This window comes from Hydrogenophaga sp., assembly GCF_965657535.1.
Lineage (GTDB): Bacteria > Pseudomonadota > Gammaproteobacteria > Burkholderiales > Burkholderiaceae_C > Hydrogenophaga.
The window spans coordinates 68814-293997 of the sequence record NZ_CBFHOP010000006.1; the positions used below are offsets into that span (position 1 = coordinate 68814).

A 225184-nucleotide genomic window follows, 5' to 3' on the forward strand; every position below is an offset into this window, starting at 1 on the left:
AGTGCGCGCCGGTGGCCGCATCAACCTGATCATTGGCCGCAGCCTGACCGCCAAGGCCCGCGAGTTCCTGGGCCTGCCAGCCTCCACGCTGTTCCGTCTGCCGAGCACCCCAGCGGCCACCAACGCTGGCTTCACGCTGGCCCAAAAAATGGTCGGCCGTGCGGTCGGCCTGCCAGAAGGCCAGGGCGTGCGCCCGGGCACCTACTGCGAGCCTAAGATGACCACCGTGGGTTCACAAGACACCACCGGCCCGATGACCCGCGACGAGCTGAAAGACCTGGCCTGCCTGGGCTTCAGCGCCGACCTGGTGATGCAGTCCTTCTGCCACACCGCCGCCTATCCCAAGCCAGTGGACGTGAAAACCCACCGCGAACTGCCCAAGTTCATCAGCAGCCGTGGCGGCGTGGCCCTGCGCCCCGGCGACGGCGTGATCCACAGCTGGCTCAACCGCCTGCTGTTGCCCGACACCGTGGGCACCGGTGGTGACAGCCACACCCGTTTCCCCATCGGCATTTCCTTCCCCGCCGGTTCCGGCCTTGTGGCTTTCGGTGCCGCCACCGGCGTGATGCCGCTGGACATGCCCGAGTCGGTGCTGGTGCGTTTCAAAGGTGAAATGCAGCCCGGCGTGACCCTGCGCGACCTGGTGCATGCGATTCCTCTGTACGCCATCAAGCAAGGTTTGCTGACGGTGGCCAAGGCCGGCAAGATCAATGAATTTTCCGGCCGCATTCTGGAAATCGAAGGCCTGCCCAACCTCAAGGTCGAGCAAGCGTTTGAACTGTCCGACGCCTCCGCCGAGCGTTCCGCTGCCGGTTGCACGATCAAGCTCAACCCCGAGCCGATCAAGGAATACCTCACCAGCAACATCGTGCTGATGAAGAACATGATCGCCGACGGCTACGAAGACAAGCGCACCTTGCAGCGCCGCATCGAAAAGGTCGAAGCCTGGCTGGCCAACCCCAACCTGCTCGAAGCCGACAAAGACGCCGAATACGCACACGTCATCGAGATCGACCTGGCCGACATCAAGGAACCCATCCTGTGCTGCCCCAACGACCCGGACGACGCCAAGTTCCTGAGCGATGTGGCCGGCACCAAAATCGATGAAGCCTTCATCGGCAGCTGCATGACCAACATTGGTCACTTCCGCGCAGCGGCCAAGCTGCTCGGCGGCCAGCGCGACATTCCCGTCAAGCTCTGGGTGGCACCGCCCACCAAGATGGACGAGAGCGAGCTGATCAAGGAAGGCCACTACGCCAGCTTCGGCGCCGCCGGCGCACGCACTGAAATGCCCGGCTGCTCGCTGTGCATGGGCAACCAGGCGCAGGTGCGCGAAGGCGCCACCGTGGTGTCCACCAGCACCCGCAACTTCCCCAACCGCCTGGGCAAGAACACCAACGTGTATCTGGCCTCTGCCGAACTGGCCGCCATCGCGTCCAAGCTGGGCCACATCCCCACCGTGGCCGAGTACCACGCCGCCATGGGCATCGTGAACAAGGACGGTGCAGCGATCTACAAGTACCTGAACTTCGACCAGATCGAAGAGTACGTGGTGAACGCGAAGGAAGCAACGGCTTGAGCGGCTTCTCGCTGCGTACTGAAAGCAGCCCTTCGGGCTAATGCCAGTCAGTTCAGACCGTAGGGAATCTGATCGAGTGAAAGGGGGACATGTTCAACATGTTCCCCTTTTTGTTTGATGAACCTGCTGCAAAGCGCGCTGCGCGAGACCCTACCCCGCGAAGCCGATCGACTCGACGAGCTCAGCCCGCTATGGGTCCGGCTCTATGAGGTGTGAAGTTCAGTGTGCCGATGCACGGTGGGCAGTGGGGGAAAAAGTAAAGACTTCACCGGGCAGGATAAATAATTGACCCCAGCTGGATGGGCAGACGCTGCCCGCATCCAGCGTGAGCGTGCCGGCACGACAGCGCCTGGGTGAAGAACCGTTAGCTCTGCTGTTTGGCCTGCTCAGCCAAGCCTGTAGCCGCAGCAAGCTGAGAACGAAGCACCAACCCTTGAAGGTACGGCGTGGTGTGGGCGGCCGCGTACACGCCCGAGAATTGCCAGCATCTGGGCAGTTCTAGCACCCAGCACAGGCCCTTGCCCTGGCCGCCGATCAGAGCCACCTGCCTGATGGACAGGCAAAGCCACGAACTGCACGATGCCCAACTCGGTGGCATGGACTGCGGGGAACTGAGCCTGGCCACCAAGCTGCAAGGAGAGGACCGCTCGCTCGCGCTGTTTGACCGGGCCTACTTCTCGGCCGCGTTCTTGCTGGGCTGGCAGGCCGCAGGCGAACAGCGTCACCGGTTGATGTGTGCCACGGAAAATCTGCACCACGAGCTCATTGAACAGCTCAGCCCCAGCGATACATTGATCCGCATGCCGTTGTCGCAGCGCACACGCCAGTTGCAAGCTGAGCTACAGAGCCAATGGCCGGTGCGGTTGATCGACGTCGCGGTGGGGGCTCGGCGGCGACGCTTCATCACCTCACTGCATGATCACCGCGCATATCCGGCCCGAGCACTGGCCGAGCGGCACCGTCAGTGCATTGAGATCGAGTTGGGGTTTCGGGAGATCAAGGGTAAGCGTTCCGAAAACAACACCCTCAGCGCGGCTGAAGACGGCATGGTGAGGGCGAAGCTACGCGGCGGCGGGCGCTGCATTCGGCTTGCCGATATCACTGGCGGGGTGCCAGTTGTGCGGCAGCAGCTGCGCTAGGTCGCGCTGCTTGAGCGTGGGCAGACGCTCGAACACATTCTTGAGATAAGCCTAGGGCTACGCTGAATAAGTCGAAAACGCCACCATTGAGCCCCAGTAAATCAATGACTTACGCGAGCCATTTCCACAAATCAGGCACTTGTTCAGCGCATCCCTAGGGATCGTGGCCATTGAGTTTTGCTGACTCGATCAGGCTCATAACCACGGCCACGCGCTCACCAGCCTGCTGCGAGCCCACAAAAAGCCAATGCTTGTGACCAATCCACAGCGTGCGGATCGCGTTTTCCGCCGCGTTGTTGTCAATGGGCACATGGCCGTCTTGCAGGTCGTGCGTGAGGGTCCGCCATTTGCTCGGCGAGTAATCGATCGCCTTGGCCGTCACGTGCGTGCGGGCCAGCTTCTGGCGTTGCGTCGTGAGTCAGCTGTGCAGGGCATCAGCCACCGGCCTGGCGCGTTGCTGGCGCAGCAGCAGTCTTTCCCGGGGTTCGAGCTCGCACGCCTCGCGCTCAATCTTGTTGCGCTTGGCGATCAGCGCCACCGCCTGAAATTCTTTACGCCGGCACTTGATCCAGGTACCGCTGTATCTGCTGTCGATCCATGTCCACCTCGTCTCGTTCATTGATTGGGAAGACCCGAGGTTCGTAGCTTCAAGGGCGCGAAGAAAGATGGGTTTTCGGAACGCTTACGGTGGAGTTGCATGTGCGGGTGGCGGGGCGCAAATCCTTCACGTAACTTGGGCGCCCAACTGCGGTTCCAGTGCTTGTCATGGGATGGCTGCGTCTGGGGTAGGAGCCACCGCATCTTTCTTTTGACTCGTGCAACAAAGTTGAGCTGGAGCCACATTCAGGGGCGCTCTGGTTGTTCACTGGCTCGCGCTTGGGTCGGTGTTGGCACTCAAGAGTGTTTCAGATTCAGTCGGCGTCAAGGATTGAAATTTCTGCATATTGCTAATAGCTTCCAGGAGGTCTCTTGCTACGGATTCGCTATTTGCCAATCCTTCAACTAGAGCAACTGCCGCGTGAAAATCCTTGCCATTTGGGAGAGCGTATTCGGTAGTTTCCACTTGAGGGCCAAGAACATCCATCAAATAGTACTTCGCGGAATCGGTATCGCCGTTGCGAATTCGGTTTGATAACTCTGTGCGGTATTCTTCGGCAACAGCCAGCAATTTTATGCAATCAGGGGTATTAAAGCTGGTCTGCAACTGTTGGCATTGAATTTTGAGTCCATGGTAAATTCTGGCTTCATTGAAGCTGCGGTTTTTAACTTGACTGACAGCCTCGTCTACATTTAGTGTCAGATTCGCTTCGATAATATCGACTTGCCCCATTAATTGAAATTCTAAGATCTCATCGTGTTTATCTGGTGCTTCATCGACCGCCGTCGTTGTGGAGCATAGGGGATTGTAATAACTTGCAAAAGGATTGATTTGAGCTTCGGAACACGTATTTTCAGTCGAGCCTATGTTATTCCATTGAGAATTAACTGATTGCAGGTTTCTTGACTGAAAACCAGCATGCTTCAGTGCAATCGGTGGTTCATGGTTAAATTCATCGATCCCACCACCATTTAAAAAAAATAGTGTGCAGAGTATGCCCGCTGCCAGTAAGGTGAATACAATTGAACGCATATTAAACGCCGTTACGGATGGCTTGGGGGATGGGATCGATGAATTATCAGCTTGGTGAGTTGCGTGCCGCACCGTCTGCGTCCCACAACCTGACGACACGCCTTTTCCGACGATTGCCTTTTTACGTGGGCTTCGTATAAATTACTTTTCCGAATTCATCGTCGAGCCAGGTTTTGGTTATGAGGTTCAGTACGAAGGATGTTTTGTTTTCCGTCAGGCAGCGTTGACCAAAACCGTTGCTTTTGCAGGTGCCTTTGTGGTAGGTGTTGTCAACGACCGAGACGCTTGCTAGTGCACCCATGCGGCCCGACGGTCTTAAGTCATTAAAGGTCGCACTGTCAAAGGTGAATGTTCCTTTGTACAGCTGATGATCGGCGGCTGTAACTGCCAGCAACTTGTAGTCTGGAGTTTTCGGATAGACGAAAGATACATTCCAAATGGCAACGCCGGCTTTTTTGGTTGCAGTGATTTTTTTCAGATAGTGTTTGAAGAGTCCAAACTCTTTATCGAGTTCCGTCGGTTTAAGGCGACGCAATTTATTCCCGTTGTGTCCTTTTTCTTTTTCATGCACTTCCAGGCTTTTGCACAATGCATTTGTGATCCAGGTGCTGGATAATGTCACAAGTCCACTGGTCATCAATGAAGCCATGTACCGTGCAGGTTGATCCCAGACGCCTAATCTAACCAGAGCCAAGTAAATCATGAACTCCAGCGCAGTCAGTAGATAAGAAGACAGCACCCTGGCTGCAAATGATGCGAAGGTTTCGCGCGTCATTGGCTTTGTCATCACCTTACCTTCTTTCAGGTAAGTTTCAAAGTTGTCGCTGGCCGCCTTCGCCCACATTGCACGTGAAATAAAATCACGCAGACGTGGTCCAGACCAACGGTAGCCGCCGTTGGGATTGAGTTCTCTGAAAATTAGAAACTTAAACTCGTCCGAAATATAGGTATCGAATGCATCTACTAACGGACCAAGCATCTCGTCATAAATGTAGTAAAGGCCTAATCCAATGGGATTTTGTCCATTGCCATCGGTTATCCAAAAGGTTGGTAATATGGGGGCTGCTGCTACGTTTGGGCTCACCGCAGCAACGCTGAGTGCCGTGGTTGTTGAAAGCCACTGCCGTCGACTCATGGATCCCAATGAAAGTGTTTTTTGATCTTGATTGATCAGCTTCATTGTTGGGCTTAAATGAAAAGGATGGGTTGTCATTTTTTTCCTCATTGGTGCTGTTGATTGCGTATTTCTAATGGGTTGTATTGTGATTTGCTGGTGATAACTTGGCCTTTTCTTTGATTAAATATTTTTAGCTCTGTGGAGTTGCATTGGTTGATTAATTTGTTGATATTAATTTCAGATGCCGCTGAAAAAAATTTTGGTTTTCAGGATTGGGAATTTAAAATCAAATTTTGATTTGATGAAATGTATTAAAATTGTAACTGTAAGAAAAACTTGTTCAAGGTGTTTTTGCAGTCGGTTTATCGTGATTTGTACTTAGTACGTTAGGGATGGGTGGCCGTGCGCTGTAGGTTTTTGCGCCATTCCGAATGGCCAGCGTGGTGTTGTGCCACGCTCCGATGTTTGATGTGTTCGCGCATTGGGATGTGAGACAAGAGCGTCTTCCAGATGTAAGCCATGTCCCGCGGCTTCGCCATATGGTCAAAGCCCACAACCCCAACGGTAAAATCTTGGCCATGGTTAATGCCGCAGCTGTCCTTACGCGACATCAGCCAGGCAAGCGAATGGCTGCGATGACAAGAAACCGATGCCTTCTGCCGCTCAGGCTCCTAGCGCCAAATAGAGCAGCTTGGTCAGCAGCTTCGCTGCTGGTGAATGGGACCCTGTGCTGGGTCAATTTTCTTAGGCTGGTATTCTCCGATGCGGTAACGTTACTGGGAGGGGACCTTTCGAATGCCGGCGGATAGTCAAAGAAGAAGAATCAAACTGCACCCGTGTCGGTGTCGGTGTCGGTGCCGGTGCCGGTGCCGGTGCAAGGAAAGCGCCAAAGGGCAAGTAGCCGGCAATGCTGGGCGGTGCGGAACTCAAGATGATTGCGTTGTTGTGTTCTATGCGCATCCCGAGCGAGTCCAATTTGAGTGGCGCTTTGCCGTGCGATTGGCAAACATTGCCGTCTCTACGCGGGCCGTGATGCAGCAGCTATTGGCCGCTTTGCGCAGTGCAATTCAGGGCTTGCGCCCGCAGCCACAACAGCAAGCCCGGCGGGCGCACCGGCTTGCTCGCGAAATGCCAACCTTGGGCTTGAATCTGTTGGCGTGTGGCACTTGTGATGTCACCGGTGAACACCGCCACCATCGGCTCAGGCATTTTCAGTGCTTGCATGTGCTCCTTGATCAGGCGTGCCGAGCTGAACGCGTCGTGCCCGCCGCCGAGCCGGTGGTCGGTGATCAGTACTTGGGGTGTGAAGCCCTCGCGAACCTGCTCGCAAGCCTGTTCGGGTGTGGCAACTGTGCGCACCTCAATCTGCCAGCTGTGCAGCAGGGTTTCGAAGGCCTCTCGCGCGTTTGGGTCATCGTCGACCAGCAGCACGCGCAGGCCGGTGACCTTGCCCTGTGCACGGTCCGGGTCAGCCTCGGCCGGTGAGTCCAGCCCCGTATGCGCCAGGGTGCTGCACCGCAGCGTCACTGAAAACACCGAACCCATGCCAGGCTTTGAGCGAAGCATCAGCTCTGCACCCATCAGGTGCGACATGCGCTGCGCCATCGACAGGCCCAGGCCTAGCCCTTGTTGACTCTTGCGCTGTTCGTTGGCTATCTGGAAAAATTCTTCAAACACATTCGCCTGCAGTGCGGGCGCGATACCAGGGCCGCTGTCGCGTACCTCAATGCGCCAGGCGCTGCAGCGGGCCCCGGGCCGGTTTGCGTGCAACTTACCTGCCGGCCGTACGGCGATCAAGACGGCGCCACTTTCGGTGTAGCGCAGGGCATTGCTTACCAGGTTGGCCAGCACGCGCCAGAGCAGGGCAGGATCTGCCATCACGCAGGCGTCCCGGTTGCAAGGCATGCGCGTGAACAGTGCGAGGTGCTTGGCTAGTGCAATTTCACGAAACGTGGCGTCGATGCGTTCGATCAAGGGACTGAGCGCTACGCTTTGTATTTCCAAGGGCACCTGGCCGGCGTCGAGCCGGGCCACGTCCAGTATCTCGTCGATGACGTCGGAGAAGTTCAACAGGCCGGCCTGCATTTTGTGCACCAAATTTTTGTGGTCAGGTTCTTTGGTGCGGCCCTCCAGGGCGGCGGCCAGAAGGCCAACAGCGTGCACCGGCTGGCGCAGGTCGTGGCTGGCGGCGGCCAGGAATCGGCTCTTGGTTTCGTTGGCCCTCTGCAGTTGCACGGTCTGTGTTTTGAGTTCGGCCACCAGATCGGTGTTCTCGTATTTCAGTTCGATGGCTTGTCGTACCACCTTGCTCAGGTGGCGCCCAAACACCAGCAGGTAGGCGCTCATGAGCAGCATGCCGGTGCCAACGTAAGCGTGGTGCAGATCCAGCTGCAGGTAGCAGCGCACGATAAAAGGCAGGTTGACAGTGAGCACGAACCATCGCATTACGCCTGGGTTGTAGGCGTGAACGCCCAGGCTCACCAGCGAGACTCCGCCCAGCGCGTGCGCCACCACCAGCTGCACCTCGGCCCGCTGTGCATCAAAGAACCAGAGCGCCGTAGCGCCCCAGTACAGGGCGAGAAAAAACGAGTCCGCTTCAAAACGCCTGGCCGAGATGCCGTTGTGCGCAGAGCGTGTCTGGGGCTGCGGCGCGTCGGTCCTGGGTGAAAAGAGCTTGAGCAGGCGCCGGTGGCGCTGCACCAGCAGCAGGCCGCACAGCCAGGCCAGTACAGCGCTCCAGGGGTACAGCGCGAGCAGCACAGCCGACAGAAGAAGCCCCACGGCGAGGTTGGAGCGGAACGACGAATCCAGTGCGACCTTGAGCGCCTTGATGCGGTCAAGTTCCATCAGCGCTTCGCGCCCGTCAATCCCGGTCGTGTCTGCAATTGTCATCGGGCGGTCCAGAGCAATGAAGGTGAAACGCGCCGACTGCCAGGGGCTCGCAGGCGCCTAGCGCAGGCGCAAAGCGAGTTGGGTGCGGTTGGTGACGCCGAGGCGCACAAACACGTCCTTGAGGTGGTTCTTGACTGTGCCCTCCTGCATCTCCAGCTCCAGGCCGATCTCGCGGTTGGTCAGTCCCAAGCAGACCAGGTGCACCACGGCGGCCTGCTTGGGGGTGAGTTTGGGCAGCGGTGTGGCAGTTTGGGGCGTTGGTTGCGTTGCCACGGCCGAACCGGTCCACTGTGTCTGGCCCGCCAGCGCAAGATCGATCGCCGTGCTTAGCTCGTTCGTGCCCCGGCTTTTGGATACCAGACCGAGCACATTGCTGCAGTGGCCAAATCTGGCCCTCAACTCGCCTTCCATGAGACCCGAAAACAGCAGCACGGGTAGGGCGCTGTGCTGCTCGCAGAACAACACAGTCCAGTTTGGACCATCTAGACCAGGCATGACGACATCGAGCAGAACCAACCCGATCCCGGACATGGTGGTCACGGCTTTCTGTAGCGAGACCTGGTCCCATGCTTCAAAAATATGCCGGTAGCCCAGCTGTGTGAGTTGGGCGGTCAAACCCAAACGGATCAGTGGATGGTCATCGGCGACAACGATCTTGATATCCATGGTGCTTGTCTCTTTGCTTGTTCTGGGGGGCAAACAACGTTCGGGCATGGATTGCTTTATGCCGTTAGCCGTGAAGCATGGCTTTGAAACACCGTCTGAATATTAAAAGTTAATTTTAAAACACTACACAAATGCAATTTTATTCTAAAAATAAATTAATAATAACTCAAAAACGAATATGTTTCGTATGCAGCTCTTCACTTAATCGTGCAAGGTTTTTGTCGGGGTTGGCCTTGCCTGTTGTTGGCGCGTTGCATGCCCAGCCTATTGATCCGGCCCTGTGAAGTCACTGCTTTTTTGACCAACCTTTCACTTTGCGACCCTGGAGGTGGTGGATTCAAATTTCACAGGGCCGGATCAATAACTGCCTGCTGCCATTGCTGTTGCCATTGCCACGTGAAAGCCCGTGCAGCGATTGCTGTGTCCATCGAAGTGAGAGCCGTTTTTGGTTGGTTTCTTGTGTGGGTAGGGGGTGCTGTCGGTGGCGCCGGGCCGGCTGAGGCCTCAAAGTGAAAGGGAAGGACTCAACGAGAGTGCACGAGAGAGGACACAAGGATGACAAAGGGAGGATGTCAATGGCAAGGCGTCAGCCGCGGTGTGCTGGGATGGCAGACCTTCTGTGGTCTGGCGAAAACGCCAGGCGGGTGCTGGACGAACAGCTGCGCCACCGATTGCGGGCGATTCAACCTAGGCACTGCAAAAGGCCCAACACGACTGACCGTGCATTGCAGGGGGTTGTTGGATGCATTGGACGATGTGGCCAGGAAGGTGGTGCTCAACACCGCCGCTGGTGGCGCAACAGTGACCGGCTCCCGAAGAGCACACCGATGATGGTGGACTTTGACCCGCCGGGCGTGCCCAAGCGGTCGTGGCTCAAGCGCTGGAACCGCTCGTTGCAGGCCCGCAAGCCGGGTGGTGTGGCAGGTAGCTGCGGTGTTGGGAGCCTCTACGCCGATGGGTCATTTCAAAGCCCGGTCAAGCCGCGCCAGCCCGGCCAGGTGTCGCGTGCAATGGCAAATTTGCGCGTGGCCTGGCTCCAGGATTCGCCCAAGCCCATGGCTTCACGAAATCCCTTTGCGTCGACCACCTGCGTGCCCCCGAGCAAGGTGACGCCGCGCTCGAACAGCGCGTCGGGCCAGAGCCCGGCCGAAGGGCCAATCACGGCGAAACGTGTCGCCTGGGGCGCGGCAGCGAGCATGTCGTCCAGCGTGTCGTTGAGCAGCATGGTGGAAGTACCGACCACCAGGTTGCACGGGGCCAGCATCGCCCGGTCCAGACCGATGTGGACGTCGGGGTAGCGCTCGCGCTGGCGAGCCACCATGGCCTGGTCCATCTCCACCACCGACAGACGGCCACCGGCCTCGGCCACGCGCCTGACGAGCGGTGGGAAAAATCCGATCATGCCCAGGTGGTCCTGGGGCGTGAGCCGAATGTCGCCCAGCGAGTTGCCGGCTGGCGGTGGTTCGTAGCCCACTTGGCGCCAGACCGAATCGGTGAGGGCGTTGATGGCGGCCAGCGCAAGGGCGCGCTGGACGGCGCTGCCATGCGGCAACGCCTGTGCCAGTGCCAATGGGTTGGCACCGGCCAGCGGCCGGGTGCCAGCGCCGTGGCTGGCCGAGAGTGCATTCAGCGTGTCGCCCAGCAGCACGTAAGAGAGGCCAAATGCGCCGTCTTCCAGCTCAATGGCACAGAATTCGGCATCGTGTTCACCGGGCGTGTCCGGGCGCTGCGGCACGTGCAGCTGGGCCACACGGGGCGGAGCAAAGCGCTGCGCCAGCAGGGTGAGTTGATCCAGCAACGACTGGGCAATGGTGTGTGTGGGCATGACGGCGCCATTGTCCCGCACGCTTGATCGCCCAGGGCGCCTGTCGTGCTGATGCTTGTGGCCACTGCGGTCCGATCAGCGCAGGGCCATGGGTTGGGTTGTGTTGCTGTGCTCAGTGTCTGCACCTGGCTCACCCACCAGCGCCATCGCCTGGCGTTCGGCGTCGTTGAGCACGTCCATGGACTCGGCGCTTGCGGGGTTGACGGTGATCACGCCCAGGCCCAACCGCGGCACGAACGCATGGTAGGCCTCTGCCTCGTCCATCACGGCCACGGCTTGTGTGGCCATGGACCTCAGGCGGGCCACCGTTTCGCTGGCCGGCGCGGCGTGTTTGTCGGTTGACAGCACCACCACGAAGCAACGCGGGTGGTAGAGCCCCACCACACAGCGAAACCCCGCCGCGCGGCGAATGCGGGCGGCCATGGTGGCCAGAATCTGGTGCTCGGCGCCATGGCCGGAGGGCTCGGCCATTTCGTACAGGTTGCTGAGGTAGAGGCACACCACCGTGCACTCGCCTTGGCGGCGTGCCGTGCGCCAAAACACGTGTTCCACCTGCGAAAGCAAGGCCGAACCCGTGATCAGGCCCGTGGCGGGCTCTGCTCCAGCTTGCAGGCGCGAGAGGCGGGCAAGCTGCCGGTTTTTCTGGTTTCGCACCAGCACCAGCACCGTGGACACCAGGAAAAACGCGACCGTGAACACGGCTGTGAGCACCCAGGTGAACAGACCAAAGCCGGGCACCTGCAGGCCACGCAGGTAAATGCCGCACACCGTGGCCGCCAGGCAGGCCACGGCCAGCCCCATCCAGCGCGCCAGCGGGTCGCCCAGCTGGGCCGCGCGCCACACCGCCAGCGCCGCCAGCAGCACCGGCACCATGTTGACCACCGCAGCCACCCGCAGCAGCGAAACGAAATGGGCTGCTGCTGTCTGGCTGGCCACCACGGCCAGCACCAACGCGGCCAGACACACCAGCGCACCGCCCCAGGCCGTGAGCCGGTGCACCAGGGCGTCTTCACGCACACCGCCCAACCAGTTGCCCAAAAAGTACAAGGCCATGGCGCCCGCCAAGGGGCCCAGGCTGGCTTTCAGCACCAGCAGCAAGTGCGCCGGCAGGTCCGGGAAGAGCACCTCGGGCAGACCTGTGACCAAGACACAGCTGGCCCCCGTGACCAGCACAAACCACAGGTTGCGCACCGAGCCTACGGTGCGGTTTACAAGGGCATCCACCAACGACAGAGCCAGCAGCGTCAGCAAGCCGCCCAACATGGCCGACCAGACCGCGAGTTCAGAAATAAGCATGCGGCGATTATGGTTGGGCTAATGCAACGTACTTGAGGCGTAAATCACATGCAGAGCAGGTGGTTTGCATCCAAATGTTGCAAGCGGGTGGTGCGTGCCCAAAGACGCGGGAACACAGCACCAGGCATGCCGGCCTATCATGGCCGCATGTGGACACAACGCCCCTGGCGAGCCCTGCGCAGCCAACCGATCCTGGTTCAGGTGATCTGGGCGGTGCTGCTGGTCGAATGCTGCGTGGCGCTGTGGGAACGGCAGTGGCCCCTGGCCGGTGTGGCCGCCGCCACTTTTTTGCTCACGCTGGTGCCCTTGCTGCTGGTCAAGCGCATGGACATTCGATTGCCCACGCCTTTTCTGGTGGGCATCACGTTTTTTGTTTTTGCCACCATTTTTCTGGGCGAGGCGTTTGACTTCTACAACCGCTACTGGTGGTGGGACATGGTGCTGCACGCCGGCTCGGCCATGGCGTTTGGTTTGCTCGGCTTCCTGTTTGTGTTCATGCTGTTTGAGGGTGACCGCTACGCTGCGCCTGCCTGGGCTTTGGCGCTCATTGCTTTCAGCTTTGCCATCACCATCGGCGCTCTATGGGAAATTTTTGAGTTCGGCATGGACCAGATTTTTGGCATGAACATGCAGAAGTCCGGCTTGGTGGACACCATGTTTGACCTGATCGTGGATGTGATCGGCGCCAGCGTGGGTGCGCTGGCGGGGTACCTGTACCTTACGGGGCGCAACATGGGTGGTTTCACCGGTGTGCTGCACGACTTTGTGGACCGCAACCGCAAGCACTTTGGCAAGCGCGACCGCTGAGGTCTGCGCGGGCTGCCAGGCTCACGGCACAGCCACGCCCAGGCGCCACAACGAAGTGACTTCGGCTGCACGCGCGCTGTGCAGGGGGTCGCTGGCGTTGCTCGCTTTGCTGTGGCGCGGTTTGGCGTCCAGCCGGCCCAGCACCACCAGGCCCGCTTGCTCCACCCAGTCCATCAGCTCGGCGCGGCTGCGCAGGCCCAGGTGCTCGGCCAGGTCGGACAAGATGAGCCAGCCCTCGCCGCCAGGCGCCAGGTGCTCGGCCAGACCGTTCAAATAACCCTTCAGCATGCGGCTGCCTTCGTCGTACACCGCGTGCTCCACCGGCGAGCTGGCGCGGGCCGGTAGCCACGGCGGGTTGCACACCACCAGCAAGGCCTGGCCGGGTGGAAACAGGTCGGTTTGCAGCAGCGTCACGCGCTCGCTCACGCCCAGTTGCGCCAGGTTTTCCTGGGCGCAGGCCAGAGCACGCGGGTCCAGGTCGGTGGCGGTGATCGGGCCAACGCCACGCCGCGCCAGCACGGCCGACAGCACACCCGTGCCGGTGCCAATGTCAAACACCGGCAGGGCGGCGCCCTCGGGTGCCACGGGCAGCGGCGCCTTCGCGACCAGGTCAATGTATTCCCCCCGTGCTGGCGAAAACACGCCGTAGTGCGGGAACACGCGGTTGTGGGGCGGTGCGCCCAGGGCGGGCACTTCCACCCCCACACGGCGCCATTCCTGGGCGCTGGTCAGCCCCAGCAGTTCGCGCAAAGAGGCCACCGAGTCGCCACCTTCTGCCGTCGGTGGTCCCCAGGCGTGGGTACAGGCCAGTTGCACGTCGGGCGCGCGGCGCAGGGTGAGCGTGTGGTCGGGCTCAAAGCGCAACAGCACCATGCCCAAAATGCGCGCCCGCTGCGCCTGCGCTTGGCGGTGCTTGTGAAACGCTTCGGCGCCGGCTGGCGCGTTGCTGTTGTCCGGTGCAGGTTTGGCGGCTTTGCGTTGTTTGCGGGCGGGTGTGGCGTCGCAGCGGCGTGCCATGGCCTGCAACAGCTGTCGGGCATTGTGAAAGTCGCCACACCACAGCATGGCGGTGCCGGCGCAGGCCAGCCGGTACGCCGCGTCGGCGGTGGTGGTGTCGTCGGCCGTCACCACCCGCTGCGGGGCCGGGGCACCGCGTTCCGAACGCCAGCGCGCCGAAGCCGCCCTGCCGTCGGGCGTGGTCCAGTGAATCTGGGGGAAGGCGGCAGGCAGGCTGGGCGATTCAACGCACGCAGGAGCGGGGAGCAGCGGCATGGTGAGCGGCCAGAGTGGAAACCGAGATTGTCCACCATCGCCTTGTAAACACGCTTGAGCCACCCATTCAAAGAATGCCCGCCGCAGGCTCCCGGCCCCGGTGCTGCCCGCGCTGCGCATACATTCAACGCATGCGCCCTTGCACCTCAACCTGTTTCTTCCTCACCGGCAAGGCCGCATGAACCACGCTGTTTCGCGTTTGCGCCGCGAGCGCCTGGCCGCCAGCACCAAGCCCTTTCTGGCCCGTGGCTCGGGCGGGGGCCGGTGCCCCAGCTGCCGCCTGGCCGCCAGCCACTGCGTGTGCGTGCTGCGCCCGCAGGTGGCGGTGCGGGCGGGCGTGTGTCTCATCATGGGCGACATTGAAGCGCTCAAGCCCAGCAACACCGGCTGGCTCATCGCCGATCTGGTGGCCGACACCTTTGCCTTCGGCTGGTCGCGCACCGCGGTAGACCCCGCGCTCACCGCGCTGCTGGCCGACCCGCAATGGCAGCCCTATCTGGTGTTTCCCGGGGAATATGTCGAGCCACAGCGCGTGGTGACCCACCTGGACGAACAGCCCAATGCGCAAGAGGCATCGCGAGTGCCCAAGCGCCCGCTCTTTGTGTTGCTGGACGGCACCTGGTCTGAAGCGCGCAAGATGTTTCGCAAAAGCCCCTACCTGGACGCCTTGCCCGTGCTCAGCCTGCACCCAGGCCAAGCATCCAGCTACCGCTTGCGCCGGTCGTCGCGCGAAGACCAGTTTTGCACCGCCGAAGTGGCCGCCCTGTGTCTGGCCATGGCCGGCGAAGTGCCGGCGGCCCACACGCTCACCGCCTGGCTCGACGTGTTCAGCGCCCACTACCTCAGCGCCAAGCGCAACCTGCCGCTGGACCGGGCGAGCGAGGCCCACCAGCGTTTGCAGGCGCTGGCGGCTGGGCCGGCCTGAGCGCCAGCGCGAACACTCAGCCCGGTACTTCGGCTTCCACCAGCAGCGCCAGCAGTTGCAGCGACTGCTGCCAGCCCAGGTAGCAGGCCTCCACCGGGATCATGGCGGGAATGCCTTCTTGCACCGCTGTCAGCTCGGTGCCGATGGACACCGCTTTGAGCGTGACCGTGGTGCGCATTTCGCCGGGCAGGTTGGTGTCGTCAAACACATCGGTATTCACAATGCGCTCGTTGGGCACCAGCTCCAGGTAGATGCCGCCAAATGCATGGCTCTGGCCATTGCCCAGGTGGGTGAATTGCATGCGGTAGCGCCCGCCCACCCGCGCATCCATTTCCAGCACCCGGCCGGTAAAGCCGTGTGGCGGGAGCCACTTGGCCATGGCGTCCGGGTCCAGAAAGGCGCGGTAAATGCGATCGGGCGGGGCGGTAAAAACGCGGTGCAGCGTGACGGTGCCGGTTGTCATGGTGGGGCCTCTCAGGGGACTCAGCGGGAACACATCATGGCGCAGTCGGTGGGGCCGTGTCCACCCGCGCCACGGCCTCCACCTCAATCGCGCCCTCAAACAAATCCATGGCGGTGGCCGCCACCTTCGCTGTGTCCATGTAAGCGTAGGCACCCACGCCCACCGCACCCACGATCGGCAGCCAGCGGGCCATGCTTTTGCCCAGCGTGCGCTGCGCCAGTTTCGCGCCCACGCGGCGTGAAATGGCGCCCACCAGCCGGGGCGATGCGCGGCGCACCAGCGTGCGCTGGCCCACGCGCACCACCAGGTCGCGCACGCCCTGCGCGGCGGTGTGTTGAAACAGGCAATACACCACCTGCTCGGGGGTCAGCGTGGCCTGTTTGCCATACAGCGCGGCCAGGTCGGCCACCAGCTGGCGCTGGATCTTCCACACGCCCACCATCTCGGGCAGCAGCGTGAGCCAGCCCAGCGGGCCCGGTGGCAGCGCCAAAGCGCCGGCGGCCAGCGCCGCTTTGGCCGCGGCCGCTTGCGCTTTTTTGCGCGCGTCGATCGCGGGTGTCAGGCTCACGCGCTCTTTGGACGCGGGGATTTTTGCCATGAACGGCAAAAGCGCCTGTGCAAAGGCATTGCCCGCGGTGGATTGCGTGGCGGCTTGGGTTGGTTCTTTCGGCCTGCGTGGCATGGTGGCTCCATGGGGCTGCCTCATCGGCGGTTCAGTCTACCGCCCAAACTGCACGCTCAGCAGGGCCGGTGGCGCCCGGTTTGCTCATAATCCCTGGCATGTCAGGCAGCCTGGCGCTGCCGAAGTTTCCCACCAGCCTTTGCCCCATGACCGCAACAACCGCTTACCCCATTGGCACCCCCGGCCAGGCCTGGAACCCCGCCGACGTGGCCGCCTGGCGCACCCGCCAAGTGCCCCAGCGCAGTTACGCTGACGACGTGTTGTGTGCGCTCCAGCTGCTGCGCCCGCGTTTTGAGGTGTTGCCTTATGGCGAAGTGGTGTACGGCGATGAGCGCTACCCGCTGTTTGCCGTCTGCCCCGAACCCTGGCTGGCGGGCTTGCCCGGCGTGCTGGTCACGGGCGGTGTGCACGGGTACGAGACCAGTGGCGTGCACGGTGCGCTGCAGTTTCTGGCGCAGCACGCCCAAGCCTATGCGGGCCGGGTCAACCTGCTGGTGGCGCCCTGCGTGAGCCCGTGGGCCTACGAGCGCATCCACCGATGGAACTTTGACGCCGTGGACCCCAACCGGTCCTTCAAAGACCCCAGCCCGGCCCAGGAAGCCGCCGCGTTGATGCGCTTGGTGCAGCCGCTGCGCGGCCAGTTTGCCGCCCACATGGACCTGCACGAAACCACCGACACCGACGAGAGCGAGTACCGCCCCGCCAAGGCGGCGCGCGACGGCGAGCCCTTTGTGCCCGGCACCATCCCCGACGGTTTCTACCTGGTGGACGACACCGACAACCCGCAGCCCGCGTTTCAGCAGGCCATCATCAGCGCGGTCGAGCGCGTCACCCACATTGCGCCCACCGACGACCAAGGCGAAATCATTGGCTCGCCCGCCGTGGACCGGGGCGTGATCCGCTACGCGCTGCGCGAGCTGGGCCTGTGCGCCAGCATCACCGGCGCGCGCTTCACCACCACCACCGAGGTCTACCCCGACAGCCCGCGTGCCACCCCTGCGCAGTGCAACACCGCCCAGGCCACCGCCGTGTGCGCCGCGCTCGACTACGTGCTCGCGCAGCCCTGAAGCCAGGCCCACCAACTGCGCCGCATGTGCACCAACTTTCGCCCACCCAACAGCCGCGTCGTGCAAGACATGGTGGCAGGCGGCGCGCCCATGCCCAGCGAAGACTGGCCAAGCGAAACCTTTCCCGGCTACGCGGCGCCCATCGTCACCCGGGGCGCGAGCGGGCAGGGCACCGCGCCCTGGGTGTGCTCGGTGGCGCGTTTTGGGCTGGTGCCACGCTGGAGCCGCAACACCCAGCAGGGCAACGAACTGAGCCGCCGCACCTACAACGCTCGCAGCGAAACCGTGGCGCAAAAGCCCAGCTACCGCGCGCCGTGGCGCGAGCGGCAATACGCGCTCGTGCCTATGCTGTCCTTTTTTGAACCCTGCTGGGAAAGCGGGCGCGCGCTGCGCTGGCGCATCGCACCGGCCAGCGGGGAGCCCTTTGCCGTGGCCGGCCTCTACGAACGCTTCACCGACCCCGGTACCGGCGAAAGCCTGCACAGCTTCACCCTGCTCACCGTCAACGCCGACCACCACCCGCTCATGCGCCGCATGCACCGCCCTGGTGACGAAAAGCGCACGCTGGTGATCGTGCCCCCCGAGCACCACGCCCAATGGCTGCATGCCACGCCCGAACAGGCCGCGCGGCTGCTGCTTCACCCTTGGGACGTGCCCCTGTGCGGTGAACCCGAGCCCCGCTCGGTGCAGCCCACCAGCGTGCGGCCTGCGCCTGTGCAGGGTGCACTGGATTTTTGAGTTGCCGATGCCCACCACCCCAGCCCGTCGCGCACCCGGTGCACCACCGAAAACCCCGCTCAGGCCGCGTGTGCTGCTCACCGGGTTTGACGCCTTCGGTGGCGCCACGCTGAACCCCAGCGGGCTCGCGGTGCAGGCGCTGCATGGCCGTCAGGTGCTGGGCCACACGGTGGTGGCGGCGCAGTTGCCCACTGTGTTTGGGGCCTCGCTGCGCGCATTGCAGGCGCTGCTGGACCAACACCAGCCGGCGCTGGTGCTGTGCGTGGGACAAGCCGGTGGGCGTGGCGCCATGTCGCTGGAGCGCGTCGCCATCAATGTGGACGACGCACCCATCCCCGACAACACGGGCGCCCAGCCCATTGACGCACCGGTGGTGCCCGGTGGTCCGGTCGCTTACCTCAGCACCCTGCCCATCAAGGCCATGCTGGGTGCGCTGCAGCGCGAAGGGCTGCGGGCCGAGGTGTCGCAAACCGCCGGCACCTTTGTGTGCAACCACGTTTTTTACGGCCTCATGCACGCGCTGGCCACCCAGCCCGCGCTGCGCCACGCGCGCGGTGGCTTTGTGCATGTGCCCTGGCTGCCCGAGCAAGGCAGCCCACACATGGCGTTGGCCGACGTGGTGCAGGGCCTGCGGGTGGCGCTGCGCTGTGCGCTGGTCAACCCGCCGTACACGGGCCAGCCAGGGGCGGGCGCCACGCATTGAGCGTCTTTGGCGACCGCTCAGAGGGCCGACGCGTATCTTTCAAACGGGCGGTTGGCGCGCTTCGGGGCTGCTCTCGGGCTTGTCGCCTTCACAGCCCCCGGCCCGGTTCAGCTGGCCAGCACCGTGCCGTCTTTGGCTCGGTCGCGTGCCAGCGCCTCACGCACGCTCATGCGGCGGAAGAACACCGTCACGATGCTGGACGTGATCACGATGAACAGCGAGTACAGCACCGGAATCAGCAGCACCTCTTGCTGCATGGGACCGGTAAAGGTCAGCGTCACGATCAGCACCGCCAGCGGGCCGTTTTGAATGCCCGTCTCCATCGCAATGGTGCGGCTGCGGTTGGGGTCTTGCTTGAGCAGGCGGGCCAACAGGTAGCCCATGCCCATGCCGAAGATGCCCAGGCCAATGGCCGCGAAGAACACGTACCACGGCGTACTGGCCAGCAGCGTGTGGTTGCGCGGAATCCAGGTGAACACCAGGAACAGAATCACCGCCACCCCCAGCATGCCGCCCAGCAGTTCGATGGTGGCCCCGATGTTGGGGTTGAGCTTGCGCAGCACCATGCCGATGACGGTGGGCACCAGCAGCACAAACAGCACCTGCGCCACATTGCCCGCTGGAATTTTGAAGTCACCGCTCAGCCCGGCCAGCTGCGAATAAAACTCCAGCAGCGCGGGCACCATGCCCAGCGCCACCAGGGAAGACACCGACGTCATCATGATGGAGAGCGCCAGCACCGCCTTGCTGAAGTAGGTGAAGATGTTGGACGTGGTGCCGCCCGGCATGCAGGCCATGAGGATCAGGCCCACCGTGAGGCCTGGCGACAGGTCCAGCGCCTGCGCCAGCAAAAAGCCCAGCAGCGGCATGATGCCGTACTGGCACAGCAGGCCCACCAGCACGCCCTTGGGCTTGCGAAAGGCAATGCGGAAGTCGCGCCAGGTGAGCGACGCGCCCATGCCGAGCATGATGACGATCATCATGATGCCCAGCAGCTTGGTCTCGAATTCAGAGATCATGTTGAAGTTCTCTTGTTAGGGTGAAGGGGTGAAGCTCAACCGCGGTTCAGTTCTTGGGCCACGTCCTGGCGCAGGTCTTTGCGCAGCACCTTGCCAATGGGGCTCTTGGGCAGGTCGTCGCGCACCACCACCAGCCGGGGCACCTTGTACGCCGCCAAGTGCTGTTTGCAGTGGGCGATCACGTCGGCCGGCATCACCTCTTGGGTGTGCTCGGGGTTTTGCACCACATAGGCCCGCACCGCCTCGCCCGTCTTTTCATCGGGCACGCCAATCACAGCCACTTCCAGCACATGCTCCATATCGGCGATCACGTCCTCCACCTCGTTGGGGTACACGTTGAAGCCCGACACCAGAATCATGTCTTTCTTGCGGTCCACGATGCGCATGAACCCGGTCTCGTCCATCACCGCCACGTCGCCGGTGGCAAACCAGCCGTTGTTCATCACCTGGGCGGTTTCTTTTTCGGCGTTCCAGTAGCCCCGCATCACCTGCGGGCCTCGCACCCGGATTTCGCCCGGTGTGCCGGGTGCCACGTCCTGCCCATCGTCGTTCACCAGGCGCACATCGGTGCCCGGCGCCGGAATGCCGATGCTGCCGTCGCGCGGCGTGCCGGTCAGCGGGTTGAAGCTCACCACCGGTGCGGTTTCGGTCAACCCGTAACCCTCGGCAATGGGGGTTTTGGTCAACTCGCGCCAGCGCTGCGCCACTGCGGTGTGCAGCGCCGTGCCACCCGAAATGGAGGCCTTGAGCGTTTTCGGCGGGAAGGCCACAAACCACTCTTCGTTCAGCAAGCCGTTGAAGAGTGTGTTGACGCCTGTCATCCAGGTGATGGGGAAGTTTTCCATCGCCCGCTGCAGGTTTTGCACCGGGCGCGGGTTGGGGATCAGCACGTTGTGCCCGCCAATGGCCAGGAAGCCCAGCAGGTTGGTCGTAAACGCGAAGATGTGGTACAGCGGCAGGGCTGTGAGCACGCACTCTTGCCCCGGCGCCATGTGGCTCTGGCCCATGGCGCGGGTCTGCTGGATGTTGTTCAGCAGGTTGCCGTGCGTCAGCATGGCGCCCTTGCTCACGCCGGTGGTGCCACCGGTGTATTGCAGCAAGGCCAGGTCGTCTCGGCCCACGTCTTGCCAATAAGTGCGCGCCGGTGTGTTGGCCAGCGTGGCGCGGCCCTGGGCCAGCGCGTCTTTCAGGCGCACATGGGGCGCCGTCACCGGCGGCAGCACGCGGTTCCAGTAGCGCTGCACGCCGCGCACAATGGCGCCTGCAATGGCTGGGAAAAATTCTGAAACCGACGCCAGCACCACCTGCTGGATGCCCGTTTTGGCCAGCACACCCGGCAGCTTGTCGGCAAACATGTCCACCATCACCAGCACCTGCACGCCGGCGTTGTTGAACTGGTGCACCATTTCTGTTTCGGTGTAGAGCGGGTTGGTGTTCACCAGCACGCAACCGGCCTTGAACACGCCCAGCGCCGCCACCGGGTAGCCCAGGCTGTTGGGCAGTTGCACTGCCACACGCGCGCCGGCTTCCAGCTTCAACACCGCCCGCAAGTAGCCTGCGAAAGCGTCGGACAGCTCGTCCACTTGCGCAAAGCTCAGCCGGCCGTTCATGCCGTTGGGCACCACGCAGCTGAAAGCGGCCTTCACCTGGCTTTCCGTTTGCCACTTCTTGCAGCTCTCAAAGGCCAGCTCGGCCAGATTGCGGTGGGGCAAAGGCGCCAGTTCAGCGGCAATGCCGACCTGCTGGTACGACGTGTGCCAGGGGCGTGCAGTGGAATCGGTCATGGGCGGTTGCGAAAGAAGTTAAATAAAAGAACGGTCGTTCGATTTTTGCTGCGCCGATCTTAGTCGGTCAAAGCCATTTTTTGAGGGGGCCAACCCCTTCGGGCGTGAGGGTATACGCTGGGTTGGTGTGGGGCCGTGCGGGTCTTTCACCCGTGCCGCCGTGTGCTGAGGAGCAGCGGCTCGTGGGTGCCTTGCGGCCCGGCTCAGCCGCCTTGGCGAGAAGGCAGCGTGTCCAGCACCGTGGGCAGGTCCACCATCACCGGTTGCCCCGGCACCGTGCAGCCGGTGTCGCAGCATTTGCCGGGCTGGCGGTTTTTCGTGATGGCGCGCGCCGGGTCGTGCGGCGCTGCGGCCGGGCTGCCGTCAGCGGCAATCCCCCGTTCCAGCAAGCGCTCCACCAGCTCCACCTTGCTGCCCACGGGGTAGTTGCGCCATATCTCTTGTTTCATGGCCGCGGGCGAGCCACCGCCGTGCAGGCTGATCACGCTGTACCAGCCGCCCTGGTAGCCTGCGGTCAGGTCTTCGATGAAGCGGGCCGTCTGTATCCGCTGCTCATACGGCACATCGGGGTTGGCGCGCAGCACCTCGCTCAGCTTGGCGCCAGTTTCGGGGTTGTGGTCTTCGTCCGGGCCGGGCAGGGTGACGATCAGGCCGCCGCTCACGTAGTGCGCAATGCGGTGCATGTCGTAAATTTTTGTGGCCAGCAGCAGCTTGCCGATGTTGGCAAACACCGGGTCGGGCATGAAGATCTGGCTGTGTTCGTCGGCCTTGCCATACACGCTGGCAGCCACGCCGCAGGCATAAAAGCCCTCGGTGATGGTGATCAGCTCCACCATCTGCTCGCGCAGGTGGGTTTCTTGCCCGGGGTCAAAGCCATTGGCTTCGCACATCAGCGCGCCCGCGCCAATCAGCAGGTCGCCAAAGCCGGCGCGCGCGCCGATGCAGGTTTGGCGGTGGTGCGTGGCGTAGCTGTAGGTCAGGTGCCCGGAGTGTTCCCACTCGCCCGCAAAAAACACGCTGTCCCACGGCACAAACACCCGGTCAAACATGCAGACCCCCGTGCTCTGGCCGTATTTGCGGCTGAACAGCGCGTCGCCGTGCTCCAGTTTTTCGCCAGGGCGCCCCGCCGGGCGCGCCACGATGGTCAGGCCCGGCGCGTCAATGGGCACCGCGCAGCAGACCGCAAAGTCGGCGTCTTCCTGGCCCATGTTGCGGCAGGGCATCACCAGCAGTTCGTGCATATAGGGCGCGCCCGTCACGATGGCTTTGGTGCCGCTGATGACGATGCCGCGCACGCCGTTGTGCACCGCGTTGCGATCCACCACATGCACATAGCTGTCCACGTTGGCCTGCTCGTGCGGGCGGCGGCTGCGGTCGCCTTTGGCGTCGGTCATGGCCACCCCCAGCGTCAGGTCCTGGTCCTGAATCCGGTGCAGGTAGTTCAGAAAACGCGCGGTGTGCTCGGTGGTGCCGCGTGCGTCGTCAATGCGCGCGCTCACCTGCGCAATCGCGTTCACCGCGTCGTGCGTCAGGTAGCGCTGGGCGCAACCCGTTTCCTGGCAAATCAGGCGCACGGCTTCCAGCTTGTTGAGCAGGTCGCCGCTGCTGGTGTTCAAGTGGCTGAGCCGGTTGACCGTGCGGCCGCTGGTGTGCTGCACCGCCGTCATCAGCGGCGCGTAGGCGGGCTTCAGGGCGAAGTCGTAGGTCAGGGCCACGGCATTGATGCCGGGCTGAAACGCGCGCTCGTCCGCCACACGCTCAACCCGGCGCCCGTCCACGAAAACCCGGGGTTGGTAGCGGCGCAGCGACTCGCGGTAGTCCTGCCCGCTCATGAGCGTGGGGGTGTTGGTTGTGGCGTTCATGGTTGGGGCCTCGCGTGGTGGGGTGGCGTGGTTTCAAAAACGGTTGCGCGTGCCATTGGAGCACCATTCAAACGCACTTGCACCCACCTGAGCGACAACCCGCGCCATGCGTCACCAGCGCTGCGCCAGCCGTTCCAAAAGCGGGCTCGGCGTTGCCGCAGGGTTTGCATGCAGCGGTGCGAAAAAGCGATACTGGCGCCCGTTGCCCAGTGTCTGGCCGCGTGTGTTACCCGATGGGTTGACCCATGGTTTGTACCGCCCGCTGCAGCCAGCCCGCACCCACCCTCCCCAGGAAAACCACCATGAAATTCAAGACCGTGGCCCTTGCCGGGCTTGTCGCCCTTGCCGCCGCGGGCACCGCAGGCTGGCTCAGCCTTGACAAGGAAACCCGCGGTTTCCTGGCCCATTTCCCGACCGACCGCGACGTGCTCTTTTGGAAGCAGCCGCAGCGCGACGCCGCTTTCCGCGCGCTCGACCGGCTGCCGTTTCTGGCCAAGCACCGCGTCGTGCCCGCGGGTGGCACACCGTCCCCGTTGCCGCCGGGTCCACCGCTGGCGCTGCCGCTGGACGTGGACGCCTACATGCAAGGCCAGCGCAGTGCTGCGCTCATGGTGCTGCACAACGGCCAGGTGCGCCTGGAGCGTTACGGGCTCGACTTTGACAGCCAAGGCCGCTGGACCAGCTTTTCTGTGGCCAAGTCCTTCACCTCCACCTTGCTGGGGGCTGCCGTGCGCGACGGCCACATCAAAAGCATGGACGACAAAGTCAGCGACTACATCGACGAGATGAAAGGCTCCGCCTACGACGACGTCAGCATCCGCCAGCTGCTCACCATGACCTCGGGCGTTCAGTGGAACGAAGACTACGACGACCCGAACTCCGATGTGGCGCGGTTCAACAACCACCAGCCCGAACCGGGCGTGGATGCCCTGGTGAGCTACCTGCGCCAACTGCCCCGCGCCGCGCCAGCGGGCACGCGCTGGCTCTACAGCACCGGCGAAACCAACCTGGTGGGCGTTCTGCTGGCGCGCGCCACCGGCAAGCCGCTGTCCAGCTACCTGTCTGAAAAAATCTGGGTGCCCGCTGGCATGGAACAGCAAGCCACCTGGATTCTCAGCAAAACCGGGCAGGAAATCAGCGGCTGCTGCCTGCAGGCCGCCACGCGCGATTACGCCCGCTTTGGGCAGTTCATCTTGAACGGCGCCCAGGCCAACGGCCAGCGCATAGTGCCCGACGACTGGCTGGCCCGGGCCACCACCACCCGCGCCGACACAGGCCAGCCCGGCCGCGGCTACGGCTACCAGTGGTGGACCTACGACGACGGCAGCTTCGCCGCCCGCGGCATCTTTGGCCAGGGCATCTTCATCGACCCGGCGCGCAAGCTGGTGATTGCGTCCAACGCCAACTGGGGCCGCAACGCCACCGACCCGCAGGCCAGCGCTGCCCGGGAAGCGTTTTACGTGGCGGTGCAGCAGGCCGTGGATGCCGAGACGGCGGCCAAGCGCTAGGTGCCAGAGCGGCTTTTGCAGCGCAGCGGTGGCGCCCGTTTGAAGCCTGCGAGCCACCAAACTGTGCGTAACCGGCCATTTGTGCGGTCTTTGTTCGGCTTATGTGCGCTTAGACGAGGCGTCTTGGCTCCTATGCTGGGTTCACCATCCACACGGAGCACAGCCACATGAGCACCTCGTTGCACGACGCCGACGAACGCACCAACCTTACGGGCAGCAACAAGTTTGAGCTGCTGTTGTTTCGACTGGGAGAGGCGCCCGGCACCGACCGCCGCGAGCTGTTTGGCATCAACGTCTTCAAGGTGCGCGAAATTCTGGTCATGCCCACCGTGACTGCCATGGCCAACGCACCGGCCCATGTGCTGGGTGTGGCCAACATTCGCGGGCAAATCATCCCGGTGATCGACCTGCCTGCCGTGGTGGGCTGTGTGCCCAAACGCGGCCTCACCATTTTGATGGTGACCGAGTTTGCCCGCACCACCCAGGCCTTTGCTGTGGAAGAGGTGGACGAAATCGTGCGGCTGGAATGGAACAGTGTGCTGGCCGCCGAGGGCCATGGCGGCAACCTGGTGACCAGCATTGCCAAGCTTGACGGCGACGCCGAAAAGAGCCGCCTGGCCCAGGTGCTCGACGTGGAGCAGATCTTGCGCAACGTGATGCCGCCGACCCAGGAAGACATCACGCCCAAGTCGGTGGGCGCTGTCGTAAACCTGCCCGAAGGCGCCATCATCCTGGCCGCCGACGACTCGCCGGTGGCGCGCATGATGATCGAACAAGGGCTCGCCGCCATGGGCACGCCCTACGTCATGACCAAGACCGGCAAGGAAGCCTGGGAGCGCCTGCAGACCATTGAGACCGAGGCGCGGGCCGAAGGAAAAACCGCGCAAGACAAAGTGGCGCTGGTGCTGACCGACCTGGAAATGCCGGAAATGGACGGCTTCACGCTCACGCGAAACATCAAGCAAGACCAGCGGTTCAAGTCGATCCCGGTGGTCATCCATTCGTCGCTCACCGGTACCGCCAACGAAGCCCATGTGAGCTCCGTGGGGGCCGACGGCTACGTGGCCAAATTTGTGGCCGCTGAACTGGCCGCCACCATTCGGCAGGTGCTGCGGCACTGAGGACCCACAGCGCTTGCACCGGGCCGGTGTCAATCAGACTCGGGTTTTCGGGTTTCCTGCGCCCTGGGCAGCTTGCGCGAGGGCCTTGGCTTGAGGGCCTTCGGCCTTCAAAGGCCTGCGCCAACCAAACACCAGCGCCACACCCACCGAGCCACCCCAGGCCGGCGCGGTGGCCCGCCGCGCTGCAAACATGGGCAACTCGGCTTACGATCCGGGTTCTGCTTTGCGCGCCGCCTTGCTTGGCGCCGCAGGTCTTCTTTCATCCGCTGCCTTCAGCGCACCAACCCTTTCACCCATGAGCGACAAAACCCCCTACACCCCACCCGCCGTCTGGATCTGGGACCAGGCCAGCGGAGGCAAATTTGCCAACATCAACCGCCCCATTGCCGGCCCCACGCACGACAAAGCCCTGCCCGTGGGCCAGCACCCGCTGCAGCTGTATTCGCTTGCCACGCCCAACGGCGTGAAGGTGACCGTGATGCTGGAAGAGCTGCTGGCCCTGGGCCACAGCGGCGCCGAATACGACGCCTGGCTCATCAAAATCAGCGACGGCGACCAGTTCTCCAGCGGCTTCGTCGAAGTCAACCCCAACTCCAAAATTCCGGCCCTGCTCGACCGCAGCACCGAGCCGCCCACGCGCGTGTTCGAGTCCGGTTCCATCCTGCTGTACCTGGCTGAAAAGTTTGGCGTCCTGCTGCCCAAGGCCCACGCCGCGCGCACCGAAGCGCTCAACTGGCTGTTCTGGCAAATGGGCTCAGCGCCCTACCTGGGTGGCGGCTTCGGGCACTTTTACGCTTACGCGCCCGAAAAGTTTGAATACCCCATCAACCGCTTCGCCATGGAGATCAAGCGCCAGCTCGACGTGCTCGACCGCCACTTGGCCACCCACACCTACATGGCGGGCGACGAATACAGCATCGCCGACATCGCCATCTACCCCTGGTATGGCGCCCTGGTGGAAGGCAAGCTGTACGAGGCCGGCGAATTTTTGTCGGTGCACGAATACACCCATGTGCAGCGCTGGGCCGCGGCTGTGGGCGAGCGCCCGGCCGTGCAGCGCGGGCGCCGCATCAACCGCGTGTGGGGCGACGAAGCGGGGCAGGTACCTGAGCGGCATTGAGGCGGTGCCTGGGAGCGGCCCAGCTCAGTCATTCAGGCCGCCGGTGACAGCTTGCGCAGCGAACGAATCCTTTGCCAGAGCACGGCCTTGGGCATGTTCATAGCCATGGCTTGCATGCACCGCTCCAGCCATCCTGCCCGTTCTTGCATACGGTTGATCGCCTTGGCCAAATCGCGTGCCACGGCGGCTCCGTAAGCTTGCTCGGCTTTCGCCAGAGCCTTGCGAAGCAGGGGCAAGCTCAGGTCCATCATCGCCAAGTCAATCACGTCGCGGCTGAACACGCCATCGTCCGCCTGCCGGTCTGAGTTGGCCAACAGCTTCGACGCTGCCAGGTCGAGCGGCGTAAGCGTACTGATGCCGCACACAACATCGTCCTTGCCCGGCGCCTCCAACACCATGCGCGCCTCACGAGCAATTTCGAACTTGATCGCCTGCCCGTCCATCTGCACCGCTGTCCGCAGGCCGTACTGATCGGCGCGCACCTCCCGCACCATGGTCAGCGGCTGCGTTCCCTCTCGAATCAGCGCATTGAGCCCTTCGGCGCCTGTTAGCAACTGGCGCAGCTCCCGGTAGCCGATGGCGTCCGACACCAAAAAGTCGATGTCTATCGATTCCCGGTACTCGCCATAGCGCAGGGCAATGCAGGTACCGCCGCCAAACAGGCAGCCGTGCTGCCGCAGCGCATCGCCGTTTAGCGCGCCCAGCACATGTGCAATGCGTTGGTGGTGAGGTCGCTCAAACATGGCGCTCGTCCAACGCCAAACTGCCGTCACCCAGACCGGCGTCCAAAGCCCGCAGCAGCGCTTGTTCGGCGGGTGACATGGCTGCCTTCTCCAGATGCCGCGCATTGCGCTCGTAAATGCTCAAAGCCTCCAGGGGCGAAATCGTGTCGGTGCCATGCACCTGCCACGCCAGGGCCTTCAACTGCGGGTAGTCAGCCAAGCGAACGCGCACCGGTATCCATTCGGCCAGATCGGGTGGGCTAGCGCTTGCGCCAGCGGGTTCGGTTCCTTCAGCGTTGTGCGCAAGCAGTGTCATGCCCAGCGCCGCCATGGCATGGGCCCAGGCGCCGCCAGCCACCGAAGGCTCGCCTTTTTCTATGCGGTGCAGCGTGACCCGCGACATGCCCGCTGCTTCGGCCGCCGCCGTGCTGCTTACCCGCAGTGCTTTGCGGCGCGCGCGCAGTTGCTGGCCCAATGCTTTCAGCTGGGTTGTGCCTGGGTCCAGTTCGGGTGGTATTTCGGCTTTCATGTGTTTCTCATCATGATCAAAATGTCAATTTTGTCAAGTTTGAGAAACACATATTGCGTATCGGCCCCTGCACCGCCGCAGCGGTTTGCGCCGCTCGTTACAGCCACATGCGCCCCGGCGCCGGGCTGGTTTCGATGGTGAATTCGGGCGATCCGCCCAACACGAAAGCCCCCAGCACCAGGCTCAGCAGCGCAATGAACATGCTCGCCCACAGCGCCGTCCAGAAACCATCAACCTTGAATCCGTCCACCAGCTTCGCCACCAGCATCAGCATCAGCGCGTTGATCACCAGCAAAAACAGGCCAAACGTGACCAGGGTCAGCGGCAGCGTCAGCAACACCAGCAGCGGCCGCACCACCGCATTGGCCAGGCCCAGCAACAGAGCCGACAAAACCAGCGCGCCCGTGCTGCCAAAGCGGATGCCCTTGAACAAGTGGCTGGCCAGCCAAAGAGCAAAGGACGTGATCGCCCAGTGCAGCAAAAAGGGGGTGAGGTTGGTGAGCATGTCAGCAGAATGTTAAGGCGTGGGGAGGGTGTGGACTGGGGCTTGGGCCGCAGGCTCCAAACACCGTTTTCAGCAGCGGTTGGGGCTGATAACCGGGTCCGGTACCCCGTGGCACCGTTCGGTATTCCACCCCTGCAACGCCCCCGGTGCGGGCGGTTGCGGCACACTTGGCCACATGAAAAAAGTTATTGCCGTCTTGGTGCTGGTCAGTATGGCATGGGGTGCGTCGGCTCAAAACCTGTGGCGCGACGCGCCCATGCAGGCCAGCCCGGCACAAATTCGCGCTCTCATGCCCGAAGCCCGCGAAACGTCAGCCGCCCAGCGCGCAGCAGACCCCAGCGCCTTGCTCGAAATCCCCAGCACACCCATTGCGGGCGAAACCTTCTCGGCCACCTACCACTTTGAAGCCGAGCGCCTGCAGCGCGTCCACCTGCGCACCCAGCCCGCCACGTCCGAGCGCACCCAGGCCCTGCTGAAAGCCCTGCAGGCCTCGCTGCGCACCAGCTACGGCCTGCCCGTCAGCACCCCGTCGCGCCCGGTCGCCACGTTGGGCACGGTTGACGTGCTGTGGTCCTTCCGCCGCATGACGGTGCAGCTGCTCATGGTGGACGGCAAAACCGTAGAGCTCATCTACAGCGCCAACCTGCCACCCCAGCGGTTGAGCCTGTGAGGGAAGGGCGCTGCCGAGCGGCGGCGATTGGGTGATCGTCCCTGCCGGGGCTTTGCATTAAGGGTGGGAGTGCTTTGGCGTAGGTCACAAATGGCCCGGGTCCGGCGGCTAATTGGAATCTGACCCCGAATAGTCTGACCCCGAATAGTCTGACCCCGGATAGTCTGGTGACCAATATTCAGTAGACAGCCTCGCTTCAAGTAGCACCCATCGGGCAAGCTGACAGTGTGTTTCCCGTAGCCCTCTGAATATTGGGGCATCATCGGCTTCAGGGATGCAAAAAGAAACAAGATGGCCACACTGATACCAGCAATCGGGAGCTGCGTCGCGCGCATGACGTCTGGCGAGCGCCGTACCGCCGAGCGCCTTGAACAAAAGCTGGACGACGACTACCTGCTCTGGTACGACGTGGCCGTGGGTCCGCGCCACCAGCACCCGGACTTTGTTGTAATGCACCCGCGCCGGGGCATCTTGGTGCTGGAGGTGAAGGACTTCCGGCTTTCCACCCTCATCCAAGCCAACAAACAGACCTGGGACATCCACGGCGACGCTGGCCCCAAGACCATTCCCAACCCGTTGGAGCAGGCCCGGCAGTACGCGCACCAGGTGGTGAACGCGCTGGAGCGCGACCCCCAGCTGGTGCAGTCCGAAGGGCGCCACCAGGGCAAGCTGGCCTTTCCGTGGAGCTACGGCGTGGTGCTGCCCAACATCACCCGCGCGCAGTTCGACAAAGCCGAACTCGGCCACGCCATCGAGCCGCACCGCGTGGTCTGCCAAGACGAAATGCTTGAGACGGTGGAGCCCGAGGCGCTGCAAAGCCGCCTGTGGGATATGTTCCCCTTCATGATGGGCGGCGTGATGTCGCTGCCGCAGATGGACCGGGTGCGCTGGATCATGTTCCCCGAGGTGCGGGTGGCTGTGCACGGCACCGGCGATCTGTTTGCCGACAGCGACGAAGCGGCCGACCTGCCCAGCATCATGCGGGTGATGGACATCCAGCAAGAACAACTTGCAAGGAGCCTGGGCGACGGGCACCGCGTCATCCACGGCGTGGCTGGCTCCGGCAAAACCATGCTGCTGGGCTACCGCGCCGAACACCTGGCCAAAGCCCACACCGCGACCAGCAAGCCCATCCTCATCCTCTGCTACAACGAACCGCTGGCCCGGCAGCTCGCCCGCGTAATGGGCGCCAAAGGCATTGCCGACCGTGTCCACGCCGTGCACTTCCACAAATGGTGCCGCGATCAGCTCGTGGCCTATGGCCAAAGCCTGCCCGCCGCCAACCAGTCCGTCACCGACAAGATGGCCGACATGGTCCAGCGCGTCATCACCGGCGTAGACCGCAAGCAAATACCCAGCGGGCAATACCAGGCCGTGCTGATTGACGAAGGCCACGACTTCGCGCCCGAATGGCTCAAGCTCGTCACCCAGATGGTGGACCCGGCCACCAACAGCCTGCTGGTGTTGTACGACGACGCGCAGAGCATTTACGAGCGCAGCAAAACGCCAGCGGGCGGCAAACCGTTCAGCTTCAAGAGCGTGGGCATCCAGGCGCAGGGGCGCACCACCATCCTCAAGATCAACTACCGCAACACGCGGCAGATCCTTCAAACCGCCAGCCTGGTGGCCGCCGACCTGTTGACGGCCGACGACAAAGACGAAGACGGCATCCCCATGCTCAAGCCCGTGAGCTGTGGGCGCGACGGCGAAGCGCCGCTCATCATCCGCCTGCCCACCCTGCGCGAAGAGGTGGCCCAGGTGGCCGAGCTGCTGGCCAGCGCTCACCGCGAAGGCCACGCCTGGGGCGATATGGCGATCCTCTGCCGCCACCACAGCGAAATGGACATGTGCGCCGAATTCCTGCGCAAACGCAAGCTGCCGCACCAGCTGCGCCGCAACTCGTCCAGCGTGTTCGACCCCGCGCACGACAGCATCAAGGTGATGACGCTGCACGTCAGCAAAGGGCTGGAGTTCCCGGTGGTGGCGCTGGTGGGCGCCGGGCGCATGCCCGCCGAGGGCGAAGACGAGCGCGAGGAAGCGCGGCTGTTCTACGTGGGGGCTACGCGGGCAACGCAGCGGTTGGTGATTGGGGCGAGTGGGGGCGGGCGGTTTACTCAGCGTTTCGTCGTCTGAGACATTGAACATTCAAACCGAAAAGGGAACGGACTATGGCAACGAAGCAAGGCAATGATCGATTGGCTGTTTTGATCGACGCTGATCAAGGCCAACACGGCGTGCTGCAAGAGCTCATGTCGGAGATCTCCCGATACGGCACAGGAACCATCAAGCGCGCATACGGGGATTGGACCGAGCAGAACATGTCCAAGTGGAAGGGCTTGCTGCAAGCCAATGCCATCCAGCCGGTACAGCAGTTCCGTTACACCAAGGGGAAGAACGCCACCGATTCCGCACTCATCATCGACGCCATGGACGTGCTGCACTCAGGCGTTGTGGACGGCTTCTGTCTCGTTTCGTCAGACAGCGACTTCACCCGCCTTGCCACGCGTATCCGTGAAGCGGGTTTGGCGGTCTACGGTTTTGGGGAGCGCAAGACGCCTGCCCCCTTTGTGGCGGCTTGCGACAAGTTCATCTATCTGGAAATTCTTAAGCCGGAGGTTGAGGTCCAAAAGGTCAGTGCACAGATTGACGGAAAAGAAACCACTGCGGTGGACGAGGTAGATGAGTCGGCCATTGCTGAACTACCCGAGCTTGAGCCCTTAGTCTTGAGCGCTCTGGAAAAGACCGCAAGAGACGATGGATGGTGCTCGCTTGCAGCGCTGGGCGGTCAGATCAGTCGCGACCACCCGTCTTTTGACTCCCGGAACTATGGCTTTTCAAGGCTTGGGGACCTAGTTCGAACACAGGGCTACCTGCAAACCAAGGAGGTCGCGTCCGGTGAGAACGGTCAGCATATTCACCTGCACGTACGGCGAAAGCCAGCGCAGTGAGCTTGCGGCTGTTCTCCAGGTAAGTCACGTCTGCAATGACCCACGGCTTGTCCTCCAAATCGTCGGGGGTTGCATTGGTGAAGTTTCGGTCAGTTTGATCAGGTAGGCGTGGCGAAGCAGCCACTTTGATTGGTTGAAATCTGACGCTGAATGCTCCGAATGCCAATTTTCTTGAGGCTATGGTGTGTGCTTTTGAAAAATATGAGATAAGATGTTCAGGCCTTATCAAAGGTCATCGGGCGTAACGTCCGATTCGCTGTTCTTTGAAAATTTGTTGTGCTTGAACGAGAAAATCAAGGGTGCTCTTATGAGCATCGTTCTGTAATTTAACTCAGAACTTTACCGGCTCCTTGGCATGTGCGATCGCCGCAACCCGTCTAACAACGGGGCGTGTGAGAGCTCTGTCGATGAGACACGGTTGTTGAGCAAGATATACAGGCACTTGAGCCAACGGATGGTTGTTGTTTCTCGTTTTCAATTGGGGAAGTTGAGCGGCAGCGTGGTGCAAGCATACGGTTTGCACATGACTGTCATTAACCTCAATTGGAGAATTTTATGAAGAAAAAGCGTAAAACAAGCGCAACAAAAATCAGTAGAAATACTGAAAGAGAACCCCTTGTTGTGAAGCGTGAGCTTCCTGCTTGGGCGAGCGATGCCATCCGTTGGTTCGCTATTCGTTTTGCGACTCAGTCGCTTTTCGAGTGGGCTAAATCTTTGCTAGATCTTTATGATCAAAGTTAAGTAAGTGCCTGTTTTTTTATGTTGATGAAACCGAAATACCTCGCAAATCCGATCGGGACAGTTGAGCTTCTTGCGACTGTCTTGGGCGTAGACTTGCACGCTCTCCAAAAGTTGGCTGAAGCGGCCTCCGGTCGCTATCATGAGTTTGAGATTGATAAGAAGACTGGTGGAACAAGAAAAATCACTGCTCCAGATTTCGACTTGAAGCTTGTTCAGAAGCGGATTAATCGGTTCATTTTCTCTAATGTTCAGTATCCTGAATATCTATTCGGTGGTATCGCTGAAAAAGATTATCTGAAAAACGCCCAAGTTCATGTGGGTGCAAAAGTTTTGATTGCCGTTGATGTGGAAAGCTTTTATCCGAACATTAAAGCTCCAACGGTAAGGAAAATATTCCAATATTTCTGCAAATTTTCCCCTGAGGTTGCAGATATCTTGACGCGACTTACAACGCTTAATGGTTCCGTACCGCAAGGCGCTTGTACTAGCTCGCATTTGGCGAACTTGGTTTTCTACGAAACTGAGCATGCACTCGTACATGAGTTTCGACAAAAGGGGTTGAAATACAGTCGACTCTTGGATGACATTACTGTTTCATCCAGATCTGATCTGGGTGCTTCTAAGGTTACTGGGAACATTGATCGCATTGCTGCAATGCTCAAAACAGTAAACTGTCGAATTAAAAAATCTAAAACAAAAATCTCATCTGAATCGAACCCTAGTGATCTCATGTTTGTTACAGGACTTTGGCTTAATCGTGGTAAGCCAAGAGTTGCGCGCTTTGATAGAGATCTGATTCGGAGTGAAGTGTATAACTGCTTGAAACTTGCCACTGTGTCTCGCCATGTATCTGACTATCACACCAAGCATGATCGGGTATCAGGCAGAGTCGCCAAACTTGCCTATATTGGTCACAAAGAGGCAGTGATATTTCGACGGCAGCTTTCGGCAGTCTTGCCCTTGTTTGACAAGAATGACGAGACAAAAACAAAAATCTTGGCGAGAGTGCTTTCTAGGAGTAGTTCTGAGGCTAGGTCAAAAATCTCCTACTTTGAACGCTTTCACCAAGTAATGCACAGAGCAAACATCCATGTTCGGAATAATCCAAAATTTGCTGCGGAAATTAGAGATATTCTAAAAAGCGTGGCTCCTTTGATTAATAAAGAGACCATAGAATATGGAGAATATTGAGTTTGAAATTGGCGTTGTAAAGGTTTATTTCCCCTTGAAGGGTTATGGTTTTATTACGAGGGATAAAGGGCGTGATGTTTTTTTCCATCGTAAAGATATTGGCGATGAGGCTTGGGCTTTGGAGGGGGTCCGAGTGCGTTTCGTTATTGAAAAGACGGGCAGTGTGTTGAAGGCTCTCAATGTGCAGAAGATTGGTTGAGGCATTCCTTTTGTTAAAGCCATCCGCAATCTTCCGACAGCACCTTTCTATTTTCCCCAACTATCCTTCAACCCCGTCACCCGGTTGAACACCACTTTCCCGCCCACACCATGGTCCGCCCGGTCGGCCACAAAGTAGCCGTGCCGCTCAAACTGGAATTTCTGGTCCGGCTTGGCGGCGGCCAGTGACGGCTCCACGTAGGCGGTCACCACCTTCAGGCTGTTGGGGTTCAGCGCTTCAATGAAGTCTTTGCCGCCCGCGTCGGGGTTGGGGTCGCTGAACAGGCGGTCATACAGGCGCACTTCGGCTTGCACGCCATCGGCCACGCCCACCCAGGTTATGGCGGCTTTGGCTTTCACGCTGTCGGCGCCGGGGGTGCCGCTCTTGGTGCCGGCGATCACTTTGGCTTGCACTTCGCTCACGTTCCCCGCCGCGTCGCGGGTGCAGCCGGTGCATTCGATGACGTAGCCGCCTTTTAGCCGGACGACGTTTCCTGGGAACAGGCGCTTGTAGCCCTTGGGCGGCACTTCTTCAAAGTCTTCGCGCTCGATCCATACGTGGTTGCCGATCTTGAACACGCGGTCGGGCGGTGGGGTCTGGCCTTCCGCAATGGCGCTGTGGGGCAGGGCGGGCTGGGTGCAGTCCTCAAGGTAGCCGTCTGCGCCAAACACCTCCGCCCAGTTGGTGAGCACCAACTTGACGGGGTCGAGCACGGCCATGCCGCGGTGGGCCTTGTTTTCCAGGTCTTCGCGCAGGCAGCCCTCGAGCGTGCTGTAGTCGATCCACGAATCGCTCTTGGTCACGCCGATGCGTTCGGCAAAGAGCTGGATGCTTTCGGGCGTGTAGCCGCGGCGGCGCAGGCCGACGATGGTTGGCATGCGCGGGTCGTCCCAGCCGCTGACTTTGTGGTCGTACACGAGCTGGGCGAGCTTGCGTTTGCTGGTGATGACGTAGGTGAGGTTGAGGCGGGCAAATTCGTACTGGCGCGGGGGCGGGCTGCTCAGCAACTGGCCTTCGCACAGGCGTTCCATCAGCCAGTCGTAAAACGGGCGCTGGTCTTCAAATTCCAGGGTGCAGATGCTGTGGGTGATCTGCTCCAGCGCGTCTTCAATGGGGTGCGCAAAGGTGTACATCGGGTAGATGCACCACTTGTCGCCGGTGTTGTGGTGCGTGGCGCGGCGGATGCGGTAAATGGCCGGGTCGCGCAGGTTGATGTTGGGCGAGGCCATGTCGATCTTGGCGCGCAGCACCATGCTGCCGTCTTCGTGCGCGCCGTTGCGCATTTCTCGAAAGCGGGCCAGGTTCTGCTCGGGCGTGCGGCTGCGAAACGGGCTGTCCACGCCGGGTTTGCCGAAGTCGCCGCGGTTGGCACGCATTTGTTCGGCGGTCTGTTCGTCCACATAGGCAAAGCCGGCGGTGATCAGGTATTCGGCCGCGCGGTACATGAAGTCGAAGTAGTCGCTGGCCTGAAACAGGTGGCTCTGGCCGTTGGCCTCCCAGTTAAAGCCGAGCCACTGCACCGCGTCCAGGATGGAGTTGACGTATTCCGTGTCTTCCTTCTCGGGGTTGGTGTCGTCAAAGCGCATGTGGCACACGCCGCCGTAGTCGCGTGCCAGGCCAAAGTTGAGGCAGATGCTCTTGGCGTGGCCCACGTGCAGGTAGCCGTTGGGCTCGGGCGGGAAGCGGGTGCGGATCTTGGCCGGGTCGGGCTGGCCGGCGGCGTGGTGGGCGGCGTCGCCCGGGGTGCCGGCCCAGCGGCGCTGGCTGTAGGTGCCTTGCTCCAGGTCTTTTTCAATGATCTGGCGCAGGAAGTTGCTCACTTTGTGCTCGCCGGCCGCTTCGCTGGCGGGGGCTGCGGGGTTGTTTTTGGGGGCGTTTGGGGTGGTGTTCGAACTCATTCAAGCATTCTAGGGCCGCAGGCTGTGGCGGCTGCCCCCAGCCCCAGCCGACGAGGGGCGGGGCGCGGGGTTTGAGCGGTGGGGTGTTTCAAGTATCTTTAAACCCGCTCCCAGCGTCGGGTGCCGGGCATGGGCGGTAGCCCTGCGGCTGCGGGCGTTGGCGTCGGCGTGGCCACAGTGGGCCAACACCCATCCAACAGGCAGCCGATCCCAACAAAAACAAGACACAGAACAAGAAAGCGCCGCAGCATGAAAAAAGACAACCCGGACACCGTGTCTATGGAAGAGCCAACCCGCTGGGAAGACACCCACGCAGAAGATGTGTTTTTGCCGTCGGTGCGGGTGCAGCTGGGCTGGCACGACATTGAAGCGGCGGTAGAGGCGGGCGCTGTGGTGCCTTCAGAGGCGCACGCGCTCTGGGCCACATGGGCCATGCCGGGCAGCCCCACGCGGGTGGCGGCGAGCAAGCCGGTGCCTGCCGCGGACTTTGAGCCCACGGAGACCGAGTCGCCGTGGGCGGCGCAGCGGGCTCTGGCGCCGGTGGCCAGCGGGCCGCGCTTTTCATTCACCAACACGCTGTATTACTTTGGCGGCATGCTGGCCATTGGGGCCATGACGCTGTTCATGACGCTGGGCTGGGAGCTGTTGGGCGCCTGGGGTGTGCTGGCGCTGGCGCTGGGCTACCTGGTGGGCGCGCTGCTGGTGGCGGGCAACCTGATGAAGAAGGGCCTGCACACGCCGGCCGGCATTTTGGCCACACTGGCGGTGTGCCTGGTGCCGCTGGCGGTGTGGGCGCTGCAAAAAGGCCTGGGCGCCTGGCCCGACACCGGCGCTGACAGCTACCGCGACTACCACCGCTATGTGCACTGGCGCTGGGTCACGCTGGAGCTGGCCACCCTGGCGGCGGCCGTGGTCATGCTGTGGCGCTACAAGCTGCCGTTCATGGTGATGCCGGTGGCCGTGACGCTCTGGTACATGAGCATGGACGTGGCCCGCTTTTTGATGCAGACCAACGGCTTTGACTGGCAGTTTCGGCTGGACGTGACGCTGGTGTTTGGCCTGTTCACCTGCGCCGTGGCGGTGTGGGTCGACCTGCGCACACGCCGCGCCCTGCTGCCCGAAGACCGGCAAGACTTTGCGTTTTGGCTCTACCTGTTTGGCGCCATCATGTTTTGGGCGGGCATGAGCTTGAAAAACAGCGACGCCGAGGTGAGCAAGTTCATTTACGCGCTGATCAACGTGGGCCTGGTGTTTTTGGGCGCCACCATTGGCCGGCGTGTGTTCACGGTGCTGGGCGCGCTGGGCGTGGCGGGCTACCTGGGCTATTTGTCTCACCGCGTGTTTGAAGACAGCCTGCTGTTCCCGTTTGCCCTCACGCTGCTGGGCCTGGCGGTGGTGGGGCTGGGCATTTGGTGGCAAAAGCACGAGGCCGGCTTGCGCATCCGGCTGGCTAGCTGGCTGCCGGCGGCTTTGCGGCCACTGGCCAACAGCTACCGGTAACCTCCGTTCGCCCGGTGGCTGCCTTTAGAGCTGAGGCCACCGTTTGGCTGAGCTTGTCGAAGGACGCACCACCGGGGCAGCGTGGGCTTGGACAGGCTCAGGGCGAACGGAATTGACGACTTCACCGGGCTGGATGCGCGGTTACGCGGTTGCGCGGTTGCGCGGTTGCGCGGGGGAAGGCCCGCGCTACCCACCCATCAATACGTCAGGTTGAGCTGCATCACCACGGTGGTGCCGCTCACTTCGTTGCCCACAATCAGCAGCGGCTTGCCGTTGGGCGATTGGGCAGCGGGTACAAACACCAGGCCTTCGGGGCCCAGGTCGCCAATGGCGGCGAGGTCGCCGGTGGCGGGGTTGGTCAGCCACTCGTTGCGGGTGTTGAGGTAGTCCACGCGGGCGGGTGCAGCGGGGTTGGTGATGTCGTACACCAGCACGCCGCCCATGCGCTCCAGGCCAATGAAGGCAAAGGTTTTGCTGCCGATGGTGCCGACCGCCACGCCCTCGGGCTCAGGTCCTTTGGCGTCGCTGCGGTCATCGAAGGCATCGCCTTTGTCGTGGCCGCTGTTGAAGAAGTCCGCACACGGAATGGTGCGGGCGGTGCCGAGCTTGCAGTCGCCGCTGGCCAGAAACTTTTCAATCTCTGCGCCCGAGTCCCACACCAGTGCGCCGTCTTCGCCCCAGATGCTGAACGAGCGCGCGCCGTAGCTGTAGAGCCTGTCGTACATCAGGCGGTCGCCCGCCGCGTCCTCCACACCCGCAGACGTGAACTTCTTGGGCGAGCCGTCGGCGTGGGTCTGGTAGCCCATGGTCCAGCTGATGTTCAGGCGGCCCAGCTGGGCGTCGTCGCGGCAGGCGCCGGGGTTGCCTGCTATGGCGCCACAGTAGCCAAACACGGCTGGGTTAAGCAAGCCACCAGCGCCCAGTGCGTTGAGCTGCGGGGGCAGGTCATTAGCGGCGCGGCCTGCCCAGCCGTTGCGGTTGATCAGGTGTTTGACGCGGAACTCTTCAACAAAGCCTTTGCTGGCGTCGCCGGCCCAGTAGGCGGTGTTGTCTTCACCCCAAGCACGGGCGTCGCCTTCGTTGGCGGTCACCAGGTAGGTTTTGCCTCCCGCGCTGTACGAGGCCATGCTGTCGGGCAGGTACATGCCGCGCACGCCGGGCCACGCCTGGATCTTGACTTCTTTCGGGTTTTCGTCGGAAACATCCATTTCGTTGCCCGGGGCGCCATGGTCTTTGAAGCCCAGCGCCAAGATGTCGGTCACGCGTGCAGAGGCGATGTCCACCTTGGCCAAGGCGTTGTTTTCCTGCAGCGTGACCCAGGCGGTTTTGCCGTCGGCCGAGACGGCGATGTATTCAGGCTCCAGGTCTTGTGCCGCGTTGGCGCGGGGGCCATAGATGCGAACGCCTTTGGTGCGCAGCGCGGCCTCTTGGCCGATGAACTGGGCGAAATCGGCAGTCCGGGCAATGGGTGCCGCCGGGTTGCTGATGTCAATGACGCTGATGCTGCCCTCGGGGTCGGTCTGGTAGTCGTCGCTGGGCTCGCCCTCGTTGGCCACCAGCACGGTTTTGCCGTCGGGGGTGAAGGTGACCATGTCGGGCAGGGCACCAATGGTGACCGAGCTGATCAGGCTCAGGTCGCTCGCGCGGTACAGCGCCATGCGGCCTCGATCGGTTTTCACTGGGGCCTGAATGGCCACCGCCACGAGGCCATTGAACACGGCCACGCTGTTGATCTCGGCGCCGGGCAGCATGGTGGTGGCGTCTATCTGGTCGAGCTTGACGGGGTTGGTCGGGTCGCTGAGGTCGAGCACGTCCACCGCGCCGTCCTGGGCGTTCACCACGAAGAGGCGTTGGCTGGCGGCGTCAAAGGCGGGGATTTCTGCGGCGCTCACACCAAACTGGCCGGTGCTGTAGCCGCCAATCTTCTCCAGCGTCAGCCCAGCGGGCGTGGCTTCCACCACCGGGGCGGGGCTGGCTGGTTCGTCGCTGCCGCCACAGGCGGCGAGCACGGCCACCATCACGAGGGAGGCGGCAAAGCGGTGCGCCGTCAGGCGGACAGGGGCTTGGGCGGTGGGTGCCTTCATGGCGTGCCTTGTGGTTAAAAGCACGTTTGTAAAGACGCCGTGTGACCGCTGGGTGACGGTGTGGTGACGCCCGCGTGACGCGGCTTTGGGGTGCCTTGAAGGGGCGGCTCGGTAGCGGGTGGCTGGGCTATTGCCCGAAGCGCGGGCCGTTTTTCAAAAACTCGGTTTCAGCGGGCGTGCTTTCGCGCCCGAGCGCGGCGTTGCGGTAAGGGAAGCGGCCGTATTGCGCCACGATGTCGCGGTGCTGCTGGGCAAAGCGCAGGTTGCTGGCCAGGGCCTCGCGGCGCTCAGGGGTGGCTGTGTTGCACAGGTGGGTGAAGCGCGCCACGCATTCGTCTTGCAGGGCCAGGTCTTCGGCGTGCATGAGCGGCATGTACAGAAACACGCGCCCCACGCGGGGGAGCAGCGTGTTTTGCCCCAGGGTGAGCGTTTGCAACACCAGTTGCTGCGCGCGGGCGTCGCCAGCAAAGGCGCGGGCCTGGCCGCGGTAAACGTTGCGGGTGAACTGGTCGAGCACGATGATGAGAGCCAGCCGGGTGTTGACGTTGGCTTCCCAGTCGGTCAGACCGCCTTTCAGGGCTTCGTCCACCAGGGCGCCAAAGCGCAGGCGTATTTGCTCGTCTTGCGAGGCGCCGCCGCCAAACCAGAGGGTGTTGTGGTCGGTGCTGGGCCAGTCGTACAGCAGGCCGTCACCCAGCCAGAAATGGAGCACGTCTTGTGCGGTGGCATTGGCGGTGGCGGGGCTTTGTGGGGTGTTGTTGCTCATGGCGTGACCTCGGTGGGCACCGGGTGGGTGCTGTGCAGCAGATGCCAGGGGCGCGGGGCCGGTTACGTCTGGCAACGACTTTGACTGTGCGTGCGGTACAGGTTACAGCGATTTTTTCTGTAATGCACCTACAAGGCGTCAACAGCTTTGCAACCAGGAGCAACCCATGAAAACCTTGTCTTTGAATACGTACTGGAAACGCACCTCGGCCCTGGCCCGGGGGCTCACGCTGGCTGCCCTGGCGGCAGGTGCGTGGGCGCTGTCGGCTGGCCTGACGCAGGCACACGCCAGCGATGTGTATTGGTCGGTGGGCATTCAGCAGCCCGGTGTGTCGGTGGGCGTGTCCAACGCGCCACCGGTGGTGGTGCACCCGTACCCCGGGGTGCGGCACCGCCCGGTGGTGGTTCACCAGCCTTACCCGTATGTGCGCCCGGTGGTGGTGGTGCCGCAGCCGGTGTATTACCAAAACTGGGGCCATGCACCGCGCTGGGATGACCGCCGCGACCGCCACCACAAAAAATGGCACAAACGCCATGACCGCCATGACCGCGGTGATGACGACCGCCGCGGCCACGGCCGCCGCTGAGCGGCTTGTGCCTGCCGGGTGCGTGGTGTTGAGCCAGCGGGCGCCGTGTCAGCCGAGTTGCTGCACGGTGCCGTGGTTGGCCTGAGCCACGGCCCGAAAGTCGCCGGAAATGCGTGGGTCTTCGGCGGCGGCTTGCCAGAAGCGCAGCGCCAGGGCGCGGGCTTGGGGCCATTCGGCCAGGGTGTTGGCGGTGGGGCGCAGGGCGCGTTCACCAAATTCGCGCGGCACCAGTTCACCGTTGATGGGTGCGTACAGCATGGGCAGCATGTCGTAGGTGGGTGACAGGCGCCAGTCGTCGTGTTCGAGCAGCAGCGAAATGTTGCCGTAGTGGCGGTCGGTGTTGGCAATCAGCACGCCGTAGGCTTCCAGCAGGCGCAGGTGGCTGGCGTCTTGTTCGGTGAGCAGGCGGCGCTGGGCCATGCGCCGCGCGGTGGCGGCCCAGTCGTCTATCTGGCCCACGTATTCCGAGTCGTACACCAGCAGCGACACCATACCGATGCGGCCTGTCGCCGTGCGGTCAAAGCGCTGGGCTTCCAGAAAGACGCGGCCACCGGCCACGACGATGCGCGTTTGCGCCGCTGGCAAGCCGGCTTGCGACAGCGTGTGCAGGGCCAGGTGTTCACACACCAGCAGGTCGCGCAGGCGCTGGTCGGCCGGGGCGCTGCCTGCGGGCGAAAACTTCACGATCACCGGCTGCCCGCCCAGCACGGTACAAAACTTGGGCTGTTCTCCCCCGGCTGACGAGCCAGGCAGGGTGCCTTGCATGGCCTGGTCGGCCAGGGCGGGGTATTCGGTTTCGGGCTCGCTCACGCGCACCGCGCGCTGCGCCAGCGTGTGCAGGCGCTCCAGCGCGGGCTGGCCCACCACCAGGTTGCCGGGCAGGTCGTCACCGGCTTGCACCAGGGCTTTCAACACGTCGTCGTCGCTCCAGTAGCGCAGGTCGGGGGGCAGGCGCAGCTGGGGGTGGGCGTGGGCAAAGGTGCGGCCCATGAAGCCTTGGGGGCGCATGTCGTTCAGAAACCAGGGCAGGCCGTCGTGCAGCTGGCTCAGGCCATCGGCTTCGTCTACCCAGAAGCGCCCGCCGGGCAGCGGCACCATGCGCCCAAACGGGCTCACGCGGCCTTGCGCGTCGACCCGCATCATGGGCACTTCGGTGCCCACGCCGTCAATGTGGCGGGGCAGCAGGTAGCGCTGCGAGCGCGCCGCACCCACCTTGAGCACCTGCCCGCTGCGCACCAGCGGCGCCAGCAGCCTTGAAACGGTGGGCTGGCTCACGCCCAGGCGGGCTTGCAGCTCGGCACTGGTGGCCACGCCACCGAGCTGGCGCAGGGCAGCCAGGGCCGGTGTTTCAGGTGGGGTCGGTTGGTTCACTGAATGAAAATATGAATAGATATTTATTCATCATATTTCATTCTTGACCAAGGCGTATTTTTGCCATTTCTTGAATGGAAAAAATTGAACAATCACATGGCTTTGAAGTGATGCGCATAGAGCCGGCTTACCGCTTGCACTTCGGGCCGCCCGCGCAGGCTCAGGTGCAGCTGGCCAGCTTCGTTGCGCGTGACGGTGTGGATGGCGCTGGCGCGCACCACGGAGCCGCGGTGGATTTGCCAGAACACGGTGTCGTCAAGCTGCGGCAGCAGGTCTTTGAGCGGGGTTCGAATCAGCAGCTCTTCGCTGGCGGTGAGCACGCGCACGTATTTGTCGGCCGCTTCAAACACCAGCACCTCGTCTACCGGCACCAGGCGCAGGGTGTTGCCCACGCTGGCCTGGATCACCCGCAGCGGTTCGCGGGGCTGGGCGGGCGCTGCGGGGGCAAGCAGGGCGCGCAGTTGGGTCAGGGCGTGTTCCAGCGGCTCGCTGGCGCGGGCCGGGCTGCGCTGGGCCAGCACCTGTTGCAAGCGCAGCACGGTGCGCGCCAGGCGCTCGGGCATCACGGGTTTTAAGAGGTAGTCCACCGCCTGGGCTTCAAAGGCTTGCAGGGCGTATTGGTCGTAGGCGGTCACAAACACGGTGGCGGGAAACGGCGGTGCGCCAGGGCCTTGGGGCCAGGCGTCGGCCAGCTCGGCAGCGGCTTCCAGGCCGCTCAGGCCGGGCATGCGGATGTCTAGAAACAACACGTCGGGCCGGCGCTGCACGGCTTCGCGCACAGCGCTGGCGCCGTCGCCCACCACGGCGCCCACCTGCAGCGCAGGCCAGGCGAGGGCCAGCTCGGCTTGCAGCGCGGCCGCCAGCAGGGGTTCGTCTTCGGCAATGAGGGCGGTGGGGATCATGGGCTGGCGGTTTGGGCGGCGCTGGGTTTAATGAACGGCAGGTGCAGCCGAACGGTGGTGCCGCCGCCGGGTGGGCTGCTGAGCTCAACCCGGCCCGTGCCCGGCAGACTGGCCACACGCTCGCGCACCTGCGCGAGGCCAAAGCCGCTGCCGTTCGCTGGGTTGTTTGGGGTGGTCGGGTTGGGTGGGCTGTGGTCCATGCCCACACCGGTGTCGGTCACTTCAATCAGCAGGCCGCTGGCGCCGTGCTGGCTGGCATGAACCGAAATGCGGCCACCTTCGACCTGCGGCTCAAGTCCGTGGCGTATGGCGTTTTCTACCAGCGGCTGCAGCAGCAGCGGCGGCACCGCGTGGCGTTGCAGTTCAGCGGGCAGGTTCAAGGTGTAGGCCAGGCGCGGCCCCATGCGCACGGCCATGAGCTCAAGGTAGTCGCGCAGGCGGGCAAACTCATCGGCCAGGGTGTGTGCGCCGCTGTGGGCGTCGGTGCGCGAGGCCTTGAGCGTGGCGCGCAGGTAGTCGTTGAGCCGGTCGAGCATGTGAATGGCGCGCGGCGGGTCGGTGGCGATCAGGGCGCGCAGGTTGGCCAGGGTGTTGAACAGCATGTGCGGTTCCAGCTGCGTTTCCAGCAGCTTCAGGCGCGCTTCGGTGGCCTGGCGCTCCAGGTCCAGGCCTTTTTCCCGGTGGTAAAAATAAAACAGGAAACCGAAGCTGATGCCGAGCGAAGAAAGCCAGAAACCCCAGAAGCGCTGCGGTGACAGGCTGAGCAGCGCCCAGGTGGAGCGGCCCGAGAAGGCGTCGCCCACTGCGGTGCCCAGGGCGTAGCCCAGCACGATGCTGGCCAGCATGTAAGCGCCTGTGCGGGGCGTGAACGCCCAGAAGTGCGGGGGCTCGGTACGCAGCCAGCGGTGCAGCGCAATGCGCAGGGGGTCGGAAAAAAACCAGATGCTGGTGCTGATGGCGTAGCTGTAAACGAGCGAGTACACCAGCGGGTGCTCTTGCGGGGTGGCGAGCCACTGAAAGACCGCGATGAGCAGCGCCATGCCCCAGACGATCAGCCCCCGCCGAGCCACGCCGGGGCGGCCGTCGCGCGGCAGCCAGCGCAGCAGGGTGTGCGCGATGGATGGGGTCATGGGGAGGTGGTCAGGTGCTGGCGGTGGAATGCGGCGATTTTTGCATGGGCGGCGTCGCGTTGCCCCGCATCGAACCCTGGCACAGGCAGGCCGCCACGCACCTGCAGCGCCGCCACATGGCGGGCCGTGGCGGCGGGCCAGGGCCAGAGCAGGTCAAAGTGGCCTGCGCCGGGCAGGTCGGCCAGCAGGGTGCAGGTTTTGGCATGGTCGGCGAGGGCGCTGCCGCCAGCGCCGTGCGAGACGACGATCAGCCGCTGGCGCTGTGGCATTGGCATTGCGTTGAGCGCCACGTCGATGCTGAAGGGGCCAAGGCTGTGCGGCCTGGCGCTGGCCTGTGTTGGGTAGACCAGGGTCACCGGCAGGGTGCCCGCGCGCCATTCGTTCATGCCGACCTGGGCTTGTGCAGGGGCGCTGGCGCCGAGCGCGATGACCAGGGTGGCCAGGGCTTTGGAAAGTGTCTTGGTGTGCATAGGGGGGTGCCCGGTTTCAGCGGTTTTGAAGGCGCTGACGCTCTTTGTTCAGCAGGTGCTCGCGCAGGCCGTGGCCCAGCGGTTGCAGCCACACCACCGAACCGTGCACCAGCAGGCCGATGACCCAGCCGCCTGTGGGCAGCCCGATCCAGCCGCCGGGTTTGCCAGCCAGCCAAAGGCCTAGGTTGACGAGCACGAAAACCGAGGCGTGGATCAGCCAGCCCAGGCGCATGGCCACGTTGCGGCGGGCCCGGCGTTCGAGTTCGGGTGAGAGCGTGATGGCGATGTGGTTCATGGGGGGCCTTTGAAGGGGTGGTGTTCAGATCAGACCCAGCCACTGGCCCCAGACCAGCTGGCCCAGGAAGCGGTTGGGTAGCAGGGTGAAGGCACCAGCGACGATGCAGCCGCCAACGTAGAGAGCGAGCATGTTTTTGCGATGGCCGGCGATGTTGCCGCGCAGCAGGTGCCGAAAAGCCAGAAACAAGGTGCCCAGCGTGACAGGCACGAGAAGGTGGATGGGTGTGTAGCCGCCTAGGTTGGGTAGGTTGAAGTCGCGAATGAACAGGGCCGAAACAGCGGTGATCAGCATGAGCGTGACCCACGCATAGCCGGCGGCGCGGTGCAGGCGTGGACGCTGGGCTTGGCTGCTGCGGGCCCACAGGGCCATTGGGCCGATGCACAGCGCGGCCAGCGCGGCGCTGAGGTGAATGGCGATGACGGGTGTGAATAACATGGGGTGGCTTTGCTGTGTGGTGTGCCCGCACTGTGCCGCGCCGGTGGCTGCGTGCCCAGCGGCATGCGACGGATCGACGCCAGCGAGCGCGAAATGCCGGGTGGGTGGCGCGAAAGGCGCCAGGTTGTTGCAAGCACGTTGCGGGCTGGCCGGGGCTGTATCTGCCGGTGGCTACACCACCGGCCTGAACCGGCTGGGCGACTTGCTGGCCCAAGGGCTGTTGTGGGACGGGGGCGCTGAGCCCTGAGGCCACGTTCCGGGTGGGGCAGGGGGTACGATCAAGCCCTCTGCACCCTGCCCGTCGCGGCCGGGTTTCTTGTCTGTTCTGAAAACTGCCCCTGTGGCGACCGATTCATGGATTTTGCGTTGTTGATCAAGGCCGCCATCATGGGCGTGGTGGAAGGCCTGACCGAGTTTTTGCCAATTTCATCCACTGGGCACCTCATCCTCGCAGCGGCGCTGCTGGACATGCCGGGCGAAAAAATCAAGCTATTCGAGGTGGTGATCCAGACCGGCGCGATCATGGCCATCGTCTCGCTGTATGCGGCCAAGCTGTGGGAAACGCTGGTGGGCTTGCCCACCGAGCAGCAGGCGCAGCGCTTCACTTTCAATGTATTGATTGGCTTTTTTCCAGCGGCGCTGGCCGGCGTGCTGTTCATTGACTTCATCAAGGGCGTGCTGTTCAACCCGGTGGTGGTGGCGCTGGGCTTCATCGTGGGCGGTCTGGTCATTTTGTGGGCCGAACACCTGCAAAAGCGCGGCACGCGGGCGCACGTGGACGACGTGGACACCGTGCGCTGGCAAGACGCTTTGAAGGTGGGACTGATTCAGTGCACCGCGCTGGTGCCGGGCGTGAGCCGCTCGGGTGCCACCATCATTGGCGCCATGTTGTTGGGCTTCAACCGCAAGGCTGCCACCGAGTTCAGCTTTTTCCTGGCCATTCCCATGCTGTTTGGCGCAGCGGCTTACGACATTTTCAAAAACCGCGACCTGCTGAGCACGGCAGACATTCCGCTGTTTGCCGTGGGGCTGGTGGTGTCGTGGTTGTCGGCCTGGGTGTGTGTAAAGTGGCTGCTGCGCTTTGTGGGCCAGCACACCTTTGTGCCGTTCGCCTGGTACCGCATTGCTTTTGGCGGCCTCATCTTGTTGACAGCCTCTCAAGGCTGGGTGGACTGGGTTTCTTGAGCATGTCCAAGGACGCCCCATGAGCGCGCCCTCGGGTATGGGGCCGCTGCTGCTGCGCCTGTCCACGTTGCTCAGCGGTGTGGGTTTGCTGGTGGTGGGTGTAGGGCTGCTGTTTTCGGTGCTGGGGCTGCGCGCAGGGGTGGCGCAGTTTTCCAGCGTCACGCTGGGGCTGGTCACGTCGGCCTACTTTGTGGGTTTTGTGGTGGGCACTTACCTGTGCCCGGCGGTGATCCGCCGGGTGGGCCACATCCGCGCCTTCGCTGCCATGGCGTCGCTGGCCTCCACCATGCCCATCTTGCACGCCCTGTGGGTAGACCCTTGGTTCTGGGGCGTGCTGCGGCTGGTCACCGGTATGTGCCTGGTGGGCCTGTACATCGTGGTCGAAAGCTGGCTCAACGCGCTGGCCCCAAGCGAGCACCGGGGCAAGCTGTTTGCGGTGTACATGTCGGTCAACTTCGTGGCGCTGGCGCTGGGCCAATGGCTGATTCTGGTGGGCGACCGCCTGGGTTTTGTGCCGTTTGCGCTGGTGTCGGTGATGTTCTCGTTTGCCCTGCTGCCCATCACCCTGACGCCGGTGGACGAGCCCGAACCGGTGCAGGCGCCGCGCCTGAGCCTGCGCAAGCTCTACGAAGCCTCGCCCATGGGCATGGCGGCGGCGCTGGCTTCGGGCCTGATCACCGGTGCCTTTTACGGCATGGGCGCGCTGTTTGCCAAAGGGGTTGGGTTTTCCGACGCCGGTGTGGCCTCGTTTCTGGCGGCGGCCATTTTGGGCGGTGCTTTGTTTCAGTGGCCTGTGGGCCATTATTCAGACAGCCACGACCGCCGCCTGGTGCTGGCCTGGGTGTGTGTGCTGGGTGCGGGCGTGTCGGCTGCAGCCTACGTGCTATCGCAGTTTTCGGACGGCGCACTGATTCCGCTGGCGCTGCTGTTTGGTGGGCTTATGTTTGCCATTTATGGCCTGGCGGTGGCCCACGTCAACGACGTGATCGACTCCACCCAGCTGGTGGAATTTGCCGGCGGCCTGCTGCTGATTCACGGTGTGGGTGCCGCCATTGGCCCCACCTTGGCGGGTGTGGTCATGGACCAGTTTGGCCCTGCCAGCCTGATGCTGTATTTTGCCGCCGTGCTGGGTGTGCTGGCGCTTTACACGCTGCACCGGTTGCGTGCGGCGGCTGCCGTGCCTAGCGAAGAAAAGTCCAGCTTCGTGGTGATGGGTGGCGGCTCACAGGCGGTGCTGCACATGGACCCGCGCAGCCTGAGTGAGCCCGGCGCTGCGGCCGACGCACCCAGCGACGAACCGTCTAAACCCTGAACCCAGCAACGGCTGCTGGCCGCGCTCAGGCGCGCAGCGGCACCGTTGCTTCGGGTGGCAAGGTGAAGCAAAACGTGGCGCCTTCACCGGGGAATGAATGGGCTTGTAGCTCGCCACCATGGCGCTGCACAATGCGCCGGGCGGTGGCCAGGCCAATGCCCAAGCCGCTGAATTCGTGTGGCATGTGCAGGCGCTGAAAGGGCTGAAACAGCTTGTCGGCGCGTGCCATGTCAAAGCCCGCGCCGTTGTCGCTCACACAAAAGTGGCGCGTGCCGTCCAGTTCTCGCGGGTACACCCTGATCTCGGCTTGGGACGTGTTGGCGGTGTATTTCCAGGCGTTGTGCAGCAGGTTTTGCAGCAAGGCTTCCATCAGCGCCGGATCGGCCTGTGCCTGGAGTCCGGGCGCTACCGACCAAGCCACTGAGCGCTCGGGCTGGTCGTGCGCCAGCTCTTCCAGCAGGCGCGTGGCCATGGCGCTCAGGTTGACCGGCTGGCGCTGCATGTCGCCACGGGCAAATTTGGACAGGTGCAGCAGGCCGTCAATCAGCTCGCCCATCTTTTTGCTGGCGGCCAGGATGCGCTGCAGGTGCTGGCGGGCGTGGGCCTCCAGCGTGGGCGCGTCCTCTTGCAGGGCCTGGGCAAAGCCGTTGATGATGCGCAGCGGTGAGCGCAGGTCGTGCGCCACCGCGTACGAATAGCTTTCCAGTTCGTCGTAAGCGCCTTTGAGCGCTTGTGTGCGGGCCTGGATGCGCTGCTCCAGCGAGGCGTTGAGCTGCTGAATTTCCAGCTCGGCGCGCTTGCGCTCGGTCACGTCGTGTGTGACCCCCAGCGCCCGCACCGCACGGCCCTGCGCGTCGCGCTCAAATTCTGCCTGCACCGAAAACCAGCGCACGTCCCCGTTGAGCACCACGCGGTATTCGTGGTCGTACACGCTCTCGCCCTTGACCGCCTGGCTCCAGTGCGCCTGCATGCGGGCCCGGTCGTCGGGGTGGGTGAGGGTCATCAGTTCGTCGCCCGAAAACGCGGCAAAAGGCAGGCCCAGCAGGCGGTGCGAGCCCGAGAGCGTGTTGAAGTGTTTTTTGGCCACGTCGGCTTGCCAGGTGGCCATGCCCGCCATCGTCTGGGCCTGGCGCAGCAGCATTTCGCTGGTGCGCAGGGCCATTTCGGTCATTTTTCGCGGGCTGATGTCTTGCACCACGGCGATCAGGTAGTCGGGCACCCCTTCGGCGGTGCGGATCAACGACAGCGTGAGCTGGACCCACACCGTGTGGCCCTGTTGGTGGATGTAGCGCTTTTCAAAGCTGTAGTGGGTGAGCTCGCCCGACAAGGTGCGCGCCAGAAAATCCACGTCGAGATCCAGATCGTCGGGGTGGGTGAAATCCCGAAAGTGCATGCGCAGCACTTCATCGTGCGTGTAGCCGATCAGGTCGCAATAGGTCTGGTTGACGCGTATCCAGCGACCGTCCAGGTGGCTGTGCGCCATGCCGGTGGCACTGTGTTCAAAGGTGTCGTTGAGCTGCTGGTTGCTCAAGCGGCTGCGCTCGGTGGCTTCACGCAGCGCGTGGTTTTGCCATTGCATCAGGGAAATGGCCCCCACCACCACGAACTGGGTGAGCAGGTGCCATAGGTTGAGCCAAAAGGCCTCAACGGGGTTGGCAAAAGCAAGGGAAAAATACGGTTTGACCAGCAAGAAATTGACGATCACCGTGCCCAGCAGCGTGCTGACCATGCCTGCGCCAAAACCGCCATACAAAGCGGCCAGAGCGGCTGCGAGCGACAGCGTGATGAAGCGCCCGCCCGATTCGGCCGGCGCCAGCGCCATACGCAGCCAAGCCGCCAGCAGCGTGATGAGCACGGCCACCGCGTAGCGCTTCCAACGGCTCTGGCTGTCGGGCTGCCAGGTCACCACCCGCTGCCACACGTCGTGGACCGAGCGGGCGCCCGGGGGCGGGGTGGGGGGTGGCATGACCTTGGGGCTGGTGGAGGGGCGGTTAATTTTTAAGTTTATACCCCGTGCACGGCATCGGCCAGCCCGCGAAAAAGCCCCGCTTCAGGGTCCAGATGGCGGCGTTGCCATGCTGCGCAGCAGCTTTTCAATGCCGGCGGCGGTTTGCTGGGGCTGTTCCATGGGAAACAGATGGCTGCCTTCGATCATGAGCAGGCGCTCGGGGTGTTGCTTGCCTACCAGCCGGTGCGTCATGTTCATGCCAACCTGCTTCATCTCTTGCGACTCGGTGCCCCCCAGGAAGGCAATGGGGCATTGCAGCGGGTGGCGCCGCAGCAGCCGGTCGAGGTTGTGGGGCAGGGTGTTGTAGATCGCGGTTTCGATGTCGCGGTCAAAGCTGAGCACCCGCTGGTGGCCCGTGCCGTGCGCCGCGTCGTGCGTGCCTTGGGCAATGTAGTCGCGCAGCACCTGCGGCTCCCAGCGGGCAAAGGCTTTTTTGCTGGCAAAGTGCTCAAAGGCAGCGGCAGCGTCGGGCCAGCTGTTGCGCCGGCGCCGGCTCACCTTGCCGGGTGACACCGAACCCACCAGCTGGGTGCGCTTGACGAGTTCCAGCGTGCGCGCGCGCCAGCCGCCCAGCACGGGCGAGTCGATCAGGAGCACGCCCTTGACTGGGTGGCCCCCCAGCACGGGGTGGCGCGCCGCACACATGACGCTCAAAAAACCGCCCAGTGAGTGCCCCACCAGCCAAGCGCCCTGGCCGTGGCGCTCCACTTCCGGGGCTGCAAAGTCGGCCAGCTGCTGCACCAGGTGCGGCCAGTTGCTGGTGACGGGGTAGCTTGGGTCGTGGCCAAACTTCTCCACCGCCCGTACCGCAAACCCGCGCGCACGCAACGACTTGAACAGCACCCCATAGGTGCTGGCCGGAAAGCTGTTGGCGTGGGAAAAGATGATCAAAGACATGCTGGAGAGGTGCTCATTGCCGTTTAACCGGCTCGAAGTGTCTAACCCAGGACACCGCCGGGCCGGCTTTGCCGGACGGCCAGTGTCGCCCCCTGGCAGGGGGTGACGCCGAAGGCGGCGCGGGGGTCAGATCAATTTCTCTTTCGCGTTGGTGATTTTTTTCAGCGGCTGGCTGCGCGGGCTGCCGCACAGCAAGGGCACTTCGGTGTGGGCGCCGTCCCAGGTGGGGTGTTCGATGCTGTCAAACACCTCGCGCAGCTTTTGCCCCCAGGTGTTGTGCACCATGCGGAAGTAGGGGTTGTTGTCGTCAATGCAGGTGATCTTGTCTGAGGCCAGGCGGTCCACCTCGTAAACCGCCAGGTCCAGCGGCAGGCCCACCGACAGGTTGGACTTGAGGGTCGAGTCCATCGACACCAGCACGCACTTGGCCGCTTCGTTCAGTGGTGTGTCGGGCGTGATCACGCGGTCCAGCACCGGCTTGCCGTATTTGGACTCACCGATCTGGAAAAACGGGGTTTCTGACGTGGCTTCAATGAAGTTGCCGGCCGAATAGACCTGAAACAGCCGCATGCCTTCGCCGGCGATTTGACCGCCGAAGATGATGGACACGTTGAAGTCCACCCCGGCGCGCTGCAGCGACTCGCCGTCGCGCTCGTACACATGGCGCACCGCAGCGCCCAGCACGCGGGCGGCGTCAAACATGCTCTTGGCATTCCAGATCGTGATGGGGTCGCCGCCCTCGTGGTCCACGAGTTGCTCCACCTGCAGGATTTCGCGGATGGATTGCGAGATGGAGAGGTTGCCAGCCGACAGCAGGCACATGAAGCGCTCGCCGGGCTTCTCGTAGACGATCATTTTGCGAAAGGTGCTGATCTGGTCCAGGCCGGCGTTGGTGCGGGAGTCGGAAAGGAACACCAGTCCGGCGTTGAGTTTGACGGCGACGCAGTAGGTCATGATTTGTCGGCTAATTGCTTGAGTTGGTAGAGCTGTTCCAGCGCTTCGCGCGGGCTCAGGGCGTCGGGGTTGATGCCCTGCAAAGCGGCTTGCAGGGGGTGTGTTTCGGGCTCGGCGCTCGCCGGTGGGGGTGCAAACAGGTCCACCTGGCTGTGGCTTGCTTCGCTTTGGGCTTCCAGCGCGGCCAGGGCGTGGCGGGCGTGCTGCACCACGGCGGTGGGCACGCCGGCCAGGCGGGCCACCTGAATGCCGTAGCTGCGGCTGGCCGGGCCGGGCTCGATTTGGTGCAAAAACACAATGCCGCCTTTGCCGCTGCTTTCCACCGCGCTCACATGCACGTTCACGGCCGCGTGGTGGCTGGCCGGGAATTGGGTGAGTTCGAAATAGTGGGTCGCAAACAAGGTGAAAGCCCGCGCTTTGTCGTGCAGGTGGGTGGCAATGCCGCCAGCCAGGGCCAGGCCGTCAAAGGTGGAGGTGCCGCGGCCAATCTCGTCCATCAGCACCAGGCTGTTGGGTGTGGCGGCATGCAATATCTGCGCGGCTTCGGTCATTTCCACCATGAAGGTGGACTGCGCGTTGGCCAGGTCGTCGGCCGCGCCAATGCGGGTATGAATGGCGTCAATGGGCCCCAGGCGGCAGCTTTGCGCCGGCACGTAGCTGCCCATGCTGGCCAGCAGCACGATCACCGCCACCTGGCGCATGTAAGTGCTTTTGCCGCCCATGTTGGGGCCGGTGATGACCTGCATGCGCTGTTTGGGGCCCATGACCGTGTCGTTGGCGATGAAGCTGCCACCGCTGGTTTCGTTCAGGCGTGCTTCCACCACCGGGTGGCGCCCGCCGCGTATGTCAATGCAGGGCTCGGGCACAAACTGCGGTTCGGTCCAGCCCAGCGTGAGCGAGCGCTCGGCCAGCGCACACAGCGCGTCCAGCGCGGCCATGGCACGGGCCAGCTGGCTGAGTGGCTCGACGAAGTTTTGCAGTTGTTCCAGCAGCTGTTCGTACAGCCACTTTTCGCGTGCCAGTGCGCGGTCTTGCGCGCTCAAGGCCTTGTCTTCAAAGGCTTTGAGCTCGGGCGTGATGAAGCGCTCGGCGTTTTTCAGCGTCTGGCGGCGGCGGTAGTCGTCGGGCACCTTGTCCACCTGGCTTTGCGTCACTTCAATGTAGAAGCCGTGCACCCGGTTGAACTGCACCCGCAGGTTGGAAATGCCGGTGCGGGCGCGTTCGCGGGTTTCCAGTTCAATCAGGAAACCGTCGCAGTTGTTCTGGATGCCGCGCAGTTCGTCCAGGTCGGCGTCAAAGCCGTCGTTGATCACGCCACCGTCGCGCACCAGCGCCGCTGGCTCGGCCAGCAGGGCCGCGCGCAGCAGGCTGGCGCAGCCTGCGGGTGGTTGCAGTTGGGCGGCAATCTGGCCCAGCAAACCGCTGGGTACGCCCAGCTGCTGCGCCAGTTGCTGGGCGCGCTCTAACGTTTGGCCCAAGCCCACCAGCTCGCGCGGGCGCACCTGGCGCAGTGCGGTGCGCGCGGTGATGCGCTCCACATCGCTCGCGCCTTTGAGCGCCTGGCGCAAGCTTTGCCACAGCCCGCCGCGCAGCGTGCCAATGGCGTGCAAGCGGGCGCGGGCGCTTGCGCGCTCGCGGGGTGGTTCCAGCAGCCAGCTGCGCAGCTGGCGGCTGCCCATACCGGTGCAACACACGTCGAGCAGTGAAAACAGGGTGGGGCTGGTTTCACCGCGCAGGGTCTGGGTCAGTTCCAGGTTGCGCCGGGTGTTGAGCGGCAGGTCGATCAGCTCGTCGGTGCGCGCCACCTTGAGGCTCTTCACATGGGTGAGTGCACGGCCTTGGGTGTGTTCGGCGTAAGCGAGCAGCGCGGCGGCGGCGGCGTGGGCGTCGGGCAGGTCTTGCGCTTCCCAGGCGGCCAGGCTGGCGGCTTGCAGCTGTTCCAGCAGTTTGCGTTCGCCCAGGGCGGCGTCAAACGCCCAGGCCGGGCGCAACACCGCCACCAGCCGGGTGCCCGCAGCGGTGGGCTGGCTGGCCAGTGTTTGCAGGTTTCTCTCAAAGCCGGGTGACACCTCGGCGCTGTACAGCAGCTCGCCGGGGCCCACGCGGGCGATCCAGTCGGGCAGGTCTTCGCTGTTGCACTGCGCCAGAAACACAATGCCCTGCGTGACCGACATCCATGCCAGCCCACAACCGGTGCGCGCGCCCGGGTGCACGGCCATCAGCAAGGCTTCGCTTTTGTCCGAGAGCAGCTCCGTGTCGGTCAGGGTGCCGGGCGTGACCACGCGCACCACCTTGCGCTCCACCGGGCCTTTGGCCGTGGCCACGTCGCCCACCTGTTCGCACAGCGCCACCGACTCACCCAGCTTGATCAGCCGGGCCAGGTAGTTGTCCACCGAATGAAACGGCACGCCGGCCATGACCACCGGTTCGCCCGCCGACTGACCGCGCTGGGTGAGCGTGATGTCGAGCAGGCGTGCCGCTTTTTCGGCATCACCAAAAAACAGCTCGTAAAAATCGCCCATGCGATAGAACACCAAGGTGTCTGGGTATCCGGCCTTGATGGCCAGGTACTGCTGCATCATGGGGGTGTGTTTGTCCAGCGGGGCGTTCAAGGCGGGCTCGTCGTGCGGTTTCAGATCAGCCGCAGACTGTAGCAGTTCGGGCTGCCCCCGCCGGCAGACCTTTACAGCACAATCGTGCACCGTTTTGCATACGTCACCGCCCCCTCACGCATGCCTCTTGAACCGAATACTTCAATGATTCCCGCCGATCCCGGTGGTGTTTCTGTATTGCCTTTTGAGTCCATGTTCATGGACGCGCCTGTGCCGGCCAGCCTTAGCCGGTTGCGCGACGGCTGTCTGGTCGCCGTGAACGGCGCCTGGCTGGCGCTGACAGGTCTCACCCAGGAAGCTGCCCTGGGCCGCACCACAGTAGAGCTGGGACATTGGCCCAACGAGGCAGCCCGGCAAGCCTATGTGCACGCCATCGAGGCCGACCAGCATCAGACTTTGTGGCTGTGCCAAGGTGTGGCGCACCAGGTGCGCCTGCACAGCAAGGTGCTGCAGGTCTCGCCCGAGCCGTTGCTGCTGGTGTACCTGACCGAGGCATCGAGCGAAATCGCCGCCGAGCGCGCGCGCCTGCAGAGCGACAACGCGCTGCGCGACGCCAATTTGGCGCTGCAGCAACGTGTTGAACTGCATGAAGTGATGGAAAAAGTGGCCCGGGTGGGGCATTGGACCAACGCAACCAGCGAGCTGGACGTGGTGTGGTCTGCTGGCCTGTACGCAATTGTGGGCCTGGACCCCCGGGAGATGATCAAACGTGTGGAGGGGCGCAGCGGTATTCACCCCGATGACAAAGCCGCCTGGCTGGCTGCGCGGGAAGCTTGCGACGGCCGGGAGGTGGTTTTTCGCTGGCAACGACCGGACGGCCAGCAGCGCTGGTTTCGCACCCGCATCAGCCGCACGGCGGTGGCCGGCAACCCGCAAACCGACTTTGGCGTGGTGCAGGACATCACCGCCGAGCGCGAAGCCGCCCAGGCCCTGGATGGGCAGCTGCAGTTCATTCACAACATTGCCGCGCGCGTGCCCGGCATGATCTACCAGGCGCGGCTCCAGCCCGGCGGGCGCAGCACCATTGCCTATGTGAACGAGGCCGCGCGCGACATGCTGGAGCTGGAGCCCGAGGCCCTGCGCCGCGACGCCCGCCTGCTGTTTGCCCGCGTGCACCCCGACGATTTGCCGGGTGTGCTGTCGGCGCTGCAGCAATCTGCCCAGCGGCTGTTGCCTTGGCGGCAGGTGTACCGCGTGCAGCTGCCAGTGAAGGGGCTGCGCTACTACAGTGTGGAAGCGGTACCCATGCGGGAGGCCGACGGCGCCATTCTGTGGCACGGTTTCACCAGCGATGTGACCGAAGCCCGCGAGGCCGCACAGGCTTACGACCGCCAGCAGCGCATGCTGGAAGTGGTGCGCACCGCGCAGGCCGCCTTTATTGAAGCCGACGACAAACGGCACGCGTTTGAGGGCTTGCTGGACGCCTTGCTGTCGGTGACGGGCAGCGAATACGGGTTTGTGGGCGAGGTGCTGCACAACGTGCAAGGGCAGCCTTACCTGAAAACCCATGCCATCACCAACATTGCCTGGGACGAAGCCACGCGCCGCCTCTACGCCCAGCAGCGAGACGGCGGAATGGAATTCCACAACCTGCAAACGCTGTTTGGGCGTGTGCTGGCCACCGCTGAGCCGTTGATTTCGAACGCCCCGGGCGGCGATGCGCGGGCTGGCGGCTTGCCGACGGGGCACCCGGCCATGTCGGCATTTTTGGGGGTGCCCATCGTCAGTGGCGGACAGCTGGTGGGCATGGTGGGCCTGGCCAACCAGCCCGGTGGCTACACCGCAGCCGATATTGATTTTCTGCAACCCTTGCTGGGCACCGTGCGCCAGCTGGTCATGGCCTGGCGCGCGCACGCCGACCGCAAGCGCACCCGCAGCCAGCTGGAGGCCACCAGCGCACTGTTGGCCGAAAAAAGCGCCGCCTTGCAGGTCACTTTTGACAGCATCAACCAGGGCCTGGCCATGGTGGACGCCGAGGGGCGATATGCCTTTTACAACCAGCGCATGCTGGAGCTGCTGAAGCTGCCACCGGCGCTGATGGCCGAACGCCCGAAGCACGAAGATGTGGTGCGTTTCCAGAAGGAGCGAGGCGACTTTGGGGACAACGGGTCTTTGCTAAGCGCTTCGCTGCACCGGTATGTGGGCATGGAGCCCGATGTGATGCCGCCCGACGCCTACGTGCGGCGCACGCCCGATGGCCGGATGCTGGAAGTCATGACCCGCGTGTTGCCTGGTGGGGGTATGGTGCGCACCTATGCTGACGTCACCTCTTACCTGGAAACCCAGGAGGCGCTGCGCGACGAGCGCCAGCGGCTGGCCTGGGTGCTGGAGGCCACCCGCCCCGGCATCTGGGAGACCAATGTGGCGACCGGCGAGATGGTGATCAATGCGCGCTGGGCCGAAATGCTGGGCTACACCGTCCACGAGTTGATGCCCACCACCTTTCAAACCTGGCGCCAGATGGTGCACCCGCAAGACCTGGAGCGTGCCGAGCGGATACTGCGGCGCCACTGGGACGGCCAGCTCGATTACTACGAATGCGACGTGCGCATGCGCCACCGGGCAGGCCACTGGGTCTGGATCAACGACCGCGGCCGGGTGCACCAGCGCGACGCCCAGGGGCGGGTGTTGTTCATGTCGGGCACCCACCTGGACATCAGCGAGCGCGTGGCCGCGCAAGAACAGGTGCGCGCCCTCAACGCCACGCTGGAGGGCCGCGTGGCCGAGCGCACGGCCGAGCTGGAGCGGTCCATGAAAGACATGGAGGCTATTTCGTATTCCATCGCCCACGATCTGCGGGCACCGCTGCGCTCGGTCAACGGCTTTGCGGCCCTGATTGCCGAAGACGAGGGCGCGGGCCTGAGCCCTGGCGGGCGCGAGATGTTTCAGCGCATTGCCCGCTCGTCGCGCAACATGGGGCAGATGATCACCGACATGCTGGAACTGCTGCGCGTGGTGCGGGTGGAGCTGGACGCGGTGCCCGTGAACATGCATGCGCTGGCCCAGGCGGCGGTGGAGGCGCTGGGCACCAGCGCCGAGCAGGCCCGCATTGACGTGCAACCTCTGCCGCAAGCCTTGGGCGACGCCACCCTGCTGCGCCAGGTGCTGATCAACCTGATGGACAACGCGCTGAAATACTCGCGCGGGCAAGCACAGCCCTTGCTGGTGCTTGGTTTTGATGCCGAGAAGCGGGCTTATTTCTTGCGCGACAACGGCATGGGCTTTGACATGGCCCGGGCGGGCAAGCTGTTTGGCCTGTTTCAGCGGCTGCATGTGGGCAGCGATGTGCCCGGTACCGGTGTGGGGCTGGCGATTGTGGCGCGCATTGTCGAGCGCCACGGGGGTCGCATCTGGGCCGAGTCAGCGCCTGGTGCCGGCGCGACCTTCTGGTGGACCCTGCCTCAGTTGGGCGGCGGGTCGTGAGCTTGAGCAGCGAACAAACCTCGGCGCGTTAAAAAGGCGCGGAGTCGTCTTTGGCTGGCGCATCAGCCACGGCTGGCGATACGTCGGTGGCTGCGTCCGCGGAGGGCGCTGCATCGGATTCGGCGGCGTGCTTGCCCAGCGTTTGGCGCAGCGCCGCTTTGTCGCCAGCGCTGGCGAATTTGCTGTATTTGGACGTGATGCCCACCAACTGGCCGTAAATCTTGGGGTTGGCGGCCATGCATTCCTTTTGCTCCAGGAAGTTGGACTCGCCGGTGAAGTTGCCCACCAGGCCACCGGCCTCGGTCACCAGCAGCGCGCCAGCAGCCACATCCCAGGGCGACAGACCCATTTCAAAGAAACCGTCGGTGAAACCGGCTGCCACGTAGGCCAGGTCGAGCGCGGCCGAACCCGGGCGGCGCACGCCGGCGCACTTGGGCATCACGTCGCCCAACATTTGCATATAGGTCTGAAAAGCGTCACCCGGGCGGAACGGAAAGCCGGTGGACAGCAGGCAGTCGCGCATGGCGATGCGCTTGGCCACGCGGATGCGCCGGTCGTTCATGTAGGCACCGCGGCCTTTGGTGGCGCAAAACAGATCGTTGCGGCTCGGGTCGTAAATGACCGCCTGTTCCAGCTTGTTGCCCACCATGAGCGCGATGCTCACGCAGTACACCGGGAAGCCGTGGATGAAGTTGGTGGTGCCGTCCAGCGGGTCGATGATCCAGACGTGGTCTGCACCGGCGTGCTTGCCGGGGCGCTGGCCCGACTCTTCGGCCCATATGGCGTGGTCGGGGTAAGCGGTCAGCAGGGTGTCGATGATTGCGGCCTCGGCCGCGTGATCCACTTCGGTCACGAAGTCGTTGGTCTGCTTGGCAGAGACACGGACCGACTCCACGTCCAGCGCGGCGCGGTTGATGATGGTACCGGCGGTACGGGCGGCCTTGATGGCCACGTTGAGCATGGGGTGGAGTGTGGACGACATACGTTGTAAACCTTGGCGAGGCCGCAGTGCGGTTCGCGTGAAAGTGGAAGAGCGGTTTGGCTGGGCCCCAGGCGATGTGGGGCGGCGACAATATTGGGATTTTACCGGTTCACCACAACACACACCCCGGCGAGAGCCAACGCGCCCAGCACACACCGCCGAACGGGCTTTGCCAGGCTGCTGGTGTGGCCCCCCTTGGGGGGAGACACGAAGCGGTGCGGGGGGAATTTTTTATGCAATCGCGTTTTGTTCTGATTCAAACCAGCCACGCCGGCAACGTCGGCGGCGTGGCCCGCGCCATGAAAGTCATGGGCTTTGACGACCTGGTGCTGGTGGCACCGCGCTGGGCCAATGTGTTGCGGCGCGAAGAAACCATTCAGCGCGCCAGCGGCGCCAACGATGTGCTGGCGAAAGCCCGCATCGTGGACACGCTGGACGAAGCGCTGGACGGCATGGATCACCTGTGCGCCACCGCCATGACGCCGCGCGATTTTGGTCCGCCCACCCGCACGCCGCGCGCGCATTTCGCCAGTTTGCTGGGCCAGGCTTCGACAACGCCAGACGCCGCGCCGGTGACCCTGCCGGGCGGGGTGGCCTTTTTGTTTGGTTCCGAGCGCTTTGGCATGCGCAACGAAGATGTGTACCGCTGTCACGCGTGCCTGAGCATCCCGACCGACCCGAACTTCGGTTCGCTCAATCTGGCTGCTGCGGTGCAGTTGATTGCCTACGACTGGCGACAGGCGCTGGGCGGCTTTGCCTTGCCACCCGCTGCACCCGCGCGGCCCCTGGCCGATGCCCATGCGCTGGCCGGCATGCTCACCCACCTGGAACAGGCTTTGGTGGCGGTCGATTTTCTGGACCCCGCAGCACCCAAGAAGCTCATGCCACGGCTGAACCAGCTGTTCAACCGCGCCGCACCCACCGACGAAGAAATCCACATTCTTCGCGGCGTGGCCAAGGCCATGCTGCAAATGGCCGAAAAGGCAAAGCGCTAGACTGACCGCATGTTCTCTCGCATCCGTTCCGACATTCAGTGCGTTCTTGAACGCGACCCCGCCGCCCGCAGCACCTGGGAAGTCATCACCTGCTACCCCGGGCTGCATGCTGTTTGGTTGCACCGCCCGGCGCACTGGTGCTGGACGCATGGCCTGAAGTGGCCAGGGCGGTTCATTTCGCACTTGGCGCGCTGGCTCACCGGCATAGAAATTCACCCTGGCGCCAAGGTGGGCGAGCGGGTGTTTTTCGACCACGCCATGGGTGTGGTGGTGGGCGAAACCGCCGAAATTGGCGACGGCTGCACCATTTACCAAGGCGTCACGCTGGGCGGCACTTCGCTTTACAAAGGTACCAAGCGCCACCCCACGCTGGGCAAAAACGTGGTGGTGAGCGCGGGCGCCAAGGTGTTGGGTGGCTTTGAGGTGGGCGACGGCGCGAAGATTGGCAGCAACGCGGTGGTCATCAAGCCCGTGCCCCCAGGCGCCACGGCGGTGGGCATTCCAGCGCGCATCATCCAGAGCAAGGCCGGTGAGAGCGCCGATGTGATTGAGGACGCCAAGCCCAAATTCCAGGCATACGGCATCACGCAGGAAGACGACCCACTCTCACAAGCCATGCGCGGCTTGATCGACAGCGCAGCCGGACAAGAGCACCAGATTGCGCTGCTGTGGCAGGCGATCGAGACACTTTCACAGCAGCAGAAAGGCGACTGTGTGCCTTCAGATGCGGCGCGCAGCGAGTGCTTTGAGGCGGAGAAGCTGAACCAGCTGGTGGGGAAGTAAAACCAACCTCGCGCCGCTTGCGGCGTCAGGGGTCAATGGTGGTGGCCGTGGGCTCCGTGCGCGTGGCCATGCGACACCTCTTCGGCGCTGGCGGGTTGCACATCCACCACCTTCAGCGCAAAGCGCAGCGTCTGCCCGGCGAGCGGGTGGTTTCCGTCCAGCAGTACGGTGTCGCCCTTGATTTTCATCACGGTGAACACTTGTTCGCGGCCCTGGTCGTCCACGCCTTGCAGTTGGCCACCCACCTTCACGCCGGGTGGAAATTCGCTTTTTGGAATGCTGGTGGCCAGGCTTTCATCGCGTACGCCAAAGGCGTCTTGCGGCTGCAGTTCCAAGGTGGCTGCAAAGCCTTTTTCCTGTCCTTCGAGTGCTTTTTCAATGCCGGGCAGCGTGTTGTTGTAGCCGCCGTGCAGGTAGGCGCGTGGCTCCTTGCCGTCTTCCAGCAACTTGCCCCGGGCGTCGGTGGCGCGAAAGGTGATGGTGACCACGGTGTCTTTGGTGATTTTCATGGGGTGTCTCGGTTCGGTGTTCAGCGGGCCGGTCGCATGGCCGATTTGGGGCGAAAGCCTTTGCAGACCTCGTCGTTCGTTTCCAGGTACGGGCCGCCAATCAGGTCGATGCAGTACGGCACAGCGGCAAAAATGCCGTTGATCTTTGGTGTACCGTCGGCGTTTTTAAGGCCTTCAAGCGTTTCGGCAATGGCCTTGGGCTGGCCAGGCAGGTTGATGATGAGGCTGTTGCCCCGAATCACCGCCACCTGGCGCGACAGGATGGCCGTGGGCACGAAGGCCAGGCTGATCTGGCGCATTTGCTCGCCAAAGCCGGGCATTTCCTTGTGGGCCACAGCCAGCGTGGCTTCGGGCGTCACGTCGCGCAGCGCGGGGCCAGTGCCGCCGGTGGTGAGCACCAGCGAGCAGCCCGCGTCCACCAGCTCAATCAACGTGGCGCTGATGTTGGCCACTTCGTCAGGGATCAGGCGCGGCTCGAAGGTGATCGGGTTTTTCAGGGCGCGGGTCAGCCAGTCTTGCAGCGCGGGCAGGCCTTTGTCTTCGTACACGCCGGTGCTGGCGCGGTCGCTGATGGACACAATGCCGATGCGTACCGGGTCGGGTTGCAGAGACGGGTTCATGGCTGTTCTTCTTCGGAGGTGTCGTCGTTTGCGTCATCGGCGTTCTGCCGGGTCAGCACCGCTTTGACCAGCTGGAAAATTTCGCGGTAAGCCTTGCCGTGGCGAACCGCTTCACCGGGCTGCTCTTGCGTCTGGGTGGCCTGGGCGTCTTTGCGCGCTTGGCGAATCAGGGCGCGGAGTTGCTGCACATCGGCCTCGGTGTCCAACTGCAGCCAGCGCGTCAACGCATCGTCGTCGGCAATGAGCTGGTCGCGCCACTGTTCGGCCTGGTGCAGCGACAGCGTGCCTTTGGCCGAGCCTTTGTTTTGCTCGTCCAGTGCAGCCTCGACGGCGGCAATGGTGTCTTCGGGCAGGCCGCGCATGAGCTTGCCAATGAACTGCATCTGGCGGCGCCGTCCTTCAAAGTTGGTGATGCGTTTGGCCTCGGCCACCGCGTCCACCAGCTTTTCCGACAGGTCCAGCCGCTTCATCAGGTCGGCGCGCAGGGTCAGCAGGCTTTCGCCCAATTCCTGCAAGCGGTCGCTGTATTTTTTCAGGTCGGTCTTGCTCATGTCGACCGAGCCCTTGAGCTCGCGCTTGAGCTCAAGGTCCAATTCGCTGCCGATGGCGACGAACTGGCCACGGACGAAATAGCCTTTGGTGGGTTTGCGGGACATGAATTCCTGGGTGCTTGGTGGGTCAGGCCGAGGGCGCTGACCTCAGCTGAATGAGGCTTCTGCGCGGCGCGCAGCAGCCGGTAGGGGCGGCAAGTATCATATCCGTCGACATGAAAAAAGCATCGAACACCCCGCCACGCGTTCGCGCGACCCCTCCCACAACCGCATTCAGCCCAGCCGCAGCGCCTTCCAGTGCGCGTGCGCCGTTGGCCGGCTTTCAGTACGCCCGCAGCCAGTTTGAAGAGCTGGTGGACCTGGCACTGTCGCACGCCAAGCAACTCGGCGCTGCCGATGCGGCGGCCGAAGTGTCCGAGGGCGCGGGGCTGAGCGTGTCGGTGCGCAAGGGTGAGCTGGAAAATGTGGAGCGCAACCGCGACAAGTCGCTGGGTGTGACGGTGTACCTGGGCCAGAAGCGGGGCAATGCGTCCACGTCCGACTTTTCGCCTGACGCCATTCGCCAGACGGTGCAGGCGGCGTTTGACATTGCGCGCTTCACCGCTGAAGACCCAGTGGCCGGCCTGCCCGACGCCGCCGATGTGGCCGACACCTACCCCGATCTGGACCTGTTTCACCCCTGGGCCATCGGTTCAGAGGAGGCGGCACAGATTGCACTGGCTTGCGAAGCGGCGGCCTTTGCCACCAGCAAAAAGATCAACAACAGCGAAGGCGCAGGCGTGTCGGCCCAGCAGTCGCATTTTTTCAGCGCCCACATGCGCGGTGGCGAACGCGGCGTGCCTGGCATTTTCAGTGGCGGCTACGCCAGCTCGCGCCACAGCCTGTCGGTGGCGCCCATTGCCGGCAAGGGTGCCAACATGCAGCGCGACTTCTGGTACAGCTCCATGCGCTCGCCCGAAGAGCTGGCCAGCCCGCAAGCCATTGGCCGCTACGCCGCCGAACGCACGCTGGCCCGCTTGAACGGCCGCAAGATCGCCACCACCGAGTGCCCGGTGTTGTTTGAATCGCCACTGGCCGCTGGCCTGTTGGGCGCCTATGTGCAGGCCACCAGCGGCGGGGCGCTGTACCGCAAGACTACGTTTCTGGGCGACAGCCTGGGCAAGCGCGTGCTGTCCAAGCACCTCGACATTCTCGAAGACCCGCACATCATCAACGGCAAAGGCAGCTCGCCGTTTGACGACGAAGGCGTGCGCACGCAGGCGCGCAAGGTGCTGGTCGGCGGGCGCGTGCAGGGCTACTTTTTGTCCACCTATTCGGCGCGCAAGCTGGGCATGCGCACCACCGGCAATGCGGGGGGCTCGCACAACCTCACCCTCACCAGCCGCCTCACGCAACCCGGCGACGACCTGAAGGCCATGATCCAGAAGCTGGGCCGGGGCCTGTTGGTCACCGAGCTGATGGGGCAGGGTGTGAACTACGTGACCGGCGACTACTCGCGCGGCGCGTCAGGTTACTGGGTGGAAAACGGTGAAATCGCCTATCCAGTGCATGAAATCACCATCGCAGGCAACCTCAAGGACATGTTCAAAGGGATCGAGGCAGTGGGTGCAGACGCCTACAACTACGGTTCAAAAACCGTGGGCTCCATCCTCATCAACCGCATGAAAATTGCCGGTAGCTGAGCGCGCACAGCGATTCTGAACCATGCGACCCGAGGCGCTGGCCCTGCTGGCGGCGGCCTGTTGGGCTGTTTCCAGTTTGTTTTCTGCGCCGCCTGCGCAACGCCTGGGCGCATTTGCGTTCAGCCGCTGGCGCATGCTGTTTGCTTCGCTGCTGTTGTGGGTGCTGGCGGCGTCCAGCGGTGGCTGGCGCACGCTGGATGCCTCGGCGCTGGGGTGGTTGGCACTGTCGGGCCTGATCGGTATCTTCATTGGCGACACCGCGCTGTTTGCCTGCATGAACCGGCTGGGACCGCGGCGCTCGGGCGTGTTGTTTGCCTGCCACGCGCTGTTTTCGGGCGTGCTGGCCTGGGTCTGGCTGGGGGAGGTGCTCTGGGGCTGGGCGCTGCTGGGCAGTGTGTTGCTGGTGGCCGGCGTGATGTTGGCCATTGTGTGGGGCAAACGCAGCGACGAGGCGCACCACTGGGAGCAAACGCGGGGCCGCCTGGTGGTGGGCGTGGGCCTGGGGCTGCTGGCGGCGCTGTGCCAGTCGGTAGCCACCCTCATGCTCAAGCCGCTCATGACCACCGGCATTGACGCGGTGGCGGCATCGGCCGTGCGCATGACGCTGGCGCTGGCGGCCCATGGCGTGCTGATGTTGCTGTGGCGCGGTGCCCGCGCGCAGGCTTCGGTGCGCTGGAGCGACGCGGGGCTGACCTTCTTGAGTGCAGCCGTGGCCATGGCGCTGGGCATGACCCTCATTTTGAAAGCCATGCACCTGGGGCAAGCCGGTCTGGTGGCCGTGCTGTCCTCGGTCACACCTGTTTTGATTTTGCCGTTGCTGTGGCTGGCCTACCGCCGCCGCCCAGCCATGGGCGCCTGGTGGGGCGCGGGGCTGGCGGTGCTGGGCACCGCGTTGATCTTGCGCTGAGAAAATAAACGGGCTTCAGCCCGCCAGTGCCGTTTTCACGGCCGCCGATACGGCGCCCATGTCGGCCTTGCCGGCCAACTGGGCCTTGACAGCACCCATCACCTTGCCCATGTCGCCGGGTCCTGCCGGGCGGCCCAGCTCGGTGCTCAGCGCCGCCACGATGGCTTTCACCTCGGTCAGCACCTCGTCGGCCGACAGGCGTGCAGGCAGGTAGGCCTGCAGCACCTTCATTTCGGCGGTCTCCTTGTCGGCCAGGTCCATGCGGTCGGCCTTGGTAAAGGCCTCAATGCTGTCTTTGCGTTGCTTGATCAGCTTGTCCACGATGGCGATCACCAGCGCATCGTCCAGTTCCACGCGCTCGTCCACTTCCTTTTGCTTCATGGCCGCCGTCAGCAGCCGGATGGTGCCCAGGCGCTCGCTGTCTTTGGCGCGCATGGCGGCTTTCATGTCTTCGGTGATACGTTCTTTGAGGCTCATGGCGGTGCTCCGGTGTGCAGTGAAAGAAGAAAAACGATGGAGAACAAAAAAGCCCGCACGAGCGTCCTCTGGCGGGCTTTTCGGGTGGCCGTCGGGTTGCCCCGGGCAGCACAGCCGTATCAGTACAGCTTTTTAGGCAACTGCATGGCGCGAATGCGCTTGTAGTTGCGCTTGACGGCCGCAGCCTTCTTGCGCTTGCGCTCGGCGGTGGGCTTCTCGTAAAACTCGCGGGCGCGCAGATCGGTCAGCAGGCCGAGTTTTTCGATGGTGCGTTTGAAGCGGCGCAGAGCGACGTCAAAGGGTTCGTTGTCTTTTACGCGGATAGTCGTCATTGAAGAAAAAATTCCAGAATGCGCAAAAAGAGGATGACCGGGAGATCGGGCCCAGCCGTCATTTCTGCAAAGTTCCCCGACTGTTAACTAGTATGGGCCGACGGGGGTTTGCCAGCAAAGCCGCAGATTATAACGCGATCCCGCAAGCGCTCAATACTGGCTTTTGAGGAGTGCAAGCCCGCAGGCGTGTGCGCTCGCCCAGGCCCACTGGAAGTTGTAGCCGCCCAGCCAGCCGGTGACGTCCATCACTTCACCAATGAAATACAGCCCGGGCTGCTTCGACTCCATGGTTTGGGAAGACAGGTCGCGCGTGTCGACCCCGCCGAGCGTGACTTCGGCTTTTTTGTAGCCTTCGGTGCCGGTGGGTGTGAGTTCCCAGCGCGAGAGGCGCTCTGCCAGCCGAGCCAGGGCTTTGTCGGTGGCATCGCACACCGGGCGCTGCCAGTCGGCGTCTTGCGCTACCCAGGCGTCGGCCAGGCGGCTGGGCACCAAGGTGGCCAATTCGTTGGCAATCAGTTTGCGTGAGGTGGCCTTGGCCCGCGCCAGAGCGGCTGGCAAGTCGGTATCGGGGGCCAGGTTCAGGCGAATCGGTGTGCCGTCGCGCCAGTAGCTGGAAATCTGCAACACCGCGGGGCCCGACAGGCCGCGGTGTGTGAGCAGCAGGTCTTCGGCGAAGGTCATGCGGTTCTTCTTGTCGCCGGTTTCGATGCGCACCGGCAGTGACAGCCCAGACAGCTGGGCATAGGGCGCCCAGGCTTCGGCGTCAAAGGTGAGGGGCACCAGGCCGGGGCGCGTGTCGACCAGACGCAGGCCAAACTGCTTCGCTATGCGATAGCCGAAATCGGTGGCGCCTATCTTGGGAATGGACAGACCGCCGGTGGAGATGACCACGGCCCGGCTGGTCACGGTGCCGCGCTCGGTGTCGATCTGGTAGCTGCCGTCGCCCGCTACGCGCAGCGCTTTCACGCCGCAGGGCTGCCAGCGCTGCACGCTGCCGGCTTCGCACTCGCGCAGCAGCATCTGGATCAGGTCGTCGGCCGAGCGGTCGCAAAACAGCTGGCCTTTGTGCTTTTCATGGAATGGCACCTGGTGGCGCTCCATGAGCGCCACAAAGTCTGCTGGTGTGTAGCGCGAGAGCGCAGAGCGGCAAAAGTTGGGGTTCTGGCCGATGAAGTGCTTGTGGGGCGCGTGGGGGTCGAGGTCGCGGTTGGTGAAGTTGGCCCGACCACCGCCCGAGATGCGGATTTTTTCGGCCACCTTGTCGCTGTGGTCGAGCACCAGCACCTTCAAACCCCGCTGGCCCGCCACACCCGCACAAAACAGCCCGGCTGCGCCGGCGCCCACGATCACAACGTCAAAATTTTCCATGGGCCGCAGTGTATGCGGGCCGCCTGCGGCAGCGGTTCAGCGTGATTTCAGGCCGCGCGGTAGCGCGCTTCGAGCGTGTGGGCATTGTTCAGTGGCTGGCCCATGGCGGCCACGCCGCTGACCACGTCACCCACCACAATCACGGCCGGGCTGCCCAGTTGCTCGCGTTCGATGGTGGTGCGCAGTGCGCCCAGCGTGGTGATGGCATGGCGCTGCTGCGGCAGGCTGGCGTGCTGGATGATGGCCAGCGGCGTGCTGGCGGGCAGGCCGGTGAGCAGGTCGGCCTGGATTTGCGTGGCGCTGGACACGCCCATGTAGATGACAAGCGTGAGCTTGGCGTCGCGCGCGGTGGCGGCGAGCTGCTGCCAGTCGGTGCCGGTGTCACCCGGCTTGGCGTGGCCGGTAATGAACACCACGCCGTGTGCGTGGTCGCGGTGCGTGAGCGGGGCGCCCAACGACGTGAGCCCGGCCAAGCCGGCGGTGATGCCGTTGAGCACCTGCACCTCGATGCCGGCAGCGCGCAGGTGCTCCACCTCTTCGCCACCACGGCCGAAGATGAAGGGATCACCGCCTTTCAGGCGGACCACCACCTCGCCTTCGCGCGCGGCCATGATCATGAGCTTTTCAATGAAGGCCTGCGGCGTGCTCTTGCAGCCGCCGCGCTTGCCCACGTGCACGATGCGGGCCTTGGGCGATGCGTGTTCCAGCACGGCGTCGCTGACCAGGTCGTCCACCATCAGCACGGTGGCCGATTGAATAGCGCGGGCGGCCTTGATGGTGAGCAGCTCCGGGTCGCCCGGGCCGGCGCCCACCAGGGTGACGGTACCGGGGTGGAACTGGGTGGTGGTCTGATGGACGGTGGCGGGCATGTTCATGGTGGGCTGACCGCTGGAACGGCGGTTGTCTCGTTGGTCTGTGTTGTGGGCTGTCGACGCACTTCACGCAAGATGTGTTCCACCTGCAGCGCAATGGGCGCAGGCACCGGGCGCTCACCATGGAGCACCGAGCGGATATAGGCGGCGGTGCTGGCGGCGTCCACTTCGCGTGGCAACTCGGGCAGGCTGGCCAGCGGGCCGTCTTGTGTGGCTTGCAGCAGGTGCCGCTGGCCGTCGCGGAAGGCTTCCATTTGCGGCGTACGGCGGGCGTCGGCCACCGGCTCGCCTTCGGTGCCGCGCAGCAGCAGCGCGTGTGCACCTGTCAGCGCAAAAGTCTCGGCCATCGACACCGCGTATTCGGGGTGGGTGTAGCTGCCCACGATCAGTGCCGCCCCTTCGCAGGGGTTCATGAGCTTGACCAGGCTGTGGGCCGGGTTGCGCAGGCCGACAGCTCGGCGCACGTCCAGCAGGCGCTTGAGACCGGGTAGCAGCACCTCGGTGGGCACGACCGCCAGAGCGCCCGCCGCGAGCGGCTGCACGTTGTGGGCCGCCGCGGTGCCGAGCGCGGCCAACACAGCTTCGCTGGTGGCGTGGCGGTCTTCGGTAGCCGTGCCGTGCACCAACACGGGTACGCCCTGGCGCGCCAGCAACAAGGCCAGCAGCGGCGTGAGCACCGGCAACTTGCGCGCACCGTTGTAGCTCGGCAGCACCACGGTGGTGAGGCCGTTGTCGGGCAGGCGGTGCAGCCGCTGGTGCGTAGCGTCCAGAAAGCCGGCCATCTCTTCGGCGGTCTCGCCTTTGATGCGCATGGCGAGGCAAAAGCCGCCCACTTCCAGGTCGGTCACCGAGCCGTCGAGCAACTGGCCAAACAGGTCGGCAGCCTGCTCGCGCGTGAGCGAACGCGCGCCGTCTTTGCCGCGCCCGATGACTTTGATGTACTGGCTGATTCCCATGAGGCGCGATTGTCGGGGAAGCCTGATGACTTCGGGTTATATGGCGATTGCGGCTGGGTGCGGTTGCACCACGGCGGGTTGCGCCTGCACCAGGCGCCGCAGCTCAGGCAGGCACGAGCCGCAGTTGGTGCCGCATTGCAGGCTGCCCTGCAGGCTGTTCAGGCGCTCTTCTTCGGTGCCTTGGCAGCGCTGCAGCTCGTCGTGAATGGCGTCTTCGTTGACGTTGAAACAGGTACACACCTGGCGGCTTTTGGCTGTGACGGCGATGGGCGCCTGGGCACCGGGCATCAGAATCAGGCGGCCATAGGCGCCAGCGGGGCGCTCGTCTTCCAGCAGCGGTTTGATCCACACCTCGGCCCGGGTGTCGCCAGCCAGCACAAAACCTTCCAGGCTGCTCGACTCACCCTGTTTCACCAGCCGGGCGGTGCGGCGCTGGCCGAGCCGGCGGTCGGCATAGCGCAGCGCGTCGGGCGTGTTCAGGCCCAGCAGGGCTTCAATGCGTTCAATGAGTGCCGCCTCCGGGGCTTCGTGGGCGGCGGCCCGAAACAGCACACCGGTGCGGTCGCGCCCAAACGGCACACACGATGCAAAGGGAAACTCCGCCATCAGCACGCGCAGGCTTTCGCGGGCGCTGAGCGCTTGTGCTTCCGGCAGCCAGGCCATGCCCAGCAGCGTCCAGGGCAGTTCGGCTTTGAGCACTTTCACCGCCGCGTGTTTGAGCTCGGGCTGTTTGGACGTGGGGCAGTAGGCCGAAGTGGTGAGTGCGTTGACCCCCGCCAAGGGCTCGCCGGTGCTGCTGACACCGCTGAGGTATTCCGCGCCCCAGTGCATGGCCATGAAGGCTTGCGACAAACCCAGCTCTTTGCTGGCCTGCACCGGCACCAGAATGGAGCCGCGCTTGCTGGTCAGGTGCACCAGGTCGCCCGCCGTGAGGCCGCGCCGGGCCATGTCTTGCGGGTGCAGTTGCACCACCGGCTCAGCCACATGGCCAAACAGGCGGCCCAGGGTGCCGGTGCGTGTCATGCCGTGCCACTGGTCGCGCAGGCGCCCGGTGGTGAGCGAAAACGGGTAGCGCGACTCGCGGGGTTCGGCCAGCGGCTGCCAGGCCAGGGCGGCGAAGCGGGCTTTGCCGTCGGTGGTGGGAAACACGCCATCTTCGTAGAGCCGGGTTTTTCCCGCCGCTTCGCCTTCGCGCAGCGGCCATTGCTGTGGGCCTTGCTGCTCCAGCATGGCGTAGCTCAGGCCGGTGATGTCGAGGTCGCGGCCGCGGGTGGACTCGCGGTGTTCGTTCCAGATGTGTTCTGGGGTTTGGTAGGGGAAGAGGGTGTTGGCTGGTGTTTCGGTCTCCTGCTGTAGCGCAAATGGGGTCGGAGCCGAATTTCGACCAGCATTGTTCTTGGTGTCGGGGGTTGTTGTCCTGAATTCGGATCCGACCCCATTTGCTCCCCTGACGCCGATGGCTTTCTCCAGCCGCTGCGCGAAGTCCACCACGATCTGCCAGTCGTGCCGAGCTTCGCCGGGTGCCTCCATGGCGGCGCGCACGCGGCTGATGCGGCGTTCGCTGTTGGTCACCGTGCCGTCTTTTTCGCCCCAGGTGGTGGCGGGCAGCAGCAGGTCGGCCCAGTCGCAGGTGGACGCGGTGGCATAGGCCTCTTGCACCACCACAAACTCGGCGCGCTCCAGCGCGCGGCGCACGGTGGCCTGGTCGGGCATGCTTTGCGCCGGGTTGGTGCAGGCGATCCAGAGCGCCTTGATCTCGCCGTCGGCGGCGGCCTGGAACATCTCGACCGCGGTCTTGCCCGGCTTGCTCGGTACATCTGGCACGCCCCACAGCGCCGCCACCTCGGCGCGGTGCGCGGGATTGTTCATGTCGCGGTGGGCGCTCAGCAAGTTGGCCAGGCCGCCGACCTCGCGCCCACCCATGGCGTTGGGCTGGCCGGTCAGGCTGAAGGGGCCGGCGCCGGGCTTGCCGATCTGCCCGGTCGCCAGGTGCAGGTTGATCAGGGTGGCGTTTTTCGCGGTGCCGCTGCTGCTCTGGTTCAGGCCCTGGCAGTAGAGGCTGAGCGTGGCCGGTGAGGTGGCAAACCACTGCGCGGCGGTGTACAGGTCTTCCTTTTTCAAGCCGCAGACATCGGCCACGCGCTCGGGTGTGCAGTCGCGCACCAGCGCCTTCAGCGCGTCAAACCCGGTGGTGTGGGCCGCAATAAAGTCGGGCTTGACCCAGCCTTCCCACAGCATGGTGTGCAGCAGTCCGTGGAACAGCATCACATCGCTGCCGGGCTGCAAAGGCAAAAACAGGTCGGCCAAGCCAGCGGTGTCGGTGCGGCGCGGGTCGGCCACGATCACCTTCATGGCAGGGTTCTTTTTCTTGGCCTCTTCGATGCGGCGAAACAGCACCGGGTGGGCAAAGGCCGCATTGCTGCCCACGATGAACAGGCACTGCGCGTGGTTCACATCGTCATAGCAGGCCGGCGGTGCGTCGGCACCCAGTGTGAGCTTGTAACCCGCCACCGCGCTGCTCATGCACAGGCGCGAGTTGGTGTCCACGTTGTTGGTGCCGATCAGTCCTTTGGCCAGCTTGTTGAAGACGTAGTAGTCCTCGGTCAACAGCTGGCCACTGATGTAGAAACCCACCGCATCGGGGCCGTGCTGGGCGATGGTCTTTGCGAAGCGTTCGGTGGCCAAATCCAGCGCTGCGTCCCAGCCCAGTGGTGTGGGTGTTGTGCCGCGCGCCAGACGCTGCAGCGGCTGCAACAGCCGGGTTTGGCGCGTCACGGAAGGCGTGGCCGTGAGGTGCAGCGTGGTGCCCTTGGTGCAGAGCTTGCCAAAATTGGCCGGGTGCAGCGGGTCGCCGCGCACGCCCGTGATCTGGCCCGCCTTGGACGAGATGATCACGCCGCAGCCAACGCCGCAGTACGGACAGGTCGAGCGTGTATCGGTCATGGTTCAGGCAGCAATAGAGCGGCGTGCAGGGCCAGCGATGGGGCGCGTCAGGTCGGTCGCCTGCGTGGCGAGTTCACTGGCGTCCAGAAACACCTCGCCGTTCTCCACCTTCACACGGAACTTGGGTGTGCAGCCCTCATCGGGCGCGGCAGCCTGACCGGTGCACAGCCCGATGGTCCAGTTGTGCAGCGGGCAGGCCACGCTGGTGCCAAACACAATGCCTTGCGACAGCGGGCCGCCCTTGTGCGGGCAGCGGTCGAGCAGGGCAAACACCTCCTCCTGGTCGTTTCGGAAGACGGCTACGTCCAGGCCTTGTGAGCGCGTGACCCGGCGTGAACCGAGCACGGGAATGTCTTCAACGCGGCAGATGGATGTCCAGTTGTTGTGGCTCATGCAGCGCTCCCTTCGGTGCTGGGGGTGATGGCTTGGATGGGGATGAACTGGCGCGTGTCCACGGCCGCTTCCTTGAAGTCAAACCACGGGTCGGGCTCGCCGTCCAGCGCAAACTGCAGGCGTTCCCACAGCGCCTTGCGGCCTTCGGCGTCGTCCAGAATGCGCCGCTTCACATAGTCCAGACCCACGCGGTTGATGTAGTGCACCGTGCGCTCCAGGTACCAACCCTCGGTGCGGTACAGCTCCATGAAGGCGCCGGTGTACTCCATCACCTCTTCGGCGGTCTTGAGTTTGACGAAAAAATGCGCCACCTCGGTCTTGATGCCGCCGTTGCCGCCCACGTACATCTCCCAGCCGCTGTCCACGCCGATGATGCCCACGTCCTTGATGCCCGACTCGGCGCAGTTGCGCGGGCAGCCGCTCACCGCAAACTTCACTTTGTGTGGCGCGTACATGCGCCACATGGCTTTTTCCAGGTCTTTGCCCATCTGGGTGCTGTCTTGGGTGCCCATGCGGCACCACTCGCTGCCCACGCAGGTCTTCACGGTGCGCAGTGCCTTGGCGTAGGCGTGGCCGCTGGGCATGCCAATGTCTTTCCACACCGCCTGCAGGTCTTCTTTTTTCACGCCCAGCAAATCGATACGCTGGCCACCGGTCACCTTCACGGTCGGGATGTTGTACTTGTCTACCGCGTCGGCAATGCGGCGCAGTTCGTCGGCCGTGGTCTCGCCGCCCCACATGCGCGGGATCACGCTGTAGGTGCCGTCTTTCTGGATGTTGGCGTGCGAGCGCTCGTTGATGTAGCGGCTCTGCGGGTCGTCTTTCGCTTCCTTGGGCCAGGTGCTGATCAGGTAGTAGTTGACGGCCGGGCGGCAGGTCGCGCAGCCGTTGGGCGTCTTCCAGCCCAGGTGCGCAAACACCGCGTCCGTGGTCAACAGCTTGCTGCCATCGGCCTGGGGCGTGCGAATGGCTTCGCGCACCGCTTCGTGGCCGTGTTCGGTGCAGCCGCACATGGCCTTGAGCTTGGGTGTGGCCGAGTAGTCACCGCCGGCGGTGAACATCAGAATCTGCTCGACCAGGCCGGTGCACGAACCGCACGACGCGCTGGCCTTGGTGTTCTTGCGCACCTCTTCTAGCGTGAACAAGCCCTTGTCTTTGATGGCCTTGCAGACCGCACCCTTGGTCACGCCGTTGCAGCCACAGACCTCGTCGCTGTCTTGCATGGCCGCAGCCTTGTTGTGGCCCTGGTGGCCGGCGTCGCCAATGTTGCTTTCGCCAAACATCAGCTTGTCGCGGATGTCGTTCACTGTGCGGCCCTCGCGCAGCAGCTTGAAGTACCAGCTGCCGTCCACTGTGTCGCCGTACAGGCAGGCGCCCACCAGTTTGTCGTCTTGAATCACCAGCTTTTTGTAGACCCCGCTGGCGGGGTCGCTCATCACGATCTCTTCCGTGTTGTCCCCGCCCATGAAGTTGCCGGCAGAAAACAGGTCGATGCCGGTGACCTTCAACTTGGTCGACGTGAGCGAGCCGGTGTAGCGGCCAATGCCGAACTCGGCCAGGTGCGTGGCCAGCACCTTGCCCTGCTCAAACAGCGGTGCCACCAAACCGTACGCAATGCCGCGGTGCGCCGCGCATTCGCCCACCGCGTAAATGCGCGGGTCGGTCACGGTTTGCAACGTGTCGCTGACCACAATGCCCTTGTTCACATGCAGCCGCATGGTTTCGGCCAGCGCCGTGTTGGGGCGAATACCCACCGCCATCACCACCAGGTCGGCGGCCACTTCGGTGCCGTCTTTGAATTTCACGGACTTGACGCGACCATCCTCACCGCCCACCAGCTCCTGCGTCTGCGCGCCGATGAGGAACTTCATGCCGCGCTCTTCCAGCGAGGCCTGCAGCATCTTGCCCGCCACGTCGTCCAGCTGTCGTTCCATCAGCCAGGGCGACACATGCACCACGCTCACGCTCATGCCGCGCTTCATCAGGCCGTTGGCGGCTTCCAGGCCCAGCAGGCCACCGCCGATCACGACCGCGTGTTTGTAGGTGGCAGCCGCGTCGATCATGGCCTGCGTGTCGGCGATGTCGCGGTAGGCCAGCACGCCGGCCAAGTCCTTGCCAGGGATGGGCAGCATGAACGGGTTGGAGCCGGTGGCCATGATCAGGCGGTCGTATTCGGCGGTCACGGTCTGGCCCTCGCCGTTCACGCCGGTGACCAGGCGCTTCACGCGGTTCACCTCGGTCACCGTGAAGCCCGCCTGCAGCGTGATGCCGTGGTCGGTGTACCAACTCCAATCGTTCAGCACGATCTCGTCCAGCGTCTGCTCACCGGCCAGCACCGGGCTGAGCAGGATGCGGTTGTAGTTGGGGTGTGGCTCGGCACCAAACACGGTAATGTCGTACAGGTCGGGCGCGATTTTCAGCAGCTCCTCAATCGTGCGCACACCGGCCATGCCGTTGCCGACCATCACCAGCTTCATTTTCGCTTTGGGGTTGACTCGCATGTCCATGTCAGGCCACCTTTTCCACATGGGCTTGGCGCGTGTACAAGAAGTCGATCACGGCCTTGCGGCATTGCTGGTACTGCGGGTCGTCGGCCAGGGCGACGCGGTTGCGCGGGCGCGGCAGGTCCACGCTCAGCACCTCGCCAATGGTGGCTGCCGGGCCGTTGGTCATCATCACAATCTTGTCGCTCAGCAGCACCGACTCGTCCACGTCGTGCGTCACCATCACCACCGTGCTGCGGGTGCGCGCCACGATCTCCAGCAGCTCGTCTTGCAGCTTGGCGCGGGTGAGCGCGTCGAGCGCGCCAAAGGGTTCGTCCATCAGCAGCACCTTGGGTTCCATGGAAAGGGCGCGGGCAATGCCCACGCGCTGCTTCATGCCGCCGGAAATTTCGCCGGGGCGTTTCTGTGCGGCGGGCGTCAGCCCCACCAGGGCAAGTGCCGCGTCGGTGCGGGCTTTCAGCTGAGCCTTGCTTTCGGTGGCGGCGAATACGCGTTCAACCGCCAGGTACACGTTTTCAAAACACGTGAGCCAGGGCAGCAACGAGTGGTTTTGAAACACCACCGCACGCTCGGGACCCGGGCCGGCAATTTCGCGATCGGCGCACAACAGCACGCCGCTGGTGGGCATGGTGAGCCCGGCGATCAGGTTGAGCAGGGTCGACTTGCCGCAACCCGAGTGACCGATGAGTGTGATGAACTCGCCCTTGGCCACGGTGAGGTTGATGTCACGCAGGGCGGGGAAGTTGCCCTTCTTGGTTTTGAAGGTCTGTTCGACGTTCTGGATGTCGATGTACTTGGAGGTCTGGCTGGTGTTCATGGTGTGCTCCTGGGTCGGGGGCCACCGCAGAACCGGCTTTGCCGGGCGGCTGGTGGCGCCCCCTTGAGGGGGTGACGCGCCGTTGGCGCGGCGCAGGGGTGTTTCAGCTTTTCACTTCCTCAAACGTGAACAGGGTGGCCACTTTGATGAGCGCGAATTCGAGCAGCAGGCCGACGATGCCGATGACGAAAATCGCGATGATGATGCTGGACACGTTGAGGTTGTTCCACTCGTCCCAGACCCAGAAGCCGATGCCCACGCCGCCGGTCAGCATCTCGGCCGCGACGATCACCAGCCAGGCGGTGCCCACGGCCAGGCGCACGCCGGTCAGCAGGTAGGGCAGCACGGCGGGGAACAGGATCTTGGTGAAGATTTTCCATTCGCTCAGGTTGAGCACGCGGGCCACGTTCATGTAGTCCTGCGGCACGCGCTGCACGCCCACGGCGGTGTTGATGATCATGGGCCAGATCGAGCAGATGAAGATGGTCCACACGGCTGCCGGGTCGGCGCCCTTGAACACCAGCAGGCCGATGGGCAGCCAGGCCAGGGGTGACACCGGGCGCAGCAAGCTGATGAGCGGGTTGAACATGCGGCTGAGGAACTCGAAGCGGCCGATGGCGAAGCCGGCTGGAATGCCCACCAACGCTGCCAGACCAAAGCCGATACCCACCCGTTGCAAAGAAGCCAGCACGTTCCAGCCCACACCCTGGTCGTTGGGGCCATTGCTGTAAAACGGATCGGAGAACACCTGCACCGCCTGCGCCCAGGTTTCGGCGGGCTTGGGAATGCCGCTGCCGGTGGTGGTGGCGATGAGCTGCCACACGAGCACCAGCAAGGCCAGCCCCATCACGGGCGGCAACACCGCCAGCCAGAAATCACGAAAGTCGCGAGCCGGCCTTTTCGGTGAAGGAGCGGCAGCGGGCGCAACGGGTGCGGTCATGGCTTTGGCAATGGGCGAAGACGTGGGGCTGGCGGCGGGCGATACCGAGGCCTCCAGCGGTGAGTGAAAAACAGCGGAAACCATGGTCATGGGTCCTTTCAGTGCAGAGCGACGAGGGCGGTGTCTTCAATCCCAGAACGCCGCGGGACCGGCTTTGCCGGGCCGCCAGCGTTGCCCCCCAGTGGGGGGTGACGCGCGAAGCGCGGCGCGGGGGGCGTCAAGCTTTAATAGCGAAGCCATCGGCGTAGCGAGCGGGGTCCTTGCCGTCCCAGACGATGCCGTCCATCAGCTTGCTGCTGCGCATCGGGTCTTTCGGCACACTGATGCCCATGGCGCTGGCCACCGATTTGTAGAGATCGATCTGGTTGATCTGTTTGGCAATACCGAGGTAGTCGGGGTGGCTCTTGATCAGGCCCCAGCGCTTGTGTTGCGTGAGGAACCACATGCCGTCGGACAGGTAGGGGAAGTTGACCTTGCCGTCGTTGAAGAACTTCATGTGGTTCGGGTCGTCCCAGGTCTTGCCCATGCCGTTCTGGTAGCGGCCCAGGATGCGCTGGTTGATCGCGTCCACACCGGTGTTGATGTAGGACTTCTGCGCCACGGTCTCGGCCATCTTCATCTTGTTCTGCAGACCGGCGTCGATCCAGCGGCTGGCTTCGAGCACGGCCATCATCACGGCGCGCGTGGTGTTGGGGTACTTCTTGGTGAACTCGGCCGTGGTGCCCAGCACCTTTTCGGGATGGTCGCGCCAGATGTCCTGCGTGGTGTTGGCGGTCACGCCCACGCCGTCCATGATGGCGCGGTGGTTCCAGGGTTCGCCGACGCAGAAGCCGTCCATGTTGCCGATGCGCATGTTGGCCACCATCTGCGGCGGCGGCACCGTGATCAGGCGCGCGCCCGACAGCGGGTTGATGCCTGCCGCGGCCAGCCAGTAGTGCATCCACATGGCGTGGGTGCCGGTGGGGAAGGTGCCGGCGAAGGTGTAGTCGCGCTTGTTGGCGGCCATGAACTTGGCCAGCGACGGGCCATCCACCGCGCCCTTGTCGGCCAGCGCTTTGGACAGCGTAATGGCCTGACCGTTGTTGTTCAGGCTCATGAGCACGGCCATGTCTTTCTTGGGGCCGGCCGTGCCCATGTGCACGCCGTAGATCAGGCCGTAGAGCACGTGGGCAAAGTCGAGTTCGCCGTTCACGAGCTTGTCGCGCACACCGGCCCAGCTGGCTTCCTTGCTGGGGACGATCTTCACGCCGTACTTTTTGTCGAAGCCCAGCACCGAGGCCATCACCACGCTGGCGCAGTCGGTCAACGGGATGAAGCCGATCTTGACCTCGGTTTTCTCTGGCGCATCGGAGCCGGCGGCCCAGACGCCGCTGTGGCCCAGGGTGGAGAAGAAGGTGGCGGTGGCAGCCCCCTTTTTGATGAAGTCGCGGCGCGAAGCGGCGTCGGTCTTGCCGGTTGCGCTGTCTGAGGTCGGGGTGGTGGTGTGTGCGCTCATGTCCAACTCCTTGCTGATGAAAAAAACGGTGGCCAAAACAAAACGGCGCCCATCACGTGACCCGCAGTGAGCGAGTGGGTGATGGACGCCGTTGTCCAGTGTCTGGGGAGACTTCAGGGGTTTGTGCCGCCATTGGCACAGACGCCTTTGTATTGCTTCAAAGCAGGGACCATGCCAGGCTACGGGTTTCCACCGGGATCATGTTGTTCAGTCTTGATTTCATTGAAAAAAATGCAGCAGGCAGCGCACATCTCAAGCCGTTTCGCCGTGCTCCATCCGGGTTTTTTCGCCAACAGATGAGCCTCTTTTTGGTGCGTGGTGCACGGCAGGCACGTTCTTTGTGCACTGCAGCATCCATCGGGGCTTGCGCCGTGTCAGCGGCGGCGGTCCGGCAACACGTCGGCCATGGCCAGCACGGCTTCGGCCACTTCAATCAGGCGGCGGTTCTGGTTCATGGCCATCTGCCGCATGGTTTTGTGGGCCTCTTCCTCGCTCAGCTGGCGGTGCGCCATCAGCAGGCCCTTGGCGCGTTCCACCAGCTTGCGTTCGTTCAGGCTGGCGCGCACGGTGTCGAGTTCGTCGCCCATGCTTTGCAGGCGCCGGGCTTGTTCCTGCACCAGCTCCAGAATCGAGCGTTCCAGGTGCAGCCCATAGCCTTGGGGCGGCGTGAGGCCGGGGGGCACCGCGTTGCTGGCCAGGGCCATGGCGCCGCCGGGCGGTGGCGCGTCTTTGAAGAACGTGAGCGAATCGGCCTCGCAAGTGGCGGTGGCGCTCAGGGCGGTGAAGGTCTGCAGGTCTTGGTGGGCCGCAGCGATCTTGTTTTCGCACACGCGCAGCAGCTCCTGCGCCAACTGGTCTTCAACGTCCTTCATGCGGTCCATGCGCTGGCTGCAGCACGCGAACCACACCGGGCTCTGGTTCGCATCCAGGGCTGAGCCCTGGGTGGCCGTGCACAGCACGCGGCGCATGCGTTCCAGCTCGGCCAGCGTGGCGCTGGGCTGGTTCTGGCTCCAGAGAGCGGCCAGCGTGGCGCTGGAAAATTCGGCGAACACCTGCAAACAGCGCTCTTGCGAGTCGATCAGGTGCAGCAGGCGCTGCTGCTCGCTGGCGTCAGCCCGGCCGCTGGCGTACAGGGCCGAACCAGCGGCGCGCTCTTGTCCGGCAAATTCCTTGCCTTGCATGAAGTTGAAGCGGGCCACCAGCAGGCGCGAAATTTCGGGGTCGGTCGCGCTGTCGACGGCTTCAAACACCACCGCCAGCAGCCCGGCAATCAGCCGCACATACGCTTCGGTGACTTTGCGCGCCGACCATACCTGGCCTTCAATCTGTGCTCGCAGGTCCGGCAGGGCGTCCAGCCCGTGCAGCACATAGGCGATGCGGCTGAACAGCCTGGCACCGTTCCCGACCATGACCGATTCGGTGTCAAGGCTGTCAAAGCACGCGCGCAGTTCGCCTTCAATGCGCAGGCATTCGCTGGTTTGCGCCTCGCGCTCGGGTGCAAAACGGGCGCCGTTTGAGCTCAGGTAAAGGTTGGACAGCCCGCGCTCGCGCTGCAGGCCGTGCACCAAGCGCCCCGTCACGTTCACCAGCGCGCTCGCGAGTGCCAGCGCCTGCAGCTCGGCGATTTCGCAGCGTTTGGCTGCAACCAGAAAATTCAAACCAGATTTCATTCAGTGAATGGGTTGTTTCCCAATCGGTGAGCAACAAACATGCCGCCCAAGGTTCGACCGCATGCGTGTGCGGCCCGCGACCCCCGATCTGGCGGGATGAAGGGCGGTACCCAAATGCCGCAGGGCGCCTGAAGGTGCTCCCCCGTACACTCCCCCACATGCTGATTTTGGGAATCGAATCGTCTTGTGACGAAACCGGCGTGGCCCTGGTGGACGCCAGCGGCACCGGCACGCCCCGGCTGCTGGGCCACGCTTTGCACAGCCAGATTGACATGCACCAGGCCTATGGTGGCGTGGTGCCCGAGCTGGCCAGCCGCGACCACATACGGCGCGTGCTGCCGCTCACCGACGCCGTGCTGGCGCAGGCCGGTCTGCCGCTGGCGGCCGTGGACGCGGTTGGGTACACCCGCGGGCCAGGACTGGCCGGCGCCTTGCTGGTGGGTTCGGGGGTGGCCTGTGCGCTGGGCTTTGCGCTGGGCAAGCCGGTGCTGGGCGTGCACCACCTGGAAGGGCATTTGCTGTCGCCGTTTCTCAGCGCCGACCCGCCCGAGTTTCCGTTTGTGGCGCTGCTGGTGTCCGGCGGGCACACCCAGCTGATGCGGGTGGACGGTGTGGGGCGCTACGAACTGCTGGGCGAAACCATTGACGACGCAGCGGGCGAGGCGTTTGACAAGTCGGCCAAGCTGCTCGGTCTGGGCTACCCCGGTGGGCCCGCGCTGTCCAAGCTGGCCGAGCAGGGCGATTCGCTGGCCTACAAGCTGCCGCGCCCACTGTTGCACAGCGGTGACCTCGACTTCTCGTTTGCTGGCCTGAAAACGGCGGTGCTGACCCAGGTGAAGCGACTGGCCCACGCCAGCATGGACGGCCCGGCGACCACGCACCTGGCCGACCCGCTGAGCATGCAGCAGAAGGCCGACGTGGCCGCCTGCGTCCAGGCAGCCATCGTGGAGGTGCTGGTCAAAAAATCGCTGGCGGCGGTCAAGCTCACGGGCCTGCGCCGGCTGGTGGTGGCCGGTGGTGTGGGGGCCAACGCGCTGTTGCGCGAGCAGCTCAACGCCGCCTGCACGCGCGCTGGCATTCGTGTGCACTACCCTGAGCTGCACCTGTGCACCGACAACGGCGCCATGATCGCCCTGGCCGCCGGGCTGCGCGCCCAGGCGGGTCTGGCGTTCACCGGTGAAGAACCCTTTGCCACCAGCGGCTACCGCTTTGACGTGCGCCCCCGCTGGCCACTGGCCGAGCTGGCACAGCCCGGTCTTTGAGCAGGCTCCTTGGGGTCGTGAAGGGCGGAATTTCCGGCCCTGACAGCTGTCGGATGGGCAAAGTTAATTATGAATTACACTGCGCCACCCCGACCCAGCGCGTCGCTGGTCCCGCCCCCATCCGGGCGTCTGGACCCTGCTCTGGAACTGTGCAGGCCACCCGCCAGCCCACCTTCAACAGAACCCATATGCATCCTGTTTTGACATCTCCCCTGCGCCGCCGCTGCACCACCTGGGTGCTGGCCATGGCGGCTTGCCTGAGCCTGCCCGCCACGGCACAGCCCTCTGTTCAAACCGCCAGCGCAGCCAGCGGCGCGCCCATTCGCATCGGCATGATTGAAGGCCTTTCGGGTCCTTTTGCCAACACCGGCGAAGCTGTGTTTCGCAACCTGGTTTGGGCCACCGAGCGTGTGAACGCACGTGGCGGCGTGAAGCTGCCCGGCGGCAACCGTCCGCTGCTCATCGAGCGTTTCGACAGCAAGGGCCAGACCGAAGAGGCGCTGTCGGCCTTGCGCTCCGCGATCGACCGCAACATCACCATCGTGACCCAGGGCAACAGTTCGGCCGCAGCGGCGGGGCTGATCGACGCCATCAACAAACACAACGAGCGCGAGCCGTCGCGTCAGGTGGTGTTTCTTAACTACTCGGCGGTGGACCCGGTGCTGACGAATGAGAAGTGCAGCTACTGGCATTTCCGCTTTGACGCCCATGCGGACATGCGCATGACCGCGCTCATGAGTGTGTTGCGCGAAGTCGCAGCCTTGAAAAACATCTACCTCATTGGCCAGGACTACAGCTTTGGCCAGGCGGTGCTGCGCGAAGCGCGCAACCAGCTGGCGGCCAAGCGGCCCGATGTGAAAATTGTGGGTGACGAGCTGCACCCCATGGCTCGGGTGAAAGACTTTTTGCCCTACGCCAACAAGATCAAGGCCAGCGGCGCCCAAGCCGTGCTCACCGGCAACTGGGGCAACGACCTCACGCTGCTGGTGAAAGCCGCCCGAGAGGTGGGTTTTGAAGGCACGTTCTACACCTTCTACGGCAATGCGCTGGGAGCGCCTGCCGCCATTGGAGATGCCGGCATTGGCAAAGTGGTGGCGGTGGCCGACTGGTTTCCCAACGTGGCCACGCGCGAATCCGAAGCTTTCTACCAGTCGTTCCGCCAGCGTTTTCCCAAACCCGAAGAAGACTACGTGCACATGCGCATGCAGCTCATGATTGAGTCGTTGGCGCAGGCCATTGAGCGCGCGGGTGCCGATGGCAGCCCAATCAACGCGGCCAACCTCGCCGCTCAGCTGGAAAAAGCCGACGTCACTTTTGCTGGGCAGCGCGCCCGCATGCGCGCCGCCGACCACCAGTTTCAGCAGCCGTTGACTGTGGCGGTCATGGACCGCCAGGGAGCACCCGGCGTCAAGTTCGATGTCGAGGGTTCGGGTTATGGTTTTCGGGTCATTCGCAGCATCACGCCGCAGCAGGCCGAGCAGCCCCACAGCTGTAACATGGCGCGGCCCTGATACCGGGTATTTCAAGGAGTCGGTTCATGCGAGCCGTGGTTGATCAACTGGAAGAGTCCCGCATTCGCGAGGTGGCCAACGAAGGCCTGGGCCGTCCGGACGTGCTCAAGTTCTGGTTTGGTGAAAGCGACGAAGTCACGCCGGCCTTCATCCGCGAAGCGGCGATTGCCTCGCTGCAGCTGGGCGAGACCTTTTACGCCCACAACCTGGGGCTGCCCGAGTTGCGCCAGGCGATTGCGGTCTACACCCACGGCCTGCACCCCGGGCGCGGCGCCGACCACTGGTTTGACCGCATCGCCGTCACCTCGGGCGGCGTCAATGGCCTCATGCTGGCGTCACAGGCCTTGGTGGAGGCGGGTGACGAGGTCGTGGTGGTCACGCCCGCCTGGCCCAATCTGGTGGCGCAGCCGCAAATCATGGCAGCACGGGTCAAGACCGTGGCGTTGAAAGTGAGCGAGACGGGCGACAACGCGGGCGCCTGGGTGCTTGACATGGCCGCCTTGCTGGCTGCCATCACACCGGCCACGCGTTTGCTGATTGTCAACGCGCCCAACAACCCGACCGGTTGGACGCTCAGCCGCGACGAGCAGGCCACCATCCTGGCGCACTGCCGCCGCACCGGCACCTGGGTGCTGGCAGACGAGGTTTACGAGCGCCTGTACTATGCCGCCGACGGCATGGGCTTCGCGGCGCCCAGCTTTCTGGATGTGGCCGAACCGGACGACCGCCTGATCGTGGCCCACAGTTTCTCAAAGAGCTTTCTCATGACCGGCTGGCGCCTTGGCTGGCTGGTGCTGCCGCACGCGCTCACCCACGCTCTGGGCAAGTTGATCGAGTTCAACACCTCGTGCGCACCGGTGTTCACCCAGCGCGCTGCCGTGGTGGCGCTGCAGCGCGGCGACGAGGTCACGCCCGCGCTGGTGGCGCACCTGCAAACCTGCCGCGACACCCTGGTGCCGCTGCTGCAGGCCATACCTGGCGTCACGCTGGCCATGCCGAAAGGTGGCATGTACGCCTTTTTCCGGCTGGAGGGCCAGCCCGACTGCCTGGATGTGGCCAAGCGGCTGGTGCGCGAGGCCGGCTTGGGCCTGGCCCCTGGCAGCGCCTTTGGCTCCGAAGCCGTCGGCTGGTTGCGCTGGTGCTTTGCCAGCCGCGATCCGCAGCGCCTCGTGCAGGGCGTAGAGCGACTTCGGTCCTGGCTCGAAGGCCCGGGACAAAAAACGACTGGGCTATAATTTGCGGTTGCTGTCCGTTTGGACGGCAATTCACGCCCGTTGCGGCGGTCAGGCCTGGTGTTCCATGTGCTGGCAGGCTGCGACGGGACGCATGTAACCCCCAGGAATCCGACATGATCGAAAAATCCATCAAAGCCGCTGTCGTCGCGGACAACGCCCGTGCCGCCAACGACACCGGTAGCCCAGAAGTGCAGGTCGCCATTCTGACCGCCCGCATCAACGAGCTGACCCCCCACTTCAAGACCCACGCCAAAGACCACCACGGCCGCCGTGGCCTGTTGCGTATGGTGAGCCGCCGCCGCAAGCTGCTGGACTACTTGAAGTCCAAAGACGCTCAGCGCTACATCGCCCTGATCGCCAAGTTGGGCCTGCGCAAGTAATTTTGAGTACGGCATGACACGCAAAACGCCTGAGTTGGTTCGCTGGCTCGGGCGTTTTTTGTTTGTCAGCCACGTTTTTTGATTCCGGAGCAGCAACAACAGAGCGAAGCTGTGTCATTCCAAAGGTGTTGACGGCCGCGCCGCAGCGGCGTTCAACGGCTCTGGAATGGCATCGTGTTCTGGGTTGTGTTTCCGGGTTTTGTGCAGATGGTCTGCACGCCAAGCCGCCCGCCAGTTTTGCTGGGTGGCCCATAGGAGAAAACCCATGAGCATGTTCAATAAAGTCACCAAGACCTTCCAGTGGGGCCAGCACACGGTCACCATGGAAACCGGCGAAATTGCCCGCCAGGCCACCGGCGCTGTGCTTGTCAACATTGACGACACCGTGGTGCTCGCCACCGTGGTGGCCAAGACCGATGCCAAAGCCGGTCAAGACTTCTTCCCGCTGACGGTGGATTACACCGAAAAATCGTACGCCGCCGGCAAGATCCCTGGCAGCTTCTTCAAGCGCGAAGGCCGCCCTAGCGAACTCGAAACGCTGACCTGCCGCCTGATCGACCGTCCGATCCGCCCGCTGTTCCCTGAAGGCTTCTACAACGAAGTCCAGGTGATCGTGCACGTGGTCAGCCTCAACCCCGAAGTGCAGGCCGACATCGCGGCCATGATCGCCACCTCCGCCGCTCTGTCGGTCAGTGGCATCCCGTTCAACGGCCCCATTGGTGCGGCCCGCGTGGGTTACATCAATGGCCAGTATGTGCTGAACCCTGGCCAGACCCAGCTCAAAGACAGCCAGCTTGACCTGGTGGTGGCCGGTACCGAAGCCGCTGTGCTGATGGTGGAGTCCGAAGCCGACCAACTGTCTGAGGAAGTCATGCTGGGTGCCGTGGTGTTTGGCCACGAGCAGGGTAACGTCGCCATCGCCGCCATCAACGAATTGGTACGCGACGCGGGCAAGCCCGTCTGGGACTGGCAAGCGCCTGCCAAAGACGAAGCCCTGATCGCCAAGATCGATGGTCTGGCCAAGGCCAAACTTGAGGCCGCTTACCAAATTCGCAACAAGCAAGCCCGCACCCAGGCCTGCCGTACGGCTTACGCCGACGTCATGGCAAGCCTGAAGGCCGAAGGCGTGGCCTTTGACAGTGTGGCCATTGAAGCCCTGTTGTTCGAAATCGAAGCCAAGATCGTGCGCGGCCAGATTCTGGCTGGCGAGCCTCGTATCGATGGTCGCGACACCCGCACCGTGCGCGCCATCGAAATCCGCAACAGCGTGTTGCCCCGCACCCACGGTTCGTCGCTGTTCACGCGCGGTGAAACCCAGGCGCTGGTGGTGGCCACGCTCGGCACCGACCGCGATGCCCAGCGCATTGATGCACTGGCGGGCGAATTCGAAGACCGCTTCATGCTGCACTACAACATGCCTCCCTTCGCCACCGGCGAAGCGGGCCGTTTCGGTACGCCCAAGCGCCGCGAAATCGGCCACGGCCGCCTGGCCAAGCGCGCGCTGATTGCTGCGCTGCCCAGCAAAGAGGACTTCCCCTACACCATGCGTCTGGTGTCGGAAATCACCGAGTCCAACGGTTCCTCTTCGATGGCTTCGGTTTGTGGCGGCTGCCTGGCGCTCATGGACGCTGGTGTGCCGATGAAAGCCCACGTGGCCGGTATCGCCATGGGTCTGATCAAGGAAGGCAACCGCTTCGCTGTGCTGACCGACATCCTGGGTGACGAAGACCACCTGGGTGACATGGACTTCAAGGTGGCCGGCACCACCAACGGTATCTCGGCGTTGCAGATGGACATCAAGATCCAGGGCATCACCAAAGAGATCATGCAGGTCGCACTGGCCCAGGCCAAAGAAGCCCGCATGCACATTCTGGGCAAGATGGAAGAAGCCATGGGCGAAGCCAAGACCGAAGTGTCGAACTTCGCGCCCAAGCTGTTCACCATGAAGATCAACCCCGAGAAGATCCGTGACGTGATCGGCAAAGGCGGCTCGGTGATCCGTGCGCTGACCGAAGAAACCGGCACCCAGATCAACATCGACGAAGACGGCACCATCACCATTGCCTCGACCGACAGCGCCAAGGCGGACGAAGCCAAGCGCCGTATCCAGCAGATCACCGCCGAAGTTGAAATCGGCAAGGTCTACGAAGGTCCGGTCACCAAGATCCTCGACTTCGGCGCCCTGATCAATTTGCTGCCTGGTAAAGACGGTTTGTTGCACATCAGCCAGATCGCGCACGAGCGTGTTGAGCGCGTGACCGACTACCTGAGCGAAGGCCAGATCGTCAAAGTCAAGGTGCTGGAGACCGACGAAAAGGGCCGTGTCAAGCTGTCCATGAAGGCGCTGATCGACCGCAACAGCGGCGACCAGGGTCAACAGCAACAGCAGCAATAAGACGGATTTTCCGGCCATGCAAGCGGTTGAAATCAGCGCCTACGGCGCACCTGAAGTGCTGCGTGTGACAGAGCGCCCCATGCCTGTAGCGGGCGAGGGCGAGGTGCTCATTCGCGTGAGCGCTTCGGGTGTGAACAGGCCCGATGTGCTGCAGCGCACCGGCAATTACCCGGTACCTCCTGGCGCGTCCGACATCCCCGGTCTTGAAGTGGCGGGTGTCATCGAGTCGGGTGACGCGGCTGGCATGGCTGCGGCGGGTCTCGCTGTGGGTGACCGTGTGTGTGCACTGGTGGCTGGCGGCGGGTATGCGCAATTTTGCGTGGCACCCTTGGGCCAGTGTCTGCCGGTTCCAGAGGGTCTGGACGACGTGGCTGCGGCCACATTGCCTGAGACGTTCTTCACCGTCTGGAGCAACGTGTTTGACCGGGCGCGCCTTCAGCCCGGTGAGACCCTGTTGATTCAGGGTGGCACCAGCGGTATCGGTGTGACGGCGATTCAGATGGCCAAGGCCCTGGGTGCCCGGGTGATCGCCACCGCAGGCAGCGATGAAAAATGCGCCGCCTGTGTGGCGCTTGGCGCCGACCATGCCATCAACTACAAAACGCAAGATTTTGTGGCTGTGGTGGGCGAGCTCACCGAAGGTCTGGGTGTCAATGTCGTCCTGGACATGGTGGCAGGCTCCTACGTGGCCCGCGAGCTGGACTGCCTTGCCGAAGATGGCCGTTTGGTCATCATCGCGGTGCAGGGCGGCGTCAAGGCCGAGATCAACGCCGGCATGGTGCTGCGTAGGCGCCTGACCATCACCGGCTCGACATTGCGTCCGCGGCCTGTGGCCTTCAAGACGGCTATTGCCCAGAGTTTGCGTGCAACCGTCTGGCCGCTGCTGGCCAGCGGCCGCATCAAACCTGTCATCTACCGCGTGTTCAACGCGGGTGAGGCTGCATCGGCCCACACGCTGATGGAGTCCAACCAACATATCGGCAAGCTGGTCCTGAAGTGGTCCTGACCGCTGGCTGAACGCCTTGCTGGAGAGAAAGCTATGAAAAAACTCATCGCAGGTAACTGGAAAATGAATGGCTCGCTGGCTGCCAACGAGGCGCTGGTCAAAGCCATGCTCACGGGGTTGAACGGCGCTGCGCCCGTCGCCGACATGGCGCTGTGCGCGCCTGCGCCTTACCTAGCGCAATTGCAAACCCTGCTGAAAGACAGTCCGATCGCTTGGGGCGCGCAAGACTTGTCTGCCCACGAGCAGGGTGCGTACACCGGTGAGGTCAGCGCGGCCATGCTGCAGGACTTTGCCTGCCGGTACGCCATCGTGGGCCACTCCGAACGCCGCCAGTACCACGGTGAAACAGATGCCTTGGTGGCAACCAAGGCGCAGCGCGCGTTGGCTCTCGGCATCACGCCCATCGTCTGCGTGGGTGAAACACTGGCCGAGCGCGACGCGGGACAAACGGAAACTGTGGTCAAGCGGCAGCTGGCTGCCGTGATCCACGCGGTGGCGCACTGCACCAGCGAAATTGTGGTGGCCTATGAGCCTGTGTGGGCGATCGGTACGGGCAAAACTGCCACACCCGAAATGGCTCAGCAGGTGCATGCTGTCCTGCGTGCTCAGCTTTCGGCTGCGACCCAGCATCCCGAGCGGGTGCATATCTTGTATGGCGGCAGCATGAATGCGGCCAATGCAGCCAGTCTGCTGGCCCAACCCGATATCGATGGTGGACTGATCGGTGGCGCCTCGCTCAAGGCCTCTGACTTTCTGCAGATCGTGGCGGCGGCGCAGTAAGCGCCTTCCCCAAGTTACTTATTTCCGGAGAAAAAAATGAACGTTTTGTTGACCATCCTTCTTGCGGTGCAGTTGCTCTCTGCCCTGGGCATGATCGGCCTGATTTTGATGCAGCACGGTAAGGGCGCAGACGCCGGCGCAGCCTTCGGTGGCGGTGCGGGTTCGGCCAGCCTGTTTGGTGCTTCGGGTGGTGCCAACTTCTTGTCTCGCACCACTGCGGTGCTGGCTGGCGTGTTCCTCACCTGCACGCTCGGCTTGGCCTACTTTGGTAACCTGCGCGAAGCGCCAACTTCCGGCAGCGTACTGGAAGGTTCGGTGCTCCCAGCCGACTTGCCCGCCGCTGCACAGATTCCAGGCCAGGCCAAGGGTGACGAGCCTGCGCCTTCTGTGGTGGACACGCAACCCGTTGGTACGGGCGCAGCCCAGATTCCAGCCAAGTAAGCTGGCTGCAAACCTGCTGTGTTTCGAGTTGAATTCCGTAGGTCTACGCCGCTTGGAATTGCAATGAAAATCCAGTGCGCGCTCTGAAAAAAAGGGTTGTTTCAGGGTAAACTCTAAGGCTTGTCGATAAGGCTCACACAGTCCCTCGTGAGCCCGGCAATGCAGACCTAGCCGACGTGGTGAAATTGGTAGACACGCTATCTTGAGGGGGTAGTGGCGAAAGCTGTGCGAGTTCGAGTCTCGCCGTCGGCACCAATCTTTGGACAACATGGCCCATGCGCCATGTCAGTGGAACTTACCAAGATGAGTCTCGAGCAATACCTTCCCGTTCTCTTGTTCATTTTGGTGGGTGTTGCGGTCGGGATCATTCCGCAGGTGTTGGGCTACATACTGGGCCCCAACCGCCCTGATGCGGAAAAAAACTCCCCTTATGAGTGCGGCTTCGAAGCATTTGAAGACGCTCGAATGAAATTCGATGTGCGCTACTACTTGGTGGCCATTTTGTTCATTTTGTTCGATCTGGAAATTGCATTTTTGATCCCCTGGGCTGTGGCTTTCTCGGACATTGGTCTGACAGGTTTTCTCGCTGGGGTGGTTTTTCTGGCCATTCTGACCGTGGGCTTTGCTTACGAGTGGAAAAAAGGCGCACTGGATTGGGAATGAGCAAGTTCAACCTATCTGTGCGCGAACTCCGGAGCTGTTCATGATTGAAGGCGTGTTCAAAGAGGGTTTCGTCACCACCAGCTACGACTCGGTGGTGAACTGGGCCAAGACGGGCTCGTTGTGGCCCATGACGTTTGGTTTGGCCTGTTGCGCAGTTGAGATGATGCATGCGGCCACGGCCCGCTATGACCTCGGTCGTTTCGGTGCTGAGGTGTTTCGCGCGAGTCCGCGTCAGTCCGATCTGATGATTGTGGCCGGCACGCTGTGCAACAAAATGGCGCCCGCTTTGCGCAAGGTTTACGACCAGATGGCGGAGCCTCGTTGGGTGCTGTCCATGGGTTCTTGCGCCAACGGTGGCGGGTATTACCACTACAGTTATTCGGTGGTGCGCGGCTGCGATCGCATCGTGCCGGTGGATGTGTATGTGCCCGGCTGTCCGCCCACTGCAGAAGCGCTGCTCTACGGCATCATTCAGTTGCAGCAAAAAATTCGCCGCACCAACACCATCGCGCGGGCCTGAGCGTCCGCCATGGCCTATCCGGTTTGCGTCCAGAAAGTCTGTTCATGAGCGATACCCGCACGCCCTACGCCACCTCGCCCGAGGCGATCCAGTCTTCTCTCTCTGCCTTGTTGGGTGATCGCGTCGAGTCGATCGTTGTGGTTCGCGGTGAGGTGACCCTGACCGTGAGTTCGGCCCATTATTTCGACGTCATGAAAAGCTTGCGCGACGAGCCTGTGGCGCGCTTTGAGCAGCTGATTGATTTGTGCGGTATGGACTACCAAACCTACGGCGACGGCCGCTGGGAAGGTCTGCGCTTTGCTGCGGTTGTTCATCTGCTGTCTGTCAGCCTCAACCAGCGTGTTCGCGTCCGTGTTTTTTGCCCGGAAGAGGACTTCCCAGTACTGGCGTCTGTCACGTCGTTGTGGGCGTCTGCCAACTGGTACGAGCGCGAAGCGTTCGACCTCTTCGGCATTGTGTTTGAAGGTCATGATGACCTGCGACGCATCTTGACCGACTACGGATTCATTGGTCATCCGTTCCGCAAGGATTTCCCGTTGTCGGGCCACGTGGAAATGCGTTACGACGCGACACGACAGCGTGTCGTGTACGAGCCAGTGAGCATCGAGCCGAGAGAGATCACGCCGCGCGTGATCCGCGAAGACAATTACGGCGGGTTGCACTAAGCCGCAGGCGAATCGGAATACCCATGGCTGAAATAAAGAACTACACCCTGAACTTTGGTCCGCAGCACCCGGCCGCGCACGGCGTTTTGCGGCTGGTGCTGGAGCTCGATGGTGAGGTGGTGCAACGCGCCGATCCACACATCGGCCTTCTGCACCGTGCCACTGAAAAGCTGGCCGAGAGCAAGACCTTCATCCAGTCGTTGCCCTATATGGACCGCCTCGACTATGTGTCGATGATGTGCAACGAGCACGCCTATTGCCTGGCCATCGAAAAGCTGTTGGGCATTGAGGTGCCGATCCGTGCCCAGTACATCCGCGTGATGTTCTCGGAGATCACCCGCCTCATGAATCACCTGATGTGGCTGGGCTCGCACGGTAACGACTGCGGCAGCTCCACCATCTTGATCTACGCGTTCCGCGAACGCGAAGATCTGTTTGACATGTACGAGGCCGTGTCTGGCGCGCGCATGCATGCGGCTTACTTCCGTCCAGGTGGTGTGTACCGCGATCTGCCGGACACGATGCCGCAGTACCGCGTCAGCAAGATCCGCAACGCCAAGGCCATGGCCGAGCTCAACACCAACCGTCAGGGGTCGTTGCTTGATTTCATCGACGATTTCACCAAGCGCTTTCCGACCTACCTGGGTGAATACCACACCTTGCTCACCGACAACCGCATCTGGAAACAGCGCACGGTCGGTATTGGGGTGGTTACGCCAGAGCGCGCCTTGAGCCTCGGCATGACCGGGCCCATGCTGCGGGGTTCTGGTATTGCGTGGGACCTGCGCAAGACCCAGCCTTACGACGTCTACGACCGGATGGATTTCGATATCCCGGTGGGCAAGACGGGCGATTGTTACGACCGCTATCTCGTTCGCATGGAGGAGATGAAGCAGTCTAACCGCATCATTGAACAATGCGTGACATGGTTGCGCGCCAACCCGGGGCCTGTCATCACCGACAACCACAAAGTGGCGGCGCCTTCACGTGAGTCGATGAAGTCGAACATGGAAGAGCTGATTCACCACTTCAAGCTGTTCACCGAGGGCTTCCATGTGCCCGAGGGTGAGGCCTATGCTGCCGTTGAGCATCCAAAAGGTGAGTTCGGTATCTACCTCGTGAGCGATGGCGCCAACAAACCCTACCGCTTGAAAATTCGCGCCCCTGGCTTTGCGCATCTGGCCACCATGGATGAAATGGCGCGGGGCCACATGCTGGCAGACGCGGTGGCCATCATTGGCACCATGGACATCGTTTTTGGAGAGATTGACCGATGATCTCCGGCATCAAAACTGTGCAAACGGCATCGCTGCCCGAAGCCACCCTGCAGCGGTTCGCCCGTGAAGTCGCCAAATACCCCGCCGATCAGGCGCAGTCTGCCGTCATGGCCTGCCTGTCGATCGTGCAGCAAGAACAAGGTCACGTGAGCCTGGAGGCCGAGAAGGCCATTGCTGAATACCTGGGTATGGCACCCATTGCGGTTCACGAGGTCACGACCTTCTACAACATGTACAACCAGCAGCCGGTGGGCAAGTACAAGCTCAACGTCTGTACCAACCTGCCGTGCCAACTGCGCGATGGCAACAAGGCGTTGAAGCACCTGGAGCACAAGCTTGGTGTCACGATGGGGGGCACCACGGCCGATGGCATGTTCACCCTGCAACAGAGTGAATGCCTGGGTGCTTGTGCCGATTCGCCCGTGATGCTGGTGAACGATCGCCACATGTGCAGTTTCATGAGCAACGACAAACTCGACCAGCTGATCGAAGGCTTGCGTTCGACGGAGGCAAAGTGACATGAACGCCGAGCAAATTCTTTCCCAGTTTCGCGCCACGGGCGTGCAAACCTGTTTCCATGGTCGCCACATCAATCCGCAGATTTACGCTGATTTGAATGGCAGCAACTGGTCGCTCAAGGACTACGAAGCGCGCGGTGGCTACCAGGCCCTACGCAAGATTCTGGGTCAGGACGACTCTGCACCGAATCCTGACACCGGCGTTGCGGGCATGACCCAGGACCAGGTCATCGCAACATTGAAAGAGTCCGCGCTGCGCGGCCGCGGCGGTGCAGGTTTTCCCACCGGTCTGAAGTGGAGCTTCATGCCGCGCCAGTTTCCTGGCCAAAAGTACCTCGTCTGCAACTCGGATGAAGGCGAGCCGGGCACCTGCAAGGACCGCGACATCCTGATGTACAACCCGCACATCGTCATCGAAGGTATGGCCATTGCCGCCTTCGCGATGGGCATCAGTGTGGGTTACAACTACATTCACGGCGAAATTTTTGAAGCCTATGACCGCTTCGAACTTGCGCTGGAAGAAGCCCGTGCCGCCGGTTTGCTGGGCAACAACATCATGGGCAGCAATTTCAGCTTCCAGCTGCATGCTTTCCACGGTTTTGGTGCGTACATCTGCGGTGAAGAAACCGCGCTGCTCGAATCCCTGGAAGGCAAAAAGGGCCAACCCCGTTTCAAACCGCCGTTTCCAGCCAGTTTCGGCCTGTACGGCAAGCCCACCACGATCAACAACACCGAGACCTTCGCTGCGGTGCCCTGGATCATCCGCAATGGCGGCCAGGCCTATCTGGAGTGCGGTAAGCCCAACAACGGTGGCACCAAGATTTTCTCCGTCAGTGGTGATGTGGAAAGCCCAGGCAACTTTGAAGTGCCCATGGGTACACCGTTCTCGACGCTGCTGGAACTTGCAGGTGGTGTGCGCAAGGGGCGCAAGCTCAAAGCGGTGATTCCGGGCGGCTCGTCGTCGCCCGTGCTGCCTGCATCCATCATGATGGACTGCACCATGGACTACGACTCGATCTCCAAGGCCGGTTCCATGCTTGGATCCGGCGCGGTGATCGTCATGGACGACAGCCGCTGCATGGTGGAGTCGCTCAAACGCCTGTCCTACTTTTACATGCACGAGAGCTGTGGCCAGTGCACCCCTTGCCGCGAGGGTACAGGATGGCTCTGGCGTCTGGTGGACCGCATCGAGCGGGGTGAAGGCAAGCCGGCTGACATGGCTTTGCTCGACAACGTGGCTGAGAACATCATGGGGCGCACCATTTGCGCTCTGGGCGACGCAGCGGCCATGCCGGTGCGCGCCATGATCAAACATTTCCGGCCTGAGTTCGAGCACTACATCGAACACAAGACCCGCATGGCCACGGCCAACGTCTGAGAAGAAGTCGAACATGGTTGAAATTGAACTCGACGGCAAGAAGGTCGAAGTGCCCCCGGGCAGCATGGTGATGCATGCTGCCGAAAAGGCTGGCACCTACATTCCTCACTTCTGCTATCACAAGAAACTGTCCATTGCAGCGAACTGCCGCATGTGCTTGGTCGATGTGGAGAAGGCGCCCAAACCCATGCCCGCCTGCGCCACGCCGGTGACCATGGGCATGATCGTGCGCACCAAGAGCGACAAGGCGATCAAGGCGCAGCAGTCGGTGATGGAGTTTCTGCTCATCAACCACCCATTGGACTGCCCAATCTGCGACCAGGGCGGTGAATGTCAGCTGCAGGACCTGGCCGTGGGCTATGGCGCAGGTGCCTCGCGTTACGAAGAAGAAAAGCGCGTTGTATTCCACAAGGACGTCGGTCCGCTGGTTTCCATGCAGGAAATGAGCCGCTGCATCCATTGCACGCGCTGCGTACGCTTCGGCCAGGAAATCGCCGGCGTGATGGAGTTGGGCATGTCTCACCGAGGCGAGCACGCCGAGATCGAGGCCTTTGTGGGCAACACGGTCGATTCCGAGCTGTCCGGCAACATGATCGACATCTGCCCGGTGGGTGCGCTGACCAGCAAGCCGTTTCGCTACAGTGCCCGTACCTGGGAGCTGTCACGCCGCAAGAGTGTGAGCCCGCACGATTCGACCGGTGCGAACCTGATTGTTCAGGTGAAAAACCACAAGGTCATGCGCGTGGTGCCGCTGGAAAACGATGCGGTCAACGAGTGCTGGATTGCCGACCGCGACCGTTTTTCTTACGAAGCGGTCAACAGCGAAGAGCGTCTGACTGCACCCATGCTCAAGCAGGGTGGGGAGTGGAAAACTGTCGACTGGCAGACAGCACTGGAATATGTTGCCAACGGTTTGAAGCAGGTCAAGGCGGACCACGGTGCTGGCGCCATCGGTCTGTTGGCCAGCCCGCACAGCACCATCGAAGAACTGGCCTTGGCCGGCGCTTTGGTGCGCGGTCTCGGTAGCCAAAACATCGATGCGCGTCTGCGCCAGGCGGACTTCAGCAACATCGCGCCTGCGGGTGCTGCGCGCTGGTTGGGTCGCCCTATCGCTTCGCTGTCTTCGCTTCAGCGTGTGCTGGTGGTCGGTTCCCATCTGCGCAAGGACCATCCCTTGTTTGCCCAGCGCATTCGCCAGGCTGCCCGCAAGGGGTGCCATGTTAATGTGCTCGCCGCTGAGACCCAAGACTGGGCCATGGCGGTGAAAAACACGGTGCTGGCCCATACCGCTTCTTGGGTTTCGGCGTTGGCGGGCATTGCCGCTGCGGTGGCACAAGAAACGGGCGCCGTTGCGCCGGCTGCTGCCGAGGTGAGCGACGCCGCCCGAGCCGTGGCCAAGTCGTTGCTGGGTGGTGAGCAAAAAGCCATTCTGCTGGGCAACGCCGCCGCACACCACGAAAAAGCGGGCAGCTTGCTGTCCCTGGCCAACTGGATCGCGCAACAGACGGGTGCCACGGTGGGCTATCTCACCGAAGCGGCCAATACCGTTGGCGCGCAGCTGGTTGGCGCAACGCCCGGGCAGGGCGGGCTGCACGCAGGTCAAATGCTGGGTGGTGCGCTCAAAGCGGCTGTGCTGCTGAACACCGAACCGGCACACGACAGCGCTGCCGGTGCCGCTGATTTGGCCGATGCCGACATGGTGGTGACGCTCAGCCCGTTCAAGTCCAATATGGATATCAGCGATGTGCTGTTGCCCATCGCCCCTTTCACCGAAACCTCGGGTTCCTTCGTCAATGCCGAAGGCCGCTTGCAAAGTTTCCACGCTGTCGTGCGCCCGCTGGGTGAAACACGCCCAGCCTGGAAGGTGCTTCGTGTGTTGGGCAACTTGCTCGGTCTTGCCGGATTCGATGCCGACTCTTCGCAAGCGGTGTTGGCCAGTGCATTGCCTGGCGTGGCCGCAGGTGCTGTGGTGGATGCCTCGCGTCTGAATAATGTCTGCAAGCTGGCTATCGACCTGACGCCAGCCACACTGCAACCCTGTGTTGCCGCGATCTACCAGCTCGACGGGCTGGTTCGCCGCGCCACCTCGCTGCAGCTCACGAGCGACGCACGAGGGTCGAGCGTTCAGACGGAAGGAGTGAGCGCATGATTGACGCCATGTACAACGGCGGTATGGGCCTGATTGCAGCCCCGTGGTGGACCACGGCAGCTTGGCCTGTGCTCTGGACTCTCATCAAGATCGTTGCTGTGCTGGCCCCTTTGATGGGCGCCGTGGCTTATCTGACGCTCTGGGAGCGCAAGTTGCTGGGTTTCATCCAGGTTCGCCTGGGCCCTAACCGGGTCGGGCCCTTTGGCTTGCTGCAGCCCATTGCCGACGCCATCAAGCTGCTGACCAAAGAGATCATCAGCCCCAGCGCTGCCAGCAGTGGCCTGTTTCGCCTCGGTCCCATCATGGCCATCATGCCCGCGCTCGCTGCGTGGGTGGCTGTGCCTTTTGGTCCTGACGCCATTCTTGCCAACGTCAACGCCGGTTTGCTGGTCATCCTGGCTATCACGTCCATCGAGGTCTATGGCGTGATCATTGCCGGCTGGGCCTCGAACTCCAAGTACGCGTTTTTGGGTGCACTGCGCGCTTCGGCCCAGATGGTGAGCTACGAAATCGCCATTGGCTTTTGCTTCCTGGTGGTGGTCATGACCGCAGGCAGTCTGCACCTCGGTGAGATCGTGGCTTCCCAGAGCCGCGGCATGGCTGCCGACATGGGACTCAACTTCCTGTCCTGGAACTGGTTGCCTCTCTTGCCCATCTTCTTTGTTTACCTGATCTCTGGCGTTGCCGAAACCAACCGCCACCCGTTCGACGTGGTGGAGGGCGAGGCCGAAATCGTTGCCGGTCACATGGTCGAGTATTCGGGCATGGGTTTCGCCATCTTCTTCCTGGCTGAATACGCCAGCATGTGGCTGATTTCCATTCTGGCTGTGTTGATGTTCCTGGGCGGCTGGTTGCCACCCATCGACAGTGCGTTGTTCAACTGGATTCCTGGCTGGATCTGGCTGGGCCTGAAGACCTTCCTCGTGGTCTCCATGTTCATCTGGATACGCGCCACCTTCCCGCGCTTCCGCTACGACCAGATCATGCGTCTGGGCTGGAAGATTTTCATTCCCGTCACGCTCATCTACCTGCTGCTGGTTGGCGCATTGATGCAGACGTCTTGGAATATTTGGAAATAAGCAGGGCGAATGACCATGTCTACCACCACCGCCTCCGTTGCCACGACCGCTGCCGTTGCGCCGTTTTCCTTCCGGGACTTTTTCAAAAGCTTTTTGCTGGTTGAATTGTTCAAGGGCATGGCGCTGACGGGTCGTTATGCATTCCGTCGCAAAGTCACGGTGCAGTTTCCCGAAGAAAAGACACCGATCTCGCCGCGCTTCCGAGGGCTTCATGCCCAGCGCCGCTATGAAAACGGTGAAGAGCGTTGCATTGCCTGCAAGCTTTGTGAAGCCGTGTGTCCGGCTATGGCCATCACCATCGAGTCCGACGCCCGAGATGATGGCTCGCGCCGTACCACGCGTTACGACATCGACCTGACCAAGTGCATTTTTTGCGGCTTTTGTGAAGAGGCTTGCCCGGTGGATGCGATTGTGGAGACCCACATTTTCGAATACCACGGTGAGAAGCGCGGCGATCTTTACTTCACCAAGGACATGTTGCTGGCCGTGGGTGATCGCTACGAAACCGAAATCGCTGCTGCCAAGGCGGCTGACGCGCCTTACCGCTGACCCCTGGGCTGACCCAAGAACGAAGAACCATTCCATGGACTACCAGACCGGCTTTTTTTACCTGTTCGCAGCGCTGCTGCTGTTTGCAGGCTTCCGCGTGATCACCGCGCGCAACCCTGTGCACGCTGTGCTTTTCCTGATGCTTGCCTTTTCGCAGGCGGCTGCGCTGTGGTTGCTGCTGAAGGCAGAGTTTCTGGGAATCACACTGGTGCTGGTGTACCTCGGTGCGGTGATGGTTCTCTTCCTGTTTGTCGTGATGATGCTCGATATCAACATGGAAGGTGTACGCAAGGGTTTCTGGAAACACTTTCCCTTGGCTGCGGTTTTGGGTGCTCTGGTAGCTGCCGAACTCATCGCTGTGCAGTGGGCCGGTTTTCCGGCCATGTCCATGAGCCCGGATGCACCCGGTACCGGTGTGAATGCCCCGGACTATGCCAACACCAAAGAACTCGGCTTGTTGCTCTACACCGAGTACCTGTATCCGATTGAAGTGGCTGCGGTGATTCTGCTTGTCGCCATGATCGCGGCCATTGCCCTGACGCTGCGCCAACGCAAAGACAGCAAGGCTATCAATCCGGGCCTGCAAGTCCATGTGCGTGCCAGCGACCGCCTGGTGGTGCTGCCCATGAGCGCGACCCAAAAATCCCCGCCGGCTGCTGACGCGGCTGCCACCGAAGAGGGCAAGGTATGAGCCTCACCAGTCTGACCCTGGGTCACTTCCTCACCGTAGGCGCGATTCTGTTCACGCTGTCTGTCGTGGGGATTTTCCTGAACCGCAAGAACCTCATCGTGTTGCTCATGGCCATCGAACTGATGCTGCTGGCTGTCAACATGAATTTCGTTGCGTTCTCCCATTTCCTGGGTGACCTGCATGGTCAGGTCTTCGTGTTCTTCATCTTGACGGTAGCGGCTGCCGAATCGGCGATTGGCCTGGCCATTCTGATGCTGCTGTTCCGCAACAAGTCGTCGATCAGCGTCGAAGAACTCAACACCCTCAAGGGTTAAGCCCGTACCCGAAGAGGCAAGAACACCATGAGCACCACCCTTTCTGCAAGCACACTCCTGGCCGTCCCATTGGCTCCGCTGGTGGGTGCAGCCCTCGCCGGTATTCTGGGCACCACCTTTGGCGGTAATGTCATCGGGCGCCGCACGTCCCACACCCTCACTATTCTGGGGGTGCTGGTTGCTTTTGTCCTGTCTGCCATGACGCTCAAGAGCGTCGCGGTTGATGGCGCACGTTTCAACGAGACCATTTACGAGTGGATGGTTGTCGGTGGCCTGAAGATGGAAATCGGCTTCATGGTCGACGGCCTTACCGCCATGATGATGGTCGTTGTGACGTTCGTGTCGCTCATGGTGCATCTCTACACCATCGGGTACATGGAAGAGGACGCCGGCTACAACCGCTTCTTTGCGTACATCTCGCTCTTCACCTTTTCCATGCTGATGCTGGTGATGAGCAACAACCTGCTCCAGCTGTTCTTTGGATGGGAAGCAGTGGGTCTTGTGTCCTACCTGCTGATTGGTTTCTGGTTCAACAAGCCCACGGCTATCTTTGCCAACATGAAGGCTTTCCTGGTCAACCGCGTGGGTGACTTCGGCTTCATTCTGGGCATCGGTCTGATCGTGGCCTACACCGGCAGCTTGAACTACACCGAGATTTTTGCCAAAGCGCCCGAGCTGGGTACGCTGGGTTTCCCCGGCACAGACTGGTTGCTGGTTACGGTGATCTGCATCTGTCTGTTCATCGGTGCTATGGGCAAGTCCGCGCAGTTCCCTTTGCATGTGTGGCTGCCCGATTCGATGGAAGGCCCGACCCCCATCTCGGCGCTGATCCATGCGGCCACCATGGTGACGGCGGGCATTTTCATGGTCTCGCGCATGTCACCGTTGTTCGAGATGTCTGATACGGCGCTCAACTTCATCATGATCATTGGTGCCATCACCGCGTTGTTCATGGGTTTCCTGGGCATCATCCAGAACGACATCAAGCGGGTGGTGGCCTATTCGACGCTTTCCCAGCTGGGCTACATGACCGTTGCACTGGGTGCCTCCGCTTACTCGGTGGCGGTGTTCCACCTGATGACGCACGCCTTCTTCAAAGCGCTGCTGTTCTTGGCAGCTGGCTCGGTGATCATGGGTCTGCACCACAACCAAGACATCCGCTGGATGGGTGCTGTGCGCAAGTACATGCCCATCACGTGGATCACCTCCTTGCTGGGCACACTGGCGCTGATCGGTACCCCGCTGTTTTCAGGTTTTTACTCCAAAGACAGCATCATTGAGGCGGTGCACTTCAGCAACCTGCCGGCCTCGGGTTTCGCTTACTTTGCGGTGCTCGCTGGTGTGTTCGTGACGTCTTTTTATTCGTTCCGCCTGTATTTCCTGGTGTTCCACGGTCAGGAGCGTTACGACCAAAATCCCGACGCCCACCATGGGCATGACGATCACCACGATGACCATGGCCACCACGGAGATGGCAAGCCGCACGAATCGCCCTGGGTGGTCACGGTACCGCTGATCTTGCTGGCCATTCCTTCGGTGGTGATTGGCTACATGGCCATTGAGCCGATGCTGTTCGGTGACTTCCTCAAGGATGCGATCACCATCAACAGGGAAGCCCATCCAGCGCTGGCGAAATTCGCTGAAATTTTCCACGGGCCACTGGCCATGGTGAGCCACGCTTTCTATACGCCACCGCTGTACCTTGCGCTGGGTGGCGCTGTCACCGCGTGGTACATGTACCTCATCAACCCGGCGGTGCCAGCGGCCATCGGCCGTGCGCTCAAGCTCATCGTCACCATTCTGGAAAACAAGTACTACCTGGACTGGTTCAATGAAAACGTGCTGGCCAAGGGGGCTCGTGGCCTGGGCATTGGGCTGTGGAAGGGCGGCGACCGCGCACTGATTGAGGGCGGGGTGGTGAATGCCAGCTGGAGGCTGGTGGGATGGGTGTCATCATTGGTGCGGCATGCCCAGACGGGCTACCTGTACCACTACGCGCTGGTGATGATCGTGGGCGTTTTGCTGTTCATGACGTATTTCGTGTGGCTCGCCAAATAAGAGGAAGAACAAGATGGGTTTGCTGAGCCTTGCGATCTGGACGCCGATTTTCTTTGGCGTTGTACTGCTGGCCTTTGGCCGGGACGAGCAGTCACATGTGGTGCGTTGGATAGCGCTGGTGGGCGCGCTGGTGTCGCTGGCCGTGACGATTCCGCTGTACAGCGGGTTCGAATTGGGCACGGCAGCCATGCAGTTTGTCGAAAAGAGCGTCTGGATCGAGCGCTTCAACGTGCACTACCACCTGGGCGTCGACGGTATCTCGCTCTGGCTCGTGCTGCTGACGGCGTTCATCAACGTGGTGGTGGTGGTGGCCAGCTGGGAGTCGATCACGCGCCGCGTGAACCAGTACATGGGTGCTTTCCTGATCCTGTCCGGATTAATGATCGGTGTATTCAGTGCGCAGGACGCGATGCTGTTTTACGTCTTCTTCGAAGCGACCTTGATTCCGATGTACCTGATCATCGGCATCTGGGGCGGTCCGAACAAGATCTACGCCGCGTTCAAGTTTTTCCTGTACACGCTCATGGGTTCGCTGCTCATGCTGGTGGCGCTGATCTATCTGTACACCCAGTCTGGTGGCAGTTTCGCAATGGCCGACTGGTACAAATTGCCCCTGGGCAGCACGGCGCAGACGCTGTTGTTCTTCGCATTCTTTGCTGCCTTTGCCGTGAAGGTGCCCATGTGGCCAGTACACACCTGGCTGCCAGACGTGCACGTTGAAGCGCCGACGGGCGGTTCCGCCGTGCTGGCCGCCATCATGCTGAAGCTGGGTGCTTATGGCTTCTTGCGTTTTTCGCTGCCCATCCTGCCGGATGCTTCACAAGAATGGGCCTGGCTCATGATCGCGTTGTCGCTTGTGGCTGTGGTGTATGTGGGCCTGGTGGCCATGGTGCAGCAAGACATGAAAAAGCTGGTGGCCTATTCGTCGGTGGCGCACATGGGCTTCGTGACGCTGGGTTTCTTCGTGTTCAGCGACCTGGGAGTCTCGGGTGCCATCGTGCAGATGATTGCGCATGGTTTTGTGTCTGCGGCCATGTTCCTCGCCATTGGTGTGCTGTATGACCGCGTGCATTCCCGGGAAATTGCGGACTACGGCGGTGTTGTGAACACCATGCCCAATTTCTCCGCCTTTGCGCTGCTGTTTGTCATGGCCAATTGTGGTCTTCCGGGTACCGCTGGGTTTGTCGGTGAGTGGATGGTCATCCTGGCCGCCGTCAAAGCCAACTTCTGGGTGGGCGCGGCTGCCGCGACCGCGCTGATTTTTGGTGCGGCCTATTCCTTGTGGATGTTCAAGCGCGTCTACCTCGGCCCTGTCGGTAACGACAACGTCAAGGGCTTGACCGACCTCAACCCCCGCGAATTTCTGGTGATGGCTTCACTGGCCATTGCTGTGCTGTTCATGGGCGTCTACCCCAAGCCATTTACCGATGTGATGGACGCTTCGGTCGCGGATCTGCTGCGCCACGTTGCCATATCCAAATTGAACTGATTCCGTGACCGGCCAAAAACACAAGAGAGCGCTTACATGATTGACAACCTCAGCTGGGTCACGGCTTACCCTGAAATCCTGTTGCTGGTGATGGCTTGCGTGATTGCGCTGCTGGACCTTGGCGTCAAGTCGCCGCTGCGTGGCGCAACCTATGTGCTCACCTTGCTCACGCTGGGCGTGGTGGCTCTGCTACAGGGCTACTACGCCAGTTCCGGCGAAACCATCATGGGCTGGGGCGGCATGGTCGTCAGCGACCCTATGGGCAACTGGCTCAAATGCTTCGCTGCACTCGCCATGATGGTGACCCTGGTGTACGGACGTGCTTACGCAGGAGCGCGCGACATGCTGCGGGGTGGCGAATTGTTTACCCTGGGCCTGTTTGCGCTGCTGGGTATGTTTGTCATGATCTCGGGCCACAACTTCCTGGTGATCTACCTCGGCCTGGAGCTGCTGACGCTCTCCAGTTACGCCTTGGTCGCCTTGCGCCGCGATGACGTACAAGCCACCGAAGCTGCCATGAAGTATTTCGTGCTCGGTGCTTTGGCCAGCGGTTTTCTTTTGTACGGCATGTCGATGGTGTACGGTGCCACGGGCTCGCTTGATCTGGCCGAGGTCATGAAAGCCATTGCTGGCGGCGAAGCGACACTCAAAGGCTCGGCGCAGGTGCTCACCTTGGGCCTTGTGTTCCTGGTGGCAGGCTTGGCCTTCAAGCTGGGCGTAGTCCCATTTCACATGTGGGTGCCCGATGTTTACCACGGTGCCCCCACAGCGGTGACCTTGATGATCGGTGGCGCCCCCAAGCTGGCCGCTTTTGCCATTGTGGTGCGGTTGTTGGTTGAAGGCTTGCAGCCGTTGGCGTTCGATTGGCAGCAAATGCTGGCCGTGCTGTCGGTTATGTCATTGCTGGTGGGCAACTTCGCTGCCATCGCACAGGCCAACCTCAAGCGCATGCTGGCTTTTTCCACCATCGCCCAGATGGGTTTCATGCTGCTGGGTTTGCTCGCCGGTGTGGTGCAGGGCGATGCCAGCAACATGGCCAACGCCTACGGCTCGTCCATGTTCTACGTCGTCACCTACGTGCTCACCACGCTGGGTACCTTTGGTGTGATCCTCCTGCTGTCACGCAGTGGGTTCGAGTCTGAAAACATCAGCGACCTGGCAGGTCTGAACCAGCGTAGTCCGCTCTACGCCGGTGTCATGGCCGTGTGTATGTTTTCGTTGGCAGGCGTGCCGCCGCTGGTGGGTTTCTACGCCAAGCTGTCTGTGCTGCAGGCGCTGCTCGCATCCAGCGACAGCTTCTACATCGGTCTGGCTGTGTTTGCCGTGCTGATGTCGCTGGTCGGCGCGTTCTACTACCTGCGTCTGGTCAAGGTCATGTACTTTGACGCGCCCACGCAAACAGCGGCGATCGTGGCCGGCGCGGACGTGCGCTCGGTCCTGACGATCAATGGTGCGCTGGTGCTGGTGCTCGGCATCGTGCCGGGCGGCCTGATGGCGCTCTGCGCGCAGGCAGTCTCTTCGCTGTTCGTTTGATTCGACCCTGTCACCAGCGGCTGGCCTGGCGTTGGTGTTGGGTGGAACTCGCAGCGCTCCCCCGGCTCACACTGTCCCTATGACCCACACACTTTCTGTCTGGCTGGTGTTGATCGCCGCCCTGATCGCAGCCAATCTTCCCTTCGTCAACAACCGCTGGCTGGCGGTGGTGCCCCGCAAAGAAGCCAAGACGCTTGGCTTGCGTTTGGGCGAATTGGTGGTGTTCTATTTCCTGGTGGGTGGTATCGGGTTGGCGCTGGAGCAGTCGGCAGGGCAGATCTATCCCCAGGGCTGGGAGTTCTATGCCACCACGGGTGCCCTGTTTTTGACACTGGCCTTTCCCGGTTTCGTCTACCGCTACCTGTTCAAACGGCGTGGCTAAAAGACTGTGCCGGTTGCCTTGACGGGGTCGGCGTCAGACAGCACGGTCCGCTCCGCCTCGATGGGTGTGCGGTTCAGTAAACGGTCCCGATTCACCGATCATTTCCATGTCCCAAGCCCCTGCTGCCGTTGATGCGCATCTGCGCGAAAACCTCGTTTCCCGCGCGGAGTTGTTGCAAGGGCATTTTCTCCATGTCGTGCGCGACACGGTCCGTCTGCCGTCCGGGCGCGAAGCCACCCGTGAATTCGTGTTGCATCCTGGCGCCGTGATGGTGATTGCCTTGCTGGACGATGGGCAAGTCGTCCTGGAGCGCCAATACCGGCACCCCATGGAGCAGGTCATGCTGGAGTTCCCTGCGGGCAAGCTCGACGCGGGCGAAGCCAGCTTGTTGTGCGCGCAACGCGAACTGCTGGAAGAAACCGGCTACACCGCACGCGAATGGGCGTTTGCTGGTCGCTTGGCACCCACCATCGCCTATTCCAATGAAATCATTGACATCTGGTTCGCACGTGGCTTGAGTTTGGGTGAGCGCCACCTGGACGAAGGCGAGTTTCTGGACGTATTGACCGCCACTCCAGCCGCGTTGCAGGCCTTGTGCCGCAGTGGCGAGGTGATCGACTGCAAGACGCTGGTGGGCGCTCTGTGGCTGCAAAATGTGTTGCGCGGCGATTGGGTGCTGGACTGGGGTCATGCGTGTGCCGACCCGATGAACGCAGCGTGTGCCGGATAATTCGAACATGAAGGTGCTTAACCTGCAATGTGCCCAGCGGCATGGCTTTGAAGGTTGGTTTGGGTCGGAAGACGACTACGCCAGCCAGCTGGCGCTTGGGTTGTTGAGCTGCCCGTTGTGCGGGGATGTGCACATTCAAAAAATGCTGAGCGCGCCCCGATTGAATTTGCGGACCAGCCGCGAAAGCGAGGCCTCTGCAGGTGATCCAGGCGCAGGGTCTCAAGCCAGCGGGCAAGCCCTTGTTGAGCCGGCCCACGCCGTACCGGATACGCACCTGCAAGGACAATTGCTCAAAGCGATGCGGCAGGTTTTTGCCAACACCGAAGATGTGGGTAACCGCTTTGCCGACCAGGCCCGCGCCATGCACCATGGCGATATGGACCCGCGCAATATCCGCGGGCGAACCACACCCGAGGAGGCCATGCAGCTGCTGGAAGAGGGCATTGAGGTGTTGCCTTTACCGGCCTTGCCGGCTTTGAAAGAGACCTTGCAGTAAGGCACTGATCGCCCATTGAAAAAGCCCCGCATGCGGGGCTTTTTGCCGGGTTGAACCGTGATCAGGGGTACAGACCACGCAGATCACGGGCATGCAGGATGCGCTTGCAGGCCACGATGAATGTGGCGGTGCGCAGGCTCACCTTGTTGGCATCGGCCACCTGCCAGACGGCGGCAAACGCGTCTTGCATGATCTTCACCAGCCGGGCGTTGATCTCGTCTTCGCTCCAGAAAAAGCTGGAGAAGTCTTGCACCCATTCAAAGTAGCTCACCGTCACGCCGCCCGCGTTGGCGATCACGTCGGGCAGCACCAAAATACCGCGGTCGTGCAAGATGTCGTCGGCCTGTGGTGTGGTCGGTCCGTTGGCGCCTTCAATCACCATCTTGGCCTGGATGCGGCCTGCATTGGCTTCCGTGATCTGTTGCTCCAACGCTGCGGGTATCAGGATGTCGCAAGGTACGCTCCAGAAAGCGTCGTCCGCGATCACCTCGGCCTGCTCAAAACCCGCCACCGAGCCGGTGTGGGCCACATGGGCCAGCAGGGCGGGCACGTCCAGGCCGGCTTCGCGGTAGATGGTGCCGCCATGGTCTTGCACCGCCACCACCTTGGCGCCTGCTTCGGCAAACAGCTTGCCCGCCACGCCCCCCACATTGCCAAAACCCTGCACAGCCACGCGTGCGGTGCTGATGTCCATGCCGGTGTGTTTGGCCGCCTCCACCCCCACGGTGAACACACCGCGCCCGGTGGCTTCGCGCCGACCGAGCGAGCCGCCCAGATCCACCGGTTTGCCCGTCACCACGCCGGTGGCCGTCGAGCCCTCGTTCATGGAATAGGTGTCCATCATCCAGGCCATGATCTGCTCATTGGTGTTCACATCGGGCGCCGGAATGTCCTTGGTCGGGCCGATGATGATGCCAATCTCGCTGGTGTAGCGGCGGGTCACGCGCTCCAGTTCGCCGATGGTGAGCTGGCGCGGGTCGACGCGGATGCCGCCTTTGGCACCGCCGTAGGGCACATTGACGGCCGCGTTTTTGATCGACATCCACGCCGACAGCGCCATCACCTCAGACAACGTCACGTTCTGGTGAAAACGCACACCGCCCTTGCCGGGGCCACGGCTGGTGTTGTGCTGCACGCGGTAGCCTTCAAAGTGGGCCACCGAGCCGTCGTCCAGATGAATCGGCACGTCCACGATCAATGTGCGCTTGGGGCGCTTGAGCGTATCCACCCAGCGGGCCAGGTTGCCCAGGTACGGCGTGACGCGGTCTACCTGTTGCAGGTAAATACCCCACGGGCCGAGGTTGTTGGGGTCGAGGTACGAGGGCAGGGCGTTGGTGAAGGCGGCCGGGCTGTTGGCTGCGGCGCCTGCAGGGTGCGGTGCTTGTGACATGTTGCGGAGGTTCCTTCTGGTTTGAGCGGGCCCACTTCTGTGGGCCGGCGCTCGCCACTGTACGGAGCCGCCAAGGGCCTGTCCAAGGCCGAGTTTTCTTGTATGTATGCGTTTAGTGCATAACTCTGAGAAAGGGTGTTTGGGCTGGTGCGAGCAGCGCTCAGGCGTTGAATTGCAACGCCGCCAGACCCGCATACACGCCACCGCGCGCCACCAGCTCGGCGTGGGTACCTTGCTCCACCAAATGGCCGTGTTCCAGCACCACAATGTGGTCGGCCTTTTGCACCGTAGCCAGTCGGTGGGCAATCACCAGGGTGGTGCGGTCGCGCATGGCCGATTCCAGCGCCGCTTGCACCATGCGCTCGCTCTGTGCGTCCAGCGCGCTGGTGGCCTCGTCCAGCAGCAACAGCGGTGGGTTTTTCAGCAGGGCGCGGGCAATGGCGATGCGCTGGCGCTGCCCGCCAGAGAGGCGCACGCCGCGCTCACCCAGAAAGGTGTTGTAGCCTTCGGGCAAGTGAACAATGAACTCGTCGGCGAACGCGGCCGCGGCGGCAGCGTGCACCTCGGCGTCGCTGGCGCCGGGTTTTCCGTAGCGGATGTTTTCCAGCGCGCTGGTGGAAAAAATCACCGGGTCTTGCGGCACGATGCCGACCCGTTCGCGCAGCGCATGCAGGCTGAGCCGGTTGATGGGCACGCCGTCCAGCTCAATGCGGCCTTGCTGCGGATCGTAAAAGCGCAGCACCAAGCCAAACACCGTGCTCTTGCCGGCACCGCTGGCGCCCACCAGGGCCACGGTCTGACCCGGTTGCACGTTCAGGCTGAAGTCGGACAACGCGGCCTGGTTCGGCCTTGAAGGGTAGTTGAAACTCAGCTGGTGAAACACCAGCGTGCTGCCGCCAGCGGGCGCCGGGGTGTCCAGCGGCCGTGCGGGTGACTGCACCGGCGACTCGCTGGCCAGCAGCTCCATGAGCCGCTCGCTCGCGCCCGCAGCGCGCAGCAGGTCACCGTACACCTCGCCCAGCACGGCCACCGCGCCGGCCAGGATGATGATGTACACCACCGTTTGCCCCAGGTGGCCGGCGCTGATTTCACCAGCGATCACGGCTTGCGTGCCCTGGTACAGGCCCCACAGCAGCAGCGCGGCGGTGCTGATGATGATGAACGCCACCAGGCCCGAGCGCGCACGGCTGCGGCGCACGGCGGTGGAAAAGGCAAATTCGGTGGCGGTGGCAAAGCGCTGGGCTTCGCGGTTTTCTGCGGTGTAGCTTTGTACGATGGGAATGGCGTTGAGCACCTCGGCCGCGATGGCGCTGGAGTCGGCCACACGGTCCTGGCTGGCACGGGAAAGTTTGCGCACCCGCCGCCCAAACCACATGCTGGGCAGCACCACCAGCAGCAAGATCAGCAGCACCTGTGTCATCACGTAGGGGTTGGTCCACACCAGCATGATCAGCGCGCCCGCACCCATGAACGCATTGCGCAGCCCCATGGACAGCGATGAACCCACCACCGTCTGCACCAGCGTGGTGTCGGTGGTCAGGCGGCTGAGCACTTCGCCGGTCTGGGTGGTTTCAAAAAACTGAGGGCTTTGGCGCAGCACATGGCTGTAGACCGCGTTGCGAAGGTCGGCGGTGACGCGCTCGCCCAGCCAGCTCACCAGATAAAACCGCGCTGCCGAAAAAATGCCCAGCGCCACGGCCACGCCGAACAGCTGCAAAAAATGGCCCCGCAGCCCCATAGCCTGCTCGCTGCGTTCGGCCGACACCAGCCCGCCGTCAATCAGGTGGCGCAGCGCCACCGGGAACAGCAGGGTGGCCGCTGCAGCGCCAATGAGAAACAGCACCGCGAGCGCCATTTGCCACCGGTAGGGGCGCATGAAAGGCCGCAGGCCGCTGAGGGACGTGGGGGTGGTGGCCTTGGGCCGTTCGTTGGATGGGGGTGCGCTCATGCCTTGAGTGTGCAGGGTTTGTCTGGCGCTGGCCCGCCGGGGGTTAGCACGGGCGGGCGCGGTCAGTCTTGCAGGGTGGCGTACTGGCTGGTCACGCGGCCATGGGCTTCTTCCAGCTGAACGATGAGTCCGTCCACATCGTTCAGAAATGCTTCGCGGCTGGCTTGCGGGCTGTCCGTGACCAAGGCTGTGGCGTGTTCGGCCAGCGCGTCTTCGCCGGCCGCCCTGGCCCAGCGCCGCACTTCGCAGTAGGCCAGCAGTGCCAGCCGGCCCAGGTCGTTGTTGCGGCGGGCGTAGTGCAACTCCCCGAGGATATCCTCAAGTCCGAGCTGGATGGGCACAGTGCGTGTGTTCATGTTGCAGTGCAGCATTATCCTTAATTCTGACTCGAAACTGACGAAGCATGGGGTGCTTGCTCCAAAAGTGCCGGCGCTGCGCAAACGGTGAACGGCACACGCATGGCTCGGGTTTGCAAGCGGTTGTGTGCCCTGCCGCCCGTATTGCTCCACACTGAAGCAAGGAGCTCACTGGGAGCTTTGCAACAAGGACGCTGAAATGATGATGTTCAAGGTGTGGGCCGTTCGGCGTGTCTGGGTTTCGGGCGTGGCCCGGTTCAAGGCGGTGACCGTGGCTTTTGTGGTGCTGCTGTTGGCGGCCCATGCGGCCAGTGTGCAGGCCGCCACCGCGACGGCGGTGTTCGCTGGTGGCTGCTTCTGGTGCATAGAGGCTGACTTTGAAAAGCTGGCCGGCGTGGTGGCGGCTGAATCAGGCTATACCGCTGGAAAAACCGCCAATCCCACCTACGAAGAGGTGAGCCGTGGTCACACGGGCCACACAGAAGCGGTGCGCGTGACCTATGACCCTGCCCGGGTGAGTTATCCGCAGCTGGTCGCGTATTTTTGGCGCCACATCGACCCCACGGTGAAAGACCGCCAGTTTTGCGACCTGGGTGACCAATACCGCACTGGCATTTACTGGGGCAACGAAGCCGAGCGCCAGGCGGTGCTGGCCAGCCGCGACGCCTTGGTGAAGTCGGGCCGTTTCAAGACCCTACACACCGAACTGGCCCCTGCCAGCGTGTTTTATCTGGCCGAGGAATACCACCAGGACTATTACAAGAAGAACACGGTGCGCTACAACTACTACCGCCTATCTTGCGGGCGCGATGCGCGGGTGAAACAGCTCTGGAAATGATGGCTGGCGATTCCTTGTGGCAGTGGCTGCTCTCAGTCAACCGCAGTGCTGCTGCTGCGCCAGGGTGTCCAGACCAGGCCGGCGCCCAGGGCGACGTTGCTGCGATCGCGCAGCAGCGGGCTCCCCGTGTTGGCCGCACCGTGCAGCGACATGAGCCGTGCCGTGACAAACCACGACAGATCGCGCTGGGGGCGGTGGCTTAGCGTGACCGCGGCTTCGGTGCCCAGGTAGCCACCGCGGGCGTTGTAGGCAGGGCGGTTGGTTGTCGCTTCGGTGGGGTTGACCTGGTAAAAATACGCGTGCAGCGAGCGGCTGGCCCAGGTGGGTTGCAGCGAAAAGCTCAGGCTGGCGGGTGTGCCGGCCACCTGCCGCAGGCGCCAGCGCAGTTCGGGGTCCAAGCTGAATCCGCGCCCGTCGATGTGCTTGAAGTCGGTGGACATCAGCGCGCGCAGCTTGAGGTGCAGCGTGGGCTGTCCGGGCCAGGTGCGCAAGCCCTTGTAGACCGCTTGCGGACCGACGCCAAACAGGTAGTCCAGGGCCGGCATGCCCTCGCGCAGGGCGTTGTTGCTGGCGTTGAAGGCACCGGTGGCGCTCAGGTCCAGTTCCCAGTCGGGCGTTCGGGCCAGCCGGCCCCGGATGCTGCCACCGTCGATGCGCAGCACCGGCCCGCGGTAGGTGAACACCGGCAGCACGGCGCCGCGCGTACGGTAGCGGTCTGCGCCGGGGTAGTCTGGTACGTAGCCAGCGCCTGTGGCAAGGCCGGCTTCCCACAGCGGCAGCCCCGCAGGCGCGATCGCTGGCGCCATGTTGCTGGCCGGCGCCTGGGGCACCGCAGGCTCGGTGGCCCATGCGTCCAGGCTGGCTGTGGCCGCCACAATCAACGTCCAAAAGGTGTGTGGTTTCATGGGCAGATTATGGGTTGCGGCATCACAGCACCAGGCGCTGGGCGTAGCCCGTCATTTCCAGATAACCACGGCCCACATGGTGGCCTTGGCTGTCGAACAGGTCCGAGAGGCCTTCCCAGTACACCGTGCCGGTGCTCTGGCTGCTGTCGAGCTCTTGCGGATCGATCAACGCCTTGACGGTGTAGTGCGTTGCGCCCGGGGTGCTGACGCGCCATTCCACCGGGTACACCGCGCGGGTGCGCGGGCTGGTCCAGGAGCGCAGGGGCGTGAATGTGACCGTGTCTTGCGCAAAGGCGCGGGCGCCAGGGCTTTGTGCGGCGCGAAACGAGCCCCCGGCCCAGACCGGGCTGCCATCGGCGCGGCGCAGCCGAAAGGCGGTGAGGCTGTCGCCGTTGAAGAGGTTCATGCCGATCCAGTCCCAGCCCACGGCCTCCGGGTGCAGCAGGGCTTCGCTCCATTCGTGGTCGAGCCAGGCGGTGCCGTGTACCTGAAACCGCTGGCTGCCGACGCTGAGCTGGCCCTGCACCGCCAGCTGGGGCTGGGTCACGTAAAAGCTGGCCTGTGCCGGGTCGGGCCCTTTGCGTGAAAAGCCGTTGTCCCCCTGCAGCAGCAGCGGCTGGGTAGGGATGGCGCTGATGTCGATGTCGATCGTGTCGCCGCTGATGCGGGTGCGGTAGGCCCCGCTGGCTTGGCGCTGGATGAACCAGTTGCGCAGCTGCACATGGGTGTCTTGCGCGCTGGCGAACACGCCGCGCCCGCCGGCCAGGCCGGCTGTGGGCGGCTCGCCATTCCAGCGGGCGATGCGCTGGTCGTGCCACAGCTTGCCGGCCTGCACGTCGGTGATGGCGGCATGCGCAAACAGCAGCTGGCGCGCGGCCAGCCGCCCGGGCAGGGCCTGGGTACCGTCCACCCGGCTGCGAAAAAACGTGACCTGAAAGCCGACGGCCCGGCCCGCAGCGTCTTGCGCGCTGCCGGTCAGGTACCACCATTCGGTGCGGGTCTCGTTGTGGGTACCGTGGTCGCGCGGGAACACCAGCCGGCGCGGCCGCAGCACCAGCGCAGCCGCTGCTGGCTCTGCCCGGATGGGTTCGGTGGCCTGGGCTTCGGCGGGCCAGGGTGGCAGCAGCAGGCTGCCAACGCCCAGCATGAGGTGGCGCCGCTGCAAGGCCAGGGGCGCCGGCGGGTGTATGAGGGGGTACGGCATGGTCTTACCAGTCTTCTTTTACGGCCTGCACCGCGTCGCGGCTGGCGGCAGCGCGCCCGGCCAGCCAGGCGGTGGCGGTGTCGGCCACCACCACGGCGGCGCACAAGGTCAGCAGGCGCGCCCAGGGCAGGGCGAGGTCCATGGTCCAGTGAAAGCTTTGCGGGTTGACCACATGCACCAGCACCAGACTGACGCCCAAGCCCAGCGCCAGGCCCGCCAGCGCGCCCAGCACGGTCCACGACAGGCCTTCCAGCGCCACCACCCCCAGAATCTGGCGGCGCGTAAGGCCCAGGTGCGCCAGCAGGCCAAATTCGCGCCGGCGAGCCAGCACCTGCGCGCTGAAACTGGCTGCCACGCCAAACAGGCCAATACCGATGGCCACCGCCTGCAGCCAGTAGGTGACGGCGAAGCTGCGGTCAAAAATGCCCAGCGAGATGGCGCGGATCTGGCCGGCTGAGGCAAATTCGACCAGATCTTGTGCCCCCAGCGATTCGGCCAACTGGCGAACGCGCTCACGCACCGCGTCCTCCTCCGCGTCCTCGGACAGGTACAGCGCCAGGTCGTTCACCCGGTCGTCGCCCGAGAGGCGCACAAAATCGGCGCGGTCCAGCACCACGCTGCCGTGCTGGCGGGCGTAGTCGCGCCAGACGCCAGCCACAAAGTAGCGCGTGCCCGCCGGTGCCTCGGGAAACGCCAGCCCCAGAGCGGGCAGCCAGCCGCCGGGCATGGCGCCGTGCAGGTCTTGCATGGCCTCGCTCACGTACACCGGCACCACCGTGCCCGGCATTCCGGTGGCCTGCGGTGGCGCCAGTGGGTTGCCCACCAGCGGCAGGCTTTGGCCGTCCAGCACGTTGCCGCCCATGGCCAGCGGGCGCGCCAGCAGGGTGACCGGGGGCAGGCTGGCGGTGAGCTGCAGCTGTGTGGCGCGCAGCGGCTCCACCCGTGCCACACCGCTCACGCGGGCCACGGCCTGCACAAAGTCGGCCGGCAGGGTGTTGCCTTCGCCCAGGCTGCTACCGGCGCGCACATACAGCGGCGCAGGCAAAACGCCGTCGAGCCACTGGGTGACCGAGTCGCGAAAGCTCGCCACCATCACCGTGAGCGCCACCGACAGCGCCAGACTCGCCACCACGCCACTGGTGGCCACAGCCGCGGTTTCGCGCAGGCGGCGCGAGCGCTCCACCGCCAGCAGCGGCAGGGCGTGGCGGGCCACCCAAGGTGCCAGCCGGTTGAGCAAGGCGCCCACCGCCAGCGGCAAGGCCGCGATGCCGCCCACCAGCAGCAAGCCCACCGAAAAATAGGCTGCCAGCGGAATGCCGCCCACTGGCGGTGCCCAGGCCAGCGCTGCGGCCAGCAGCATCAGGCCGAGTGCCCAGCCAGAGTGTCTGGGGCGTGCCGCGCCGGCACCACCCAACCCCTTGAGCGCCAGCGCGGGCGCCATGCGCGCGGTGGCGCGCGCTGGCCACCAGCCGCCCGCCAGCGCCGCGGCCACGCCCAGCGCGCCGTACAGCAAGGCGGCGCTGGTGCTCCACTGCAGGCTGGGCGCCACGCCCGCAAAGTAGCCGCCGCCCAGGTCGCCACCCAGCACCCGCAGCGCCAGCGCGGCCAAGCCGGTGCCCGCCGCCACGCCCAGCGCGCTGCCCAGCAGGCCCAGCAAGGCCGACTCCGCCAGCACCAGCCGCAAACGCTCCGGGGCTGACAGTCCCAGCACACCCAGCAAGGCAAATTGCTGCTGGCGCCGCGCGACCGACAGCGACAGCACCGAAAACACCAGAAACGCGCCGGTGAACAGCGCCACCAGCGCCAGCACCGTGAGGTTGACCCGGTAGGCGCGCGACAGGTTGCTGGCCCGCTCACCTGCCTGGTCGGGGCGCTGCGCGATCACGCTCGCGGGCAGTTGCAGCGCCGCCAGCACGGTATCGGCCTGGGTGCCGGGCTCCAGCCGCAGGTCGATGCGGCTGAGCTGGCCGGGGCGTGCCATGAGCGCCTGGGCGGCGGCCACGTCCATCACCAGCAGCGGCAGGCCCGGCGCATTCACCGTGCCCGCCACCCGCACCGTGCGCAGTGTCAGGCCGCTTTGTACCTGCAAGCTGGCGGGCGCATCGCCGTCCGCCAGCAGGGCTTGCCGCGCGGCGGGGTTTAGAAACACCGCGTCGGGTGCAAACAGGTCAAAACGCTGGCGGCTGGTGTCGCTGCCGGTTGTGGGGCGGGGCATGAGCGCGGGTGACACGCGGGCCACGGTGAGGGCGTCCACCCCCACCAGCTTGACCGGCACCTTGGTGCCATCCTGCGCCAGCACCGTGGTGGCCAGCTCCAGCACCGGGCTGGCCACCGCCACGCTGGGGTGTGTGGCCACGCGCTCCAGCAGCTCGTCGGGCAGGGCGCCTTGGCGGGCGCGCAGCTCCAGGTCGGGTTGGCCGTTGACCGAGCTCACCGCGCTGGAAAATTCGGCCAGCGCGGAAGCGTTGATCAGGTGTACCGCAAAGGCCAGCGCCACGCCCAGCATGACAGCCACCACCGCCGACGCATTGCGCCACGGGTGGTGCAGCAGTTCCCGCCAGGAAAACGTGGTGAGCAAGGCGCGCATGGTGGCTGCAGCTTAAACCGTGACCGATGCCCCTGCCGACCAGGGGCTTGGTGGTGGCCGGGTGCCACGTAGCGCGCGGGCTGGCCCAATGCTTGCATGCGCGTAGGATGGTCCGTTTCAAGCATCTGAAATCCACCGTTCTGCGGCCTGCCGCTTTGGCCAACCTTCTTTTTCCACGGTGATACCCATGGTTCGCATCCACCTCGCCATTGATCTCCAATACGACATCAACCCGCCTTCAGCCGACTTTATTTTCAACGTCCAGGCCGCTCACACACCGCAGCAAAAGGTGGTGTGGGAAGAGTTGCAGGTGAGTCAACCCGTGCCGCTGGTGATGCACACCGACCCGGCCACCCGCAGCCGCACCCTGCGCCTTACGGCCGGCCCCGGCCCGCTGCAGCTGCGCTACCGCGCCACGCTCGACATCACCCACCACGTGGCCCAGCCCGATAGCGTGTTTGAAACCCCCGTGGCCCAGTTGCCTCCCGAGGCGCTCACCTACCTGTACCCCAGCCGCTACTGCCAGTCCGACTGCGTGACCGCGCTGGCCAACACCCTGTTTGGACAGATGCCACAGGGCTACCGGCGGGTGGAGGCGATCCAGAAATGGGTGCAGAGCCAGGTCACGTTTCAGTCGAACACCAGCAACTCCATGACCTCGGCACTGGACACGCTGAACGACCACAAGGGCGTGTGCCGCGACTTTGCCCACCTCATGATCACCATGTGCCGCGCGCTGAACATTCCGGCCCGCTTCACCACGGCCATCGACTACGGCGCCGACCCGGCCTTGGGGCCGACCGACTTCCACGCCTATGTCGAGGCGTACCTGGGCCACCGCTGGTACATCTTTGATCCATCAGGCACGGCCATTCCCATGGGTTTTTTGCGCATAGGTACCGGGCGCGATGCGGCCGATGCGTCGTTCGCCACCATTTTTGGTGGCGTTGTGGCTCACGCACCCCGCATTGACATATCGGCCCAGGTCAACCCGCAAAACGGCTGGCAGCTGCCCGTGCGCTGCGAAGAAGGCCTGTCAACCGACTCGGCCTTCACCTGGAACATGGTGGATGTGGCACGCTGAACGACCCTTGGAGTCGCAGGAGCACCAGCCTCTGGGGCGCTCCAGCGAAAGGCGCTGCTGCCTGTGGCCTAATAGAGGGGTTTTCAACCAATTTCTGTCTGGAACCGACATGGGCAACAAAATCGTCACCGAAGCTGACCGCAAAGCTACTCCCCGTCCTACGCCTGTTGCTGGCGTTTCGCTTACCACCCCTGGCCGCGGTCAGCGCGTGAGCCTGGAGCGTGGTGTGGCCACGCGCAGCAAGAAAAACCCAGGCAAGCGCTCCAAAAAGGGCGGCTGACCGGTTGCTGGCTCCCTGTGGGCCAGCCCCATGCAAAAGGCCCGCAATTGCGGGCCTTTTGCATGGGGCTTTTTTAAGCGTTTTCAGGGCTGCAGCATGGCCAGCAGCGGCTTCAGGCGGCGCGTTGAAGCGTCAGAAACCGACCCTTGTAGGCCACGCCATCTTCCAGCAGACGGTCGGTCACGCCCATGGGCTGAAGCAGGTCAGCATGCGGACACCGCGGCTGCTGGCAAGACGCTTGCAGGACTACAATGCGCAACTTCACCGGGGGTGCCTGGCCTGCAGCGATGCAGGTGGCGGCTGAGAAATACCCCTCTCACCTGATCTGGGTTGTGCCAGCGTAGGGAGCGTGATGAGCCGGAACGCCCATGGCTGAGTTCCGTCCTTCTCAGGCGCCCGGTATGGCGGTTATTGAAAAGGCGGCATCGCATGCAACGGCGGATTTTTTCTGGGGTTCTGGTTTCCTTCTTTCTAGCCGCCCACACGGCGGCCAGCGCGCAAACGCCCACCCCGCTGCGCCTGCTCACCCACAGCTCGTTTGACTTGCCCAAAGAACTGCTCGCCCAGTTTGAAAAAGACGCGGGAGTGAAGCTGCAGATCGTCAAGGCGGGCGACGCTGGTGAAATGGTCAACAAACTCATCCTGACCCGCGCCAAGCCGCTGGCCGATGTGGTGTTCGGCATCGACAACACCTTGCTGCACCGCGCACAAGCTGCGGATGTGCTCGACGCCTACACCGGCCCGGCCGCACAGCGCCCTGCTGCTGCGGTCATGGTCGAGGGCGCCGCGCCCAGTGGTGGGGTGGCGGGCGTGGTGCCGGTGGACTTCGGCTACGTCACGCTCAACATCGACAAAGCCTGGTTTGCCCAGAAGGGCCTGGCCCTGCCCATGTCATTGAACGACCTGACCTTGCCCGCCTACCGCAAGCTGCTGGTGGTGCAAAACCCCGCCACCTCCAGCCCGGGGCAGGCGTTTTTGTGGGCCACCATCGCAGGTCTGGGCGAGCCTGCGGCGTTTGACTGGTGGGCCCGCATGCGCGCCAATGGCGTGAAGGTGGCCAAGGGCTGGACCGAGGCCTACTACACCGACTTCACCCACAACGGCGGCACGCGCCCGATCGTGGTCAGCTACGCCAGCAGCCCGGCTGCCGAGGTGTTTTACGCCAAAGAAAAGCTCACCGAATCGCCCACCGCCAATTTGTTTCTCAAGGGCGGCGTTTTCAGGCAGGTGGAAGGCGTAGCACTGGTCAAGGGTGGCAACCCGGCCGCGCGCGATGCGGCGGGCCGGTTCATTGAGTTCCTGCGCTCAGCGCCGGTGCAGCAGGCTTTGCAGACCAGCATGTGGATGTTTCCGGCCGAAGCCGGTGCGGCGCGGGTGGACGTGATGAAGCACCACGCCAGCGAGCCCACGGCCTACGACAACCCCGCAGTCGCCCAGATGGGCCAGCAAGGCAAAGCCTGGCTGCAGCGCTGGACGAAAGTGGTGCTGAAGTAAGCGGCATGCCCCGTTTGCCCCTGCGTTGGATGCTGCCCGCCCTGCCGCTGGCGTTTCTGGCGCTGGTGCTGGTAGCGCCCGTGCTGCGCCTGCTGGCCGAGGGGCTGGGGGACGCTGGCTTGGGCGGCACCGCCCCTTGGGCGCTGTGGCAAGACGATCACCTGCGCTGGCGGCTGCTGTGGTCGTTTGCGCAGGCAACCATCACCTGCGCTCTGGCGCTGTTGCTGGGGCTGCCGCTGGCCTGGGTGCTGGCCCGGCTGGAATTTGCCGGGCGCGCCACCGTGCTGCGCCTGCTGATGCTGCCCTTTGTGGTGCCCACGCTGGTGGCCGCGCTGGGTGTGCTCGCGCTTTGGGGCCCCCGAGGCTGGCTGGGCGAACCGCTGGCCAGCGCGGGTGTGGACCTGGAAAACAGCCCCTGGCTGCTGCTCTATGGCAATTTGTTTTTCAACCTGTGCCTGGTGGTGCGCGCGGGTGTGGACGCGCTGGAGCAGGTGAGCGCCGCCCGTGTGGCCGCTGCACGCACGCTGGGTGCCACGCCGTGGCGCGCGTTCTGGCGGGTGGAGTGGCCGGCCATTGCGCCCTGGCTGGCGTCGGCGCTGTGCCTGGTGTTTTTGTACTGTTTTTCCGGTTTTGGGCTGGCGCTGATTCTGGGAGGCCAGCGTTACGCCACGGTCGAGGTGGAGATTTACACCCTGGTGGCCTACGAACTGGAGCTGGGCCAGGCCGGCGTGCTCGCGGTGTGGATGCTGGGGTTGACCGGCGCCGTGGCCGTGGCTTACGCGTGGATGGAAAAGCGGCTGGCGGCACCTGGGCGCACCACACCGGTGGCGCGCCAGCGCCCGCGGGGTGTGGGCCAGTGGGCTGCCGTGGCCAGCGCCTTGGCCGTGCTGGGGCTGGTGTGTGCGGCGCCGTTGCTGGCGATCGCGGGGCAGGCGCTGCGTGCGCTGCTGTGGGGGCAGGGTGGGGCGGTGCTGCTGGAACCCGAGACAGGTCAGGCCCTGTGGAACACGCTGCGCTTTTCAGCCATGGCGCTGGTGTTGGCTACTGTGCTGGGCCTTACCCACGCTCTGGCGGTGCGCGCGCTGGATGTAGCGGGTGCCGCGCGCGGTGCCAGCAGTGCCCGGGGTGCGCTGGCCCTGGCCTGGCGCGCAGCGGCTTTTTTGCCGTTTGTCGTGTCCCCGGTCACCGTGGCGTTTGGCCTGTTGTTGCTGTACCCGGACTGGACCGCCAGCCTGGGCCTGCTGGTGGCCGCCTACGCCCTGTTGGCCTACCCCTTCGTGGCCAAGTCGCTCACCGCCGCGCTGGACAGCCTGCCCGCCAGCTATGCGCAGGCCGCCGCCACGCTGGGCGCGAGCCCCTGGCGGGTTTTCTGGCGTGTCACCCGGCCACTGGTGTCAGGTGCGCTGCGCCGCGGCATGGCGTTTGCTGCGGCCACCGCGCTGGGCGAGTTTGCGGTGTCGCTGTTTCTGTCCCGGCCCGAATGGACCACGCTCACCACCCTCATTTACCAGCGCCTGGGCCGCCCCGGCGCAGGCAACCTCGACGCCGCGCTGGTGCTGGCCTGCCTGCTCATGGCACTGGCGCTGCTGGCCTTTGCGGGCATTGAAGGCAAGAAGGACAATCGCCCCCATGCTTGAACTGCGCGACATCGCCAAACACTGGGACCACCGACCCCTGCTGGACGGCGTGAACCTGCGGGTGAACAGCGGCGACACCGTGGCGCTGCTGGGCGCTTCAGGCAGTGGCAAAAGTACGCTGTTGAAGATCGTGGCCGGGTTGGAAGCGCCCGAGCGTGGCAGCGTATGGTTTGACGGCGAAGACATCACCCGCCTGCCGCCTGAGCGGCGCGGCTTTGCGCTCATGTTCCAAGACTTTGCGCTGTTCCCGCACCTGAACGTGCAGGACAACGTGGCCTTTGGCCTGCGCGAGCAAGGTGTGGGCCAGGCCGCAGCCTGTGAGCAGGCGCGCGAACTGCTGGCCCGCTTTGGCCTGGCCGCCCACGCCACCGCCCGCGTGTGGACGCTTTCCGGCGGCGAGCAGCAGCGTGTGGCGCTGGCCCGCGCGCTCATCACACGCCCGCGTGCCCTGCTGCTGGACGAACCCTTTTCTGCGCTGGACGCGACCTTGCGCGACCAACTGCGCGCCGAATTCCGAGAGCGCATTCAAGCCGCAGGCATGTCGGCCATTTTGGTCACCCACGACGAACAGGAAGCCCGAGCGATGGCCCAGCACGCATGGGGTGTGCAGGGCGGCAAGCTGGTGGCCTTGTGGTGAGCTGTGCTGCCGGCTCGCTGCTTGCGGCTGGCACAATGAACCCGCACCCGCCGGGCGGTGCGTTACAGGAACGTTCACCATGGGCTGGTTTTCCAAAAGCACCGACAACTTTTTTCTAAGCACCACCACGCCCGGCGGCATTGCGCTAAGCCAGTACCTTGGCGTGGTCAACGGCGAAGCCATCATTGGCGCCAATATCTTTCGCGACATGTTTTCGTCGGTGCGCGACGTGGTGGGCGGGCGGGCTGGGGGCTACGAACGCGCCTTGGCTGGCGCACGCGACGCCGCCATGGAAGGCCTGATTGAAGCGGCCAAAGAGATGGGCGCCAACGGCGTGATTGGGATCGACTTTGACTACGAGGTGCTGGGCGAGACCAACGGCATGATGATGGTGGCCGTGAGCGGTACCGCGGTAAAACTCTGACTCAAAGGCCTGAAGCACCCCATGGACGCCTACATCATCATCGGCAACACCAACACCCGCAAAGCCTCGCTGGTGCGCAGCCTTACCGGCTGCTTCAACCGCAGCGTGCGCGAGATCCAGATTCAGGGCGCGAAGAAGCCGCAGCGCTTCTACGCACGAGTCGGCACCCTGCAAGACACGCGGGTGACGGTAGAGCAGTACGTGGCAGAAGTGGCCCGTACCCGCGCCGAAGCCGTGTTGTTTTGCCTCTCGCCAGAGGCCCACAAAACCGACACGTTGGAATACCCCGATGCTCAGGCCTATGTGGCCGCGCTGCGCGAGCTGGGCTGGCGCATCAAGGGTGTGGCTGTGCTGGGTCAGAACGCTGGTGGTGTTCGCGCCCCCAACCTGCGGCAGTACATCAGCGCGCCCACGGCGCCGGTGAACCTGACGGCCAGGGATGTGCGCGCGCAGTTTGGCTGGCTGTAAAGCCGCGCTGATGACCCCCAACCACGCCAGGCTGTTACTGGGCGCGCAGCGCCTGCAACAGTTTCAAGCCGCCGCGCCCGCTCACCTCGTGCCCCAGCCGAGCCTGCTCAATGCGAATCGCCGCCCGACTTTTGTCGCCCAGCATGCCGTCTACCTCACCAATGTCGTGACCACGCAAAATCAGCAGGCCTTGCAGTTCGCGGCGCTCGGCGCGGGAAATACCGGGGTCGTCGGTGGGCCAGGCAGTGGCGAATGGGCCGGCGCCGCGCAGGCGGTCGCTCAGGTGGGCAATCGCCAGGCCGTAGCTTTCGGCAGCGTTGTAGCTGTAAAGCGCATCAAAGTTGCGAAATACGAGAAACGCCGGGCCTTGAGGGCCCGCGGGCGCCAGTAAGCCCGCGTTGCCCAGCTGGGCGGGCAGGGCTGATCCGTTGGCCTGGCGCAGGCCCCGCGCCACCCAAGCGGCCATGGGGCGTTTGGTGCGACGGCCTTCGCCGGTGGTGCTGAAGCCTGCGGGCAAGTTCACTTCGAAGCCCCAGGGCTGGCCGGTTTGCCAGCCGGCTTTGGCCAGAAAGTTGGCGGTGGAAGCCAGGGCGTCGGCGGTGCTGTCCATCAGGTCGCGCTTGCCGTCGCCGTCAAAATCCACCGCAAGCCGTTCGAAGGTGGTGGGCATGAACTGGGTGTGACCGAAGGCCCCGGCCCAGGAGCCCACCAAGCGCTCTGGCGCAATATGCCCCGCCTGCAAGATGCGCAGCGTGGCGTAAAACTCGCCGCGAAAAAAGGCTTGGCGCCGGCCAAAACACGACAGCGTGCCCAGCGCTTGCACCAGCGGGTACTTGCCAAAGGTCTGGCCAAAATTGCTTTCCACACCCCACACCGCCACCACGGTGGCCGGGTCCACGCCGTAGCGCTGTTGCACGCGTGCCAGCGTGTCGGCGTGTTGCGCCAGCAGCGCTTGGCCCTCGGCCACGCGTTCTTCGTCCACCAAGCCGGCCAGGTAGTCCCAGATGGCCATGCGGAATTCGGGCTGGTAGTTCAGCTTGTCGATCACGCTCATATCGGGCGCGAGGCTTTGGGTGTGCTGGGCAAAGGTGGCGTCTTGCACGCCGGCAGCCCGCGCGGGTGTGCGCAGGGTGTTCAGGCAGGCCTCGAACTCGGCGTTGGGGGCCTCTTGGGCCCAGGCGGGGACAGCCAGCAACAGGCAGGCACCCAATAGGGCGCGCAAAGCGGTGTGTTTCTTCATGGCTCGCATTGTCGGGCATGCCCCGTGCCAGAGCCGTTCAAACGCCCCAGGTGCTGCCGTGCTCGGGCACCAGCGCTTGCCAGCGCAGTTCGGTCTCAATGCGGTGGCGCAGCCGGTCAGAGGCTTCCATGTCGCCATGCGTCACAAACACGCGGCGCGGCGCGGCGGGCAGGGCCCGCAGCCAGTCCATGAGCTGGCTGGCGTCTGCGTGGGCCGAAGCCGAGCCCAACTGCACCACCTCGGCGCGCACGGGCAGGTCTTGCCCGTGGATGCGCAGGTGGCTGTGGGGGGCTGGCGATCCCCGTGTGCCGCCATCCTGGTTGGCCACGCTGGCTAGCGTGGCGCCGCGCGTCCCGGGGGCCTGGTAGCCGGCGAGCACCACCATGTTGCGGTGGTGCCCGAGGTATTGGGCCAGGTGGTGCAACACGCGCCCGCCCGTGGCCATGCCGCTGGCCGACAACACCACCTTGGGGCCGTGCTGCAGGGCAATGGCCTTGGACTCTTCCACCGATCGCGTCATTTTGGCCACGCGCTCCATGGCTTCGCACTGCGCAGCGCTGAGCCGGTGTTCGCCCACATGCTGCGAAAACAGCCCGGTGCTGTGGATGGCCATGGGGCTGTCCAGGTAAATGGGCAGGCTGTGCGGTAGCACGCCGTTGGCCTTGAGCAGGGCAATGGCGTGCAGCAGCTCCTGGGCACGGCCCACTGCAAACACTGGAATGACGGCGGTGCCACCCCGTGCGGCCACGCGCTGCAAAGCCGGACCCAGCTCGGCCAGCACGTCTTCTTCAGGGTGCTCGCGGTCGCCGTAGGTGGACTCGATCACCACCACGTCGGCGGCGGGGGGGCTTTCAGGGGGCTTCATCAGCATGTCGTCGGGGCGGCCCAGGTCACCCGAAAACACAATACGGCGGCCGCCCACTTCGAGCAGCAGACTGGAGGCGCCCAGAATGTGCCCGGCGCCAAAGAACTGCGCCTTCCAACCGCGCACCGGTTCAAAGCTTTGTCCCAGGGGTACGGTCTTGAAGAGCTTCAAGCTTTCGTGCGCGTCGTCCTCGGTGTAGAGCGGCAAGGCTGGCGCGTGTTTGGAAAAACCGTGGCGGTTGGCAAACGCGGCGTCTTCTTCCTGAATGTGGCCGCTGTCGGGCAGCAAAATCTTGGCCAGGTCGCGGGTGGCCGGTGTGGCCCACACTTTGCCGTGAAAGCCTTCCTTGGCCAGCAAGGGCAGGTAGCCGCTGTGGTCCAGGTGGGCGTGCGTCAAGATCACCGCGTTGATGTGGTTAGGCATCACTGGCAGCGGGTCGCGATTGCGCAGGCGCAGTTGCTTGTAGCCCTGGAACAGTCCGCAGTCCACCAGCACGCTGTGGCCCGCGTGTTCCACCAAATACTTGGAACCTGTGACGGTGCCCGCAGCACCCAGAAAGCGAATGTGTACGTTCATAAAAACATCGTACCCCCAGCAGGGCGCAACCCCCAAGCGCTGCGTCAATACCGGGCCAGTTAGCCGCCCAAGGCGGCATCGAGCAGCAGCATGAAGATGAAGCCGCCCAGCAGGGTAGCCGTGGCCAGGGTTTCAAACCCGTTGCGGTGCGTTTCGGGAATGATCTCGTGGCTGACCACAAACAGCATGGCCCCCGCTGCCAGTGCCAGGCCCACCGGGTAAAACGCCGGCACGCTGCCCAGCACCCACAAGCCCAAAATAGCGCCCAGCGGTTCGGCCAGCCCGGTAAGGGCTGCCACGCCCCAGGCTTGGGCAGCGCTGCAGCCGAGCGTGCGCAAGGCCATGGCCACAATCAGGCCCTCTGGCATGTTTTGCAAGCCAATGGCCAGCGCCACCGAGGCTCCAGCCTGCGCCGTCTCGCCCGTGTCAACGCCCAAAGCCACGCCCGAATACGCCGCACCCACCGCCAGGCCTTCGGGCACGTTGTGGATGAGGATGGCCAACACCATGAGCCAGGCCCGCTGCGCGGCGGCCTGGTCCACCGGCCCGCCGGCGGCCCACTGGCCGGCATGGCCGGGCGCTGCCGGTGGCAATACCGCGTGTTCGTGTGGGGTGAAGCGGTCAATGGCGAGCATGAGGCCCATGCCCAGCGCCAGGCCCACACCGCTGAGCGCAGCCGCACCGGTCGCCCCGCCGGGAACACCCGCCAGCAAAGCCTGGCCAGCGGCCAGCGAAGGCAACAGCAGGGCAAAAATGGCGGCAGCCAGCATCACCCCGGCCGAAAACGACATCAGCGCTGCCTCTTGCAGCTTGCTCACGCGCTGCACCAGAAACACCGGCAGGGCACCCACTGCCGTGGCCATGGCCGCGATCAACGAAGCCTGCAGGCCGGCGGCCATGGCACTGCCGTTCTGGGCAGCGTCCCACCAGGCGCGGGTGGGTGCCCAGAACGTACTGAGCGACACCACACCCGCCATCAGCAGCAGGCCAGCACCCAGCGCCAGCAGGCTGTGCAGCAAAGCGTGTGTTGGCACAGGCCGTTCAAGACGCTGTAACTGGGCCCAGACGGGACGAACTTGTCGGATGAGGGCTGCCATGGTGTTGTGCTCCTTGCCTAGGTGTCAGGGTGAATGCCATCACCCATAGCCAGCAGTGTGTCAAAAACTATCGATAAATGCCATTCGATCGTTGTTATCGATCTCATAGGGCACCTGCGTGGGTGCGTCACAGGCGCCGTGGCGCCACGCTCAAAGCGGCTGGCAGCTGCGCAGTTTCCACACGTTTTACAATCCGGGGTTGCCCCAGTGTTGCCAATCAGGGGTGGCTTGCGGCATTCACTGCCTCCGCAGCCTTTGCGGCAGCCGCCGTGTGCACGGCCTGCATCCTGTTTTTCTCACCAACCTCCCGGACCCCATGAGTGCATTTGACGAAGAGCGCGTGTTGAGCGTTCACCACTGGACCGACCGCCTGTTCAGCTTCACCACCACCCGGGGTTCGTCCCTGCGTTTTTCCAACGGCCACTTCACCATGATTGGCCTGCGCATCAACGGCAAGCCGCTGGTACGCGCGTACAGCATTGCCAGCCCCAACTACGCTGAGCATCTGGAGTTTTTGAGCATCAAGGTGCCCGACGGCCCGCTCACCTCGCAGCTGCAACACATCCAGGTGGGCGACACCGTGCTGGTGGGGCGCAAGCCCACCGGCACGCTGCTGATCGACTACCTGCTGCCGGCCAAGCGCCTGTACATGTTTGCCACCGGCACCGGCCTGGCACCGTTCCTGAGCGTGATCCGCGACCCTGAAACCTATGAGCGTTACGAGCAGGTGGTGCTGGTGCATGGCGTGCGCGAAGTGAAAGAACTCGCCTACCGCGAACTGCTGTCGGATACGCTGAAACAGGACGAATTTCTCGGCGAAATGGTCGCGCAGAAGTTTCTGTATTACCCCACCGTCACCCGCGAGCCTTTTGTGCACCAGGGCCGCATTCCCACGCTCATTGAAAATGGCACGTTGGCAAAAGACCTGGGCCTGCCTCAGCTCAACCGCACGGAAGACCGCATCATGATCTGCGGTAGCCCCGAAATGCTGCGCGATCTGAAAGGGCTGGCCGAAAAGTACGGCTTTGAAGAAGGTAGCACCAGCCGCCCAGGTGAGTTCGTGATCGAACGGGCGTTTGCGGGTAGCTGAGAGCGCAAAGCGGCTGGGTTTCAGCCGCTGAAGCCTGGGCTGTAGGTAACGCCGAGCCCACGTGTCTGTTGGATGGTCCGGGGCTTTACCCGGCCACGCCTTGCAGGCGCAGCGGCGACAAAGCATCGGCGCTGACGCCGTGGCGCACCAGCTCCTCAGGCAGGGCACGGCGCAGCGCCAGCGCCGCACAGGCTTCCCCCATGGCAGCGCTGGTCTGTATGCCGTAGCCGCCTTGCGCGGTGCACCAAAAGAAGCCCGGCGCGTGTGCGTCAAAGCCGCCCACCAGTTCGCCGTCGGCCACAAATGACCGCAAGCCTGCCCAGGTGTGCGTCGGACGGGGCTTCAGCGTCGTCCAGGTCTCCACCGCGTGCAAGCCCAGTGCAATATCCAGCTCTTCGGGCTGCACATCCTGCGGGTGTGTCGGGTCTTCGTTGACGGGTGACGCCAGCAGCGCACCGGCATCGGGCTTCATGTAAAAGCTTTCGTCTGCCGCCAGCAGCAGCGGCCACTGGGCCGTGTGGGTGCCCGCTGGCGATGCAAAGGTGAACGCGGTGCGGCGCTTGGGCACCAGGCCGATGGGTGCCACTCCCGCCATGCCCGCCATCACATCGCACCATGCACCGGCAGCGTTGATCAGCACCTGGGCCGCGTACTCCGCACCCCCGGCCGTGCGCACATGCCAAAGGTCGCCCGCGCGCTTGATGCCCACCACCTCCGCATTCGTGACCAGCTCGCCGCCCGCGCGTTTGAAGCCGCGCAGGTAGCCCTGGTGAATGGCGTGCACGTCCATGTCGAAACTGTCCGGCTCATAAATGGCGGCGCTCACCTTCTCAGACCGCAGCGCGGGCACCATGGCCAACGCTTCGGCCGCGGTCAGTCGGCGGCCGCGCGGGCTGACGTCTTTCAGTACCGCCCAGGCTTCGTCAAGGTGGTGCATCTCGTCCGGGCCCGCCACCGTGAGCAGGCCACGTGGCATGAGCAGCGGCGCATCAGCAAACCCCGCCGGCGGTTGCTTGAAAAAAGCCTCGCTCGCCCGCGACAGCGCACGCACCTGAGGTGGCCCGTAGCTGGCAATGAACTGCGCCGCCGAGCGGCCGGTGCTGTGGTAGCCCGGTTGGCTCTCGCGCTCCAGCATCACGCAGCGCCCATGTGGGGCGAGGAAATAGCCAGCAGAGGCGCCCGCGATGCCGGCGCCAAGGACGATGAAGTCGGTCTGTTTCATGCAAGATATTGTGGCGGACGATGCCGCTTTGCTCCGCTCGCTTGGCCCATCTGACGGCCGCGTCTTCATCGGCGCCAGGGGTCTTTCAAGGTCTCACGGTCGCCAGGCTAGGCTGGGCGTGCGGTACTGAGACCGGCAACGAATGCTTTGGAGCGCTCATAGCCCAGGACCACGACCGCGTCTACCCCGCCTGGACGCCCAAGCAGATCCCTGGTGTATCGGCCACGGCGAAATGCATTCCCGAGGCGGTCAACGGAAAAAGGGGCGACGGTCACCCGTCGCCCCTTTTGCATGTCTGAAAGCTTCGGCCGCCCTCAGCTGAAAAAGCTCTTCGCCTTCTCAAACCACCCCTTGTCGTTCGGGCTGTGCTTGTGGCCGCCTTTCTTGAACGATTCGTCGAGTTCTTTGAGCAGCTTGCGCTGGTGCTCGGTCAGCTTCACCGGTGTTTCCACCGCCACGTGGCAATACAGGTCGCCGGGGTAGCTGCTGCGCACACCCTTGATGCCTTTGCCGCGCAGCCGGAAGGTTTTGCCGCTCTGGGTGCCTTCGGGCAGGTCGATCGTGGCCTTGCCTTGCAGGGTAGGCACGTCGATCTCGCCGCCCAGTGCGGCGGTGGTCATGCTCACGGGTACCTGGCAGTGCAGGTCATCGCCTTCGCGCTCGAAGATGTCGTGCTTGCGCAGACGAACCTCGATGTAGAGATCGCCTGAAGGCCCGCCGTTTTGGCCGGGTTCGCCGTTGCCGGTGCTGCGGATGCGCTGGCCGTCGTCGATGCCGGCCGGAATCTTGATCTCCAGCGTTTTCTGCTTTTTGATCTTGCCCTGGCCGTGGCAAGCGGTGCACGGCTCGGGGATGATCTTTCCGCTGCCGTGGCAGGTGGGGCAGGTTTGCTGCACACTGAAAAAGCCCTGGCGCATCTGCACCTGGCCCTGGCCGTGGCAGGTCGAGCAGGTCTTGACGCTGGTGCCGGGTTTGGCACCGGTGCCTTTGCAGGTGTCGCAGTCGTCCCAGGACGGAATGCGGATCTGGCTTTCTTTGCCGGCGGCCGCTTCTTCCAGGGAAATTTCCATGGCGTACGACAGGTCGGCACCGCGGTACACCTGGCGGCCGCTGCGCTGGCCGCGTGCACCGCCAAAGATGTCGCCAAAGATGTCGCCAAACGACTCGCCGAAACCGCCGAAGCCTTCGGCACCGGGGCCGCCGCGCATGTTGGGGTCTACGCCGGCGTGGCCGTACTGGTCGTAGGCCGCTTTTTTCTGCGGGTCCGACAGCATTTCGTAGGCTTCTTTGGCTTCTTTGAAGCGCTCTTCTGCGGCCTTGGCCGCGTCACCCTGGTTGCGGTCGGGGTGGTGCTTCATCGCCAGCTTGCGATACGCCTTCTTGATTTCTTCGTCCGACGCGTTTTTCGGAACGCCCAGCACTTCGTAAAAATCTCGTTTAGCCATGGTGTCGTGCAGTTCTGTTTGAACACAAACGCCGCGGACGGGCACGTTTCAGTGCCCGGACGCGGCGGCTGACCGGTTGCTCAGCCCGTTCGGGCCGAACAACCGTTCGTGGGTTGGCGATCAGCCCTTTTTGACTTCCTTGACTTCGGCGTCAACGATGTCGTCGTCAGCCGCGTGGCTGGCGTTGCCCTGGCTGGCACCTTCGGCGGCGCCACCTGCTGCAGCCGCTTGTTCGGCTTGCGACGCGGCATACACCTTTTCCCCCAGCTTCTGGCTGGCCGACATCAGGGCTTCCGTCTTGGCCTCAATGGCTTCTTTGTCTTCGCCTTTAAGCGCTTCTTCGACGTCTTTCACAGCCGCTTCAATGGCTTCTTTTTCCGCCGAGTCCAGCTTGTCGCCGTGCTCAGCCAGGCTCTTCTTGACGCTGTGCGCCATGGCTTCGCCTTGGTTACGAGCCTGCACCAGCTCGACCTTTTTCTTGTCGTCAGCGGCGTTCAGTTCGGCGTCTTTCACCATTTGCTGGATCTCGTCTTCGCTCAGACCCGAGTTCGCCTTGATGGTGATCTTGTTTTCTTTGCCGGTGCCTTTGTCTTTGGCGCCCACGTGCAAGATGCCGTTGGCGTCGATGTCAAAGGACACTTCGATCTGGGGCGTGCCGCGTGCCGAAGCCGGGATGCCTTCCAGGTTGAACTCGCCCAGCAGCTTGTTGCCCGAAGCAATTTCGCGCTCGCCCTGGAACACCTTGATCGTCACGGCCGGCTGGTTGTCTTCGGCGGTGGAGAACACCTGTGCGAACTTGGTCGGGATCGTGGTGTTTTTCTGGATCATCTTGGTCATGACGCCGCCCATGGTCTCGATACCGAGGCTCAGCGGGGTCACATCCAGCAGCAACACGTCTTTGCGATCACCCGAGAGCACCTGGCCCTGGATGGCGGCGCCCACGGCCACGGCTTCGTCGGGGTTCACGTCTTTGCGTGGCTCCTTGCCAAAGAACTCTTTGACCTTTTCCTGCACCTTGGGCATGCGCGACATGCCGCCGACCAGGATCACGTCGTGGATGTCGCCCACACTGATGCCGGCGTCTTTGATGGCCATGCGGCACGGTGCAATGGTGCGCTCAATCAGCTCTTCCACCAGCGCTTCGAGCTTGGCCCGCGTGAGCTTGATGTTCAGGTGCTTGGGGCCCGAAGCGTCGGCGGTGATGTAAGGCAGGTTCAGGTCGGTCGCGGCCGAGCTGGACAGCTCGATCTTGGCCTTTTCAGCGGCTTCCTTCAGGCGCTGCAGGGCCAGCACGTCTTTGGACAGGTCAACGCCTTGCTCTTTCTTGAACTCGCCAATGATGTAGTCGATGATGCGCTGGTCGAAGTCTTCGCCACCCAGGAAGGTGTCGCCGTTGGTGGAGAGCACTTCGAACTGCTTCTCGCCATCGACGTCAGCGATTTCGATGATGGACACGTCAAACGTGCCGCCGCCCAGGTCGTAGACGGCGATCTTGCGGTCGCCCTTTTCCTGCTTGTCCAGGCCAAAGGCCAGGGCTGCAGCGGTGGGCTCGTTGATGATGCGTTTCACGTCCAGGCCCGCGATGCGGCCAGCGTCTTTGGTGGCCTGGCGCTGAGCATCGTTGAAATACGCAGGCACGGTGATCACGGCTTCGGTGACTGGCTCGCCCAGGTAGTCCTCGGCGGTTTTCTTCATCTTGCGCAGAATGTCGGCGCTGACCTGCTGGGCCGAAATCTGCTTGCCGCGCACTTCCACCCAGGCGTCGCCGTTGTCGGCCGCCACGATGGAATAAGGCATGAGGTTGATGTCCTTCTGGACTTCTTTCTCGGTGAACTTGCGGCCGATCAGGCGCTTGATGGCGTAGAGCGTGTTGCGCGGGTTGGTCACCGCCTGGCGCTTGGCGCTGGCGCCCACGAGCACTTCACCGTCTTCCTGGTAAGCCACGATCGACGGCGTGGTGCGCGCACCTTCCGAGTTCTCGATCACCTTGGTGGTGTTGCCTTCCATGATGGACACGCACGAGTTGGTGGTGCCCAGGTCGATGCCGATGATTCTTCCCATGTTGTTTGCTCCGGATAGATAAATGAATTGGTGAAAAGGATGCTGGTGATGTGTGGATAAAGCCCCCGGATTTCAAGGGGATACCCGCTCAAAAGTCTTATTTGGGCGCGGCCACCGTGACCAGCGCTGGGCGCAGCACACGGTCGGCGATCAGATAGCCCTTTTGCAGCACGGTGACCACTGTGTTGGCTTCCTGCTCAGCCGGGACCATGCTGATGGCCTGGTGCTGGTGCGGGTCGAACTTGCTGCCAGCGGCCGGGGCAATTTCCAGCACCTTGTGGCGCTCCAACGCGCTTTTGAGCTGTTTGAGGGTGGCTTCAGAGCCTTCGCGCAGCTGCTCGCGCGTGGCTTCCTGAATGGCCAGGCCGGCTTCCAGGCTGTCGGCCACGGCCAGCAGGCTATCGGCGAAGCTTTCGACCGCAAACTTGCGCGCCTTGCTCATCTCATCTTCGGCGCGGCGGCGGGTGTTTTCGGCTTCGGCCTTGGCGCGCAGAAACTGTTCCGCGAGTTCGGCATTTTTGGCTTTCAGCTCCGAGACTTCGTTGGTCAGGGCTGCCAGCGCATCGGCTTCGGCCACAGCGGCTGCGGCCAGCGCTTCTTCCGGGCTCACGGGCGCGGCATGTTCGTGGCTGGTGCTGTCGGCGGGGTGGGGTTGTTGGCTCATGGGCGTTGGTGGTTTGACGTGAATTCAAAGGCAAAGCTTGCTCGTCGGAAGCTTGGGGCTTGTCGCGCAAGTTCAAGGGCGTACGCCCGCAAAGTCGGTAAATCGGCGGTGGTCGGGTGAAAATCAGCGTTTTGTCACAGAACAAGGCCCATGAAACTCTTTCGCCACGGCCCTCAGGGCGCCGAAAAACCCGGTTTGGTGGACGCGAGCGGCGCCCTGCGCGACCTCTCTGGCGTGGTCGCCGACCTGTCGCCCGCCACGCTCGGCCCCGATTCTATGTCCCGCCTGGCCGCACTGGACCCGACCCACTTGCCGCTGGTGCCAGCGGGCACCCGGCTGGGCGCCTGTGTGGGCGCGGTGGGCAACGTGGTGTGCATCGGCCTGAACTACGCCGACCACGCCGCCGAGGCGGGTCTGAAGCCGCCCGGTCAGCCCATTGTGTTCAACAAACACAATGGCGCCATCAGCGGCCCGAACGACCCGCTGTGGTTGCCGCCCGACGCGATCAAGCTGGACTGGGAAGTTGAGCTGGGCATTGTGATTGGCCAGCGTGCGTTTCATGTGAGCGAGGCCGATGCGCTGCAATACGTGGCCGGTTATTGCCTGGTGAACGACGTGTCGGAGCGGGCTTACCAGATCGAGCTGGAAGGCCAGTGGACCAAGGGCAAGAGCTACCCCACGCACTGCCCGATTGGGCCCTGGCTGGTGACACCCGACGAACTGGGCGACCCACAAGACGTGGACCTGTGGCTGGACGTGAACGGTGTGCGCCGCCAGACCGGTAACACCCGCACCATGATCTTTGGCGTGGCGCAGATCGTGAGTTACCTGAGCCGCTTCATGGCGCTGCAGCCCGGTGACGTGATTCCCACTGGAACCCCGCCGGGTGTGGGCATGGGCCAAAAGCCGCCGGTGTACCTGCAGGCGGGTGATGTGGTGCGCCTGGGCGGGCGCGGTTTGGGCGAGCAGTGCCAGACGGTGGTGGCCAGCCCGATGCGCTGAGCTGGTCAGGCGGCCGGGCGGGCTGGCTCGATCGGTGTCGAAGCCGCTGCGTTGGCCGCAGCCCGGGCCTGTTGCTGGCTCCATTTCGGGGCGAACTGCTGCACGTCAAGCAGGCGGCGGGCCAGATCGGCCCCTTGCGATGTAAGGCGGTAGCCCTCGCCCGCGTGGTCGACCAGGCGCGCGGCGCGCAGTTCCTTCAGTCGGGTGTTGAGGGTGTTGGGGGTGACGCCACCGACGCTGTCTTGCAGCAGTCGAAACGTCTGGGGATGGCCGTCGCTCAGGGCCCAGATCACCCGCAGGGCGTAGCGCGACTCCAGCAGGTCAAACAGCCGGATCACAGCGGCATTGTCTTTGGCACTCATGCGGGTTCTCCTGTGACGGCCTGGCGCAGGCTGCCCGCTAACGCTTGTGGGGCAGGCTTGCTAGCAGTTTTCTAGCTGGTTGCCATGGTGCCCGTGCGCAAGGTATCGAACGATCCGGATTTACCCCCATGGCCCCGGCCGGCCGGTGTGCTCAGCTTCTCAGCGGCGGTAGACCTTGCGCAGCAGCGCGTTGAGCGTTTGCAGCTCGTCGGCGGTGAGGGCATTCGACACGTCTTGCTCCAGCTGGGTGGCGGTGCTCTGGGCTTCTCGCTGCAGGCGTTTGCCCGTGGCCGAGACGTGCAGGCCCTGGGCACGGCGGTCGGTGGGGTGGGCTCGGCGTTCAATCAGGCCGCGCTTTTCCAGTGCCTTGACCATGCCCACCAGATTGGGCGGCAAGATGTCAAGGGCGGTGCAGATCTGGCGCGAGGTGATGCCGGGGTTGTGCGCCACGAGGGTGAGCACCGAAAAGTCCACCGGGCGCAGGCCAAACGGTTCCATGCGCTGCAAAAAAACCGAGATCACGGCCAGCGCGGCACGGCGGGCGTTGTAGCCGAGCAGGGTTTCCAGATACGAGGTATCCAGTTCGCTGGAGCCGACGACAGGGGTGAGCTCGGCGGCGGCTTCGCTGTGTTGGCGAGCGGCCCGCGGTCGGCGCAGGGTGTTGGCAACGGAGGTCTCGGACATATTCAGAGCATAGCGCGCCGGCGCAGTGACGCTGTTGGGCAGGCCGGACGCGTCATGCCGCGTCCAGGCTGGCGCCCATGATCGCCATGCGGGTCTGAAACTCGGGCCACACCCAGCGCCAGAAACCGGTTTGGGCCGTGCTCCAGCGGGGGCTGGTGGCCTGCGGAGTGGCTGCCACACGGCTCCAGGCCCATGCCATCAGCAGCAGGGCCAGGGCGCGCAGGTAGTCGTCGGCCAAGCCGTAGGGCAGTTCGGGTGAAGCGCCCGCAGCCTGGGTGGCGGGCAGCAGCTGCCCGGTGGTGAACTGGGCAAAGCCGGCCATGGCCTGGCGGGTGCGTTCGGCATCGGGGCTGTCGCCCAGCTCGGCGGCCAGTTCGGCGAGCAGGGTTTGCAGGGCGTTGGCACCGTCGGGCAGCACCTTGCGCACCAGCAGGTCGATGGCCTGAATCTCGTTGGTGCCTTCGTAGATCATGGCCACGCGGGCGTCGCGCACCACCTGTTCAATGCCCCATTCGCGCACGTAGCCGTGGCCGCCAAACACCTGCAGGCAGGCGCTGGCGCCAGTGAAGGCCTGGTCGGTCCAGGCCGACTTGAGCACCGGCGTGACCAGGCTGCACCAGCGCTGGGCGGCGTCGCGTCGGGCTGCATCGGGGTGTTGCTTCAGGGTGTCGAGCTCCAGCGCGGTGCGGTAGGCCACCACGCGGCCGGCGTCGATCCAGGCGCGCTGTGTGTCGAGCACGCGGCGCATGGCTGGGTGCTGGTGGATCGGGTCGGCTTCACCCGCCCGGCTGGCGCTGCCGGGGGCGCGCATTTGCCGGCGTTCCTGCGCATAGGCGTTGGCTTTTTGCCAGGCGGCGTCGAGCAGGCCAATGCCTTGCAGGCCCACATGCAGGCGGGCGGCGTTCATCATGATGAACATGGCGTTCAGTCCCTTGCCGGGCTCGCCCACGATCCAGGCTGCCGCTTCGTCGAAACGCATCACGCAGGTGGGGCTGCCGTGCAGGCCCATCTTCTCTTCGATGCGCTCACACACGACTGCGCTGCGCGCGCCGTCCTCGTAAAACTTCGGGACCAGAAACAGCGACAAACCTTTGGGGCCGGGCGGGCTGTCGGGCAGGCGCGCCAGCACCAGGTGCACGATGTTGTCGGTCAGGTCGTGTTCGCCGCCCGAGATGAAAATTTTGGTGCCGCTGAGCGCGTAGCGCCCGTCGGGCAACGGTACGGCCTTGGTGCGCACCAGCCCGAGGTCGGAGCCCGCGTGCGGCTCGGTCAGGCACATGGTGGCCAGCCATTCACCGGTGGCCACTTTTTCCAGGTAGCGGGCCTTCAGCGCGGGCGAGGCGTGGTGCTTGATGCATTCATAGGCACCGTGCAGCAGGCCCGGGGCCATGGTCCAGCCGTGGTTGGCGGCGCTGAGGTTTTCGTAAAGCATCGCTTCCAGCACAGCCGGCAGGCCCTGGCCGCCGTCTTCGGTGGCGCATGCCAGCGACGGCCAGCCGGCTTGCCAGAAGGCCTGGTAGGCGTCCCGGAAACCCGGTGGCATGGTGACGGTGCCGGCCTTCCACTGCGCGCCCACTTCGTCGCCGTCCCGGTTCAGCGGTGCCACCACCTCGCCCACAAATTTCGCGGCTTCGTCCGTCACTTGCGTCAGCAGGTCTTCATCCATGTCGCTGTAGGCGGGCAGCGCGGCGAACTGCTGTGCGGCTTGCAGCACCTGGTTGAGGATGAAGCGTTGTTCGGCGGGTTGGGGCTGGTAGGCGTTCATGGGCGGCGATGGGAGCGGTTCGATTGAATGAAGGGGTCAGCGGGCGCGTGTTTCTTGCGCAGCCTTGTCGGGCGAGCCTTCGAGGCCGGCGAGCAGGGCTTTGCTGTTGCCGGGAATGACCATCTGGAACTTGTTGTCCACGGTGGTGTAGTCAAAGTAGCCCATGCGCGCGATGGGCTGCATCTTCAGCACATCGACCAGGCCGTTGCCGTCGATGTATTCGTCGTCGATGTGAATGCCCACCACGCGGCCAAACACCACGTCCACCGTGCCCATGGGCGGCTTGCCGGGGAAGCGCAGGGTGTTGAGGTACTCGCACTCGAACTGGATCGGGGAGCCCTTCACGCGCATCGGCTTGACGAGCCGGCTCTCCAGCTTGTCCAGTCCGGCGCGCTGAAATTCGTCCACACCGTGCGGCAGTTCTTCGGCGCTGATGTTGACCGCCTCGCGCTGCGCAAAGGTGGCCATGTTCCACACAAACTGGCCCATCTGCTCGGCGTTGCGCACCGAGTCCTTGCGTTCGCCCTGCGTGGTCTGGTTGGCGCTGAACATGACGATCGGCGGGTCGAAGGTCACGTTCTGAAACTGGCTGTAGGGAGCCAGGTTGTGCCGACCTTGCGCATCCACGGTTGAGATCCATCCAATGGGGCGTGGGACCACGCAGGACTTGAACGGGTCGTGCGGCAGACCATGGGGCGTGTTACCGGGTTCGTAGTACATGGTGGTGTCCGTTCGCTGAGGGTTCGGGTGTGCGCGTCGTAGCCTTTCAGGCGGGCTGGCGCGCACTGCCCAGGTAGGTCTCGATCACTCGGGGGTCATTGGCCAGTTCGCTGGCCGGGCCTTGTGCGCTGAGTTCGCCCATTTCGAGCACGTAGCCATGGTCGGCCACCTGCAGCGCGGCGCGGGCGTTTTGTTCCACTAGCACAATCGTCACGCCGGTCTGGCGCAGGCGCTCGATGATGGAAAAAATCTCGCGCACGATCAGCGGTGCCAGACCCAGGCTGGGTTCGTCGAGCATCAGCAGTTCGGGGCCGGACATGAGCGCTCGGCCCACAGCCAGCATCTGGCGCTCGCCACCCGACAGGGTGCCGGCGAGCTGGGTGCGCCGCTCTTGCAGGCGCGGGAAGATGCTGTACACATCGTCCAGCTTGCTGCGCCACTGCGCGTTGCCCAGGCGCATCTGGCGAAAGCCACCCAGCAGCAGGTTGTCTTCCACCGGCATGGTGCTGAACAGCTCGCGCTTTTCGGGTACCAGGGCCATGCCGTTCATCACGCGCTCTTCGAGCGTCAGGGTGCTGATGTCCTGACCGCGAAATTCGATGGTTCCCTGGCCCGGCAGGATGCCCATGACGGTATTGAGCAGCGTGGACTTGCCCGCGCCGTTGGGCCCGATGACGGTGATGACGCTGCCTTTGTCGGCGTGCAGGTCGATGCCGTGCAACACCTCGGCGCGGCCATAGCCGGCGCGCAGGCCTTTGAGTTGAAGAAGGGGTGTGGTGCTCATGTCGTCTTGCCAGTCGGCTTGGGTGGGTAGCGCGTGAAAAGGTTCAGTCCAAGGGCACCGCCGGGCCGGCTTTGCCGGACGGCCCGTAAAGCCCCCTTGGGGTGACGCCAACGGCGGCGCGGGAGTGCTCCATGCTCTAGTGGTCGGTACCGAGATACGCCGCGCGCACCTTGGGGTCTTGCTGGATCTGGGCGGGTGGCCCTTGCGTGAGCAGGGTGCCGAACTCCATCACCACGAGGTGGTCGCAAATCTGCATCACCAGGTCCATGTCGTGCTCCACCAGCAAGATGCTCATGCCCTCGGCCTTGAGCTGGCGCAGCACGCCGGCCAGTGCCTGCTTTTCCTGGTGGCGCAGGCCGGCCGCGGGTTCGTCCAGCAGCAGCAGGGCCGGGTCGGCGCACAGCGCGCGGGCAATTTCCATCAGCCGCTGCGGGCCCATGGCCAGGTTGCCGGCTTGCTCGTGCAGGTACTCGCCCATGCCAATGCGTTCCAGCTGGCGCTGCGCTTCGCGGAACAGCTGCTGCTCTTCGGCGCGGTTGGCGCGCAGCATGGCCGAGAGCACGCCCTTGCGACCCCGCGTGTGGGTACCCAACGCCACGTTCTCCAGCACCGTCATGTCCGGGATCATCTTCACGTGCTGAAAGGTGCGGGCCATGCCTTGGCGGGCGATCTCGCGCGAGTGCAAACCACTGATGGTGGTGCCGCGGTAGTCCACCTCGCCGCTTGTGGCGCGCAGCACCCCCGTGATCAGGTTGAAGGTGGTGGACTTGCCGGCGCCATTGGGCCCGATCAGGCCCACGATCTGCCCAGCGCGAATCTGGAAGCTGATGTCATTCACCGCCACCAGGCCACCAAACTGCATGCGCGCCTTGCGCACGTCGAGCACCAGCGCGCCAGCCTCGGGTTTGTCGCGTTCGGGCAAGGCGGCGGCCTGTTGCCAGTCCTCCGTGCGTGCTTTTTTCGGCAGGTGGCGCCCCACCAGCGACCACAAGCCGTCGGGCAGGTACTTCAGCACCATCACCAGCGCAATGCCGAACACGATGACTTCGTAGCTGCCACTGGTGCCCATGAGCTTGGGCAGCAGCACCTGCAACTGGTCTTCCAGCAAGCGGATGAGGCCTGCGCCCACGATGGCGCCCCACACGTAGCCCACGCCGCCCACCACTGCCATGAAAAGGTATTCAATGCCCATCTTCAGGCCGAAGGCCGACGGGTTGACGGTGCGCTGGAAGTGCGCCAGCAGCCAGCCGGCCACCGAGGCCAACAGCGCGGCCAGCACAAAGATGGTGACCTTGTAGCGGAAGGTGCTGATGCCCATGGCCTCGGCCATTTGCGAGCCGCCTTTGAGCGAGCGGATGGCGCGGCCCGCACGCGAGTCCAACAGGTGCAGCAGGGCGGCTGCAAAGGCCAGCAGCAGCACCCAGGTGAGTACAAAGAAAGCGCGACCCTGGCCAATGTCAAATTCGCCAATGCTCAGGCTCTTGATGCCCAGCAGGCCGTCGTACTTGCCCAGTGCGTCCAGGTTGCCCATGAGGTAATACAGCGACAAGCCCCAGGCTATGGTGGCCAGCGGCAGGTAGTGGCCCGACATGCGCAGCGTGATCAGGCCCACCAGCAGCGCACTGCCGGCGGTCAGGCCCATGCCCACAAACAGCGTCAGCCAGGGCGACAGGCCGGTGTTGAGCGTGAGCCAGGCGGTGGTGTAGGCGCCAATGCCCACAAACGCAGCTTGGCCAAACGAGGTGAGACCGCCCACGCCGGTGAGCAGCACCAGGCCCAGCACCGTCATGCTGTACATACCGATGTAGTTGAGCTGGGTGATCCAGAAATCGGGCAGGGGCAACACCGCGATCAGCGGAATGGCGGCGCCCAGGACGAGCAGGCCCATGTTTTGAAGGTTTTTCATATCAGTGGTCTTCGTCCGAATGGCCGCTGCGCAGCGAACGCACCAGCAGCACCGGCAAGATGAGCGTGAACACGATCACCTCTTTGAACGCGCTGGCCCAGAACGAGCCGAACGCTTCGATCACACCCACAAACAGTGCGGCAATGAGCGCGCCGGGGTAGCTGGCCAGGCCGGCGGCCACGGCAGCCACAAAGCCTTTCAGCCCGATGAGGAAGCCCGAGTCGTAAAACACCGTGGTGGTGGGGCCGATGAGCAGGCCCGAGAGCGCGCCGATGAAAGCCGCCATGGTGAAGGTGAGCTGGCCCGAGGCCTGCGACGAAATGCCCATGAGGCGCGCGCCGGTGCGGTTGACCGCCGTGGCACGCAGCGCCTTGCCGCGCAACGAGCGCTCAAAGTACAGCCACAGCAGCACGATGAGCGCAACGGTGGCCAGCGCGGTGATGATGGTCTGGCCCGAGAGCATCACCGGGCCCACGTTGAGGCGCAGGTCCCAAAACGCGGGGTTGCGGAAACCCTCGGCGCCAAAGAACACCAGGCCCAGGCCGGTCATGGCGAAATGCACACCCACCGACACGATCAGCAGCACCAGCGGGGTGGCGCTTTCCAGCGACTGGTAGGCCACGCGGTACACCAGCGGGCCATACACGGTGACCACCGCCACGCTCAGCGCCGCCTGCACGGCCAGCGGAAACTGCTGCGGTGCCGCCCAGATGGCGATGCCCGCCACCACCAGCGGCACGATCAGCGTGCGCCCGGCGGCTTTGAACGCCACCAGCGCGTTGCGGTGGTGCTGCCAGCGGCCTGACAGCTCCATGAGCGCGGCCACGCCGGCCAGCAGCAACAGCAGCCACACGGTGCCGGGCACCTGGCCGGTTTGAAATATGGCCAGGGTGAGCGCGCCATAAGCGACGAATTCACCCTGGGGAATGAAGATGACCCGCGTGACGGTGAACACCAGCACCGTGGCGAGCCCGAGCAGGGCATACACGGCGCCGTTGGTGAGGCCGTCCAGCAACAGAATGCTGGCAATGGAGAAGTCCATAAACGCCTAACGAAAAGTAATGGCTGAAAAAACTCAGGCGGTGGCGCGCCGGTTCAGAGAGATCAGGAAGACCTCGGCGCGCGACGTGTCTCCCTCCAGAGGCCCCGAGGGTCCGGCGCCGCCGTCCCGAGATGCCGTCCCCCCTCCCAGCGCCGAAGGCGCGCCAGAGAGGGGGGAAGCCGCGTCAGCGGCGCAGGGGGGTGCTCCGATTCACTCCACCTTGAACTTGCCGTCGGCCACCTTCAGCATCACGCCAGTTTCCAGCGTGTAGCCCCAGTGGTCGGCAGCGGTCCAGTTCATCACGCCGTGCGAAAACACGGTGCGGCCCATGGTTTCCATGGCATCGCGAATGGCGGCGCGGAATTCGGGCGTGCCGGGCTTGGCTTTCTTCAGTGCCACCGGAATGACCTTCTCCAACGTGATCTGGGCGTCGTAGGCGTGGCCGGCAAATTGGTTGCGCAAGCCCGCACCCACCGCAGCCTCGTACTTCTGAACGAAGTCCACCGCCACCTTTTTCGACGGGTGGCTGTCGGGCAGCTGCTCGGCAATCACGGCCGGGCCAGACACCACATAAGCGCCTTCAACGGCTTTGCCGCCCACGCGCATCAGGTCCTGGGTGGCGGCAGCGTGCGTCTGGTAAATCTTGCCTTTGAAACCCCGGTCCACCATGGCCATGTGGGGCATGGCAGCGCCAGAGCCCGAGGCCACGATCAGCACCGCATCGGGGTTGGCGGCGTTGATCTTGAGGGCTTGCGGGGTCACGCTGGTGTCGTTGCGGGCAAAGCGCTCGGTGGCCACGATTTTGATGCCAGCCTTGTCCAGCAGCGGGCCAATTTCTTTGAGCCACTGCTCGCCATAAGCGTCGGTGTAGCCCAGGAAACCGATGGTCTTGACGCCTTGCTTCTTCATGTGCTCCACCACGGCGTGGCCCATCACCGTGTTCGACTGTGGCAAGCGGAACACCCACTTGTCTTTGCCTGGTGGCAGGCCCACCGGCGAACCAGCGAGCTGCACCGTGCCGGCTTCCGAGGCGATGTCGCTCATGGCGGCCGCCACCGACGTGATGCACGAGCCAATGATCATGTCCACCTTGTCTTCGGTCACAAAGCGGCGCGCGTTGGCCGCACCTTTGCCGGGGTCGGTGGCGTCGTCCAGGATGATCAGGTTCACCTTTTCACCGGCGATCGTCTTGGGAAACAGCTTGAACTGGTTCTGCATGGGAATGCCCAAGCCGGAGCCGGGGCCGGTGAGCGCGAGGCTGACGCCGATGTTGATGTCGGCATGGGCCGCAGTGCTGGCCAAGGTGGCGATGGCAACGGCTACCAGGGTTTTGATGGCTTTCATGGACTGTCTCCTGTTCAGGGTGGTTGGGGAAAAAGGGACCGGGGATCGGATGCTGGGGGCTGTCAGGCGTCTTGCGCGCCCTTCACGAGTGACTTGCGGCGAATGCTCAGGCGGTGCACAGCGCCTTGATGTCGGCGGGCACCGGAATGGCTTTGATGCGGTCTGGGTCGTCGGGGTGCTTGATGCAAAAAGCGCGGGTTTCCAGGCCCTCGCACAGCACCACATCGCCGCGCATGACCACGTGTTTCTGGATCACCACTTTCTCGCGCCATTCCTGGACGCTGGTGTGGATCTGCAGCCGTTCACCGTAGGTGGCCGGGCGCATGAATTTGGTGTTGATCTCCAGCAGCGGGGTGCCAATGATCCCGGTCGTTTTCACCAGTTCGCGCCAGGGCGGCACGCCGCATTTCACAAAAAAATTCAGCGACGAGGCGTCCATCCATTTGCTGAAATTGGGAAAGAACACGATGCCGGCGGGATCGCAGTCGCCGAACATCACGTCCACTTCGTACACAACGGTTTTGGTCATGAGGTGCTTTCAACGTGGCGCCATACGCAGGGCGCCGTCCAGGCGGATGGTTTCGCCGTTCAGGTGGCCGTTGGTGACGATGTGCGCCGCGAGTTGGGCGAATTCTTCGGGCTTGCCCAGGCGCTGTGGGAAGGGAATGCTCGCCGCCAGCGATTGCTGCACCGGCTCGGGCAGGGTTTTCATGAGCGGCGTGAGGAACAGGCCGGGAGCGATGGTGCACACGCGAATGCCGTGCTGCGCCAGGTCGCGTGCCATGGGCAGCGTCATGCCGGCCACACCGGCCTTGGACGCGCTGTAGGCTTGCTGGCCCACCTGGCCGTCAAACGCGGCCACGCTGGCGGTGAACACCATCACGCCGCGCTCACCGTCCTCCATGGGCTCCAGCTTGGCGCAAGCGGCGGCAAACAGGCGCGCCGCGTTGTAGGTTCCGATCAGGTTGACGTTGATGACCCGGGCAAAGTCTTCCAGCGGCGCGGCGTTGCCGTCTTTGCCAACCACGCGCTTGGCCGATCCGATGCCGGCGATCTGCATCAGGATGCGCGCCGGGCCGTGGGCGGCTGCGGCGGTGTCGATGGCGGCCTGCATGCTCTCGGGGTTGGCCACGTCACAGGCGACGGCCACGCCGCCTATGTCGGCCGCCACGCGCTGGGCGTTTTCCAGGTTCAGGTCGAGCACCGCGACTTTGGCACCCTGACGGGCGAGTTCGCGGGCGGTGGCTTCACCGAGGCCGGAGCCTCCACCGGTGACGAGGGCAGCGTGTCCTTGGATGTTCATGGTGGATTCCTTTTGTGTGTCAGATCGAGGTGTTTTCAATGAGCAGCGCGATGCCCTGACCGCCGCCTACGCAGGCGCTGGAAATGCCGTAGCGCAGACCTGAGCGCTGCAGTTCACGCGCCAGCGTGAGCGTCAGGCGCACGCCGGTGGCCGCCAGCGGGTGGCCCAGGGCAATGGCACCGCCGTTGACGTTGAGCTTGCTGATGTCCATGCCCAGTTCGCGCGCCACGGCCAGCGTTTGGGCGCCCTGGGCTTCGTTCACCTCAAAGCGGCCAATGTCGGCCAGCGTGAGGCCTGTGCGTTCCAGCAGCAGGCGGATGGCCGGTGCCGGGCCAATGCCCATGATTTCGGGCGGCACGCCCACGGCGGCGCAGGCCACCACGCGCGCCAGCGGCCGCTTGCCGTGGGCTTTGGCGTAGTCGCCAGAAGCCACGACACAGGCCGCCGCCGCGTCCACCAGCGCGGAGCTGTTGCCGCCGGTCTGCACGCCGTCTTCAAACACCGCGCGCAGCTTGGCGAGCACCTCCTTGGGCGAAATGCGGGGGTGGGTGTCGGTGGCTACTTCTGTGGCCTTGCCCTGCAGCTTGATGCCGCGGCTCTTGTAGCCCGCGAGTTCGAACTTTTCGGTGACCACGGGCACGATCTCGCCCGCCAGGAAGCCGCTTTCCTGCGCGGCCACGGCCTTGGCAAACGAGTCGGACGCGAACTGGTCCACCTCGTCGCGGGTGATGCCGTACTTCTTGGCCAGGTTCTCGGCGGTCTGGATCATGTTGATGCCAGCGGCCGGGTCCTTCAGCGCTTCCCACATGTAGTCCTTGAAGCCCACCGGGCTGCCCAGCTTGAAGCCGGTGCGGTGGTCAAACGCGGCAATGGGGTTGCGCGTCATGCTTTCGGTGCCCACCACCAGCGCGGCGTCGCACGCACCGCCCTGGATGTGTTCACCGGCCTGGCGGAACAGCTCGAAGCCGGTGCCGCAGATGCGCTGCGCCATGATCGCCGGCACCTCCACAGGCACCCCGGCGTACAGCCCGATGTGGCGCGGCAGAAAGAACTGGTCGAAGTCGCCCGGCGCCATGTTGCCAGTGACCACCGAGCCAATGTCAGCACCCGGCACGCCGGCACGCGTCAGCGCCTCACGCGCCGCCTTGATGCCCAGGTCGGTCGGGGAAATGTGACCCAGCGCACCGCAGTAATCCACCATCGGGGTGCGCACGCCGTCGAGGATGTGCACGTCGTGGAACGCGTTGAAAAAACCTTTGGTTGCCATGTGATGTCCTTTGTTTTTGCTACAAGGTGTCCGAAGTGCAGGCCTGAACCCAGGATGCGGCGGAACCGGCTTTGCCGGGCCGCTTGCATCGCCCCTTGGGGGGTGGCGCTGCAGGCGGCGCGGGGGGGCGTCAAGTCCTGCGGCGCGGGGGGTGTCAGGTCCTGCGACGCGGGTTGTTATTCCGGCTTCAAGATGTAGTGAAGACCATCACTGTGCAGCTTGGCCACGGTGTCGGCCCGGTGCGTCAGCACGGCGCGCTGGTTGATGGAGCCCTTGTCGGTGATTTCGCCGCGGTCGATGGTGGGTGGGTCGGCCAGCAAACACATCCGTGCGATGCGGTTGGCGCTGCCGGTGGCGGTGGCGGCCAAGTCGTTCAGCACGGTTTGAAAATGCGCCAGCACGGCGGGGTGGTCCAGCACCTCGTGCAAGGAAACGTCAGCGCCCAAGCCGCTGAGTTTGCGGACTGCCGGGGTGGGGAACACCATGGCACCCACTTCTTTCAGGTTGATGCCGGTGAGCACCACGTCCTGGATGAAGGGCGCGCCAGCGGCAATGATCTTGGCGCGCAGCGGGCCCACGCTCACAAAGGTGCCGGTGGCGAGCTTGAAGTCCTCGGCAATGCGGCCGTCAAACTTCAGACCCTGGTGGATGTCGGTCTCGTCGATCCACTTCACGGCGTCGCCGGTTTTGAAGAAACCCTCGTCGTCGAACGCGTCAGCGGTCTCGGCCGGCTGGCGCCAGTAGCCCGGCGTGATGTTGGGGCCCTTGTAGCGCACCTCGGTTTTGCCTTCGGCGTCCACCAGCTTGAGTTCCATGCCGGGCGTGGGCAGGCCCAGGTCGCCCGCCTTCACGTTGGGGCTGGTCACAAAAATGCCAAACGGGCCAGACTCGGTCATGCCCAGGCCAGTGCCCATGACGATGCGCTCGCCAATCTCTTGCTCGGCGCTGTCAAACAGGCTGTCCCATACCGGCTGGGCCAGCGCGGCGCCGGCATAGAAGAACATCTTCACCCGCGACAGCAGCGTCTTGCGCAACAGGCGCCCCTCGTCGTTGTCTGCCTTCATGGCGTGGGCAATTGCCTCGAAGCCGGTGGGCACGTTGAAGTACACCGTGGGCGCCACCTCGCGCAGGTTGCGCAGGGTCTCATTCATCAGGGCTGGTGTGGGCTTGCCATCGTCAATGAACAGCGTGCCGCCGTGGTACACGACCATGCCAAAGTTGTGGTTGCCGCCGAAGGTGTGGTTCCAGGGCAGCCAGTCCACCAGCACCAGGGGTTCTTCGGCCAGCACAGGCATGGACTCGGCCATTTGCTGCTGGTTGGCGCACCACAGGCGCTGCGTGTTGATGACCGCCTTGGGCATCTTGGTGGAACCCGAGGTGAACAGAAACTTGGCGATGGTGTCGGGCCCGGTGGCGGCCATGGCGGCGTCCACCGCCGGGGTGGGCTCGGTGGCGAGCAGCGCGGCAAACGAGGTGGTGGCACGGCCGGGCACCGTGCCTTCGGTGCAGACCAGCTCCACGTCTTCGCCCACGGTGGCCAGCATGGCACGGGCGTAGCGGTTGGCGTCGCTGGCAAACACCAGCCCAGGCGTGAGCGTCTTCACCACATGGTGCAGCTTGTCGAAGTCCTGGCTGATGAGCGAGTAGGGCGGCGAGGTGGGGCAATAAGCGATGCCAGCGTAGAGGCAGCCCAGCGCCAGCAGCGCGTGCTCCAAGTCGTTCTCGCTCAAGATCAGCACCGGGCGCTCGGCGCTCAGGCCGCGGTTCAGCAGGCCCTGGCCAATGCGGCGTGCCGCATCCAGCGCTTGGGCGAAGCTGATGTGGCGCCAGTCGCCGGTGCTGCCGTCGGCGTTTTTCACGCGCCGGGCAAACAGGGTTTGCTCGGGCCGCACCTGGGCCCAGTGCATCAGCCGGTCGGTCAGCCGCTCGGGGTAGGGCGGCAGCGTGTTGTCGGCGCGCAGGTAGTGCACACCGGTTTCGCCGTCGCGCAGGACGGCGCGGGTCACACCGAAGGTCAGGGGGCGGTATGTCGATGCAGTCATCTCTTGTCTCCGTTTTCTTGTCTGTCCTGCGCGGGCTGTTTCCGGCGCGCGTGTCTCAACTGAGGCATGCCGAGGAACCGGCTCCGCGGGGCCTCCGGCATGCGCCCTCGCCTTAAAGGGAGGGAAGCCGCAGGCGGCGCCGGGGGTTACTTCTGGACTTTTGCCGCCTTGCCTTCCAGGAAGGCCCGGACGCGTTCTTTGGCCTCTGGCGCGCTTTGTGCGATCGAAGCCATCAGCGCTTCGGTGAACAGGCCGTGGTCGCTGGGCTGCTCGGCAATGCGCGGCAGCGCGTGCATCAGCGCGTAGTTGGTCAGCGGTGCGTTGCTGGCGATGCGGGTGGCCAGTTCAATGGCTTTGTCCAGAGCGGTGCCAGTGGGCACGAGGTACTGCGCCAAGCCAACGCGCTCACCGTCGGCAGCGTTGTACACGCGGCCGGTGAACATCATGTCGGCCATGCGGGCTGCACCAATCAGCTTGGGCACGCGCACCGAGCCACCGCCGCCCACAAAAATACCGCGGGTGCCCTCGGGCAGTGCATAGAAGGTGGACTCGTCGGCCACGCGGATGTGGCAGGCGCTGGCCAGCTCCAGGCCGCCGCCCACCACCGCGCCGTGCAACGCTGCCACCACCGGTACGGTGCCTTTTTCAACGCAGTCGAGCGCGGCATGCCACATGCGCGAGTGCAACACGCCTTCACCGGCATCGCGCTCGCTCAGTTCTGACAGGTCCAGTCCGGCACAAAAATGGTCGCCGTTGCCGTTGACCACGGCGGCACGCACGCTCTTGGGCAGGTTCTGGAACACGTCGCGAATGGCGAGGATCAGGCCGTCGTTGAGGGCGTTGCGTTTGGTGGCGCGGTTGAGGGTGATCACAGCCACTTCGGCTCGCTCGCCACGCAGGCTCAGACTCAGGTCGGGGTTGTTGGTGGTCATGTTGGTGCGGTTAAATCGGGCTTGTTGAGTGCTTGCATTATTGTTATAAACAATAACCAAAACAAGTTCCAGACCCACTTTTTTGCACCCGTATTTACCCTTAGAACGGAGACGCCATGGACCACAAAAACCTGATCGCCATTGACATTCACACCCATGCCGAGGTGAGTTGCCGCAACCCGTTTGACAACTACGGCGAGGAGTACGACCGCGCCGCCGACAAATTTTTTGGCAGCAACAGGCGGCCCACGATCGCAGAGACCGTCGCCTATTACCGCGAACGAAAAATGGGTCTGGTGATGTTCACGGTGGACAGCGAAAGCCAGCTCGGCCGCCGCCGCATTCCCAACGAGGAAATAGCCCAGGCCGCGCGGGAAAACAGCGACATGATGGTGGCCTTCGCCAGCATCGACCCGCACAAGGGCAAGATGGGCGCACGCGAAGCTGAGCGCCTGATCAAAGAAGAAGGCGTGAAGGGCTTCAAGTTCCACCCCACGGTGCAGGGCTACCACCCCTACGACAAGATGGCCTGGCCGATTTACGAGGTGATCAACGCGCACAAGCTGCCGGCCATTTTTCACACCGGCCACAGCGGCATCGGCTCGGGGATGCGCTGCGGCGGCGGGCTGCGGCTGGAATACAGCAACCCCATGCACCTGGACGACGTGGCGATTGACTTCCCCGACATGCAGATCGTCATGGCCCACCCCAGCTTCCCCTGGCAAGACGAAGCGCTGAGCGTGGCCACGCACAAGCCCAATGTGTGGATCGACCTGAGCGGCTGGAGCCCCAAATATTTTCCCAAGCAGCTGGTGCAGTACGCCAACACGCTGCTGAAAGACCGTGTCTTGTTTGGCAGCGACTACCCGCTGATCACGCCCGAGCGCTGGATGAAAGATTTCGAAGTGGCCGGTTTCAAGCCCGAGGTGATGCCCGGTATTTTGAAAGGCAACGCGGTGCGCCTGCTGGGTTTGGCTGACTGAACTCTCGCTGAGGGCCGCGCTTCCCGGTCAGCCGCGCAGCTTCCCGTTGGATACAGAAAAGTCATGGATTACCCTGATTTGGTCATAAATCAGGCCAAAAATCCATTTTTCTGTATACATTTCGGCCCATGAACACCGCCGCCGCCGAATGGTCTGAAGCTTCTGCCGTGCCCTTGGCCGCCAGCGGCGAGAGTGTGCAGGTGCGCGCGCTGTTGCAGTTGCGTGAGCTGATCTTGTCGGGCGAGCTCGCCGGTGGCACCCGCATTGCCGAGCTGGCCATCGTCGAGCGGCTGGGGGTTTCGCGCACGCCGGTGCGTGCCGCGCTGCTGCGTCTGGAGCAAGAAGGGCTGCTGCAAGCCCTGCCCAACGGGGGCTACAGCGTGCAGTCGTTCACCGAACGCGACATTGCCGACGGCATTGAACTGCGCGGCACGCTGGAAGGCTTGCTGGCCCGGTTGGCCGCAGAACGGGGCGCGCCGGCGGCACTGCTGGCGCAAGCCCGCCAGTGCCTGGCCCAAATTGACGTGGCGCTGTCCACGCCCACGCTCAACGACGAAAAATTTTCCAGCTACGTGGCGCTCAACAGCCGCTTTCATGCGCTGCTCTACGACATGGCCGCCAGCCCCACCATTTCGCGCCAGTTGGAGCGGGCCGCGAGCCTGCCGTTTGCATCACCTTCGGGTTTTGTGGTGCTGCAGTCGCACTCATCCCGCGCGCGCGACATGCTGGTGGTGGCGCAAGACCAGCACCGCCAAGTGCTCGACGCCATTGAGCAGCGCGAGGGCGCGCGGGCCGAGTCCATCATGCGCGAGCACTCGCGCCTGGCCCGCCGCAACCTGGCCGAGGTGCTGGCTGGCCATGCGCCTGAACATGCGCCCGCGTCCATGCCGTCTTTCAAGTTGATTCGCCGCCGTTCGTGAAGTCGGCACCTCTTTCACCATCCACCGAGTTTTTTTTAAAGGAGATAGCCATGAAATTCATTCCACGCCGAACCGCCCTGGCCGCCCTGGGCGCCGTTGCCACCACCTTGCTGGCCGGCCCTGTGGCCGCGCAGCAGGTGGTGACCTTGCGCCTGCACCAGATGCTGCCGCCGCAGGCCACCATTCCGGCCAAAGCGCTGATTCCCTGGGCGCAAAAAGTGGAAGCCGAGTCCGGCGGCAAGATCAAGGTGCAGCTGTTCCACGCCATGGCGTTGGGCGGCGCGCCGCCGCAGCTGTTTGATCAGGCCCGCGACGGCGTCGTGGACCTAACCTGGACCGTGCTGGGTTACACCCCCGGCCGTTTCAACAAGGCCGAGGTGTTTGAATTGCCCTTCATGAGCGGTTCGGCCGAGCAGTCTTCCCAGGCGTTTCAGGAATACGTAGAGAAGTACGCCGCTGACGAGTTCAGCTCGGTGAAGCTGATCGCGGTGCACACCCACGGCCCCGGACTGTTCCACACCAAGACGCCGGTGACCGGACTGGAGAGCTTGCGCGGCATGAAGGTGCGGGGCGGCTCGCGCATCATCAACAACATGCTGACCAAGCTGGGCGCCACGCCGGTGGGCATGCCGGTGCCCGCAGTGACCGAAGCGTTGTCCAAAGGCGTGATCGACGGCACCACGATTCCGTGGGAAGTGACCCCCGCCCTGAAGGTGAGCGAGCTGGTGAAGAACCACACCACCTTTGCTGGCGACCGTGGTCTTTACACCCAGACCTTTGCGTTCTCGATGAACAAAGCTTCTTACGAGAAGCTACCGGCTGACCTGAAAAAGGTGATCGACAACAATTCGGGCCTGCCAGCCGCTGCGATGTTTGGCCGCGCCATGGATGAGGGCGACAAAGCCGGTCGAGCCATTGCCGAAAAGGCAGGCAACAACATCGTGGCGCTGGATGCGGCTGAGACGCAGCGCTGGCGCCGCACGGCCGCCACGGTGGAAACCGACTGGATCAACGAAGTGAAGGCCAAGAACATCGACGGCGCCAAGCTCGCCGCCGAAGCCCGCGCGCTGATCGCCAAATACAGCAAATAAGACTGCGGCGCTGCGTGCCGTGGCTCTGATGGGGTTGCCCGGTGTGCATCGGGCAACCCCTTTTTGTTGCTGCGTTCGGTGGGAGGCTGGCCGAGGCCAAGGCTGCCGCACCGCAAGCTGTGGACGGCCCAACCTCGCCTTTGGGCGCGTCCCATGCTGAGAATCGATGGATGGGTTAGAGGCATGCCGTTCTGGCATAACTGAAAGACGCCTTCGGGTCTGGTTGAAGCGTGCAAACCTCGGCACAGTGCAACATGGACAGGCTGCAATGATGCGGCCCGCGATACAAACCGCCTTCAGGCGAGCGATGCGGTCAGGAATTTCGATAGGTAAAACAAGTTTTACATTGGGAAACTGTGGGCTATAGTCTCGGGCGCGCTGCAAGGCACGTTCTAGCCCGTGCAACAGTCTGGGAGACAATCTCACCCCCAGCGCCCACTCACCACAAGGACCCGTTGATGATTGACTGGATTTACCGAACCGCCAAATGGACCGCGATGGCCGGCGGTGTGATGTTAAGTGCCCTGACATTGATGGTCGTGGCCAGTGTGGCCGGGCGTGCCCTGATTGGTGTGGGCTTGGGGCCGGTGCCGGGCGACTTTGAGCTGGTCGAGGTGGGTGTGGGCATTGCCATCTTTTTCTTCATGCCCTGGTGCTACCTGCGCGGTGGCCATGCCACGGTGGACTTGCTCTACATGCATGTGCCGCGCTGGGCGCAAAAGGCAATCGACACCCTCAGCGACGTCTTGATGCTGCTGGTCTGGCTCATGCTGACCTGGAAGCTCTGGGACGGCCTGGTGGAGAAGAAGGAATACATGGAAACCACCTTCATCTTGCAGATGCCGGTGTGGTGGGCCTATGCCCTGTGTTTCGTGGGTGCGGTGATTGGTTGCGCTTGCTACATCGCCAAAACCCTGACCCAGCTGGGTCTGGCGTCTGAGCCCAAGGGCTGGACCACCGAAGCCAACGCGGGACACTGAACATGAGCAACGTTGAACTCGCCCTCTGGTCCTTCCCGGTCCTGCTGTTCCTGATCTTTATCCGCATTCCGATTGGCTTGTCCATGCTGGTGTGCGGTCTGGCTGGCGCCTGGGTGGTGTACGGCTCGTATGTGCCGATCCTGAACCAACTCAAGCAGGTCACCTACAGCACCTTCTCCAGCTATTCGCTGTCGGTCATCCCGCTGTTTCTGCTCATGGGCCAGTTTGCTGCGTTGGGTGGCTTGTCCCAGGCCTTGTTCAAGGCGGCTGAAGCCTGGATTGGCCACCGCAAAGGGGGGGTGGCCATGGCGGCTGTGGGTGCTTGCGCCGGCTTTGGCGCCATTTGCGGCTCGTCGCTGGCCACAGCGGCCACCATGGGCCAGGTGGCGCTGCCCGAGCTCAAGCGCGCGGGCTACGCCGGTGGCATCTCCACGGCGGCGTTGGCAGCCGGCGGCACGCTGGGTATTCTGATTCCGCCGTCGGTCGTGCTGGTGATTTACGCCATCTTGACCGAGCAGAACATCGCCAAGTTGTTCCTGGCGGCGTTCGTGCCGGGCCTTCTGGCGGCCATTGGTTACATGATCGTGATTGCGATTTATGCCCGGGTGAGGCCCAAAGAAGTGGGCTCCATGGCGCCCATGCCCATGAAAGACCGGTGGATTGCCACCGCCAAGGTGTGGCCGGTCATGCTTATTTTCATTGCGGTCGTGGGTGGTATCTACACCGGACTGTTCACGCCCACCGAGGGTGCGGCCATCGGCGCCTTTGGTACCGGGCTGGCGGCCTGGTTCAGTGGTGGTCTCAACCGCAAGACCCTGATGGGCGCCATTCTGGGTACCGCGGTAGCCACCGGCATGATTTTCATGATCGTGTTGGGTGCCGGCGTCTACAACACCTTCCTTGCGCTTTCACAACTGCCGCAAGAAGCGGCGCAAATGGTGGCGGGGTCGGGGCTGAACCCGTGGGTGGTGCTGGTCTGTGTGCTGCTGTTGTATGTGGTGTTGGGCTGCTTCATGGACTCGCTGTCCATGATCCTGCTGACCATTCCGGTGTTTTTCCCCATCGTTTCGGTGCTCGACTTCGGTCTGCCTCCCGAAGAGTTCGCCATCTGGTTCGGCATCCTGGTGCTGATCGTGGTGGAGGTGGGACTGATCACGCCGCCGGTGGGCATGAACCTGTTTGTCATCAACTCGATGGCGCGCGACACCCCCATCACCCAGACCTACCGCGCCATCATGCCGTTCGTGGCCAGCGACTTCATCCGTACCGCGATTCTGGTGGCCTTCCCTGGCATCACACTGTTTGTCTTGCGGCTCTAGGCAGCTGCTGAGCCCCCTGAGAAGTGACCCACCCTAGAGGGCTTGCACTGCGGTGCAAGCCCTTTTGCTTGGTTGCTCGGGCGCCGATAAAGCGGCAATACCAGGGGCGCCTTGCGCCCGTTCGAGCGGCTCCACCACACCAATCCCCTTCGACAAAGACCGATCCCTATGCTCGATATCCTGGCCATCACCGGTCCCATTTACCTGTGTATCGCGGCCGGCTATGCCAGTGTGCGCTGGAACCTCTTCAGCAAAGCCGACATGCGCGTATTTGGCAAGTTCGTCATCCAGATCGCGTTGCCCGCGCTGCTGTTCAATGCACTGGCCTCGCGACCACTGGGTGAGGTGATCCACCTCGGTTATTTGGTGGCGTTCGCGGCGGGCTCCGTGGTGTTGATGCTCAGCGCTCTGTGGTTTGCCCAGAAAGTGCAGGGCAAAAGCCTGACCGAAAGTGCCTACGTGGCCATGGGCATGACGTGTTCCAACAGCGGCTATGTGGGCTACCCGGTGATGCTGCTGCTGTTTGGCCCGCTGGCGGGTGTGGTGTTGGCGCTCAACCTGCTGGTTGAAAACCTCCTCAAGCTGCCTTTCTTGTTTGCTGTGGCCGACGCGGGCGCGCACCCCGGCGAGCGGGTTTCTCTGGGGCACACCTTGCGCCAGACCGCTGAGCGGCTGGTGCGCAACCCCATGATCGTCGCCATAGTGGCGGGCTTTCTGGTGTCGTTGTTCGGATGGTCGCTGCCCTCGGTGCTCGCCCGCACCGTGACCCTGTTTTCAGCGGCCAGCGGTGGGTTGGCCCTGTTCATCATTGGTGGCACGCTGGTGGGGCTGCAGGTCAAAGGCCTGCGCCGGCAGGTGTCCCTGGTTGCGTTGGGCAAGTTGCTGCTGCACCCGCTGTCGGTGTGGGCCGCGGTGGTGTTGCTGCCCTTGCTGGGTTTGCCGGCGGTGGACGGCGACCTGCGGGCAGCGGCGGTGCTGTCGGCCGCCATGCCGATGCTGGGTATTTATTCGATCTTGGCGCAGCGCCATGGGTTTGAGGCCTTCACCTCGGCCGCGCTGCTGGCCACCACGGCGGCGTCGTTTTTCAGCCTCAGCGGCGTCCTATGGCTCATGCGCCACAGCCCGGGCTGGCTGGCTGCATAAAGCCAGGTGTTCCCATTCAAGCCGCGTTGACCGCCTCAAGCGTCTGGCGTATCAGCGCCAGCGTGGTCTGCTGGGTGAGCGTGGCAGGCCGCAGCGAGCTGGTGGCCAGGCACAGGCGGGTGCGCAATGCGGGTTCGCAGACGGGGCGCGTCTGGTAGCTTGACGGGCGAATGGAGCTGGCCACCGCGTTGCGCGAGAGCAGTGCTGCGCCAGCGCCGTCGGTGACCAGGTCGAGAATGGCCGAGACACCGTCAATTTCCAGCGCCACGATGGGCCTGCAACCGATGTTGGCCATTTCCGTTTCCACATGCATGCGCACAGCGTTGGGGCGGCTCGGAATCACCAGCGGCAGCGCGGCCACATCGCGCAGCGCAATGGGGCCAGGCGGTGGGTCTTCGGGCAAGCCGGGCGGGCGGGGCTGTATCAGCACCAATTCCTCGTCTTGCAGCGGGCTGATTTCGATCTCGGGCGCGGGCTGCGCGTTGTACAGCACCGCAATGTCGAGCCGGCCTGTGCTCAGCCATTCCTGCATGGTGACCGACAGGCCTTCGCTGATGGAGATGCTGGCCTCAGGCAGCTGGGCGCGAAAGGCCCGTGTGAGCGGCACCGTCAGCACCCGCGCCAGACTGGGTGGCAGGCCAATGGCCACGCGTCCGGCGAGCGAGCCTCGCACCCGGCCCAGCTCTTCGCGGGCGCGCTCGACCTGGTGCAGAATGCCGCGCCCATGCTCCAGCAGCAGCTTGCCCGCTTCGGTGGGCGTGGCTCCTCGGCCGTTGCGCAGCAGCAGGTTTTGTCGCAGCTCCACTTCCAGCAGCCGCACCTGGCGCGACAGCGCGGGCTGCGCCACGTCCAGTGCCACGGCGGCCCGGGTGAAGCTGCCCAGCTCCGCCACACGCACAAAGTACTCCAGCTGTTTCAAGTCCATGGCGGGGTTTCTGATATATCAAAATGGAATGGCTAATAGTATGGTATTCCACTTGTGGTTTGGCAGGTGATGGCGACAATGGGGCGCATGTCTACCACCACCCTGCCTGGTTCCAAGCCGATTTGCGGCATTTCTTCCATGGCCACCCGCCTGGTGCTGGCCGAGCTGGTGTCTGCCTACGGGCAGCGCAGCAGCGCCTCGGTGGCCATCGAGTCGGTGGGGGGGGTGGACGCCGCCAGGCGCGTCATGGCCGACGAAGCGTTTGACCTGGTGGTGCTCGCTTCTGACGCGATGCAAAAGCTGTTGGCCGCAGGCAAACTGGTGCCGGGAACCTTGGTGGATCTGGTGCATTCGGGGGTAGCAGTGGCCGTGAAAGCCGGCGCCGTTCCCCCCGATATCGGATCGGAAGACGCCGTGCGCCAGGCCGTGCTGGCCGCGCGCACCATCAGCTATTCCACGGGCCCCAGCGGGGTGGCCCTGGCGGCTTTGTTTGAGCGCTGGGGAATTGCTGACGCGGTGCGCGACCGCATCGTGCAGGCCCCGCCTGGCGTACCGGTGGGCACGCTGGTGGCGCGGGGCGAGGTGGAGCTGGGTTTTCAACAGCTGAGCGAACTGCTGCACGTGCAGGGTATCACGCTGCTGGGGCCGCTGCCGCCTGCCATTCAGATCACCACCACCTTCACCGCTGGCGTGGGCGCCAACGCCGCCCAACCCGATGCGGCACGCGCCCTGATCGCGTTCATGGCCTCCACCGAAGCCGCTGAAGCCAAACGCCGCCAGGGCATGGACCCCGCCTGATTTCTCTCCGTTGACCCGTTCACTCCGCACCGACAGGACACCCCATGAGCCAGAAAACCCCCCTCATCATCGACTGCCACGGCCACTACACCACCGCGCCCAAGGCGCTGGAGAACTGGCGCAATGCCCAGATCGCCGGCATCAAGGACCCGGCCGCCATGCCGAAGGTGAGCGACCTCAAGATCAGCGACGATGAACTGCGCGAGTCCATCGAGACCAACCAGCTGCGTCTGATGAAAGAGCGCGGCTCGGACATCACCATCTTCAGCCCGCGCGCCAGCTTCATGGCGCACCACATCGGCGACTTCAATGTGTCGTCGACCTGGGCCGCGATCTGCAACGAGCTGTGCTACCGCGTCTCGCAGCTGTTCCCCGACCATTTCGTGCCCGCCGCGATGCTGCCGCAGTCGCCTGGCGTGGACCCAGCCACCTGCATTCCCGAACTGGTCAAGTGCGTGGAGCAGTACGGCAACGTCGGCCTGAACCTCAACCCCGATCCCTCGGGTGGCCACTGGACCAGCCCGCCGCTGACCGACCGGGCCTGGTACCCCATCTACGAGAAGATGGTGGAGTACGACATCCCGGCCATGGTGCACGTGAGCACCAGTTGCAACGCCTGCTTCCACACCACCGGTGCGCACTACCTGAACGCCGACACCACGGCCTTCATGCAGCTGATGCAGGGCGACCTGTTCAAGGACTTCCCGACCTTGAAGTTCATCGTGCCGCACGGCGGCGGCGCGGTGCCCTACCACTGGGGCCGCTTCCGTGGCCTGGCGCAAGAGCTGAAGAAGCCCCTGCTCAAAGACCACCTGCTGAACAACGTGTTCTTTGACACCTGCGTGTACCACCAGCCGGGCATCGACCTGCTGACCAAGGTGATCCCGGTGGACAACATCCTGTTTGCTTCGGAAATGATCGGCGCCGTGCGCGGCATCGACCCCGAGACCGGCCATTACTTCGACGACACCAAGCGCTACATCGAAGCCAGCACCATCGTCGTGGGCGATGACCGCTACAAGGTGTACGAAGGCAACGCGCGGCGTGTGTTCCCGCGGCTGGATGCGGTCCTGAAATCCAAAGGCATGTAACTTGTAAGCACACCACCCTGGCATGTGGTGGGTGTGCGTTTTGCGTAGGTCAAGGAGGAGCCCGCGAAGCGGGCGGGGGACACGAAGCAAAACGCGCGCACACCGCAGGCCGCTCATCGAAGGAGAAAACCATATGTACGAACTGGGCGTCGTTTACCGCAACATCAACCGCGCCGACCGCGCAGCCGCCGATGGACTGGCCGCCCTCGGCTCGGCCACCGTGCACGAAGCCATGGGCCGCGTGGGTTTGCTCAAGCCCTATATGCGCCCGATCCAGACCGGTGTGCAGGTCTCGGGCACGGCCATCACCGTGCTGCTGCAGCCCGGTGACAACTGGATGATGCACGTGGCCGCCGAACAAATTCAGCCAGGCGACATCGTGGTCGCAACCGTCACGGCCGAATGCACCGATGGCTATTTCGGCGATCTGCTGGCCACGTCGTTCCAGGCGCGGGGCGCCCGCGGTCTGGTCATTGACGCCGGTGTGCGCGACGTGAAGACGCTCAAGGAAATGAATTTCCCGGTCTGGTCCAAGGCCATCAGCAGCAAGGGCACCATCAAGGCCACGCTGGGCTCGGTGAACATCCCCATTGTCTGCGCCGGCATGCTGGTGACGCCCGGCGACGTGATCGTGGCGGACGACGATGGCGTGGTCTGCGTGCCCGCCGCGCGTGCGGCCGAGACGCTGGCCGCCGCGATCAAGCGCGAGAGCTTCGAGGGCGAGAAGCGCGACAAGCTGGCTTCCGGCATCCTGGGGCTGGACATGTACAAGATGCGCGAGCCGCTGGCCGCTGCTGGCTTGAAATACATCGATTGAACTTGGATTCACCCCTGCCGCGCTGCGCGCGACCCCCTCAAGGGGGCAACACCAGCGGCCCGGCAAAGCCGGTTCCGCGGTGTTTCTTGATAGGTTCACTTCACGCAGAGGGATTTGCAAATGACTAAACCCACTTCCGGTGACTTCACCAAAACCGCAGGCTGGATGGACTGGTACACCGGCCCGTCCAAGCCCCGCTTTCAACTGCCCGCCGGCGCAGTGGACGCCCACTGCCATGTGTTCGGCCCTGGCGGCGAGTTCCCCTACGCGCCCGAGCGCAAGTACACGCCCTGCGATGCATCGAAGCACGAGTTGTATGCGCTGCGCGACCACCTGGGCTTTGCCCGCAACGTGGTGGTGCAGGCCACCTGCCACGGCGCCGACAACCGCGCCATGGTGGATGCCTGCCTGTCCAGCGGCGGCAAGGCGCGTGGCGTGGCCACCGTCAAGCGCTCGATCACAGACGAAGAGCTGCAGGCCTTGCATGCGGCCGGTGTGCGCGGGGTGCGCTTCAACTTCGTCAAGCGCCTGGTGGACTTCACGCCCAAGGACGAGTTGATGGAGATCGCCGGCCGCATCGCCAAGCTGGGCTGGCACGTGGTCATCTACTTTGAGGCAGTGGACCTGCCCGAGCTGTGGGACTTCTTCACCGCGCTGCCCACCACCGTGGTGGTGGACCACATGGGTCGGCCCGATGTGTCGCTGCCGGTGGACGGCCCGCAGTTCGCGCTGTTCGAAAAGTTCATGCGCGAGCACACCAACGTGTGGAGCAAGGTGAGCTGCCCCGAGCGCCTGTCGGTCACCGGCCCCAAGGCACTGAACGGCGAGCAGAATGCGTACACCGATGTGATCCCGTTTGCGAAACGCATCGTCGAGCAGTTCCCTGACCGCGTGCTCTGGGGCACCGACTGGCCGCACCCCAACCTGAAAGACCACATGCCCGATGACGGTTTGCTGGTGGACTTTATTCCGCACATTGCGCCGACCGCCGAGCTTCAAAAGAAGTTGCTGGTAACGAACCCCATGAAACTTTATTGGCCAGAGGAGGTTTGAACATGGCACTCGATAAACCCTACCAAGACGTGCCCGGCACGATCATCTTTGACGCCGAGCAATCGCGCAAAGGCTACTGGCTCAACCAGTTCTGCATGTCGCTTATGAAGGCTGAAAACCGCGAGCGTTTCAAGGCCGACCAGCGCGCCTACCTGGACGAATGGCCGATGACCGAAGAGCAGAAGCAGGCCGTGCTCGCGCGCGATCTCAACTGGTGCATGCGCACCGGCGGCAACATCTATTTTCTCGCCAAGATCGGCGCCACCGACGGCAAGAGCTTCCAGCAGATGGCGGGCTCCATGACCGGCATGACCGAAACCGAATACCGCGACATGATGATCAAGGGCGGGCGCAGCGTCGAAGGCAACCGCGTTGTCGGCGAAGACGGCGACGCACAGGCGCACCGGCAACCCCAAGGAAAGCACTGACATGGCACGCATCACCGCATCCGTTTTTACCTCGCACGTGCCCGCCATCGGGGCGGCGCTGGACCTGGGCAAGACGCAAGAGGACTACTGGAAACCCGTGTTCGCTGGCTACGACTTCTCCAAGCAGTGGATGAAGGACAACAAGCCCGACGTCATCTTCCTCGTCTACAACGACCACGCCACGGCCTTCAGTCTGGAGATGATTCCCACCTTCGCCATCGGCACGGCCGCCGAGTTCACGCCGGCCGACGAGGGCTGGGGCCCGCGCCCGGTGCCCAAGGTTGTCGGCCACCCGGATCTGGCCTCGCACATCGCGCAGAGCGTGATCCAGCAGGACTTTGACCTCACCATCGTCAACAAGATGGACGTGGACCACGGCCTGACCGTGCCGCTGTCGCTGATGTGCGGCGAGCTCGATCCGGTCAAGGATGCCTGGCCCTGCCCGGTGATCCCGTTCGCGGTGAACGTGGTGCAGTACCCCGTGCCCTCGGGCAAGCGCTGCTTCATGCTCGGCCAGGCCATCCGCAAGGCGGTGGAAAGTTATGACGAAGACCTGAATGTGCACATCTGGGGCACGGGCGGCATGAGCCACCAGTTGCAGGGCGCGCGCGCCGGCCTCATCAACCGCGCGTGGGACAACGCCTGGCTCGACCAGATGATTGCCGACCCGGTGGCCTGCGCCAACACGCCGCACATCGACTACGTGCGCGAAGCCGGCAGCGAAGGCATCGAACTCGTGATGTGGCTGATCGCCCGCGGCGCCATGTCCGACATCGTCGACGGCAAGGTGCAGGGGCCTGCGCCGACCGTGAAGCACCGCTTCTACCATGTGCCTGCCAGCAACACCGCCGTGGGCCATCTCATCCTGGAGAACAACTGACATGACCATCAAAGTAGCCCTCGCCGGCGCCGGCGCCTTCGGCATCAAGCACCTGGACGGCATCAAAAACATCGACGGCGTTGAAGTCGTGTCGCTGATCAGCCGCGACCTGGACAAGACCAAGGAAGTCGCAGCCCAATACGGCATCGGCCACGTCACCACCAGGCTCGAAGACAGCCTGGCGATGAAGGAAGTCGACGCGGTCATCCTCTGCACACCGACGCAGATGCACGCCGAGCAGACCCTGGCCTGCCTGAAGGCTGGCAAGCACGTGCAGGTCGAGATCCCGCTGGCCGACAGCCTCAAGGGTGCCGAAGACGTGGTGGCGCTGCAGAAGCAGACCGGCCTGGTGGCCATGTGCGGCCACACCCGCCGCTTCAACCCCAGCCATCAGTATGTGAACCAGGAAATCACAGCGGGCCGCTTCAACATCCAGCAGATGGATGTGCAGACCTTCTTTTTCCGCCGCACCAACACCAACGCGCTGGGCCAGGCCCGCAGCTGGACCGACCACCTGCTGTGGCACCACGCCGCCCACACCGTGGACCTGTTCGCCTACCAGTGCAACAGCCCGATCGTGCAGGCCAACGCCATCCAGGGCCCGATCCACCCGGCCCTGGGCATTGCCATGGACATGAGCATCCAGCTCAAGGCCGCCAACGGCGCCATCTGCACGCTGAGCCTCTCGTTCAACAACGACGGCCCGCTGGGCACCTTCTTCCGCTACATCGGCGACACAGCGACCTACATTGCGCGCTACGACGACCTGTTCACCGGCAGGGAAGAGAAGATTGACGTGTCGAAGGTGGCCGTCTCCATGAACGGCATCGAACTGCAAGACCGCGAGTTCTTCGCCGCCATCCAAGAGGGCCGCGAGCCGAATTCGAGCGTGGCCAAGGTGTTCAACTGCTACCAGGTGCTGCATAACCTGGAACAGCAACTCAATGCCTGATTGATCCCGACGGATTGATCGCTCAAAGCACAATGGGGTCAGACCACTCGCCGCGCAGCGGTGATGTGCTCTGACCCCTTTTTGCGCGTCACGAGGAAACAAAAAAATGCAACAACGCCAACTCGGCCCCTTCAGCGTCAGCGCCATCGGCCTGGGCTGCATGAACATTTGCCACGCCTACGGCGCACCGGTGTCCGAACAACAGGCCGAACGCGTGCTGCTGGCCGCGCTGGACGCGGGTGTGACGCACTTCGACACAGCGGCGCTTTACGGCTTTGGCGCCAGCGAAACACTGCTGGGCAAATACCTCTCGAAACACCGCTCGAAGTTCACACTGGCCAGCAAATGTGGCATGCAGGGCGTGCCCAACGCCGATGGCGTGAAGGTGCGTGTGATCGACGGGCGGCCCGACACGATCAAGGCCACCTGCGAAGACGCCTTGAAGCGCCTGCAGACCGACGTGATCGACCTGTATTACTTGCACCGCTGGGACAAGCAGGTGCCCGTTGAAGAAAGCGTGGGCGCGTTGGGCGACCTGGTGCGCGCGGGCAAGATCCGCAGCATCGGCCTGAGCGAAGTCTCGGCCGCCACGCTGCGCAAGGCCCACGCCGAACACCCCATTGCTGCGCTGCAAACCGAGTATTCGCTGTGGACGCGCAACCCCGAGATTGCGGTGCTGCAGGCCTGCCGCGAGCTGGGCGTGAGTTTCGTGGCCTTCAGCCCGGTGGCGCGCGGCTTTTTGTGCGCACCGATGGACGTGAGTGCCTTTGACGCCAAAGACATCCGCCGCAGCATGCCGCGCTTTGCGCCAGAAAACCATGCGCGCAACATGGCGCTGCTGCCGGCTTATGGCGCCATCGCGGCCGAGGTGGGCTGCACGCCATCACAGCTGGCCATTGCATGGCTGCTGCACCAGGGCGACGACATCTTGCCCATACCCGGCACCACCCGCGTGGACCATCTGCTGGACGACCTGGGCGCCGCCAACGTGGTGCTGAGCAGCGACGTGTTGGCCCGCCTGAACGCACTGATCAACCAGCACACCGTGCACGGTGATCGCTACAACGCGCAAGCCAACAGCGAGGTGGACACCGAGGTGTTTTGAGCCGACGGGCTGAAACAAAACGACATAAACCGCAACCGCGCTGACACCCAGCGCCTGCGGTGCGCGGGCACCATGACGGTCATGTTCAACACGTCTTTGAAAGGACCACCGTCATGAAAACCTGGATCAAACGCACCCTCATTGGCCTCACCGCCGCCACCGTCGTTTTGGGTGGCCTCAGCGCCTGCGGCTCTCGGGGCGACCATGCCCGCGGCTGGAGCGAAGACCGCGTGACCGAGATGCGTGGCAAAGTGATTGACAAGGTCAGCAGCAAGCTCGAACTCAACGCCGAGCAAAAGCAGAAGCTCGGGGTGCTGGCCGACGAAATGATTGCCTCGCGCAAGGCTTTTCGGGGCGAAGGTGCCGACCCGCGCGCCGACCTGAAAGCGCTGGTGGCCAGCGACAAGTTTGACCGCACCAAAGCCCAGGCCCTGCTGGACCAGAAAATGCAGGTGATGCAAGGCAACGGCCCCAAGATGCTCAGCGCCTTTGGCGATTTTTACGACAGCTTGAACGCCGAGCAGCAAAAGCAGGTGCGCGAGCGCATGGACAAGCGCGGCCACGGCTGGTGGGGTCGGGGCTGATTGCTGCGGTCTGAAAGCAGCCGCCATGTCGCCCGCATTCGCTCCCATTCACCACCTGGCGCAGCAGAGCAGGGCCCATGGCCCGGCCTTGCTGGCCGGGGCTGAAGACCCCCACGCCGAGCTGCTGGCCCTGGTGTGGGGCCCGCGCTTTGACCGACAGCACGCGATCGACCTCTGGTCGCGGCTCTCGCAACAGCAACCGGCCCAAGCGCTGCCGGTGTTGCCGGCGCTGCTCTCGGCGGCCGACCGTTTTGACACCCTGGGCGCTCCGGTTCAACACCGGCTGCGCCGCCTGATCTTGCGGCACCGCGCAGCGGCAGCCCAGACAACACGATTCCCCGCCGGGCAGCCCCAAGGCGAAACGGTCTCTTGGGGGGCCGCCACCCGCGAAACGGTGGAGCCCCGGCCGTTCACCTCCCGTGAAAGAACGCTGGGGCGCCTGTCAGAATGACTCCATGAACCGCATCCTGCTGATCGATGACGACGAGCAATTGGGGCCGCCGCTGGCTACGTATTTCCAGCGTTTCGAGCTGCAGCTCACCCACGCCACGCGCCCCAGCGAGGGCCTGGCGCTGCTGCGCAGCCACCCGTTTGACGCAGCGATTCTGGACGTGATGCTGCCCGAGATGGACGGCTTTGAACTCTGCCGCACCATCCGCAAAGACAGCGACATTCCCATCGTCATGCTCACCGCGCGGGGCGATGTGATGGACCGGGTGGTGGGGCTGGAGCTGGGCGCAGACCACTACCTGCCCAAGCCCTTTGAGCCGCGCGAGCTGGTGGCCTGCATTCAGACGGTGCTGCGCCGGCGCAAGCCCCCGGGCCAACCTCTGGCGGTTCACCAGAGCGCGGCCCCCACGCTGCGCTTTGACGGGCTGGACATCGACACCGCGCGCCGCAGCGTTACACGCCAAGGCCACGAGGTGGAGCTGACCGGCACCGAATACGAGCTGCTGCTGTTGCTGGCCCGCGACCCCGGCAAGGTGTTCAGCCGCGACGACATCTTGAACCAGCTGCGCGGCCACGAGGCCGATCTGTACACCCGCGCGGTGGACATTGTGGTGAGCCGCTTGCGCAAAAAACTGGAGCCGCTGGACTGCATCAAAACCCTGCGCAACGCCGGCTACTCGCTGGCCTTGCGCCGCCGGCCTGTTTGACGTGAATCACGCCCGCAGCGCCCCGCGCCACCCCCGAGGGGGCGGCACCAGCCAGCCGGCAAAGTCAGCCAGGCGGTGCCCTGGGCTGTGCCACTGCGTGCGCGGGTTGGGCCCTGCGGCGCCTTGCAAAACGAATACGCCATGAACTCCCCGCCCTCGTCCTGGAAGCGCGCCAAACAGCGCATCGCCCACTCCATCAAGCTGCGTTTGGTGCTGGTGTTTCTGCTGCTGGCGGCAGCCATGACCTTCGTGTTTTTCACCGGCGCGCAAAAGGCATTTTCTGTGGGTTGGCGCGAAGCGGCGCGCCCGCTGCTCATGGACTATGTGGACCGGCTGGCGGGCGACATCACCAGCCAAGGACTGCCCAATGTGGAACGCGCGCATGCGATGACCGAGCGCTTGCCGCTCACCGTGCGCATAGATGGCCCGCAGGTGCGCTGGGCTTCGCACCCCGATCAGCACCAGCCCGAATGGCAGCGCGGGGGCAGCGAGGCCGGCGATAGCGACGGCGAAGCCCAGCGTTGGCAACACGAAAACTGGGGTGGTGGAAAAGACTGGCAACGCATTTTGAAGCGCACCACGGCCGACGGCCACATCATCGAATTTGGCATCAACGAAGACGTGTTTGAGCGCCGCCCGCGCCTCATTGGCTTCGCGCTCACGGCGCTGCTCTTGCTCACGCTGCTGGCCTGGCTGTATGTGCGGCGCCTGCTCAAGCCGCTGGACGCCATCGGGGCGGGTGCGCGCCGCTTTGGCGCGGGCGACTTCAGCCAGCCCATACCCGAGCGCTGCTGCAAGGCCCACGACGAACTGGGTGAACTCGCCCTCACCATCAACACCATGGGGCGCGACATCCACCGCATGCTGGAAGCCAAGCGCGCTTTGCTGCTCGCCATCAGCCACGAACTGCGCAGCCCGCTCACCCGCGCCCGGCTCAATACCGAGCTGCTGCCCGAAACCGCCGAGGTGAACCCGCAGCGCCAGGCCCTGCTGCGCGACCTGCAGGAAATGGCCGGCCTCATCACCGATTTGCTGGAAAGCGAGCGCCTGGCGGCCAACCACACCGCGCTGCAGCGCGAGCCGGTGGCGCTGGCTGTGCTGGCGCAAGAGGTGGTGGCCGAGGTGCTGGCCCGCCAACCCGTGCGCGCCGATGTCAGGCCCGAGATCATCCTGCAAGCCGACCCCCACCTGCCCCTGCTGCCGCTGGACCCGGCCCGCATGCGCCTGCTGCTGCGCAACCTGCTCGACAACGCGCTGCGCCACAGCACCGGCGCACCGCTGCCGCCCGAACTGCACCTGCGCGCCGTGGGCCAGGGCATTGAGCTTGAGGTACGCGACCACGGCCCCGGCGTGCCGGCCGACCAACTGCCGCACCTGGCCGAACCCTTCTTCCGCCCCGACACCGCGCGCACCCGCGCCCAGGGCGGCGTGGGGCTGGGGCTGTATCTGTGCAAGCTGGTGGCGCAGGCGCATGGCGGCACGTTGGCGGTGCGCAATGCGGCGCCCGGGCTGGCCGTCACGGTGACGCTGCCGGGCGCTTGAGTGGCTGACCGTGAGCGCCGGGTTTGACGTGTGTCAGCCCCAGGTCGGGCGGGCTGTGCCATGCTGAAAACATGAATACGCCATCACTGCCCGGCTTCGCCACCACCCCCACCCGCTTCCTGTTTTTCACCGGCAAGGGCGGCGTGGGCAAGACCTCGCTCTCTACCGCTACCGCCATTGCTCTGGCCGACGCGGGCAAGCGCGTGCTGCTGGTCAGCACCGATGCCGCTTCCAACCTGGACGAAATGCTCGGCGTGCCGCTGTCCAACCAGGCGGTGGCGGTGCCCGGTGTGCCGGGCCTGCACATGCTCAACATCGACCCCGACACCGCCGCCGAGGCCTACCGCCAGCGCGTGCTGGCGCAGCTGGAAGCCAGCGCCAGCGACGAAGAGCGCCAGACCGTGCGCGAACAGCTCTCGGGCGCGTGCACCACCGAGATCGCCGCCTTCGACGAATTTGCCGCCTTGCTGGCGGGCGAGGGCGGTGAAAGCGCTTACGACCACGTGGTGTTTGACACCGCGCCCACCGGCCACACCTTGCGCCTGCTCAGCTTGCCCAAGGCCTGGACCGGCTTCCTCGCTGGCAACGACCGCGGCGCCTCGTGCCTGGGCCCGCACTCGGGCCTGAAGATGCAAGAAGCCCGCTTCAACGCCGCCCTGCAGGCGTTGAGCAACCCCGCGCTCACCACCGTGGTGCTGGTGACCCGGCCCGACCCGCGGCCCATGCAAGAAGCCGCACGCACCGCCGAAGAGCTGAGCCAACTGGGCCTGGGCAACCAGCGCCTCGCCGTCAACGGCGTGTTTCACGCCACCGCCGCCCAAGACCCCATGGCCCAGGCCATTGAAGCGCTGGGCCGCCAGGCGCTGCAGGACATGCCCGACGCGCTCGCCCGCCTGCCGCGCGACGAAGTGCCGCTGCGCGCCTTCGACACGGTGGGCCTGCCCGCGCTGCGGGCGCTGCTGCAGGGGGGCGCCGTGGCATCACCTGCAGCGGTTTCCGATGCCCCCGTGCTGCCCGCCGAGCCGCTGCCGAAAATGGTCGACGAACTCGCCGCTGTGGGCCACGGCCTCATCATGGTCATGGGCAAAGGCGGCGTGGGAAAAACGACGGTTGCTGCTGCGCTCGCCGTGGGTCTGGTGCAGCGCGGCCACAGCGTGCACCTGACCACCACCGACCCGGCCGCCCATGTGGCCGACGCACTGAACGGCAGTCTGAACGGCCTCAAGGTCGGTCGCATCGACCCCAAGGCCGAAACCGCCGCCTACATCGCCAAGATCATGGCCACGCGCGGCAAGGCGCTGGACGAGCAAGGCCAGGCCCTGCTGCTTGAAGACCTGCAGTCTCCCTGCACCGAAGAAGTGGCCGTGTTCCACGCCTTCAGCCGCGTCGTCAACGAAGCGCGTTCGTCGTTCGTGGTGCTCGACACCGCACCCACCGGCCACAGCCTGCTGCTGATGGACGCCACCGGCGCCTACCACCGCCAGATGGTGCAGCAATACGAAGGCAAGACCGAAGGCCAGGGTCTGCACATCATCACGCCGCTCATGCGCCTGCAAGACGGCAGCATGACGCGCGTGATCATCGTCACCCTGCCCGAAGTGACGCCCGTCAGCCAGGCCGCCGCCCTGCAAGACGACCTGCGCCGCGCGAAGATTGAACCCTGGGCCTGGGTGATCAACAAAAGCATGGCCGCCACCGGCACGGCCGACCCCCTGCTGCAAGCGCGGCTGGCAGGCGAGGTGCGCCAGAGCGAACGCATTGCCACCGGCTTGGCCAAGCGCACCTTTGTGTTGCCCTGGTTGCCCGAGCCGCCGGTGGGCGTGCAGGCCTTGGCACGTTTGGTTTAGTGGCTCGGCGGTGGCCCCCTAGAATGCAACAAGAGGAAACAACGATAAAGCCGACTGAATGACGCCCGAGGCCCGCGCCCGCCAGACCATTGACGCGCTGCTCATCGCAGCGGACTGGCACGTGTGCGATGTGGCCAGCGCCAACATTCGCGCGGCTGCCGGTGTCGCTATTCGCGAGTTCCCGCTCAACCCCGGCCACGGCTTTACCGACTACCTGCTCTACGTCAACGGCAAGGCGTGCGGCGTGATCGAAGCCAAGAAAGCCGGCGCCACCCTCAGCGGCGTGGAAGTGCAAAGCGCCCGCTACGCCCAGGGCCTGCCGGCCAGCCTTCCCGCCTGGCGCCGGCCGCTGCCCTTCGTGTTTGAGTCCACCGGGGTCGAAACCCGTTTCACCAACGGGCTCGACCCGTCGCCCCGTGCCCGCCCGCTGTTTGCCTTTTTTCGGCCAGAGATGCTGGTGCAGTGGCTGCAAACGGCGGTGCCTGCGTCTCCCAACCACATCGCACCGGGCACCCAGCCCACCGACGAACCGCCGGCGAGTTACCTGCCCAGCGGCACATTCCTCGCCCGTTTGCAACACCGTCCCCCGCTGGTCACCGAATGGGGCCAGGGCGGCGCCCACTTCAAGCTCTGGCCCGCGCAGATCACCGCCATCAACAACCTGGAGAAGAGCCTGGCCGCCAACAAGCCGCGCGCCCTCATCCAGATGGCCACCGGCAGCGGCAAGACCTTCACCGCCATCAGCGCCATCTACCGGCTCATCAAGTTCGGTGGGGCGCGCCGCGTGCTCTTTCTGGTGGACCGGGGCAACCTCGCGCGCCAGACCAAGAAAGAGTTCGACGCGTACGCCAGCCCGCACAACGCCTACAAGTTCGGCGAAGAGTTCATCGTCCAGCACCTGCAAAGCAGCCAGGTGGACAAGAACGCCCGCGTGGTCATCTGCACCATCCAGCGCATGTTCAGCCTGCTCAAGGGCCGGGAGCTGGCCGAAGAAGACGACGAAGTGTCTTTTCTCCCTCTCCCGCTTGCGGGAGAGGGCGGGGGTGAGGGCGGCTTGTTCAAAGACCCCGAACCCATTGGCTACAACCCGGCCCTGCCCATCGAGAGCTTCGACATCGTCATCACCGACGAAGCCCACCGCAGCATCTACAACCTGTGGCGCCAGGTGCTGGAGTACTTTGACGCCTACCTCATCGGCCTCACCGCCACGCCCAACAAACAGACCTTCGGCTTCTTCAACCAGAACCTGGTCATGGAATACGGCCACGCCCAGGCCGTGGCCGACGGCGTCAACGTCAACTACGACGTCTACCGCATCAAAACCGAAGTGACCGAGCAGGGCGCCAGGGTGGACAAAGGCTACTGGTTGGAAACGCAAGACAAAGCCACCCGCCGCAAGACCGCCTGGCAGCTCGACGACGACTTTGAATACCGCCCCGAAGAGCTGGACCGCGCCGTGCAGACGCCTGACCAGATCCGCACCGTGGTGCGCACGCTGCGCGACCGCTGGCAGGCCGAGCTGTTCCCGCAGCGCAGCGAGCTGCCCAAGACCCTGGTCTTTGCCAAAGACGACAACCACGCCGAAAAAATCGTCGAAATCTTGCGCGAGGAGTTTGGCCGCGGCAACGAATTCGCCCAGAAGATCACTTACAGAACGACCGGCACCAGCCCCGAACAGCTCATCAAAGACTTCCGCACCGCCTACTACCCGCGCGTGGCCGTCACGGTGGACATGATCGCCACCGGCACCGACATCAAGCCGGTGGAAATCGTCATGTTCATGCGCAGCGTCAAAAGCCGCAGCTTCTTTGAACAGATGAAAGGCCGTGGCGTGCGCGTGTGCAGAGATGACGATCTGCGCAGCGTCAACCCCGGCGAACACGTGCGCAAAGACCACTTCGTCATCGTCGACTGCGTGGGCGTGTGCGAACGCGACAAGACCGACAGCCGCCCCATGGACAGCCAAAAAGCCGTGCCGCTGGACAAACTGCTGCAGGCCGTGGCCCTGGGCAATGTGGAGGGCGACGTCATCAGCAGCGTGGCCGTGCGCCTGACCCGGCTGGACCGCGACGTGAGCGACGCCGACCAGGCCAGGGTGATGGAGGCCAGCGGGGGCAAAAGCCTGCGCGACATCGCCCGCGGCCTGGTGCAGGCGCTGGAAACCGCGCGCGACGAAGACACCCCGCCCCAGCAGGCCGAAGCCGCGTTGCAACACGCTACCGAGCCCCTGGCCAACCCCGCGCTGCGCGAGCTGATCTTGAAGCTCAAGCAGAAAGCCGACCTCGTCATCGACACCATCACCAAAGACGAACTGATCGGCGCCGGTTTCACCGAAGCCAGCGACCGCGCCCAGCAACTGGTGCAAAGCTTCGAAGCCTTCATCCAGCAGCACAAAGACGAAATCACCGCGCTGCAAATCCTCTACAACCGCCCGGTGCGCGCGCCGCTCAAGTTTGAAGACATCCGGCTTCTCGCCGACGCGCTGCACGCCCCGCCGCACCTCATCGACGAAAGCGCTCTCTGGCAGGCCTACGCCGCGCTGCAAAAAGGCAAGGTGAAAGGGAGCCACCAGAAACGGCTGCTCACCGACATCGTCAGCCTGGTGCGCTTTGCCATGCAGCAAGACAACGAACTGGTGCCGTACCCCGAGCGCGTGCAGGCCAACTTCAAGGCCTGGCTGGCGCAGCAGAATTCACTCCCTCTCCCGCCTGCGGGAGAGGGCAGGGGTGAGGGCTCCCCGCATCCCACCTTCACACAAGAACAAATTCACTGGCTAGAAATGATCCGCGACCACATCGCCGCCAACCTCGGCATTGAACTGGAAGACTTCGACTACGCCCCCTTCAGCCAGCAAGGCGGCCTGGGCCGCGTGCACCAGCTGTTTGGCGAACAGCTGGTGCAGGTGATGGATGAGCTGAACCGGGAGCTGGTGGCGTGAGGGAGATGGTGCGGCTGAGCGACGTTGCGCAGATCAACCCGCGTTTCGACAAGTCATCCCTGGCTGACGATGCGTTGGTGTCGTTTGTGCCCATGGCCGCGGTCGGTGCTGCGGACGGCCAGATCGACGTATCAAGCGCGCGCGCCTTTGGCGAAGTGAAGAAGGGCTACACCCCGTTCCGAGAAGGCGATGTGCTGTTCGCCAAGGTCACGCCTTGCATGGAGAACGGCAAGATGGCCGTGGCCCACGGTCTCCAGAACGGTGTCGGTTTCGGGTCGTCGGAATTCCACGTACTGCGCCCCTCCGAGCGCGTGAACGCGAAGTACCTGTACCACTTCGTTTCGTCCGAGTCGTTCCGCAAAGAAGCTGCGCGGCACATGACCGGAGCAGTGGGGTTGCGCCGTGTGCCCACGGCGTTTCTGGCGGAAGCTGAGTTGCCGCTGGTGAACTTGGACGAACAGCGCCGCATCGTCGCCGAGATCGACAAACAGTTCTCCCGCCTCGACGAAGCCGTCGCCAACTTCCAGCGCGTCAAGGCCAACCTCAAACGCTACAAAGCCGCCGTCCTCAAAGCCGCCGTCGAAGGCCGTTTGGCCACTGGCAGCGTCGACTCTTTTCGCCGTGTGCGCCTTGGTGAGTTGGTCGATTTGAACCCGCGTTTGCCAAAGGGCTCGCTTGATGAGAGTTCCTCTGTGACTTTTGTGCCCATGGCGGCAGTGGGTGCAGATGATGGCCGTCTAGATGCGACGGCTATCCGTGGCTACTCTGAAGTGCGAAAGGGATATACCTACTTCGCCGACAACGATGTCTTGTTCGCCAAGGTAACGCCATGCATGGAGAACGGAAAGATCGCCGTGGCTAAGGGTTTGCTCGACGGTATCGGATTTGGGTCCACCGAGTTTCACGTGTTGCGGCCTAAGCCTGGTGTTGACCCTCGGTATGTGTACTGCATCGTTTCCAGTGAGGCCTTCCGGAAAGAGGCCGCTCGCCACATGACCGGGGCTGTAGGTCTTCGACGCGTTCCGACAGCATTTTTGGAGTCTGTCGAAGTCTCTGTGCCACCCTTGGGTGAACAGCTTTCCGTCGTTTCCGAAGTTGAGCGGCACTTGACCATCATCCAAGAGGTGACCGCAGAGGTTGAGGTCAATCTGCAGCGCTCGAATGCGCTGCGTCAGTCAGTTCTAAAAACAGCATTCGGAGGAGGAAAACATGAGCGTTGAGTCTTTGTACGGAGAAGTGGAGCAAGCGAGGCAAAGTTGGTACGACCTAGCTTCGCAGTTGAGTTCGGGCCGTCTCGATTTCGAACGATCACGAACGACCCTGGGTGAGCGGTCCATGAACGGATTCTCTCGGCAGATGGGCCTGTGCTTTGAGTTGCTGGCCGCAATCCGTCCAAGTGATGAGACATCTCACGCTGCGGCCGTTGTTCACGCGCATGACGCCAACCTGCGTCCAAATCTTCAGGCGATTTACACCCATGCCGCTGGGGCCGTCGCGCAGCTACGCGCTAACTGGCGTGAGAGCACGCAGTTGACCGACCTGAATGAGGGGTTCTCCCTGCATCTCCTGGAGGATGGCGCTGCATACGCGTCTATCGATCTCGCGGGCTATTTCAAGCATCTGCGCATCGCATCGAATGCGCTGATTCAGGTTCTCGGAGCCATGCTTCCGCTATGTAAGGCAGACCAAATCGGTGATCTGAGCGCGCGCGCTGAGCGGCTCGGTCAGATTGTTCGGCAGATGGATGAACTGCGCTTGCAGGCAGAGCGCAGCGCCAACATCGCTAAGAGCTTCGAAGGCAAGTCTGAAAGGTCAGAAGCTTCTTCGCGAGAACTGTTGGTTGCAGTGGAAACCATCTTGGGGAACATCCGCGAGTTACAGCAGCAGGCCACCACTGATGCCAGCTCAGTGGCAACGCTGGTGGAGCAGATCAAGACCGTGGGTTCTGCATCGGCAACGCTTGAGAGCATGGTCGACTCCTACAGGGCAAAGTTCGATGCTTTTCAACAAGAGATTGACTCTCGTAACTCTTCGTTTGCTCGCTTTGAAGAGCAGACCAAGCAGGCAAGGGAGAAGAGTCTTGCTCGTGAGGACGAAATTGATCGGCTCACGACGCTGGCAGATGCGATGATTTCTGGAGCGACCACTGCCGGTTTGGCAAATAGCTTGGAGACAACGAGAGCCCGCTACGAAGAACGCATGAACTCCGCGCGAACGGGTTTCGTGGCATCTGTGCTTTTGTTGGGCCTTACCGCGTTGCCTCTTGCAGCACACTTTTTGCCTGGAGTCTTCGGCGAAATTTTCCCAATGACAGATAAGGATGCGCACAACACTTGGTACGGCGTTCTTGGAAAAGTGTTGTTGATGGTTCCCGCGACTTGGCTCACGGGTTTCTTCACGAAGTCGTTCGCGGACTCGTTTCATCTTGAGCGGGAGTACGCGCACAAGGCCGCTCTGGCGATGGCGGTCGACGGCTTCAAGCGGCAGGCTCCAAAGTACGAAGAGGAAATCACTGCAGAGGTTTTCTTGGAGATTCGAAATAATCCAGCCAAAGGGGCCCGCGTAGAGCCAGCGGCTCATCCTCTCTACGACGTATTGGCCAAGGTCGTCGATAAGGTTTTGCAGAAGGGTAAGGCTGGGGAATGAGTGTCCCCTTCTCCCTCCGCATCTTCGTCGCCGACGGCGACCCCGACGGCCTGCGCATCGTTGAAAAGTCCAACTGGATCGGCAAGGCGCTGGTGTTTCCGCGGGCGCTGCTGCCGCAGGTGAAGGCGCGGCCGGAGCTGGCGCAGACCGGCGTTTATCTGTTGTGAGGAGCCTGCGCGGCGGAAGGAGCGTCGGCTGCAAAGCGGCTGCGCCGGTCCATTTTTCACCGCCTTCTTGTTCCATAGCGGGGCTATGGGCCTGCGAACGCGGCAAAAACTGTCCTCGGCGGATCCGCTTTTCGCTTCGAAGCCTTCCGCCGCACAGGCTCCACAGGCCGCGGCCGGACGGCGAGGGCGAGATGCACTACGTGGGCGAGGGCGCCCCGATCTTGCCGCGCCTGCAGGACCACCAGTCGAAGAAGGATTTCTGGACCCGCGCCATCGGTTTCACCACGGCCACGTCCGGGCAGCTGAACAAGGCGCATGTGCAGTTTCTGGAGGCGCGGCTGATCGCGCTGGCCCGCGCGGCCAAGCGCATGCCGCTGGACAACGCCAACCAGCCCGCCGAACCCAGCTTGAGCGAGGCCGACCGGGCCGACATGGAGGTGTTTCTGGCCCACATGCTGGGCGTGTTGCCGGTGCTGGGGGTGCATGCGTTTGAGCAGGCGGCGCCGGTCCCGGCGGGCAAGGTGGCGCCGGTGCTCAGCTGCAAAGGCAAAGGTGTGCTGGCCACGGGCTACGAGGCCACCCAGGGCTTTGTGGTCAAGGCTGGTTCGCAGGCGGTGGCCGAGGCGGTGCCGTCGATGGCGCAGCACGTGCGCGGCATGTTCGATGTGCGGCAGGAGCTGATCGCCAACGGCGTGCTGGCGCAGGAAGCGGGCCTGTACCGCTTCACGCAGGACTACAGCTTCAGCTCACCCAGCACGGCGGCGGCCGTGGTGCTGGGCCGCAGCGCCAACGGGCGCATTGAGTGGAAAGATGCGCAGGGGCGGACTTTGAAGGCGTTGCAGGAGGCGGAGGCTGGTGCATGAGCTTTGATTGTTTTATTGGTATCGACTACTCGGGCGCTGAGACGCCCACGTCGCGGCTCAAGGGGCTGCAGGTGTACGCGGCGCAGCCAGGTGGCGGGCCTGTAGAGGCCTGGGCGAGCCCCACACGCTCCAACAATGGGCAGCGCGTGAACTGGACCCGGCGAGAAGTTGCCGAACGGCTGCTGCAGGAGGTGCACAAGGGAGCGCGTTTTCTGGCCGGTATCGACCATGGCTTTTCCATGCCTGTGAGCTACTTTGCCCGCTACGGGCTGGAGAGCTGGCCCGGCTTCTTGTCTGACTTTGTGCACCACTGGCCAACGCACAACGACCATGTGTATGTGGACTTTGTGCGCGATGGCAACCTGCACCGCACGGGGGATGCGCCGCCACCCGGCACCCGCACGGGCAGCTCTGACGAGTTCCGCCTGGCGGAGCGCTGGACCTCTTCGGCCAAGAGCGTGTTCTTGTTTGATGTGCAGGGCTCGGTGGCCAAGTCCACGCATGCCGGTATTCCGTGGTTGAAGTGGTTGCGTGAACAGGCCGGTGAGCGGCTGCATGTGTGGCCGTTTGATGGGTGGGCCATTCCTTCGGACAAGCCGGTTCTGGTGGAGGTGTACCCCTTGATTTTTCGCAACCGGTACGAGCGTGAAGGGCGGACCCTGGACCAGCAGGATGCTTACGCCACGGCGCGCTGGATGCGCGACATGGACGCGAGGGGCGCGTTGGACGGCTACTTTGCGCCACCGCTGTCGTTGGCCGAGCGCGCGGTGGCCGACCTGGAAGGGTGGATCCTGGGCGTCCGCTGAGGGGTTGCATTTCGGTTGGTGTTCTTATATATTCCATATTCGAGATTCGCGAATAACGAATGAAATGCAGCTCAAACCCCAAGACTTCCTGGTTGCCCTCAAGCTCGTGGCTTGGGGTGAGCAGCGCTGGACGTATGCACGCCTGGCGCAGGAGCTGGGATTGAGCGCTTCGGAGGCCCACGCCTCGGTGAAGCGAGGTTTGCAGGCGGGGCTGCTGGTCGACGCGGCCTTGCTGGCGCCGCCGCCCGCCGCAGCGCCGGGCGCCCAGGAGGCCGCTGCCATTTACCGGGTGCGTGCCAAGTCGCGCCGCGCCCTGGCGGGGGCGGCCAGCAACGCCGACAACCCGGCGCGGGTGCACAGCCGCAACCTGGCAGAGTTTGCGGTGCACGGCGCCAAATACGCCTTTGCGCCAGACCGCTTGCCGGTGGCGGTGGGCGTGCCCACGAGCCACAGCGCGCCCGCCTTTGCAGGCGTGTTTGCGCCAGGGTCTGACGACTGGGTATGGCCGCACCCCAATGGCACGGCCCGCGGGCAAGGGCTGGAGCCTTTGCACCCGAGCGCCCCCTTTGCCGCCATGCAAGACGCCAAGCTGTATGAAATGTTGGCCCTGTTCGATGCACTGCGCGTGGGACGGGCCCGGGAGAGGGGCATGGCGCTCAAGCGGCTGCCGCTGCTGATCTACCCGGACGGCCCCAAGCCCGAAGAGAGGCCCATGCATGGCTAACCCCAACCTTGAACTGCTGTCAGGCATGGCCCAGGCCATGGGGCCGCTGTGCGACCAGGTGGTTTTCGTCGGTGGCTGTGCCACCGGCTTGCTGATCTCGCAGCCCCTGGTGGCAGACGCACGCGCCACCGAAGACGTGGACGCGATCGTGGAAGTGGCCTCTTTGGTGGGCTACCACGCGCTGGCCGATCAATTGATGGCACGGGGCTTCAAGCAGACCATGGCCGACAACACGCCGCCGTTTCGCTGGTTCTGGCAAGGCATGCAGCTGGATCTGGTGCCGCTGGACGAGAAGGTGCTGGGCTTCGCGAACCGGTGGTACCGGCCCGGGTTTGCGGCCGCACAGTCCGCCACACTGCCCACGGGTTTGCAACTCAGGCACTTGTCGGCCCCTTACTTCGTGGCCACCAAGCTGGAGGCCTTTAAAGACCGTGGCAACAACGACGTGTACCTGAGTCACGACCTGGAAGACATCGTTACCGTGGTGGACGGCCGGGACGAACTGCTGGCAGAGCTGGCCGCAGCGCCCAGCGAGGTGCGCCAATTCATCGCCTCGCGCTTTCAGGCGGTGTTGAATCACACGGATTTTTCCAACGTATTGCCCGGCATCGTTTCGCAGACCACGCGCACCGGTCTGGTCTTGCAGCGGTTCGCAGACATCGCCAAGTTATAGAAATTCATGAACACCAACACCCATTCCCTCGTCCAGAAACTCTGGAACTACTGCAACGTGCTGCGCGACGACGGCATGAGCTACGGCGACTATGTGGAGCAGCTGACCTACCTGCTGTTCCTGAAGATGGCCGACGAGCGCAGCCAGCCACCCTACAACCAGCCGAGCATCGTGCCCGAGGGCTATGGCTGGCCCACGCTGCTGGCGCGCGATGGCGACGCGCTGTTTGACCACTACCGGCACACGCTGGAGCGGCTGGGCATGGAGCGGGGCACGCTGGGGCTGATCTTTGCCAAGGCGCAGAACAAGTTTCAAGACCCGGCCAAGCTGCGCCGGGTGGTGGCCGATTTGATTGACACCGAAACCTGGACGATTCTGGGTGCGGACGTGAAGGGCGATGCCTACGAAGGCCTGCTGGAGCGCAACGCGCAAGACACCAAGAGCGGCGCGGGCCAATACTTCACGCCGCGCCCACTCATCCAGGCCATGGTGGATTGCATCGCGCCGCAGCCGGGTGAAACGGTTTGCGACCCGGCCTGTGGCACGGGCGGCTTTCTGTTCACCGCCCACAACCACATTACCGAGCACCACAAGAACCTGACGCGCGACCAGCTCCGTCACTTGAAGGAAAAGGCCTTCACGGGCTACGAGTTGGTGCAAGCCACGGCGCGGGTGTGCGCCATGAACCTGATGCTGCACGGCATAGGCTCAGAAAAGTCGGTGCCGGTGGTGGTGGGCGACGCGCTGGGCTCTGACCCAGGCGCGCGTTTTGACGTGGTGCTGGCCAACCCGCCGTTTGGTAAGAGGAGCAGCACGGTGATCGTAGGTGAAGACGGCCGGACCAGCACCGAAAAAGACATCATCGAGCGCGACGACTTCTGGGCCACCACCAGCAACAAACAGCTCAACTTTGTGCAACACATCAAGACGCTGCTGGCAACCAACGGCCGCGCAGCGGTGGTGCTGCCCGACAACGTGCTGTTTGAAGGCGGCGCTGGCGAAACCATTCGCCGCCGCCTGCTGCAAGAGTGCGACCTGCACACGCTGCTGCGCTTGCCCACCGGCCTGTTTTACGCGCAGGGCGTGAAGGCCAATGTGCTGTTCTTCGACAAGAAGCCCGCCAGTGAAACGCCGTGGACGAAGGAGCTCTGGATCTACGACCTGCGCACCAACAAGCACTTCACGCTCAAGACCAACTCGCTCAGGCGCGAAGACCTGGAGGCGTTTGTGAGCCTGTACCAGGCAGCCAACCGCCACCAGCGCGAAGCCACCTGGAGCGCGGAGCAACCCGAAGGTCGCTGGCGCGCCTACAGCTATGAGGACATTGCGGCCCGCGACAAAGCCAGTCTCGACATCTTCTGGCTGAAAGACGACAGCCTGGCCGACAGCGACAACCTGCCACCGCCCGCCGTGATCGCGCAGGAGATCGTGGAAGACCTGCAGGCGGCGCTGGAGCAGTTCAAGCTGATTGCGGGCGACCTGGGCGCGGACGCGGCCGAGGAAGTCTCAAACGGGTGAACGACCGAGCAGCCTTGCAACAGCTTCGCGCCGTTGCGCGGCTGCATGGGTGTTCAGTTCACCATCACCAGTTTGCCCTTGACCGAGCGCGAACCCATGATGGCGTAGGCCCGGGGCAGCTCGCTCATCGGTAGGGTCTGGTCGATCACGGGTTTGATCTTTCCTTGGCCGTACAGGGTTGCCAGCGTTTGCATCATCTCTGCGTTGGCCTTGGGCTCGCGCCGGGCAAAGTCGCCCCAGAACACGCCGACGATGCTGGCGCCTTTGAGCAGGGTCAGGTTCAGGGGCAGGCTGGGAATGGGGCCGCTGGCAAAGCCCACCACCAGGTAGCGCCCGCGCCAGGCGATGGAGCGGAACGCGGGTTCGGCAAAGTCACCGCCCACGGGGTCGTAGATCACGTCTGGGCCTTTGCCGTCGGTGGCCGCCTTGATGGCGTCGCGCAAACCTTCTTTGGGCGTGTGCACGCTGTAGTTGATGGTGACATCAGCCCCCAGCTGGCGGCAGAGTTCGCACTTTTCGTCGCTGGACGCGGCGGCAATCACCCGCGCCCCGGCCGCCTTGGCAATTTGAATGGCCGCTGTGCCCACGCCGCCCGCGGCGCCCAGCACCAGCACCGTTTCGCCGGCTTTCAGGGCCGCTCGGTCCATCAGGGCGTGCCACGAGGTGGCGTAAATCATGATGAAAGCGGCCGCGTCCACCGCTGGGAAACCCGCAGGCAGGGGCATGCACAGCGCAGCAGGCGCCAGCGTGTGGGTGCCAAAGCCGCCTGTGCCGCTCAGGCAGGCCACGCTCTGGCCCACCCGCAGGTGCTTCACACCCTCGCCCACGGCGCGCACCACGCCGGCGTATTCAGAGCCCGGCACAAAGGGCAGGGCGGGCTTCATCTGGTACTTGTTCTGCACAATCAGCAGGTCGGGAAAGTTCAGGCTGGCGGCCTGGATCTCAATCAGCACCTCGCCGGCCTTCGGCTCAGGGGTGGGCAGTTCTTTCCAGGTCAGGGCTTCGACGCCCACAGGGTTTTCGCACAGCCAGGCTTGCATGGGGGTGTTCCTCGTTGGGTTCGTTCAAACCGGCCCATGATAGGCACGCAGGCGCTCGCCAGCCCAGCGGGAAAGCCCTGTGCGTGTCCCTCGTGCGACGCGCGGGGTGTTCCCAGGCCGCATCGGCCTCACACAGGCGCCAGCACCTAAAATCAATCCCATGAAAATACTCATCTCCAACGACGATGGCTACCAGGCGCCCGGCATCGTGGCCCTTTATGAGGCCATCAAGGCGCTGCCCGGTGTGCAGGTGGAGGTGGTGGCGCCCGAGCACAACAACAGCGCCAAGTCCAATGCGCTCACCCTGCATTCGCCCCTGTATGTGCACACGGCGCACAACGGGTTTCGCTATGTCAACGGCACGCCGGCCGACTGTGTGCACATTGCGCTGACCGGCTTGCTGGGTTACCGCCCCGATCTGGTGGTGTCGGGCATCAACAACGGCGCCAACATGGGCGACGACACCATTTATTCCGGCACCGTGGGCGCGGCTATGGAGGGCTATTTGTTCGGTATTCCGGCCATTGCGTTTTCCCAGACCGAAAAGGGCTGGGCGCACCTGGACGCGGCGGCGCAAAAAGCCGCCCAGTTGGTCACACAGCTCATGCCTTCGTTGCCCGAAGCAGCACACCGCAGCGTGCCCTGGCTGCTCAATGTGAACATTCCCAACCGCCCGCTCGCCGACATCAAAGGCTTCAAGGTGGCCCGACTGGGGCGCCGTCATGCGGCTGAAAAAGTGATCTCCCAGGTGAATCCGCGTGGTGACACCATGTACTGGATCGGCAGCGCCGGTGCCGCGAAAGACGACGCCGAAGGCACCGACTTTCATGCCGCCGCCCAGGGCTACGCCACCATCACGCCGCTGCAAGTCGATTTGACGGATCACGAGCGCCTGCCTTACTGGGCGCCCACGGCTGCCCATTTGTCGGTATCCGAAGAGGCGCCGCCCCCGGCCGGAGCGCCTGCGTGAAGCGCCAACTGCCGGCCGCCCCCAGCGCAGCCAGCCCGGCCCGCCCGAGGCCCAGTTTTCCCGCCAAGATGGCGTCAAGCGTGCAGCCTGTGGTGGCCAAGACCAACGGCGGGCCAGCACCCAAAGCCGCGGTATCGGCAGGCGTTATGCAGGCTGTGGGCAAAACCGCGCAGACCGGCGTCCAGCGCCCGGCGGTGTCTGCCGGTATGGGTATGGACTCGCAAGCGGTGCGTGCGGCCATGGTGCGCAAGCTGCAAGCCCAGGGGCTGGCGCACCCGGCGGTGCTCGCTGCGCTGGGCGCGGTAGAGCGTCACCGCTTTGTGGACTCGGCGCTGGCCAACCAAGCTTACGAAGACACCAGTCTGCCCATTGGCCTGGGCCAGACCATTTCCAAACCCAACGTGGTGGCCCGCATGCTGGAGCTGATGTGCGAAGGCCGCACAGAAAAACTGGGGCGCGTGCTGGAGATTGGCACGGGATGTGGTTACCAGGCCGCGCTGCTCAGCCATTTGTCACGCGAGGTGTACAGCATTGAGCGCCTGCGTGGGTTGCACGAGCGAGCCCGTGAGAACCTTCGTCGGTTTCGTTTGTCCAATCTGCACCTGCTGTTCGGTGACGGCATGGTGGGTTATGCCCAGGGGGCACCTTATGCCGCCATCATTGCGGCCGCTGGCGGCAATGCCATTCCGCAAGCTTGGATCGACCAGTTGGCGGTTGGCGGACGGCTGGTGGCACCGGCCATGACCGAGTCGGGCCACCAAAACCTGGTCGTGATCGACAAGACCGTCACCGGCGTGGTGCGCACCGTGTTCGAAGCGGTGCTCTTCGTGCCCCTAAAATCGGGCGTCGAATGACCATCTGCCTGCAGCAGGTTGGGCTTATTCTTTTATAAGGCGTGGTCAGTGGCTGCGCCAGGCATCACAGGTGGGAGTTTTCATGCACAAGTTTTCAAATCCGGCGCTGGACCACAGGCCCCAACCGGCCCGTTCACGTTGGCAGGGCGCTGCGGTGCTGGGCGTGTTGGCGGCACTGCTGGTCGCAGCAGGTTGTTCCACCCAGCGACTGGCCCAGCCCGCTCCGGTGGAAGACCGGTCCTCCACCCGCTCAGAGGTCAAGAGCCTGCCGGGCGCTGAAAACGCCGGCAAGCCAGGTTACTACACCGTGCGCCCTGGCGACACCCTGTTTCGCATTGCCCTGGACAGCGGGCAGCCCTGGCGCGATGTGCAAGCCTGGAACAGCCTGAGCAACCCCAATGTGCTCGAGGTGGGCCAGGTGTTGCGCGTGGTGCCGCCAGCCAACGGTGTACCCGTGGTGGTAGCCAGTGCTGCCGCACCGCTGACCGCTTCCACGGCGGCCGTGACCAGTACCGGTGTGGTGGCGCGCCCCCTGGCGCCTGCCGGCACCGTAACGGCCAGCGTGGCGCCTGCGCCAGCACCCGTGCCCGCTCCGGCCCCCGAGCCGGCTGGCGCTGATGACATCAACTTCGTTTGGCCAGCTCAAGGCACGGTGGTAGCCACGTTTGACGAGGCCAAGAACAAAGGTGTTTCCATTGCCGGGCGCGTGGGCGACCCAGTGGTGGCGGCTGCCGATGGTCGCGTCGTGTACGCCGGCGCCGGCCTGCGTGGTTATGGCAACCTGATCATCCTCAAGCACAACAACACCTACCTCACCGCCTACGCCCACAACCAGGCGCTGCTGGTGCGCGAAGACCAGGCGGTCAAGCAAGGTCAAAAGATTGCCGAGATGGGCAGCAGCGACACCGACCGCGTGAAACTCCACTTTGAGGTGCGCCGCCAGGGCAAGCCGGTGGACCCGCTCAACCACCTGCCCAAGCGCTGACCGGTCGGCCAAGCGTTGAACACCACGGCGGGCTGAACACCATGGGATGGCCCGTCCTCGTTTTCGATATCGAGTCCATCCCCGATGTGGCGGGTCTGCGAGCCCTGCGTGGCGAGCCTGCCGACCGGCCAGACGATCAGGTCTACGCGGCCTGGCTCGCTGAGCGCAAGGAAAAAGGACAAAGCGACTTCATGCCGCTGCACCTGCAGCGCGTGCTGTGCATCAGCGTGGTGTTTCGCAACGCTGAAGGTTTGCGCATTCACTCGTTTGTGGACCGCGACGACCAAAGCGAAGGCAAGGTCGTTCAGACCTTCTTTCATGCAGTGGAAAAACACATGCCCCAGCTGGTCAGTTGGAACGGCAGCGGTTTTGACTTGCCGGTGCTGCACTATCGGGGTTTGCGCCACGGGGTGGAAGCCAGCAAATACTGGGACATGGGAGAGGACGACCGCGAGTTCAAGTGGAACAACTACATCAGCCGTTACCACATGCGCCACCTGGACCTGATGGACTTGTTGGCGATGTATTCGCCCAAGAACAACGCGCCGCTGGACGCCATGGCGAAGCTGTGCGGCTTTCCCGGCAAGCTCGGCATGGACGGTTCCCAGGTCTATGCCCAGTACCTCGCCGGGCAGACCGATGACATTCGGCGCTACTGCGAAACCGATGTGATGAACACCTACTTGGTGTATTGCCGCTTCCAGAAAATGCGTGGTGGGCTCACAGAGGCCGAATACGAGCAGGAAATAGCGCTGGTTAAAGAGACGCTGGGACAGCTGGCCCCATTAGAGAGCCATTGGGATGAGTACCTCAAGGCCTGGGTCTGAGGCACTTCAAAGGCCTGGTCCTCTGAGACAATCGAGGCATGACCGCCTCTACTCTGCACGAAAACAGCCTCCTCACCACCGCCAGCGACAACCCGCAGGCCACCCCCACCGAAGCGCTGCCCCACGGCTGGCTCGCCGTCGAATCGCTGGACATTGACGCCCAGGGTATTGCACGCCGTCCCGATGGCAAGGTCGTCTTCATCGAAGGCGCGCTGCCCTTTGAGGTCGTCAGCACCAACATCCATCGCAAGAAAAACAACTGGGAAGCGGGGACCGTTACCGCCATTCACCGCGAATCTTCGCAGCGCGTGCGCCCCGGTTGCCCCCACTTTGGCCTGCATGCTGGCGCGTGTGGCGGCTGCAAGATGCAGCACCTGCACGAAACCGCTCAGGTGGCCGTCAAGCAAAGGGTGCTGGAAGACAACCTCTGGCACCTGGGCAAGGTGAAAGCCGAAACCTTGCTGCGCCCCATTGAGGGCCCGGCCTGGGGCTACCGCTACCGGGCGCGGCTGTCGGTGCGCCATGTACACAAAAAAGGCGAGGTGCTGATCGGCTTTCACGAGCGCAAAAGCCGTTATGTCGCCGACATGAAGGTGTGCCATGTGCTGCCACCGCATGTCAGCGCCCTGCTGATGCCGTTGCGTGATCTCATCTTTGGTATGGATGCGCGGGAGACCTGCCCCCAAATTGAACTGGCCTGTGGTGACGACGTGACCGCGCTGGTGCTGCGGCATTTGGAGCCGTTGTCAGACGACGACCTGGCTCGGTTACGGGCGTTTGCGGCGCAGCAGGGTGTGCAGTGGTGGCTGCAAGCCAAAGGCCCTGACACGGTGAAGTTGCTCGACGAAACCGGCCCGGCGCTGTGCTACCGCTTGCCTGAATTCGGCATCACCATGCCGTTTAAACCGACCGATTTCACCCAGGTCAACCCGCACATCAACCGGGTTCTGGTGGCGCGTTCGTTGCGTTTGCTGGACGCGCAAAAGCACGAGCGCGTGATCGACTGGTTCTGCGGGCTCGGCAACTTCACGCTGCCCATTGCCACCCAGGCTGGCGAGGTGCTCGGCATCGAGGGCAGCGAAGCGCTGGTGGCGCGCTCACGCGACAACCTGGCGGGCAACCAGGCTGGGCGCCTTGCTCCCCTGGCGCCCACGGCATTTGTGGCGCGCAACCTGTTTGAAATGACGCCGGGTTTGCTGGTGGCCGATGGCGCAGCAGACAAATGGCTGGTGGACCCGCCACGAGAAGGCGCTTTTGCCCTGGCCAAGGCCCTGGCCGACCTGCATTTACAACCCGAGTTGCGCGGTAGCTGGACGCCACCGAAGCGCATTGTGTACGTCAGCTGCAACCCGGCCACGCTGGCGCGTGATGCCGGCTTGCTGGTGCACCAGGCGGGGTACCGCTGTGTGGCGGCCGGGGTGGTCAACATGTTCCCGCACACGGCCCACGTGGAGAGCATGGCGGTGTTTGAGCTGAACGACACCCGGGCGGTTGGCCCAGACGCCTAAACCCAGCGCTTGCGCTCAGGACCTGCGGGCTTTCTTGTCCTGGGCGTTTGGGTCGCTGGCGTCTGCGTCGCCCGGCGGTGGCGAGACCGACGGCGACGGGGCGAGCTCTGAGGGCATGCCGACAATTTCGTTGTCGCGCATGTACTGGTCCATTTCTTTCCAGCCGGCAAACACAGCGGCTTTGCCGGCTTTCGGGTTGCTGCCAAAGCACGACTCGATGCTGCGCACCGCATGGCGGCAGGCGCTGCCAATGGCCTTGGCTTCGGCCTCTTTCTTGGCGTTGATCTGGGTTGCCGTCTCAACGCCCAGGGCCTCACAGCCGGACAGCAGACTGGCAATGGCAAGCAGACAAAGAGAGCGGTTGGTGTGGCGCATGTTGAGTCCGGCGGGTTTGCTTTCTTTTTCGGCTTTTTCTCGCCCGACTTGATAGCAACAACGGTTCCATTTCCCCATGAAAACCACAAACAGGCAAAGAAAAAGGACCCGAAGGTCCTTTTTCCAAGTGCCAAGTGGCCCGCCCGAGCGATCAGTCGCGCTCGCCGCCAAAAATACCCAGCAGTGCCAGCAGACTTTGGAAAATATTGAACAGGCTCAGGTAGAGACCCAGCGTGGCGCTGATGTAGTTGGTTTCACCGCCGTCCACGATGCGCTTCAGGTCGTACAGCAGGTACAGGCTGAAAACGATGACGGCCAGGGTGGCAATGGCGGCCATGCCGGCGGTGCTGCCCACGAACACGTTCACGATGGCGCCCACCATGATGGCCAGTGCGCCCACAAACAACCATTTGCCCATACCCGACAAGTCGCGTTTGATCACCGTGGACAGGTTGGCCATGACGAAGAACACGCCAGCAGTGCCGCCAAAGGCGGTCATGATCAGGCTAGAGCCGTTGCTGAAACCGAGCACCGCACCCAGCATGCGCGACAGCATGAGGCCCATGAAGAAGGTGAAGGCCAGCAGCACGGGCACGCCGGCCGCAGAGTTCTTCGTTTTCTCAATGGCGAACATGAAGCCGAAGGCGCCGCCCAGGAAGACGATGAGGCCCAGGCCACCCGTCAAGCTGGCGGTGATGCCGGTGGCTACCCCCACCCACGCGCCCAGCACCGTGGGCAACATGGACAGCGCGAGCAGCCAATAGGTGTTGCGCATCACTTTGTTGCGCTCGGCTGGCGAGGCGACGGCGGTGCCGAAGCGGCCGCCGGTTTGAACGTGGTCGGTCATGGTGGTGATCTCCTTCAACATCTGACTTGCTAAAACACACCGCTGCAAGCCCCAAAGGCTGGCAACACTTTCTCCATCGCATTGTAGGGTGCCTGTTGCTGAACAACGCCGGTTGGGGAAAAGCGCCCTTTTTCGTAAGGTCACTTGTGACCTCAGAGGGCCCAATCCACGCGGTATCTTCAATGCCCTGTGCCTGAGCGTTTAAGCTCAGCGCCTGCTACGCGTTTTACGACTCAACAAACTGGGAAAAAGTTCATGAAAAACAAAGCCGTTCTCGAAATCGCTGACATCAAACAGATTGCCGCCGCTGCCGAAGCCGAAGCGCTGCAAAACAAATGGGCCGTGACCATTGCCATCGTGGACGACGGCGGCCACCTGCTGTGGTTGCAGCGGCTGGACGGTGCCCCGGCCATTTCGTCGCACATTGCACCCGCCAAGGCCCACACAGCGGCGCTGGGTCAGCGCGAAAGCAAGGTCTACGAGGACGTGATCAACCAGGGGCGCGTGTCGTTCCTGAGCGCGCCGGCCGTGTCGGGCATGCTGGAAGGCGGCGTTCCCGTCTTGAAAGATGGCCAGTGCATCGGCGCGGTGGGCGTGAGCGGCGTCAAGTCGAGTGAAGACGTGCAGATTGCCCGCGCGGGCATTGCCGCACTCGGCCTGTAAGCCTCAGGGGGCCGATGGCCCCCCAAAATGACTGGCTACCGAATGCCTTTAAACAGGCTTTCCTGGCTGCCCAAAAAAACGACGCTGGTGCTGGCGAAAGCGCCGGGTCGTCCCAAGATGAAAACGGGCTATGCGCTGCTTGCGCGGGTGGTTGTGGGCTGCGCCGGTCTATTTGGTCAAGATCAGCTTGCCGGCCCGGGTCTTTTGCAGCCGGTACTCGGTGCCGTTGTGCTCGATGATCACCGTGTTGTGCCCACGCAGCAGGTCTTCGCTGGGCAGTGCCGCGGCGGCTTTTTCTGTGGGCAGCGGTGGCGTGGCAGATACGGCCAACGGTTTGTTCGTGTCGATCAGGTGGCTCATGCTGTGCGTGCTGTCGGGGCCTGCGGGTGGCATGGCTTACTGTCCTCCTGCGGCGGGCTCGGTGATGAAACCGATTTTGCGCACACCGGCGCGCTGTGCCGCCGCCATGGCCAGGGCCACGCGTTCGTAGCGCACTGCTTTGTCGCCGCGAATGTGCAGTTCGGGTTGCGGCGTCTGGGCCGCGGCCAAGCCCAGGCGATTGGCCAGGTCCGCGTCTTCCACCCTTTGCTCGTTCCAGAAGTAGGCGCCGTCGGCATCAATCGCCAGACGGATGTTCTCCGGTTTGTCCAGCACCTTTTCGTTGCTGGCGCTGGGCAGGTCGATATTGACCGCGTGTTTGATCACTGGCACGGTGATGATGAAAATGATGAGCAGTACCAGCATGACGTCGATGAACGGGATCATGTTGATCTCGCCCAGCATGGCGTCGCTGTCTTCCTGGGTTCCAATGGCCATGGTCGTGTCCTAAAAAAGCTCAGGCCTTTTTCATGGGCAGCACCCTGGCGTCGCCACCGGCCGTGACGCGGGCACCGGTGACAAAGTAGGCGTGCAGATCGTGCGCGAAGCGGTTCAACTTGTGAACGATGCCCTTGTTGCCCCGCAGCAGGGCGTTGTAGCCCAGCACCGCCGGAATGGCCACCACCAGGCCCAGCGCGGTCATGATCAGTGCCTCGCCAATAGGGCCAGCCACTTGGTCGATGCTGACCTGGCCCGCCGCACCAATGCCCAGCAGCGCGTGGTAAATGCCCCAGACGGTGCCGAACAAGCCCACAAACGGCGCGGTGGAGGCCACCGAGGCGAGCACCGACAGGCCTCCCTGCGCACGGGCCTGGAAATCGTCCACGCTTTTGCGCAGCGAGCGCTCCACCCAGTCGCTCACGTCCAGCGTGTCGTGCAGCTGGCGCATCGGCGGCGAGCCGTTGTGACCGTCTTTGTGCAGGATGTGGCGCGTGGCTTCGCGCCCTTCCATGGCCACAGCCCGAAACGGGTTGCCATCGGCCTCGCCGAGCTTGTCCAGGCCTTCGGCAAAGTCGGCGCTGTGCCAGAAGCTTTCAACGCCTTTCGCCTGGGCACGTTGGGCGCGCTGGTCCAGGGCTTTCCACAAAATGATGATCCAGGTGGCCAGCGACATGACCAGCATCACCAGGGCGACGGTGCGGGTGACGCCGTCGCCCTGGGTCCAGACGTGGGCCAGGCCCGAGGTAGCGAATTGCGATTCCATGGTTTCAGACTCCGGGAGAAAAATACTTAATCAAGAACAAAACTGATCGGCACGTTGAACCACATGGCCTCGGCCACGCCGTTGCGTTTGCCGGGCACATAGCGCCATTTCAAAACCGTTTGTAGCGCAGTCTGGTCTAGCCGGTCGTAGCCGCTGGAGCTGCGAACGTCGGCTTTGCTGGCTGTGCCATTGGCCTCGATGAAGACGCGCACGACCACTTTGCCTTGTTCGCCCAGGCGCTTGGACAGCGGCGGGTAAGGCGGACGGGGGTTGCTCAGGTAGTCGGCGCTGCTCGAAGGCAGCTCAAGCCGGGGCGGTGCGGGTGTCGCCGGTGGGGACGGTGGGGACGGTGGCGCAGGCGCTGGCTCACTCACGGCGGCCAGAAGGGCTGGTGGTGCGGGGTCGGGTTCGGTGACGCCCGTGGGGGCGTCGGGCGCAGGGGTGGGGCTGGCCAGGGCCAGCGGCTGCGGTGCCGGGGCTGCGGCGGGTTTGGGCGGCTTGGGCGCCGTGCTCACAGGGCGCGCTTTTTCGGTGGGCGGTGCGGGCGGCGGCGGAGCGATTTCGGGTTGCGGTGCCTCGATCAGCTCGGCCATGATGTGCACCGGAATCACCCGCTCAACGGCCCGGCGCAGCAAGCCACTTTGCAAGGCCCACAGGCCGGCCACGTGGAAGCTGAGCACCGCTGCAACGATAAGCAGGCGGCGCTGAACGGAGGGTGGCGCGTAAAAAGTCATGGGGCTGGGGGAGGGCGCAAAGCTTGCGCTGGCGGCGGTCATAGTTTAGGCGTGCGGAGGCGGTGTGTCAGGGGGCGTTTCGGCGCTTGCTCCCGTTGACCGGGCGCAACACCCAGCCCAGCGCTGCGAGCAGGACGAGCAGGCTGACGGTGAGCATGGTGAGACCAGATGCCATGGCGGTTCCTTGGTGCGGGTGGGTTTTGGTCATCATGTTTGATTTTTCATTCTACATGAGAATGATTCGCAATAAAGCGTTGTGGCCAATGCAAAGTGACTTTTCTGCCCCTTGACCCACGCCCGCGGCCCGGTCCGTTCGCAGTGCCGGGCGTGTGTTCAAGCCAAGGTCTGTTGGGCGTCGGCCAGCGTGCGGCAGCCTGTGAGCGCCATGGCGATTTCCAGTTCGTCGCGCAGCAGCCTCAAGACATGTGCAACGCCAGTGGCGCCAGCGTTGGTGAGTCCGTGCAGGATGGGGCGCCCCACCAGCACTGCGGATGCGCCCAGGGCCACGGCCTTGAGCACATCGGTGCCCCGGCGGATCCCGCCATCCACCAGCACCGGCACGTCGCCCTGCACCGCCTGCACCACACGAGGCAGCAGCCGGGCGGTGGCGGGCACGGTGTCCAGTGTGCGCCCACCATGGTTGGACACGATCACACCCGCCGCACCGCACCGAACGGCCTGCACCGCGTCGTCCGGGTGCGTGATGCCTTTGAGCAGCACTGGGAGGTGGGTGATGGAGCGAAGCCAGGCTACGTCGTCCCAGGTGGGGGCGTGCTTGAGCAATCCATCGAAAAGCGCACTCTGGCCAGGTTCCAGAGGCTTGGGCGTGGGTGGGATCATGCCCACCAGATTGACGGCAGACACACCAGCCGACGTGTGAAAACCAGCGCGCCGCTCACGGTCTCTCACGCCCTGCACGGGCGCGTCTATCGTCAACACAAGCGCTTCGTAGCCCGCCGAGGCGGCGCGTTGCACCAACTCGCGGGTGAAGCTGCGGTCGGGTTGGGCGTAGAGCTGGAACCAGAGCGGTCCCCGGTCTGCATCGGGTAGGTAGGTGCGGGCCACGTCCTCCAGCCGGACGCTGGCCTGGGTGCTGAACACCAGGCCCGCGCCCAGCGCCGCAGCGGCCAGCGCGGTGGCGCGTTCACCGTGTGGGTGAGCCAAGCCCTGGTGGGCCATGGGCGCAACCATGATGGGGTGCGCCAACGTGCGGCCCAGCAACTGGACCCGGGTGTGCCCACCCGCCAGCGGCCGCAGCACGCGCGGCAACAGCTCCAGGCGTTGCCATGCCTTTGCATTGGCTCGCAGCGTGACTTCTTCCGCTGCGCCGCCATTGAAATAGGCCCACACGGCTTCGGGCAGTTGTGTTTGTGCGTGCTGCTCGTGGTCAAGCAAGCACACCAGTCCTTGAGGCAGCGCACGGGCCATCGGGCTGCTTGGCTGATCGTTCGTTGAACCCGGGCCCTTGTTGATCGTGTGCATGGGAACACTCATGTGTCTGCCCACATGCGCAGCAGGTTGTGGTACGTGCCTGTAAGCGCCGTCGTCTCGGCGGTTTCGCCGTGCTGTTGACGCAGCTTCAGCAGGTTCATGTCCAGATCAAACAGGAGCCGGCGGTGTTCGTCGAGGCGCACCATGCTCTGGATCCAGAAGAAGCTGGCCAAACGTTGCCCGCGCGTGACGGGCCGCACCTCATGCAGGCTGGTGCCGGGGTACAGCACGGCGCTGCCGGCGGGCAGTTTGATGCTTTTTGTACCGTAGGTGTCGTGCACGGTCAGTTCGCCACCGTCGTAGTCGCCGGGATCGCTCAAAAAAACGGTGCAAGAAAGATCGGTACGAACCCGCTCACCGGTGTGCTTTGAATGCAGGATCGCGCCGTCAATGTGCGGCCCGTAGTGGTTGGATGGCCCGCCATAGCGGTTGAACAGCGGGTTGAATATCTTGCGGGGCAGTGCTGCCGAAAAAAACAGCGGGTCGGCTTGCACCGCCTGCAATAGACGCTCCTGCAGCGACTGAGCCAGTGCGCTGTCTTGAGCCAGTTGCTGGTTGTCTTTTTGGGTCACGGCCTGCCCACCCGCGCTGGAAGCACCCGCGATCCAGGGAGCCTGAGGCCCTAGGGCGGATCGAATCGAAGCAAGCTCCCCGGGGTTCAAGAGGTTGTTAAGGACGAGGATCATGGGTCGGGTGGTGCAGGTCGTGGGTTCAGCGGATGCTTAGAACAGCGTTTTCAGGCTCAGCTGAACGCTGCGTGCAGCGCCCGGCACGTAAAAGCCGCGGTACAGCGAGTCGGCGTACAGCTTGTCGGTGAGGTTGGTCACGTTGAGCTTGACCGAGATGCTGTCCGATACTGTGACCTCCACCATCGCGTCGGCGGTGGCAAAGCTCTTGGCCACCAGGGTGCGCTGGCCTTCGGGGTTTTGCTCGCCGCGGTAGTTCAGCCCGGCGCCTACGCGCACCCTTGGTGTGACCCGGTAGGTGGTCCAGAGGCTCGCGCTGTGCTTGGGCGTCAGGGCTGGGCGGTCGCCAGCCACTTGTGCGCCTGTGCCGGCACTGCTCAGCACCACGTTGCTTTCGTCAATGCGGGCGCTGGGGATCCAGGTGTGGTTGTAAAAAACGTCCCATTTCGGGTTGATGCGTCCCGACAGATTGAATTCCATGCCGGTGGCGTGGCGCTTGCCCGAAAGCAGGTACTGCGTTGCGGCAGAGTCCGAGTCGGTGTTGCGCTCGTTGAACTTCTCTGAGCGGAACAAGGCCACGCCGAAGCTTGCACGGTCGTCAAAAAGCTCGAACTTACCGCCGACTTCAATGTTGCGGCTTTTCTCGGGTGGCGTGTTGGACAGCTTGTCGTTGTTGCTGCCGGGGGCGAAGCTGCCCAGCGCAAACTGGTAGGTGTCGCCCGAGGTGTTGTAGGAGGTGCCGGCCGATGCGTAGTAAGAGGATGTGGTGTTCGGTTGAAACATCACGCCCAAGCGCGGGCTCCACAAGCCTTCGCTGACTTCCTTGCGGTTGCCGGCAATGTCGCGGTACGAGCCTTTGAATTTGTCGTAGCGCAAGCCGCCCAGCAACTTGAGCTGTCTGGTAAGTTCCACCGTGTCTTGCAGGTACAGACCCAGCCCGCTGGCTCTGAACGCATTGAGCGGTGGCTCGCCACGCACCGCCGTGCTGACCGCGCCGTCATTCGGTGTGCCGACCTGCGTCGTCAAGCCGCTCGGTGTGCCAGCAAAGCTGTTGTTGCGCTGGGCGTCTTCGTGCGAAGCATCTACCCCTGCAATCAGGTGGTGCTTTTTGCCGAGCGCCGAAAACTGGTTGGTGTAGTCGCTCTGCACTTGCGTCAGGTCGCTGGTGCCCACCCGGCCCTTGGGCGTGCGCGTGACCACGGTGGCGTCGTTCAGGTTGTCGATGGTCGTGCCCGCGGCAAAGCGCACCACGCTGGCCCACAAGTCGCGCTGGTAGGTGCCGTGCCGTACCTGGGTCTTGATCTGGCTGTTTGGGTCAAAGCGGTGCAAGTGGCTGAAGGTGGCATAGGTGCTTTCCGTCTTCAGATAGTCGCTCGCCAGGCCGTAGTAATTGCGGGCGGGCAAACTGGGCACGATGTCGTTGTTCACGATGAACCAAGGGTGGTTGTACAGCGGCGTGCCGTCAGTTTCCAGGTGGTAAAGCCCGACCGAGAACTCGTCTTTCAAGCCAATGCCCCATCGGTAGGTGGGTGCAACACCCTTCTTGTTGACCGTGGCCCCCTCGTTGTCAGCGTTGTGCACCATCGCATTGATGCGCAGGGCCGCATCGTCACCGGTTTTGATGTTGAAGTCGCCCGTGAGTCGCCCTTCTTTGCCCGAGCCAACCGTCAAGTTCACCTCGTGCTGGTCCATCAGAAATGGCTGTTTGCTGACCTGGTTGACCACGCCCCCTGTGGAACCTTTGCCAAACAGCATAGAGGCAGAGCCTTTCAGGATCTCAATCCGGTCCTGGTTGAAGGTGTCGCGCTCGATCAAGGGTGCATCGCGCAGACTGTCCACATAAATATTGCCCGCCTGGCCAAGCGAAAAGCCGCGCAGGCGCACATCTTCCTCGCCGGTTTCACCGGCCAGAAAGGTGACGCCTGCGGTGGTTTTCAGCACTTCGCGAAAGTCATCCAGGTTGCGGTCGTTCAACAGCATCTCGGTCATGACCGTGACCGACTGCGGGATGTCGCGCAGCGCTTGCTGGCCTTTTCCTAGCGTGCTTTCGGTCGCGCGCAAGTTGTTTTTTGACTGGGGGCTTTCGGCCTGCTCCCGCACCACCACCGTCGAAAGCGTTTTTTCAGATGCATGGGGTGTGGTTTGTGCCATGGCACTGACAGAGCCCGCCAGCAGCATGGCGCCCAGGGGCAGCAGGGCGGCATTGCTTTTCGCCTGTGGTGGCAGTGGGGCGTGGGCTTTGTGGACGGGGGCGGGGCTGAAGCGGTTTTTCCGGTGGGACATGGTTGCGTTGGCAGTCGATGGGGTTTTCGGCTGGCTGGAACGCACGGCATGTGGCGCTTTGGCTGGCTAGAATGACGAACTCTATATTAAATGCGAACGATTCGCAATAAATTTATTAAGGAATCGGTGAGCGGGTCGCCCACCCGCGGCACAACGCGATCATGGCGGTTGCAGGGGCGGTCGCGCTGGCTATGCTGCAGAGCAGCAAAATCTATGGGTCAGATAGAGACTATCAATAAAGATAACCCATAGATTTGAGCTATGATTTGTGCATCGCAACACAGCGAGCCATTTTTTTAGTTTTAAAACCAACCAAGGAAACTCTATGTCCCTGATCAACACCCCAGTCCAGCCCTTCAAGACCCAGGCTTTCCACAACGGCAAATTCATTGAAGTCTCCGACGAAAGCCTCAAGGGCAAGTGGTCTGTCCTGATCTTCATGCCGGCCGCCTTCACCTTCAACTGCCCGACCGAAGTGGAAGACGCTGCCGACAATTACGCCGAATTCCAGAAAGCTGGTGCAGAGGTGTACATCGTCACGACCGACACGCATTTTTCGCACAAGGTGTGGCACGAAACCAGCCCCGCCGTGGGCAAGGCCAAGTTCCCGCTGGTTGGCGACCCAACCCACACCCTGACCAATGCGTTTGGCGTGCACATTCCTGAAGAAGGCCTGGCTCTGCGCGGCACCTTCGTGATCAACGCCGACGGCATCATCAAGACCGCCGAGATCCATTCCAACGAAATCGCCCGCGACGTTAAGGAAACCTTGCGCAAGCTGAAGGCCGCTCAGTACACCGCTGCCAACCCCGGCCAAGTGTGCCCAGCCAAGTGGAACGAAGGCGCCAAAACGATCGCTCCTTCGCTGGAACTCGTGGGCAAGATCTAAGCACCCCCGCGCCGCGCCTTGCGGCGCATCACCCCCTCAAGGGGGGCAAAGCTGGCGGGCCGGCAAAGCCGGTTCCACGGCGTTTTGGGTTAACTGCACCGCGATCCCCCGAGGTTGCAGTTGTTTCCCTTTTTCTTCTGGCAGCACCGCTGCCCCATGGGCTTGTTTGCAGGCCCATGCACCAGCGGCCTTCCGCACCTTATCTTTCTTTCAGGAGTTCAACATGCTTGAAGCCAACCTCAAATCGCAGTTACAGCAGTACCTGGGCATGCTGCGCCAACCAATCCAGCTGATCGCGTCGCTGGACGACAGCGCCACCGGCACCGAGATGCGTGGTCTGCTCAACGACATCGTGTCGCTGTCGGACAAGGTCACGCTGGACACGTCAGGCAACGACGCCCGCAAGCCTTCCTTTGTGGTCGCTCGTCAAGGCGAGACCCAAGGCGTGCGTTTCGCCGGCTTGCCACTGGGCCACGAATTCACGTCGCTGGTGCTGGCGCTGTTGTGGACCGGCGGCCACCCGCCCAAGGTAGAGGCGGACGTGATCGAGTCGATCAAGGCCCTAGACGGTGACTTCAGCTTTGAGGTCTATATGTCTCTGAGCTGCCACAACTGCCCGGACGTTGTGCAGGCGCTGTCGCTGATGGCGATCTTCAACCCCAAGGTTAAAACCGTGGTCATCGAAGGCGGCGCGTTCCAGCAGGAAGTGACCGAGCGCGAGATCATGGCTGTGCCCATGGTGTTTTTGAACGGCAAGGTGTTCGGCTCCGGCCGTATGACGGTGGAAGAGATTGTGGCCAAGCTGGACACGAACTCGGGTGAGCGCGAAGCCGCCAAACTTAACGCGAAAGACGCGTTTGACGTGCTGGTGGTGGGCGGTGGCCCGGCTGGTGCGGCTGCGGCCGTGTATGCGGCCCGCAAAGGCATTCGGGTGGGGGTGGCGGCCGAGCGCTTTGGTGGCCAGACCAACGACACCATGGCGATCGAGAACTACATTTCGGTGCTGGAAACCGACGGTCCCAAGTTTGCCGCCGCGCTGGAAGCCCAGGTGCGCCACTACGAGGTGGACATCATGAATCTGCAACGCGCCGACAAGATCATCCCGGCTGAAGAGCCAGGCGGTTTGGTGACGGTGCAAATGGCCAACGGCGGCGTGCTGCAGGCGCGCAGCGTGATCCTGTCCACCGGCGCGCGCTGGCGCAATGTGAACGTGCCCGGCGAACAGGAATACAAAAACAAAGGCGTGGCCTATTGCCCGCACTGCGATGGGCCGCTGTTTAAAGGCAAGCGCGTGGCGGTGATCGGTGGCGGCAACTCCGGCGTCGAAGCTGCGATCGACCTGGCCGGTGTGGTCGCCCATGTCACGCTGATCGAATTTGCCGATGCGCTCAAGGCCGATGCTGTGCTGGTGAGCAAACTCAAGAGCCTGCCTAATGTGGCTATCCATGTGAACGCGCAGACCACCGAAATCACCGGTGCTGACGGCAAGGTGAATGGTCTGGGATACAAAGACCGGGCCACCGGCACCGACCACCATGTGGCACTGGAGGGCGTGTTTGTTCAGATTGGTCTGGTGCCCAACACCGAGTTCCTCAAGGGCACGGTCGAGCTGAGCCGCTTCGGCGAGATCGTGGTGGACGCCAAGGGCCACACCAATGTACCGGGCGTATTCGCCGCAGGCGACTGCACCACGGTGCCTTACAAACAGATCGTGATTGCTGCAGGCGAGGGCGCCAAGGCCGCACTCAGCGCGTTCGATCACCTGATTCGCCAACCCGTGGTGGCGGTTGCTCAGGCGGAGGCCGCGATGGCCTGACAGACGCTTTGCGCCCCGTGAGTGGGCGCAAGGGGGAAAGGGCCAAATAGGTCAAACGGACTGATTGAACAAAAGGGCTTCGGGAAACCGAGGCCTTTTTTGCGTTTGAAATGGGTGTGCCGGCGCTTGCATTGGCGGGTGCAGCGCTCTAACGCCATCTATTTGCTAGGGGCTTACCCTAGGGCGGCACCAGCGGGCACCCGTCAGCAATTTAGCTGTAAGGAAGCGGCTCCACAGTCGCCCCCGTAATGCCAGCAACCGCATGGAAGTTGGCATGCAAAACGTGGCGGCGCAAGCCGTCGAAACAGCAAAAGCATCACTTTGAGGAGATGGCTTTCATGACAACTGATAGCAACGCAAAGGCCTACTGGTCTGCCACGCTTGGTCTTCTGACCAAGGTGCTGATCATCTGGTTTATCGTGTCTTACGGAGCAGGTATCCTGTTCGTCGGCGTTCTGAACAACATCAGTCTTGGCGGCTACCCGCTTGGCTTCTGGTTCGCCCAGCAAGGCTCGATCTACATCTTTATTGCGCTGATCTTTTACTACGCCAGCGCGATGGGCAAGATCGACCGCAAGTTCGGCATGCAAGAAGACTAAAGGAAGACCAAGATGGAACTCCAAACCACTATTTATATTTTCGTCGGGTTGAGCTTTGCGCTCTACCTCGGCATCGCCTTCTGGGCACGCGCGGGCAGCACGTCCGAGTTCTACGTGGCTGGCGGTGGCGTGCACCCCATCACCAACGGAATGGCCACGGCCGCTGACTGGATGTCGGCCGCCTCGTTCATCTCCATGGCCGGTCTGATCTCCAACATGGGCTACGGCGGCGCCGTGTTCCTGATGGGCTGGACCGGTGGCTACGTGTTGCTGGCCATGTTGCTGGCGCCGTACCTGCGCAAGTTTGGCAAGTTCACCGTGCCTGAGTTCGTTGGCGACCGCTTCTACTCGAAGGCCGCCCGCAACGTGGCGGTGTTGTGTCTGCTGGTGGCGTCGCTCACCTACATCATTGGTCAGATGACCGGTGTGGGCGTGACGTTTGCGCGCTTCCTGGGCGTGTCCAGCGAGCAGGGCATTTACATTGGTATGGCCATCGTGTTTGCTTACGCGGTGTTCGGCGGCATGAAGGGCATCACCTACACCCAGGTGGCTCAGTACTGCGTGCTGATTGCTGCTTACCTGGTGCCTGCATTCTTCATCTCCCTGAACCTGACCGGTAACTTCCTGCCGCAGCTGGGCCTGGGCGCAAGCATGGCCGGTACAGACGTGTCGTTGCTGACCAAACTGGACCAAGTGGTGACCGATCTGGGCTTTGGCCAGTACACCACGACCAGCGCCGGTTCGACGCTGAACATGTTCTTCTACACCGTGTCGCTCATGATCGGTACCGCCGGTCTGCCCCACGTGATCGTGCGCTTTTTCACCGTGCCGAAGGTGGCTGACGCCCGTTCGTCCGCTGGCTGGGCGCTCGTCTTCATTGCTTTGCTGTACACCACCGCTCCGGCAGTGGGCGCCATGGCCAAGCTGAACCTGCACGGCACCGTGAACACCGCCGTGGGCCTGACCCAGACGGCAGATGGCATTCAGGTGAACGCTGATGTGGTGAAAGCCAACGGCGACCTGTACGCAACGGAAGCCAGCCTGGTGTACGAGCAGCGTCCTGACTGGATGAAGCGCTGGGAAAAAACCGGCCTGCTGAAGTGGGAAGACAAGAACGGCGACGGCCGCATCCAGTACTACAACGACAAGACCAAGAACGAAGCCGCCAAAGGCAAGGCAGAAGCTGCCGGCTGGAAGGGCAACGAGCTGACCGTGAACGCCGACATCATCGTGCTGGCCAACCCTGAAATTGCTCTGCTGCCCAACTGGGTGATCGCTCTGGTGGCTGCTGGTGGCCTGGCCGCTGCGCTGTCAACCGCTGCTGGTTTGCTGCTGGCTATTTCGTCGGCTGTGTCCCACGACCTGATCAAGGGTGCCATCAACCCCGACATCAGCGAAAAGAACGAGCTCATTGCTGGCAAGATCGCTATGGCTGTGGCCATTTTCGTGGCGGGCTGGCTGGGTCTGAACCCACCAGGCTTCGCGGCCGGTACGGTGGCTCTGGCCTTCGGTATTGCCGCGTCCACGATCTTCCCTGCACTGATGATGGGCATTTTCAGCCGCACCATCACCGACAAAGGCGCCATCGCCGGTATGTTGGCTGGTCTGACTGTGGTGTTGTTCTATGTGTTCGCACACAAGGGCATCTTCTTCATCAAGGGTACCGACTACCTCGACCTGATCGGTGGCGCCAACTCGTTCTTCACCATCACCCCCGAAGCCTTCGGTACTGTGGGTGCCCTGGTGAACTTCGCGGTGGCTTATGTGGTGAGCAAAATGGGCGCACCTGTGCCCAAGCACATCCAGGAGCTGGTGGAATCTGTGCGCGTACCCAAGGGTGCTGGCACGGCAACCGGCGGCCACTGATGGCTTGAACCCCGCTGCATCAGGCCCCGGCCTGGTGTGGTGGTGAATAAAACCCCGTCAGACTTCTGGCGGGGTTTTGTTTTTTTTGCAGCACCGGCTGGTGGACAATCTGGTTCCTTGCCGGTGGGTATTTTTTCAGCACCGCAGGGCGCTGTGCACAGCCCGTTCTCTGGGTGGTTTGTGCAGAGCACACCTCGACCTCGTTACTGCTTTCAATAAGGACTTATCGGATGGATCTGGGACTGAGCGTTTACCCCATACGCATGATTTTTTTCCTCGCCCTGTTTCCGGTGGCCTTCTTCTGGCTGCGCCGGGCTTACCGCATTCTGGTGAAAAATGACTTTTCCGAGGTGGCGCTCAAGAAGGGCCTGCCGCCAGCCAACGCCGAAAAGTACGCGCCTTACGAGATGGCGATCAACATGATCGGCGGCGTCGTCATGGTGGTGCTGATCATTGCCATTCTTCTGGGGCAACTTGATTACGACACCTGGGTGGCGATCGGTGGCTCCACGTTGTGGATCAAGCTGTTTGCCTCTTTTGCGCTGGGTCGCCAGGCACACGGTTTGGGGCCCAAGAGCAAGAAAGCCGATGCTCAAACCAAGCGTTGAACCCCAGTCGCACAGCAGCGCGCGGGTAAACCCATCATCGGTGTAGGGGAGTGCTTACGGATGCGGTGGAACTGGCTCTGCCAGGCCACGCGCATCGCCCCTTCGGGGGAAAACCGCGCAGGCGCTCAGGGGGACGCCTAGTAAATTAGCCGCTCTGGCCGTATTTCCTGCAGGATCGTGGTTGCGATCTCTTCGATGGATTTGGTGGTCGTTGAGAGCCACCGAATGCCTTCGCGGCGCATCATGCCTTCGGCTTCGCTGATCTCCATGCGGCAATTTTCCAGGCTGGCATAGCGTGAGCTGGGGCGGCGCTCGTTGCGAATTTCGCTCAGACGCTCGGGCGCAATCGTCAGTCCGAAGATTTTTTTGCGGTGCGGCACCAAGGCGGGCGGCAGCTTGCGGCGCTCAAAGTCCTCCGGAATCAGCGGGTAGTTCGACGCTTTCAGTCCATATTGCATGGCCAGATACAGCGACGTGGGCGTTTTGCCGCTGCGGCTCACGCCCACCAGGATCACGTCGGAGCCTTGCAGGTCGCGGTGGCTCTGGCCGTCGTCGTGCGCCAGGGAGAAGTTGATGGCCTCGATCCGATCGTTGTAGGCCTGGCTTTTCGAGGCGTCTGAAAAACGGCCCACGCGGTGGTTGGACTTGATGCCCAGTTCTTGTTCCATGGGCTCGACAAAAGTGCCAAACATGTCCAGCAGCATGCCCTGGCAGTGTTCCTTCACCACCCGCAACACGTCCATGTTGACCACGGTGGTGAACACCAGCGGCCGTTTGCCCTCGACATCGGCGGTGTGGTTGATCTGCCGAATGGCCTGGTGGGCCTTGTCCACGCTGTCTATGAACGGCAAACGGACCCGTCGAACAGGGGCCTCAAATTGCGCCAGGATGGCGTTGCCAAAGGTTTCGGCGGTGATGCCGGTGCCGTCAGAAATGAAAAAAACCGTTCGGTTGGGCATGGTGGTACCGGGCAAGTGCAAAAAGGGTGATCAAAAGGATTGCGAAAAATTTAAACCCTGCCGCTGTCGCTTTCACGCGCCTGCGGGCCAGGAGGTCGCCTCATCCGAAGCCGGCACCCTACAATCACGGGTTGCGGCCGCAGTCCATTATCCGGGTTACGGCCCCCAGATTCAGCCCCGTTGCCCGGTGCCAGACCCACAACAGAATTACAGGTCTTTAGCTGGTGCATGGAGCCCCCGGTTTTTTAACCTTGAGGAGTCTTTCCATGTCCAACCTGTTTGCCCCGACCGATCTGGTCGTGCCTTTCGAGCATCTGCGGATGTCCGATGTGGATGCCGTGGGCGGTAAAAACGCCAGCCTGGGCGAGATGATCTCGCAGCTGCCCAGCGGTGTGAAAGTGCCCACCGGCTTTGCCACCACCGCCCACGCGTTTCGCGAGTTTCTCCAGTTTGACGGGCTGACCGAGCGCATCAACGCGCGCCTGGACGCGCTCGACACCGAAGACGTGCGGGCACTGGCCGAGGCCGGTGCCGAGATCCGCGCCATGGTCGAAAACCAGCCTTTTCCGGCCGATCTGGAAAAAGCCATCCGCGACGCGTTCGTCACCCTGGTGGGTGACAACGACAAAGCCACCTTCGCCGTGCGCTCGTCGGCCACCGCCGAAGACCTGCCTGACGCCTCGTTTGCCGGCCAGCAGGAAACCTTTTTGAACGTGCATGGCATTGACGAAGTGCTGCACAAGATGAAAGAGGTTTTTGCTTCTTTGTACAACGACCGAGCCATCAGCTACCGCGTGCACAAGGGCTTTGCCCATGCCGACGTGGCGCTGTCGGCGGGCGTGCAGCGCATGGTGCGCTCGGACACCGGCGCGGCCGGCGTGATGTTCACCATCGACACCGAGTCCGGCTTTGAAGACGTGGTGTTCATCACGTCCAGCTACGGCCTGGGCGAAACGGTGGTGCAGGGCGCCGTGAACCCCGACGAGTTCTATGTGCACAAGCCCATGCTGAAGGCGGGCAAGCGTGCGCTGATTCGCCGCAACCTGGGCAGCAAGCTCATTCAGATGACCTTCACCACGGCGGAAGAAAAGGCGAGCGAGGGCGCGCTCAAGGGCAAGCTGGTGAAAACCGTGGACGTGCCGGTGGAGCAGCGCAACCGTTACAGCCTGACCGACGCTGACGTCGAGCAGCTGGCGCACTACGCGCTGGTGATCGAGCAACACTACGGCCGTCCGATGGACATTGAGTGGGGCAAGGACGGCACCGACGGTCAACTCTACATTTTGCAGGCCCGCCCTGAAACCGTGAAGAGCCAGTCGGCCGGCAAAACCGAAGTGCGCTACAAGCTCAAGGGCAAGGGTGCCGTGCTGGCCAGCGGCCGTGCCATCGGTCAGAAGGTCGGCACCGGCCCGGTGCGCCTGGTCCACAACATCAGCGAAATGGACAAGGTGCAGCCCGGTGACGTGCTCGTGACCGACATGACCGACCCGAACTGGGAGCCGGTGATGAAGCGCGCCAGCGCTATCGTGACCAACCGCGGTGGCCGTACCTGCCACGCCGCCATCATTGCGCGCGAGCTGGGCATTCCGGCCGTGGTGGGTTGTGGCGACGCCACCGAGTCGCTGAAAGACGGCATGCTGGTGACGGTGAGCTGCGCCGAAGGCGATACCGGCCACATTTACGACGGCCTGCTGGAAACAGAGATCACCGAAGTGCAGCGCGGCACCATGCCCGAGGTTGACGTGAAGATCATGATGAACGTGGGCAACCCCCAGCTGGCGTTTGACTTTTGCCAGATTCCGAACGGCGGTGTGGGCCTGGCCCGTCTGGAATTCATCATCAACAACAACATCGGTGTACACCCCAAGGCCATTCTGGACTACCCGAACATCGATGCCGACCTGAAGAAGGCCGTGGAGTCGGTGGCCCGGGGCCACGCTTCACCGCGCGCCTTTTACGTGGACAAGGTGGCTGAAGGTGTGGCCACCATTGCCGCAGCCTTCTGGCCCAAGCCGGTGATCGTGCGCCTGTCTGATTTCAAGTCCAACGAATACCGCAAACTGGTGGGCGGCAGCCGCTACGAGCCCGATGAAGAAAACCCCATGCTGGGCTTCCGTGGCGCGGCGCGCTACATCAGCGAAGACTTCCGCGAGGCTTTTGCCATGGAGTGCGAGGCTTTGAAGCGGGTGCGCGAAGACATGGGCCTGAGCAACGTGCAGGTGATGGTGCCGTTTGTGCGCACCCTGGGCCAGGCGCAGCGCGTGACCGAGCTGCTGGCCGAAAAGGGCCTCAAGCGCGGTGAAAACGATCTCAAGGTCATCATGATGTGCGAGATCCCGAGCAACGCCGTGCTGGCCAACGAGTTTCTTCAGTTTTTTGACGGCTTCTCCATTGGCTCGAACGACCTGACCCAGCTCACCCTGGGTCTGGACCGCGACTCCGGTCTGGAACTGTTGGCCAAAGACTTCGACGAGCGCGACCCGGCCGTGAAAGCCCTGCTCAAGCTCGCGATTGGCGCCTGCAAGGCCCAGGGCAAGTACGTGGGTATTTGCGGCCAGGGCCCCAGCGACCACCCCGACTTTGCGCAGTGGCTGCGTGACGAGGGCATCAGCTCCATTTCGCTGAACCCCGATTCGGTGGTGGACACCTGGCAGCTGTTGGCTTCGACCGCCCAGTAAAGCGCCGGTCGTACGGCAACGGAGCACAGCGGCAAGGGGCGACCCTTGCCGCTTTTTTGTTGCGCTGCAACGTAAGCCGTGGGTCAGTGCTTGGCGCACAATCGTCTGTAAAGGCGTGTCTGCGGACCGCGCCGTTACAAGAGGAGACGCGCATGTTTCAAGGACTGGACGCCCAGCGCTTGGTGGCCCTGTTTTTTGGCGGCTGGGCGCTGTTGAACTTTCCCTTGCTGGCCCTGTGGGACCACGACGCCCTGATCTGGGGTCTGCCCTTGTTTCCGCTGGCCTTGTTTGGCATCTGGGCCTTGCTGATTGCCGTGTTGGCCTGGGTGGTCGAAGGGCGGGCGGGTGCCCCGTCGTCTTCGCCTCAAGCGCACACCGAGTGACCCCGCCGGGCTGACCGATATGCTCTCTGCCCCGCTCGTCATTGGCGTCTCATTTGCATACTTGCTGCTGCTGTTTGCGGTAGCGTATTTTGGCGACTGGCGAGCTGCGCAAGGGCGCTCCATCATTGCCAGTCCGTGGGTGTACGCGTTGTCGATGGCGGTGTATTGCACCGCCTGGACCTACTTTGGCAGCGTAGGGCGCGCGGCCAATTCCGGGGTGTGGTTTCTGCCCATTTACCTGGGGCCCATGCTGGCTATGGTTCTGGCCTGGATGGTTGTGCGCAAGATGATCCGCATTGCCAAGACCTACCGCATCACCTCCATTGCCGACTTCATTGCCAGCCGCTACGGCAAGAGCCCGACGCTGGCCGGCCTGGTGACCCTGATTACAGTGGTGGGCATCGTGCCCTACATCGCGCTGCAGCTCAAAGCCATTGCCAGTGGTTACGCAGTGCTCACCTCGCCGCTGGGCCAGCCGGCCTTGCAGAGCGTCGACTGGTGGAGCGACAGCACGCTGTATGTGGCGCTGGCACTGGCGGGTTTCACCATGGTATTCGGCGCCCGCCACCTGGACAGCACCGAGCGCCACGAGGGCATGGTGGCGGCCATCGCGTTTGAGTCGGTGGTGAAGCTGGTGGCGTTTCTGGCGGTTGGCCTGTTCGTGAGCTTTGGTTTGTTTGCCAGCCCCGCTGCCTTGTTTGAGCAGGCGCACGCGGTCGAGGCTTTGCGCAAGCTGTTGCAGTTTGGGCAGGGGCAGCCGTTTGCCTATGCCCAGTGGCTGGGCCTGACGCTGCTGGCCATGCTGTCGGTGATTTTTTTGCCCCGGCAGTTTCAGGTGATGGTGGTGGAAAACGTGGACGAGCAGCACCTGCGGCGGGCCGTGTGGGCGTTTCCGCTGTACCTGCTGCTGATCAACCTGTTTGTGCTGCCCATCGCCATTGGTGGGCTGCTGCATTTCGGCCCCGGTGCCATGGACCCGGAAACTTTCATTTTGTCGCTGCCGCTGTCGCAGGGGCAAAGCGCTTTGGCCTTGTTTGCCTTTGTGGGCGGCTTGTCGGCGGCCACCGGCATGGTGATCGTGGAGGCTATCGCGGTGTCCACCATGGTGTGCAACGATTTGGTGATGCCCATTTTGCTGCGCATGCGGCGCTTTGGTGCCCGCGCCAGCGGAGACCTGACGGGGCTGCTTCTGGCTATTCGCCGCTTGGCAATTCTGGGCATTTTGCTGCTGGGCTACCTGTACTTTCACCTCGCTGGCGAGGCCTACGCGCTGGTCAGCATCGGGTTGATCAGCTTTGCCGCCGTGGCACAGTTTGCACCTGCCATGCTGGGTGGCATGTACTGGAAGGGCGGCACGCGGCACGGCGCGCTCACCGGCTTGCTGCTGGGCTTTGCTTTTTGGGTTTACACCTTGATGCTGCCTTCGCTGGCCAAGTCGGGCTGGCTGGCCGCTGACTTTTTGCAGCACGGGCCTTGGGGCCTGGTCTGGCTCAAGCCCGAAGCGTTTCTGGGCCTGGCCGGCCTGGACAATCTGACCCACTCGCTGTTCTGGAGCCTGCTGGCCAATGTGGGCGGCTACGTGGGTGTGTCGCTGTGGCGCGCGCCTTCTGCCCGTGAAACCAGCCAGGCGTTGTTGTTTGTCGACGTGTTTAACCGCAAGGCGGGTGCGCGGCCGGTGTTTTGGCAGGGGCGGGCCAAGGTGTCGGCGCTGCTGCCGCTGGCGGGCCGCTTTTTGGGCGCCGAGCAGGCCCAGCGGCTCTTTACCGACTACGCGCACCGCGTGGGCGTGGCCGGCATTGAGCACATACCCGCCGATGCCCGTCTGGTGCAGTTTGTGGAAACCGAGCTGACCGGCGCCATTGGCAGCGCGTCGGCCCGGGTCATGGTGGCTTCGGTGGTGGAAGAGGAGCCGCTGGACCTGGACGATGTGATGCGCATCCTGGACGAGGCTTCTCAGCTGCGCGCTTACTCACACGCGCTGGAAGAAAAGTCGCAGTCGCTGGAACGGGCCACGGCGGAACTGCGCGAAGCCAATGAAAAGCTGAAAAGTCTGGACCGGATGAAGGACGATTTCATGTCCTCGGTGACCCACGAATTGCGCACACCTTTGACTTCGATCAGGGCGTTGTCGGAGCTGATGCGCGACGATGAAGAGATGGATTTGGCGCATCGCCAGCAGTTTTTGGGGATTATCGTGGTGGAAGCCGAGCGGCTGAGCCGGCTGGTCAACCAGGTGCTGGACATGGCCAAGATTGAAGCCGGACACGCCGAGTGGCACAACACAGAGGTGGCGATGTGCGAGCTGCTGGAGCAAGCCGCTGCCACCATGAGCGAGACCTACCGGGAGCGTGGTGTGGCCCTGGAGATCCAGTTGCCTGCATCGGTGCGCCCGCTGTGGGCCGACGCTGACCGGATCACCCAGGTGGTGCTGAACCTGCTGTCCAACGCGGCCAAATACGCGCCGCGCGGCACGGGGCGGGTGCAGATGGGCTTGAAAGAAGAGGCGGATGGCGTCACGGTGGAAGTCCGGGACAACGGCCCCGGTATCGCACAGGACCAGCAGGCCATGGTGTTCGAAAAATTTCGCCAGGTGGCGGGTGACGACCACTACCGACCAGGTGGAACGGGCCTGGGCTTGCCCATCAGCCGCCAGATCGTGGAGCATTTTGGCGGGCACATGTGGCTGCATTCGAGCCCGGGCGAAGGTTCGGTTTTCGCGTTCTTCCTGCCGCGCCGCGGCGCTGAGGGCCAGGCCGCCGCGCCGCCGAACTGAGCGCCGTGGGCTGGGCCGCACAACACAACACAACAAACACAGGAGCATAGGCATGAGCCAAAAAATACTGATTGCAGACGACGAGCCCAACATCCTGATCTCGCTGGAGTTCTTGATGAAGCGCGAAGGCTACGAGGTGGTGGTTGCGCGCGATGGGCAGGAAGCGGTGGACGCTGTTTTAAGGGAACGCCCGGCGCTCGTGCTGCTTGATGTGATGATGCCGATCAAGACCGGGTTTGATGTGTGCCACGAGGTGCGCACCAACGAAGCCGTGCGCGACACCCTCATCGTCATGCTCACCGCCAAGGGGCGCGACACCGACGTGGCCAAGGGCTTGGCCCTGGGTGCCAATGCCTATATGACCAAGCCGTTTTCCACCAAAGAATTGGTGCAAAAGGTGCGTGGGTTGCTTGGGGCGCCTGCATGAGCGCCCAGCAAAAAACCGACCGCCGCCTGTGGTGGTTGCTGGGTGTGGCTGCGGTGCTGTCGGTGGGCTGGCTGCTGGCTACGTTAGGGCTGGTGGGTTCTACGCTGGAGCCGGCCGAGCGCGCGACGGTATGGGGCCTGCTCGGGGACCGGCTGGTTCTGATTTCGCTCACTTGGGGCGCTGGCATGGCTGCGATTGCCTGGGGGCTCAAGCGGTGGTTTGACCATTGGGTCACGCCCTCGGTGCAGCTGGCCGAAGAAGCCCAGGTGCTGTTGAAAACCGACGTCGTGCGCGAACTGCGGCCCAAAGGCAATGTGGAAACCCGCGTGCTGGCGGATCTGTTCAACCAGTTGGTGGGCCAGCGTGAGGCGCTACGCCGAGAAATGGACAGCAAAGTGCAAGCCGCAGCGCAGGGCATTGAGCAGGAAAAGAGCCGACTGGCCGCACTCATGTCCGAACTCACGCAGAGCGTCGTGGTATGCAACCTGGACGGCCGGGTGCTGCTGTACAACAACCGCGCCCGCATGCAGTTTCGCGCATTGTCGCAAGCGCCTGGCGTGGCCGGCGGTGCCGAGCTGATCGGCTTGGGCCGGTCTATTTACAGCGTGTTTGACCGCAAGCTGGTGGCTCACGCGCTGGAAAATATCCAGCAGCGCATGTTTCGTGGGGCAGCGCAGCCGTCGGCACAGTTCGTCACCACTACCGCAGCCGGGCAGCTGCTTCGGGTACAAATGGCGCCGGTGCGTTCACCGCAAGCCCAAGGGGCAGAGACCGCAGCCGACCGTATGGAGCTCACCGGCTTTGTGCTGATGCTCGACAACATCACCAGCGACTTTGAGGCCGAGTCGGCCAAAGATCAGGTGCTGCACAGCCTCACCGAGGGCAGCCGCTCGGCGCTGGCCAACATGCAGGCCGCGATTGACATGCTGGACTACCCGGACCTGGAGCCCGCGATGCGCGAGCGTTTCCTGGGCGTGATTCGCGAGGAAACACGCTCACTGAGCCAGCGCATTGGCGTCCTGGAAGCGGGCTCGGCCGACAGCCTGAAGACCCGTTGGCCACTGGAAGACATGCTGGGTGCCGATCTGGTGAGTGCCGCGCTGCGCCGCATCGAAACTGTGACCAATCTGCCCGCGTCGTCCATGGATGTGGACGGCTCGGTGTGGCTCAAGGTGGAAAGCTTTTCGCTGTTGCAGGCGCTGGTGTACCTGTCTGGGCGCCTGGCCGACGAGTTTGAGGTGCGGTTTGTTCAGTTGCGCCTGGGCAACGCTACCGGCAGCCCTGGCAAAGCCCAGCTGGACCTGATCTGGTCGGGCCAGGCCATGAGCACCGAGACGGTGATGAGCTGGGAAATGGACGCGATGAAAGTGGGCGCTGACACCACGCGCCTGACCGTTCGCGATGTGGTCGAACGCCATGGCGGCGCGTTCTGGTTCGAGCGTGAGCGTGCTCAGCATCAGGCGTTTTTCCGTTTCCTGCTGCCGTTAGCCAACCCGCAAGAGCAGGTGGACGCGGCCACCTTCGTGCGCAGCGAAAGCCGGCCCGAGTACTACGACTTTGACCTCTTCAAAACCACCGAGCAGACCCGCACCCTGGACGACCGCCGGCTCAGCGACCTGGTCTACACGGTGTTCGATACCGAAACCACCGGCCTGAACCCCTCGCAGGGTGACGAGATCATCCAGATTGGGGCTGCGCGGCTGGTCAACAACAAGCTGTTGCGCCAAGAGTGTTTTGAGCAACTCGTCGATCCCCGGCGCACGATCCCGGCGGCGTCCATTCCGATACACGGCATCCAGCCTGAGATGGTGGTGGGCCAGCCCACCATCGAAAAGGTGCTGCCCGCGTTCCACGCGTTTGCTCAAGACACCGTGCTGGTGGCCCACAACGCTGCATTCGACATGCGGTTTTTGCAGCTCAAAGAAAAGCAAAGCGGCGTTGCGTTTGACCACCCGGTGCTCGACACGCTGTTGCTGTCGGCCCTGGTGCATCCGAACCAGGACTCGCACCGCCTGGAAGCCATTGCCGAACGCTTCAACGTGACCATCATTGGCCGTCACACGGCCATGGGCGATGCCATGGTGACAGCTGAAGTGTTCCTCAAGCTCATTCCGCTGCTGGCCGAGAAGGGCATTCACACGCTGGGGCAGGCGCGCGAAGCGGCGCAGCAAACCTACTACGCCCGCTTGAAGTATTGATGCCCCCGCGCCGGCTTGCGGCCGTCACCCCCAGGGGGCGATGCCTGCAGCCCGGCAAAGCCGGTTCTGCGACATTCAAGACACGATTGCCGCAGGAGGTGCACGGTGCCAGGGCACCGCCGGGCCCGCTTGGCCTGACGGCCCGTGCCACCTCCTGGGGGGGGTGGGAGGGCCGCAGGCCGGCGCGCGGGGAGTCACATCTTGTATCGCTGGCCGAGCACGCTTTGCAGCGACTGCACCACGGTGAAGGCGTCCTTGAGTTGGGTGCGCTCGAAGTTGGAAATGTCCCCCGGATGGAGGAAGTTGTCGGGGGCTTCACCTTTGGCGATTTGTCGGGCTTGGTGCTGAATGCGGGTGAAAGCCAAAAATTCCAGTGCATCGCGCAGGTCGCGGGCGCTCTGCTCGCTGATGGCGCCACCGGCTGCTGCGCCCACCAGCCGGTCGTGCGTGTTGACCGCCGAATCGCCACCGGCGAGTGCATACACCCGTGCCAGGTCAACGATCGGCACCACGCCAGTGTGCTTTAGGTCGATCTTGCCCTTGTGCTCGCCGCTGCGAATGGTGGAAATGCCTTTAAACATGCCCAGTGGTGGTGTGTGGGAGAGGGCGTTGCCGACCATGTAGGCCAGAAAAATGCTGTTGCCTTGCGTGCGCTTAAGCACGTCGCCGCGCAGGCCGTCCAGCAGCGAGGCATTGCCGTGAATCGCGCGCATGTCAAAGAACACGCAGGTCAACATGAGCGACTTGGGGTCGGGCTGGCCGGTCCAGCGTGCAAAGTAGTCGACCCAGCGCTGGCGGGGTTGGCGCCAGGTGTCCGTCATGGCCATCATCTCGCCCGGGCAGTAGATGTAGCCGCAGGCGTCAAGCCCGTCGCAGACGAACTGGGACAAGGCTTTGAAGTACGTGCCATGCTGTGCCTCGTCAAAGGTGTCGTCCAGCACCATGCAGTTGTCTTGGTCGGACTTGGCGGTCTGTTCGTTGCGCGCCTGAGAGCCTGCCGCCACCCAAACGTAATCGACCGGCGCCGGACCCAATTGCGCCTCTCCCAGTTGCAGCAACCGCGTCGTGATGGCATCGGTGATGGCCGTGATGATGTGGCCGGTGCTGTAGGCCGACGCTTCGGCCGCCGCCAGGCTTTGCTGCAGGCGCTTGATCTTGGTGCTGGCGCGCTGCAAGCCCTCCACCGTGCTTTGCTTGTAAATATCCCCAGCCAGGTACACGGCCGAGGTGCTGTGCTGCTCGGTCAGGTCGGTGGCGGTGATCATGCCCACGATGCGCTGGCCGTCGAGCACCGGCACATGGTGGATGTTGTGGCGCGCCATCAGGAGCAGCGCATCAAATGCCGGGTTTTGCACGTCGATGCTCATGGGAGCCAGTGTGGCAATGTCCATGATCGGGCGGGCGCTGTCCATGCCGGCTGCGATCACGCGGTTGCGCAAGTCGCGGTCGGTGACCACGCCAAACAGGTGGTCCTGTTCCACGATGAGGACCGAAGACACCCGCTGTTCGCTCATGAGCTTTGCCGCATCGCGGATGCTGGTCTGCGGCGGCAAGGTGATCGGGGCGCGCTTGATCAGCGAGCGCACCGGCGTGGTCATGAGGTTGAGGGCGGGGTCAGTGGCGCCCGGCGTACCACGCGAGCTGCTCGGTGTTGAAGCGCTGCCGCCGGGCAGCAGCAGGCTGAGCGCAGGCAACTCGGCTTGCAAGGTCTCCACCCACGCGCGGTCCATGCTCACCAGCGTGCAGTCGGTACGGGCCAGGCTGTCTTCGACACCGGCCAACCCATCGGCCTGCAAACCAAACAGTTCCCCCGGGTACATCGTGACCACGGCTTGTTGCTGCCCGTCCAGCAGACTGACGCTGCCCGATAGCAGCCAGTGCAGTTGTTGCTGGAGTTCGGTGGGTGCACACGCTGGTGTGCCAGCGGCCACCGGCTTGACCTGGAGCGTGTCTGCCAACTTCTTCTGGGTGTCGTTGGGCAGCAGGCCAAAGATGCGGTGCGTACGCAGGAGGTCGGGCAAAGGCCGCGTGTCGGAGGCGTTTTTTGTCATGGGTCGGTGTGCCTGGTGAATTCAGCGAAACATGCTACACCGCACCACAGTGGCCGCTGGTGGGTAAACCCTCACAGGGTTTGACCTGCGTCAGAGGGTTGTTGGGTGCGTATGTAAGAACGCGGTAAGGTCTAACTTCAGAATGGCGACACCGTTACCGCAGGCTTACATGTTCTTAATGATTTCTGCGCTCAAACTGATCACCGAAATGGCGTTGTTGGCGCTTTTTGGTCAGTGGATTTTGGGCCTGCTGGCTGGCCAGCGCAAACAAAACAATGTTTTCTACCAGGTGCTTGAGATCATCGGGCGGCCATTTGTGCAACTGACGCGGTGGTTCACCCCGCGCATCGTCCTGGACCGCCATCTTCCGCTGGTGGCCTTTTTGATTTTGGGCTTTGTCTGGCTGGCCGTGACCGCTGCCAAAATTTCCCATTGTCTGAAGGTGGGGGTTGCGTTGTGCCAGTGAGCCTTGCCACCAAGACCCGGCTCGTTCACTGGCAGGTCCGTGGCCTGTTGCTGCTAGGGCGCCCTCGCCGGGCGCTGTTGCGCATCGCTACGGCGTTGCGAGCCAACCCCGGTGACACACGGGCGTTGGCCACCCAGGCCCATGTGTTGGCTGAACTCGGTGAAAAACCAGCTGCTCTCGATGCACTGGCCGAGCTGGTGGCGCTGGAGCCTGGGCAAGCGACCGGGTGGTTCAACTACGGTTTTCTGAGTGAAGAAATGGGCTTGCTGGAGCAGGCTGAATCCGCTTTTCAGCGCGCCATCGCCATCGATCCCCAGTTGGACCGGGCCTGGTATGGTTTGTCACTCAGCCTGATCCGCCAGCGCCGTTTTGACGAAGCCATTCCGGCGTTGAAAAAAAACACCGAGCTGCAGCCCATGAGCCCTTACGGCTGGTACCAATTGGCGCGCGTGCATGTGCAGCGGCAAGAGCCTGAAGAAGCCACGAAAATCATTCGCCACCTGCGCCGCTTTGAGCCCAAGGTGGCCGCCCAGCTCGAAAGGGAAACGGGCCTGGGCGGGCGCCGTCTGAAGTCCGCGTGAACGCCAAAAGCGTTTGCATCGAGCAGGGTGCCCGGCGCAAGCCGGACCCAAGATGTGCCCGCAGGGGCTAAGTTGACCGAGGTGAATACCGTGGAACTGACCGACAACCATCGCAGCTACTGGCGCAAAAACCTCCGCATCACGGGCTTGTTGCTGGCAATCTGGTTTGTTGTCACGTTCGTGGTGAGCTACTTCGCCCGCGAACTGAGTTTCAGTTTTTTCGGCTGGCCCTTCAGCTTCTGGATGGGGGCTCAAGGGGCATTGGTGGTGTACTGCCTGATCATTGGGTATTACGCGTGGTACATGAACCGCCTTGATATTGAGCACGGTGTTGATGAGATCGAGGACTGATGGCGTGGCAGGTAGCTTAGATTCCGGGCCCACCAGCGGCAAAGGCGCGGCCAACCGGGCCTTTCGCCAGCAGCTCAACAAGGTTTATAAGTGGTACACGGGCGGTTTCTTCGTCTTTGTGATCGCCTTGGCCATCCTGGAGCAACTGGGGTTGTCGCGCGAATGGATTGGCTTCATCTTCTTGCTGGCCACCATCGGCTTGTATGCGGGCATCGGCATCATGAGCCGCACCACCGATGCGGCCGAATACTACGTGGCCGGGCGGCGTGTGCCAGCGGTCTACAACGGCATGGCCACCGGTGCCGACTGGATGTCTGCCGCCTCGTTCATCGGCATGGCTGGCACGTTGTACCTCACCGGATACAGCGGGCTGGCCTTTATCATGGGGTGGACAGGGGGTTACTGCCTGGTGGCGTTGCTGCTGGCGCCTTATCTGCGCAAGTTCGGGCAGTTCACCATTCCCGATTTTCTGGGCGAGCGCTACGGCGGCAATATGCCGCGTTTCATCGGCATATTCGCAGCTATTTTGTGTTCGTTCACCTATGTGGTGGCGCAAATTTACGGTGTTGGCCTGATCACATCACGGCTCTCCGGTGTGGCCTTTGAGCTCGGCGTGTTCCTCGGGCTGGGCGGTATTCTGGTGTGTTCTTTTCTCGGGGGCATGCGTGCGGTCACCTGGACGCAGGTGGCCCAGTACATCGTGCTGATCGTGGCCTACCTGATTCCGGTGGTGTGGCTGTCGGTCAAACAGGCCAACTTCCCCGTGCCGCAGGCCGTCTACGGCTACCAGCTGGAAAAGGTCACGGCCAAAGAAAAGTTGCTGACCAACGACCCCAAAGAGGTGGAGGTGCGCGACATCTTCAGGCAGCGTGCCGCCGATCTAACGGAAAAGTTGAAAGACCCAGGAGCCGCCTTGAAGGCCGACAAGGCAGCGGCCGAAACCCGCTTGGCTGAGCTGCGCGCGGCCAACGCGCCCTCGGTTGCCATTTCAAACGCCGAGCGCGCGGTATCTTCTTTGCCCAAAGACGAAGCGGCAGCCAAAGCCGCCTGGACCCGAGGCAAGGCCCTGGCAGAAACCAAGTCCAAGCCACTGAATGGCATGCCGCCCCACGCGGCCCAGTTTGCGGGCGACCCGCAAGGCAATGCCCAGGAGAAAGCAGCCTACGACCACTCAAGGCGCAACTTTCTGGCACTGATCTTTTGCCTCATGATTGGCACGGCGGCCCTTCCGCACATCTTGATGCGCTACTACACCGTGCCCAGCGTGAAGGAGGCCAGGCAGTCCGTCACCTGGTCGTTGTTCTTCATCTTTTTGCTCTATTTCACAGCACCGGCTCTGGCCGTGCTGGTGAAGTTCGAGGTGTTCCATGTGCTCATTGGGACGCCGATCGACCAGCTGCCCGCCTGGGTGGCGTCCTGGAACAAAGTCGATCCGAGCCTGATGTCGATCACCGACGTCAACAAAGACGGCATCCTGCAACTCAACGAGATGAGCATCGGCGGCGACATCATCGTGCTGGCGACTGCCGAAATTGGCGGGCTGCCTTACGTTATCTCGGGCCTGGTGGCGGCCGGTGGCCTGGCTGCGGCTTTGTCCACCGCCGACGGCTTGCTGCTGACGATTGCCAACGCGCTGTCCCACGATCTTTACTACAAAATGATCGACCCCAACGCATCCACCGCCCGCAGGGTCACCATATCCAAGGTGTTGCTGCTGATGGTGGCGCTGGTCGCCGCTTATGTCGCGGCACAAAAACCGGCCGATATTCTGTTCCTGGTCTCAGCCGCTTTCTCGTTTGCTGCCGCCGCGTTTTTCCCGGCATTGGTGCTGGGTATCTTCTGGAAGCGGGCCACCGGCATAGCCGCCTCGTTGGGCATGATCGCGGGCCTGGGTGTCACGTTCTATTACATGGTGACCACCCAACCCTGGTTGCGAGGCGTCTTTGGCGTCACCACGCCCATAGAGCTCTGGTGGGGCATCCTGCCCATCTCGGCCGGGGTTTTTGGGGTGCCGCTGGGCTTTGCCGTGATCATCCTCATCAGCTGGGTGACCCCAGCGCCCAGCCGCAAGGTGCAGCAACTGGTGGAGCATGTGCGCTACCCCAGCCTGCGGGAGCCTTGATCATGGATGCTGAGTGCGCTGCGCGAGTTTGGTCTCGCACCTACTTGGGTAGGTATTCATTTACCGTCCATGTCCAGCGCTTTTTGCCAGGGCCTGCGTTTTCTTGTTAGAATCGCGGGCTTGCCTTGCTGCACTCCAATCAGACGCTGGGGGCGGCTTTTTTATCCACAAGGAGAGTCTATGCGTCATTACGAAATCGTTTTGCTGATCCATCCAGATCAAAGCGAACAAGTTCCGGCCATGCTGGAGCGCTACAAGGGCATGATCACGGCCGGTAACGGCAAGATCCATCGGGTTGAAGACTGGGGTCGCCGTCAAATGGCTTACCAGATCAACAAGCTGTCCAAGGCCCACTACCTGTGCGTCAACATCGAAGCCGATCAGGCTGTGATGGCTGAGCTTGAGCATGCCTTCAAGTTCAACGACGCCGTGCTGCGTCACCTCACCGTGCTCAAGAAGAAAGCCGATACCGGCCCATCTTCCATGATGAAATCGGTCGAGCGTGAAGAAGCCCGCAAGTCCCAGCAACAACCGCAGGAACAGGCCGCAGCGTAACAGCGCTGTGTGACGTCGTCAGCGGGTGAACCAGTTTCAGTTGTCCGCCGTGGTGGTGCAGGTGCAGAGCCTGCGGTACACGCCGGCAGGCATACCAGCTCTCAATATCGTCCTCGAACACGATTCCGAGATTGTTGAAATGGATGCCCCGCGGTTGGTGAAGCTGCAACTGAAGGCTGTGGCCTTCGGTGTGCAAGCTGAAGTTTTGTCCCGGCAAGGGCTTGACTCGGCTTGTAAATTTCACGGCTTCCTGACGAACGCCCGCAACGGCAAAGGCGTTGTGTTCCACATCCAAGATTTCAGCAAGACATAGGAAGGCCCATCATGGCTGCACCAAAACGTTTCAACAAAGACAAGCGCCCTAAGCGCAACACCCAATCGCTGCTGTTCAAGCGCAAGCGCTTCTGCCGCTTCACGGTGGCCAACGTCGAAGAAGTTGACTACAAGGACGTCGACGTCCTACGCGACTTCATCGCCGAAAACGGCAAGATCATTCCCGCGCGCCTGACCGGCACGCGCGCCTTCTACCAGCGTCAGGTCAACACCGCCATCAAGCGTGCTCGCTTCCTGGCTATGTTGCCTTACAGCGACCAGCACCGCGTCTGAAAGAGAGCCTGACATGCAAATCATTCTGCTCGACAAAGTTACCAATCTCGGCGCCCTTGGCGATGTGGTCAAGGTCAAAGACGGTTACGCACGTAACTTCCTGATCCCCACCGGCCGCGCACGCCGCGCTACCTCCAACGCCATCGCCGAATTCGAAGCACGCCGCGCCGAACTCGAAAAAGTGGCTGCCGCCAAGCACGCTGAAGCTGCCGCCCTGGGCGAAAAGCTGTCGGCCGTGACGGTCAAGCTCTCGCAAAAAGCGGGTGTGGACGGTCGCCTGTTCGGCTCCGTCACCAACCACGACGTGTCCGAAGAGCTGAACAAGCTGGGCTTCGCCGTGAACAAGGCGCAAGTGCGCATGCCCAATGGCCCGCTGAAGCTGGTGGGCGACTACACGGTGAGCGTGCACCTGCACACCGACGTGACGGTCGACGTCAACGTCTCAGTGCTGGGCGAGACAGCCTGATCACCCGGTGCTGGCGCGAAAGCGCCGCATCCAAAAGCCGCCGCACCTTCGGGTCGGCGGCTTTTTTCATGGCGCTGAACTTCGCTGCAGTTTGTCCAGTGGGTTGCAAGCTTTTGACACCTGCCTCGCAGAAGTTATCCCGTGAAGTCCACTGTCTGCCCACCGAATGTCCACCGGTTGTCCACAGGCTTGTCCAATGACTTCTGATCGCTCGGGGCGTACCATTGCCAGTCACTCAAAGAGAGCCCATGTCTGCTGTTTTTTCTGATTCTTTTTCTTCTTTTGATGCCGGTCTGGATGCGGCGGATTTGGGTCTTGATCGCCAGGTGGCCCAGCTGCGCGTGCCACCGCATTCGATTGAGTCCGAGTCCAGCGTGCTGGGCGGCCTGTTGCTCGACAACGGCGCCTGGGATCGGGTCGCCGATCTGATCACCGAATCGGATTTCTACCGTTATGAACACCGCCTGACGTACACGGCCATCGCGACGTTGGTGAACGGCAGCAAGCCTGCCGACGTGGTTACGGTCTATGAGCACCTGCAAAACCTGGGGAAGGCCGACGAGGCCGGTGGTTTGGCCTACCTGAATTCGCTCGCCCAGTACGTGCCGAGTGCCGCCAACATCCGCCGTTACGCCGAGATCGTGCGTGAGCGCGCCATTCTGCGCAAATTGATCACGGCCAGCGACGAAATCGCCACCTCCGCCTTCAACACGCAGGGCCGCCCGGTGGACAAAATTCTGGACGAAGCCGAGCAAAAAATCTTCCACATCGGGGAAGAGGGCTCGCGCATGAAAGAGGGCTTTCAGGGCATGGACACGCTCGTGGTCGAATTGCTTGACCGCGTGCAGGAAATGGCCGACAACCCCAACGACGTCACGGGTGTGCCGACGGGTTTTGTTGACCTGGATCGCATGACCTCTGGCCTTCAGGCGGGTGATCTGATCGTGTTGGCTGCGCGACCCTCTATGGGGAAAACGGCATTTGCCATCAACATTGCCGAGCATGTGGCGTTGAACGAAGGTCTGCCCGTGGCAGTGTTCTCCATGGAGATGGGCGCGTCTCAGTTGGCCGTGCGTATCGTGGGCTCCATTGGGCGCATCAACCAGAGCCATCTGCGCAGCGGAAAGCTGACCGACGACGAGTGGCCGCGGCTGACCGAGGCGATCGAAAAACTGCGCAATGTGTCATTGCACATCGACGAAACACCCGGTTTGAACTCCAGCGTGCTCAGGGCCAACGCACGTCGTTTGTCCCGCCAATGTGGCAAGCTGGGGCTGATCGTGGTGGACTATTTGCAGCTCATGAGCGGCAACAGTTCCGATGGTGACAACCGCGCATCCGAACTCGGTGAAATTTCTCGGGGTTTGAAGATGTTGGCCAAGGAGCTTCAATGTCCGGTCATTGCACTGTCGCAGCTGAACCGCAGCGTGGAGACACGCACCGACAAGCGCCCCATGATGAGCGACTTGCGTGAATCTGGCGCCATTGAACAGGATGCGGACATCATCATGTTCATCTACCGCGACGAGTACTACACCAAGGACGCGTGCAAGGAGCCAGGCGTGGCTGAGATCATCATCGGCAAGCAGCGAAACGGGCCTACGGGTACGGTGAAACTGGCCTTCCTGAACATGCTCACACGCTTTGAAAGCCTGGCTGGGGGCGGCGATTACTGACGCTTTCCCCATGGAATGGACATGAAAAAACCGGCTTTGGCCGGTTTTTTCATGGTGGGTAAGGCGCTTTTCGTCAGAGAACCTCGCTGGCAAAGTCTGCCAGGCGGGACCGCTCACCCCGCGCCAGTGTGATGTGCCCACCGTGTGGCCAGCCTTTGAAACGGTCTACGGCGAACGTGAGACCCGATGAACCTTCGGTGAGATAGGGTGTGTCGATCTGGGCCAGGTTGCCCATGCAGATGATCTTTGTGCCGGGCCCGGCGCGTGTGATCAAGGTTTTCATCTGCTTAGGCGTCAGGTTTTGCGCCTCGTCGATGATGACGTACTTGTTCATGAACGTGCGCCCGCGCATGAAGTTCATACTTTTTATCTTCACCCGACTGCGAACCAACTCGTTGGTGGCTGCGCGACCCCATTCGCCGGCGTTGCCACCTTCGCCTTTGGCCAAAAATTCCAGGTTGTCGTCCAGCGCACCCATCCAGGGGCCCATTTTTTCTTCTTCGGTGCCGGGCAGGAAGCCGATGTCTTCACCCACGCTCACCGTCGCGCGGGTCATGATGATTTCGGTGTAGCGGCGGTCGTCCAGCACCTGCGTGAGGCCGCTGGCCAGCGCCATGAGCGTCTTGCCGGTGCCTGCCGTCCCAGCCAAGGTCACGAAGTCGATCTCAGGGTCCATCAGCAGGTTGATGGCAAAGTTTTGCTCACGGTTGCGGCTCGTCACGCCCCAGACCGCATTTTTCAGGTGTGTGTAGTCCTTAAGTGTCTTGAGCACCGCCGTCTTTTCCCGGATCTCGGTGACTCGGGCGTAGAGTGATGGCTCACCCGGGGCCTCAAAGTACACGAACTGGTTGATATGGAATTGCGCCACGGTCGGTCCGCTGACGCGGTAAAACGTGTGGCTGCCGCTAGCCCAGCTTTCGATGGTTTTGCTCTGGCGTGTCCAGAAGTCTTGCGGCAAAGCCAGCGCACCGGCATACAACAACTCGCCGTCATCCAACGTCTTGTCGTTTTCGTAATCTTCGGCGGCCAGACCCAGTGCGCGGGCCTTCACCCGCATGTTGATGTCTTTGGACACCAGAATCACCTCGCGCTGCGGGTGCTTGCCACGAAGGGCGTGCACAACACCGAGAATCTGATTGTCCGCCTTGCCCTGAGGCAGGCTGGAGGGCAACTGGGCATCCAGCGGTTCGGTCTGGAAGAAAAGCAAGCCTTTGGCCGACTGGTGTCCGGTGGCTGAGAGCTTGAGCCCCTTGGTCATGTCACCGCCCTGCTGGGCCACCAGTGCGTCCAGCGTACGGCTGGTCTGGCGCCCGTTGCGGGCCACTTCGGTCATGCCTTTCTTGTGCCCGTCGAGCTCTTCCAGCACGATCATGGGCAGGAAAATGTCGTGTTCCTCAAAGCGGAATAGGCTAGTCGGGTCGTGCAGCAGCACATTGGTGTCCAGCACAAACAGGCGGGCAGCGCCCTGGGTACCCAACTTGTTGCGGGCACTGCGGCGGTTGCTGGCAACGGGTGCCGGACGTTTGGCGGTATCGGCGCCCTGCGGCTGGCTGCTGGGTAGGTGGTGCTCGCCGCTTGCTGCGGCTGGACGCAAAACCGCAGGCATGGGCTCGGTGCGAGGTGCCTTCGGTGCAGTTTCCGCCTGCACCACCAAGGGGGCTGGCGCCTCTGCCGGGTTCGTTTTGCGGCTGCGCGATCTGGAGCGGGGGCCGTTCTGTGCTGGTGCCATGTCTGTGGTTGGCAACACCGCGCGGGCCGGCGCTTCGCTGACCGCCATTGGCATGGCGGCTTCACGCACGGGAGCCAGGTCCATGGGCTCATCGGCCGGTTTGCGGTTGTATGCGTCGGGTAAGAGCAAAGAGGCGCGTTTGGATGGGGCTGGTGGCAGTGGCATGGCGGGCGTGTGTATTCAGCGCGAAATCAGAAAACAAAAAGCCGCCGGGGTGACCGGGCGGCTTTGTGGGCTGCTGAGGGTTGTGGGGAACTGGGAGCGGGTGGGCTTCCTCGTGTCATGAATTCATTATGCATGACAGCTGTGACGGTTTCGATCCCGTGCGGATCGGGCAGCCGCAGCAATTTGGGTTCAATCAACCCGCTTTTTTCAGCGTTTTCACGGCCTTGAGAACCTCTTCGACATGGCCGGGTACTTTGAGGCCACGCCACTCCTGTGCGAGCACGCCGTCAGGTCCTATCAGGAAGGTGCTGCGCTCAATGCCCTTGACCTTCTTGCCGTACATGATCTTGTTTTTGACCACGCCGAACATGTGGCACATTTTTTCTTCGGTGTCGGCGATCAACTCAAACGGGAGTTCGAGCTTGGTTTTGAAGTCGTCGTGTGACTTCATGTTGTCGCGCGAAACACCGAAAACCTGAGCACCTGCCTTGACAAAGTCTTTGTATTTGTCTCGGAACTGCATGGCTTCCGTGGTGCAACCCGGGGTATTGTCTTTGGGATAAAAGTACAAAACCACCGTTTGCCCAAGGTGCGTCTGGTTGCTGACCTTGATGCCACCGGTGGCCTGAGATTCAAATTCGGGAATGGGTTTATTGACAACGACTGCCATACTGCGTGGACCCCTGACGTAAGTTGGTGGTGATTCGTTGGCTTGTGCTCGGCTACACAGGCTCCCGTTGGCAGCTGTGGCGCACAGGAGGCAGGCCAGGAAACAATCGGGTATTTTAACCCCGAACCGATTTTTGGGACAGCCCCTGGCCGCTCGCTAACCGAATGCACCCCTTGACAGGCGTCAAACGCTTCCGCGTGAGCGGGTTGTCTGGCCCAAAGACCGCCTATTAGCCTGGCTTCCAGGTCTTGCTGGCTTCAGGCCTCCATCAGCAAGGCCGCCACGACACGCCGGCCTTCGCTCGCCAGGATGTTGTAGGTGCGGCAAGCGGCTGCGGTGTCCATGGTTTCGACGCCAATGCGCTGCCCTATCAGGCTGCGCAGCAGCGCTGGCGGCAAAAAACGCAGTTTGGAGCCGCTGCCGAAAATCACCAGCTCAGGTGTTTCCGGCATGACGTCGGTCAGGGTCGAGAAATGCGCTTCCGTGAGGTCTTCAAAACGGTTGCAAGCCCAGGGCACCAACTGGCCTGATGACGTGAGGACCAGACTTTGGGTGTGGCGCTGCCCGTTGACCGCAATCCAGCCTTCACCGTAGGCGGTGATGGACTGGCTGTCCAGTTTGTCGGCGTGCAGTTTCATGACGTGATGGCCCGGGCGGCAGGGGTGTGGCTTGGCAAAGGTAGTGTGCCGCTAGAGGCGCACGAATGCGGTGCAGAACTGTGGTCAAATTGCAGGTTTTACCTGCGACTGACCCGTAATATAACGCTCGGCCAACCTGCCCAGGGTGGGTGCGCCGCTTGACCCCTGACTCCCCTTGGGAGGAACTTTGAAAACCATCCAGAAATCTGCCAAGCTCGCCAACGTCTGCTATGACATACGAGGCCCCATCATGGACGCCGCGCGTCAGATGGAGGAGGAGGGCCACAAGATCATCAAGCTGAACATCGGTAATCTGGCGGTGTTTGGTTTTGATGCGCCTGAGGAGATCCAGCAGGACATGATCCGCAACCTGCCGAACTCGGCGGGTTACTCGGACAGCAAGGGGATTTTTGCGGCGCGCAAGGCGGTGATGCATGAGACCCAGAAGCAGGGCGTCAAAGGGGTGACGCTGGACGACATTTACCTGGGCAACGGTGCCAGCGAACTGATTGTGATGGCCACCAACGCCCTGCTGGACGACGGTGACGAATTGCTGTTGCCCTCGCCCGACTACCCGCTCTGGACGGCCGCCGTGAGCCTGTCCGGAGGCACGCCGGTGCATTACCAGTGCGATGAAGCCAACGGCTGGATGCCCGACCTGGATGACATTCGCCGCAAGATCACTCCGGCCACCAAAGGCATCGTGGTGATCAACCCCAACAACCCGACCGGCGCGCTGTATTCCGACGCGCTGCTCAAGTCCATCGTGGAATTGGCCCGCCAACATGGACTGGTGATTTTCGCCGACGAGGTGTACGACAAAGTGCTGTACGACGGTGTCAGACACACCGCGATGGCGAGCCTGTCGGAAGATGTGTTGACGCTGACCTTCAACTCGTTGTCCAAGAGTTACCGTTCATGTGGCTACCGTGCTGGCTGGCTGGTGGTGTCTGGCGACAAAAAGTCCGCCAGGGACTACATTGAGGGGCTCAACATGCTCTCGAACATGCGTCTGTGCGCCAACGTGCCAGGGCAGTGGGCCATTCAGACGGCGCTGGGCGGTTACCAGAGCATCAACGACTTGGTGTGTGAGGGTGGGCGCCTGAGGCGCCAGCGAGATCTGGCTTATGAACTGATCACCGCCATTCCGGGGGTGAGCTGCGTCAAACCCTCGGCAGCTTTGTACATGTTCCCGCGCCTCGATCCGGCGATGTATCCAGTGGAAAACGACCAGCAGCTGTTTCTGGAACTGCTGCAGGAGACGCGTGTGATGCTGGTGCAAGGCTCGGGGTTCAATTACCCGGACAACCAGCATTTCCGCATTGTGTTTTTGCCGCACGAGGACGACCTGCGCGAAGCCATTGGTCGCGTGGCCAAGTTTTTTGAAGGCTGGCGCAAACGTCACGGTACCTGATTTTTCTGAATTACATCCAAGCAATGACCGATATGAAACCGATTCAAGTAGGCCTTCTGGGCATAGGTACCGTGGGCAGCGGCACGTTCAATGTGCTCAAGCGCAACCAGGAGGAGATCAAACGCCGCGCTGGCCGCGGCATCGAAATCACCATGGTGGCCGATCTGGATGTGGCCCGCGCGCAGTCCCTGGTAGGGCCGGACGTGCAGGTGGTGAACGACGCGCGCGCAGTGATCGCTAACCCTGAGATCGACATCGTGATTGAGCTGATCGGCGGCTACGGCATCGCCAAGTCGCTGGTGCTCGAAGCCATTGCGGCGGGCAAGCACGTGGTTACTGCCAACAAGGCGCTGCTGGCCGTGCATGGCACCGAAATCTTCGCAGCCGCATCGGCCAAGGGCGTGATGGTGGCGTTTGAAGCGGCCGTGGCCGGTGGTATTCCTATCATCAAGGCGCTGCGCGAAGGGCTTACGGCCAACAGCATCCAGTGGATTGCCGGCATCATCAATGGCACCACCAACTTCATCTTGTCCGAAATGCGCGACAAGGGCCTGGACTTCGATGTGGTGCTGAAAGAGGCGCAGCGGCTGGGTTACGCCGAGGCGGACCCGACGTTTGACATTGAGGGCGTGGACGCTGCTCACAAGGTGACGCTCATGAGCGCCATTGCCTTCGGCATCCCGGTGCAGTTTGACAAAGCTTATGTCGAGGGCATCACCAAGCTGGGCGCTGCCGACATCAAATACGCAGAACAGCTGGGCTACCGCATCAAGCTACTGGGTATCACCAAGCGCACGGCCAAGGGCATTGAGTTGCGTGTGCACCCCAGCTTGGTACCCACCAAGCGTCTGATTGCGAATGTGGAAGGCGCCATGAACGCCGTGGTGGTGCAGGGCGATGCCGTGGGCACCACGCTGTATTACGGCAAGGGCGCTGGCAGCGAACCCACGGCCAGCGCCGTCATCGCCGATCTGGTGGACATCACCCGGCTGCACACCGCCGACCCGCACCACCGCGTGCCGCACCTGGCCTTCCAGCCAGACGCCATGAGCGACCTTTCTGTCCTGCCCATGAGTGAGGTGGTGACGAGCTACTACCTGCGCCTGCGCGTGGCGGACGAAGCCGGTGTGTTGGCCAAGGTGACCGGGCTGCTGGCAGACGCGGGCATCAGCATCGACGCGGTGCTTCAGCGCGAGGCCGATGAAATTGGTGGCGAAGGCTCGACTCAGACCGACGTCATCATCCTCACGCACGACACGCGTGAAGGCACGCTGGATGGGGTGTTGGCGCAAATGCAGGCGCTGCCCTCGGTGTTGGCGCCGATCACGCGCATCCGCAAAGAGGAGCTCAATTAACCCCCCGCGTCCCGTGCGGCGCCACCCCCCAGGGGGGCGAGGCCTGTGGTCCGGCGAAGCCGGTTCCACGGCGTTCTGGGAGCGCTCCCTCTCCGTTGGTGCGTTTCCGTTGATGTATCTGGAACACTGCCATGCTGTACCTCTCCACCCGTGGTCACCCTGATCGCAAACGTTTCTGTGAAATTCTGCTGGAGGGTTTGGCGCCCGACGGTGGCTTGTATTTGCCCGAGCGCTACCCGCGGGTGGACGCTTCGACGCTGGCGCGCTGGCGCAGCGCGTTCAATGGCGGCGCAGCGGGTGGCTACGCAGCGCTGGCGTTTGAGGTGCTGTCGCTCTATATCGACGACATACCCGCCGCTGACCTCAAGGCGCTGTGCGACAAGACCTACACCGAAGCGGTTTACGGCACAGCCACGATCGTTCCGTTGAAGCCGCTGGGCGATGGCTTTTTCCTGGAGGCCCTGTCCAATGGTCCCACGCTGGCCTTCAAAGACATGGCCATGCAGCTGTTGGGCAACCTGTTCGAATACGAATTGGCCCGCCGCGGCGAAGAGCTCAATATCTTGGGTGCCACCAGCGGTGACACCGGCAGCGCGGCTGAATACGCCATGCGCGGTAAAAAGGGCGTGCGCGTTTTCATGCTCAGCCCGCACGGCCGCATGAGCCCGTTTCAGCAGGCGCAGATGTTCAGTCTTATGGACGAAAACATCCACAACATTGCCATTGAAGGCGTGTTCGACGATTGCCAGGACATCGTCAAAAACGTGTCGAACGATCTGGTCTTTAAGCGCGGCTACAAGATTGGGACGGTGAATTCCATCAATTGGGCCCGTCTGTTGGCTCAGGTCGTTTATTACTTTGCTGGCTATTTCCAGGCTACCACGAGCGATATGCAGAAGGTGAGCTTCACCGTGCCCAGCGGTAATTTTGGCAACGTCTGTGCTGGCCACGTGGCGCGCCAGATGGGTCTGCCGATTCAGGCGCTGGTGGTGGCCACGAACGAAAACGACGTGCTCGACGAGTTCTTTCGCTCTGGCGTGTACCGCGTGCGCGCCAGCACGGACACGCACGAGACTTCCAGCCCCTCCATGGACATTTCCAAGGCCAGCAACTTCGAGCGTTTCGTGTTCGATTTGCTGGGTCGCGATGGCGCCCGCGTCAAAGCGCTGTTTGGTGAGGCTTTGAACACGGTGGGGCGGTTTGACCTGGGTTCAGATCCGGTATTTGCCGACGCTGCCAGCCGCTACGGTTTTGTGAGCGGCAAGAGCACGCACACCGACCGGCTGGCCACGATCAAAGACACGTATGAACGCTACAGTGTGATGATCGATACCCACACCGCTGACGGTGTGAAGGTGGCGCGCGAGCACCTGCAACCGGGCGTGCCCATGATCGTGCTGGAGACGGCGTTGCCCATCAAGTTTGCCGAGACCATCGTTGAGGCCCTGGGCTGCCAGCCCGATCGACCTGTCCGTTTCAACGGTATTGAAGACCTGCCCAAGCGTGTTCGAGTCATGCCCGCCGACACCGCTGCCGTGCAGGCTTACATCGTCGAGCATTGCGCCGTCGCATGAAGGTCGTCGGTTTTGCGGGTTACTCGGGTTCGGGCAAGACCACGCTGGTTGAGCAGCTGATTCCGGCGCTCAAATGGCGTGGCTTGCGCGTCTCGGTGGTCAAGCACGCCCACCACCAGTTCGACATCGACCACCCCGGCAAAGACACCTGGCGCCATCGCGAGGCCGGTGCTTTTGAGGTGGTGGCAGCGTCGCCCAACCGGCTGGTGCTGATGCGTGAGTTCGAGCGCCCCGCCGAGCTCAAGGTGCACCAGCTGATTGCCGAGCTGTACGACGGTGTGGACTGGGTACTGGTTGAAGGTTTCAAAGACAGCGATTTGCACAAGATCGAGATTTGGCGCGAGGCCAGTGGCAAGCCCGCTCGCTACCCAGACGATCCCTTCATCGCAGCCATTGCCACCGACAGCGCGGCCGCCTTGCCTGTGCCAACCGGGCGCCCCGTACTGGATTTGAACCAGCCCGATGACGTCGCAGCCTGGTTGGTCGACAATGGCGAACGATTCGATTACAGCCCAGAGACCTACGCGCCATGACCGTTCATCAGCCTGCAGCCCGAGCCCCTTTGATGTCGCTGGACGATGCGCTGGCCAGCTTGCTAGGGCGCGTGGTGCCGCTCAGCGCGTTTGAATCCGTCGCCACTTTTGATGCCGACCGCCGGGTGTTGGCGCAAGACCTTGTTTCTGCGCTGCAAGTCCCGCCCAACGACAACTCGTCCATGGACGGCTATGCCGTGCGCAGCGTCGACGTGACCGCTCCCGGGGTGGTGTTGTCCGTGTCACAGCGCATTGCCGCAGGCCATGCCGCCGAACCCCTGCGCCCAGGCACCTGCGCCCGCATCTTCACCGGTGCGCCCATGCCCGAAGGTGCGGACGCGGTGGTGATGCAGGAAGACACACAAGAGGTCGGTGGCAACATCCATGGCGTGCACATCAACGCTGTGCCCCAGCCGGGGCAGTGGGTGCGCCGGGCCGGGGAAGATGTGACGCGTGGCACCGTGGTGTTGTCCCGCGGTCAGCGGCTCACGCCGGCTGGCCTGGGTTTGGCAGCCAGCCTAGGCTTGGCTCATGTGCCGGTGGTTGCGCGGCCCCGCGTGGCGCTGTTTTCAACTGGCGACGAATTGGTGATGCCGGGCGAGGTGCCGCCACAGGACATGAAGCCCGGCGCCATCTACAACTCCAACCGCTTTTTTTTGCGCGCGTTGTTGCAGCGCCTGGGTTGTGAGGTTAGCGATCTCGGTATCGTGCCCGACCGCCGCGAAGCGACGCTGGCAGCGCTTAAAACGGCGGCAGACCACCACGACCTGATTTTGACCAGCGGTGGCGTTTCGGTGGGTGAAGAAGACCACATCAAGCCGGCAGTGCAGCAACTCGGTAGCCTGGACCTGTGGCAGATCGGCATGAAACCCGGCAAGCCGTTCGCTTACGGTAGCGTGCACCGCGACGCCGGCGCGGGCGCCAGCGCTTCTCAGCCTTGTCATTTCATCGGCTTGCCTGGCAACCCCGTTTCGAGCTTCGTGACCTTTGTTTTGCTGGTGCGGCCGTTTCTACTCCGGTTGCAAGGCGCAAGCACGGACATCCCAAAGCCGGTGATGTTGCCAGCCCATTTCACCGTGACACGCGCCGACAAACGCCGTGAGTTTCTGCGCGTGCGCCGCAACGCAGAGGGCGGTCTGGACCTCTTTCCCAACCAGAGTTCTGGCGTGTTGACGTCGGCCGTGTGGGGCGACGGGCTGGTGGACAACCCGGCTGGCGTCACCATCGCCCATGGCGATTCGGTGCCTTATCTTTCGTTTGCAGAGCTGCTCGCATGATCGTCCAACTTCGTTATTTCGCATCCATCCGAGAGGCCATTGGCACCAGCACCGAGTCGACCAGGACCACGGCAGCCACCCTGGCTGCGCTGCGTGAAGAGTTGATTGCGCGCGGCGGTGGTTACGCCGAAGCTCTGGCGCGTGGTCGTGCGGTACGGGTGGCTTTGAACCAGACCATGAGCGACGAGTCCGCTGCGCTCAGCGACGGCGCCGAAGTGGGTTTTTTTCCACCGGTCACCGGGGGGTAAACATGACACCGCGCGTCAGTATCCAGACCGAAGACTTCGACCTGAGCGCCGAGGTGCACCGCTTGCGCGAGCAAGACAAGCGCGTCGGTGCCGTGTGCAGCTTCATGGGTACCGTGCGTGACCGCAACGACGGGCAAAGCATCCGCACGATGGAGTTGGAGCACTACCCGGGTATGACCGAAAAAAGCATCGAGGCCATGATC

General features: G+C 63.2%; 206 protein-coding genes, 1 tRNA gene, 2 pseudogenes and 1 riboswitch (2 of these 210 only partly in view). Of the genes and pseudogenes, 121 read left to right on the plus strand and 88 right to left on the minus strand.

The window, feature by feature from the left end:
• Positions 1-1579, plus strand: the 3' portion of a protein-coding gene (gene acnB / locus ACTG4K_RS12010) for a bifunctional aconitate hydratase 2/2-methylisocitrate dehydratase (protein WP_439114446.1). The gene continues 1025 nt to the left of window position 1, outside the view; 1579 of the gene's 2604 nt are visible here — the last part of the coding sequence; its start codon lies off the left edge, out of view; the stop codon is at positions 1577-1579.
• Between the two features lie 518 nt (positions 1580-2097).
• Positions 2098-2718 carry a hypothetical protein gene (locus ACTG4K_RS12015; protein ID WP_439114447.1) on the plus strand — a complete coding sequence of 207 codons (621 nt, stop codon included), beginning with the start codon at positions 2098-2100 and terminating at the stop codon, positions 2716-2718.
• A 154-nt stretch (positions 2719-2872) separates the two neighbouring features.
• On the opposite strand, the pseudogene ACTG4K_RS12020 reads toward ACTG4K_RS12015, so the two are convergent.
• From ACTG4K_RS12020 to ACTG4K_RS12055, 8 genes and pseudogenes are all read right to left on the minus strand, one after another.
• Positions 2873-3118 (minus strand): annotated as a pseudogene (locus ACTG4K_RS12020) (IS66 family transposase); the annotation flags it as partial.
• Between the two features lie 18 nt (positions 3119-3136).
• On the minus strand, positions 3137-3337 hold the full coding sequence (locus tag ACTG4K_RS12025; RefSeq protein ID WP_439114448.1) for a hypothetical protein: 201 nt from the start codon (positions 3335-3337) through the stop codon (positions 3137-3139).
• Between the two features lie 243 nt (positions 3338-3580).
• Positions 3581-4348 (minus strand): hypothetical protein, encoded by a 768-nt coding sequence (locus ACTG4K_RS12030; RefSeq protein ID WP_439114449.1) that lies wholly within the window; start codon positions 4346-4348, stop codon positions 3581-3583.
• A 121-nt stretch (positions 4349-4469) separates the two neighbouring features.
• Entirely contained in the window at positions 4470-5528 is a 1059-nt protein-coding gene (locus tag ACTG4K_RS12035; protein ID WP_439114450.1) for a hypothetical protein, read from the minus strand.
• A gap of 978 nt (positions 5529-6506) precedes the next feature.
• Positions 6507-8357, minus strand: coding sequence for an ATP-binding response regulator (locus ACTG4K_RS12040; protein ID WP_439114451.1), 1851 nt, complete (start codon positions 8355-8357; stop codon positions 6507-6509).
• Between the two features lie 57 nt (positions 8358-8414).
• Positions 8415-9023, minus strand: coding sequence for a response regulator transcription factor (locus ACTG4K_RS12045; RefSeq protein ID WP_439114452.1), 609 nt, complete (start codon positions 9021-9023; stop codon positions 8415-8417).
• 964 nt (positions 9024-9987) lie between these two features.
• On the minus strand, positions 9988-10848 hold the full coding sequence (locus tag ACTG4K_RS12050; RefSeq protein ID WP_439114453.1) for a Rossmann-like domain-containing protein: 861 nt from the start codon (positions 10846-10848) through the stop codon (positions 9988-9990).
• A gap of 75 nt (positions 10849-10923) precedes the next feature.
• Positions 10924-12144, minus strand: coding sequence for a hypothetical protein (locus ACTG4K_RS12055; protein WP_439114454.1), 1221 nt, complete (start codon positions 12142-12144; stop codon positions 10924-10926).
• A gap of 147 nt (positions 12145-12291) precedes the next feature.
• On the opposite strand from ACTG4K_RS12055, the gene ACTG4K_RS12060 reads away from it, so the two are divergent.
• Positions 12292-12951: a hypothetical protein gene (locus ACTG4K_RS12060; RefSeq protein ID WP_439114455.1), complete on the plus strand. Its 660-nt coding sequence runs from the start codon at positions 12292-12294 to the stop codon at positions 12949-12951.
• Between the two features lie 21 nt (positions 12952-12972).
• Here the strand turns inward: ACTG4K_RS12060 and ACTG4K_RS12065 are convergent, their stop codons facing one another.
• Positions 12973-14223: a methyltransferase gene (locus ACTG4K_RS12065; RefSeq protein WP_439114456.1), complete on the minus strand. Its 1251-nt coding sequence runs from the start codon at positions 14221-14223 to the stop codon at positions 12973-12975.
• Positions 14224-14401: 178 nt separating this feature from the next.
• Between ACTG4K_RS12065 and ACTG4K_RS12070 the strand changes: the two genes are divergently transcribed.
• Positions 14402-15148: a tRNA-uridine aminocarboxypropyltransferase gene (locus tag ACTG4K_RS12070; RefSeq protein ID WP_439114457.1), complete on the plus strand. Its 747-nt coding sequence runs from the start codon at positions 14402-14404 to the stop codon at positions 15146-15148.
• A 16-nt stretch (positions 15149-15164) separates the two neighbouring features.
• On the opposite strand, the gene ACTG4K_RS12075 is transcribed toward ACTG4K_RS12070, so the two are convergent.
• Complete coding sequence (locus tag ACTG4K_RS12075; protein ID WP_439114458.1) at positions 15165-15611, minus strand: SRPBCC family protein; 447 nt, start codon at positions 15609-15611, stop codon at positions 15165-15167.
• Positions 15612-15645: 34 nt separating this feature from the next.
• Entirely contained in the window at positions 15646-16209 is a 564-nt protein-coding gene (locus tag ACTG4K_RS12080) for a hypothetical protein (RefSeq protein WP_439114459.1), read from the minus strand.
• A gap of 230 nt (positions 16210-16439) precedes the next feature.
• On the opposite strand from ACTG4K_RS12080, the gene ACTG4K_RS12085 reads away from it, so the two are divergent.
• The 3 genes from ACTG4K_RS12085 to pcp are packed head-to-tail and all read left to right on the plus strand — an operon-like array spanning position 16440 to position 18801.
• Entirely contained in the window at positions 16440-17360 is a 921-nt protein-coding gene (locus tag ACTG4K_RS12085) for a M14 family metallopeptidase (RefSeq protein ID WP_439114460.1), read from the plus strand.
• A 24-nt stretch (positions 17361-17384) separates the two neighbouring features.
• Positions 17385-18098 carry an SOS response-associated peptidase gene (locus tag ACTG4K_RS12090; protein WP_439114461.1) on the plus strand — a complete coding sequence of 238 codons (714 nt, stop codon included), beginning with the start codon at positions 17385-17387 and terminating at the stop codon, positions 18096-18098.
• 7 nt (positions 18099-18105) lie between these two features.
• Positions 18106-18801: a pyroglutamyl-peptidase I gene (gene pcp / locus ACTG4K_RS12095; protein WP_439114462.1), complete on the plus strand. Its 696-nt coding sequence runs from the start codon at positions 18106-18108 to the stop codon at positions 18799-18801.
• A 107-nt stretch (positions 18802-18908) separates the two neighbouring features.
• Here the strand turns inward: pcp and ACTG4K_RS12100 are convergent, their stop codons facing one another.
• The 3 genes from ACTG4K_RS12100 to ACTG4K_RS12110 form a co-directional block, all read right to left on the minus strand.
• The gene (locus ACTG4K_RS12100) at positions 18909-19820 is read right to left on the minus strand and encodes a bile acid:sodium symporter family protein (RefSeq protein ID WP_439114463.1); all 912 of its coding nucleotides are present in this window, start codon (positions 19818-19820) and stop codon (positions 18909-18911) included.
• A 35-nt stretch (positions 19821-19855) separates the two neighbouring features.
• Complete coding sequence (locus ACTG4K_RS12105; RefSeq protein WP_439114464.1) at positions 19856-21604, minus strand: AMP-binding protein; 1749 nt, start codon at positions 21602-21604, stop codon at positions 19856-19858.
• A 203-nt stretch (positions 21605-21807) separates the two neighbouring features.
• Positions 21808-23466: a 4-hydroxyphenylacetate 3-hydroxylase family protein gene (locus ACTG4K_RS12110; protein ID WP_439114465.1), complete on the minus strand. Its 1659-nt coding sequence runs from the start codon at positions 23464-23466 to the stop codon at positions 21808-21810.
• 302 nt (positions 23467-23768) lie between these two features.
• On the opposite strand from ACTG4K_RS12110, the gene ACTG4K_RS12115 reads away from it, so the two are divergent.
• From ACTG4K_RS12115 to yghU, 3 genes are all read left to right on the plus strand, one after another.
• Positions 23769-24974: a serine hydrolase domain-containing protein gene (locus ACTG4K_RS12115; protein ID WP_439114466.1), complete on the plus strand. Its 1206-nt coding sequence runs from the start codon at positions 23769-23771 to the stop codon at positions 24972-24974.
• A 167-nt stretch (positions 24975-25141) separates the two neighbouring features.
• On the plus strand, positions 25142-26095 hold the full coding sequence (locus ACTG4K_RS12120; RefSeq protein WP_439114467.1) for a chemotaxis protein: 954 nt from the start codon (positions 25142-25144) through the stop codon (positions 26093-26095).
• Positions 26096-26390: 295 nt separating this feature from the next.
• Positions 26391-27215, plus strand: a complete 825-nt coding sequence (yghU, locus tag ACTG4K_RS12125; RefSeq protein WP_439114468.1) for a glutathione-dependent disulfide-bond oxidoreductase — start codon at positions 26391-26393, stop codon at positions 27213-27215.
• Positions 27216-27247: 32 nt separating this feature from the next.
• Here yghU and ACTG4K_RS12130 read toward each other — a convergent pair whose 3' ends face one another.
• The 3 genes from ACTG4K_RS12130 to ACTG4K_RS12140 form a co-directional block, all read right to left on the minus strand.
• A complete protein-coding gene (locus tag ACTG4K_RS12130) occupies positions 27248-27922 on the minus strand; it encodes a nucleotidyl transferase AbiEii/AbiGii toxin family protein (RefSeq protein WP_439114469.1) in 675 nt (224 codons plus the stop codon).
• 28 nt (positions 27923-27950) lie between these two features.
• Positions 27951-28466, minus strand: coding sequence for a helix-turn-helix domain-containing protein (locus tag ACTG4K_RS12135; protein ID WP_439114470.1), 516 nt, complete (start codon positions 28464-28466; stop codon positions 27951-27953).
• A gap of 97 nt (positions 28467-28563) precedes the next feature.
• Positions 28564-28971 carry a phage holin family protein gene (locus tag ACTG4K_RS12140; protein WP_439114471.1) on the minus strand — a complete coding sequence of 136 codons (408 nt, stop codon included), beginning with the start codon at positions 28969-28971 and terminating at the stop codon, positions 28564-28566.
• 175 nt (positions 28972-29146) lie between these two features.
• Between ACTG4K_RS12140 and ACTG4K_RS12145 the strand changes: the two genes are divergently transcribed.
• The 6 genes from ACTG4K_RS12145 (at position 29147) to ACTG4K_RS12170 (ending at position 34720) form a co-directional block, all read left to right on the plus strand.
• Positions 29147-29641 carry a hypothetical protein gene (locus ACTG4K_RS12145; protein ID WP_439114472.1) on the plus strand — a complete coding sequence of 165 codons (495 nt, stop codon included), beginning with the start codon at positions 29147-29149 and terminating at the stop codon, positions 29639-29641.
• Between the two features lie 291 nt (positions 29642-29932).
• On the plus strand, positions 29933-31774 hold the full coding sequence (locus ACTG4K_RS12150; protein WP_439114473.1) for a 3'-5' exonuclease: 1842 nt from the start codon (positions 29933-29935) through the stop codon (positions 31772-31774).
• 35 nt (positions 31775-31809) lie between these two features.
• Positions 31810-32589, plus strand: a complete 780-nt coding sequence (locus ACTG4K_RS12155) for an NYN domain-containing protein (protein ID WP_439114474.1) — start codon at positions 31810-31812, stop codon at positions 32587-32589.
• A gap of 555 nt (positions 32590-33144) precedes the next feature.
• The gene (locus tag ACTG4K_RS12160; RefSeq protein ID WP_439114475.1) at positions 33145-33330 is read left to right on the plus strand and encodes a hypothetical protein; all 186 of its coding nucleotides are present in this window, start codon (positions 33145-33147) and stop codon (positions 33328-33330) included.
• 24 nt (positions 33331-33354) lie between these two features.
• Positions 33355-34521, plus strand: a complete 1167-nt coding sequence (locus tag ACTG4K_RS12165; protein ID WP_439114476.1) for a reverse transcriptase family protein — start codon at positions 33355-33357, stop codon at positions 34519-34521.
• Complete coding sequence (locus ACTG4K_RS12170; RefSeq protein ID WP_439114477.1) at positions 34508-34720, plus strand: cold shock domain-containing protein; 213 nt, start codon at positions 34508-34510, stop codon at positions 34718-34720. The genes ACTG4K_RS12165 and ACTG4K_RS12170 overlap by 14 nt, the downstream gene beginning before the upstream one ends.
• Positions 34721-34767: 47 nt before the next feature.
• On the opposite strand, the gene ACTG4K_RS12175 is transcribed toward ACTG4K_RS12170, so the two are convergent.
• Positions 34768-36618 carry a glutamine--tRNA ligase/YqeY domain fusion protein gene (locus ACTG4K_RS12175; protein ID WP_439114478.1) on the minus strand — a complete coding sequence of 617 codons (1851 nt, stop codon included), beginning with the start codon at positions 36616-36618 and terminating at the stop codon, positions 34768-34770.
• A 249-nt stretch (positions 36619-36867) separates the two neighbouring features.
• Here ACTG4K_RS12175 and ACTG4K_RS12180 point away from each other — a divergent pair, with 249 nt between their 5' ends.
• Positions 36868-38118: a DUF2157 domain-containing protein gene (locus tag ACTG4K_RS12180; protein ID WP_439114479.1), complete on the plus strand. Its 1251-nt coding sequence runs from the start codon at positions 36868-36870 to the stop codon at positions 38116-38118.
• A gap of 197 nt (positions 38119-38315) precedes the next feature.
• On the opposite strand, the gene ACTG4K_RS12185 is transcribed toward ACTG4K_RS12180, so the two are convergent.
• Together ACTG4K_RS12185 and ACTG4K_RS12190 are read right to left on the minus strand one after the other, a co-directional pair.
• Positions 38316-40202, minus strand: a complete 1887-nt coding sequence (locus tag ACTG4K_RS12185) for a choice-of-anchor I family protein (RefSeq protein ID WP_439114480.1) — start codon at positions 40200-40202, stop codon at positions 38316-38318.
• A gap of 127 nt (positions 40203-40329) precedes the next feature.
• The gene (locus ACTG4K_RS12190) at positions 40330-40968 is read right to left on the minus strand and encodes a DUF924 family protein (protein WP_439114481.1); all 639 of its coding nucleotides are present in this window, start codon (positions 40966-40968) and stop codon (positions 40330-40332) included.
• 166 nt (positions 40969-41134) lie between these two features.
• On the opposite strand from ACTG4K_RS12190, the gene ACTG4K_RS12195 reads away from it, so the two are divergent.
• Positions 41135-41554 carry a hypothetical protein gene (locus tag ACTG4K_RS12195; RefSeq protein ID WP_439114482.1) on the plus strand — a complete coding sequence of 140 codons (420 nt, stop codon included), beginning with the start codon at positions 41135-41137 and terminating at the stop codon, positions 41552-41554.
• A 48-nt stretch (positions 41555-41602) separates the two neighbouring features.
• Here the strand turns inward: ACTG4K_RS12195 and yjjJ are convergent, their stop codons facing one another.
• The 6 genes from yjjJ to ACTG4K_RS12225 all read right to left on the minus strand — a co-directional run bounded on the left by yjjJ (position 41603) and on the right by ACTG4K_RS12225 (position 46160).
• Positions 41603-42925 (minus strand): type II toxin-antitoxin system HipA family toxin YjjJ, encoded by a 1323-nt coding sequence (gene yjjJ / locus ACTG4K_RS12200; protein ID WP_439114483.1) that lies wholly within the window; start codon positions 42923-42925, stop codon positions 41603-41605.
• A gap of 92 nt (positions 42926-43017) precedes the next feature.
• Positions 43018-43827 (minus strand): LytR/AlgR family response regulator transcription factor, encoded by an 810-nt coding sequence (locus ACTG4K_RS12205; RefSeq protein WP_439114484.1) that lies wholly within the window; start codon positions 43825-43827, stop codon positions 43018-43020.
• Positions 43824-44957, minus strand: coding sequence for a sensor histidine kinase (locus tag ACTG4K_RS12210; protein ID WP_439114485.1), 1134 nt, complete (start codon positions 44955-44957; stop codon positions 43824-43826). The genes ACTG4K_RS12205 and ACTG4K_RS12210 overlap by 4 nt, the downstream gene beginning before the upstream one ends.
• Entirely contained in the window at positions 44954-45427 is a 474-nt protein-coding gene (locus ACTG4K_RS12215; protein ID WP_439114486.1) for a hypothetical protein, read from the minus strand. The genes ACTG4K_RS12210 and ACTG4K_RS12215 overlap by 4 nt, the downstream gene beginning before the upstream one ends.
• 16 nt (positions 45428-45443) lie before the next feature.
• A complete protein-coding gene (locus ACTG4K_RS12220) occupies positions 45444-45722 on the minus strand; it encodes a 2TM domain-containing protein (protein ID WP_439114487.1) in 279 nt (92 codons plus the stop codon).
• Positions 45723-45746: 24 nt separating this feature from the next.
• On the minus strand, positions 45747-46160 hold the full coding sequence (locus tag ACTG4K_RS12225) for a DUF2306 domain-containing protein (RefSeq protein WP_439114488.1): 414 nt from the start codon (positions 46158-46160) through the stop codon (positions 45747-45749).
• 354 nt (positions 46161-46514) lie between these two features.
• Here ACTG4K_RS12225 and ACTG4K_RS12230 point away from each other — a divergent pair, with 354 nt between their 5' ends.
• Entirely contained in the window at positions 46515-47345 is an 831-nt protein-coding gene (locus ACTG4K_RS12230; protein ID WP_439114489.1) for an undecaprenyl-diphosphate phosphatase, read from the plus strand.
• A gap of 19 nt (positions 47346-47364) precedes the next feature.
• Positions 47365-48657, plus strand: coding sequence for an MFS transporter (locus ACTG4K_RS12235; RefSeq protein WP_439114490.1), 1293 nt, complete (start codon positions 47365-47367; stop codon positions 48655-48657).
• 25 nt (positions 48658-48682) lie between these two features.
• Here ACTG4K_RS12235 and ACTG4K_RS12240 read toward each other — a convergent pair whose 3' ends face one another.
• The 4 genes from ACTG4K_RS12240 to mutS all read right to left on the minus strand — a co-directional run bounded on the left by ACTG4K_RS12240 (position 48683) and on the right by mutS (position 55098).
• Positions 48683-50623, minus strand: a complete 1941-nt coding sequence (locus ACTG4K_RS12240; RefSeq protein WP_439114491.1) for a PAS domain S-box protein — start codon at positions 50621-50623, stop codon at positions 48683-48685.
• Positions 50624-50707: 84 nt separating this feature from the next.
• Positions 50708-51562 carry an alpha/beta hydrolase gene (locus ACTG4K_RS12245; RefSeq protein ID WP_439114492.1) on the minus strand — a complete coding sequence of 285 codons (855 nt, stop codon included), beginning with the start codon at positions 51560-51562 and terminating at the stop codon, positions 50708-50710.
• A 126-nt stretch (positions 51563-51688) separates the two neighbouring features.
• Positions 51689-52516, minus strand: a complete 828-nt coding sequence (locus tag ACTG4K_RS12250; RefSeq protein ID WP_439114493.1) for a peptidase — start codon at positions 52514-52516, stop codon at positions 51689-51691.
• Positions 52513-55098, minus strand: coding sequence for a DNA mismatch repair protein MutS (mutS, locus tag ACTG4K_RS12255; protein ID WP_439114642.1), 2586 nt, complete (start codon positions 55096-55098; stop codon positions 52513-52515). The genes ACTG4K_RS12250 and mutS overlap by 4 nt, the downstream gene beginning before the upstream one ends.
• Before the next feature lie 174 nt (positions 55099-55272).
• Between mutS and ACTG4K_RS12260 the strand changes: the two genes are divergently transcribed.
• Positions 55273-58551: a PAS domain-containing protein gene (locus ACTG4K_RS12260; RefSeq protein WP_439114494.1), complete on the plus strand. Its 3279-nt coding sequence runs from the start codon at positions 55273-55275 to the stop codon at positions 58549-58551.
• A 28-nt stretch (positions 58552-58579) separates the two neighbouring features.
• Here the strand turns inward: ACTG4K_RS12260 and ACTG4K_RS12265 are convergent, their stop codons facing one another.
• Positions 58580-59533 (minus strand): inositol monophosphatase family protein, encoded by a 954-nt coding sequence (locus tag ACTG4K_RS12265; RefSeq protein WP_439114495.1) that lies wholly within the window; start codon positions 59531-59533, stop codon positions 58580-58582.
• 233 nt (positions 59534-59766) lie between these two features.
• Between ACTG4K_RS12265 and ACTG4K_RS12270 the strand changes: the two genes are divergently transcribed.
• Both ACTG4K_RS12270 and cysE read left to right on the plus strand, forming a co-directional pair.
• Positions 59767-60528, plus strand: a complete 762-nt coding sequence (locus ACTG4K_RS12270; protein WP_439114496.1) for an RNA methyltransferase — start codon at positions 59767-59769, stop codon at positions 60526-60528.
• A gap of 9 nt (positions 60529-60537) precedes the next feature.
• On the plus strand, positions 60538-61311 hold the full coding sequence (gene cysE, locus ACTG4K_RS12275; protein ID WP_439114497.1) for a serine O-acetyltransferase: 774 nt from the start codon (positions 60538-60540) through the stop codon (positions 61309-61311).
• A gap of 32 nt (positions 61312-61343) precedes the next feature.
• Here the strand turns inward: cysE and ACTG4K_RS12280 are convergent, their stop codons facing one another.
• Genes ACTG4K_RS12280 through yjgA form a run of 3 tightly spaced genes read right to left on the minus strand, consistent with a single transcriptional unit; the run spans position 61344 to position 63096 of the window.
• Complete coding sequence (locus ACTG4K_RS12280) at positions 61344-61820, minus strand: FKBP-type peptidyl-prolyl cis-trans isomerase (RefSeq protein WP_439114498.1); 477 nt, start codon at positions 61818-61820, stop codon at positions 61344-61346.
• A gap of 20 nt (positions 61821-61840) precedes the next feature.
• A complete protein-coding gene (gene mog / locus ACTG4K_RS12285) occupies positions 61841-62440 on the minus strand; it encodes a molybdopterin adenylyltransferase (protein ID WP_439114499.1) in 600 nt (199 codons plus the stop codon).
• Positions 62437-63096, minus strand: a complete 660-nt coding sequence (gene yjgA, locus ACTG4K_RS12290) for a ribosome biogenesis factor YjgA (protein WP_439114500.1) — start codon at positions 63094-63096, stop codon at positions 62437-62439. The genes mog and yjgA overlap by 4 nt, the downstream gene beginning before the upstream one ends.
• A gap of 110 nt (positions 63097-63206) precedes the next feature.
• Between yjgA and pmbA the strand changes: the two genes are divergently transcribed.
• Positions 63207-64673: a metalloprotease PmbA gene (pmbA, locus tag ACTG4K_RS12295; RefSeq protein WP_439114501.1), complete on the plus strand. Its 1467-nt coding sequence runs from the start codon at positions 63207-63209 to the stop codon at positions 64671-64673.
• Positions 64674-64695: 22 nt separating this feature from the next.
• Entirely contained in the window at positions 64696-65580 is an 885-nt protein-coding gene (locus ACTG4K_RS12300; RefSeq protein ID WP_439114502.1) for a DMT family transporter, read from the plus strand.
• A gap of 15 nt (positions 65581-65595) precedes the next feature.
• Here ACTG4K_RS12300 and ACTG4K_RS12305 read toward each other — a convergent pair whose 3' ends face one another.
• The 12 genes from ACTG4K_RS12305 to ACTG4K_RS12360 all read right to left on the minus strand — a co-directional run bounded on the left by ACTG4K_RS12305 (position 65596) and on the right by ACTG4K_RS12360 (position 80347).
• Positions 65596-66057 carry a GatB/YqeY domain-containing protein gene (locus ACTG4K_RS12305; protein WP_439114503.1) on the minus strand — a complete coding sequence of 154 codons (462 nt, stop codon included), beginning with the start codon at positions 66055-66057 and terminating at the stop codon, positions 65596-65598.
• Positions 66058-66176: 119 nt separating this feature from the next.
• On the minus strand, positions 66177-66389 hold the full coding sequence (gene rpsU / locus ACTG4K_RS12310; RefSeq protein ID WP_011484193.1) for a 30S ribosomal protein S21: 213 nt from the start codon (positions 66387-66389) through the stop codon (positions 66177-66179).
• A gap of 150 nt (positions 66390-66539) precedes the next feature.
• The gene (locus ACTG4K_RS12315) at positions 66540-67757 is read right to left on the minus strand and encodes an NAD(P)/FAD-dependent oxidoreductase (RefSeq protein WP_439114504.1); all 1218 of its coding nucleotides are present in this window, start codon (positions 67755-67757) and stop codon (positions 66540-66542) included.
• Between the two features lie 47 nt (positions 67758-67804).
• A complete protein-coding gene (gene cobA, locus ACTG4K_RS12320; protein ID WP_439114643.1) occupies positions 67805-68626 on the minus strand; it encodes a uroporphyrinogen-III C-methyltransferase in 822 nt (273 codons plus the stop codon).
• Between the two features lie 2 nt (positions 68627-68628).
• Positions 68629-69585 carry a DNA-binding protein YbiB gene (ybiB, locus tag ACTG4K_RS12325; protein ID WP_439114505.1) on the minus strand — a complete coding sequence of 319 codons (957 nt, stop codon included), beginning with the start codon at positions 69583-69585 and terminating at the stop codon, positions 68629-68631.
• Positions 69586-69621: 36 nt separating this feature from the next.
• A complete protein-coding gene (locus tag ACTG4K_RS12330; protein ID WP_439114506.1) occupies positions 69622-72528 on the minus strand; it encodes a nitrate reductase in 2907 nt (968 codons plus the stop codon).
• Positions 72529-72531: 3 nt separating this feature from the next.
• On the minus strand, positions 72532-72921 hold the full coding sequence (nirD, locus tag ACTG4K_RS12335) for a nitrite reductase small subunit NirD (protein WP_439114507.1): 390 nt from the start codon (positions 72919-72921) through the stop codon (positions 72532-72534).
• The gene (gene nirB, locus ACTG4K_RS12340; protein ID WP_439114508.1) at positions 72918-75428 is read right to left on the minus strand and encodes a nitrite reductase large subunit NirB; all 2511 of its coding nucleotides are present in this window, start codon (positions 75426-75428) and stop codon (positions 72918-72920) included. Before nirB ends, nirD begins: the two co-directional genes overlap by 4 nt.
• Before the next feature lies 1 nt (position 75429).
• A complete protein-coding gene (locus ACTG4K_RS12345; RefSeq protein ID WP_439114509.1) occupies positions 75430-76242 on the minus strand; it encodes an ABC transporter ATP-binding protein in 813 nt (270 codons plus the stop codon).
• A 103-nt stretch (positions 76243-76345) separates the two neighbouring features.
• A complete protein-coding gene (ntrB, locus tag ACTG4K_RS12350) occupies positions 76346-77266 on the minus strand; it encodes a nitrate ABC transporter permease (RefSeq protein ID WP_439114510.1) in 921 nt (306 codons plus the stop codon).
• A gap of 133 nt (positions 77267-77399) precedes the next feature.
• Positions 77400-78677: a CmpA/NrtA family ABC transporter substrate-binding protein gene (locus ACTG4K_RS12355; protein ID WP_439114511.1), complete on the minus strand. Its 1278-nt coding sequence runs from the start codon at positions 78675-78677 to the stop codon at positions 77400-77402.
• Positions 78678-79051: 374 nt separating this feature from the next.
• On the minus strand, positions 79052-80347 hold the full coding sequence (locus ACTG4K_RS12360) for a nitrate- and nitrite sensing domain-containing protein (RefSeq protein ID WP_439114512.1): 1296 nt from the start codon (positions 80345-80347) through the stop codon (positions 79052-79054).
• 158 nt (positions 80348-80505) lie between these two features.
• On the opposite strand from ACTG4K_RS12360, the gene tsaD reads away from it, so the two are divergent.
• The 26 genes from tsaD to ACTG4K_RS12490 all read left to right on the plus strand — a co-directional run bounded on the left by tsaD (position 80506) and on the right by ACTG4K_RS12490 (position 105848).
• Entirely contained in the window at positions 80506-81609 is a 1104-nt protein-coding gene (gene tsaD / locus ACTG4K_RS12365) for a tRNA (adenosine(37)-N6)-threonylcarbamoyltransferase complex transferase subunit TsaD (RefSeq protein WP_439114513.1), read from the plus strand.
• Between the two features lie 188 nt (positions 81610-81797).
• Positions 81798-83120, plus strand: a complete 1323-nt coding sequence (locus tag ACTG4K_RS12370; protein WP_439114514.1) for a branched-chain amino acid ABC transporter substrate-binding protein — start codon at positions 81798-81800, stop codon at positions 83118-83120.
• 26 nt (positions 83121-83146) lie between these two features.
• The gene (locus ACTG4K_RS12375; protein ID WP_439114515.1) at positions 83147-84355 is read left to right on the plus strand and encodes a pyridoxal phosphate-dependent aminotransferase; all 1209 of its coding nucleotides are present in this window, start codon (positions 83147-83149) and stop codon (positions 84353-84355) included.
• 113 nt (positions 84356-84468) lie between these two features.
• The gene (gene rpsO, locus ACTG4K_RS12380) at positions 84469-84735 is read left to right on the plus strand and encodes a 30S ribosomal protein S15 (RefSeq protein ID WP_439114516.1); all 267 of its coding nucleotides are present in this window, start codon (positions 84469-84471) and stop codon (positions 84733-84735) included.
• A 265-nt stretch (positions 84736-85000) separates the two neighbouring features.
• Positions 85001-87130, plus strand: a complete 2130-nt coding sequence (gene pnp / locus ACTG4K_RS12385; protein WP_439114517.1) for a polyribonucleotide nucleotidyltransferase — start codon at positions 85001-85003, stop codon at positions 87128-87130.
• 16 nt (positions 87131-87146) lie between these two features.
• Positions 87147-88136, plus strand: coding sequence for an NAD(P)H-quinone oxidoreductase (locus ACTG4K_RS12390; RefSeq protein ID WP_439114518.1), 990 nt, complete (start codon positions 87147-87149; stop codon positions 88134-88136).
• A 33-nt stretch (positions 88137-88169) separates the two neighbouring features.
• Positions 88170-88916, plus strand: a complete 747-nt coding sequence (gene tpiA, locus ACTG4K_RS12395; protein WP_439114519.1) for a triose-phosphate isomerase — start codon at positions 88170-88172, stop codon at positions 88914-88916.
• A 36-nt stretch (positions 88917-88952) separates the two neighbouring features.
• Positions 88953-89357, plus strand: a complete 405-nt coding sequence (gene secG, locus ACTG4K_RS12400; protein WP_439114520.1) for a preprotein translocase subunit SecG — start codon at positions 88953-88955, stop codon at positions 89355-89357.
• 170 nt (positions 89358-89527) lie between these two features.
• Positions 89528-89612: transfer RNA gene (locus ACTG4K_RS12405), tRNA-Leu, on the plus strand.
• A 48-nt stretch (positions 89613-89660) separates the two neighbouring features.
• Positions 89661-90020, plus strand: a complete 360-nt coding sequence (locus ACTG4K_RS12410; protein ID WP_439114644.1) for an NADH-quinone oxidoreductase subunit A — start codon at positions 89661-89663, stop codon at positions 90018-90020.
• A 40-nt stretch (positions 90021-90060) separates the two neighbouring features.
• Positions 90061-90540 (plus strand): NuoB/complex I 20 kDa subunit family protein, encoded by a 480-nt coding sequence (locus ACTG4K_RS12415; RefSeq protein ID WP_068175390.1) that lies wholly within the window; start codon positions 90061-90063, stop codon positions 90538-90540.
• A 44-nt stretch (positions 90541-90584) separates the two neighbouring features.
• Positions 90585-91205, plus strand: a complete 621-nt coding sequence (locus tag ACTG4K_RS12420; RefSeq protein WP_439114521.1) for an NADH-quinone oxidoreductase subunit C — start codon at positions 90585-90587, stop codon at positions 91203-91205.
• 23 nt (positions 91206-91228) lie between these two features.
• Positions 91229-92482, plus strand: coding sequence for an NADH-quinone oxidoreductase subunit D (locus tag ACTG4K_RS12425; RefSeq protein ID WP_439114522.1), 1254 nt, complete (start codon positions 91229-91231; stop codon positions 92480-92482).
• Positions 92479-93000 carry an NADH-quinone oxidoreductase subunit NuoE gene (nuoE, locus tag ACTG4K_RS12430; RefSeq protein WP_439114523.1) on the plus strand — a complete coding sequence of 174 codons (522 nt, stop codon included), beginning with the start codon at positions 92479-92481 and terminating at the stop codon, positions 92998-93000. Before ACTG4K_RS12425 ends, nuoE begins: the two co-directional genes overlap by 4 nt.
• Position 93001: 1 nt before the next feature.
• Positions 93002-94378: an NADH-quinone oxidoreductase subunit NuoF gene (nuoF, locus tag ACTG4K_RS12435; protein WP_439114524.1), complete on the plus strand. Its 1377-nt coding sequence runs from the start codon at positions 93002-93004 to the stop codon at positions 94376-94378.
• Positions 94379-94391: 13 nt separating this feature from the next.
• Positions 94392-96527, plus strand: coding sequence for an NADH-quinone oxidoreductase subunit NuoG (gene nuoG / locus ACTG4K_RS12440; RefSeq protein ID WP_439114525.1), 2136 nt, complete (start codon positions 94392-94394; stop codon positions 96525-96527).
• Complete coding sequence (gene nuoH / locus ACTG4K_RS12445; protein ID WP_439114526.1) at positions 96524-97606, plus strand: NADH-quinone oxidoreductase subunit NuoH; 1083 nt, start codon at positions 96524-96526, stop codon at positions 97604-97606. The genes nuoG and nuoH overlap by 4 nt, the downstream gene beginning before the upstream one ends.
• Before the next feature lie 15 nt (positions 97607-97621).
• On the plus strand, positions 97622-98155 hold the full coding sequence (gene nuoI / locus ACTG4K_RS12450; protein ID WP_439114527.1) for an NADH-quinone oxidoreductase subunit NuoI: 534 nt from the start codon (positions 97622-97624) through the stop codon (positions 98153-98155).
• A gap of 34 nt (positions 98156-98189) precedes the next feature.
• Entirely contained in the window at positions 98190-98846 is a 657-nt protein-coding gene (locus ACTG4K_RS12455) for an NADH-quinone oxidoreductase subunit J (RefSeq protein WP_439114528.1), read from the plus strand.
• Positions 98843-99160, plus strand: a complete 318-nt coding sequence (gene nuoK / locus ACTG4K_RS12460) for an NADH-quinone oxidoreductase subunit NuoK (RefSeq protein ID WP_304825452.1) — start codon at positions 98843-98845, stop codon at positions 99158-99160. The genes ACTG4K_RS12455 and nuoK overlap by 4 nt, the downstream gene beginning before the upstream one ends.
• A gap of 27 nt (positions 99161-99187) precedes the next feature.
• Entirely contained in the window at positions 99188-101218 is a 2031-nt protein-coding gene (nuoL, locus tag ACTG4K_RS12465; protein WP_439114529.1) for an NADH-quinone oxidoreductase subunit L, read from the plus strand.
• A 13-nt stretch (positions 101219-101231) separates the two neighbouring features.
• Positions 101232-102707 (plus strand): NADH-quinone oxidoreductase subunit M, encoded by a 1476-nt coding sequence (locus ACTG4K_RS12470; RefSeq protein WP_439114530.1) that lies wholly within the window; start codon positions 101232-101234, stop codon positions 102705-102707.
• A gap of 36 nt (positions 102708-102743) precedes the next feature.
• Positions 102744-104240: an NADH-quinone oxidoreductase subunit NuoN gene (gene nuoN, locus ACTG4K_RS12475; RefSeq protein WP_439114531.1), complete on the plus strand. Its 1497-nt coding sequence runs from the start codon at positions 102744-102746 to the stop codon at positions 104238-104240.
• A gap of 79 nt (positions 104241-104319) precedes the next feature.
• Complete coding sequence (locus ACTG4K_RS12480; RefSeq protein WP_439114532.1) at positions 104320-104622, plus strand: DUF2818 family protein; 303 nt, start codon at positions 104320-104322, stop codon at positions 104620-104622.
• Between the two features lie 106 nt (positions 104623-104728).
• Complete coding sequence (locus ACTG4K_RS12485) at positions 104729-105352, plus strand: NUDIX domain-containing protein (protein WP_439114533.1); 624 nt, start codon at positions 104729-104731, stop codon at positions 105350-105352.
• 7 nt (positions 105353-105359) lie between these two features.
• Positions 105360-105848, plus strand: a complete 489-nt coding sequence (locus ACTG4K_RS12490; RefSeq protein ID WP_439114534.1) for a DUF1178 family protein — start codon at positions 105360-105362, stop codon at positions 105846-105848.
• Between the two features lie 61 nt (positions 105849-105909).
• Here ACTG4K_RS12490 and ACTG4K_RS12495 read toward each other — a convergent pair whose 3' ends face one another.
• The 3 genes from ACTG4K_RS12495 to ACTG4K_RS12505 all read right to left on the minus strand — a co-directional run bounded on the left by ACTG4K_RS12495 (position 105910) and on the right by ACTG4K_RS12505 (position 109542).
• The gene (locus tag ACTG4K_RS12495; protein WP_439114535.1) at positions 105910-107238 is read right to left on the minus strand and encodes a Glu/Leu/Phe/Val family dehydrogenase; all 1329 of its coding nucleotides are present in this window, start codon (positions 107236-107238) and stop codon (positions 105910-105912) included.
• A 160-nt stretch (positions 107239-107398) separates the two neighbouring features.
• On the minus strand, positions 107399-109186 hold the full coding sequence (locus ACTG4K_RS12500) for an ABC transporter transmembrane domain-containing protein (protein ID WP_439114536.1): 1788 nt from the start codon (positions 109184-109186) through the stop codon (positions 107399-107401).
• A 62-nt stretch (positions 109187-109248) separates the two neighbouring features.
• On the minus strand, positions 109249-109542 hold the full coding sequence (locus ACTG4K_RS12505; RefSeq protein ID WP_439114537.1) for a hypothetical protein: 294 nt from the start codon (positions 109540-109542) through the stop codon (positions 109249-109251).
• Between the two features lie 199 nt (positions 109543-109741).
• Between ACTG4K_RS12505 and msrA the strand changes: the two genes are divergently transcribed.
• Entirely contained in the window at positions 109742-110380 is a 639-nt protein-coding gene (gene msrA, locus ACTG4K_RS12510) for a peptide-methionine (S)-S-oxide reductase MsrA (protein ID WP_439114538.1), read from the plus strand.
• Positions 110381-110412: 32 nt separating this feature from the next.
• Here msrA and ACTG4K_RS12515 read toward each other — a convergent pair whose 3' ends face one another.
• Genes ACTG4K_RS12515 through ACTG4K_RS12525 form a run of 3 tightly spaced genes read right to left on the minus strand, consistent with a single transcriptional unit; the run spans position 110413 to position 115076 of the window.
• A complete protein-coding gene (locus tag ACTG4K_RS12515) occupies positions 110413-111285 on the minus strand; it encodes a MipA/OmpV family protein (protein ID WP_439114539.1) in 873 nt (290 codons plus the stop codon).
• 22 nt (positions 111286-111307) lie between these two features.
• Entirely contained in the window at positions 111308-112489 is a 1182-nt protein-coding gene (locus ACTG4K_RS12520) for a lipocalin-like domain-containing protein (RefSeq protein ID WP_439114540.1), read from the minus strand.
• A gap of 4 nt (positions 112490-112493) precedes the next feature.
• Complete coding sequence (locus ACTG4K_RS12525; RefSeq protein WP_439114541.1) at positions 112494-115076, minus strand: FtsX-like permease family protein; 2583 nt, start codon at positions 115074-115076, stop codon at positions 112494-112496.
• A 187-nt stretch (positions 115077-115263) separates the two neighbouring features.
• Between ACTG4K_RS12525 and ACTG4K_RS12530 the strand changes: the two genes are divergently transcribed.
• From ACTG4K_RS12530 to ACTG4K_RS12560, 7 genes are all read left to right on the plus strand, one after another.
• The gene (locus tag ACTG4K_RS12530; RefSeq protein WP_439114542.1) at positions 115264-116160 is read left to right on the plus strand and encodes a transglutaminase-like domain-containing protein; all 897 of its coding nucleotides are present in this window, start codon (positions 115264-115266) and stop codon (positions 116158-116160) included.
• Positions 116161-116269: 109 nt separating this feature from the next.
• Positions 116270-116440: a hypothetical protein gene (locus tag ACTG4K_RS12535; protein ID WP_169801527.1), complete on the plus strand. Its 171-nt coding sequence runs from the start codon at positions 116270-116272 to the stop codon at positions 116438-116440.
• A gap of 256 nt (positions 116441-116696) precedes the next feature.
• A riboswitch (TPP riboswitch) is annotated at positions 116697-116805 on the plus strand.
• Between the two features lie 64 nt (positions 116806-116869).
• Entirely contained in the window at positions 116870-117934 is a 1065-nt protein-coding gene (locus ACTG4K_RS12540; protein ID WP_439114543.1) for a thiamine ABC transporter substrate-binding protein, read from the plus strand.
• Positions 117935-117939: 5 nt separating this feature from the next.
• Positions 117940-119571: an ABC transporter permease gene (locus tag ACTG4K_RS12545; RefSeq protein WP_439114544.1), complete on the plus strand. Its 1632-nt coding sequence runs from the start codon at positions 117940-117942 to the stop codon at positions 119569-119571.
• Positions 119564-120208: an ABC transporter ATP-binding protein gene (locus ACTG4K_RS12550; RefSeq protein WP_439114545.1), complete on the plus strand. Its 645-nt coding sequence runs from the start codon at positions 119564-119566 to the stop codon at positions 120206-120208. The genes ACTG4K_RS12545 and ACTG4K_RS12550 overlap by 8 nt, the downstream gene beginning before the upstream one ends.
• Positions 120209-120287: 79 nt before the next feature.
• Positions 120288-120632: a heavy metal-binding domain-containing protein gene (locus ACTG4K_RS12555; protein ID WP_439114546.1), complete on the plus strand. Its 345-nt coding sequence runs from the start codon at positions 120288-120290 to the stop codon at positions 120630-120632.
• 21 nt (positions 120633-120653) lie between these two features.
• On the plus strand, positions 120654-121100 hold the full coding sequence (locus ACTG4K_RS12560) for a hypothetical protein (protein ID WP_439114547.1): 447 nt from the start codon (positions 120654-120656) through the stop codon (positions 121098-121100).
• Between the two features lie 34 nt (positions 121101-121134).
• Here ACTG4K_RS12560 and ACTG4K_RS12565 read toward each other — a convergent pair whose 3' ends face one another.
• Genes ACTG4K_RS12565 through ACTG4K_RS12575 form a run of 3 tightly spaced genes read right to left on the minus strand, consistent with a single transcriptional unit; the run spans position 121135 to position 124878 of the window.
• Positions 121135-122340, minus strand: a complete 1206-nt coding sequence (locus tag ACTG4K_RS12565) for a lytic murein transglycosylase (RefSeq protein WP_439114548.1) — start codon at positions 122338-122340, stop codon at positions 121135-121137.
• A 37-nt stretch (positions 122341-122377) separates the two neighbouring features.
• Positions 122378-123781, minus strand: a complete 1404-nt coding sequence (locus ACTG4K_RS12570) for an MBL fold metallo-hydrolase (RefSeq protein WP_439114549.1) — start codon at positions 123779-123781, stop codon at positions 122378-122380.
• A 59-nt stretch (positions 123782-123840) separates the two neighbouring features.
• A complete protein-coding gene (locus tag ACTG4K_RS12575; protein WP_439114550.1) occupies positions 123841-124878 on the minus strand; it encodes a ZIP family metal transporter in 1038 nt (345 codons plus the stop codon).
• Between the two features lie 316 nt (positions 124879-125194).
• On the opposite strand from ACTG4K_RS12575, the gene ACTG4K_RS12580 reads away from it, so the two are divergent.
• Positions 125195-125968: a ferredoxin--NADP reductase gene (locus ACTG4K_RS12580; protein WP_439114551.1), complete on the plus strand. Its 774-nt coding sequence runs from the start codon at positions 125195-125197 to the stop codon at positions 125966-125968.
• A gap of 85 nt (positions 125969-126053) precedes the next feature.
• On the opposite strand, the gene ACTG4K_RS12585 is transcribed toward ACTG4K_RS12580, so the two are convergent.
• The 4 genes from ACTG4K_RS12585 to grpE form a co-directional block, all read right to left on the minus strand.
• Positions 126054-127190: an NAD(P)/FAD-dependent oxidoreductase gene (locus ACTG4K_RS12585; RefSeq protein WP_439114552.1), complete on the minus strand. Its 1137-nt coding sequence runs from the start codon at positions 127188-127190 to the stop codon at positions 126054-126056.
• A 314-nt stretch (positions 127191-127504) separates the two neighbouring features.
• The gene (dnaJ, locus tag ACTG4K_RS12590) at positions 127505-128635 is read right to left on the minus strand and encodes a molecular chaperone DnaJ (protein ID WP_439114553.1); all 1131 of its coding nucleotides are present in this window, start codon (positions 128633-128635) and stop codon (positions 127505-127507) included.
• A gap of 120 nt (positions 128636-128755) precedes the next feature.
• Complete coding sequence (gene dnaK, locus ACTG4K_RS12595) at positions 128756-130696, minus strand: molecular chaperone DnaK (RefSeq protein WP_439114554.1); 1941 nt, start codon at positions 130694-130696, stop codon at positions 128756-128758.
• 97 nt (positions 130697-130793) lie between these two features.
• Positions 130794-131360, minus strand: a complete 567-nt coding sequence (grpE, locus tag ACTG4K_RS12600) for a nucleotide exchange factor GrpE (RefSeq protein WP_439114555.1) — start codon at positions 131358-131360, stop codon at positions 130794-130796.
• 150 nt (positions 131361-131510) lie between these two features.
• Here grpE and ACTG4K_RS12605 point away from each other — a divergent pair, with 150 nt between their 5' ends.
• Entirely contained in the window at positions 131511-132362 is an 852-nt protein-coding gene (locus tag ACTG4K_RS12605) for a fumarylacetoacetate hydrolase family protein (protein WP_439114556.1), read from the plus strand.
• 5 nt (positions 132363-132367) lie between these two features.
• Here the strand turns inward: ACTG4K_RS12605 and ACTG4K_RS12610 are convergent, their stop codons facing one another.
• The 13 genes and pseudogenes from ACTG4K_RS12610 to ACTG4K_RS12670 form a co-directional block, all read right to left on the minus strand.
• A complete protein-coding gene (locus tag ACTG4K_RS12610) occupies positions 132368-132724 on the minus strand; it encodes a winged helix-turn-helix transcriptional regulator (protein WP_439114557.1) in 357 nt (118 codons plus the stop codon).
• A 159-nt stretch (positions 132725-132883) separates the two neighbouring features.
• Positions 132884-133408: a MarR family winged helix-turn-helix transcriptional regulator gene (locus tag ACTG4K_RS12615; protein ID WP_439114558.1), complete on the minus strand. Its 525-nt coding sequence runs from the start codon at positions 133406-133408 to the stop codon at positions 132884-132886.
• A 52-nt stretch (positions 133409-133460) separates the two neighbouring features.
• Entirely contained in the window at positions 133461-135173 is a 1713-nt protein-coding gene (locus tag ACTG4K_RS12620) for an acyl-CoA dehydrogenase family protein (protein ID WP_439114559.1), read from the minus strand.
• A 36-nt stretch (positions 135174-135209) separates the two neighbouring features.
• Entirely contained in the window at positions 135210-135893 is a 684-nt protein-coding gene (locus tag ACTG4K_RS12625; protein WP_439114560.1) for a flavin reductase family protein, read from the minus strand.
• A gap of 280 nt (positions 135894-136173) precedes the next feature.
• A pseudogene (locus ACTG4K_RS12630) lies at positions 136174-136677 on the minus strand (ABC transporter ATP-binding protein); the annotation flags it as partial.
• Between the two features lie 136 nt (positions 136678-136813).
• Positions 136814-138583, minus strand: coding sequence for a branched-chain amino acid ABC transporter ATP-binding protein/permease (locus ACTG4K_RS12635; protein ID WP_439114561.1), 1770 nt, complete (start codon positions 138581-138583; stop codon positions 136814-136816).
• Between the two features lies 1 nt (position 138584).
• The gene (locus tag ACTG4K_RS12640) at positions 138585-139625 is read right to left on the minus strand and encodes a branched-chain amino acid ABC transporter permease (protein ID WP_439114562.1); all 1041 of its coding nucleotides are present in this window, start codon (positions 139623-139625) and stop codon (positions 138585-138587) included.
• A gap of 210 nt (positions 139626-139835) precedes the next feature.
• Positions 139836-140969 (minus strand): ABC transporter substrate-binding protein, encoded by a 1134-nt coding sequence (locus ACTG4K_RS12645; RefSeq protein ID WP_439114563.1) that lies wholly within the window; start codon positions 140967-140969, stop codon positions 139836-139838.
• 106 nt (positions 140970-141075) lie between these two features.
• Complete coding sequence (locus tag ACTG4K_RS12650) at positions 141076-141498, minus strand: acyl-CoA thioesterase (RefSeq protein WP_439114564.1); 423 nt, start codon at positions 141496-141498, stop codon at positions 141076-141078.
• Positions 141499-141507: 9 nt separating this feature from the next.
• Complete coding sequence (locus ACTG4K_RS12655; protein ID WP_439114565.1) at positions 141508-142272, minus strand: SDR family NAD(P)-dependent oxidoreductase; 765 nt, start codon at positions 142270-142272, stop codon at positions 141508-141510.
• A 19-nt stretch (positions 142273-142291) separates the two neighbouring features.
• Entirely contained in the window at positions 142292-143539 is a 1248-nt protein-coding gene (locus ACTG4K_RS12660) for a thiolase family protein (RefSeq protein ID WP_439114566.1), read from the minus strand.
• A 176-nt stretch (positions 143540-143715) separates the two neighbouring features.
• Positions 143716-145581, minus strand: coding sequence for a feruloyl-CoA synthase (locus tag ACTG4K_RS12665; protein ID WP_439114567.1), 1866 nt, complete (start codon positions 145579-145581; stop codon positions 143716-143718).
• 146 nt (positions 145582-145727) lie between these two features.
• Positions 145728-146513, minus strand: coding sequence for a crotonase/enoyl-CoA hydratase family protein (locus ACTG4K_RS12670; protein ID WP_439114568.1), 786 nt, complete (start codon positions 146511-146513; stop codon positions 145728-145730).
• Positions 146514-146629: 116 nt separating this feature from the next.
• On the opposite strand from ACTG4K_RS12670, the gene ACTG4K_RS12675 reads away from it, so the two are divergent.
• From ACTG4K_RS12675 to ACTG4K_RS12700, 6 genes are all read left to right on the plus strand, one after another.
• The gene (locus ACTG4K_RS12675) at positions 146630-147496 is read left to right on the plus strand and encodes an amidohydrolase family protein (protein WP_439114569.1); all 867 of its coding nucleotides are present in this window, start codon (positions 146630-146632) and stop codon (positions 147494-147496) included.
• A gap of 128 nt (positions 147497-147624) precedes the next feature.
• Positions 147625-148416 carry a GntR family transcriptional regulator gene (locus ACTG4K_RS12680; RefSeq protein ID WP_439114570.1) on the plus strand — a complete coding sequence of 264 codons (792 nt, stop codon included), beginning with the start codon at positions 147625-147627 and terminating at the stop codon, positions 148414-148416.
• Positions 148417-148466: 50 nt separating this feature from the next.
• Positions 148467-149507 carry a TRAP transporter substrate-binding protein gene (locus tag ACTG4K_RS12685; RefSeq protein WP_439114571.1) on the plus strand — a complete coding sequence of 347 codons (1041 nt, stop codon included), beginning with the start codon at positions 148467-148469 and terminating at the stop codon, positions 149505-149507.
• A gap of 458 nt (positions 149508-149965) precedes the next feature.
• A complete protein-coding gene (locus ACTG4K_RS12690; protein WP_439114572.1) occupies positions 149966-150487 on the plus strand; it encodes a TRAP transporter small permease in 522 nt (173 codons plus the stop codon).
• A 2-nt stretch (positions 150488-150489) separates the two neighbouring features.
• Positions 150490-151806, plus strand: coding sequence for a TRAP transporter large permease (locus ACTG4K_RS12695; RefSeq protein WP_439114573.1), 1317 nt, complete (start codon positions 150490-150492; stop codon positions 151804-151806).
• 168 nt (positions 151807-151974) lie between these two features.
• Positions 151975-152949 carry an AEC family transporter gene (locus ACTG4K_RS12700; protein WP_439114574.1) on the plus strand — a complete coding sequence of 325 codons (975 nt, stop codon included), beginning with the start codon at positions 151975-151977 and terminating at the stop codon, positions 152947-152949.
• Between the two features lie 16 nt (positions 152950-152965).
• On the opposite strand, the gene ACTG4K_RS12705 is transcribed toward ACTG4K_RS12700, so the two are convergent.
• Entirely contained in the window at positions 152966-153874 is a 909-nt protein-coding gene (locus ACTG4K_RS12705; RefSeq protein ID WP_439114575.1) for a LysR substrate-binding domain-containing protein, read from the minus strand.
• An 87-nt stretch (positions 153875-153961) separates the two neighbouring features.
• On the opposite strand from ACTG4K_RS12705, the gene ACTG4K_RS12710 reads away from it, so the two are divergent.
• The 22 genes from ACTG4K_RS12710 (at position 153962) to ACTG4K_RS12815 (ending at position 176463) form a co-directional block, all read left to right on the plus strand.
• Positions 153962-154672 carry a substrate-binding domain-containing protein gene (locus ACTG4K_RS12710; protein ID WP_439114576.1) on the plus strand — a complete coding sequence of 237 codons (711 nt, stop codon included), beginning with the start codon at positions 153962-153964 and terminating at the stop codon, positions 154670-154672.
• A 44-nt stretch (positions 154673-154716) separates the two neighbouring features.
• Positions 154717-155763, plus strand: a complete 1047-nt coding sequence (locus ACTG4K_RS12715) for an amidohydrolase family protein (protein WP_439114577.1) — start codon at positions 154717-154719, stop codon at positions 155761-155763.
• Between the two features lie 133 nt (positions 155764-155896).
• Positions 155897-156580 (plus strand): 4-carboxy-4-hydroxy-2-oxoadipate aldolase/oxaloacetate decarboxylase, encoded by a 684-nt coding sequence (gene ligK, locus ACTG4K_RS12720; RefSeq protein ID WP_439114578.1) that lies wholly within the window; start codon positions 155897-155899, stop codon positions 156578-156580.
• 120 nt (positions 156581-156700) lie between these two features.
• A complete protein-coding gene (locus tag ACTG4K_RS12725; RefSeq protein WP_439114579.1) occupies positions 156701-157633 on the plus strand; it encodes an amidohydrolase family protein in 933 nt (310 codons plus the stop codon).
• 2 nt (positions 157634-157635) lie between these two features.
• Positions 157636-158061 (plus strand): protocatechuate 4,5-dioxygenase subunit alpha, encoded by a 426-nt coding sequence (gene ligA, locus ACTG4K_RS12730; RefSeq protein WP_439114580.1) that lies wholly within the window; start codon positions 157636-157638, stop codon positions 158059-158061.
• Position 158062: 1 nt separating this feature from the next.
• On the plus strand, positions 158063-158941 hold the full coding sequence (locus ACTG4K_RS12735; protein ID WP_439114581.1) for a class III extradiol dioxygenase subunit beta: 879 nt from the start codon (positions 158063-158065) through the stop codon (positions 158939-158941).
• 1 nt (position 158942) lies between these two features.
• Positions 158943-159893, plus strand: coding sequence for a Gfo/Idh/MocA family oxidoreductase (locus ACTG4K_RS12740; protein ID WP_439114582.1), 951 nt, complete (start codon positions 158943-158945; stop codon positions 159891-159893).
• Between the two features lie 106 nt (positions 159894-159999).
• The gene (locus ACTG4K_RS12745; protein ID WP_439114583.1) at positions 160000-160998 is read left to right on the plus strand and encodes an aldo/keto reductase; all 999 of its coding nucleotides are present in this window, start codon (positions 160000-160002) and stop codon (positions 160996-160998) included.
• Positions 160999-161111: 113 nt separating this feature from the next.
• Positions 161112-161582, plus strand: a complete 471-nt coding sequence (locus ACTG4K_RS12750) for a Spy/CpxP family protein refolding chaperone (protein WP_439114584.1) — start codon at positions 161112-161114, stop codon at positions 161580-161582.
• 25 nt (positions 161583-161607) lie between these two features.
• Positions 161608-162033 carry a hypothetical protein gene (locus tag ACTG4K_RS12755; RefSeq protein WP_439114585.1) on the plus strand — a complete coding sequence of 142 codons (426 nt, stop codon included), beginning with the start codon at positions 161608-161610 and terminating at the stop codon, positions 162031-162033.
• Positions 162034-162037: 4 nt separating this feature from the next.
• A complete protein-coding gene (locus ACTG4K_RS12760; RefSeq protein WP_439114586.1) occupies positions 162038-162739 on the plus strand; it encodes a response regulator transcription factor in 702 nt (233 codons plus the stop codon).
• A gap of 141 nt (positions 162740-162880) precedes the next feature.
• Entirely contained in the window at positions 162881-164281 is a 1401-nt protein-coding gene (locus tag ACTG4K_RS12765; RefSeq protein WP_439114587.1) for a HAMP domain-containing sensor histidine kinase, read from the plus strand.
• A 71-nt stretch (positions 164282-164352) separates the two neighbouring features.
• A complete protein-coding gene (arsA, locus tag ACTG4K_RS12770) occupies positions 164353-166128 on the plus strand; it encodes an arsenical pump-driving ATPase (RefSeq protein ID WP_439114588.1) in 1776 nt (591 codons plus the stop codon).
• Between the two features lie 58 nt (positions 166129-166186).
• Positions 166187-169066, plus strand: a complete 2880-nt coding sequence (locus tag ACTG4K_RS12775; RefSeq protein ID WP_439114589.1) for a type I restriction endonuclease subunit R — start codon at positions 166187-166189, stop codon at positions 169064-169066.
• A gap of 5 nt (positions 169067-169071) precedes the next feature.
• Positions 169072-170286, plus strand: a complete 1215-nt coding sequence (locus ACTG4K_RS12780) for a restriction endonuclease subunit S (protein ID WP_439114645.1) — start codon at positions 169072-169074, stop codon at positions 170284-170286.
• Positions 170276-171712: a hypothetical protein gene (locus tag ACTG4K_RS12785; RefSeq protein WP_439114590.1), complete on the plus strand. Its 1437-nt coding sequence runs from the start codon at positions 170276-170278 to the stop codon at positions 171710-171712. The genes ACTG4K_RS12780 and ACTG4K_RS12785 overlap by 11 nt, the downstream gene beginning before the upstream one ends.
• Positions 171709-171879: a hypothetical protein gene (locus tag ACTG4K_RS12790; protein ID WP_439114591.1), complete on the plus strand. Its 171-nt coding sequence runs from the start codon at positions 171709-171711 to the stop codon at positions 171877-171879. The genes ACTG4K_RS12785 and ACTG4K_RS12790 overlap by 4 nt, the downstream gene beginning before the upstream one ends.
• 191 nt (positions 171880-172070) lie before the next feature.
• Complete coding sequence (locus ACTG4K_RS12795; protein WP_439114592.1) at positions 172071-172742, plus strand: GIY-YIG nuclease family protein; 672 nt, start codon at positions 172071-172073, stop codon at positions 172740-172742.
• Positions 172739-173548 (plus strand): hypothetical protein, encoded by an 810-nt coding sequence (locus ACTG4K_RS12800; protein ID WP_439114593.1) that lies wholly within the window; start codon positions 172739-172741, stop codon positions 173546-173548. The genes ACTG4K_RS12795 and ACTG4K_RS12800 overlap by 4 nt, the downstream gene beginning before the upstream one ends.
• Before the next feature lie 64 nt (positions 173549-173612).
• Positions 173613-174272 carry a hypothetical protein gene (locus ACTG4K_RS12805; protein WP_439114594.1) on the plus strand — a complete coding sequence of 220 codons (660 nt, stop codon included), beginning with the start codon at positions 173613-173615 and terminating at the stop codon, positions 174270-174272.
• Entirely contained in the window at positions 174265-174945 is a 681-nt protein-coding gene (locus ACTG4K_RS12810) for a hypothetical protein (protein WP_439114595.1), read from the plus strand. Before ACTG4K_RS12805 ends, ACTG4K_RS12810 begins: the two co-directional genes overlap by 8 nt.
• 6 nt (positions 174946-174951) lie before the next feature.
• Entirely contained in the window at positions 174952-176463 is a 1512-nt protein-coding gene (locus ACTG4K_RS12815) for a type I restriction-modification system subunit M (protein WP_439114596.1), read from the plus strand.
• Between the two features lie 53 nt (positions 176464-176516).
• Here ACTG4K_RS12815 and ACTG4K_RS12820 read toward each other — a convergent pair whose 3' ends face one another.
• Positions 176517-177503 carry an NADPH:quinone oxidoreductase family protein gene (locus ACTG4K_RS12820; protein WP_439114597.1) on the minus strand — a complete coding sequence of 329 codons (987 nt, stop codon included), beginning with the start codon at positions 177501-177503 and terminating at the stop codon, positions 176517-176519.
• Between the two features lie 160 nt (positions 177504-177663).
• Here ACTG4K_RS12820 and surE point away from each other — a divergent pair, with 160 nt between their 5' ends.
• The 5 genes from surE to rlmD all read left to right on the plus strand — a co-directional run bounded on the left by surE (position 177664) and on the right by rlmD (position 182647).
• The gene (surE, locus tag ACTG4K_RS12825; protein ID WP_439114598.1) at positions 177664-178473 is read left to right on the plus strand and encodes a 5'/3'-nucleotidase SurE; all 810 of its coding nucleotides are present in this window, start codon (positions 177664-177666) and stop codon (positions 178471-178473) included.
• Between the two features lie 68 nt (positions 178474-178541).
• Positions 178542-179327 (plus strand): protein-L-isoaspartate(D-aspartate) O-methyltransferase, encoded by a 786-nt coding sequence (locus ACTG4K_RS12830; protein WP_439114646.1) that lies wholly within the window; start codon positions 178542-178544, stop codon positions 179325-179327.
• A gap of 82 nt (positions 179328-179409) precedes the next feature.
• A complete protein-coding gene (locus tag ACTG4K_RS12835) occupies positions 179410-180312 on the plus strand; it encodes a peptidoglycan DD-metalloendopeptidase family protein (protein ID WP_439114599.1) in 903 nt (300 codons plus the stop codon).
• A 41-nt stretch (positions 180313-180353) separates the two neighbouring features.
• Positions 180354-181139: a 3'-5' exonuclease gene (locus ACTG4K_RS12840; protein ID WP_439114600.1), complete on the plus strand. Its 786-nt coding sequence runs from the start codon at positions 180354-180356 to the stop codon at positions 181137-181139.
• 38 nt (positions 181140-181177) lie between these two features.
• Positions 181178-182647, plus strand: a complete 1470-nt coding sequence (gene rlmD / locus ACTG4K_RS12845) for a 23S rRNA (uracil(1939)-C(5))-methyltransferase RlmD (RefSeq protein ID WP_439114601.1) — start codon at positions 181178-181180, stop codon at positions 182645-182647.
• A gap of 15 nt (positions 182648-182662) precedes the next feature.
• Here the strand turns inward: rlmD and ACTG4K_RS12850 are convergent, their stop codons facing one another.
• Both ACTG4K_RS12850 and ACTG4K_RS12855 read right to left on the minus strand, forming a co-directional pair.
• A complete protein-coding gene (locus tag ACTG4K_RS12850; RefSeq protein ID WP_439114602.1) occupies positions 182663-183022 on the minus strand; it encodes a hypothetical protein in 360 nt (119 codons plus the stop codon).
• Positions 183023-183173: 151 nt separating this feature from the next.
• Entirely contained in the window at positions 183174-183869 is a 696-nt protein-coding gene (locus tag ACTG4K_RS12855; protein ID WP_439114603.1) for a Bax inhibitor-1/YccA family protein, read from the minus strand.
• Positions 183870-184124: 255 nt separating this feature from the next.
• Between ACTG4K_RS12855 and ACTG4K_RS12860 the strand changes: the two genes are divergently transcribed.
• Positions 184125-184532 (plus strand): GlcG/HbpS family heme-binding protein, encoded by a 408-nt coding sequence (locus ACTG4K_RS12860; RefSeq protein WP_439114604.1) that lies wholly within the window; start codon positions 184125-184127, stop codon positions 184530-184532.
• 168 nt (positions 184533-184700) lie between these two features.
• On the opposite strand, the gene hemP is transcribed toward ACTG4K_RS12860, so the two are convergent.
• The 7 genes from hemP to ACTG4K_RS12895 form a co-directional block, all read right to left on the minus strand.
• A complete protein-coding gene (hemP, locus tag ACTG4K_RS12865) occupies positions 184701-184925 on the minus strand; it encodes a hemin uptake protein HemP (protein WP_439114605.1) in 225 nt (74 codons plus the stop codon).
• 3 nt (positions 184926-184928) lie between these two features.
• Positions 184929-185348, minus strand: coding sequence for an ExbD/TolR family protein (locus ACTG4K_RS12870; RefSeq protein WP_439114606.1), 420 nt, complete (start codon positions 185346-185348; stop codon positions 184929-184931).
• 19 nt (positions 185349-185367) lie between these two features.
• Entirely contained in the window at positions 185368-186114 is a 747-nt protein-coding gene (locus tag ACTG4K_RS12875) for a MotA/TolQ/ExbB proton channel family protein (protein ID WP_439114607.1), read from the minus strand.
• Positions 186115-186140: 26 nt separating this feature from the next.
• A complete protein-coding gene (locus ACTG4K_RS12880; RefSeq protein ID WP_439114608.1) occupies positions 186141-186848 on the minus strand; it encodes an energy transducer TonB in 708 nt (235 codons plus the stop codon).
• Between the two features lie 333 nt (positions 186849-187181).
• Positions 187182-188276: an alpha-hydroxy acid oxidase gene (locus ACTG4K_RS12885; protein ID WP_439114647.1), complete on the minus strand. Its 1095-nt coding sequence runs from the start codon at positions 188274-188276 to the stop codon at positions 187182-187184.
• A gap of 62 nt (positions 188277-188338) precedes the next feature.
• On the minus strand, positions 188339-189025 hold the full coding sequence (locus ACTG4K_RS12890; RefSeq protein WP_439114609.1) for a Fe2+-dependent dioxygenase: 687 nt from the start codon (positions 189023-189025) through the stop codon (positions 188339-188341).
• A 36-nt stretch (positions 189026-189061) separates the two neighbouring features.
• On the minus strand, positions 189062-191308 hold the full coding sequence (locus ACTG4K_RS12895) for a TonB-dependent receptor (protein WP_439114610.1): 2247 nt from the start codon (positions 191306-191308) through the stop codon (positions 189062-189064).
• A 325-nt stretch (positions 191309-191633) separates the two neighbouring features.
• Between ACTG4K_RS12895 and ahpC the strand changes: the two genes are divergently transcribed.
• The 5 genes from ahpC to ACTG4K_RS12920 all read left to right on the plus strand — a co-directional run bounded on the left by ahpC (position 191634) and on the right by ACTG4K_RS12920 (position 197086).
• The gene (ahpC, locus tag ACTG4K_RS12900; protein WP_439114611.1) at positions 191634-192197 is read left to right on the plus strand and encodes an alkyl hydroperoxide reductase subunit C; all 564 of its coding nucleotides are present in this window, start codon (positions 191634-191636) and stop codon (positions 192195-192197) included.
• Between the two features lie 223 nt (positions 192198-192420).
• Positions 192421-194013, plus strand: a complete 1593-nt coding sequence (ahpF, locus tag ACTG4K_RS12905; RefSeq protein WP_439114612.1) for an alkyl hydroperoxide reductase subunit F — start codon at positions 192421-192423, stop codon at positions 194011-194013.
• 338 nt (positions 194014-194351) lie between these two features.
• On the plus strand, positions 194352-194612 hold the full coding sequence (locus ACTG4K_RS12910; protein ID WP_439114613.1) for a DUF4212 domain-containing protein: 261 nt from the start codon (positions 194352-194354) through the stop codon (positions 194610-194612).
• Positions 194613-194624: 12 nt separating this feature from the next.
• A complete protein-coding gene (locus ACTG4K_RS12915) occupies positions 194625-196478 on the plus strand; it encodes a sodium:solute symporter family protein (RefSeq protein WP_439114614.1) in 1854 nt (617 codons plus the stop codon).
• 230 nt (positions 196479-196708) lie between these two features.
• Positions 196709-197086 (plus strand): hypothetical protein, encoded by a 378-nt coding sequence (locus tag ACTG4K_RS12920; protein WP_439114615.1) that lies wholly within the window; start codon positions 196709-196711, stop codon positions 197084-197086.
• Positions 197087-197223: 137 nt separating this feature from the next.
• Here the strand turns inward: ACTG4K_RS12920 and ppsR are convergent, their stop codons facing one another.
• Positions 197224-198045: a posphoenolpyruvate synthetase regulatory kinase/phosphorylase PpsR gene (ppsR, locus tag ACTG4K_RS12925; protein ID WP_439114616.1), complete on the minus strand. Its 822-nt coding sequence runs from the start codon at positions 198043-198045 to the stop codon at positions 197224-197226.
• A gap of 266 nt (positions 198046-198311) precedes the next feature.
• Here ppsR and ppsA point away from each other — a divergent pair, with 266 nt between their 5' ends.
• The 5 genes from ppsA to ACTG4K_RS12950 all read left to right on the plus strand — a co-directional run bounded on the left by ppsA (position 198312) and on the right by ACTG4K_RS12950 (position 206504).
• Complete coding sequence (gene ppsA, locus ACTG4K_RS12930) at positions 198312-200723, plus strand: phosphoenolpyruvate synthase (RefSeq protein WP_439114617.1); 2412 nt, start codon at positions 198312-198314, stop codon at positions 200721-200723.
• Between the two features lie 152 nt (positions 200724-200875).
• Complete coding sequence (locus ACTG4K_RS12935; protein WP_439114618.1) at positions 200876-201106, plus strand: hypothetical protein; 231 nt, start codon at positions 200876-200878, stop codon at positions 201104-201106.
• Positions 201107-201125: 19 nt separating this feature from the next.
• Positions 201126-203879: an ATP-binding protein gene (locus ACTG4K_RS12940; protein WP_439114619.1), complete on the plus strand. Its 2754-nt coding sequence runs from the start codon at positions 201126-201128 to the stop codon at positions 203877-203879.
• A gap of 52 nt (positions 203880-203931) precedes the next feature.
• Positions 203932-204306, plus strand: a complete 375-nt coding sequence (locus ACTG4K_RS12945; RefSeq protein ID WP_439114620.1) for a response regulator transcription factor — start codon at positions 203932-203934, stop codon at positions 204304-204306.
• A complete protein-coding gene (locus tag ACTG4K_RS12950) occupies positions 204303-206504 on the plus strand; it encodes an exonuclease domain-containing protein (RefSeq protein ID WP_439114621.1) in 2202 nt (733 codons plus the stop codon). The genes ACTG4K_RS12945 and ACTG4K_RS12950 overlap by 4 nt, the downstream gene beginning before the upstream one ends.
• A 194-nt stretch (positions 206505-206698) precedes the next feature.
• Here the strand turns inward: ACTG4K_RS12950 and ACTG4K_RS12955 are convergent, their stop codons facing one another.
• The gene (locus ACTG4K_RS12955) at positions 206699-208555 is read right to left on the minus strand and encodes a putative nucleotidyltransferase substrate binding domain-containing protein (protein WP_439114622.1); all 1857 of its coding nucleotides are present in this window, start codon (positions 208553-208555) and stop codon (positions 206699-206701) included.
• A 169-nt stretch (positions 208556-208724) separates the two neighbouring features.
• Between ACTG4K_RS12955 and ACTG4K_RS12960 the strand changes: the two genes are divergently transcribed.
• The 9 genes from ACTG4K_RS12960 to dnaB all read left to right on the plus strand — a co-directional run bounded on the left by ACTG4K_RS12960 (position 208725) and on the right by dnaB (position 215378).
• On the plus strand, positions 208725-209021 hold the full coding sequence (locus tag ACTG4K_RS12960) for a hypothetical protein (RefSeq protein WP_439114623.1): 297 nt from the start codon (positions 208725-208727) through the stop codon (positions 209019-209021).
• On the plus strand, positions 209018-209602 hold the full coding sequence (locus ACTG4K_RS12965) for a tetratricopeptide repeat protein (RefSeq protein WP_439114624.1): 585 nt from the start codon (positions 209018-209020) through the stop codon (positions 209600-209602). The genes ACTG4K_RS12960 and ACTG4K_RS12965 overlap by 4 nt, the downstream gene beginning before the upstream one ends.
• Before the next feature lie 90 nt (positions 209603-209692).
• On the plus strand, positions 209693-209953 hold the full coding sequence (locus ACTG4K_RS12970; protein WP_439114625.1) for a DUF4212 domain-containing protein: 261 nt from the start codon (positions 209693-209695) through the stop codon (positions 209951-209953).
• Positions 209937-212075, plus strand: a complete 2139-nt coding sequence (locus tag ACTG4K_RS12975) for a sodium:solute symporter family protein (RefSeq protein ID WP_439114626.1) — start codon at positions 209937-209939, stop codon at positions 212073-212075. The genes ACTG4K_RS12970 and ACTG4K_RS12975 overlap by 17 nt, the downstream gene beginning before the upstream one ends.
• Positions 212076-212255: 180 nt before the next feature.
• A complete protein-coding gene (rpsF, locus tag ACTG4K_RS12980; protein WP_304829898.1) occupies positions 212256-212630 on the plus strand; it encodes a 30S ribosomal protein S6 in 375 nt (124 codons plus the stop codon).
• Between the two features lie 25 nt (positions 212631-212655).
• Positions 212656-212943, plus strand: coding sequence for a primosomal replication protein N (gene priB / locus ACTG4K_RS12985; protein ID WP_439114627.1), 288 nt, complete (start codon positions 212656-212658; stop codon positions 212941-212943).
• Positions 212944-212954: 11 nt separating this feature from the next.
• A complete protein-coding gene (gene rpsR / locus ACTG4K_RS12990; protein ID WP_068166407.1) occupies positions 212955-213236 on the plus strand; it encodes a 30S ribosomal protein S18 in 282 nt (93 codons plus the stop codon).
• A 13-nt stretch (positions 213237-213249) separates the two neighbouring features.
• On the plus strand, positions 213250-213702 hold the full coding sequence (rplI, locus tag ACTG4K_RS12995) for a 50S ribosomal protein L9 (RefSeq protein WP_439114628.1): 453 nt from the start codon (positions 213250-213252) through the stop codon (positions 213700-213702).
• Between the two features lie 248 nt (positions 213703-213950).
• The gene (gene dnaB, locus ACTG4K_RS13000) at positions 213951-215378 is read left to right on the plus strand and encodes a replicative DNA helicase (protein WP_439114629.1); all 1428 of its coding nucleotides are present in this window, start codon (positions 213951-213953) and stop codon (positions 215376-215378) included.
• A gap of 73 nt (positions 215379-215451) precedes the next feature.
• Here the strand turns inward: dnaB and ACTG4K_RS13005 are convergent, their stop codons facing one another.
• The 3 genes from ACTG4K_RS13005 to ACTG4K_RS13015 form a co-directional block, all read right to left on the minus strand.
• Positions 215452-217272 (minus strand): PhoH family protein, encoded by a 1821-nt coding sequence (locus ACTG4K_RS13005; protein WP_439114630.1) that lies wholly within the window; start codon positions 217270-217272, stop codon positions 215452-215454.
• A gap of 193 nt (positions 217273-217465) precedes the next feature.
• Positions 217466-217942: a peroxiredoxin gene (locus tag ACTG4K_RS13010; protein WP_439114631.1), complete on the minus strand. Its 477-nt coding sequence runs from the start codon at positions 217940-217942 to the stop codon at positions 217466-217468.
• 257 nt (positions 217943-218199) lie between these two features.
• Entirely contained in the window at positions 218200-218580 is a 381-nt protein-coding gene (locus tag ACTG4K_RS13015) for an Mth938-like domain-containing protein (protein ID WP_439114632.1), read from the minus strand.
• A 187-nt stretch (positions 218581-218767) separates the two neighbouring features.
• On the opposite strand from ACTG4K_RS13015, the gene ACTG4K_RS13020 reads away from it, so the two are divergent.
• The 7 genes from ACTG4K_RS13020 to ACTG4K_RS13050 form a co-directional block, all read left to right on the plus strand.
• Positions 218768-219994, plus strand: a complete 1227-nt coding sequence (locus ACTG4K_RS13020) for a pyridoxal phosphate-dependent aminotransferase (protein WP_439114633.1) — start codon at positions 218768-218770, stop codon at positions 219992-219994.
• 32 nt (positions 219995-220026) lie between these two features.
• On the plus strand, positions 220027-221349 hold the full coding sequence (locus ACTG4K_RS13025) for a homoserine dehydrogenase (protein WP_439114648.1): 1323 nt from the start codon (positions 220027-220029) through the stop codon (positions 221347-221349).
• 131 nt (positions 221350-221480) lie between these two features.
• On the plus strand, positions 221481-222923 hold the full coding sequence (gene thrC / locus ACTG4K_RS13030) for a threonine synthase (RefSeq protein WP_439114634.1): 1443 nt from the start codon (positions 221481-221483) through the stop codon (positions 222921-222923).
• A complete protein-coding gene (gene mobB, locus ACTG4K_RS13035) occupies positions 222920-223456 on the plus strand; it encodes a molybdopterin-guanine dinucleotide biosynthesis protein B (protein ID WP_439114635.1) in 537 nt (178 codons plus the stop codon). The genes thrC and mobB overlap by 4 nt, the downstream gene beginning before the upstream one ends.
• On the plus strand, positions 223453-224733 hold the full coding sequence (locus tag ACTG4K_RS13040) for a molybdopterin molybdotransferase MoeA (RefSeq protein ID WP_439114636.1): 1281 nt from the start codon (positions 223453-223455) through the stop codon (positions 224731-224733). The genes mobB and ACTG4K_RS13040 overlap by 4 nt, the downstream gene beginning before the upstream one ends.
• Entirely contained in the window at positions 224730-224981 is a 252-nt protein-coding gene (gene moaD / locus ACTG4K_RS13045; RefSeq protein WP_439114637.1) for a molybdopterin converting factor subunit 1, read from the plus strand. Before ACTG4K_RS13040 ends, moaD begins: the two co-directional genes overlap by 4 nt.
• Before the next feature lie 2 nt (positions 224982-224983).
• Positions 224984-225184, plus strand: partial view of a molybdenum cofactor biosynthesis protein MoaE gene (locus tag ACTG4K_RS13050; RefSeq protein WP_439114638.1) — the beginning only. 273 nt of this gene lie beyond the right edge of the window; 201 of the gene's 474 nt are visible here — the first part of the coding sequence; the start codon lies at positions 224984-224986; its stop codon lies off the right edge, out of view.

Bases quoted from the DNA above. Each gene is read 5' to 3' on its own strand.
- ACTG4K_RS12030 (WP_439114449.1), bottom strand. From the start codon at position 4,348: ATGCGTTCAATTGTATTCACCTTACTGGCAGCGGGCATACTCTGCACA.
- nuoK (WP_304825452.1), top strand. From the start codon at position 98,843: ATGAGCCTCACCAGTCTGACCCTGGGTCACTTCCTCACCGTAGGCGCG.
- dnaK (WP_439114554.1), bottom strand. From the start codon at position 130,696: ATGGGAAGAATCATCGGCATCGACCTGGGCACCACCAACTCGTGCGTG.
- ACTG4K_RS12070 (WP_439114457.1), top strand. From the start codon at position 14,402: ATGAACCACGCTGTTTCGCGTTTGCGCCGCGAGCGCCTGGCCGCCAGC.
- ACTG4K_RS12265 (WP_439114495.1), bottom strand. From the start codon at position 59,533: ATGTCGTCCACACTCCACCCCATGCTCAACGTGGCCATCAAGGCCGCC.
- ACTG4K_RS12560 (WP_439114547.1), top strand. From the start codon at position 120,654: ATGGACGCCTACATCATCATCGGCAACACCAACACCCGCAAAGCCTCG.
- ACTG4K_RS12270 (WP_439114496.1), top strand. From the start codon at position 59,767: ATGCAATCGCGTTTTGTTCTGATTCAAACCAGCCACGCCGGCAACGTC.
- ACTG4K_RS12550 (WP_439114545.1), top strand. From the start codon at position 119,564: ATGCTTGAACTGCGCGACATCGCCAAACACTGGGACCACCGACCCCTG.
- ACTG4K_RS12805 (WP_439114594.1), top strand. From the start codon at position 173,613: ATGCAGCTCAAACCCCAAGACTTCCTGGTTGCCCTCAAGCTCGTGGCT.
- ACTG4K_RS12615 (WP_439114558.1), bottom strand. From the start codon at position 133,408: ATGTCCGAGACCTCCGTTGCCAACACCCTGCGCCGACCGCGGGCCGCT.
- dnaJ (WP_439114553.1), bottom strand. From the start codon at position 128,635: ATGGCTAAACGAGATTTTTACGAAGTGCTGGGCGTTCCGAAAAACGCG.
- ACTG4K_RS12665 (WP_439114567.1), bottom strand. From the start codon at position 145,581: ATGACTGCATCGACATACCGCCCCCTGACCTTCGGTGTGACCCGCGCC.
- ACTG4K_RS12050 (WP_439114453.1), bottom strand. From the start codon at position 10,848: ATGCCCACACACACCATTGCCCAGTCGTTGCTGGATCAACTCACCCTG.
- nuoN (WP_439114531.1), top strand. From the start codon at position 102,744: ATGATTGACAACCTCAGCTGGGTCACGGCTTACCCTGAAATCCTGTTG.
- ahpC (WP_439114611.1), top strand. From the start codon at position 191,634: ATGTCCCTGATCAACACCCCAGTCCAGCCCTTCAAGACCCAGGCTTTC.
- ACTG4K_RS12300 (WP_439114502.1), top strand. From the start codon at position 64,696: ATGCGACCCGAGGCGCTGGCCCTGCTGGCGGCGGCCTGTTGGGCTGTT.
- ACTG4K_RS12810 (WP_439114595.1), top strand. From the start codon at position 174,265: ATGGCTAACCCCAACCTTGAACTGCTGTCAGGCATGGCCCAGGCCATG.
- ACTG4K_RS12515 (WP_439114539.1), bottom strand. From the start codon at position 111,285: ATGAAACCACACACCTTTTGGACGTTGATTGTGGCGGCCACAGCCAGC.
- ACTG4K_RS12045 (WP_439114452.1), bottom strand. From the start codon at position 9,023: ATGGATATCAAGATCGTTGTCGCCGATGACCATCCACTGATCCGTTTG.
- ACTG4K_RS12785 (WP_439114590.1), top strand. From the start codon at position 170,276: ATGAGCGTTGAGTCTTTGTACGGAGAAGTGGAGCAAGCGAGGCAAAGT.
- ACTG4K_RS12920 (WP_439114615.1), top strand. From the start codon at position 196,709: ATGGATCTGGGACTGAGCGTTTACCCCATACGCATGATTTTTTTCCTC.
- ACTG4K_RS12375 (WP_439114515.1), top strand. From the start codon at position 83,147: ATGCGAGCCGTGGTTGATCAACTGGAAGAGTCCCGCATTCGCGAGGTG.
- secG (WP_439114520.1), top strand. From the start codon at position 88,953: ATGAACGTTTTGTTGACCATCCTTCTTGCGGTGCAGTTGCTCTCTGCC.
- ACTG4K_RS12755 (WP_439114585.1), top strand. From the start codon at position 161,608: ATGTCGCCCGCATTCGCTCCCATTCACCACCTGGCGCAGCAGAGCAGG.
- ACTG4K_RS12155 (WP_439114474.1), top strand. From the start codon at position 31,810: ATGGCAACGAAGCAAGGCAATGATCGATTGGCTGTTTTGATCGACGCT.
- ACTG4K_RS12575 (WP_439114550.1), bottom strand. From the start codon at position 124,878: ATGGCAGCCCTCATCCGACAAGTTCGTCCCGTCTGGGCCCAGTTACAG.
- ACTG4K_RS12215 (WP_439114486.1), bottom strand. From the start codon at position 45,427: ATGCACACCAAGACACTTTCCAAAGCCCTGGCCACCCTGGTCATCGCG.
- nuoG (WP_439114525.1), top strand. From the start codon at position 94,392: ATGGTTGAAATTGAACTCGACGGCAAGAAGGTCGAAGTGCCCCCGGGC.
- ACTG4K_RS12705 (WP_439114575.1), bottom strand. From the start codon at position 153,874: ATGGACTTGAAACAGCTGGAGTACTTTGTGCGTGTGGCGGAGCTGGGC.
- ACTG4K_RS12185 (WP_439114480.1), bottom strand. From the start codon at position 40,202: ATGAAGGCACCCACCGCCCAAGCCCCTGTCCGCCTGACGGCGCACCGC.
- nirD (WP_439114507.1), bottom strand. From the start codon at position 72,921: ATGAGCCACAACAACTGGACATCCATCTGCCGCGTTGAAGACATTCCC.
- ACTG4K_RS12610 (WP_439114557.1), bottom strand. From the start codon at position 132,724: ATGAGTGCCAAAGACAATGCCGCTGTGATCCGGCTGTTTGACCTGCTG.
- hemP (WP_439114605.1), bottom strand. From the start codon at position 184,925: ATGCCACCCGCAGGCCCCGACAGCACGCACAGCATGAGCCACCTGATC.
- surE (WP_439114598.1), top strand. From the start codon at position 177,664: ATGAAAATACTCATCTCCAACGACGATGGCTACCAGGCGCCCGGCATC.
- ACTG4K_RS12170 (WP_439114477.1), top strand. From the start codon at position 34,508: ATGGAGAATATTGAGTTTGAAATTGGCGTTGTAAAGGTTTATTTCCCC.
- ACTG4K_RS12715 (WP_439114577.1), top strand. From the start codon at position 154,717: ATGAGCCAGAAAACCCCCCTCATCATCGACTGCCACGGCCACTACACC.
- ACTG4K_RS12830 (WP_439114646.1), top strand. From the start codon at position 178,542: ATGGCGTCAAGCGTGCAGCCTGTGGTGGCCAAGACCAACGGCGGGCCA.
- ACTG4K_RS12870 (WP_439114606.1), bottom strand. From the start codon at position 185,348: ATGGCCATTGGAACCCAGGAAGACAGCGACGCCATGCTGGGCGAGATC.
- rplI (WP_439114628.1), top strand. From the start codon at position 213,250: ATGCAAATCATTCTGCTCGACAAAGTTACCAATCTCGGCGCCCTTGGC.
- ybiB (WP_439114505.1), bottom strand. From the start codon at position 69,585: ATGGGAATCAGCCAGTACATCAAAGTCATCGGGCGCGGCAAAGACGGC.
- ACTG4K_RS12530 (WP_439114542.1), top strand. From the start codon at position 115,264: ATGGTTCGCATCCACCTCGCCATTGATCTCCAATACGACATCAACCCG.
- ntrB (WP_439114510.1), bottom strand. From the start codon at position 77,266: ATGGTTTCCGCTGTTTTTCACTCACCGCTGGAGGCCTCGGTATCGCCC.
- ACTG4K_RS12245 (WP_439114492.1), bottom strand. From the start codon at position 51,562: ATGTCTTTGATCATCTTTTCCCACGCCAACAGCTTTCCGGCCAGCACC.
- ACTG4K_RS12815 (WP_439114596.1), top strand. From the start codon at position 174,952: ATGAACACCAACACCCATTCCCTCGTCCAGAAACTCTGGAACTACTGC.
- ligA (WP_439114580.1), top strand. From the start codon at position 157,636: ATGGCACTCGATAAACCCTACCAAGACGTGCCCGGCACGATCATCTTT.
- rpsF (WP_304829898.1), top strand. From the start codon at position 212,256: ATGCGTCATTACGAAATCGTTTTGCTGATCCATCCAGATCAAAGCGAA.
- nuoL (WP_439114529.1), top strand. From the start codon at position 99,188: ATGAGCACCACCCTTTCTGCAAGCACACTCCTGGCCGTCCCATTGGCT.
- ACTG4K_RS12100 (WP_439114463.1), bottom strand. From the start codon at position 19,820: ATGATCTCTGAATTCGAGACCAAGCTGCTGGGCATCATGATGATCGTC.
- ACTG4K_RS12775 (WP_439114589.1), top strand. From the start codon at position 166,187: ATGACGCCCGAGGCCCGCGCCCGCCAGACCATTGACGCGCTGCTCATC.
- ACTG4K_RS12075 (WP_439114458.1), bottom strand. From the start codon at position 15,611: ATGACAACCGGCACCGTCACGCTGCACCGCGTTTTTACCGCCCCGCCC.
- ACTG4K_RS12535 (WP_169801527.1), top strand. From the start codon at position 116,270: ATGGGCAACAAAATCGTCACCGAAGCTGACCGCAAAGCTACTCCCCGT.
- ACTG4K_RS12670 (WP_439114568.1), bottom strand. From the start codon at position 146,513: ATGACCACCAACAACCCCGACCTGAGTCTGAGCCTGCGTGGCGAGCGA.
- ppsR (WP_439114616.1), bottom strand. From the start codon at position 198,045: ATGCCCAACCGAACGGTTTTTTTCATTTCTGACGGCACCGGCATCACC.
- ACTG4K_RS12795 (WP_439114592.1), top strand. From the start codon at position 172,071: ATGCACTACGTGGGCGAGGGCGCCCCGATCTTGCCGCGCCTGCAGGAC.
- pmbA (WP_439114501.1), top strand. From the start codon at position 63,207: ATGAAAAAAGCATCGAACACCCCGCCACGCGTTCGCGCGACCCCTCCC.
- ACTG4K_RS12490 (WP_439114534.1), top strand. From the start codon at position 105,360: ATGAAGGTGCTTAACCTGCAATGTGCCCAGCGGCATGGCTTTGAAGGT.
- ACTG4K_RS12960 (WP_439114623.1), top strand. From the start codon at position 208,725: ATGTTCTTAATGATTTCTGCGCTCAAACTGATCACCGAAATGGCGTTG.
- ACTG4K_RS12085 (WP_439114460.1), top strand. From the start codon at position 16,440: ATGACCGCAACAACCGCTTACCCCATTGGCACCCCCGGCCAGGCCTGG.
- ACTG4K_RS12835 (WP_439114599.1), top strand. From the start codon at position 179,410: ATGCACAAGTTTTCAAATCCGGCGCTGGACCACAGGCCCCAACCGGCC.
- mobB (WP_439114635.1), top strand. From the start codon at position 222,920: ATGAAGGTCGTCGGTTTTGCGGGTTACTCGGGTTCGGGCAAGACCACG.
- tpiA (WP_439114519.1), top strand. From the start codon at position 88,170: ATGAAAAAACTCATCGCAGGTAACTGGAAAATGAATGGCTCGCTGGCT.
- rpsO (WP_439114516.1), top strand. From the start codon at position 84,469: ATGATCGAAAAATCCATCAAAGCCGCTGTCGTCGCGGACAACGCCCGT.
- ACTG4K_RS12820 (WP_439114597.1), bottom strand. From the start codon at position 177,503: ATGCAAGCCTGGCTGTGCGAAAACCCTGTGGGCGTCGAAGCCCTGACC.
- ACTG4K_RS12160 (WP_439114475.1), top strand. From the start codon at position 33,145: ATGAAGAAAAAGCGTAAAACAAGCGCAACAAAAATCAGTAGAAATACT.
- ACTG4K_RS12090 (WP_439114461.1), top strand. From the start codon at position 17,385: ATGTGCACCAACTTTCGCCCACCCAACAGCCGCGTCGTGCAAGACATG.
- rpsU (WP_011484193.1), bottom strand. From the start codon at position 66,389: ATGACGACTATCCGCGTAAAAGACAACGAACCCTTTGACGTCGCTCTG.
- ACTG4K_RS12545 (WP_439114544.1), top strand. From the start codon at position 117,940: ATGCCCCGTTTGCCCCTGCGTTGGATGCTGCCCGCCCTGCCGCTGGCG.
- ACTG4K_RS12390 (WP_439114518.1), top strand. From the start codon at position 87,147: ATGCAAGCGGTTGAAATCAGCGCCTACGGCGCACCTGAAGTGCTGCGT.
- nirB (WP_439114508.1), bottom strand. From the start codon at position 75,428: ATGGACATGCGAGTCAACCCCAAAGCGAAAATGAAGCTGGTGATGGTC.
- ACTG4K_RS12850 (WP_439114602.1), bottom strand. From the start codon at position 183,022: ATGCGCCACACCAACCGCTCTCTTTGTCTGCTTGCCATTGCCAGTCTG.
- ACTG4K_RS12780 (WP_439114645.1), top strand. From the start codon at position 169,072: ATGGTGCGGCTGAGCGACGTTGCGCAGATCAACCCGCGTTTCGACAAG.
- ppsA (WP_439114617.1), top strand. From the start codon at position 198,312: ATGTCCAACCTGTTTGCCCCGACCGATCTGGTCGTGCCTTTCGAGCAT.
- ACTG4K_RS12315 (WP_439114504.1), bottom strand. From the start codon at position 67,757: ATGGAAAATTTTGACGTTGTGATCGTGGGCGCCGGCGCAGCCGGGCTG.
- ACTG4K_RS13005 (WP_439114630.1), bottom strand. From the start codon at position 217,272: ATGCCACTGCCACCAGCCCCATCCAAACGCGCCTCTTTGCTCTTACCC.
- ACTG4K_RS12140 (WP_439114471.1), bottom strand. From the start codon at position 28,971: ATGCTCACCAACCTCACCCCCTTTTTGCTGCACTGGGCGATCACGTCC.
- ACTG4K_RS12505 (WP_439114537.1), bottom strand. From the start codon at position 109,542: ATGAACACACGCACTGTGCCCATCCAGCTCGGACTTGAGGATATCCTC.
- ACTG4K_RS12455 (WP_439114528.1), top strand. From the start codon at position 98,190: ATGGACTACCAGACCGGCTTTTTTTACCTGTTCGCAGCGCTGCTGCTG.
- ACTG4K_RS13040 (WP_439114636.1), top strand. From the start codon at position 223,453: ATGACCGTTCATCAGCCTGCAGCCCGAGCCCCTTTGATGTCGCTGGAC.
- ACTG4K_RS13025 (WP_439114648.1), top strand. From the start codon at position 220,027: ATGAAACCGATTCAAGTAGGCCTTCTGGGCATAGGTACCGTGGGCAGC.
- nuoF (WP_439114524.1), top strand. From the start codon at position 93,002: ATGAACGCCGAGCAAATTCTTTCCCAGTTTCGCGCCACGGGCGTGCAA.
- ACTG4K_RS12260 (WP_439114494.1), top strand. From the start codon at position 55,273: ATGATTCCCGCCGATCCCGGTGGTGTTTCTGTATTGCCTTTTGAGTCC.
- ACTG4K_RS12855 (WP_439114603.1), bottom strand. From the start codon at position 183,869: ATGACCGACCACGTTCAAACCGGCGGCCGCTTCGGCACCGCCGTCGCC.
- ACTG4K_RS12655 (WP_439114565.1), bottom strand. From the start codon at position 142,272: ATGAACATCCAAGGACACGCTGCCCTCGTCACCGGTGGAGGCTCCGGC.
- ACTG4K_RS12790 (WP_439114591.1), top strand. From the start codon at position 171,709: ATGAGTGTCCCCTTCTCCCTCCGCATCTTCGTCGCCGACGGCGACCCC.
- ACTG4K_RS12150 (WP_439114473.1), top strand. From the start codon at position 29,933: ATGGCCACACTGATACCAGCAATCGGGAGCTGCGTCGCGCGCATGACG.
- msrA (WP_439114538.1), top strand. From the start codon at position 109,742: ATGATGATGTTCAAGGTGTGGGCCGTTCGGCGTGTCTGGGTTTCGGGC.
- ACTG4K_RS12480 (WP_439114532.1), top strand. From the start codon at position 104,320: ATGACCCACACACTTTCTGTCTGGCTGGTGTTGATCGCCGCCCTGATC.
- ACTG4K_RS12585 (WP_439114552.1), bottom strand. From the start codon at position 127,190: ATGAAACAGACCGACTTCATCGTCCTTGGCGCCGGCATCGCGGGCGCC.
- ACTG4K_RS12875 (WP_439114607.1), bottom strand. From the start codon at position 186,114: ATGGAATCGCAATTCGCTACCTCGGGCCTGGCCCACGTCTGGACCCAG.
- ACTG4K_RS12750 (WP_439114584.1), top strand. From the start codon at position 161,112: ATGAAAACCTGGATCAAACGCACCCTCATTGGCCTCACCGCCGCCACC.
- ACTG4K_RS12470 (WP_439114530.1), top strand. From the start codon at position 101,232: ATGGGTTTGCTGAGCCTTGCGATCTGGACGCCGATTTTCTTTGGCGTT.
- ahpF (WP_439114612.1), top strand. From the start codon at position 192,421: ATGCTTGAAGCCAACCTCAAATCGCAGTTACAGCAGTACCTGGGCATG.
- ACTG4K_RS12055 (WP_439114454.1), bottom strand. From the start codon at position 12,144: ATGCTTATTTCTGAACTCGCGGTCTGGTCGGCCATGTTGGGCGGCTTG.
- ACTG4K_RS12110 (WP_439114465.1), bottom strand. From the start codon at position 23,466: ATGAACGCCACAACCAACACCCCCACGCTCATGAGCGGGCAGGACTAC.
- mog (WP_439114499.1), bottom strand. From the start codon at position 62,440: ATGAACCCGTCTCTGCAACCCGACCCGGTACGCATCGGCATTGTGTCC.
- ACTG4K_RS12060 (WP_439114455.1), top strand. From the start codon at position 12,292: ATGTGGACACAACGCCCCTGGCGAGCCCTGCGCAGCCAACCGATCCTG.
- nuoH (WP_439114526.1), top strand. From the start codon at position 96,524: ATGATTGACGCCATGTACAACGGCGGTATGGGCCTGATTGCAGCCCCG.
- rlmD (WP_439114601.1), top strand. From the start codon at position 181,178: ATGACCGCCTCTACTCTGCACGAAAACAGCCTCCTCACCACCGCCAGC.
- ACTG4K_RS12500 (WP_439114536.1), bottom strand. From the start codon at position 109,186: ATGAGCGCACCCCCATCCAACGAACGGCCCAAGGCCACCACCCCCACG.
- nuoI (WP_439114527.1), top strand. From the start codon at position 97,622: ATGTCTACCACCACCGCCTCCGTTGCCACGACCGCTGCCGTTGCGCCG.
- ACTG4K_RS12540 (WP_439114543.1), top strand. From the start codon at position 116,870: ATGCAACGGCGGATTTTTTCTGGGGTTCTGGTTTCCTTCTTTCTAGCC.
- ACTG4K_RS12105 (WP_439114464.1), bottom strand. From the start codon at position 21,604: ATGACCGATTCCACTGCACGCCCCTGGCACACGTCGTACCAGCAGGTC.
- ACTG4K_RS12025 (WP_439114448.1), bottom strand. From the start codon at position 3,337: ATGAACGAGACGAGGTGGACATGGATCGACAGCAGATACAGCGGTACC.
- ACTG4K_RS12145 (WP_439114472.1), top strand. From the start codon at position 29,147: ATGAAAAAAGTTATTGCCGTCTTGGTGCTGGTCAGTATGGCATGGGGT.
- ACTG4K_RS12740 (WP_439114582.1), top strand. From the start codon at position 158,943: ATGACCATCAAAGTAGCCCTCGCCGGCGCCGGCGCCTTCGGCATCAAG.
- ACTG4K_RS12135 (WP_439114470.1), bottom strand. From the start codon at position 28,466: ATGAAAGCCGAAATACCACCCGAACTGGACCCAGGCACAACCCAGCTG.
- ACTG4K_RS12635 (WP_439114561.1), bottom strand. From the start codon at position 138,583: ATGAAAAACCTTCAAAACATGGGCCTGCTCGTCCTGGGCGCCGCCATT.
- ACTG4K_RS12950 (WP_439114621.1), top strand. From the start codon at position 204,303: ATGAGCGCCCAGCAAAAAACCGACCGCCGCCTGTGGTGGTTGCTGGGT.
- ACTG4K_RS12745 (WP_439114583.1), top strand. From the start codon at position 160,000: ATGCAACAACGCCAACTCGGCCCCTTCAGCGTCAGCGCCATCGGCCTG.
- ACTG4K_RS12945 (WP_439114620.1), top strand. From the start codon at position 203,932: ATGAGCCAAAAAATACTGATTGCAGACGACGAGCCCAACATCCTGATC.
- ACTG4K_RS12555 (WP_439114546.1), top strand. From the start codon at position 120,288: ATGGGCTGGTTTTCCAAAAGCACCGACAACTTTTTTCTAAGCACCACC.
- ACTG4K_RS12485 (WP_439114533.1), top strand. From the start codon at position 104,729: ATGTCCCAAGCCCCTGCTGCCGTTGATGCGCATCTGCGCGAAAACCTC.
- ACTG4K_RS13015 (WP_439114632.1), bottom strand. From the start codon at position 218,580: ATGAAACTGCACGCCGACAAACTGGACAGCCAGTCCATCACCGCCTAC.
- ACTG4K_RS12685 (WP_439114571.1), top strand. From the start codon at position 148,467: ATGAAATTCATTCCACGCCGAACCGCCCTGGCCGCCCTGGGCGCCGTT.
- ACTG4K_RS13010 (WP_439114631.1), bottom strand. From the start codon at position 217,942: ATGGCAGTCGTTGTCAATAAACCCATTCCCGAATTTGAATCTCAGGCC.
- cysE (WP_439114497.1), top strand. From the start codon at position 60,538: ATGTTCTCTCGCATCCGTTCCGACATTCAGTGCGTTCTTGAACGCGAC.
- ACTG4K_RS12240 (WP_439114491.1), bottom strand. From the start codon at position 50,623: ATGCCACCCCCCACCCCGCCCCCGGGCGCCCGCTCGGTCCACGACGTG.
- ACTG4K_RS12940 (WP_439114619.1), top strand. From the start codon at position 201,126: ATGCTCTCTGCCCCGCTCGTCATTGGCGTCTCATTTGCATACTTGCTG.
- ACTG4K_RS12370 (WP_439114514.1), top strand. From the start codon at position 81,798: ATGCATCCTGTTTTGACATCTCCCCTGCGCCGCCGCTGCACCACCTGG.
- ACTG4K_RS12425 (WP_439114522.1), top strand. From the start codon at position 91,229: ATGGCTGAAATAAAGAACTACACCCTGAACTTTGGTCCGCAGCACCCG.
- ACTG4K_RS12040 (WP_439114451.1), bottom strand. From the start codon at position 8,357: ATGACAATTGCAGACACGACCGGGATTGACGGGCGCGAAGCGCTGATG.
- tsaD (WP_439114513.1), top strand. From the start codon at position 80,506: ATGCTGATTTTGGGAATCGAATCGTCTTGTGACGAAACCGGCGTGGCC.
- ACTG4K_RS12800 (WP_439114593.1), top strand. From the start codon at position 172,739: ATGAGCTTTGATTGTTTTATTGGTATCGACTACTCGGGCGCTGAGACG.
- ACTG4K_RS12120 (WP_439114467.1), top strand. From the start codon at position 25,142: ATGAGCACCTCGTTGCACGACGCCGACGAACGCACCAACCTTACGGGC.
- ACTG4K_RS12690 (WP_439114572.1), top strand. From the start codon at position 149,966: ATGATTGACTGGATTTACCGAACCGCCAAATGGACCGCGATGGCCGGC.
- moaD (WP_439114637.1), top strand. From the start codon at position 224,730: ATGATCGTCCAACTTCGTTATTTCGCATCCATCCGAGAGGCCATTGGC.
- ACTG4K_RS12680 (WP_439114570.1), top strand. From the start codon at position 147,625: ATGAACACCGCCGCCGCCGAATGGTCTGAAGCTTCTGCCGTGCCCTTG.
- ACTG4K_RS12175 (WP_439114478.1), bottom strand. From the start codon at position 36,618: ATGAGTTCGAACACCACCCCAAACGCCCCCAAAAACAACCCCGCAGCC.
- ACTG4K_RS12495 (WP_439114535.1), bottom strand. From the start codon at position 107,238: ATGTCACAAGCACCGCACCCTGCAGGCGCCGCAGCCAACAGCCCGGCC.
- ACTG4K_RS12710 (WP_439114576.1), top strand. From the start codon at position 153,962: ATGTCTACCACCACCCTGCCTGGTTCCAAGCCGATTTGCGGCATTTCT.
- ACTG4K_RS12895 (WP_439114610.1), bottom strand. From the start codon at position 191,308: ATGTCCCACCGGAAAAACCGCTTCAGCCCCGCCCCCGTCCACAAAGCC.
- yjgA (WP_439114500.1), bottom strand. From the start codon at position 63,096: ATGTCCCGCAAACCCACCAAAGGCTATTTCGTCCGTGGCCAGTTCGTC.
- ACTG4K_RS12890 (WP_439114609.1), bottom strand. From the start codon at position 189,025: ATGATCCTCGTCCTTAACAACCTCTTGAACCCCGGGGAGCTTGCTTCG.
- ACTG4K_RS12360 (WP_439114512.1), bottom strand. From the start codon at position 80,347: ATGAAATCTGGTTTGAATTTTCTGGTTGCAGCCAAACGCTGCGAAATC.
- ACTG4K_RS12625 (WP_439114560.1), bottom strand. From the start codon at position 135,893: ATGTACTACGAACCCGGTAACACGCCCCATGGTCTGCCGCACGACCCG.
- ACTG4K_RS12640 (WP_439114562.1), bottom strand. From the start codon at position 139,625: ATGGACTTCTCCATTGCCAGCATTCTGTTGCTGGACGGCCTCACCAAC.
- ACTG4K_RS12955 (WP_439114622.1), bottom strand. From the start codon at position 208,555: ATGACAAAAAACGCCTCCGACACGCGGCCTTTGCCCGACCTCCTGCGT.
- ACTG4K_RS12080 (WP_439114459.1), bottom strand. From the start codon at position 16,209: ATGGCAAAAATCCCCGCGTCCAAAGAGCGCGTGAGCCTGACACCCGCG.
- ACTG4K_RS12305 (WP_439114503.1), bottom strand. From the start codon at position 66,057: ATGAGCCTCAAAGAACGTATCACCGAAGACATGAAAGCCGCCATGCGC.
- ACTG4K_RS12620 (WP_439114559.1), bottom strand. From the start codon at position 135,173: ATGAACGCCTACCAGCCCCAACCCGCCGAACAACGCTTCATCCTCAAC.
- ACTG4K_RS12860 (WP_439114604.1), top strand. From the start codon at position 184,125: ATGAAAAACAAAGCCGTTCTCGAAATCGCTGACATCAAACAGATTGCC.
- ACTG4K_RS12280 (WP_439114498.1), bottom strand. From the start codon at position 61,820: ATGAAAATCACCAAAGACACCGTGGTCACCATCACCTTTCGCGCCACC.
- ACTG4K_RS12225 (WP_439114488.1), bottom strand. From the start codon at position 46,160: ATGTTATTCACACCCGTCATCGCCATTCACCTCAGCGCCGCGCTGGCC.
- ACTG4K_RS12910 (WP_439114613.1), top strand. From the start codon at position 194,352: ATGACAACTGATAGCAACGCAAAGGCCTACTGGTCTGCCACGCTTGGT.
- mutS (WP_439114642.1), bottom strand. From the start codon at position 55,098: ATGATGCAGCAGTACCTGGCCATCAAGGCCGGATACCCAGACACCTTG.
- ACTG4K_RS12220 (WP_439114487.1), bottom strand. From the start codon at position 45,722: ATGAACCACATCGCCATCACGCTCTCACCCGAACTCGAACGCCGGGCC.
- dnaB (WP_439114629.1), top strand. From the start codon at position 213,951: ATGTCTGCTGTTTTTTCTGATTCTTTTTCTTCTTTTGATGCCGGTCTG.
- ACTG4K_RS12675 (WP_439114569.1), top strand. From the start codon at position 146,630: ATGGACCACAAAAACCTGATCGCCATTGACATTCACACCCATGCCGAG.
- yghU (WP_439114468.1), top strand. From the start codon at position 26,391: ATGAGCGACAAAACCCCCTACACCCCACCCGCCGTCTGGATCTGGGAC.
- ACTG4K_RS12885 (WP_439114647.1), bottom strand. From the start codon at position 188,276: ATGGCCCGTGCGCTGCCTCAAGGACTGGTGTGCTTGCTTGACCACGAG.
- ACTG4K_RS12760 (WP_439114586.1), top strand. From the start codon at position 162,038: ATGAACCGCATCCTGCTGATCGATGACGACGAGCAATTGGGGCCGCCG.
- arsA (WP_439114588.1), top strand. From the start codon at position 164,353: ATGAATACGCCATCACTGCCCGGCTTCGCCACCACCCCCACCCGCTTC.
- grpE (WP_439114555.1), bottom strand. From the start codon at position 131,360: ATGAGCCAACAACCCCACCCCGCCGACAGCACCAGCCACGAACATGCC.
- pcp (WP_439114462.1), top strand. From the start codon at position 18,106: ATGCCCACCACCCCAGCCCGTCGCGCACCCGGTGCACCACCGAAAACC.
- ACTG4K_RS12420 (WP_439114521.1), top strand. From the start codon at position 90,585: ATGAGCGATACCCGCACGCCCTACGCCACCTCGCCCGAGGCGATCCAG.
- ACTG4K_RS12605 (WP_439114556.1), top strand. From the start codon at position 131,511: ATGAAACTCTTTCGCCACGGCCCTCAGGGCGCCGAAAAACCCGGTTTG.
- ACTG4K_RS12725 (WP_439114579.1), top strand. From the start codon at position 156,701: ATGACTAAACCCACTTCCGGTGACTTCACCAAAACCGCAGGCTGGATG.
- ACTG4K_RS12765 (WP_439114587.1), top strand. From the start codon at position 162,881: ATGAACTCCCCGCCCTCGTCCTGGAAGCGCGCCAAACAGCGCATCGCC.
- ACTG4K_RS12355 (WP_439114511.1), bottom strand. From the start codon at position 78,677: ATGAGCGCACACACCACCACCCCGACCTCAGACAGCGCAACCGGCAAG.
- ACTG4K_RS12660 (WP_439114566.1), bottom strand. From the start codon at position 143,539: ATGGCAACCAAAGGTTTTTTCAACGCGTTCCACGACGTGCACATCCTC.
- pnp (WP_439114517.1), top strand. From the start codon at position 85,001: ATGAGCATGTTCAATAAAGTCACCAAGACCTTCCAGTGGGGCCAGCAC.
- ACTG4K_RS12525 (WP_439114541.1), bottom strand. From the start codon at position 115,076: ATGCGCGCCTTGCTCACCACGTTTTCCTGGCGGGAACTGCTGCACCAC.
- ACTG4K_RS12210 (WP_439114485.1), bottom strand. From the start codon at position 44,957: ATGACCCCATCCATCGCGCACACCCTGCTGCGCTGGCTGCCGCGCGAC.
- ACTG4K_RS12205 (WP_439114484.1), bottom strand. From the start codon at position 43,827: ATGATCCCCACCGCCCTCATTGCCGAAGACGAACCCCTGCTGGCGGCC.
- ACTG4K_RS12230 (WP_439114489.1), top strand. From the start codon at position 46,515: ATGGATTTTGCGTTGTTGATCAAGGCCGCCATCATGGGCGTGGTGGAA.
- ACTG4K_RS12180 (WP_439114479.1), top strand. From the start codon at position 36,868: ATGAAAAAAGACAACCCGGACACCGTGTCTATGGAAGAGCCAACCCGC.
- cobA (WP_439114643.1), bottom strand. From the start codon at position 68,626: ATGCCCGCCACCGTCCATCAGACCACCACCCAGTTCCACCCCGGTACC.
- ACTG4K_RS12735 (WP_439114581.1), top strand. From the start codon at position 158,063: ATGGCACGCATCACCGCATCCGTTTTTACCTCGCACGTGCCCGCCATC.
- ACTG4K_RS12250 (WP_439114493.1), bottom strand. From the start codon at position 52,516: ATGACCTACTGCGTCGCCGTCAAACTCAACGCCGGACTGGTGTTCCTT.
- ACTG4K_RS12580 (WP_439114551.1), top strand. From the start codon at position 125,195: ATGAGTGCATTTGACGAAGAGCGCGTGTTGAGCGTTCACCACTGGACC.
- ACTG4K_RS12840 (WP_439114600.1), top strand. From the start codon at position 180,354: ATGGGATGGCCCGTCCTCGTTTTCGATATCGAGTCCATCCCCGATGTG.
- ACTG4K_RS12330 (WP_439114506.1), bottom strand. From the start codon at position 72,528: ATGACCGATACACGCTCGACCTGTCCGTACTGCGGCGTTGGCTGCGGC.
- ACTG4K_RS12695 (WP_439114573.1), top strand. From the start codon at position 150,490: ATGAGCAACGTTGAACTCGCCCTCTGGTCCTTCCCGGTCCTGCTGTTC.
- ACTG4K_RS12880 (WP_439114608.1), bottom strand. From the start codon at position 186,848: ATGACTTTTTACGCGCCACCCTCCGTTCAGCGCCGCCTGCTTATCGTT.
- ACTG4K_RS12410 (WP_439114644.1), top strand. From the start codon at position 89,661: ATGAGTCTCGAGCAATACCTTCCCGTTCTCTTGTTCATTTTGGTGGGT.
- ACTG4K_RS12520 (WP_439114540.1), bottom strand. From the start codon at position 112,489: ATGCCGTACCCCCTCATACACCCGCCGGCGCCCCTGGCCTTGCAGCGG.
- ACTG4K_RS12570 (WP_439114549.1), bottom strand. From the start codon at position 123,781: ATGAACGTACACATTCGCTTTCTGGGTGCTGCGGGCACCGTCACAGGT.
- ACTG4K_RS12565 (WP_439114548.1), bottom strand. From the start codon at position 122,340: ATGAAGAAACACACCGCTTTGCGCGCCCTATTGGGTGCCTGCCTGTTG.
- ACTG4K_RS12345 (WP_439114509.1), bottom strand. From the start codon at position 76,242: ATGAACACCAGCCAGACCTCCAAGTACATCGACATCCAGAACGTCGAA.
- ACTG4K_RS12975 (WP_439114626.1), top strand. From the start codon at position 209,937: ATGAGATCGAGGACTGATGGCGTGGCAGGTAGCTTAGATTCCGGGCCC.
- ACTG4K_RS12235 (WP_439114490.1), top strand. From the start codon at position 47,365: ATGAGCGCGCCCTCGGGTATGGGGCCGCTGCTGCTGCGCCTGTCCACG.
- rpsR (WP_068166407.1), top strand. From the start codon at position 212,955: ATGGCTGCACCAAAACGTTTCAACAAAGACAAGCGCCCTAAGCGCAAC.
- ACTG4K_RS12115 (WP_439114466.1), top strand. From the start codon at position 23,769: ATGAAATTCAAGACCGTGGCCCTTGCCGGGCTTGTCGCCCTTGCCGCC.
- ACTG4K_RS12065 (WP_439114456.1), bottom strand. From the start codon at position 14,223: ATGCCGCTGCTCCCCGCTCCTGCGTGCGTTGAATCGCCCAGCCTGCCT.
- thrC (WP_439114634.1), top strand. From the start codon at position 221,481: ATGCTGTACCTCTCCACCCGTGGTCACCCTGATCGCAAACGTTTCTGT.
- ACTG4K_RS12935 (WP_439114618.1), top strand. From the start codon at position 200,876: ATGTTTCAAGGACTGGACGCCCAGCGCTTGGTGGCCCTGTTTTTTGGC.
- ACTG4K_RS12165 (WP_439114476.1), top strand. From the start codon at position 33,355: ATGAAACCGAAATACCTCGCAAATCCGATCGGGACAGTTGAGCTTCTT.
- ACTG4K_RS12035 (WP_439114450.1), bottom strand. From the start codon at position 5,528: ATGAAGCTGATCAATCAAGATCAAAAAACACTTTCATTGGGATCCATG.
- ligK (WP_439114578.1), top strand. From the start codon at position 155,897: ATGTACGAACTGGGCGTCGTTTACCGCAACATCAACCGCGCCGACCGC.
- ACTG4K_RS12915 (WP_439114614.1), top strand. From the start codon at position 194,625: ATGGAACTCCAAACCACTATTTATATTTTCGTCGGGTTGAGCTTTGCG.
- nuoE (WP_439114523.1), top strand. From the start codon at position 92,479: ATGATCTCCGGCATCAAAACTGTGCAAACGGCATCGCTGCCCGAAGCC.
- ACTG4K_RS12415 (WP_068175390.1), top strand. From the start codon at position 90,061: ATGATTGAAGGCGTGTTCAAAGAGGGTTTCGTCACCACCAGCTACGAC.
- ACTG4K_RS12650 (WP_439114564.1), bottom strand. From the start codon at position 141,498: ATGACCAAAACCGTTGTGTACGAAGTGGACGTGATGTTCGGCGACTGC.
- ACTG4K_RS12195 (WP_439114482.1), top strand. From the start codon at position 41,135: ATGAAAACCTTGTCTTTGAATACGTACTGGAAACGCACCTCGGCCCTG.
- ACTG4K_RS12700 (WP_439114574.1), top strand. From the start codon at position 151,975: ATGCTCGATATCCTGGCCATCACCGGTCCCATTTACCTGTGTATCGCG.
- ACTG4K_RS12645 (WP_439114563.1), bottom strand. From the start codon at position 140,969: ATGAAAGCCATCAAAACCCTGGTAGCCGTTGCCATCGCCACCTTGGCC.
- ACTG4K_RS12190 (WP_439114481.1), bottom strand. From the start codon at position 40,968: ATGAGCAACAACACCCCACAAAGCCCCGCCACCGCCAATGCCACCGCA.